Genomic DNA, 230686 nt, shown 5'->3' on the forward strand with positions numbered 1-230686 from the left:
CATCACCTTCGGCGTGATGGGCGTCATCAACATGGCGCATGGCGAGATGGTCATGATCGGCGCCTACACGACCTTCGTCGTGCAGGAACTGATCCGCAACAACATGCCCTGGCTGTTCGACTGGTCGCTCGCCATCTCGCTGCCGCTCGCCTTCCTCGTCGCCGGCCTGGTCGGCGTGCTGATCGAGCGCATGGTGATCCGCTATCTCTACGGGCGCCCGCTCGAGACGCTGCTCGCCACCTGGGGCGTGTCGCTGATCCTGCAGCAGGCGGTGCGCACCTGGTTCGGTCCGAACAACCGCGAGGTCGGCAATCCGTCCTGGATGTCGGGCGCCTTCGAGCTCGGCAACCTGACCATCACCTACAACCGCATGTGGATCGTCGTCTTCGCGCTGGTCGTCTTCGCGACGCTGATGCTGGTGCTGAAGCGCACGCCCTTCGGCCTGCAGACCCGCGCCGTGACGCAGAACCGGCCGATGGCGTCCTCGATGGGCATCCGCACGCCCTGGGTCGACGCGCTCACCTTCGGCCTCGGCTCGGGCATTGCCGGCATCGCCGGCGTGGCGCTCAGCCAGATCGACAATGTCAGTCCCAATCTCGGCCAGGGCTACATCATCGACTCATTCATGGTCGTCGTGTTCGGCGGCGTCGGCAATCTCTGGGGCACGCTGGTCGGCGCCTTCACGCTCGGCATCGCCAACAAGTTCCTCGAGCCCTATGCCGGCGCGGTTCTCGGCAAGATCCTGGTCCTCGTCTTCATCATCCTGTTCATCCAGAAGCGCCCGCGCGGCCTGTTCGCGCTGAAGGGCCGGGCGGTGGAGGCATGATTGCCCGGATGATCGCCGCGGCTGCGGCAGCCGCCAAACCCTCATCCGGCTCCGCGAGCCGACCTCTCCCTCGGGGAGAAGGCAAGAAAGGGCTCCCGACATGGTGACAAACTTCCTCCTGCGCGCACTCGACCGCCGCACCGCGATCGTGCTGATCGCCATCCTCGGCGTTGGCATCCTCTTGCCGGTGCTCAACCTGGCGACGGATCCGTCGAGCCCGTTCCACGTGCCGACCTATGTGCTGACGCTGCTCGGCAAGTACCTGACCTATGCGCTGCTGGCACTCGCGGTCGATCTCGTCTGGGGCTTCTGCGGCATCCTCTCGCTCGGCCACGCCGCCTTCTTCGCGCTCGGCGGCTATGCCATGGGCATGTACCTGATGCGCCAGATCGGCGATCGCGGCACCTATGGCAATCCGCTGCTGCCGGATTTCATGGTGTTCCTGAACTGGAAGGAGCTGCCCTGGTTCTGGACCGGCTTCGACCATTTCTGGTTCGCCGCGATCCTGGTGCTCCTGGTGCCGGGCATCCTCGCCTTCGTCTTCGGCTGGTTCGCGTTCAGGAGCCGCGTCACCGGCGTCTATCTCTCGATCATCACCCAGGCGATGACCTATGCGCTGCTGCTCGCCTTCTTCCGCAACGACATGGGCTTCGGGGGTAACAACGGGTTAACGGACTTCAAGGAGATACTGGGCTTCGACATCCAGGCGGATACGACGCGCGGCGCGCTGTTCTTCGCCTCGGCGCTGGCGCTCGCCGCCGGGTTCTGGATCTGCCGCGCCGTGATCGCCTCGAAGTTCGGCAAGGTGCTGGTCGCCGTCCGCGACGCCGAGAGCCGGACCCGCTTCATCGGCTACCGGGTCGAGGGCTACAAGCTCCTCGTCTGGACGCTCTCGGCCATGATGGCCGGCGTCGCCGGCGCGCTCTACGTGCCGCAGATCGGCATCATCAATCCCGGCGAGTTCGCACCCGCCAATTCGATCGAGGCTGTGATCTGGGTGGCGGTCGGCGGCCGCGGCACGCTGATCGGCCCGATCGTCGGCGCGCTGCTCGTCAGTTTCGGCAAGACCTGGTTCACCAGCGGCATGCTCGCCGAATACTGGCTGTTCGTGCTCGGCGGCCTGTTCGTGCTCGTCACCCTGTTCCTGCCCAAGGGCGTCGTCGGCACGTTCCTGGCGCGCGACCGGAAGAAGCCGGCCGAGAAGCCGATCGAGGACGTCGTGGCGCCCGGCGCCGTCGGCCAGGCAGCGGAGTAAGGCGAATGACCAGCACGATCGAACCCGTCGCCCATGCCAAGGCCAAGGATTCGCTGCTCTATCTCGACGGCGTCAGCGTTTCCTTCGACGGCTTCAAGGCGCTGCGGGGCCTGTCGCTGGTGATCGAGCCTGGCGAGATGCGGGCGATCATCGGCCCGAACGGCGCCGGCAAGACGACGATGATGGACGTCATCACCGGCAAGACCAAGCCGGATTCGGGCGACGTCTATTTCGCCGGCGACACCGACCTGACCCGGCTCGACGAGGCGGCGATCGCCTCGCTCGGCATCGGTCGCAAGTTCCAGAAGCCGACCGTGTTCGAGAGCCACACGGTGTGGGACAATATCGACCTGGCGCTGGCCGGCGACCGCAAGCCCTTCGCCACCCTGTTCCACCGCACCTCGCAGGCCGAGATCGCGCGGGTGGAGGAAATCCTCGATACGATCCGCCTGACCGACAAGCGCGACTGGCTCGCCGCCAATCTCTCGCATGGCCAGAAGCAGTGGCTGGAGATTGGCATGCTCCTGGCGCAGGAGCCGAAGCTGCTGCTCGTCGACGAGCCGGCGGCGGGCATGACCGATGCCGAGACGGCCGAGACGGCGATCCTGCTCCAGGAGATCGCCAGGACAAAGTCGGTCGTCGTCGTCGAGCACGACATGACCTTCGTGCGCGACCTCGGGGTCAAGGTGACCGTGCTGCATGAGGGCTCCGTCCTTTCGGAGGGCTCCCTCGACGCGGCCTCCGCCGACCCCAAGGTCATCGAAGTCTATTTGGGGCGGTAGCGATGGCGCGGAAGTCCACCGGCCAACGCCCCGCTGATCTGCAGCCGGAACCGTTGCAGCGGGCTTCGCAGGATGAGCCGAAAAAATCACGGCGCGCCGCCGCCTGGAGCCTCGCTCTGGCGAGATGGGCGGAAGCGTCGGAAGAGCCGGAAGCCGGGAAGGGCTGATCATGCTGGAAGTCAGGAACGTCGATCTTCACTATGGCGCCGCGCAGGCGTTGCGCCATGTCTCGCTGACCGCCGAAATCGGCCAGGTGACCTGCCTGATGGGGCGGAACGGCGTCGGCAAGACGAGCCTGTTGCGGGCGGTCGTCGGGCAAAAGCCGATCTCGGGCGGCGAGATCCTGTGGGAGGGCAAGCCGCTCGGCCGCATGGCACCGCACGAGCGGGCCAAGGCTGGCATCGCCTATGTGCCGCAGGGGCGCGAGGTGTTCCCGTTGCTCTCGGTGAAGGAAAACCTCGAGACAGGCTATGCGCCGCTGCCGCGGCGTGAACGCCACGTTCCCGACTATGTCTTCGATCTGTTTCCGGTGCTGAAGGACATGCTGCGCCGGCGCGGCGGCGACCTGTCAGGCGGTCAGCAGCAGCAATTGGCGATCGGGCGCGCGCTGGTGACGCGGCCGCGCCTTCTCGTCCTCGATGAGCCGACGGAGGGCATCCAGCCGTCGATCATCAAGGACATAGGCCGCGCGATCGAATGGTTGCGCGCACAGGGGACCATGGCGATCCTCCTGGTCGAGCAATATTTCGATTTCGCGCATGAACTGGCCGATCGTTTCGCTGTGATGGATCGCGGCGAGATCGTCGTTTCGGGCACGCAATCCGAAATGGGCTCGGAACAAGTCCGCGCCCACCTCACCGTATGAAGCAACGCTCCATCGCCTCAAGATCGCGGGCCCGCGTGGTCCGCGGATCGGCCTTGCGCTCCAGCTTGCGATAGAGCGCGCGGATATCGTCTGAATGCACGCCGTCACTCGCCATGAGCATCGCGATGATGGGCTCGTGCAGCAGTTCGTTGAGTGACGCCTCCCGTGGGAAGCAGGCGGTGGAAACGTCCATGACGGTTTCTCCTGATCTCGCTTCTAGCCTCATACTAAACAGGTTTTTGCGTGGGTTTTATGACGCCGGTCACAAGCGGGGTTCACATTCGCTTGAGGCCGGCGGGCCGTCGCGCCTGTGAACCCTACGTGTTGGTTTGCCGAGGAAATTCAACGGCAGTCGGCAGACAAAACGCCGGGCGTGATGATCGTGCCCGCGACGGCGAAGCCTGCGCTGCCGGACTGGTCCAGCGTTGTGCCGTCCATGGTGATGTCGCTCGACGACATGATGACCATCAGGTCCATCGTCCGCTCGGCCATGGAGTCGTCGATCGTCAGGTTGCGGATCGACGCATCCTGGATGCCGACGAACTGGACCGCCTCGCGCCGCGTATTGCTGACCGAGACGTTCTCGGGGGTCAGGCCGGTCGTCGGATTGGGGGCGTATTTCTGCCAGTCGTCGTCGATATGAACTGGGCGTTGGCGAAGATGCCGTAGGTGACGTTCGAGATCTCGTGGATCGTCATGTCGGTGGCCGAAAACAGCGAGATCGCCGTACTGTGCCGGGATTTGAAGCAAAACCGCCCGGCTATCGTTGCCGGGCGGTACAGATTCGAATCAAGTTTTTGAAAACAAATATTTTTTCGAGTTGGACTGACGTGAGACTACGCAGCAGCAGCCGCCTGTGCGACGGCGAAGGCGGCCACCAGCTTGGCGGCGCGCTCGCCGATTTCGGCGGCCGTCATGCCGGGCTTGTAGATGTTCGAGCCGATGCCGAATCCGGCGCAACCGACCTTGATGAAGTCGGCGAAGTTGCCCTCGTTGGCGCCGCCGACGGCGAGCACCGGGACATGCTTCGGCAGAACCGCCTTCATCGCCTTGATGCCGGCGGTGCCGATCAGTTCGGCCGGGAAGAACTTGAGCGCGTCGGCGCCCGCGGCGAGCGCCGCGAAGGCCTCCGTCGGCGTGAATACGCCGGGATAGGAGACCATGCCGAGCGCCTTCGTTTTGCGGATGACGGCAGGGTCGGCGTTCGGGGACACAATGAGTTCGCCGCCGATGTCCTTGACCGCCTGGACCTGTTCCTCGGTCAGCACGGTACCGGCGCCGACCTTGGCGCGGCCGGCGGCGCGCTTCACCATCCGCTCGATCGAGACGAGCGGATCGGGCGAATTGAGCGGTACTTCGATCAGCGTGATGCCGGCCGCGACCAGCGCGTCGAAGGCCGCATCGGCCTCCTCCGGCTTGATGCCGCGCAGGATGGCGATGATGGGAACGTGGTTGCCGAAGAGGGGATGGGTCATGACAATCGTTTCTTGGCGGGATTTCAGATGAGGCCGTTGGCGCGGGCGATGCGGACGAGGCCGCGGCGGACCAGCGCGCCGCCGTCGCGGGTCTCGGCGGCGTGGCCGGCGACGCCGAAGGCGGCGTGATAGGAGCGCGCCAGCGTGCGCGAGCCGATGATGCGGATCGGCCGGTCGGAATCGAGCAGGCCGACCTGGCGGGCCGCCGCGATCTCGCCGCCGATGACCAGGCCGGAGAGGTAGGCGAGGTTGTCATCGCCCGAGACGCCGTCCAGCAACTGCCGGACCCGGACCGAGAAGATCGCGGCGAGGAAGGGCAGGCCCTCCAGCACGCTGCGGCGAACCGCGAGCGCGAAGTCGGCCGAGCCGGCGATATCGTCGGAATCCTCGGCCACCGAGTGCCGCAGCAGCGACTTGCGTGCCAGGAGCTCGAACACCTCGCCGGTCAGGAAGGTCTGGAACGTCGTGATCGTGCCGTTCTCGATCGCGGCCCATTTGGAATGCGTGCCGGGGAGGATGGCGATGCCGTTGAAGTCGGGCTCCTCCTCCATCAGGCCGACCAACTGGGTCTCCTCGCCGCGAATGACGTCGCCGTCGCGCGCTTCCGAGCGCAGCACCAGGCCGGGCACGATCGCCATCGGCCGATGGTCGGCGGTCTGGAACTTGAGCAGCCCGTCGGCGAGGCGGTCCGGAGAGGTCGGAACGCTGACATAGGCCGCCTCGTGCCAGCCCTGCCGGCTGCCGACCATGCCGGCCATGATCGCCGGCACCTTCGGCCAGGCGGCGACGAGCGTGTTGAACGCCTCTTCGTGGCCGACGCCGCCGAGCGCGCCGATGCCGTCCGCGCTGTCCGCCTCGGCGAGGATGGCGCCGTCCATGTCGAGCAGCATGGCGCGGCAGCGCGTGGTACCCCAGTCGACGGCGATCAGGGCGGCGTTGGCGAAGGCGGCGGGCATTCTTCTCGATCCGTTGGTTCTAGCGACGGTGGATATGGAATGGTTGTTCGATGATCGGGCGGCGCTGTCAAGGCGCGCGGCGGCGCGACAAAACGGTCCTGCACCGGGCGGACGACACGGGGAGAGGGCGATGGGGCGCGGGCTCAGTTCCGCGGCGCGGGGCCCGTCGAGGCGCGGATGACGAGATCGACCGGCCAGAGCTCGTGGATGCTCGCCGGGGCGCGGTCGCCGGCGACGAGTTCCATCAGCAGTTCCGCCACGCGCGTTCCCGCCGCCCGGATCGACGAGCGCGTCGTCGATAGCGTGGGCACCATGGCGTCGGGGTTGAGGAAGGGGATGACGTCGTCATGCGCGATCATCGATATGTCGCGGCCGAGCTCGAGCCCGGCGGCGCGGATGGCGCGCAGCGCGCCGAGCGACATCATCATCGAGGAGACGAGGAGGGCGGTCGGGCGCGGCCGCTCGGCCAGGAAGCGGGCGGTGATCCGATAGCCCGTCTCGTCGGACATGACGCCCTCGGCGACCAGGCGCTCGTCGACTTCGACGCCATGCGCGGCCAGCGCGGCGCGGAAGCCGCGATCGCGGTCGAGCGCGAAATTGTGGCGCGTTTCGCCATTGATCAGGCCGATGCGCCGGTGGCCGAGATCGAGCAGGTGCTTGGCGGCATGGCGGAAGGCGCCTTCATTGTCGATGTCGAGCCAGGCGTAGTCGAGCGGGCTGCCGGTCCGTCCGTGCACGACGAAGGGCAGACCGAGTTCCGTCAGCAGGGCGACGCGCGGATCGTCGACGGCCGGGCTCGACAGGATGACCGCGTCGACGCGCGAGCTGACCGCCATGCGGCGATAGGTGGCCATCTCGTCGCCCGAACGCGACGGCGACAGCACGATGTCGATCTCGTCCTTCATCAGCCGCTCGCCGAGGCCCGCCTGGAACTCGACATAGTGCGGATCGAGCAGCATGTTGCGGTCGGTCGGCAGGACGATGCCGATGGCGCCGGCGCGGCCGGTGGCCAGGCGCCTGGCGCTGGCATTGGGGCGGTAGTCGTAGCGGCGCGCGGCATCGAGCACGCGCTGACGCGTCTCGGCGTTCACTTCCGGGTATCCGTTCAGCGCCCGGCTTACCGTCGTTTGCGACAGACCGAGATGCGACGCCAGTTCCTTCAGCCTCATGAAACGCAGGTCCTCCCGCGGCGTATTCAAAGCGCTTTCAACCGGTCGCGCAAGCATCTCGCCGGTCGGCGCGGCGCCGGCGGCGATTCTGTTGCGATGCGGTAGGGTCTGCTTTCGCGGAATCCTCGCGCAGGGTCAAGCAAGTACCCTGATTTATCATATGATTTTCGATATCCGGTTTGTTGCGGCGCACAGCGGCGCCCGTAGTCGCGGGGTTGACAGGCGGGCGGCTTGCCGGTTTGATTGGGGCTCAAAGCGCTTTGAGGAGGTGCGGCGATTTGAAGATCGCGCCGGCGCTTGGTGAAAGCGGAGGGACCAGGGTTCGGCGTGCTGCGTCGGGCCGCGGGCCTTCCGTCGTGGACAGTGTCTCAGGGAGGTTCCAGCAATGAATCTGCGTTCCGCGCTCTTGGCCTTCGGGGCCGGGCTCGTCTTCATGGGCGGCGCCGCGAATGCCGCCAATCTTTCGATCGTCTCGGGCGATACGGGCAACGGCCTCGCCGTGCTCCGCGAGCAGCTCGACGCCTTCGAGAAGGCGACCGGCAACAAGGTCACCATCGTGCCGATGCCGTCCTCGACGAGCGACCAGTTCGGCCAGTACAAGCTCTGGCTCGCCGCCGGCAACTCGGACATCGACGTCTACCAGACCGACGTCATCTGGGCGCCGCAGCTCTCCGACCAGCTGCTCGACCTGACCGAGGCGACGAAGGACGTGATCGGCCAGCATTTCCCGTCGATCGTCGAATCGCAGACCGTGAACGGCAAGCTCGTCGCGATGCCGCTCTTCACCGACGCGCCGGCGCTCTACTACCGCAAGGACCTGCTCGAGAAGTACGGCAAGCAGCCGCCGAAGACCTGGGACGAGCTCGCGGCGACCGCGAAGGAGGTCCAGGACAAGGAGCGTGAGGCCGGCAACAAGGACATCTGGGGCTATGTCTGGCAGGGCAACTCCTATGAGGGCCTGACCTGCAACGCGCTGGAGTGGGTCAAGTCGAACGGCGGCGGCCAGATCATCGAGGCCGACGGCTCGATCTCGATCAACAACCCGAAGGCGGCCGAGGCGATCGAACGCGCCAAGGGCTGGGTCAACACCATCTCGCCGCCGGGCGTGCTCGCCTATCAGGAAGAAGAGGCGCGCGGCGTCTGGCAGACCGGCAACGCCGTGTTCATGCGCAACTGGCCGTATGCCTACGGCCTCGGCAACGGTGCCGACTCGGCCGTGAAGGACAAGTTCGACGTTGTGCCGCTGCCGGCCGGCTCGGGCGAGGGCGCCACCTCGGCGGCGACGCTCGGCGGCTGGAACCTTGCCGTCTCGAAGTACTCGAAGAGCCCGGACGAGGCGGTCGCGCTGGTGAAGTTCCTCGCTTCGCCCGAGATGCAGAAGTTCAAGGCGCTCAAGGCCTCCAACCTGCCGACGGTGCAGGCTCTCTATGACGATGCCGACATCGCCAAGGAGCAGTCGATCATCCCGCGCTGGAAGGAAGTCTTCCAGGCCGCCGTGCCGCGTCCGTCGGCTCCGGCCAAGGTCAAGTACAACGAGGTCTCGTCCAACTTCTGGACCGCGACGCACGACACGCTGAGCGGCAACGGTTCGGCTGCCGACAACCTCGAAATGCTCGAGGCCAAGCTGGACAAGCTCAAGGGCGCCAACTGGTAAGCTATGAACGGGCCGGCCGGGTCATCGTTGACCCGGCCGGCCCTTTCGCCTCGGCGTGACGGCTCCCTTCGGAGCCGCCGCGCCGTTCTTGAGTTCCGGCCAGGTGCCGGGCCCAGCAGCGAGAGACGAGAACATGGCGGTCGCAGAGACTATTGCCGCGCCGGTCGAGGGGATGCGATCGGATCTGATGCGCCAGCGGATCCGCTCGGCCTGGATCTTCCTGGCCCCGATGCTGGCCGTGCTCGCGCTCGTCGCAGGCTGGCCGCTGGTCCGAAGCATCTATTTCTCCTTCACCGACGCATCGCTGTCGAACATCGAGGCGGCGCAGTGGATCGGCTTCGAGAACTATCTGTCGGTCACCACGCTGAAGAGCGGCCGGGTGATCTATGACGGGCTTCTCGCCGACCCGATCTGGTGGCGCGCCGTCTGGAACACCGTCCGCTTCACCATCATCTCGGTGACGCTCGAGACGATCTTCGGCACCATCGTCGCGCTGGTGCTGAACGCGGAATTCCGCGGCCGAGGTATCGTCCGCGCCGCCATCCTGATCCCCTGGGCGATCCCGACCGTCGTCTCCGCCAAGATGTGGAGCTGGATGCTGAACGACCAGTTCGGCATCATCAATGACATCCTGATGAATCTCGGCATCATCTCGAGTAAGATCGCCTGGACCGCCAATCCCGATACGGCGATGGCCGCGGTTCTGCTCGTCGACGTCTGGAAGACGACGCCCTTCATGGCGCTTCTGATCCTTGCTGGCCTGCAGATGGTGCCCGGCGATATTTACGAGGCCGCCAAGATCGATGGCGTGCATCCGGTCAAGGTGTTCTTCAAGGTGACGCTGCCGCTGATCAAGCCGGCCCTGATGGTCGCCGTGATCTTCCGCATGCTCGATGCGCTCCGGATCTTCGACCTGATCTACGTCCTGACGCCGAACAATTCCCAGACCAAGACGATGTCGGTCTATGCCCGCGAGAACCTGTTCGATTTCGACAAGTTCGCCTATGGCTCGGCCGCCGCGACCTTCCTGTTCCTGATCCTGGCGGTGATCACGGTGGTCTACATCGTCGTCGGACGGGTCAATTTCGACGGAGGCCGATAATGCTCTGGAACCTCACCAAGCAGACGGCCTTCTACGCGCTGGTCCTGCTCATCGTCTTCATCTCGGTCTTTCCGTTCTACTACGCGATCCTGACCTCGTTTAAGTCGGGCACGGATCTGTTCCGGATCGACTACTGGCCGCGGTCCTTCGCGCTCGACAACTACATCGCGGTGCTGACCACAGGCAGCTTCGTCCGCAACCTCGGCAACTCGCTGCTGGTGTCGACGGTGGTGGTGGCGATCTCGCTGGTGCTGGCGGTGACCGCCTCCTTCGCGCTGGCGCGCGTCCGCTTCCGCGGCCGCTCGCTGCTGCTCTTCACCATCCTGTCGGTGTCGATGTTCCCGCAGATCGCGGTGCTCGCCGGCCTGTTCGAGATCGTCCGCTTCTTCGGCATCTTCAACACGCCCTTCGCACTGATCTTCGCCTACATGATCTTCACGCTGCCCTTCACGGTCTGGGTGCTGACGACCTTCATGCGCGATCTTCCGATCGAGATCGAGGAAGCGGCGATCGTCGACGGCGCCTCGCCCTGGGTGATCATCACCAAGGTGTTCATGCCGCTGATGTGGCCGGCGCTGGTGACGACGGGCCTGCTCGCCTTCATCGCCGCCTGGAACGAATTCCTGTTCGCGCTGACCTTCACCTCGTCCAACGCCACGCGCACGGTGCCGGTGGCGATCGCGCTGCTCTCGGGCAGCAGCCAGTACGAGATCCCGTGGGGCAACATCATGGCCGCGTCGGTGATCGTCACCGTGCCGCTCGTGGTGCTGGTGCTGATTTTCCAGCGCAAGATCATTTCCGGCCTGACGGCCGGCGGCGTAAAGGGCTGATCGATGAACGACGTGGTTTCCGGCGGCGCAATCCTCTCGCGCGCCGCCGACGCGGACTGGTGGCGCGGCGCCGTCATCTACCAGATCTATCCGCGCTCCTTCCAGGACACGGATGGCGACGGTGTCGGTGATCTGAAGGGCATCACGGCCCGGTTGGATCACATCGCCGCGCTCGGCGTCGACGCGATCTGGATCTCGCCCTTCTTCCAGTCGCCGATGAAGGATTTCGGCTACGACGTCTCCGACTACTGCGCCGTCGATCCGCTGTTCGGCACGCTGGAGGACTTCGACAGGCTGATCGCCGAGGCGCATGCGAGAAACATCAAGGTCACGATCGACCAGGTGCTGTCGCACACCTCCGACCAGCACGCCTGGTTCAAGGAAAGCCGCTCGTCGAAGACCAATCCGAAGGCGGACTGGTTCGTCTGGGCCGACGCGAAGCCGGACGGCACGCCGCCGAACAACTGGCTGTCGATCTTCGGCGGCTCGGCCTGGGAGTGGGACACGACCCGCTGCCAGTACTACCTGCACAATTTCCTGACCTCGCAGCCGGACATCAACTTCCATTGCAAGGCGGCGCAGGACGCGCTGCTCGATAGCGTCGAGTTCTGGCTGAAGCGCGGCGTCGACGGCTTCCGCCTCGACACGGTGAACTTCTACGTCCATTCGCAGGGCCTCGAGGACAATCCGCCGTCGAAGCCGGAGGACCGCAACTCGCCCGAGGCGCCGGCGGTCAATCCGTACAACTGGCAGGATCACATCCACGACAAGAGCCAGCCGGAGAACCTCGAATTCCTGAAGCGCCTGCGCGCGCTGCTCGACCGCTATCCGGGCCAAACGACGGTCGGTGAGATCGGCGACGGCCCGCGCTCGCTGAAGACGATGGCGGCCTATACTGCCGGCGGCGACAAGCTGCACATGTGCTACACCTTCGACTTCCTGAGCCCGATCTTCACGAAGGAGCACTTCGTCAACCGGATCAAGGCGTTCGAGGCGATCGTCGGCGACGGCTGGCCGTGCTGGGCCTTCTCCAACCACGACATCGTCCGCCATGTCTCGCGCTGGACGACGGACGGCGACTATGACGGCGTCGCGAAGCTCGCCGCCGGCATCCTGCTGTCGTTGCGCGGCTCGGTCTGCCTCTACCAGGGCGAGGAGCTTGGCCTGACCGAGGCCAATATCGCCTTTGAGGACCTGCAGGATCCCTACGGCATTCGCTTCTGGCCCGAATACAAGGGCCGTGACGGCTGCCGCACCCCGATGGTGTGGGAATCGAACGGCGCCCATGCCGGCTTCTCGGCGGCCAAGCCGTGGCTGCCGGTGCCGCAGGAGCATGTCGCCCGCGCCGTCAACCGCGAGACGTCGGATCGCGCGTCGGTGCTCGCCCACTATCGCCGCATGATCGCCTTCCGCAAGGCGCACCCGGCGCTGCGCGCCGGCTCGATCGCCTTCGTGGATTCGCCGGCCGGCGTGCTCGCCTTCATCCGCGAGGCCGATGGCGAAAGGATCCTCTGCGTCTTCAATCTCGCCGCCAGCGGCGCCAGCTTCGCGGTTCCCGCCGGCATGAAGGTGGCGGCGCTGGAGGGGCACGGCTTCACGGCGACGCTCGACACGGCGGGCCGCGCGGTCAGCCTCGGCGGACGCGACGCATTCTTCGGCAAGATCGCCTGACAAGACAAAGGCACGGGAAGGAAACAGACATGGCCGGCTTGCTGCTACGCGACATCAAGAAAGCCTATGGCACCGTCAAGGTCCTGCACGGCATCGATCTCGACATCAAGTCGGGCGAGTTCATCGTCTTCGTCGGACCGTCCGGCTGTGGCAAGTCCACGCTGCTGCGCCTGATCGCCGGCCTCGAGGACATCACGTCCGGCACGCTGCAGATCGACGGCAAGGTGGTGAACCAGCTGGCGCCATCGAAGCGCGGCATCGCCATGGTGTTCCAGAGCTACGCGCTCTATCCGCACATGACCGTCTACGACAACATGGCCTTCGGCATGAAGCTCGGCGGCGGCGGCAAGGCGGAGGTCGACCAGCGCGTGCGCGAGGCGGCCGAGATCCTGCAGATCACGCCCTATCTCGACCGCCTGCCGAAGCAGCTTTCCGGCGGCCAGCGCCAGCGCGTCGCCATCGGCCGCGCCATCGTGCGCGACCCCAAGGTGTTCCTGTTCGACGAGCCGCTTTCCAACCTCGACGCGGCGCTGCGCGTGCAGACGCGCATCGAGATCAACAAGCTGCATGAGCGCATGGAAGGCGTGACGATGATCTACGTCACGCACGACCAGGTCGAGGCGATGACGCTGGCCGATCGCATTGTCGTGCTGAACGCCGGCCGGGTCGAGCAGGTCGGCGCGCCGATGGAGCTCTACCACAACCCCGACAACCTCTTCGTCGCCAAGTTCCTCGGCTCGCCGTCGATGAACACCATCCCCTGCGTCGTCGAGGCGGGCGGAGCGGAGGCGCGCGTACGGCCGAACGGCTGCGAGCCGATCCGCGTCAAGGCGGCGATTCCCGAGAGCGCTGCGGGGGCCAAGGCGACCTTCGGCGTGCGGCCGGAGGATCTCGAGATCACGACCGGCGACGACGCGCTCTTCCGTGGCACGGTGGATATCGTCGAGCATCTTGGCGAAGTGACGCTGGTCTATGTCGACATCGGCACCGACGAACCGATCGTTGCCAAGCTCGACAGCGACATTCCCTTCGCCAAGGGCGAGCCGATCGCGCTGACTTCGGCGCAGAAGCACCTGCAGGTGTTCGACGAGAAGGGTGTCGCCTACCGGCGCATCTGAGGTCGGAGAGGGCAAATCGCCATCTGTCCCGCCGCCGCGATCGCACGGCGGAGGCAGAGAATGCGGCCATCGCATCCCCGAACCTTGCGCGCGGAATTCAGCGCGCGAACGGCGCCAGCGCGCTCTGGCAGCGGCTCGACAGCGACGCCGCGTTTTCCTTCAGGCAGGCGACGACGTTGCCGCCGCCGATCGGCACGCCGCGACAATGGGTGCGCACGTCGCGGGCGCAGGACTGGCGCACGAGTGCCAGTTCCTGGCGCGGGGTGAGGGCTGCGGCCGGCGCCGGAGCGGCGGGCGCGGCCTTGGTGGCCGGGGCGGCCGTGCTCTTCGTGCCATTCGCGGCCGGTTTGCCGTCCGTCGGGGCAGGCGCCGGAGCGTCAGACGGCGCCGCCGCAGCGCCTCCCACGGCCTGCACGGCACTGCGGCAGGCGTCGGAAAGCTTGGCGGCGTTCTGTTGCAGGCAGGCGAGCGAGGCCTGGCCGCCGGGAGGCACGCTGGCGCAATAGCTGCGGTAGTCGTCCGGGCAGGCGGAGCGGATCGCCGATTGCTGGGCCTTGGTCGGGGCCTGGGCGAGCGCGCCGTTCGGCAGGCCAAAGGCGACGAGGGCGGCAAGCGCGGCGGCGCCGTGAAGCGCCGCGTTGCGGAGGCGGGGCAGGCGGATGGTCGACATGCGATCTCTCCCGTCAGGAACGTGAAGAGCGCCGCGCCGGGCGGCGATCCGGCGCCACTCTACGCGAAACATGACGTTGCGTAATCTGCCTGTCGTGGCGGAGGTGTATCCGCCCATTTCGCTCCGATCGGCAGGACCGCAGGGCCTGTGCCGCTAGCCCCTGTCGACCTCGCCGGCGGGCTCGAGCAATTCCAGTCGGTTGCCGAATGGGTCGCTGGCGTAGAAGCGGTCATAGCCGGCGAGCGGCTGGTCCTCGTTGGGGGCATAGCCGTTGGCAAGCAGTCGTTCGCGCAACGCCCCGAGATCGGCGACCCGGAAGGCGGGGTGGGCTTTTCGGGCGGGACGAAACTCTGCCTCGACGCCGAGATGGAGCTGGCGCCGGCCGGCCTGGAACCAGACGCCGCCGCGCCTGGCGAGATTGGCCGGCTTGGCCAGCTCGGGCAGGTCCAGGACCGTGCCATAGAAGTGGCGGGCGTCGTCTTCGCGGCCCTCGGGCATGGCAAGCTGGACGTGATCGATGTCGACGATGCGCATGAGCCCTCGCTTGTGTGGGCGTCGCGGCGCTGTTCGCGCCGCAACGCAGGAACCGGTCGCGGTCCGGAAGCCTTAGCGATCGAGCCGGAACACGTTCTCCGCCACGCCGGGCACGTCGCTCTGGACCGCGAACAGGCCACCGGCCAGCCGCTCGAGCGGGCCGTCGCCGCCCTGTGCCGTGGTGATGAAGAGCGTCTTCAGGTCCGGGCCGCCGAAGGTGCAGTTGGTGATGTTCGAGACCGGCATGTCGAGGATGCCGGCGACCTTGCCCTCGGGCGAGACGCGGACGACGCAGCCGCCATGGTAGCGGCAGTTCCAGACATGGCCTTCGCTGTCGATCTGCGAGCCGTCCGGCGAGCCGCGGTCGAAGCCGGAGAACCAGGGACGGTCGTTCGACACGGCGCCGGTCGCGGGATCGTAGTCGAACTGCCAGATCTCGTTCTTCATCGTGTCGCCGGTGTAGAAGCGCTTGCGCGCGACGTCCCAGCACATGGTGTTGGTGATGCCGATCGCCGACTTGATCGTGGTCACGCCGCCCTTGCCGTCGACCCGATACAGAGTGCCGGCCTGGTTGTCGGTGATGTCGACGCCGGAGCCGTCCGGGGCCACGTTGTTGAACATCGTGCCGAGGACGAGGTTGCCGAACGGATCGGGCCGGCCGTCATTGGAGCGGACGCGCGGCCAGTTCGGCTCCGGCGCCGCGAAATCGGTGCGGGTGTCGCTTTCCGGCTGCCACAGGATGACCTTGGAGCCGAGTGCCGCGATCAGCGTGCCAGCGCGATCGGTCAGGCCCAGCGTCGTCACCGGCTCGTCGAAGATCCAGTGATGCGTCGCGCCGGTGCGCGGATCATAGCGATGGACCAGATAGCGGTTGATGTCGGTCCAGTAGACGGCCTGCTCGGCGGCATTCCAGAGAACGCCTTCGCCACAGCGATCGCCGGCCGGTACAACGCAAACTGGATCGGTCATGTGCATGTTTTCCTCTCGCTCCCTTCGGGGCTCGTCCCGATGGCTGATTTCGCTTAGCGTGCGTCCTTCGCGTTCACACGCGAATCTTGTCGTGCGGATTTAATTTTGATGCTCTAATTTTTTCCCTCAACTTATGACGCGGACTGGATTAGGACACAACGCAGACCAGTGGAGGTCCGGCTGACACCGGAAAGAGGGATTTCATGACCAGTCGTATCATCGCCGTCGACCCCTTTGATCTCGTCGTCTTCGGCGCCACGGGCGATCTCGCCTACCGCAAGCTCATGCCGGCGCTCTACCATCGCCATCGCGATGGTCAGATCCCCCCGGTCGCGCGCATCATCGGCGCCTCGCGCCGCCCCATGAGCGATGAGGCCTACCAGAAGCTGACCGAAGCGGCGCTGGAGAAGTTCGTACCGGCCGACGAGCGCGAACCCGAGATGGTCGCCTCCTTCCTGCAGCGCATTTCCTATGTTGCGATCGACGCCACCGCCGAGAAGGCTGGCTGGCCCGAGCTCGCCAAGGCGCTGAAGGATGGCAAGGACCGCATCCGCGCCTTCTATCTCGCCGTGGCGCCCGATCTGTTCGGCATCATCTGCGAAGGCCTCGGCGCGCATGACCTGATTACGCCGAACACCCGCGTGATCATCGAGAAGCCGATCGGCAAGAGCCTCGCCTCCGCCAACGCGCTGAACGATTCGATCGGCAAGGTGTTCAAGGAAAGCCAGATCTACCGCATCGATCATTACCTCGGTAAGGAGACGGTGCAGAACCTGATGGCGCTGCGCTTCGCCAACGCGCTGTTCGAGCCGATCTGGAACGCCAACCACATCGACAACGTGCAGATCACGGTCGCCGAAAGCCTCGGCGTCGAAGGCCGTGCCGGCTATTACGACACCGCCGGCGCGCTGCGCGACATGGTGCAGAACCACATCCTGCAGCTGCTCTGCCTGGTCGCGATGGAGCCGCCGGGCCGCTTCGACGCCGACGCGCTGCGCGACGAGAAGCTGAAGGTGCTGCGCGCGCTGAAGCCGATCGTCGACGGCGAGGTCGACAACGTCACCGTCCGCGGCCAGTACAAGGCCGGCGCCTCGGCCGGCGGCCCGGTGCCGGGCTATCTGGAGGAGCTCGGCCGCGACGACTCCACCACCGAGACCTTCGTCGCGATCAAGGCGGAGATCGAGAACTGGCGCTGGGCAGGCGTTCCCTTCTACATCCGCACCGGCAAGCGCCTTCCGACGCGCCTGTCCGAGATCGTCGTCAACTTCAAGGCGATCCCGCACTCGATCTTCGGCGACAGCGTCGGCCAGCTCGCCTCGAACCAGCTGATCATGCGGCTGCAGCCGGACGAGGGCGTGCGGCTTTGGCTGATGATCAAGGACCCGGGCCCGGGCGGCATGCGGCTGCGCCACGTGCCGCTCGATATGAGCTTCGCCCAGACCTTCAAGGTGCGCAGCCCCGAGGCGTATGAGCGGCTGATCATGGACGTGATCCGCGGCAACGCCACTCTGTTCATGCGCCGCGACGAGGTCGAGGCGGCGTGGCAGTGGATCGATCCGATCCTCGACGGCTGGGCCGCTTCGCGCGAGGCGCCCAAGACCTACACGGCCGGCACCTGGGGCCCGTCTTCCTCGATCGCCCTGATCGAGCGCGACGGTCGCACCTGGCACGAAGAGGGCGCCTGAGCGCCTCCGGCCCTGAACCCGCGGCCATGACGGCCGCCTGAGCGTCGCCCGGACCGGACCCGGCCGCGGGCGATGCTCCAAGACGGAGAGTGGCCGCGTCGAACCGATCGACGCCGACGCCGTTCTTACGAGATGACCACAGAACGGGGCACCCTCTCCCGTTCACGGGAGGGCGTGGGAGAGGGGTTTGGAGCGAGCAGGTGCCATCCTGCTTCTCGCGCAGGTTTTGGTTGCCCAGGAGACACCACGTCATGTCCATCCACCCCAAGATCCTCGAAGTCACCGACCGGATCCGGGCTCGCAGCGAAAAGACGCGCGGCCTGTACCTCGACCGACTCGCCGCCGCCCGTCATGCCGGCCCCCGCCGCGCCGCGCTCGCCTGCGGCAACCAGGCCCACGGCTTCGCCGCCTGCGGTCCTTCCGACAAGGCGGCGCTCAAGGGCGATGTCGTGCCCAATCTCGGCATCATCACCGCCTATAACGACATGCTTTCGGCGCATCAGCCCTACGAGACTTATCCGGAGGTCATCCGCCAGGCGGCGCGGGCGGTCGGCGGCGTGGCGCAGGTCGCCGGCGGCGTGCCGGCGATGTGCGACGGCGTCACCCAGGGCCAGACGGGCATGGAGCTGTCGCTGTTCTCGCGCGACGCGATCGCCATGTCGGCCGCCATCGGCCTGTCGCACAACACCTTCGACGCGGCGGTGTTCCTCGGCATCTGCGACAAGATCGTCCCGGGGCTCTTGATCGCGGCGCTGACCTTCGGCCATCTGCCGGCCGTCTTCATCCCCGCCGGCCCCATGACCTCGGGTCTGCCGAACGACGAGAAGGCGCGCGTGCGCCAGCTCTTCGCCGAGGGCAAGGCGAGCCGCGCCGACCTGCTGGAGGCCGAGAGCGCCTCCTATCACGGCCCCGGCACCTGCACCTTCTACGGCACCGCCAACACCAACCAGATGCTGATGGAGATCATGGGCCTGCACCTGCCCGGATCCTCCTTCGTCAATCCGAACACGCCGCTGCGCGAGGCTCTGACCCGCGCCGCCGCCAAGCGGGCGCTCGCCATCACGGCGCTCGGCAACGAATTCACCCCGATCGGCGAGATCATCGACGAGAAGGCGGTGGTGAACGGCGTCGTCGGCCTTAACGCCACCGGCGGCTCGACCAACCACACGCTGCACCTGATCGCCATGGCGAAGGCGGCCGGCATCCAGCTGACCTGGGACGACTTCTCGGATATTTCCGACGTCGTGCCGCTCCTGACCCGCGTCTACCCGAACGGCCTCGCCGACGTGAATCATTTCCATGCTGCCGGCGGCATGGGGTTCCTCATCCGCGAATTGCTGCAGGCCGGCCTGCTGCACGAGGACGTCTCTACCGTCTGGGGCACGGGGCTTTCCGGCTACACGGTCGAGCCGAAGCTCGGCGAGGACGGCGCCATTCACTGGCGCGAGGCGGCCCGGGCGAGCCTTGACGAGAAGGTCCTGGCGCCGGTCGAAAAGGCCTTCCAGCCGACTGGCGGCCTCAAGCTGCTCTCCGGCAATCTCGGTCGCGCCGTGATCAAGGTCTCGGCGGTGAAGGCGGAGCGCCACATCATCGAGGCGCCGGCCAAGGTCTTCCATACCCAGGACGCGCTCATCGCGGCCTTCAAGGCGGGCGAGCTGACCGAGGATTTCATCGCCGTCATCCGCTTCCAGGGGCCGCGCGCCAATGGCATGCCGGAGCTGCACAAGCTGACGCCGACGCTGGCCGTGCTGCAGGACCGAGGCCTCAAGGTGGCGCTCGTCACCGACGGTCGCATGTCGGGCGCGTCTGGCAAGGTGCCGGCGGCGATCCACGTCACGCCGGAAGCGGCGGCAGGCGGACCGATCGGCAAGGTGCGCGACGGCGACCGGGTCCGGCTCGACGCAGTCAGCGGCACGCTGGAGGTGCTGGTCGACGCCGCCACCTTCGCGGCGCGGCCGCAGGTCGAGGAAGACCTCTCCGGCAACGAGTTCGGCCTGGGGCGCGAGCTCTTCGCCATGTTCCGCGCCAGCGCCGCCCCGGCCGAACTCGGCGCCGGGGTGTTCTAACGCGTCTTGCAATAACTCTATAAATACGACAGTCTAAGTCGTGATTATGCCGTATTCCTTGACCCCGCCGCGCGGTGGGGTTCAAGGAACACGCCCCGTCGTCTGTCGATGGCGGCGGAAAAATGCATGGTCGATGCTGCGTAATACGCTGCGGTACTGCCGGCGGTGCCCGGCAGGGAATGCTTTTTCAAGCCGCTCCGTGAGTTTGGAACGCGCATCGTCGTCTTGACCCCGCCAAGTCTCTAGAAAGTCTGCAATCGTTCCAGACTTCGCGCGGTCCTCCTTTCGGATCGCGCCCGAGGAGAGACGGATGGCCACGGCCGCACGCAATGTCACGCGCAAGCTGGGTACCTTTCCCGCCTTCCACCGGGTCGGGGGTCGGCGGGTCCTGATCGTCGGCGGCGGCGGTGAGGCCGCGGCCAAGATCCGCCTGCTCGCCGAGACGAGCGCCGAACTCGTCGTCTTCGCGCCGGAGCTGGAGGGCGAAGCTCGGCGCGATCTCGAGGCCGCGGGCGCCACCCTTAACGCGCGCTTCCCGGAGGCCGCCGATCTGGCCGATGCCGCGCTCGTCTTCGCCGCGACCGGCGATCTCGATCAGGACCGCGCCGTGCGCGATCTCGCTAAGGCGGCCGGCATTCCGGTCAATGTCGTCGACCGGCCCGATCTCTGCGATTTCTTCACCCCGGCGCTCGTCAACCGCGCGCCGCTGTCGATCGCGATCTCCACGGAAGGCGCTGCGCCCGTGCTGGCGCGCCATGTCCGGGCGCGGATCGAGGCGATGTTCTCGCCGCGTCTCGGCGATCTCGCCGACCTCGCGGAACGACTGCGGGCGCGCGTCGCGGAAAAGATCGGCTCCGGCGACGCGCGCCGGCGCTTCTGGGCGCATTTCTTCACCGGCCCGACCGCCGCCAAGGTGCTGGCCGGCCAGGTCGAGGACGGCGAGGGCGAGGGCGAGGCCGCTGCCGCAATCGACCGTGCCGCCGCGCAGTCCGGAACGATCGGCCATGTCAGCCTCGTCGGCGCCGGCCCGGGCGCCGAGGACCTGCTGACGCTGCGCGCGCTGCGGCTGCTGCAGGAGGCCGACGTCATCGTCTATGACAAGTTGGTACCGGAGGCGATCGTCGCCATGGGCCGGCGCGACGCACTGCGCATCTATGTCGGCAAGGCCAAGGGTGCGCATGCCGCCAGCCAGGACGAAATCAACGCCATCCTGGTGCGCGAGGCGCAGGACGGCCGCCGCGTCGTGCGGTTGAAATCAGGCGATCCGCTGATCTTCGGCCGCGCCGGCGAGGAGATGGCGGCGCTTCGCGCGGCCGGCATCCCGTTCGACATCGTGCCTGGCATCACCGCCGCCGTCGCCGCCGCTGCCGAGAACGAGATCCCGCTGACCTTGCGCGACGTCGCCTCGACGCTCGTCGTCGCGACCGGCCACGACATGCGCGGCGACACGCTGCCCGACTGGGCCGGGCTCGCGCTCTCGGGTGCCACCGTCGCCGTCTATATGGGCCGCAGCGTTGCCACCAAGGTCGCTGCCAGGCTGATCGAAAATGGCCTTAGCGCCTCGACGCCGGTCGCCGTCATCGAGAACGCCTCGCGCGCCGATCGTCGTGCCTATGCCGGCCGGCTCGACGAACTGGCGGAAATCGCCGACCGGCCGGAGCTCGACGGTCCCGTCGTCATCATCGTCGGCCACGTCGTTGCCGAGAGCGCGCTCGGCGTCACGCCGCTGCCGCTCGTGGCTCTGGCCGCCTGACATCCCGAAGCTGGATCCAAGCATGACCGACAAGCTCATCACTGCCAATCATCTCGCCGACGGGCTCGTCGTGTTCCTGACCGCCGCCGGTGGCTGGTCGTACCGGCTGGCCGACGCCCGCGTCATCCCGGACGCCGAGCTCGATGTGGCGCTGGCGCACGCCAAGGCGCAGCACGAGGCGCAGATCGTCGTCGATCCCTACGAGATCGAGGCGACCGTCGATGCGGATGGCGTGCCGGTTCCCGTTCGCCTGCGCGAAAAAATCCGCGCCGCCGGCGGCCCCACCGTCGCCTATGGCGAGGCCGAGCTCGCCGGGCGCGCCGTCCTTCTGAATCAGGCAGGTTGAGTGATGTATCGCTACGACGAGTTCGACCATGAGTTCGTGACCGCCCGCGTCGCGCAGTTCCGCGACCAGGTCGGCCGCCGCGTGTCCGGCGAACTGACGGAAGACCAGTTCAAGCCGCTCCGCCTGATGAATGGCGTCTACCTGCAGCTGCACGCCTACATGCTGCGCGTCGCCGTGCCCTATGGCACGATGAACAGTCGGCAGCTCCGGATGCTGGCGCACATCGCGCGCAAGTATGATCGTGGCTACGGCCATTTCACCACGCGGCAGAACATCCAGTTCAACTGGCCGAAGCTCTCCGAGATCCCGGACGCGCTGGCCGATCTCGCCTCGGTCGAGATGCATGCGATCCAGACCTCGGGCAACTGCATCCGCAATGTCACGGCCGACCATTTCGCCGGCGCCGCCGCTGACGAGGTCGCCGATCCGCGCCCCTATGCCGAGATCCTGCGGCAATGGTCGTCGCTGCATCCGGAATTCGTCTTCCTGCCGCGTAAGTTCAAGGTCGCCGTCACCGGGGCCGAGCGCGACCGTGCCGCGATCCAGGTGCACGACATCGGCCTGCATCTGAAAAAGGACGAGAACGGCCGGCTCGGCTTCGCCGTCTATATCGGCGGCGGCCAGGGCCGCACACCGATGATCGCCAAGAAGATCCGCGACTTCCTGCCGGAGGAGGACCTGCTCTCCTATTCGGAGGCGATCCTGCGCGTCTACAACCTGAACGGCCGGCGCGACAACAAGTACAAGGCGCGCATCAAGATCCTCGTGCACGAGACCGGCGCCGACGAGATCTCGCGCCAGGTCGAGGAAGAGTGGGAGCGCATCCGCCACGGCGCGCTGAAGCTGCCGCAGGGCGAGGTCGAGCGAATTCGCGAGTATTTCGCCGCGCCCGCCACCTTGAAGGCGCTGCCGCCCAGCGCCGCACTGGCGGTCGAACGCGCCCGCGATCCGGAATTCGATGCCTGGGTCGAGCGCAACACCCATCCCCACCACGTCGCCGGCCATGTCTCGGTGACGATCTCGCTCAAGGCCATCGGCAGCACGCCGGGCGACGCCACGGCCGAGCAGATGGACGCGGTCGCCGACATCGCCGAACGCCTCGCCTTCGACGAGATCCGCGTCAGCCACGAGCAGAATCTCATTCTCCCGCACGTCGCCGAGGACGATCTCCGCGCGATCTATGACGGGCTCGCGGCGATCGGCCTCGCGACCGCCAATGCCGGCCTCGTAACCGACATCATCGCCTGCCCGGGCCTCGATTACTGCGCGCTCGCCAATGCCCGCTCGATCCCGGTGGCGCAGCGCATCTCGCAGCGCTTCGGCGCCATCGAGCGCCAGCGCGACATTGGCGATCTCAAGATCAAGATCTCGGGCTGCATCAATGCCTGCGGCCACCACCATGTCGGCCATATCGGCATCTTGGGCGTCGAGAAGAAGGGCGAGGAGTTCTACCAGATCTCGCTTGGCGGCTCGGGCGACGAGGATGCGGCGATCGGCGAGATCATCGGCCGCGGCTTCTCGACGGAGGAGATCGTCGATGCCGTCGAGACGCTGGTGGACACCTATATCGCGAAGCGCGAGAGCCGCGACGAGACCTTCTTGGCCGCCTATCGCCGCCTCGGGCAGGGGCCGTTCAAGGAAGCGCTCTATGGCACGCCTTGACCCGGTCGCCTTCGGTTTCGAGCAGGAGCACGGATCGGCCTTCGATCATGAAAGCGCGGGGCTGCAGGCGGCCGCCGCCCTCAATGCGCGTTTCGCCGGGCTGTCCGCGCGCGACCTGATCGAGCGGGCGCTGGTCGAGGTCTTCCCGGGCCGCATCGCGCTGGTCTCGTCCTTCGGGGCGGAATCGGCGGTGCTGCTGCATCTCGCCGCCTCTGTCGATCGCGGCATTCCGGTCGTGTTCATGGACACGCTGCGGCTTTTTCCCGAGACGCTTGCCTATCGCGACATGCTGGTGGAACGACTCGGCCTGACCAATGTCCGCACCATCATGCCGGATCCGGAGGCGCTTCAGGCGGCCGATCCGCACAAGGCACTCTGGATGATGAATGCCGACGCCTGCTGCCGCATCCGCAAGACCGAGCCGCTGGCGCGCGCCATGGCGGGCTTCGACGCCTGGTTCACAGGGCGCAAGCGCTTCCAGGCGGCGACGCGCGCCGCGATCCAGGCCTTCGAGCAGGATGGCGACCGCATCAAGGTCAATCCGCTCGCGGCCTGGACGATCGACGATCTGAAAGCCTATGTGGCCGAACACGACCTGCCGCCACATCCGCTCGTCGCCAAGGGCTATCCCTCGATCGGCTGCCTGCCCTGCACGTCGAAGGTGAAGCCTGGCGAGGATGCGCGGGCCGGCCGCTGGCGGGGTCTGGACAAGACCGAATGCGGCATCCATCTAGGTCTCGAGAACGACGGAAGCGGCATCTGACATGAGCCTCTGGAAGAATGGATCCTTCGTCGACGACGCGTTTCGGCGAGTCGCGGATGACGAGCAGTTCGCCGACGGCGAGGCGGTGATCGTCAGCCTCGCGCGGTTCCGCGCCGAGCGCGACGCGCTGCTGGTGCGGGCCGAGCCGCTTGGCGTCGTGATCGAGCCCGGCGCTGACTGGTCCGACATTGTCGCCGACCTGCCGCGTCTCGCGGTGGTGGCGGCCGACCTGCCGAAATTTGCCGATGGCCGTGCGTTCTCGATCGGCCGGCTGCTGCGCGACCGGGACGGCTTCACCGGGGAACTGCGCGCCGTCGGGGCCTTCTTCCTCGACCAGATTCCCTTCCTGAAGCGTGTCGGCTTCAATGCGTTTTCGACAGACGACCCGCTTGTGCTAAAGGGACTTCGCGAGGGCCGCTGGCCCGAAGTGACCGAGTATCTGCAACCCGTCGCCGAACGGGGCGAGGTTCCGGCCGGAACGCGGCCATGGGCGCGCCGGCCCGCGGCCGGGACGGGATAGACCAAGGATAGTGCCATGAAGATTTTCGTCACCGACCATGCCGGCCAGGAACACGAGCTGGAAGCGCTCGAGGGCTGGCGCGTGATGGAAGTCATCCGCGACTGGAACGTCGGCATCAAGGCCGAGTGCGGCGGTGCCTGCGCCTGCGCCACCTGCCACGTCTATGTCGATCCCGACTGGGTCGACCGGCTGATCCCGATGTCGGACGAGGAAGAGGAGCGCCTCGACGACGCGATGGCTGTCAAGTCGAACTCGCGGCTCTCCTGCCAGCTGCTGATGTCGGAAGAACTCGACGGGCTGCGCGTCCGCCTCGCCCCCGGCAGCGAGCCGGAAGATCTGGCGGCATAGGGGACTTCGCGAGGGGCACTTGTTGTAAACCCACGGCCATCATCCTGAGGTGCCCGGCGCAGCCGGGCCTCGAAGGAGGATCCAGGGGGTCTCCTTCGCAAGGTCCGTCTGGTCTCAAAGGGTGACGAGTTTCGCTGGACCCTCCTTCGAGGCTTCGCTGCGTAAAGAACCTCAGGATGATGGCCGAGGGGCGCTGGGGGGCGTCGTTTCACTAGCGCTGAATCCGGGAACCGGCTTCCGTTACCTTGCCTTTTCGGTCGGTCTCCTTTACCTAACCCCCTGTCGAAAAACGTCGGCCGGTTTGGTTATCCCGGCCCCCGCGAAAGCGGTTGTGTCGCTCCAAGCGATCCCACGGCGCCTTGAAACCGGAAATCCGGGTGGCGCTGTGGCACGAGGTTTTTCGTGCGTGCTCCGCCTGTCCCTCATGGAGCACCCCACTTGAAGCCCAAGACCATCGTCATCGCGCAGTTCTTCATCTCGGGCATGATGGCCTTCCTCATGTCCGGCTATGCGACGGCCCTGCATTTCGGCGTCGGCGCGGCGTGGCCGGGCGAGTGGGGCCGCGCCTTCCTACTGGCTTGGCCGGTGGCCTTCGTGCTGTCGCTCGGCGTCGGACGTCTCGGCTTCCTGATCGCGACCCGCATCACGGGCGAGGGCCGGCGGGCCTGATCTAGTCCAGTGTCCGGCGGTAGCGGAACAGCGCGATCGCGCCGGCCGCCAGCCAGAAGGCGGCGAGCGGCCACATCTCGCCGGTGAGATCCGCGGGGCCGCTGCCCTTCAGCATGATGCCACGCACCGAGCGGATGTAGTGGGTGATCGGCAGCGCGCTGCCGATCAGCTGCGCCCATTCCGGCATGCCGCGGAACGGGAACATGAAGCCCGACAGCAGGATCGACGGCAGGAACCAGAAGAAGGTCATCTGCATCGCCTGCATCTGGTTGCGGGCGATCGTCGAGAACGTGTAGCCGAGCGTCACGTTGCAGCCGATGAACAGGAACGTCACGGCGAGCAGCACCACGAACGAGCCCATCATCGGCACATGGAAGAGGATCTGCGCGCAGACGAGGATGACCGAGACCTGGACGAGACCGAAGCCGATATAGGGCACGATCTTGCCGATCATGATCTCGAACGGCGTCGCCGGCGTCGCCATCAGGTTCTCCATCGTGCCGCGCTCGATCTCGCGCGTCAGCGCCAGCGCCGTCATCAGGATGGTGGTCATGGTCAGGATGGTGCCGAGCAGGCCGGGCACGATGTTGTAGGCGGTGATCCCCTCGGGATTGTAGCGGCGCTGGATGACGAGATCGACGGCCGAGGGGACGCTAGCCTCGGCCGCGAGCGGCCCGGTCAGTTCCCGTTTCAGCGCGCTCGAGAGAATCTGGGGCAGGGCGCCGAGCGCGTTCGAGGTGGCGGCCGGATCGGTGGCGTCGGCCTCCACCAGGAGCTGCGGCCGCGACCCGCGCACCAGGTCGCGCTCGAAGCCGGGCGGCAGGGTGATGACGTAGCTGGCCGAGCCGTCGATCAGCGCCTCGTTCGCCTCGGCCTCGGTGGCGAGCCCGGGCGCCACGCTGAAATAGCCGGATGCCTCCATCGCCGCCACGATGGCGCGCGAGGCCGGGCCGCCATCGCCGGCGACGATCAGCGTCGGCAGCCGCTTCGGATCGAGGTTGATGGCATAGCCGAACAGCACCAGCTGGATGATCGGGATGCCGATGATCATCGCGAAGGTCAGCCGGTCGCGGCGCATCTGGATGAATTCCTTCACCATCAGCGCCAGCACGCGCGAGAGGGAGAAGCCGCCGCTCATGGCGATCTCTCCGTCGCCGTGGGCCGCCCGTTCGCCGGCAAGTCGCCCGCCTGCGCCGTCTGCATCAGCCGGATGAACACGTCCTCGAGGTTGGTCTGGCCGGCGGAGGCGACGGCGTCTGAACCGGTCTCGGCCAGCGCCGCGTCGACGGCCGCCCGGAGCGCGGCGGGATCGGGGCCGACGACGTGCAGGTCGTTGCCGAACGGCGCCACTTGCTCGACGCCCGGCCTGTCGCGCACGATCTTGGCGATCGTGCCGACATCGCGGCCGCTGACGATGATGGTGGAAAGGCCGGAGCTTTCGATCACCTCCTCGACGGTGCCGCCCGCGACGATCTTGCCATAGGCGATATAGATGATGCGGTGGCAGCGCTCGGCCTCGTCCATGTAGTGGGTCGAGACCAGCACAGTCAGGCCGTCTTCCGCGAGCGTGTGGATCTCGTCCCAGAATTCGCGCCGCGCCTGCGGGTCGACGCCGGCGGTCGGTTCGTCGAGCAAAAGCAGCCTTGGCTGGTGCATGACCGAGGCGGCGAGCGCCAGGCGCTGTTTCCAGCCGCCCGACAGCGAGCCGGCGAGCTGGTCGCGCCGCCCGTAGAGGCCGAGCCGCTCCAGCGTCCGCTTCACCACGGCCGCTCGGTCGGGCAGGGCGTAGATCCGCGCCACGAAATCGAGGTTCTCGCGGATCGTCAGGTCCTCATAGTAGGAGAAGCGCTGCGTCATGTATCCGACCAGCCGCTTGATCCGGTTGGCGTCCTTGCGGATGTCGAGGCCGAGGCAGGTGCCGCTGCCGGCGTCCGGGCGCAGCAGGCCGCAGATCATGCGGATCGTCGTGGTCTTGCCGGAGCCGTTCGGGCCGAGGAAGCCGACGATTTCGCCGCGGCGCACGTCGAGCGACACATCGTCGACGACGGTCTTGTCGCCAAAGCGCTTGGTCAGGCCGTGAATGTCGATGACGACGTCTTCGGACCTGTCGGGCGCCATGGCGCTACTCCGCGATCAGCCGGATGTCGACGGGCTGGCCAGGGTCGAGCTCGCGCGCCGGACCCTCCGGTCGGGCCTCGACACGATAGACCAGCTTGGCCCGGCTCTCCTTCGAGTAGATCACGGGCGGCGTGTATTCGGCGTCGGTGGCGATGCTGGCGATCGTCGCCACGAGGCCGTCGGCGCAGCCGTCGCAACCGATCGAAACACGTTGGCCTGGATGGACCGAGGCGCGCTCCGGTTCGGGCACGAAGAAGAGGATCTTGCGGGCATCTGCGGGCAGCAGCGAGACGACGGCCTGGCCGGCGGGAACGAGTTCGCCCACCTGGTAGAAGATCTCCTCGATCCGGCCCGCCTTCACCGCGTTCTGGACCCGGCGGGCTAGATCCGTCTCGGCTTCCGCCACGGCGGCATCGAGCGCGGTCACCTTCTGCTCGGCCGCCGCGATCTGGTCGGGCCGGGCCGGCAGATTGGCGACGGCGCGGTTCTCCTGCGCGGCGCGGACGCGGGCGGCGGCGGAATCGAGATCCGCCTTCGCCTGGTCGAGCGCCGCGACGGCGACGACGGAGCGTTGCGACAGGTCGCGGTTGCGGTCGTAGTTCTTCTGCGCCACCGTCAGCGACGCCTCCGCGTCGGCGAGCTGCGCGTCGAGCACGCGGATCTCCTCGGGACGCTTGCCGGTCCGGAGGTCGGCAAGGCTCGCCTTCGCCTCGGCGAGAGTCGCGCGCGCCTGGTCGAGGGCGGCGCGCTGGTCGCGGTCGTCGAGGGTGAAGAGCTGGGCGCCGGCGTCGACCGTCTGGCCGCGCGCCACCGGCAGCGCCGTCAGGCGGCCGCTCGCCTCCGCGCCGACCAGCACATAGTCGGCGTCGACATAGCCATTGAGGACGGCGCCGCGCAGGTCGCCGCCGCAGGCTGCCAGCAGCAGCGCGGCGATGACCGGAAATGCGCCGCCGGCCCGCATGTCAGTCGTCCCGCGTGAGCTTTTCGCCGACCAGCATGTCGATGTTCTCGGTGACGATGCGGCGGATCTCGGCATGGTCATGGCTTGTCAGCGCGTCGCGGCCGAGCCGCCGCAGCAGCATCGGCTCCGCGACCCGGAAGATCACGAACTGCCCGGAAATCGCGAAGGCGCGATGCGTCGCCTCGTCCGAGCGTGGATCGAGGCCGAGCAGGATGGCGATCAGGTGGGTCGTCGCCCGCTGGCCATGGCTCATGAAGTCATAGACCACGTCGAACGCCGACGAGGGCTCCATCTGCTCGCGCATGATGAAGCGTCCCCAGAGCTCGGATTCGGCCTCGCCCAGCATCGAATTGATGTTGGCGTCGATGATGTCCTGTAGCAGGCGGCGGGCGGTCGGCCGGTCGACGGTACCCTCCAGCGCCTGCGCCGCCCTGTCGATGCTGTCGCCGGTGCGCGCCGCCATCTGCCCGACGACATATTCGGCGACGGCGCGATGCAGCGCGTCCTTGCTGCCGAAATGGTAGACGATGGCGGCGAGATTGGCTTCCGCGCGCTTGGCGATGTCGCGCGTGGCGGCGCCCTCGTAGCCATAGCGGCCGAAGGCGTCGAGCGCGGCGAGCAGCAGCTTCTGCCTGGTTTCGGCGCCGCGGTCCTGGCGGGCGCGGCGATAGTGGCGCGATGCAGGCAGCGCCGGCAGATCGGCGGGCACGTCGACCGCGACGCTGTCGGGATCCGCGCGTTCAACGTTCAGGGCGTCCGCAACCATTCTGCCTTACTCCAATTCAATTCACCCCTCCCGCGAGTGAAACTATTCGATCCGGCGGTTGCGTCAATCGAATGACTGAATTTATGCAGAACTAAAAGTTTGCGTGGGCCTCTTGCAGTCCGGCCCTTGAATCCCAAGGGGAATTCGGCCCCTCCGGCTTCCGGGAGCATCGGATCCACCCGGATTCGATGCCCAAGGGAGCCTTATTGTGAGATATATCAATCATTTCATCGGGGGGCCGATAGTTATCCGGCAAAGCACCGATGCGGCGAGAGTCCTCTCGGGGCGGTCAGGGCGTGACGACGCCCTCGTTGATTAGCCAATCCACAGCATCGCGGACGCCTTCGAGCGAGTTGTAGCGCGGCTGATAGCCGAGATGGCGCTGCGCCTTCTCGATCGAGCAGCTCGGGCTGTGCGCGATGTGGTCATAGGTCTGCTCGACGATCGCGGCGCTGTGGCGCTGCTTCCATTCCTCCCAGGGCAGGTAGGCGAGCTTCGCCTCGCGGCCGAACCACGACGAGACCGCCTCGGCATAACCGCGCAGCGTGACGGCCTGCGGCGAGACGGTGTGATAGGCCTCGCCGACCGACACGCCCCAGTTGGCGATCGCCTTCATGAACATCTGCGCCACGTCGTCGGCATGGACGTGATGCACCGTCTCCAGCCCGAAATTCGGCAACAGCAGTTCCTCGCCGCGCGCGAGCGCCGAGAACACGGCGGGATCGAAATGACCGGCCGGGTTGAGCGGCGCCCAGCCGCGCCCGACGATGTGGCCGGGATGGACGATCGTCGCCGGGAAGCCGTTCCGCTGCGCCTCGGCCATCAGATAGGCCTCGATCGCCGCCTTCTGCACGCCGTAGTCGCCGAAGGGACGGCGTTTGGCGGTCTCGGGGGTCGGCACCGCGACGCTGGGGCCATGCACCCAGATCGTGCCCGTATGCAGGAAATGCCGGACCCGGCCGCGCAGCGCCTCGACGAGTTGTTGCGCGCTTGGCAGCGTGAAGCAGATCATGTCGATGACGATGTCGGGCTTCAGCGCGGCGATCCGCTGGCCGAAGGTGCCGGCCGCGTCCTCGGCTTCGCGGTCGGCGATCACCGTCTCGACCGCCGTCCAGGCCGCATGCGGCTGGTAGGGCGCGCGCTCGCCGCGCGTCACGTTCACAACCTCGAAGCCGGCCTCGACCAGCCGCGGCACCAGATAGGTGCCGACATGGCCGCTTCCGCCGATGATCACTACGCGCGTCATTTGAATCTCCCCCGCTTTGCGTGACGCGATGTTAGCGCATGTCATGGCGCTAGCCAGCCGCGATCACGCACCTTTCCTCGGACTTGTTGCCGGGGTTGGCGCCGGTGCTATGGTCGGCCGCCCAGCCCAGGAGAACCGCATGTCCGATTGGCCCGATCGCCGTATCCTCGAGCTTTTCGGGATCGAGAACCCGATCCTGCTCGCCCCGATGGCTGGCTTCGGCACGCCGGCGCTCGCGAGCGCGGTAGCGGAAGCCGGTGGCCTCGGGGCGCTCGCCTCGGCAACGATCACGCCCGAGCAGGCGCGTGCCGATATCGCCGCGTATCGCGCACTGACGGCGAAGCCGCTCAACCTGAACTTCTTCTGCCACAGGCCGCCGCAGCCGGATCCGGCCCGCGACGCCGCCTGGCGGGCGCGGCTTGCGCCATACTATCGCGACCTCGGCCTCGATCCCGACATGCCGCTCTCCGCATCGAGCCGCGAACCGTTCAACGACGCCTTTCTGGCCGTGGTCGAGGCGCTTCGGCCCGAGATCGTCAGCTTCCATTTCGGCCTGCCGGCCCGGCGTCTGCTCGATCGGGTCCGGGCAACCGGGGCGAAGGTGATCTCGTCGGCGACGACGGTGGCCGAGGCGCGCTTTCTGGAAGCGGAGGGTTGCGACGCGATCATCGCGCAGGGCGCCGAGGCGGGCGGCCATCGCGGCATGTTCCTGACGGAGGACGTCGCCAGCCAGGTCGGCACCTTCGCGCTGGTGCCGCAGGTGGTGGACGCGGTCGGCGTGCCGGTGATTGCGGCGGGAGGCATCGCGGATGCGCGCGGCGTCGTCGCCGCGCTGGCGCTCGGCGCTTCGGCCGTGCAGATCGGCACGGCCTTCCTCTTCGCGCCCGAGGCGAAGGTCGCGCCCCCGCATCGGCGCGCGCTCGATCGGACGGCGGCCGACGAGACGGCGATCACCAACGTTTTCACCGGCCGACCGGCGCGCGGCGTCGTCAATCGGCTGATGCGGGACGTCGGACCGCTTTCGGCGGACGCGCCCGCCTTTCCGCTCGCAGGCGGCGCCGTCGCGCCGCTGCGGGCGGCGACCGAGCCGCAGGGCTCCGGCGATTTCATGCCGCTCTGGTCCGGCCAGGCGGCGCGGCTGGCGAGGCCGATGCCGGCCGGAGACCTTGTCCGCATGCTCGCGGCCGAGGCGGTGGCAAGGCTGGGGTGAGAGGGCGGTCCCGCGCGGAACCGCCAAACCCTGATCGGTTGGCTGGCAGCCTGACCTCGCTACGGCCATCATCCTGAGGTGCTTCGCGAAGCGAAGCCTCGAAGGAGGATCCAGCGAAACTCCGAAAAGCTCAGACTCGGTGCCGTCGTCGCATCAAATCAGCCTCCCGGACCCTCCTTCGAGGCCCGGCTTCGCCGGGCACCTCAGGATGATGGTGGAGTTTGGCAGATCGGTCCGGGAAGTGGTCTCCCCGGAGCGCGACCTCGGATCTCGCCCGGCTTAGTGGTTGTTGACGCCGAGCGCCTGCTCCAGTTCCTCGTCGGTCATGCCGGTGATGATGCGCTCGACGTCCTCGACGCTCGTTTCCTTCGGGTTGATGTCGTCGGCGACGACGCGGCCACCGCGCATCACCACGATCCGGTCCACCACCTGGAAGACGTGGTGGATGTTGTGGGCGATGAAGATGCAGGAATGGCCGGACTTGCGGGCGTTGCGCACGAAGCGCAGCACGCCCTGGGTCTCCGCGACGCCGAGATTGTTGGTCGGCTCGTCGAGGATGATCAGGTCACTCTCGAAATACATGGCGCGCGCGATCGCCACCGCCTGGCGCTCGCCGCCGGAAAGCGACCCGACCGGCGTCGAGGGCGGGATGTTCTTGCTGATGCCGACGCGTTTCAACAGGTCGCGGGCGACCGCGTCCATGGCGGCGTGGTCGAGGCGGTTCAGGAATCGCGGTCCCTTCACCGGCTCACGGCCGAGGAACAGGTTGCGCGCGATCGAGAGCTGCGTGACCAGGGCCGAGTCCTGGTAGATCGTCTCGATGCCGTTGGCGATCGCGTCGGTGGTCGAGCGGATGCTCACCTTCTTGCCGCGCACATAGATGTCGCCGCTGGTCGAGGGCACGGCGCCGGAAAGCACCTTGATCAGCGTCGATTTGCCGGCGCCGTTGTCGCCGAGCAGGCCGACGATCTCGTTCTCGCGGACGGTGAAGTCGACGTCCTTCAGCGCCTGGATCTTGCCGTAGGCCTTGGAGACATGCTCCATGCGGATGAGGTCTGTCATCGATCAGGTCCCCGCCTGGTGCCGGCGCTCGAGGATGGAGTGCAGCGTCATCATGCCGAGGATGATCGCGCCGATGAAGATGTTGTAGGCGAGGCCGGGCACGCCGATCAGCACGATGCCGTTGCGCATGACGCGCAGGATGAACACGCCGAGCACGGTGCCGATGATTGTGCCGCGGCCGCCCATCAGCGCCGTTCCGCCGATCACCACCATGGCGATGACCTCGAGCTCGTAGCCGGCGCCGCTGTTCGGGTTGGCGGCGGAGGTGCGGATCGAGCTGATCACGCCAGCGAACGACGCCATCGTCGCCGACAGCATGAAGAGCAGCACCTTGGTCCGGTTGACGTTGACGCCGCGCGCCCGCGCCGCGCCAGGATTGCCGCCGGTCGCCTGGATCCAGTTGCCGGCCTTGGTTTGGGTCAGCACATAGCCGAGCAGCAGGGCGAAACCGATGAACCAGAACAGCGACATGTAGATGCGGAACGGGCCGACATAGAAATCGCCGACGAGCACATGGGCGAGCCAGTGCTGCCCCGCGCTCCAGGTCCGCTGCGGGAAGCCGTCGGAGATGAACAGCGCGACGCCGCGCACGACCAGCAGCATGCCGAGCGTGACGAGGAAGGACGAGATCTTGATCCGCGTCACGAACAGGCCGTTGGCAAGCCCGATCAGTGCCGCGACGGCGAGCGCGATCACGAAGGCGACCTCGAGCGAGGTGATGCCGGAGTTGAACAGCGTCCACATCAGCACCGGCGCGAAACCGAAGACCGAGCCGACCGAAAGGTCGAACTCGCCTGCCGTCATCAGGAGCGTCATGGCGAGAGCGATCAGGCCGAGCTCGACGGTGAAGGACAGCGTGTTGGAGATGTTGAGCGGCGACAGGAAGTCCGGGTTGATCGACCAGAAGACGGCGATCTCCGCGACCAGCAGGACGAGCGGGCCGAACTCCGGCTTCGAGACGAAGCGCTGGATGAGGGAACGGTTTTCCACGGGGCAGACCGAGATGTCATGAGGGCAGGCAGGTCGCCGCCGCGCGCAACGCGGTCATGCGGCCGTCGAGATGGGGCATCCGCGGCGGGGCCGCGGATGCCGTTCCAGGCGGGATTACTTGCCCGACAGGATGTTGTCGTAGACCTGCGCGGTGTCCTTCTCGTAGAGGGCGCCGGTGATGACGTTGAAACCCGGCGGAATGCCGCCCGCCGCCATGTTGGCGAGCGACAGGGCGACATAGCTGGTCGCCTGCGGGTCCTGCCACTGCGCGGCGTTGACGTAGCCGTTCAGCACTTCCTGGGTGGTGTCGAGCGAGTTGCCCCAGCCGACGACCGGGATTTCGCCCGGCTTGACGCCGACCTGGTCGAAGACGCGCTTGATCGAGCCGGTGACGAGGTCGCCGAGACCGATGATCGCGTTGACCTTGGAGCGGTTGGCGGTGAGGTAATCGACCATGCGGGTGATCACCTCGGCCTGGTCGAGCGTCGCTTCGGTGACCTCATAGTTGATGCCGAGCGGACCGAACACGCTCTTGATGCCTTCCTCTTCCTGCACGCCATAGGTGGCGCCCGGAATCTCGACCGGCATCCAGACGAAATCGCCCTTCTTCACCAGGCCCTTGTCGACGAGGTACTGCGCCCAGGCGCGGCCGAACACGACGTTGTCGCCGCCGACATAGGCGTCGAAGCTGGCCGACGGGTCAGGCGTGTTGAAGTTGATGATCGGAATCTTCGCCGCGTTCGCTTCCTTGGCCACCTCGACCAGGCTGCCCGGATCGGGGCTGGTCGTGACGATGCCGTCGGCCTTGGCGGCGATGGCGGCGCGCACCGCTTCCTGGTGCGAGGCGACGTTGCCCTGGTGGAACGAGGTGTTCACGGTGTTGCCCGTGTCCTTCGCCCATTGCTGCGCGCCGGCGAGGAAATAGGTCCAGACCGGGTCGGCCGAGGTGCCGTGCGAAATCCAGTAGAACGTCTTGGCCTGCGCAACCGCAGGCACTGCTAGCGCTAGCATCGCGCCGGCTACAAGTACCGCGAGTTTCCTGAACAATTGAATCCCTCCCATTGGATCAATGCGTTCCGCGACCACGGCTATGGCTGCCGTTCCGCCGCCTAGGAGCGGCGCGCATGCGTCCCGGCCGGAGGGTTGCCTCCTGGCCCCTGGCCGCTGCGGTCTGGTGCGAGAGTGGCACATCGATGCCGCGCGCTCAACAGGCGCTGCGACAGATAGTCGCCGATTGCTAGCGCTATCAGTCGAGCGGGACGCTGCGTCGCCCGGGTGCCGGCCGCTAGAGGCGGTCGCGCAGAGCGTACCAGCTCATGCCGGCGACGAGTGCTGGCCAGCGCAGCAGCTTGCCGCCGGGGAAGCGCGGGCAGGGAAGGGCGGCGAAGGCGTCGAGCTTCGCCGGGTCGCCGAGGATCGCCTCGGCCAGGATCTTTCCGCCGAACGGCGCGAGCGCGACGCCCTGGCCGGAATAGCCGGACGCGGCATAGACGCCGGAGCGCACCTTGCGCAGGAAGGGCAGGCGGTTGACGGTGACGGCGAGTGTGCCGCCCCAGGCATGGTCGATGCGCGCACCGCCGAGCGCCGGGTAGATCTTGGTCAGGTGGTGGCGGACGAAGGCGGCGATGTCGGCCGGGTCCGAGCGCGTATAGGTCTCGCCGCCACCGAACAGGATGCGGCCGTCCGGGGTCGGGCGCCAGTAGTAGACGACGAAGCGCGAATCCGAGACCGCCTCGCCGCCGGGGATCAGCCCGCCCGGCTGGCCGGCGCCGATCGGCGCCGTCGTCAGGATGTAGTTCTTGATCGGCATCGCCCGGGTCTCGGTCTCCTGGTCGATGCCGTCGAGCAGGCCGTTGCCGGCGAGGATGACGATCTCGGCCGTGATCCGGCCGCGCAGCGTCTCGATGACGGGCGCGCCGCCGCCCTCGACCAGCTTCTTCGCTGCCGTCTGCTCGTGGATGCGGGCGCCGGCTTTCGCCGCGGCCCTGGCCAGGCCTTGCGCGAATTTGAGGGGATGCAGGTGGCCGGCCGTGCGGTCGATCCGGCCGCCGTAATAGGCGTCGGTGCCGATCATCGGGGCCAGCTTCTCGGGTCCGATCCATTCGGCCGCGGCATAGCCGTAGTCGCGGTTCAGCTTCTCGACATAGTGCCGCTCTTCGTCGACGAGGCGTGCCTTGTGCACCGCCTCGACGAGGCCCGGCCGCCATTCGGCGTCGATGCCGTGCTTGTCGATCAGCTGGTGGACGAGCGCCTTCGCCTCCTCGGCGAGGTTCCAGAGGCGATGGGCTGCCGGCAGGCCGAGGCGCTTCTCCAGCCATTCCTGGTCGCGGCGCTGGCCGGTGTGGAGCTGGCCGCCATTGCGTCCCGACGCACCCCAGCCGACCTTTTCCGCCTCGATCAGCACGACGTCGAGGCCGGCCTCGGCGAGGTGCAGCGCCGCCGACAGCCCGGTATAGCCGCCGCCGATGATGGCGATGTCGGCGCGCGTGTCGCCGTCCAGCGGCGCGAAGGCGAGCGTCTGGTCGGCGGTCGCGGCGTACCAGGAGGGCGCGTGGGGTCGGTTCATGCGTGCATCGCCATAGGCTGGGCCGTCAGGCGGCCCCGGTTGCTGGATCTTGGATGGCGCGTCGGAGGATCCGGCGCGCCATATCATGTTCGGTCACGCTCCGTTGGCGCGAACCGGCAACCGATGCGCGGGAACGCGCTCAGACGTTCAGCAGCAGGAACTCGCGTTCCCAGGGGCTGATCACCTGCATGAAGGTCTCGTATTCGGCCCGCTTGATCGCGCCATAGGTCGCGACGAAGCGTTCGCCGAAGATCTCCGCCAGCTCTTCCTGCTCCTCGAACAGCGCCACCGCCTCGAGCAGGCCGCGTGGCAGGTCGATCTCGTCGGAGTTGGCCGAGCCGGTGACCGGGTCGCCGACCTTCAGCCCTTCCATCAGGCCGAGATAGCCGCAGGCAAGCGACGCGGCGATGGCGAGATAGGGGTTGGCGTCGGAGGAGGGCAGGCGGTTTTCCAGCCGTCGCCCTGCGGGGCCGGAATTCGGCACGCGCAGGCCCACGGTGCGGTTGTCGTAGCCCCATTGCGTGTTCACCGGCGCGGAGGACGAGCGCACCAGGCGGCGATAGGAATTCACATAGGGCGCCAGCATGCAGAGCACGGCCGGCAGGTATTTCTGCGAGCCGCCGATGAAGGCGAAGAACTTCGAGGTCGGGTTGCCGTCCTCGTCGGAGAAGATGTTCTGCCCGGTCGTCACGTCGATGACGGACTGGTGGATGTGCATGGCCGAGCCAGGCTCGCGCGACATAGGCTTCGCCATGAAGGTGGCGTACATGTCGTGCCGGAGCGCCGCCTCGCGGATCGTGCGCTTGAACAGGAAGACCTGGTCCGCGAGCGCCAGCGGGTCGCCGTGCAGCAGGTTGATCTCCATCTGCGCCGCGCCCTCCTCGTGGATGAGCGTGTCGATCTCCAGGCCCTGCTGCTCGGAGAAATCGTAGATGTCGTCGAACAGGTCGTCGAACTCGTTGATCGCGGCGATCGAATAGGACTGGCGCGCCGCCTCGGGTCGGCCAGAGCGCCCGGTCGGCGGCTCGAGCTGGTAGTCGGGATCGGTGTTCGGCTTGACGAGGTAGAATTCGAGCTCAGGCGCGACCACCGGCTGCCAGCCCTGATGGGCGTAGAGCTCGACGATCCGGCGCAGCACCTGGCGCGGCGCGGTCTCGACCGAGCGGCCGTCGCGGTGATAGGCGTCGTGGATCACCTGCGCCGTCGGGTCGGTTTCCCAGGGCACGACGCAGAGCGTCGACAGGTCCGGTTCGAACATGACGTCCTGGTCGGCGGCGTCGCTCTGGAAGCGGTCGTCGTCGTCGGGATAGTCGCCGGTGATCGTCTGGGTCAGGATCGAGCCCGGCATCGACATGGTCGGCCCGGCGAGGAATTTCTGCACGGGCATCATCTTGCCACGGGCGACGCCGGCCTGGTCGGGGACGACGCATTCGATGTCCTCGATGCCGCGCGCCTTGAGCCAGTCGCGCGCCTCGTCCAGCGTTTTGACGCCGCGGACGTTGCCGTCCACAACCTTGGCGCCCTTCTTCCGTTTACCCACGATCTCTCCTCGACTGTAACGCCTCTTTCCCCGGAGTGTCGCCAGCGCCGGAGCGAAGTCAACTTGCCCTCGTCGCGTGCGGCGTCAGGTCCTTGCGGACGGGCGCTATAATCGGTTGAGGTAGCAGGAAATCCCTTCTAACGTCTGAAACTTGGAATGGGTCAGGGGTCTTGTGCGCCCGGCTGGGCAGGGCCTCACAGAGGGGAACGTAATGGTCAAGAATGCCTTCCGCGGCGCGCTCGCCGCGGTGCTGATGGTCGGAGCCGCCAGCGGCGCAGTCGCCGCCGACAAGGAAGTCCGCATCTTCAACTGGTCCGACTATATCGATACGTCGATCATCGAGGACTTCACCAAGGAAACCGGCATCAAGGTCGTCTACGACGTCTACGACTCGATGGAGATCCTCGAGACGAAGATGCTGGCCGGCGGCTCGGGCTACGACATCGTCGTTCCGACCGATCGCAACCTGATGCGCATGATCGAAGTCGGCGTGTTCCAGAAGCTCGACAAGTCGAAGATCCCGAATCTCTCGCACATGTGGGACGAGATCACGACCCGGCTCGCCACCTACGATCCTGGCAACGAATATGCCGTGAACTACATGTGGGGCACCACCGGCACCGGCTACAACGTCGCGAAGATCAAGGAGATCATGCCGGACGCGCCGGTCGACTCCATGGACATGTTCTTCAAGCCGGAAGTCGTCTCCAAGTTCAAGGATTGCGGCGTCTACATGCTGGATTCGCCGGATGACGTGATCCCGGCCGCGCTCAGCTATCTCGGCCTGCCGCCGGATTCGAAGGATCCGGCCGAGATCGAGAAGGCGGGCGAGCTGCTGATGTCGATCCGCCCCTATATCCGCAAGTTCCATTCGTCGGAGTTCATCCAGGCGCTCGCCAATGGCGATATCTGCCTGGCCTTCGGCTATTCGGGCGACGTCATCCAGGCGCGCGACCGCGCCGCGGAAGCCGGCAACAATGTCGAGGTCGCCTATGCGATCCCGAAGGAAGGCGCGCTGCTCTGGATGGATTCGATGGCCATCCCGAAGGACGCGCCGAACCCGGAAGCCGCGCACGCCTTCATCAACTACATCCAGCGGCCCGAAGTCATCGCCAAGGCGACGAACTACGTTTCCTATGCCAACGGAAACAAGGATTCGAAGGCCTTCATCGACAAGGAGATCCTCGATGACAAGACGATCTACCCGGACGATGCGGTGATGAAGAAGCTCTACACGACGACGCCGAACGACCCCAAGGTCCAGCGTGTCGTCACCCGGCTCTGGACCAAGATCAAGAGCGGCACGTGATCCAGTAGACAAAAGGGGCCCGGTCTTGTACCGGGCCCTTTCACGATGGGTATCGAATCCGGGGGTAGAGGCCTCATGGCAGGTAAGTCGCTAACGGCGGGCAAGTCGCTGGGGCCCATCAGGCGCGCTTTCGCGCCCTGGAACGACCCCACGGCCAAGCCCTTCATCCAGTTTCAGAACGTCACCAAGACGTTCGGCGACTTCACGGCCGTGGACGATCTCTCGCTCAACATCTACGAGCGCGAGTTCTTCGCGCTGCTCGGTCCGTCCGGCTGCGGCAAGACCACGCTGATGCGGATGATCGCCGGCTTCGAGGAGCCGACCAGCGGCCAGGTCCGCCTCGACGGGCAGGACCTCGTCGGCGTGCCGCCCTACCGGCGGCCGACCAACATGATGTTCCAGTCCTACGCGCTGTTCCCCCACATGAATGTCTGGGACAACATCGCCTTCGGCCTGAAGCAGGACGGCATGCCGAAGCCCGAGATCGCGGCGCGCGTCGACGAGATGCTGGCGCTGGTGAAGCTCGAGAAATTCGCCAAGCGCAAGCCGCACCAGCTGTCGGGCGGCCAGCGGCAGCGCGTCGCGCTGGCCCGCTCGCTGGCCAAGAAGCCCAAGGTGCTGCTGCTCGACGAGCCGCTCGGCGCGCTCGACAAGAAGCTGCGCGAGGAAACCCAGTTCGAGCTGATCGACCTCCAGGTCAAGCTCGGCATGACCTTTGTCATCGTCACGCACGACCAGGAAGAGGCGATGACGGTCGCCGACCGCATCGCCGTCATGGACCACGGCAAGATCGTGCAGATCGCGACGCCTGCCGAGATCTACGAGCAGCCGAATTCGCGCTACGTCGCCGACTTCATCGGCGAGATCAACCTGATCGAGGGCACGATCAGCGCGATCGAGGGCGGCATCACGACGCTAGACTGCACCGGCACCGGCGCCAAGGTGCAGGTGACCCAGGACGGCGGCGCCAAGGTCGGCGATACGGCCTGGTTCGCGGTGCGGCCGGAGAAGGTCGCGATCTCGCTGACCCCGCCCGCCGATCCGAACGTCAACGCCGTCACCGGCGAGGTCTGGGACATCGCCTATCTTGGCGACGTCTCGATCTATCACGTCCGCCTCTCCACCGGCGCGACGGTCAAGGCGACGATCACCAATACCACACGCCTCGTCGAGCGGCCGATCACGTGGGACGACAAGGTCTGGCTGACCTGGTCGCGTGACGGCGGCGTCGTGCTGACGAGGTGACGCCATGGCGATGACGACGGATCCGGTGACGCCGGGGCACGCAGGCTGGCTCCGGTGGCTGGTCGTGGCGGTGCCCTATCTCTGGCTGATCCTGCTGTTCCTGGCACCGTTCCTGATCGTGCTGAAGATCTCGGTCTCGACCACCGCGATCGCCATGCCCCCCTATACGCCGGTGCTGGATTTCACCTCCGGTCTCGGTGCGTTGTGGGAGCAGTTCCAGGAGTTCAGCTTCGACAACTACGTTTTCCTGACGGAGGACGCGCTTTACTGGAAATCCTATCTGTCGAGCCTGCAGATCGCGCTGATCTCGACGTTCCTGATCCTCCTTGTCGGCTATCCGATCGCCTATGGCATGGCGCGCGCCAAGCGCGAATGGCGACCGACGCTCTTGATGCTGGTGATCCTGCCCTTCTGGACCTCGTTCCTGATCCGCGTCTATGCGTGGATGGGCATCCTGAAGCCGGAGGGGTTGCTGAACCAGCTGCTGCTCTGGCTCGGCGTCATCGACCAGCCGCTCAACATCATGCCGTCGACGCTCGCCGTCTATATCGGCATCGTCTACTCGTACCTGCCGTTCATGATCCTGCCGCTCTATGCGACACTGGAGAAGCTCGACGAGACGCTGCTCGAGGCGGCGGCCGATCTCGGCTGCCCGCCGATCCAGGCGTTCTGGAAGATCACCTTCCCGCTGTCGCTGCCCGGCGTCGTCGCCGGCTGCTTCCTCGTGTTCATCCCGGCGGTCGGCGAGTTCGTCATCCCGGACTTACTCGGCGGTTCCGATACGCTGATGATCGGCAAGACGCTCTGGGCCGAGTTCTTCTCGAACCGAGACTGGCCGGTTTCGTCCGCCGTCGCCGTCGTGCTCTTGGCGATCCTGGTGGTGCCGATCATGCTGTTCCAGAACGCGCAGAAGAAAGTGACGGAATAGGCTATGCGGCTGCTCCCGCTTCAGGCCGGTCGTCCGGCCGCCATTGGAGGTGGACGATGAGACGCGGTCCGTCCTGGTTCAACATCACCGCGATCACGCTCGGCTTCGCGTTCCTCTACCTGCCGATCGTGCTGCTCGTGATCTATTCGTTCAACGCCTCGAAGTTGGTGACGGTGTGGGGCGGGTTCTCGACGCACTGGTATGTCGCGCTGCTCAGCAACCAGGGCCTGCTCGACGCGGCCTGGGTGACGATCCGCGTGGCGCTGCTGTCGGCGACCTTCGCCACCATACTCGGGACGATGGCGGCGATCGCCCTCGTGCGCTACGGGCGCTTCCCGGGCGGCACACTGTTCTCCGGCATGGTATTCGCGCCGCTCGTCATGCCCGAGGTCATCACCGGCCTCGCCATGCTGCTGCTGTTCGTCGCCATCGGCTTCGCGCGCGGCTTCTGGACGCTGACGTTGGCCCACATCACCTTCTCCATGTGCTTCGTCGCCGTGGTGGTGCAGTCGCGCCTGGTCAGCTTCGACCGCAGCCTCGAGGAGGCGGCGCTCGATCTCGGCTGCCCGCCGCTCCGCACCTTCTTCACCATCACGCTGCCGCTGATCCTGCCGGCCGTGGTGGCGGGCTGGATGCTCGCCTTCACGCTGTCGTTGGACGACCTCGTGATCTCGAGCTTCACCACCGGTCCGGGCGCCACGACACTGCCGATGAAGATCTACAGCCAAGTGCGCCTCGGCGTGACGCCGGAGATCAACGCCATCTGCACGATCCTGATCGGCATCGTCACGACCGGCGTCATTATCGCCTCGATCGTCACCAAGCGGCGCGAGGTCGAGCGCCAGCGGGCCGAGCGCCTGGCCTTCCAGACGGGCTGAGCGCTTGGTCTAAAATACCCGGGTAATATTGACGATCTTGTTTTATCCGGGTAATTTGCGCATCTTGATTGAGGAGATGCGGCCATGGGCGTTGCGAAAACCATCTACTGCACGGCCTTCCAGGGCCTGACGCGGATTGCCTCCGGCGTGCTGCCGGAGGTGGCGCTGAAGAGCAAGGAGGCGCTCGAACGCGGCGGCGATCCCGTGCTGCTCTTCGACGACGAGACGAGCCGGCCGATCGAGGTCGATTTCCGCGGCACGGCGCAGGACGTGCTGGCGCGGCTGCAGCCGGCGCCGGCGGAGGAAGCCAGCAAGGAACCGGCGGAAGACGCGCCGCCGTCGCGCGGACCGGGGCGCCCGAAGCTCGGCGTGGTGTCGCGCGAGGTGACGCTGCTGCCGCGGCATTGGGAGTGGCTGAACGGCCAGCCCGGCGGCGCGTCGGTGACGCTGCGCCGGCTGGTGGACGAAGCGCGACGCGCCTCCGAGGGCGGGGAGCGGATCCGTCGCGCCCGGGAGACGACGCTTCGTTTCATGACCGCAATGGCCGGCGACCTGCCGCTCTACGAGGACGCCAGCCGCGCCCTGTTCGCCGGCGATGCGGAGGTCTTCCGGCAACGGATCGACGCCTGGCCGGTTGATGTCCGGGACCATGTCGAGAAGCTATCCCGTCCCGCCTTTGAAACGCCTCCGGCCGAATAGCCCATTCTGGCGGGCTTGCGGGACGGCGATCGCCCGAACGGGCGAGGGCTCAGCGCAGGGCGGGCAGAAGCGCGTCGGCGAGGTTGCGGAGTGCACCCTCGCCGGAAGGCGGGGCCTGCTCGCTGCGGCGCGAAAGGCCGCTGAAATCCGGCACCAGGGTCGGCTGTTCCCAGCTGCCGCCAATGAGGAAGGGCACGGTGACCGGGGTGCTCGTCGGGGCGCCGCCGCGTTCGATCGCCAGCGTGCCGCGGGCGCTGATCGTCGGCGCCTGCAGCAGCGCCTTGCCGGTCAGGTCGATCGAATAGCCGGTGCCCCTGACGGTGATCGGCGCGGCGGCGACCTGGTCCGATGAGACCTCGAAGGTGCCGTCCGCCTCGGTGAACTTCGTCGAGCCGCCGAGCAGATTGCCGCTGATCGTGCCATCGGCGGTGATCTGCTGCGACAGCGCGCCGATGTTGATGCCGTCGAAGGTGCCGTCGGTGATCTTCGCCTGGCCGCTGCCGGCAAGCGAGGCCATCAGGCTGTTCCAGCTGGTGCCATGCGCCGAGAGATTGACCGTGCCGCTGCCGGTGCCGTCGATCTGGCCGATGCCGAACAGGTCGGAGAGCGCGGCGCGCACCGGCAGGCCGTCGACGCGGCCCTGCAGCGAGGTCGAGGCCGCCTCGTCCTTGAGCGAGGCCGACAGGCTGGCCGAAAGCCGGCCGCCATAGAGCTGTGCCTCGCCGATCGAGAGCGTCAGCCGCTCGTCGCGGATCGTCGCCGAGGCGGCGGTGCGGCCGAGGCGGGCGCTGCCGAGCAGGACCTGCGAGGCGGAGACGCGGAGGTCCACGTCGCCCTCGTCCAGCGAGCCGATCGCGAAGGGCTGGTCCGGGGCCGCGCGCACCGCGGTGACCGCGCTCGCCAGCGCCTCGGCATAGGCGGAGAGGTCGAGGCTCTCGAAGGCGAGCGTGCCCTGGATCGACGGGCGGCCGGCGACGCGCTCGAGCGACAGCACGCCTTCGCCGTCATTGCCGTCGACGCTGATCTTGGCATCGGCGAAGGTCAGGATGCCGGCGGCGAGGCTCGCCTGAGATTCGATCGAGGCGCTGCCGAGCGTCGAACCCTCGCCCATCGGCATGTCGAAGAAGCCGGCGAGGCGGCGGATAGACGGGGTCGTCACCGAGAGCTGTCCCTCGCCCTCCGGGTTCGCCAGGTTGCGGATGGTGCCGTTGAACGAGGCTCGCAGCGGCGTCGAGGCGATGGCGAAGCGAAGCGCCGTGGGCTTGCCGCCGACCAGGTCGAGCGGCGTGCCGATCGAGCCGTTGAAGTCGAAATTCTCGTCCTGCCAGCGGGCGCTGCCCTTGATGCTGGCGGTCGCGCTCGGGTCGGGCCAGTTGACGTCGGCGTCGACATTGGCGAGCCGGAGTTCGGGCTGGCCGCCGACGGTATAATGCAGCGTGCCGGCATGGATGATCAGCCGGCCGAGTTCGGAATCGCCCCGGAGCGCGCGCGGCAGCGTCCAGTTGGCGGCGCCGCGCTCGTCGACGGTGAAGCGGAAGACCGGCTTTTCCAGCACCAGGGCGGACGGCCGCACATGGCCGACCAGCAGCGACATCAGGCTCAACTCGGCCTGCAGGCTCTCCATCTCGACCAGCGGCTGCGCGTCGCTGTTGGAGCCGATGCGGACCGTCTCGAAGGTGACTGTCGGGTAGGGCGTGAAGGCGACCGTCGGCGTGCCGTCGAAGGTCAGCGCGCGCCCGCTCCAGCCGGCGACCTCGCGCGTGATGGAGCGGCGGACCGCCTCGATGGTGACCAGCTTGGGCGCGATCAGCCCGAAGCCGACGCAGATGACGAGAATCGCCAGGATGGCTAGCAGGATTTTCTTCATTTGGCCCGGTGTCGACCGCCCCTCACGTTTCGGAAGGTGCTACGACCGAATGGTTTCCCGATAGGCAGAATTCCGTGATTTCGCAAGGCTTTTCTCGGTCATGGCAGCCATGTTTCGGGCGTGACTCGGGGATAGGCTGCGGATATCCATGGGCTGTCGGCGCAATCATGCCGCACTGCAACCTGTCCGGGAGCCTGACCACGTCATGACGTTCGAGACCGCCGCAATCGCCGTCCAGGAACCGCTGTGGCGGCCGTCCGAAGCCCGGATGGCGGCGCATCCGATGACGCGTTTCCGGGCCGCCGCGGCCGAGCGGGCCGGGCGGGCGCTGCCGGACCACGACGCGCTTCATGCCTGGTCGCTTGCCGATCGCGCCCGGTTCTGGGATCTGGTCTGGGACTTTGGTGGCGTCGTCGGCGATAAGGGCGAGCGCCGTCTCGTCGATGGGGATCGCATGCCGGGCGCGCGCTTCTTCCCTGACGCGACGCTGAACTTCGCCGAAAACCTCCTGAAGAAAACGGGCGCGGAAGACGCGCTGGTGTTCTGGGGCGAGGAGCGGGTGAAGCGGCGGCTGAGCTGGGACGATCTCCATGCGCTGGTATCGCGCCTGCAACAGGCGCTCGCCACCGCCGGCGTCGGGCCAGGCGACCGGGTCGCCGCGATGATGCCGAACATGCCGGAGACGATCGCCGCGATGCTGGCGACCGCCTCGATCGGCGCGGTGTGGTCGTCCTGCTCGCCGGATTTCGGCCCGCGCGGCGTGCTCGACCGCTTCGGCCAGATCGAGCCGACGGTCTTCATCGCCTGCGACGGCTATTACTATGCGGGCAAGACGATCGACATTGCCGCGAAGCTCCAAGAGATCGTGCCGGCGCTGCCCTCGCTGAAGGCCGCGGTGATCGTGCCCTATCTCGGCACGGCCTCCGCCGTCGCAGCGTCGCTTCCGAACGGCGTCGCGCTCGACGATTTCCTCGCCCCCTTCGCCGCCAAGCCGGTCGCCTTCACGCCGATGCCCTTCGGCGCGCCGCTCTATGTGATGTTCTCGTCGGGCACGACGGGCGTGCCGAAATGCATCGTCCATTCGGCCGGCGGCACGCTCCTCCAGCACATCAAGGAAATCCATCTCCATTGCGGCATCGGCGACGGCGACCGGCTGTTCTACTTCACCACCTGCGGCTGGATGATGTGGAACTGGCTCGCCTCCGGCCTCGCAACCAGCGCGACGCTGCTGCTCTATGACGGCTCGCCGTTCCATCCCGACGGCAACATCCTGTTCGACTATGCCGACGCTGAGCGGATGACGATGTTCGGCACCTCGGCCAAGTTCATCGACGCGATCCATAAGGCCGGACTGAAGCCGATCGAGACGCACGACCTCTCGACGCTCGCGATGATGACCTCGACCGGCTCGCCTCTGGCGCCGGAGAGCTTCTCCTTCGTTTATGACGGCATCAAGCGCGACATCCATCTCGCCTCGATCTCGGGCGGCACCGACATCGTCTCCTGCTTCGTGCTCGGCATTCCCGGCAAGCCGGTGTGGAAGGGCGAGATCCAGGGGCCGGGCCTCGGCCTCGCGGTCGACGTCTGGGACGAGGACGGCAGGCCGCTCGCGCAGGGCAAGGGCGAACTCGTCTGCCGGCTCGCCTTTCCCTCCATGCCGATCGGCTTCTGGAACGATCCGGACGGCAGCCGCTACCACGCCGCCTATTTCGACCGCTTCGACAATGTCTGGTGCCATGGCGACTTCGCCGAGTGGACGCCGCATGGCGGTCTGATCATCCATGGCCGCTCGGACGCGACGCTCAATCCGGGCGGTGTCCGCATCGGCACGGCCGAGATCTACAACCAGGTCGAGCAGGTGCCGGAAGTGCTGGAGGCGCTGGCGATCGGGCAGGAGTGGGACAATGACGTCCGCGTCGTGCTGTTCGTGCGGTTGCGCGACGGCGTGGCCCTCGACGCAGTGCTCGAGAAGGCGATCCGCGACCGCATCCGCACGGGCGCCTCGCCGCGCCATGTCCCGGCCCGGATCGTCGCCGTCGCCGATATCCCGCGCACCAAGTCCGGCAAGATCGTCGAGCTCGCGGTGCGCGAGGTCGTGCATGGCCGGCCGGTGAAGAACCAGGAAGCGCTGGCCAATCCGGAAGCGCTGACGCTCTATCGCGACCTGCCGGAACTGGCGGTGTGAGCGATATCTAGCCGACGATCGTCCGCTTCTCCGCCCGCGTCCCGGCGCGGGCGAGGAGGGCGACCGGCAGCATGCCGATGACGACGATGACGAGCGCGGCGATGGCGCCATCCTCATAGGTGCCGCGCGCCGCCTCGCCATAGACATAGGTGGCCAGCGTCTCGAAGTTGAACGGCCGCAGCAGGAGCGTCGCCGGCAGTTCCTTCATGCAGTCGACGAAGACGAGCAGGCCGGCGGCGGCGATGGCGGGCGAAAGCAGCGGCACGTGGATGCCGCCGAGGAGGCGGCCTGTGCCGGCGCCGAGCGCATGCGCCGCCATGTCGATCGAGGGCGAGATGCGGGTGAAGCCCGCCTCGATGCCGCCGATCGAGATCGCCAGGAAGCGCAGGCAATAGGCGAGGATCAGCGCCGCGCCTGAACTCATCAGGATCAGGCCGGGCGAGCGACCCCAGATGCCCTTGATCGCGTCGGCGATCCAGTTGTCGAGCCCGGCGATCGGCACCAGCAGGCCGACGGCCAGCACCGTGCCGGGAATGGCGTAGCCGATGCCGGAGAGGCGGATCAGGCCGTGCAGGCTCTTGCGGCGCGACATCCGCCCGGCGCTGGCAAGGAACAGTCCCACGCCGACCGTGATCAGCGCCGCGACGGCCGCGAAGAGCAGACTGTTGCCGGTCCAGACCCAGAGATCGGCCGGGATGCCGCCGAGCTGGATACGCCGCCAGGCGGAGACGACGAGATAGCTCGCCGGCACGACGAAGCCGAGCAGGATCGGCGCGGCGCATAGAAGCGTGGCGACGAGGCCGGAAAGGCCGCTCAGCGGCTGCGCCATGGCGGGCTTGTTGCCGCGTGGGCCGGAATAGTTCATGCCGCGCCGCCCGAGCCGTTCGATCAGGACGAGCGCGAAGACGATCGCGAGCATGACGAGCGCGATCTGCGCCGCACCCTCGATCGAGGAGCGCGTCACCCAGGTGGTGTAGATCGCGACGGTGAGCGTGCGTACGCCGAGGAATTCCGAGGCGCCGATATCGTTCAGCGCCTCCATCAGCGCCAGGCTGACGCCAACGGCGACAGCAGGGCGCGCCAGCGGCAGCGCCACCGTGCGGAAGGTGCGGAAGCGGTCGGCGCCGAGGGTGCGCGACGCCTCCAGCATCGACGCCGACTGCATGACGAAGAGCGCCCGCACCGGCAGGTAGACGTAGGGATAGAGGATCAGCCCGAGCAGGAAGATGGCACCGCCAAGCGAGCGGATGTCGGGAAAGGGCAGGCCGCGCGGATCGGTGATGCCGAGGAGGTTGCGCAGGCCGGTCTGCAGCGGCCCGATCGGGTGCACCACGTCGAGATAGGCATAGGCCATGACGTAGCTTGGCACGGAGAGCGGCAAGAGCAGCGCCCACTCGAGGATGCGCCGGCCGGGGAAGCGGTAGGCCGTCACCAGCCAGGCGGCGCCGATGCCGATGGCGGTGACGAGGATGCCGACGCCGAGGAGCAGCAGCGCCGTCGTGCGCGCCGCGGCCGGCAGCACGTTGGCGATCAGATGTGGCCACAGCGTGCCGGAGCCGCGGGCGGCGAAGAACACGAGGCCGAGGATCGGCGCCAGCGCCAGCAGGGCGACGAGTGCGCAGCCGACCAGCCAGAGGTGGTCGGAGCGGGTGGAGCGGGTGCCGGCCCGCGGCGCCGTCATCGCGGAATCGGTCATGCCCCGGAGGATCCGGGGCATGAGGGGACGGGCGGGACGCCGGTCGGTCGGTACATGCGGCCGATCAGTCGTCGAAGCCGACGACGTCGACCAGTTCGCTCGCCTGCTTGCGGTCGTTGGCGATCGCGGTCAGGGGCGTCGGGTCGACGGTCAGTGTGCCGAGCTCAGCGATGATCGGGTCGGCGGCGACACCGGCGCGGACCGGATATTCGAAGTTCGCCTTGGCGTAGATCTCCTGGGCTTCCTGCGAGGCGAGGAATTCCAGGAGCTTGACGGCGTTCTCCTTGTTCGGCGCGTTCTTGGCGACGGCAGCGCCCGAGACGTTCACATGCGTGCCCGCCTTGTCCTTGAAGGTCGGCAGGATGACGCGGATCGCGTTGCCCCATTCCTGCTGCTCCGGGCCGCCCTTGCCCGACCGCATCAGGCCCACATAGTAGGAATTGGCGATGCCGACGTCGCAGAGATTGGCGAGGATGTCGCGCGCCACGTCGCGGTCGCCGCCGCCGGCCTTGCGGGCGAGGTTGCCCTTGACGTCGGTCAGCCAGGTCTTGGTGGCGTCGGCGCCGTCCTTCTCGATCATCGCCGCGATCAGCGAGGTGTTGTAGGGGTGCTGGCCCGAGCGGATGCAGACCTTGCCCTTGAAGCGCGGGTCGGCGAGATCCTCATAGGTCAGCGTCTCGTCCTTGACCCGGTCCTTCGAGGCGTAGATCACGCGGGCGCGCATCGAGAGCGCGTACCACTGGCCGTCGGCGTCGCGCAGATTGGCGGGGATGGCGGCTTCGAGCGCCTCGGTCTTGACCGGCTGGGTCAGGCCGCGATCGACCAGTTCGATCAGGTTGCCGTAGTCGACGACCGAGAGCAGGTCGGCCGGCGAGTTGGCGCCCTCGGTGGCGACGCGCTCGGCGAGGCCTTCCTTGACGAAGATCACATTGGCCTTGATGCCAGTCTCTTTGGTGAAGCTGTCGAGCAGTGGCTGGATCAAACCGGGCTCGCGCGTCGTGTAGACATTGACTTCGCCATCGGCGAGCGCGGGCAGCGCGGACGTCAGCAGAACCGCGGCGGCAGCGGCGCTCTGGGCAAGGCGGGCGAGGCTAGGCATCGTCGTGATCTCCGTTCACCGAGGGGGCGGAACCCTGGTCGCCACGCTTCACGGCGACTAACGCCGGCTGCATCCCATCATCCGGAATAGACGTCAATAGAATTTCGCTTGAATATCAGCAACTTAGATCGATTCCAAAATGGAATGAATCTAAACTGCGGGCTTTCTACTTCTGGAAACGGCGGACCGGACGGTCCTATGCCTTGCCGGACGGCAAGTCATCTGAACAGGAAGGTGTAGATCGTCGATCTACCACCTTGCCGCCTAGGCTTCGACCCAGTCGCCACAGGTCGCCTGCACGAGGGCAAGCGCCGCCACCGCCGCCGTGTCGGCGCGCAGGATGCGCGGGCCGAGTGGGATCGCGGTGACGAAGGGCAGCTTATGCAGTGTCTCGCGCTCCTCGGGCGAGAAGCCGCCTTCGGGTCCGATCAGCACGGCGAGCGGGCCCTTCGGCAGGCCGCGCAGGATCGAGACGGGATCGGCGCCGGTCTCGTCCTCGTCGCAGAAGATGATGCGACGCTCGGGCTCGTCCTTCGGCCAGCGGGCGAGCAGGGCGGCGAGCTGTTCGGACGGCGCGATCTCCGGGATCGACAGCACGCCGCATTGCTCCGCCGCCTCGATCGCGTTGGCGGAGAGGCGGTCGTCGTTGAGGCGCGTCACCTGGGTGCGGCGGGTGATCACCGGCCGGATCAGCCCGGCCCCCATCTCGACCGCCTTCTGCACCATGTAGTCGAGCCGCGCCTGCTTGATCGGCGCGAACAGGTAGTGGAGCTGCGAGGGCGGCGTCTGTTCGCGCGCGCGCTCGTCCGCCGTGAGCACGGCGCCCTTGCGGCCGGCCTCGGCGAGCGTCGCCCGCCATTCGCCATCGCGGCCGTTGAAGATCAGCACCGGGTCGCCTTCGCGCATGCGCAGCACGTTGACGAGATAGTTGGTCTGGCCCTTGTCCATGACGATGCGCGCGCCCGCGTTGAGCGGCGCGTCGATGAACAGGCGTTGGGTGGTGAAATCATAGCGCGACATGCGCTTCGATAGCGCGGAGCCCGGCCGCGCCGCAAGGTGGGTGGCGAGGGCGGGGCGGAACGGCCGGGTTGACCGGAATCGGACGGGGGGGCATTCAGGGGCGACAGCCACCCGCCGCCGGTTTCCGGCGACATCAGCAAGGCCGCGACCGACTTGACCGATCCCGTCTCAAACGCCGGCGAATATTCCGTCACCGAGATCTCGATGGCGCTGAAGCGCACGGTCGAGGATGCGTTCGGCTTCGTGCGCGTGCGCGGCGAGATCTCGGGCTATCGTGGCCCGCACTCCTCGGGCCACGCCTATTTCGCGCTGAAGGACGATCGCGCCAAGATCGAGGCGGTGATCTGGAAAGGGAATTTCGGCAAGCTGCGCTTCCGGCCCGAGGAGGGCATGGAGGTCATCGCCACCGGCAAGCTGACCACCTTCCCGGGCTCGTCGAAATACCAGATCGTCATCGAGGCGCTGGAGCCGGCCGGCGTCGGCGCGCTGATGGCGCTTCTGGAAGAGCGCCGGCGCAAGCTCGCCGCCGAGGGGCTGTTCGACTCGGCCCGCAAGCGGCCAATCCCCTACCTGCCGCGCGTCATCGGCGTCGTCACCTCGCCGACTGGCGCCGTCATCCGCGACATCCTGCATCGCCTCGACGACCGCTTCCCCGTCCGCGTGCTGGTCTGGCCGGTGCGGGTGCAGGGCGAGACCTCGGCGGCGGAAGTCGCGGCTGCCATCGCCGGCTTCAATGCGCTTGCTCCCGATGGCGCGATTCCGCGCCCGGACGTTCTGATCGTGGCGCGCGGCGGCGGCAGTCTGGAAGACCTCTGGGGCTTCAACGAGGAGATCGTCGTGCGTGCGGCGGCCGCGTCGCAGATCCCGCTGATCTCCGCCGTCGGCCACGAGACGGATACGACGCTGATCGACTTCGCCGCGGATCTCCGCGCGCCGACGCCGACCGGCGCCGCCGAAATGGCGGTTCCGGTGCGTTCGGAGCTGGTCGGCACGGTGAACGACCTCGGCCGTCGGCTCGACGGTGCCATGCTGCGCCTCGTCGAGGGCCGCCGGCGGGAACTCCGCGCCGCGACCCGCGCCCTGCCACGTCTCGACGACCTGCTCGCCATCCCGCGCCGCGCCTTCGACGAACTCGCCGCCCGCATCGGCCGCGCGCTCGGCGCCAACACGCTCGCCCATCGCGGCCGGCTGGAGCGCACCGCCGGCCGTCTGCAGCCGGCCTCGCTCGACCGCCTGACGCTGCGCGCCCGCGACCGGCTCGCGGCGCTTGGCGAGCGCCAGGGCCGGGCGCTCGAGGTGCACGCCGAACGCAAGCGTGCGCTGTTTGCCCGCGTCGCCGGCCGCCTCCGCATCGAGACGGTCGCCGAACGCGTCCGGCGCGGGCAGGAGCGGCTGGCCGCCGTCTGGCGCGTGGCGGAGACGCTTTCCTACAAGAACGTGCTGGCGCGCGGCTTCGCACTGGTGACAGATGCCGAGGGTAGGACGGTGCGCATGGCGGCGAAGGTTACGAGCGGCCAGGCGTTAACCATCAGGTTCCAGGATGGCGAGATCGGCGCGATCGCCACGGGCGGCGGCGCCGAGCCGCGGCCGAAACGGGCCGCCAAGCCGAAGCCGCCGACGCAGGAAAGCCTGTTCTAGCCGCTCCTCGCCGAACTCGGAGGATGTCGCCTATTCCTTCAGCCGCTTGCCCTTGATCTCGGCGAGCGTGGCCGAGGGCGAGATTGCTTCCGGGTCGACCTTCAGATGCAGGATGGCCGGCTTGCCGCTCGCCTGGGCGCGTTCTAAGGCGGGCAGGAAATCCTCCGTCCGCTCGACCGTCTCGCCATGGCCGCCAAAGGCGCGGGCAAGCGCGGCGAAATCCGGATTGACCAGCTTCGTCGCCTCGATGCGGTCGGGATAGCTGCGCTCCTGATGCGCGCGGATCGTGCCGTACATGGCGTTGTCGACGACGATGACGAGGATCGCCGCGCCTTCCTGCGCCGCTGTGCCGAATTCCTGGCTCGTCATCTGGAAGCAGCCGTCGCCGGCAAAGGCGATGACGGTGCGCTCGGGAAAGCGCAACTTCGCGGCCACCGCCGCCGGCAGGCCGTAGCCCATCGAGCCGGAGGTCGGCGCAAGCTGGGTGCGAGGGCCGGAGAAGCGGTGATAGCGATGCACCCAGTTCGAATAATTGCCGGCGCCGTTGGTGAGGATCGCGTCCTTCGGCAGGACGTCGCGCAGCGCCCGCATCACCGCGCCCATCTCGACGCCGCCGACATTGCGCGGCTTCGGCTCCGACCAGTCGCGATAGGCGGCGTTGGCGGCGCGGGTCTCGGCGCTCCAGCGGATCGTCGCCGGCGGATGCACGGCCTCGATCTGCGCGGCGAAGCCGTTCGGCGTGGCGTTGATCGCGAGCGCCGGCCGGTAGACGCGGCCGAGTTCCTCCGAGCCGCCATGCACATGCACCAGAGTCTGTTTCGGCTCGGGGATATTGAGCAGCGTGTAGCCGGAGGAGGGCATCTCGCTCATCCGCCCGCCGACGAGGAGCAGCAGGTCCGCCTCCTTGACCCGTTTCGCCAGCGCCGGGTTGATCGCGATGCCGACCTCGCCGGCGAAGTTCGGGTGCTCGTGGTCGAACAGGCCCTGGCGCCGCAGCGAGACGCCGACCGGCAGGTCGAAGCGCTCGGCGAAGCGCTGCATCGAGCCGATCGCCTGGTCGCTCCAGCGCGAGCCGCCGAGCACGAGAAGCGGTCGCTCGGCCTTCCAGAGCAGCTTCTGCAATTGCGCCGTCTGGGTCAGGCCGGGATAGGTCTCGATCGCTTCGGCGGGGCCGGCCGCGGCGACGGCGGCCTTCTCGCGCAGCATGTCCTCGGGCAACGCCAGCACGACAGGGCCGGGGCGGCCCGACATGGCGACGTGGAAGGCGCGGGAGAGGAACTCGGGGATGCGGGCCGCCTCGTCGATCTCGGCAACCCATTTGACGACGTCGCCGAACATGCGCCGGTAGTCGATCTCCTGGAATGCCTCGCGCTCGCGCATCGAGCGGCCGACCTGGCCGATGAACAGGATCATCGGCGTCGAATCCTGCATCGCCACGTGTAGGCCAGAGGCGGCGTTGGTGGCGCCGGGGCCGCGCGTCACGAAACCGATGCCCGGCTTGCCCGTCATCTTGCCCCAGGCCTCCGCCATCATCGCCGCGCCGCCTTCATGGCGCGCGACGGTAACGGGGATGGCCGAATCATGCAGCGCGTCGAGCACCGCCAGGAAGCTCTCGCCCGGCACGCAGAACACGCGCTCGACGCCATTGGCCTCCAGTGCCTCGACAATGAGGCGGCCGCCGGTACGGGGCGAAACGACGTCGGACATGAGGCGATCCTTGCGTGTGCGGGTGTTCGGGGACGGCGCATTCGGCGGGTTGCGCCTCAGGAACGGGGATGGTGGCATCAACTTCTGTTCGGCGGAAGCCGCTGTCGCTAGACTGCCGGCACGGGGCCAAGTTTGGGAATGAAAAAGTGCGCAGCGGAAGCTTTCTCGGTAGGGCGGGCCTTGTCGGCCTGATGATGACGGCGGCGATGGCGGGGGCGCCGGGGCTGGCGGCCGCGCAGGAAGAGGCGGAGGAGGCGGCCAATCCCTATCCGACGACCGAATTCGCCGAAGGCGCCAAGGAGGCGACTGTCAGCGATTCGGGCATCACCGTGCGGGTTTTCCAGGAACGGCGCCCGGACATCGATCCCGACGATGACGTGCCGGTGTTCCAGATCACGGTGGACGGCAAGATGGTGCTGGAGCATGTCGGGTCCGCCTCCGGCATTTCGGTTCCCGGCATGAGCGCCTCGATCGCCGAGATCGATCCGACCAACGACAGCAAGGAAGTCTATCTGAGCAACTACACCGGCGGCGCGCATTGCTGCTCGGAGGTCGTGATTGCCGAGAAGACGCCGGCGGGCTGGGTGGCGGTGGAGGTCGGCGCCTTCGACGGCGACGGCGATTTCCTGCAGGACCTCACCGGCGACGGGGTGGCCGAGATCGTCACGGTCGACAACCGCTTCCTCTACACCTTCGATTGCTATGCCTGCAGCGCCGCGCCGCTGGTCATCCGCACCGTGCGCGACGGCAAGGTCGTCGACATCACGACGGAATCGCGTTTCGCCAAGGCGCACCGCGAATGGCTGAAGCAACTCGAGGAAGGCGCCGATCCCGACGAGCGCTGGAAGTCGCCCGGCTTCCTGGCCGGCTGGGTGGCGCAGAGCGTTCGCGCCGGCGAAGGACCGCAGGCCTTCGCGGCGGTCGTGAACAAGTGGGATCTGAAGACGGATGACGGCGAGGAGGTCTGCCTGACCGGCGGCGACGTCGACAGCTGCGCCAAGGGCCAGCTCAAGGTTTTGAAATTCCCCGACCGGTTGAAGCTGTTCCTCGACCAGAACGGCTATAAGTTCTGATTATTTCGTCGCCGCGAGGCGACGGAAAGGGCGCCGCTGCGCGTTAAACCTGTGCGGGTGGCAATTCGGGCGCGCAACAGCGCCCACAAGCGATGGGATGGAAACATGCTTTCTCGACGTTCCTTGTTGGCGGGTCTTCTGGCGGCTGCCGTCGCTGCCCCGCTGGCGACGATCGCCCCGGGCGAGGCCGAGGCCCAGTCCTGGGGTGGCCCGGGGCCTGGCCCGAACCGGCGGCCGCCGCCGCCGCGCCATGAGCGCCGGCCGCCGCCGCGCCGCGGCTATGTCTGGGTTCCCGGCCATTGGGAGTGGCGCCGTGGCCGCTACGTCTGGATGAGCGGCCGCTGGGTGCGCGCGCGTCCCGGCTGGCATCACCGCAATTCGCAGTGGGTCTGGCGCAACGGCCGCTGGGTTTATATTCCGGGCGGCTGGCACCGCTGATCGGCCTTCGAGGGCTCTGGAACGGCGCGGATTTCCGCGCCGTTTTCTTTTGCGTCCGCTTCAGCGATAGGTCGCGCGCAGGTGGTGGACGGTGAGGTCCGCCGCGGTCGGCAGGCGGTGGCCCGCCTCCGCCTTGAAAGCGACGCTGCGCGGTTCGCCCGGCAGCAGCAGGAAGCTCGCATCGTCGAAATGGCCGGGAATGCCCTCGGCTTCGGCGCGAACGTGGAAGGCCGGCGCGTCGGTGGAAAGCGTGAAGCGCCCGGCGCCGTCGTCGCGCACCGTGACCGTGGCGGGCCGCAGCTCGAACCGTTTCGGCACGTCGGGGAAGACGACGATCTGCCGCTCGGGCGCGGCGACGCCGTCGACGCTGGCGTCGATGACGTGGAAGCGGTCCTGCGCCGGGGCGGCCGTGATCGCCAGGACTTCGATCGCGCGGTCGGGCGGCACGCTCATGCGCGCGGCGTGCTCGTCGATCAGCGTGCCGTCGAGATCGAAGCTTCGCAGTCGCGTCTCGATCGTCACGGCGCGATGGCGGTCGTTGATCGCCCGCACGACGAGCTTGCCGTCGTCGAGACGGGCGGCGAGAGCCACCGGATCGAAGAAGCGCTTGGCGTGATAGTGCAGCGTCTTCCAGGCGAGCGAGTGGTCGATCGACGACCAGGAGACGGCGGGCCAGACGTCGTTCAGTTGCCAGTAGAGCGCGCCCATCGAGTGCGGCTTCAGGCTGCGCCAGTAGCGCACGGCCGTCTCGATCGCCAGTGCCTGCTGCAATTGCGACAGGTAGACGAAGCCCTCGAAATCGCCCGGTACGCGGAAATAGCGCGCCATGGTGTCGATGATGCGCGAATTGCCGGCGCCGTCGCGCTGGTGGAACTCCATCACCGGGGAGGTGGCGTTCCAGTTCTCCGGCTCGGCGAAGGCGCGGATGCCGGTCATGGACGGGAAGGACTGGAAGCCGAACTCGGAGCAGAAGCGCGGCTTCACCGTGTAGTAGTGCTCGAAATTCTTGTTCGAGTGCCAGACGTCCCAGAAGTGCAGGTCGCCGGAGCGGTCGTCGTGCCAGGCGTCGCCATAGTCCATGTCGCCGTTGCAGGGGCTCGACGGCCAGAAGCGCCGGTCGGGATCGGTGTCCTGCACCGCCTTGTCGATGACGCGGTTGAAGCGGTCGTAGTTGACGAGGTAGCGGTCGCGGTTGTTGCGCGAGATCTCGAACCAGTTGAGCGAGCCGATCACCTCGTTGTCGCCGCACCAGAGCGCGATCGACGGACGGCTGGAGAGGCGTTTGATCTGGTAGCGCAGCTCGGCGTCGATCTCGGCCAGGAAGTCCGGCGTCGAGGGATATTGCGAGCAGGAGAACATCATGTCCTGCCAGACCAGCAGGCCGAGCCGGTCGCAGGCGTCGTAGAAGGCGTCGAACTCGTAGAAGCCGCCGCCCCAGACGCGGATCATGTTCATGTTCGCCTCGACGGCGGCGGAGAGCAGCGCGTCGATGCGCTCATGCGTGATCGCGCCGGGCAGGGCGTCGGCGGGGATCCAGTTGGCGCCCTTGGCGAAGATGTCGATGTCGTTGACGCGGAAGAACATCGAGGCGCCGACCTCGTCCTTCTCCGTGACCACCTCCAGCGTGCGAAAACCGACGCGGCGGCGCGCGGTGTCACCGGGGATGGAGACGACGGCGTCGTAGAGCGGCTGCTTGCCGTGGCCGGCCGGCCACCAGAGATCGGGCTTGCCGATGTCGAGCGCGATCTCGACCTTGCCGCCATGTTCGGCCGAGACTTTCACCGTGGCGGTGATGCTCTTGCCGGCGAGGTCGACGGTCACCGGGACGGTGACGTCGGCCGGCGCGAAAAGCTCGATCGCGGCGATCGCGGTCACCGTGCCGTCGGCATGGTGGCGCTGGCGGATCTGCACCGCCTCGATGCGTGCCGCTTCGTAGAAGTGCAGGATCGGCGCGGCGTAGAGGCCGGCGACCATCAGGCAGGGCCCCCAGTCCCAGCCGCCATGGCATTGCGGCTTGCGGATCATGTTCAAGTCGGCGACGCGGTTGTTCGAGACGCTCCAGGGAATTGGAAAGGGCTGGCGCGCGGCGCGGGTCGCCGCCTCGGCGCCGGCGGGCGCGAAGCGGATGCGGATCTCGTTCTCTCCGGCGACGAGCGCCCCAGTCACGTCGATCCGGTGGCGGAGGAAGCAGGAACCGAGCGTCGCGATCGTTGTGCCGTTCAGCACGATCTCGGCGAAGGTATCGACGAATTCGAGCTCCAGCACGGCCCAGCGGCCGGCGAGGTCGGCGGCGGCGACGTGGAACCGACGGACGATTTCCCAGTCGGTCTCGCCGACCCACTGCATGTCGGCCTCGTTGGTGCCGACATAGGGGCTGCCGATCCGGCCGGCGGCGACGAGGGCCGAATGCACGTCGCCGGGAACCTTGAAGGGCACCGGCGCATCCAACGCCGTGTTCGAGAGCGTCCAGGAACCGGCGAGGGAATGTTTCGACATTGTCAGGACCTTTGGCTGCGTGTCGGCGGGAACGATGGCCCGTCGCGTTTCGGAGCGGAAGGCGAACCGTCGAAAAGCAGATTTACCCGTTTGTTTTCGACAGGCGAAGATAATTTCCAGCTTCCATTTGTCGGCCGGGATGCTCATATGCCAGGTACAAACGTGCGAATGCGCGGCAGTCAGATTGGAGGAGTGTCCGATGACCTCGAAACTTGATCAGCTCAAAGCCATGACCGTTGTCGTTGCCGACACCGGCGATCTCGAGGCCATCAAGACCTATCGCCCGGTCGATTGCACGACCAACCCGTCCCTCGTCCTCAAGGCGGCCGAACTGCCGGCCTATCAGGACGTCATCGAAGGCGCGATCGCCTGGGGCCGCAAGCAGGGCGGCACCAAGGACGCCGTCGCGGCGCATGTCGCCGACCGTCTCGCCGTCGCCTTCGGCGCCGAGATGTCGAAGCTGGTCCCGGGCCGCATCTCGACCGAGGTCGACGCCGACCTCTCCTTCGACACCGAGGCTTCGGTGAAGCGCGCCCGCGACATCATCGCGACCTATGAAAGCATGGGCGTGCCGCGCGAGAAGATCCTCGTCAAGCTCGCCTCGACCTGGGAGGGCATCCGCGCCGCGGCGATCCTCCAGAAGGAAGGCATCGACTGCAACCTGACGCTGCTGTTCTCGCTCGCCCAAGCGGTGGCCTGCGCCGACGCCGGCGTGTTCCTGATCTCGCCCTTCGTCGGCCGCATCCTCGACTGGCACGTCAAGGCGTCCGGCAAGACGTTCGAGCCGGAAGAGGATCCGGGCGTTCTCTCGGTCCGCCAGATCTACAGCTACTACAAGCAGCACGGCATCGAGACCGTCGTCATGGGCGCGTCGTTCCGCTCGACCGGCGAGATCGAGGCGCTGGCCGGCTGTGACCGCCTGACCATCGCTCCGGCGCTGCTCGAGAAGCTCGCCGCCGACAACGGCACGCTGGTGCGCCAGCTCGATCCGGCCAACACCGGCGAGAAGCTCGCCACCGTCGCTGCCGACGAGAAGAGCTTCCGCTGGGCGATGAACGAGGACCAGATGGCGACCGAGAAGCTCTCGGAAGGCATCCGCCTGTTCGCCAAGGACCTGCGCGCGCTGCGCACCCTGATCGCCAAGCGCCTCGAGGCCGGCGTCCCGGCCTGATCGGCACCCCGCTTTCGACTTCGAGCCGGCCGCCCGCCCCTTCGGGCGGCCGGTTTTTTTGTGCGTCGCGCATGGCCGAATCGTTGCCGCTCAAGGGGCCAGGGGCTTCAATATTTTTTGCGTGCAGTGTGTCGACAAATGATCCACAGTGCGTCGCGGGCTTGCGCAAAGGGTTTCCCAGACGTGCCGGGGAACGCGGTCCGCGCCGATCGCACGAGGAACGATCACCATGCCGGATAGCCTGACGACGACCGCGCCGCGCCGCCTGAACCCGGTGCCGCATACGCGCGTGACCTTCCATGCGGGCTTTTGGGCCGAGCGCACGCGGGTCAACCGCGAGGTCACCATCCCGACCCAGTTCCAGCGGCTGGAGGAGGAGGGCTTCATCGAGGTGCTCGACGTCGACCTGCCGCCGAAGCCGCTGGTCCGGCCGATCAACGAATACGGCCTGTCGATGCAGATGTTCTTCGATTCCGACTTCGGCAAATGGATCGAGGCGGCGAGCTACAGCCTCGCCACCCACCCTGATCCGGCGATCGAGGCGAAGATCGATTTCCTGGTCGAGAAGCTCGATCACGCCCAGCTCGCCGACGGCTATCTCAATTCCTGGTTCATCCGCCGCGATCCGGAGAAGCGCTGGACCAATCTGCGCGACTGGCACGAGATGTACTCGATGGGGCATCTCGTCGAGGGCGCCGTCGCCTATTTCCAGGCGACGGGAAAGCGCCGCTTCCTCGACGTGATGATCCGCTGCGTCGACCATATCGCCAGCCGCTTCGGTCGCGAGCCGGGCAAGCTCCGCGGCTATGACGCGCATGAGGAGATCGAGCTGGCGCTGGTGAAACTCTTCCGCGCGACGGGCGAGCCCCGTTTCCTCGATCTCGCCCGCTATTTCATCGACGAGCGCGGCACGCAGGATCCGCATTTCTTCGACGAGGAGGCGAGGATCCACCCGGGCGGCAAGCCGTTCAATTTCGGTACTTACGAATACAGTCAGTCGCACAGGCCGGTGCGCGAGCAGGACCAGGTCGTCGGCCATGCCGTGCGCGCCATGTATCTCTACAGTGCCATGGCCGACCTCGCCGCCGAGGATGGCGACACCGCGCTGAAGGCGGCGCTCGACAAGCTCTGGAAGCATCTGACCGGCCGCCAGCTCTATGTCACCGGCGGCATGGGCCCGGCGGTCGAGAACGAGGGCTTCACCCGAGCCTTCGACCTGCCGAACGAGACCGCCTATGCCGAGACCTGCGCCGCCGTCTCTCTGGTGTTCTGGGCGCATCGCATGGCGGCGATCGACCTCGACGCGCGCTATGCCGACCACATGGAACTCGCGCTCCACAATGGCGCGCTCTCCGGCGTCTCGCTGGCCGGCGATCGCTATTTCTACGAAAACCCGCTCGAGAGCCACGGCCAGCACCGGCGCTGGCTCTGGCACTATTGCCCCTGCTGCCCGACCAATCTCGCCCGCCTGGTCGCCTCGCTCGGCGGCTATATCGCGAGCCATGACGACGAGAATGTCGCGATCCACCTCTATGCCGCTTCGACGATCGACTTCGATGTCGCCGGCAGGGCGCTGCGCCTGACCCAGCAGACGGCCTATCCCTGGGATGGCGATATCCGCATCACGGTTGGTGCGCCCGAGCCGGTGCCAGCGACGCTCTGGCTCCGCATCCCCGGCTGGTGCCGTAAGGCGGCCGTGACCGTCAACGGCGAATCCGCCGATGTGGCCGGCGCGACCCGCAAGGGCTATTGCGGCATCAACCGGCGCTGGGAGGAGGGCGACGAGATCCGCCTCGCGCTCGACATGCCGGTCGAGCGGCTTCGCGCTCATCCCGATGTCGGCATGGACGCCGATCGTGTCGCGCTCCGGCGCGGGCCGGTGGTCTATTGCGTCGAGGAGACCGACAATCCCGCGCCGCCGCAGCATATGCGCCTGCTCGGGGAGGCGGCCGAGGTGCGCGATGCCCCCGACCTGCTCGGCGGCGTCGTGACGCTCGCCGTTCCCGCGACGATCGACCAGACGGCGGATTGGCGGGACACGCTCTACCGTCCCGAGCCGGCCGAGACCGTCCGGGGCACCTTGACCGCGATCCCCTATTTCGCCTGGGCCAATCGCGAGCCGGGCGCCATGCAGGTCTGGTTGCGCGCCGGGCGCTGAAGCGAGTAGTGCAGGGCCGTGCCGGTCGCGCGCTTGGCCCTGCGCAAGTCACCTCGGCCGTGCTACGCATCGGCCTGCCATCGGGAAGGCTGCGGGGGCAGTTCGGAGAAGCTGAATGCGTGTCGGAATCGTCGGGGCGGGGATCGTCGGAGTCGCGACCGCGCATGCGCTGCTGGACGAAGGGCACGAGGTCGATCTGATCGACCGCGAGGGCATCGCGGCCGGGACCTCGGCCGGCAATGCCGGCTGGATCGCCCATCTCGACATCATGCCGCTCGCTTCGCCCAAGGTCTGGCGCAACCTGCCACGCTGGGCCTTCGATCCGCTCGGGCCCCTCGCCATCCGGCCGAGCTACCTGCCGAGACTGGCGCCCTGGCTCGCCCGCTTCGTCGCGGCCAGCCAGCCTTCCCGCATCGAGGCATCCGTCCGGGCGATCACCAGCCTGAACGGCATGGCGCTCGCCGCCTGGGAGCGGCGGCTGGAAGCGCTTGGCCTCCGCCATCACCTGCGCGAGCGCGGCCTGCTGTCGGTTTGGGCGGATGAGCGCGCCTTTCGCGCGACACTCCCGATGATCGAGCGGCAGCGCGGGCTCGGCACCCCGGTCGAGACGCTCGACGCCGTGGCGCTCCGGGCGCTCGAGCCGGCGCTCGGGCCCCGCGCGGTCGCCGGCGCGCTCTATCCGACCGGCAAGCATGTCTCCGACCCGCTCGACCTGACCCGCGCCCTCGGCCTGGCGGCGCTCGATCGCGGCGCGCAATTGCGCGGCTTCGAGATCCTCGCGATCCAGGAGCGGGGAGGCGAGGTCGCGATCCGCACCTCGCTCGACACGCTGGCGCTCTATGACCGGATCGTCGTCGCCGCCGGCGCCTGGTCGAAGCCGCTGGCCGCCGCGCTCGGCGACGCCGTGCCGCTCGATACCGAGCGCGGCTACAACGTCACTTTGCCTTCGGGCCGCCTTGGGTTGACCCGGCCGATCATGTTCGAGGGCGAGGGCTTCGTCACGACGCCGCTCGACAGCGGTGACCGTGTCGGCGGCAGCGTCGAGTTCGCCGGCCTCGAGGCCGCGCCCAACTTCAAGCGGGTCGACGCGATCCTGGGTCGGCTGCGGCGTTTCCTGCCCGAGGCGGATCTATCCGGCGGCACGCGCTGGATGGGCTTCCGTCCCTCGATCCCGGATTCGTTGCCGGTCATCGGCCGCGCCAGCCGCAACCCGAACGTCGTCTACGCCTTCGGCCATGCCCATCACGGCCTGACCCAGGCGGCGGCGACGGCCGAGCTGGTCGCCGCGCTCGTCGCCGATCGCCGGCCGCCGATCGATCTCGCCCCCTATTCTCCCGAACGCTTTGGAAAGAGGCTCTGAGCATGGCGCGTCACACCTTCGTCTGCATCGACGGCCACACCTGCGGCAATCCGGTCCGCGTCGTCACCGGCGGCTCGATCCCGGTGCTGAAGGGCGCGACGATGTTCGACAAGCGCCAGCATTTCCTGGCCGAGTTCGACTGGATCCGGAAGTCGCTCTGCTTGGAGCCGCGTGGCCATGACATGATGTCGGGCTCGATCCTCTACCCGCCGTCGAGCGACGCCTATGACGTGGCGATCCTGTTCATCGAGACCTCGGGCTGCCTGCCGATGTGCGGCCACGGCACGATCGGCACGGTGACGACGATCATCGAGCACGGCCTGGTGACGCCGAAGACGCCCGGCCTCTTGCGGCTGGAGACGCCGGCCGGCCTCGTCGAGGCGCGCTATGTCCAGAACGGCCCCTATGTCGACAGCGTGACGCTGACCAACGTGCCGTCCTTCCTGCTCGGCCGCGACTACGAGGTCGAGGTCGACGGCATCGGCGCGCTCAAGGTCGATGTCGCCTATGGCGGCAATTTCTACGCGATCGTCGAGCCGCAGGAGAACTATGCGGATCTCTCGGATCTCGAGCCGTCCGACATCGTCCGCCTGTCGCCAAAACTGCGCGCCGCTTTCAACGCGCGCCATGCGATCGTCCACCCCACGAACCCGGCGCTGAACCGGCTGACCCATGTGCTGTGGACCGGAAAGCCCAAGAACGCCGGCTCCTCGGCCCGCAATGCCGTGTTCTACGGCGACAAGGCGATCGACCGCTCGCCCTGTGGCACCGGCACCTCGGCACGCGTCGCGCAGCTTCATGCGACCGGCCGGCTCCAGGAGGGCGAGGCCTTTGTGCATGAGAGCATTATCGGCTCGACCTTCACCGGCCGCGTCGCCGGCACCACGACGGTTGGCGGCCTGCCGGCGATCATCCCGACCATCGAGGGCTGGGCGCGCGTCACCGGCTACAACACCATCTTCGTCGACGACCGCGATCCGTTCTGGGCCGGCTTTCAGGTGGTCGACGGGGAGGGGTAGGACGCGACCCTGCAAAGAAGTGTGAGGTCGGCTGCATCGGGCTCGTAGCGAAGGCTGCAAGGCTCGGCTAGAACGGCTTACCCTCCGCCAATCCGGATTGCTGCCATGCGTGCTCTCGTCCTTGAAGAAAAGCTCAAGCTCTCGCTCCGCGACATTGACCTGCCGCTCGAAGTCGGCCCGCGCGATGTCCGCATCGCCATCCACACGGTCGGCGTCTGCGGCTCGGACGTGCACTATTACACCCATGGCGCGATCGGCCCATTCATCGTCAAGGCGCCGATGGTGCTCGGTCACGAGGCGTCCGGCACGGTGCTCGAGATCGGCTCCGAGGTTCGGAATCTCAAGGTAGGCGACCGCGTCTGCATGGAGCCCGGCATCCCGGATCTCAGCTCGAAGGCCTCGAAGCTCGGCATCTACAATGTCGATCCGAGCGTCACCTTCTGGGCGACGCCGCCGGTGCATGGCTGCCTGACGCCGGAAGTCGTCTTCCCCGCCGCCTTTACCTACAAGCTGCCCGACAATGTCTCCTTTGCCGAGGGCGCGATGGTCGAGCCCTTCGCCATCGGCATGCAGGCGGCGACCAAGGCGAAGATCGTCCCCGGCGATACGGCGCTGGTGATCGGTGCCGGCCCGATCGGCATCATGGTGGCGCTGGCGGCGCTCGCCGGCGGCTGCAGCCGCGTCTACATCTCCGATCTCGTCAACGAAAAGCTCGCCATCGCCGGCCGCTATGACGGTATCGTTCCGGTCAACATCCGCGAGACGGACCTGAAGGCGAAGATCGCCGAGGAGACGGAGAACTGGGGCGTCGACATCGTGTTCGAGGCATCCGGTTCCCCGCGCGCCTATGACGGCATCTTCAACTATGTCCGTCCCGGCGGCACCATCGTCTTTGTCGGCCTGCCGGTCGAGCCGATCGCCCTCGACATCGTCTCGGCCTCGGCCAAGGAAGTGAAGATGGAGACGGTGTTCCGCTACGCCAACGTGTTCGACCGCGCGCTGGCGCTGATCGCCTCCGGCAAGGTCGATCTCGCGCCGCTGATCACCGGCACCTACGATTTCGAGGATTCGATCGCCGCCTTCGAGCGCGCCGCCTCCGCCAACCCGAACGACGTCAAGCTGCAGATCACGCTCTGAACTTCACCTCTCCCATGGGAGAGGTCGGAGCGAAGCCCCGGTGAGGGGGTAGGGCATTCTTCGGCGAGGCCGTAAACCCTCACCCGCCGCACTCCGTGCGTCGACCTCTCCCTCAGGGAGAGGTGAGAGGCGGAAATAGCAAAAGGCCCCGGAGCGCTCCGGGGCCTTTTCCGTTCGGAGGGGACTGGATCACATCATCCAGTAGGGCGGCATGCCGTAATAGTCGTGCACGCGCTTCTCGTAGTCGCGGTCGCCCCAGGCCGGCTCGTCGCCCTCGTCATAGGTCGGGCCGCCTTCGAGCTGCTCCTTGGTGAGGCCGACGACATAGCCGCCCTGGGCGGTGTCATACTTCAGGGCATTCCACGGTAGCGGATGGTATTTCTCGCCGATGCCGAGGAACCCGCCGAAGGACATGATCGCATAGGCGACGCGACCGGTAATCTTGTCGATCATGACGTCATGAATATCGCCAAGACGTTCGCCGGCTGTATTGTAGATGGCGGTGCCATCGACCTTGTCGGCGCCGATCAGCGAGTTGGAAATGTGGACCTGCTGCATCGTTTTCCTCCATGCTTGCGATTGCATGGCGGGTAAACGTGATGCGTTGATCTTGGTTCCGATGCCGGGATCGGCTTTCCGATCACGCCGGCTTCTTCGCGACGAGGTAGATGTGCTCGCAGGCGAGCACCGTCTCGCCGGTCTGCTTGGTGACCGTGACGAGTTCCGAGACGATGCCGTGCGTGGCGCGCTTCGGATGGTCGCGCTTGTCGACGATCTTGGCCTCGACCGTGATGGTGTCGTTGATGAAGACGGGCTTCACGAACCGCACCTTGTCGTAGCCATAGGACATGGCGTGCGGGTTGATCGTCGTCGCCGTCATGCCGACCGCGACCGACAGGATCAGCGTGCCGTGGGCGACGCGCTGCTTGAAGTCCTGCGTCGCGCACCATTCGGCGTCCATGTGGTGCGGGAAGAAGTCGCCCGTCTGCCCGGCATGGATGACGATGTCGGCCTCCGTGATCGTCCGCCCCATCGTGTGACGGGAGAAGCCGATCTCGTAGTCCTCGAAATATTGCTCGACGATCATAGGTTTCCTCTTTCGCGGCCGGACGCCGCGCGCCACCGGGAAGGCTCCGTCGACCGGAGCGCCGGGCGGACAGCTCCGGCTGGATGGATGCCCGCCTTGGCGGGGATGACGGCGGGGGCAGGGGCCTCCGCCGGTCGGAGTTCCTCTCCCGCCACCATCGGGGCTGCGGGAGAGGGCAGGGCGTGGGCCTTAGTTGACCCAGCCGCCGTCGATGATGTGCATCTGGCCGGTCGTGTAGGTGGCCGTCGCCAGGTAGATGGCGAGGTCGGCGATCTCTTCCGGCTGGCCGATGCGGCCGATCGGCTGGCGGGCGATGAACGCCTTGCGGGCGGCCTCGTAGTCGCCCTGGTCGCGCAGGCGCTGCTGCAGCGAGGGGCTCTCGACGGTGCCGGGACAGATGCCGTTGCAGCGAATGCCCTTGGTGACGTAGTCGGCGGCGATCGACTTGGTCAGGCCGACGGTGGCCGCCTTGGTCACGGCATAGGCGAAGCGGTTCGGCACGCCCTTGATCGAGCCAGCGACGGAGCAGATGTTGACGATCGAGCCATCCTTCTGCGCCAGCATGCCCGGCAGCGCGGCCGAGATCGTGCGCCACATCGACTTGACGTTCAAATCGTAGGCGAAGTCGAGATCGGCTTCGGTGGCCTCTTCCAGCGTGCCGGCATGGACGATGCCGGCGCAGTTGAACAGCACGTCGATGGTGCCGATCTCGGCGATCAGCGCCTTGACGTCGTCATTCGACAGGACGTTGAGCTTGCGCGTGGTGATGTTCTTGACGCCGTCGAGCTCGGCGAGCTTCGCCTCGTTGACGTCGGTCGCCCAGACGATCGCGCCCTCGGCCGCCGCCTGCTCGGCGATCGCCCGTCCGATACCCTGCGCCGCCGCCGTGACCAGCGCGACCTTGCCTGCGAGCTTACCGCTCATTGTCGTCAGTCCCTTCAGTTCGTCGTCAGAACGATCAATTCTTGGTCAGGAACGTCGAGCCCTCGACCGTCTGCCGGCCGATGGCGTCGAAATCCCACGAGATGCCGAGGCCCGCCTCGGGACTCGGAACGGCATAGCCGTCCGCGATCGTCATACCCTTTGTCGTCAGGCTGTCCAATTGCGGGATGTATTCGACCCAGCGCGCATTCGGCACGGCGGCGCAGAGCGCCACGTGCAGTTCCATCAGGAAATGCGGGCAGACGACGACGTTGAAGGTCTCGGCCAGGTGCGCGACCTTGAGCCAGGGCGTGATGCCGCCGATGCGGGCGACGTCGACCTGGACGATCGAGCAGGCGCGGCGCTGCAGGTAGTCGCGGAAATGCAGGCTCGAATAGAGGCTTTCGCCGACAGCGATCGGGATCGAGGTCGATTCACAGAGCCGAATGTGGCCGTCGACGTCGTCGGCGGTCAGCGGCTCCTCGAGCCAGCCGATATCGGCCGCCTCGTAGTGGCGCGCGCGGCGGATCGCCTCGTCGACCGAGAAGGCCTGGTTGGCGTCGGTGAAGAGCTCGAAGCCGGGGCCGACGGCCTCGCGCACCGCGGTCAGGCGGGCGACGTCCTCGTGGATCGGCCGGCCGACCTTCATCTTGGCGCCGCCGAAGCCGTTTTCCTTGGCGCGCAGCGTGTCCTCGATGATCGATTCGACTGGCAAATGCAGCCAGCCGCCCTCGGTGGTGTAGAGGCGGATCTTCTCCTGCGCGCCGCCGGCGAGGATATGCACCGGCAGGTTGGCCTTGCGCGCCTTCAGGTCCCAGAGCGCCGTGTCGATGGCGGCGAGCGCCAGCGAGGTGATGGCGCCGACCGAGGTGGCGTGCGTCATGAACAGGAGGTCGCGCCAGATCTGCTCGATCATGCCGGCCTCGCGGCCGATCAGGGCCGGCGCCAGCGTCTTCTCGATCAGCGACATGATCGCCGGCCCGCCGGTGCCGATCGTGTAGCTGTAGCCGGTGCCGACGACGCCGTCGGAATCGGTGATGCGGATGATCGGCGTTTCCTGGCTGACGAAGGACTGGATCGCGTCGACCCGCTTCACCTTCGGCTTCAGGTCGACCATCAGGCCTTCGACACGAACGATCTTTGCCATTGTTTCCCCCGGGGGCTCTCGTTTTAGACCAGCACGCTCTTGCCCGATGCCTTGTCGAAGACATGCAGGCGCGAGAGGTCGAGATTGAAGGTCAGCTGCTCGCCCGGCTGGACGGGGCGCGGGTTGAGCATCTTGCCCTGAACTTCCTTGCCGCCGAGCTCGGTGTAAAGCAAGGTCTCGGTGCCGAGCGGCTCCGGCAGCGTCACGGTGCGCTCGATCGCGGCGACCTCGCTGTCGCCGGTGAGGCCGTAGCCGACCGGCGAGAACGCCTCGGCGCGGAAGCCGACGGTGATCGCCTGGCCATCCGAAACCTTGTCCGCCGCCGCTGCCGGCAGTGCCAGCGTCACGCCGTCGGCGAGCTTGGCGACCTTGCGCCCGCCCTCGGTCGCTGTGGTGGCGTCGAGCAGGTTCATCGGCGGCGAGCCGATGAAGGTGGCGACGAAGGTGTTCTTCGGCTGCTCGAACACTTCCGCCGGCGTGCCGACCTGCTCGATATGGCCATCCTTCATGATGACGATGCGGTCGGCCAGCGTCATCGCCTCGACCTGGTCGTGCGTGACGTAGACGATCGTCGTCTTCACCTTCTGGTGCAGCTTCTTGATCTCGACGCGCATCTGGCCGCGCAGCTTGGCGTCGAGGTTGGAGAGCGGCTCGTCGAACAGGAAGACATCAGGGTGGCGCACGATGGCGCGGCCCATGGCGACGCGCTGGCGCTGGCCGCCGGAGAGCTCGCCAGGCGTGCGGGCGAGCAGCGGCGTCAGGCCGAGGATCTCGGCCGCTTCCGCCACGCGCTTCTCGATCGTCGCCTCGTCCTGCTTGGCGATCTTCAAGGAGAACCCGAGGTTCTCCTTGACCGTCATGTGCGGGTAGAGCGCGTAGTTCTGGAACACCATCGAGATGTTGCGCGAACGCGGCGGCAGGTCGTTGACGACGCGGTCGCCGATCGAGATCGTGCCGCCGGAGATGTCCTCCAGGCCGGCGATCATGCGCAGCGTGGTCGACTTGCCGCAGCCGGACGGGCCGACCAGCACGACGAACTCATTGTGGGCGATCGTCAGGTCAATGCCGTGCACGACGCCGACATTGCCGTATTTCTTGACGAGCTTCTGAAGCTTGACCTCGGCCATATCAAATTATCCCTTGACGCCGCCGAAGGTGAGACCGGCGATCAGATGTTTCTGCACGATGAAGGTCAGCAGGAGCGCCGGCACGATGATGATCACGGCCATGGCGCACATGCCGGTCCAGTCGACCGTGAACTGTGCGGTGAAATCCATCAGCCCGACGGGCAGCGTCTTCGACGCGGTGGTCCGCGTGAGCTGAGAGGCGAGGGCGAACTCGTTCCACGAGGTGAGGAAGGCGAAGATGCCGGCCGACGCGATGCCCGACTTGGCGAGCGGGAACTCGATCTTCCAGAACGCCTGCCAGCGGGTGCAGCCGTCGACCTGGGCCGCTTCCGAGAGCGAGAGCGGGATCTGCCGGAAGAAGCCGTCGATCAGCCAGATCGTGAACGGGATGTTGAGCGCCAGATAGACCAGGATGACGCCGAAATCGGTGTCGATCAGGCCGACGCGGCTCCAGATCATGAAGACCGGCAGCGACAGCGAGATGCCCGGCACCGTGCGCGACAGCATCAGCCAGAGGAAGGCGACGTTCTTGCCCTTGAAGCGGTAGCGGGCGAAGGCGTAGCCGCCCATCATGCCGATCAGCAGCGCCAGGATCGTGCTCGTCACCGAGATGATCAGCGAGTTGACGAAATAGCGGACGACGGGGATGCCCTGCTGGTTCTCGGACATGCCGAGGATCGCGCGGAAATTGTCGAGCGTCCACCGCTCGGGGATCCAGACCGGGGGACGCGCCATCACCTCGACATTGTCGCGGAAGGCCGTCATCACGATCCAGAGGCCGGGCAGGCAGATGATCGTCATGACGACGAAGATGCCGAACCGGATCAGCCAGCGTTGCCAGGAACGTTCCATATCAGGCCACCCCGCCCATGGTCCGGCGCGCGGCCGCGAGTTTGCGGAAGAAATAGACGGTGAAATAGACCGACAGCAGGATCGAGGCGTAGGACATGGCGTTGGCCATGCCCATGCGGGCGTCCTGGTAGCCGGTGCGCGCGATCAGCGTCCAGAGCAGCTCCGTGCGTCCCGCCGGGCCGCCATTGGTCATGATCTTGACCATGTCGTAGGCGCGGGCGACGTCGAGCGAGCGGATCGCCATGGCGATGTAGACGAAGGGCATCAGGTAGGGCAGCGTGATGTGGCGGAACACCTGCCACGGATTGCAGCCGTCGACCTTCGCCGCCTCGATCGGATCGCGCGGCATCGCCATCAGGCCGGCCAGCAGCAGGATCGCGAAGATCGGCGTCGACATCCACACCTCGGCCATCAGGATGGCGAGGTTGGCGGTGACCGGATTGACCAGCCAGGGGATGGTGACGTCGGACCAGCCGAGCGACTGGATGGCGTTGTTCACCAGGCCGACATTGTCGTTGAAGATGTACTTGAACTGGAAGCCGACCAGGATCGGCGAGAACATCATCGGGAACATCATGATCGTCCGGATGATGCGCTGGCCGGCGGTCAGCTTGTCGATCAAGAGCGCGATGCCGAGACCGAGAACCAGTTCCAGGTTGAGCGCGATCGTCAGGAAGACCAGCGTGCGGCCGAAGGCCCACCAGAAGTCAACGTCGGTGAGCAGGCGCTGATAGTTGCGCCAGCCGACCCACTGCCAGAGCGAGGCGGGCTGCACCAGGCGATAGCCGGTGAAGCTCGTGTAGAGCGAGAACAGGAGCGGCAGCGCCACCACCAGCGCGATGATGACGAAGGCCGGCATCAAGAGCAGGATCGGAGGCGAGAGCCGGCTTCGGAAGAAACGCATGAAGATGTTCCGTGAGCCGTTGTTTGGCTTGGACCCGGGGGAGGGCCGTCGGGTCCGGTCGTCTGGGCTTCGCGCCTCTTGCGGGCGAAGCGTGCGGCGGCGCGTGTCGGGGGAAACGTGCCAACGCGAAACCCTCGCCCGCGAACGGGCGAGGGGATGGCTTGGGCGCAGGCGCCTACTGCAGGACGCCGGCGTCTTCCATGATCTGGGTCGCCTTGGCGGCGGCCGTGTCGAGGGCTTCCTTGGCGGTCTTCTGGCCGACGATCGCCGACTGGAGTTCCGGCCAGATCACGTTCGACACTTCGATCCACTGCGCGACGAGCGGCGGCGTGCGGGCCTCGTCGAGCGACTTCTCCCAGACCGTGAACATCTCGGCCATGTAGGGGGTGTCGCTCTTCTTGAACTCCTCGACGACGTCGGTGAAGGCCTGGGTGCGGGCGGGCAGGTTGCCGGCGCGGGCCTCCATCATGGCGGAGTCGTAGTCGGTCAGGAAGGTGACGAGGCTGACGGCGGCTTCCTTGTTGTCACAGGCTTCGGTGACGGAGAAGGAGTGCGAGCCGGACCAGCCGCCGCGCTTGCCGGAGGTGCCGACCGGCGCCACCGCGAAGCCGACCTTGCCGGCGACCTTGGACTTGGCCGGGTCGTTGTAGAAGGCGGCGAAGCCGGGCCAGTCGAGGTCGACGGCGAGCGTGCCGGCGGCGAAGGCCTGGCCGATGTCGTCCCAGGTGTAGTTCACCGTGCCGGCCGGAACGGCCTTGGCGTTGTAGATGTCGATGAACCACTGCAGCGCGTCGATGCCGGCCTGCGAGTTGAAGATCGGCTTCCAGTTCTCGTCGAACATGTCGCCGCCATTGGCGCGCACGATCTCCATGAACCGGCCGGTCATGCCCTCGTCCTTGCCGGCGAAGGCGGTGCCATAGAGGTTCGGCGGGCTGGCGAAGAAGATGATCTGCTGCTTCAGCTCGTCATAGGTCGCCGGCGGGGCCAGCTCGGTGCCGAACTTCTCCTTGTACTTCGCCTTGTTGTCGGCGTTCTCGTACAGGTCCTTCAGGTAGTAGAGGTTCGACACGTCGGTGACGCGCGGCAGCTGCACCAGGCGGCCGTCGACCATCGACGAGGCCAGCGTGCCCTGCACGAACTGGTCGAGCGTCGCCTGCGGGACGTGGTCCTTCAGGTCGATGTAGAGGTCGCCATACTGCGGCGCGAAGCTGGTGTGGTTGGAGCCGACGCACCAGGTGATCGTGCCGGAAGCGATGTCCTGCTTGATCTCGCGGTCGAGCTCGAAATGGTTCTTCGACGAGACGATCTCGACCTTGGCGCCGGTCGCCTTCTCCCATTCGGGCAGGCGGGTATAGAGCTTCTCGTACTGGGTGCCGCCGATCAGCTTGACCTTCAGCGTGACGCCGGGGAACTGGCCCCAGTCGGTCTGCTGGTCGGCCGCATGGGCGACGCCGGCGAGCGCGCCGAGGGCGGCGCACGAAAACAGGGCGGCGCGAATGCCGCGGAAAATGGTCATGGTCGATTCCTCACCCCGGCGCCACGCCGACCCAAACCGGTTTGGCGCCTGACATTGTCCACCATTGAATGGAATATTCGTATATAAGCGAAATTGACTGACGAGTGTCAATGTCTAACTTGTCACGGTCCGGAGGGGTGGCCGGGGGGAGAATTGCCGCATGACCGAAGACGCGAACGACCGTTACAGGGCGCCCGCCCTGGACAAGGGGCTCGACATTCTCGAGCTGCTCGCCGCCACCGACGAGAGCATGACCCAGGCGGAAATCGCCAAGGCGCTCAACCGCTCGCCGAACGAAATCTACCGTATGCTCGACCGCCTGGTGCGGCGCAGCTATGTCGCCCGCGTGCATGGCGACCGCTACGAACTGACGCTGCGCCTGTTCGCGCTGGCGCATCAGCACGCCCCCGTCCGCCGGCTCGTCAGCCAGGCCCTGCCGGTGATGCGGCAGTTCTCGCGCGAGTCCGAGCAGGCCTGCCACCTCGCCGTTTACGACCGCGGCCGGATCGTCGTCGTCGCCCAGATGGATGCGCCAAGCTATTGGAGTTATTCAATTCGTGTCGGCGCGCGTGTCAGTCTCTACAACACCGGCTCGGGTCACGTGCTGCTCGCCTTCGCGACGCCGGAGGAGCGCGCGATGATGGAGGCCGAGCGCGAGGAGCAGGCCGAGGACAAGGTGCGGCCGAGCAATCTCGACGAGCGGCTGGTGCAGATTCGCCGCCGCGGCTACGAGTCGACGCCGAGCGCCCAGTCGCAGTCGGTCTACAATCTTTCCGTGCCGGTGCTCGGCGCCAACGATACCGCGCTCGCGGCGCTGACCTGTCCCTTCCTGCCGCGCATCGACCGTCCGAACGTGCCCGACCTGCAGGAGGCGCTGGCGATCCTGATCGGGGCCAGCCGCGAGCTGTCGCATGTCGTCGGGCGCGGGATCGACGAGGAATGACCTCATTCGCGGGTGGGGAGTCGGGCTGTCCTCGCGCGCCGGAATCTCGTTTTGTTGTGAATTCTATCCTTATATATGAATGGTTGAAGACGGCACGGCCGGAGGAGAGATGTCATGCGGATGATCGATACCCATTTGCACCTGGTCTACCAGGAGCGCTTTTCCTACCCCTGGCTTGAGAGCGCGCCGGCGCTCAACCGCAACTTCACCCTCGACGACTACCTGCCGCAGGCGAAGGCCGCCGGCATCACCGACATGCTGCACATGGAGGTCGACGTCGCCGAGAAGGACATCGAGGCGGAGACCGCCTTCGTCACCGGCCTTGGCCAGGGCGTGATCGGCGCCATCGCCGCCTGCCGGCCGGAGAGCGAGGGCTTCGCGGCCCAGCTCGAGCGCCAGGCTGCCAACCCGAAGGTCCGGGGGCTCCGCCGCATCCTGCACCAGTCGCCGGACGAGCTCGGCCAGCGGCCGATCTTCGCCGAGAACATCAAGCGTCTCGCCGCGCACCAGCTGACCTATGATTTCTGCGTGCTGCCGCACCAGCTGCCGATCGCCGCCGCGATCGCCAAGGCGGCGCCCGACGTGCAGTTCGTCGTCGACCATTGCGGTGTGCCGAACGTCAAGGACAAGGCGTTCGAGCCGTGGCGCGCCAACATGTCGGCGATCGCCGAGCTGCCCAACGTCGCCGCCAAGATCTCCGGCGTCATTGCCTATGGCGACCCGGTCAACTGGACGGTGGCGGATCTCCGCCCCTTCGTCGAGCACACGATCGGCGCCTTTGGCTGGGACCGCGTCGTCTGGGGCTCGGACTGGCCGGTCTGCACGCTGACGGCCGATCTCGGCCGCTGGGTCGCCGCGACGCACGAGCTGATCCAGGGCGCCAGCGACGACGAGAAGGCGAAGCTCTGGCACCGCAACGCCGAGCGCATCTACCGGCTGGATTGATTTCAAACGCTCGGTCGTCATCCCGGGCGAAGCGAAGCTGAGACCCGGGATCCATGCAGCGGCCTGCCGCTGGAGGCTGAATGGATCCCTGCTTCCGCAGGGATGACGGCAGCGGCACTCACAAGAATGAAGCAAAGGGAGAAGACTAGATGAAGCGCATGGGATCCGTGATCGGCCTGAAGGCGGAGGCCATTCCCGAATACAAGCGCCTGCACGCGGATGTTTGGCCGGGCGTGCTGGCGAAGATCGCCGACTGCAACATCAAGAACTACTCGATCTTCCTGAAGGAGCCGGAAAACCTGCTCTTCGCCTATTTCGAGTATCACGGCACCGACTTTGCCGCCGACAGCGCCAAGATGGCCGAGGATCCGGTCACGCAGGATTGGTGGAAGATCTGCGGGCCGATGCAGGAGCCGCTCGAGACCCGCAAGGAAGGCGAGTGGTGGGCAGGCATGGAAGAGGTCTTCTACACCCCCTGAGACCTGCGGATCGGCGACGCGGCGGCCTGCTTCCCGCCGCGTCGGCCTGGCCGGATTGTCCGGTCGCGAACACCACGACGAGGTTTTCATGACGTCCTTCGATCCCGCCACGCTCACGCAGGCCTGGCCGCTTCCGACCGCGCCGCGCCCGATCGTCATCATCGGCGCCGGCGGCATCGTCAACGACGCGCATCTGCCGGCCTATGCGCTGGCCGGCTTTCCGGTCGCCGGCATCTTCGATCGTGACGTCGGCCGCGCCAAGGCGCTCGCCGAGCAGTGGAGCGTGCCGTTCTTCCGCACGCTCGACGAGGCGGTGGCGGTGCGCGACGCCGTCTTCGATCTCGCCACGCCGCCGGTGGCGCATCTGGAGATCCTGCGCCGCCTGCCCAAGGGCGCGACCGTCCTGATCCAGAAGCCGATGGGGCGCGACCTCGACGAGGCGACGGCGATCCTGCAGCTGGCGCGCGAGCGCCAGCTGACGGCGGCGGTGAATTTCCAGCTCCGCTTCTCGCCGATGATGCTGGCGGTGCGCGACGCGTTGCAGAAGGGGCTTCTCGGGCGGCTGGTCGATGTCGAGGTACATCTCAATCTTGTCACGCCCTGGCATCTGTTCCCGTTCCTGAAAGGCATGGAGCGGGTCGAAATTGCGGTGCATTCGATCCACTATCTCGACCTGATCCGCTCCGTGCTCGGCAATCCGACCGGCGTGCATGCCCGCACGCTTGGTCATGCGAGCCACGACCTGGCGCAGACCCGCACCACGGCGCTGCTCGACTTCGCGCCGGATGTCCGCTGCACGCTGTCGATCAACCACGACCATGATTTTGGCCGCCGCTTCCAGGACGCCACCTTCCGCTTCGAGGGCGACAAGGGCGCGGCTTCCGTCAAGCTCGGCCTGCTCTTGAACTATCCGGAGGGCGAACCGGACGAGCTCTGGATCACGGACAGCCGGGGGCCGCAGGCCGAGTGGCAGCAAGTGCCGCTCGCCGGCGGCTGGTTCCCGCATGCCTTCGCCGGCGTGATGTCCAACCTGCAGCGCTACGCCGCCGGCGAGGATGAAAGCCTCGTCACCTCGGTCGAGGATGCCTGGCACACCATGGCGCTGGTCGAGGCGGCGTTCCGCTCGGCAGCGGCGCCGGCAACGCCGGTTCCTGGGCTGCCGGAATAGGCGGGCCCGATCAAATCAATCAATTCATCCGCGAGCGCTTGATTTGCGGGTAAGTGAATGATTGATATATGAATTCTGTTTTCGAGGGAGGATGAGGCCATGGCAGCCCAGACCTTTGCGCCGACCGTCGGCGTGGAATCGACCCATCCGCGGGACATGCCGAAGGAGCACGCCGACCTGCCGGTCTGGAATGCGGAGAACTGGCTCTATGAGGATTGGCCGGTCGGCCAGAAGATCCGCTCGCTCCGCCGCACCATCGGCGAGGGGGAGTCCCACCTGTTCAACACGCTGGTCACCGACATCCATCCCTATGTCCAGGACCAGATGTTCGCCGAGAGCGAGGGCGTGTTCGGTCGTCGGCTCGTCGCCGGCGCGTTCGTCTTCTCGGCCGGGCTCGGCCTGGTCGCGACGAACTGCGTCAACGCCTTTTCCTACGGCTACGACAAGCTGCGCTTCATCAAGCCAGTCTTCATCGGCGACACGATCTACACCGTCCGCACCAACATCGATAAGCGTCCGAAATACGAGAAGATGGGCCTGATCCGCGCCTCCTACGAAGTCTACAAGGGCGAGGGCGAGCTGGTGCTGTATTGCGAGCACCTGCAGACCGTCGCCTACCGCGATCCCGCCGCCTTCGCCGATCAGGTCGAGAAGAAATAGGCCAAGAATGTCCCAGTCCGATCTGCCGCTCGACGGCCTGCTCGTCGTCGATCTGAGCCAGTTCCTGTCCGGCCCGTATTGCGCGCTCCGGCTGCGTGATCTCGGCGCCCGTGTCATCAAGATCGAGCGCCCGGACGGCGGCGATCTCTGCCGCCGCCTCTATCTGACCGATACCGAGATCGGCGGCGACTCGACGCTCTTCCATGCGATCAACCGCAACAAGGAGAGCTACGCCGTCGACATGAAAAACCCGGTCGAGCTGGAGAGCCTGAAGAAGCTGCTCGCCAGGGCCGATGTCGTCATGCAGAACTTCCGCCCCGGCGTGATCGACCGCCTCGGCCTCGGCTACGAGACGGTCAAGGCGATCAACCCGGACGTCGTGTACGGCTCGATCACCGGCTATGGCGACGAAGGTCCGTGGGTGACGCGGCCGGGCCAGGACCTGCTGGCGCAGGCGCGTTCCGGCGTCACCTGGCTGAACGGCGACGAGGGCCAGGGTCCGGTGCCGTTCGGCCTCGCCATCGCCGACATGCTGGCGGGCGCAGCGCTCTGCCAGGGCATCCTGGCGGCGCTGGTCAAGCGCGGCATCTCGGGCAGGGGCTCGCATGTCGAGACCAGCCTGATCGAGGCGCTGATCGACTTCCAGTTCGAGGTGCTGACGACGCATCTGAACGATGGCGGCCGCAAGCCGACGCGCGCCAGCTTCCGCAGCGCGCATGCCTATCTCTCGGCCCCCTATGGCATCTATCCGACCAAGGATGGCTTCCTCGCGGTCGCCATGATGCCGGTCTCGAAGCTCGGCGACCTGCTGGGCATGCCGGAGCTTGAGCCCTATCGCGACCAGCCGAAGAGCTGGTTCTCCGAGCGTGACACGATCAAGCAGCTGATCGCCGCGAAGCTCGCCACCGAGACGACCGACCACTGGCTGTCGATCCTCGAGCCAGCCGACGTCTGGTGCGCCAAGGTGCTTGAATGGCCGGAGCTCCTGAAGAGCGAGGGCTTCACCGCGCTCGACATGCTGCAGACGGTGGAGCGGGCCGACAACGTGCGTGTCGTCACCACGCGGTCGCCGATCCGCGTCGACGGCAAGCGCCCGACAAGCGCGGTCGCCGCGCCGCGCATCGGCGAGCACACCGACGCGATCCGGGCCGAATTCGGCCTCTGACGCTTCCGGCTTCGGCGTCGCCACGGCGCCGAAGCCTCGCGGATTTCGCAGCCATGCCGGTCCGCCGGCCGAATGTTCATTGTCAGCCATGATCCGGTCGCGTGAGGCGGGCGATCATGACCGAGGGGGAAGAGATTTTGACCAAGCCGATCACGCTCAAGGGCATGACCTGGAGCCACCCGCGCGGCTACGATCCGGTCGTCGCCTGCGCCGAGCTCTACCTGAAGGAGACGGGCGTCCAGGTCGAATGGGACAAGCGCTCGCTGCAGGATTTCGAGAGCTTCCCGGTCGAGGAACTGGCGCGCGCCTATGACCTGATCGTCATCGACCATCCGCATGTCGGCCAGATCACCAAGGAAGGCTGCCTGGCGCCGCTCGACGTCGCCGGCCGCGAGGCGGAGCGCGAGGCGCTTGCCGCCGGTTCCGTCGGTGCCTCCTACAAGAGCTACACCTGGCAGGGCCACCAGTGGGCCTTCCCGATCGACGCGGCGACGCCGGTGCTCGCCTATCGCCCGGACCTGGTCGCGGCGCCGCCGAAGACCTGGGACGAGGTGCTCGCGCTCGGGCCCGGCAAGGCTCTGGTGCCGTTTCGCGCGCCGCACTCGCTGATGAGCTTCTATTCGCTCGCCGCCAATCTCGGCCATCCCTGCACGGTGACCGGCCCCGGCGACCTGATCGATCCCGCCGTCGGCGTCCGCGTCTACGACTTCCTGGCCAAGCTCGCCGCGAACGGCATGGCCGATTTCGACAGCGACCCGATCCAGGTGTTCGAGAAGCTGGCGGCGGAAGGCTCCGACATCGCCGTCGCGCCGCTGCTCTACGGCTATGTCAGCTATGCGACGGACGGTTTCCGGCCGAACCGGCTCGCCTTCGCCGACATGCCGGTCCTCGGCACGGCTGGCCCGGTCGGCTCGGCGCTCGGCGGCACCGGCATCGCCGTCTCGGCCTATTCGAAGAACCGCGACGCGGCGATCGATCTCGCCTACTGGCTCGCCAGCGCCGATGTGCAGCGCGACCCCTATGCGTCGAATGGCGGCCAGCCCGGCCACGCCGTGGCCTGGGAAGACCCGGCCGTCAACGCACCGACGCACGGCTTCTACGAGAACACCCGCGCGACGCTGGAAGGCGCCTGGGTCCGCCCGCGCCACAATGGCTACATGGCGTTCCAGGACGCCGCCTCGAAGCGCATCAACGCGGCGCTGCAGGCCGGCGAGCCGGGCGACGCCGTGGTCGCCGAGCTGAACCGCATGTTCCGCGACAGCTTCGCCAACGCCTGAGGCGACGTCGCCTGATGATAGAGAACGGCCGGGCAATGCTCCGGCTGTTTTCGTTCGGGGTGCCCCGGTTGTCGGCCCTCGCTCTGCCGTCCTCCTCGCGAAGGCGGGGATCCATACAGCCGCGCCGCTGGCCGTTCGAAGCTCCCGATGTCTCGACTGTATGGATCCCGGCTCGGGGGGGGGGCGGGATGACGGCGAGGGTCGGGCGGCGTGGTGCGTCCCCATCGATGCCGAAGGGGCGAGGTCGAACGGAATGTCTGGCGGGCAGCGACGATCGTCAGCCCAAAAAAACAGGCTGTCGTCGTAACGAAACGCGCGATGCGATAAGGTATCCTCGCGATGAGGCGCCGCGTTGGGGCATTCCGGCCGTTCCGGAACGCCCATCCCGATCCGGCATCGTTGTTGCATGGATCAGGAGCCGGCCCGGACGACGCCGCGGGTCGGGGACGGAATAAAGCGCGCTGCCAGACGAGGCCATACCGATGCACGATACCGTCAAGACGAATCCAGCCGGGACAGTCGCGGCCGGAGAGAGCTCGCGCCCGTTCGGCGCGCCGCCGTCTCCCGCCGATGTCGAGGCGGCCCGCGATGCGATCAACGCCAAGCTGACCTACGCCGTCGGCAAGAATGCCGTCACGGCCAGCGACCGCGACTGGTTCGTCGCCACCGCGCTCGCCGTGCGCGACCGCATGGTCGATCCCTGGATCGCCTCGTCCAAGGCGACCTATGCCGAGGGCCGCAAGCGCGTCTATTACCTGTCGCTCGAGTTCCTGATCGGTCGGCTCTTGTTCGACGCGATGAACAATCTCGGCCTGACCGAGACCTTCCGCGCCGCGCTCGGCGATCTCGGCGTCGATCTCGACCGGCTGAAGACGGTCGAGCCGGACGCGGCGCTCGGCAATGGCGGCCTCGGGCGGCTCGCCGCCTGCTTCATGGATTCCATGGCTTCGCTGTCGATCCCCGCCTATGGCTATGGCATCCGCTACGATCACGGCCTGTTCCGCCAGGTGGTGAAGGGCGGCTGGCAGCAGGAATATCCCGAGACCTGGCTCTCCTTCGGCAATCCGTGGCAGTTCGAGCGGCCCGAGGTGCTCTACGACATCCAGTTCGGCGGCACGGTCGAGGCGACGATGACGCCCTCCGGCGTCGCGCGCTATGTCTGGCACCCATCCGAGACAATCGAGGCGGTGCCCTATGACACGCCGATGGCCGGCTGGCGCGGCCGCCATGTCAACACGCTCCGCCTGTGGTCTGCCCGCGCGGTCGATCCGCTCCGCCTCGACGCCTTCAACTCGGGCGACCATATCGGCGCCTTCGTCGAGCAGGTGCGGGCCGAGACGATTTCCAAGATCCTCTACCCGAGCGACGAGAGCGCGGCCGGGCAGGAGCTGCGTCTGCGGCAGGAGTATTTCTTCGTCTCCGCCTCGCTGCAGGATCTCGTGTATCGCCATATCCGCACCTATGGCGAGATCCGCTCGCTGCCCGACAAGGTGGCGATCCAGCTGAACGACACGCATCCGGCCTTCAGCGTCGCCGAGCTGATGCACATCCTCGTCGACCTGCGCGACATTCCCTGGGACGAGGCCTGGGACATCACCACGCGCACGCTCGGCTACACCAACCACACGCTGTTGCCCGAGGCGCTGGAGACTTGGCCGGTGTCGCTCCTGGAACGGCTGCTGCCGCGCCACATGCAGATCATCTACCTGATCAACGCCTACCACCTGGAGAAGGCCAAGAAGGTCGAGGGCGCGGATGGCCGCTTCCTGGCCTCGGTGTCGCTGATCGATGAGAACAATGGCCGGCGCGTGCGCATGGGCCATCTCGCCTTCATCGGCTCGCATTCGATCAACGGCGTCTCGGCGCTGCATTCCGAGCTGATCCAGAAGACGATCTTCCACGATCTCGATCAGGTCTATCCGGGCCGCATCAACAACAAGACTAACGGCATCACCTTCCGCCGCTGGTTGTATGAGGCCAATCCGGGGCTGACGCGCATCCTGGTCGACACCTGCGGTGCCGGTATCCTCGATAGCGCCGAGGCGCTGGCCAGGCTGGAGCCCCAGGTCGGCGACGCGGCGCTGCACGACGCCGTCGCGACCGTGCGGCGCGACAACAAGGTGGAGCTCGCGCGGCTGATCCGCGACCGGCTCGACATCCGCGTCAACCCGAACGCGCTGTTCGACGTGCAGATCAAGCGCATCCACGAATACAAGCGCCAGCTGCTCAACATCCTCGAGACGATCGCGCTCTACCAGGCGATGCGCGCCCAACCGCACAAGGAATGGGTGCCGCGCGTGAAGATCTTCGCCGGCAAGGCGGCGGCGAGCTACCATCAGGCCAAGCTGATCATCAAGCTCGCCAACGACGTCGCGCAGGTGGTGAACAACGATCCGACCGTGCGCGACCTGCTCAAGGTGGTGTTCCTGCCGAACTACAATGTCAGCCTGGCCGAGATGATCATTCCAGCCGCCGATCTCTCCGAGCAGATCTCGACCGCCGGCATGGAGGCGTCCGGCACCGGCAACATGAAGCTGGCGCTGAACGGCGCGCTCACCATCGGCACGCTCGACGGCGCCAATGTCGAGATCAAGGAGCGCGTCGGCGACGACAACATCTTCATCTTCGGCCTAACGGCCGACGAGGTCGCGCTGCGTCGCGGCGCCGGCATCGACGCGCAGGACACGATCGCGAGATCGCGCATGCTGTCCGACGTGCTGGAGGCGATCGAGAGCGGCCTGTTCTCGCCGGGCGAGCCCGGGCGCTTCGCCGCGCTGACCACGGCGCTGCGCCATCACGACTACTTCCTGGTGACGGCGGACTTCGATTCCTACTATGCCGCGCAGCGAGACGTTGACGCCCTGTGGCTCGACAGAGCAGCATGGTGGAAAGCGAGCCTGACGAACACGGCACGGGTCGGCTGGTTTTCCTCGGACCGCACCATTGCGGAATATGCCGGGGGGATCTGGAACGTGCCCGTCAGGCCGGCCGGATAGGCGACGCGGAAGGGGGCGCGATGACGGGTTGGCGGGCGAGCGTGTCGGATGTCGAAGCTCTTGTTGCCGCGCGCCATGGCGATCCTTTCGCGCTTCTCGGGCCGCACGAGACGGATGACGGTCTCGTCATCCGTGCCTTCGTCCCGCATGCCGAGACCCTCGCGGTCGAGGATCGGGAGGGGCGCCGGGTGGCGCCGCTGGAACGGCGTCCGGGCACGGATTTCTTCGAGGGCCTGATCCCGGGACGCGACCGGCGCTTTCGCTACCGGCTACGGGCCGAGAACCCCGGCGGCGGCTGGACCTTCCACGATCCCTATTCCTTCGTCGGCGTGCTCGGCGCCACCGACGACTATCTGCTCGTCGAGGGCACGCACCGGCAGCTCTATGAACGGCTCGGCGCCCACCTCCGCAATCACGAGGGCGTCGACGGCGTGCATTTCGCCGTCTGGGCGCCGGATGCCTCGCGCGTATCGGTGGTCGGCGATTTCAACGGCTGGGATGGTCGTTGCCACCAGATGCGCAAGCGCGTCGACAGCGGCCTCTGGGAAATCTTCGCGCCCGACCTCGGCGCCGGCGCGATCTATAAATACGAGATCGTCTCGGCCAATGGCGTGGTCCAGCCGCTGAAGGCCGATCCAGTCGGCTTCGCCGGCGAGCTGCGCCCCTCGACCGCCTCGGTCGTCGCCCGCACCGACAATTTCGCCTGGTCCGACGATGAATTCCTTCGCCAGCGCGAAACGGGCGAGGCGCGGCGCCGGCCGATGGCGATCTACGAGGTGCATCTCGGCTCGTGGCAGCGCAAGGAAGGCAACGCCTTCCTCACCTATGACGAACTGGCCGACCGGCTGATCCCCTATGCCGTCGAGATGGGCTTCACCCATCTCGAACTGCTGCCGGTCAGCGAGCACCCGCTCGACGACAGCTGGGGCTACCAGCCGATCGGCCTGTTCGCGCCGACGCGCCGGCATGGTGACCCCTCGGGCTTCGCCCGCTTCGTCGACCGCGCCCACCAGGCCGGCCTCGGCGTCATCCTCGACTGGGTGCCGGCGCATTTCCCGACCGACCGGCACGGCCTCGCCCATTTCGACGGCCAGCCGCTCTACGAGCACGCCGACCCGCGCCGCGGCTTCCATCCGGACTGGAACACGGCGATCTATGATTTCGGCCGCGCCGAGGTGGCGAACTTCCTCGCCGCGAGCGCGCTCTACTGGCTCGACCGCTTCCATGTCGACGGCCTGCGCGTCGATGCCGTCGCCTCGATGCTCTATCTCGACTATTCGCGCAAGGCGGGCGAGTGGCTGCCCAATCCGGACGGCTCGAACGACAACAAGGACGCCGTCGCCTTCCTGCGCCGGGTCAACCAGCTCTGCTACGGCGTTCATCCCGGCACGGTGACGATCGCCGAGGAATCGACCGCCTGGCCCGGCGTGTCGAAGCCGGCGCACGAGAACGGCCTCGGCTTCGGCTTCAAGTGGAACATGGGCTGGATGCACGACACGCTCGACTATATGTCGCTCGAGCCGGTGCATCGCAGCTACCACCACGACAAGCTGACCTTCGGTCTGCTCTACGCCTTCTCCGAGAACTTCGTGCTGCCGCTCAGCCATGACGAGGTCGTGCACGGCAAGCGCTCGATCCTCGGCCGCATGCCCGGCGACCCATGGCAGCAATTCGCCAACCTCCGCGCCTATTACGGCTTCATGTGGGGCCATCCCGGCAAGAAGCTCTTGTTCATGGGGCAGGAGTTCGGCCAGCGCAACGAGTGGAACTTCAACCAGGGCCTCGACTGGCACCTGATGGTCGAGCCGGCGCATTCGGGCCTCCGGGATTTCGTCCGCGACCTGAACCACGCCTATCGCGACCGCCCGGCGCTGCATGCGCGCGACTGCGAGGGCGACGGGTTCCGCTGGGTGGTGCCGGATGACAAGGCGCAGTCGGTCTTCGCCTTCCTGCGCCTCGGCGCGCCGGGCGACCGGCCGGTGCTGGTCGTCTCGAACTTCACCCCCGTTGTCCGCGACGGCTACCGCGTCGGCGTGCCGGAGACGGGGCGCTGGCGCGAGATCCTGAACTCGGACGCGGCCGCCTATGGCGGTTCCGGAGTCGGCAATTTCGGCGCGGTCGAGGCGGATGCGGAGCCGGCGCACGGCTTCCCCGCCTCGGTCCGTCTCGTTCTTCCTCCGCTCTCGACGGTCTTCTTCGAGTGGGATCCATGAGGCGACCGGCGGGACGGGGTGAGATGAGAAAAACACTGCAGGGCAACGAGCATTTCGGGAGGGACTGAGGATGGATCGGCCGCAGACCAATGCGCCGCTGGCGCGTAGTGCCATGGCCTTCGTGCTGGCGGGTGGACGCGGCAGCCGCCTGATGGAACTGACGGACCGGCGCGCCAAGCCGGCGGTCTATTTCGGCGGCAAGTCGCGCATCATCGATTTCGCGCTGTCGAATGCCGTCAATTCCGGCATCCGCAAGATCGGCGTCGCCACCCAGTACAAGGCGCACAGCCTGATCCGCCACCTGAACCGGGGCTGGAACTTCTTCCGCTCCGAGCGCAACGAGATCTTCGACGTCTTCCCGGCCAGCCAGCGCGTCTCGGAGGACCAGTGGTACCGGGGCACGGCCGACGCGGTCTATCAGAACCTCGACATCCTGAAGGACTACGACGCCAAGTATTTCGTCATCCTGGCCGGCGACCACATCTACAAGATGGACTACGAGAAGATGCTGCAGCAGCACGTCGACTCGGGCGCCGACGTGACGATCGGCTGCCTCGAGGTGCCGCGCATGGAGGCGACGGGCTTCGGCGTCATGCATGTCGACGAGACCGACCGCATCAGCGCCTTCGTCGAGAAGCCGAAGGACCCGCCGGCGATGCCAGGCAAGCCGGACAAGGCGCTGGCCTCGATGGGCATCTATGTCTTCGACACCAAGTTCCTGATCGACGAACTGGAGCGCGACGCCAACGACCCGAATTCGAGCCGCGACTTCGGCAAGGACATCATCCCGAACATCGTCAAGAACGGAAAGGCGGTCGCGCATCATTTCGAGACTTCCTGCGTCCGCTCAAGCCAGGAATCGGTCAGCTACTGGCGCGATGTCGGTACGGTCGACGCCTATTGGGAGGCGAATATCGACCTGACCAGCGTCGTGCCCGACCTCGACCTGTTCGACCGCAACTGGCCGATCTGGACCTATAGCGAGGTGACGCCGCCGGCGAAGTTCGTGCACAACGAGGACAATCGGCGCGGCTATGCGCTGTCCTCGCTGGTGTCCGGCGGCTGCATCGTCTCCGGCGCGTCGCTGGAGCGGGCGCTGCTCTTCACCGGCGTGCGCTGCAACTCCTATTCGCATGTCGAGAACGGCGTCATCCTGCCTTATGTCGAGGTCGGACGCGGCGCCCGGTTGAGCAATGTCGTCGTCGATGCCCGCGTGCAGATCCCGGAAGGGCTGATCGTCGGCGAGGACCCGGAGCTGGACGCCCAGAGGTTCCAGCGCTCGGCGAACGGCATCTGCCTGATCACCCAGCCCATGATCGACGCGTTGAACACGTGATCATGCGTTCTTCAAGACCCTTACCCCAGCCCTCTCCGGAACGTGGGAGAGGGCTGGGTGAGAGCCTGGCTTTCCTTCCAAAGGCCCATTGATGACCTTGAAAATCCTCGCCGTCGTCTCCGAGATCTATCCGCTGGTGAAGACGGGCGGGCTGGCCGACGTCGCCGGCGCGCTGCCGGGCGCGCTGGCGCCCGAGGAGGTGGCCGTGACGACGCTGGTGCCGGGCTATCCGGCGGTGATGACGGCGCTGAAGAAGGGGGAGGTCGTCCAGACCTTCGCGAACCTGTTCGGCCATCCGGCGCGGCTGCTCAAGGGCCAGGCCAAGGGGCTGGACCTGCTCGTGCTCGACGCGCCGCATCTCTACGACAGGACGGGCAATCCCTATGTCGATGCCGACGGCAAGGACTGGATCGACAATCCGCTGCGTTTCGCGGCGCTCGCCCGCGTCGCGGCGGATCTCGGCCAGGGTCTCGTGCCGGCGCTGAAGCCCGACGTGATCCACGCGCATGACTGGCAGGCCGGCTTGGTGCCGGCCTATCTCCGCTACTCCGACAGGCCCGGCGTGCCGACGGTGATGACCGTGCACAACCTCGCCTTCCAGGGCCAGTTCGGGCGCGACCTGCTACCGGCGCTCGGCCTGCCGGCGCGCGCTTACGCCATCGACGGCGTCGAGTATTACGGCACGATCGGTTTCCTGAAGGCCGGCCTGCAGCTTGCCGACCGGGTGACGACCGTTTCGCCGACCTATGCGGCCGAGATCCGCACGCCCGAGGGCGGCATGGGGCTCGACGGCCTGCTGCGCAGTCGCGGCAGCGCCGTCTCGGGCATCCTGAACGGTATCGACACCGGCGTCTGGAACCCGGCCGCCGACCCGATGATCGCCGCCCCCTATGATCTCGCCCATCTCTCGGCGCGCGCCGCCAACAAGAAGGCGCTGCAGCAGCGGCTCGGCCTCGATCCCGATCCGAACGCGCTCGTCTTCGGCGTTGTCAGCCGGCTCTCCTGGCAGAAGGGGCTCGACCTGCTGCTCGATCGGCTGCCGGCGCTGGTCGCCGGGGGCGGCCAGCTCGCCATGCTCGGCTCGGGCGAGCCGGCGCTGGCCGGCGGCTTCGCCCATGCCACCGTTGCGCATGGCGGCCGCGTCGGCGTGGTTAATGGCTATGATGAGGCGCTCGCCCATCTGATCCAGGCCGGGGCGGATGTCATCCTGGTGCCGTCGCGCTTCGAGCCCTGCGGCCTGACCCAGCTTTGCGCCCTGCGCTACGGCGCGCTGCCGCTCGTCGCCCGTGTCGGCGGGCTCGCCGACACGGTGATCGACGCCAACGAGGTGGCGATCGCTTCGGGCGCCGGCACCGGCATCCAGTTCAACCCGGTGACAGGCGACGCCTTCGAAAACGCGCTCACGCGCGCCTTCGAGCTCTGGCGCGACCGAGCGGCCTGGAAGAAGCTGCAGAAAAACGCGATGCGGACCGACGTCTCCTGGACCCGTCCTGCCGCCGCCTATGCCCGGCTCTATCGCGAACTCGCGGCCGGGCACGGCTGATGTCGACGGACGCGGTTCGCGATGGCGCGCCGGAGCCGCTCGGCGTCACGCCGACCGCGACCGGCGTCAACGTCGCCGTCCATTCCGCCGATGCCGAGGCCGTCTTCTTCTGCCTGTTCAACGCGGCCGGGGAGGTCGAGCTTCGGCGCATCCGCCTGCCGGCGCGCACCGGCGACGTCCATCACGGCCATATCGACGGGATCCGGCCGGGCGACCGCTACGGCCTGCGCGCCGAGGGGGCGTGGCGGCCGGAAGAAGGACAGCGCTTCAACCCGGCGAAGCTCCTGGTCGATCCCTATGCGCTGGCGCTCGACCGGCCGTTCGTCCTGCATGACGCACTGTTCGACGCCCGTCGGCTGGGTGCTGCGAGCGACGAGCGCGACAGCGCGCCCCATGTGCCGAAGGCGATCGTCACCCTGCCCTTCGACCGGCCGGCGCCCCGCCTCGATCCGCCGGTCGACTGGGACCGGCAGGTGATCTACGAGCTGCATGTGCGCGGTTTCTCGAAGCTCAATCCGGCCGTGCCGGAGGCGATGCGCGGCACCTTCGCCGGCCTCGGCCATCCCGCCTCGATCGCGCATCTGACAAGGCTCGGCGTGACGACGATCGAGCTGCTGCCGGTCGCCGCCTGGCTCGACGAGCGCCATCTGCCGTCGCTCGGGCTTTCGAATTACTGGGGCTACAACCCGATCGCCTGGATGGCGCCGGATCCGCGCCTGGCGCCGGGCGGCTTCGCCGAGGTGGCCGCCGCCGTCGCGGCGCTGCACGGAGCCGGCATCGCCGTCATCCTCGACGTCGTCTTCAACCATTCCGGCGAGAGCGATCACCTCGGCCCCACCGTCTCGATGCGCGGGCTCGACAATGCCGGCTACTACCGGCTCCAGCCGGACGATGCGGCGCTCTATGTCAATGACGCCGGCACCGGCAACATCCTCGCCTGTGACCGTCCGCCGGTGGTTCGCCTCGTCCTGGACGCGATGCGGGCCTGGGTCGAGCGCACGGGCATCGACGGCTTCCGTTTTGACCTCGCAACCACGCTCGGGCGCCGGGCGGACGGCTTCGACCCCACCGCGCCGCTGCTCGCCGCGATCGCGCAGGACCCGATGCTGCGCGACCGGATCCTGATCGCCGAACCCTGGGACATCGGCCCGGGCGGCTACCAACTCGGGGCGTTCCCGGCCGTCTGGGGCGAGTGGAATGACCGCTATCGCGACACGGTGCGGCGATTCTTCCGCGGCGATGCCGGCAGGATCGGCGATCTCGCCACCCGGCTCGCCGGCTCGGCCGACATCTTCGCGCCGCGCCATCGCGGCGTCGATCGCAGCATCAACTTCGTCACCGCGCATGACGGCTTCACGCTCGCCGATCTCGTCGCGCATGAGCACAAGCACAACGGCGCCAACGGCGAGCACAATCGCGACGGCACCGACGACAACAAGTCCTGGAACAACGGCGTCGAGGGGAGCGCCACCGATCCGGCCATCCTCGCCCGCCGCAGCGCCGATGTCCGGGCGCTCCTGATGACGCTGGTCTTCTCGCGCGGCACGCCGATGCTCGCGATGGGCGACGAGCTCGGCCGCAGCCAGAACGGCAACAACAACGCCTATGCGCAGGACAATCTGGCGACCTGGCTCGACTGGGCGTCGGCCGACGACGACCTGATCGCCTTCACCGCGCGTCTGTTGGCCCTGCGCGCCGCCCATCCCGCCCTGCGCGATCCGCGCCCGTTGATCGGGCGACCGCTCGGCGACGCGAGCGTTCCCGATGTCGTCTGGATCGGTCCCGGCGGCGTCGCGCTCGCGGATCGGGACTGGAACGATCCGGCGCTGCGGACGCTCGGCATGGTTCTGTCCGAGCCGGAAACGGGCGCGCGGCTCTGCCTGCTCCTCCATGGCGGTGGCGAGGATGTCGAAGTCACGCTGCCGCCCGCGCGATCCGGCCATGCCTGGGGGAAGGCGGCGGAAAGCCTCGAATTCGGGCCGCTCGCCACTGCGTTCCCGATGCCGTCGCGATCCGCGATCCTGCTGGTCGAGGCCGGGGTGGGTGACAGGTTTCTTAACTGGCAGGGACCTAGTTTCCGGCCCTAGCTCGATGCAGCCCTCGGCAGCTGGCTGACCGGGGCGATTCTTTAGCCTGATCTGTGGGGTCAGGCTGTGTTGAAGGTGTGGAATGCCCAGTGATATCGGCATCGTTGATGGCCGCCTGACTGTCTCACGCCCGATGTCTCATTCAACGGGCCGCATGGCAGATCGATCGAGAGAGGCAGAAGGTGGCAGGCGGGGCCGTTCGGCATGACTTATGCCGTCACGATAGATCGGTCGTGGGATGACGCTGCGCCGCGTTGGCGTGGGCTCCTCGCCGCGCCACTCGCGTCGCCGTTTCAGGGCGCCCGCTGGCTGTCGCGCTGGTATGAGAGCTTTTTCGGTCGTGCTGATATCGAGCCGATCATCGTTCATGTCGCGGATCGCAATGGCACCGACGTCATGGGGCTGCCGTTGATCCTGCGCCACGGCTGGTTGCGGACCATCGAGACCGCAGATCTCGGCATCACGGATTACAATGCGCCCTTGCTCGGCCCGGCCGCGCCTCTCGACGAAGCTGGCGCACGCGAGCTCTGGCAGGCGGTCCGCGCGGCGCTGCCGCCGGCGGACCTGATCGAATTCTCCAAGATGATGACGACGATCGACGGGCGTCCCAATCCGCTGGTACTGGCACTCGGAGGCGAGGCCTCCAGACTGTTCGGCAATTTCGTTCGCATTGAATCTGACTGGGACACGTGGCTCAGCAGTCTGGGCCGGCACAATCGGAAGGAACTGGCCCGCAAGTGGAGGGTCTTCACTCGGGACGAACGTGCACGCTTCGTCGTTGCCGAGGACCGGCAGCAGGCCGAGCGCTTCTATGATCTCATGTCGGCGCAGCAGCGCGAACGCATCCAGTCGCTCGGATTGCCCTATCTGCTCGATGCGCCGGACTATGATCGGTTCTATCGAGAGCTGGTATTTGACGGCCTGGAAGACGGCTCGATCGTGCTCTCGGCGCTGAAGGCGGGCGATGAGTTCGTTGCAGGCCTGCTCGGCGTGGCACATGACGATCATTTTGCCATCTTGCGCATCAGCGCAGCGAGTGATGGCCGTTGGGCCAATTGCTCGCCGGGACGGTTGGTCATTGGCCGAACCATGCAAGCCCTGCACGGCAGGGGGATTCGGACGTTCGATTTCACCATCGGCGACTACGCGCACAAGCGCACCTTCGGCGTTCAGCGCATCCCCCTGGTGGACATCATGGACGGCCGATCATGGCGCGCCTGGCCGAGGTTGGGATGGGGCCGTCTCAGAGCGTTCGTCAGGCGCCGACCGATGCTGGAGCGGCTGGCTCGAAAAGTGATGCGACGGCCTGCTTGAATCCCATTGCCAGCGAGCGGGCAGAGCAGCGGTGCTCGCCTATCAGCTTCTTCACCGGGAGAACTGAAGTGCGCTGCCGCCCTTCAAATGGGGGGAGTTCTAGGCGGAGCTTTGCACGCGCCGCCCCAGCCGGCGCTCAAGGATGCCGCGTGCTTGGCCTTGGTAGGCGATTGATATGGCTGCAGCGTAGACGATGACGCCGATCAGGATCGCAAGCACAAGTCCGGTCATGCCGGTCGGCATCGGCAGTAGCGCGAGCGAAAGGGCCATGGCTCCCGTCGCTAGAAACACCTTCGTGATATCGAGCATCGGTACAATGAAGCCCATATGGCGAACCGCGATGAACAAGCTTACACCGCCCGCCAGCGTCGAGCCGAGCGCCGTGCCGATGATTGCACCGACGGCGCCATGATAGAGCAGTCCGGCTGTCGTCAGGACGATGGTCGTGACGATCTCGATGATGTCGACCAGCGTGGCATAGCCGACGCGCTTTTCCAGGATGAAGATCTGGTCGCTGGTATGCACATGCAGAAAACGGATTGCGCCGGCGAGTGCCGAGAGACCGAGGATCGCCTTCGTCGTCTCGCGATAGGGCTCGGCGATCAGGAGGTCAGTCGCCGGCGTGCTGATCATGGCCAGGCCGACGACGATGGGCGCCATGACTCCGACGAGCAAGGCCGCATTGGTCGCGAGTTGTCGCATCGCCTCATCGCGCTTGCCCTCGTTCAGGAGGCGGGCGGCGATCGGGAAGGCCGCCGCGGTGACCAGCATGCTGCCGACCGAGGCGCAGCGCCGGCCTAGCCCCCAGCCTACCGCCATCAGGCCGAAGGCCGCGGCTCCCGAGACGTGGCTGACCACGTAGCGGAAATTGTTCTCGGCGATCCAGCCGAGGCAGTAGAGAAAGAGGATCGGCCCGCCATAGGAAGCGGCGCTTCGGAGCATGGACCGGTCGACGCGGCGAGGCAGGATGGCGATGCCGATCATCGGGGCGGCGACGAGGTTGGCGATCATCTGCGCGATGCCGTAGGCGAGCAGCAGCGCATCGCCCGTCGCCTGCCACCCGCTCACTAGGGCGAGCCCGAGGCCGAAGCCGAGGATCGGGCCGAGGATCTGCAGCATGGTGTAGGCGAGGATGTTCGACTGCGCCCGCGCCCGCTCGGAATAATGCGTGTTGATGCCGCGCGTCGCGAAGAAGAAGGCGATGATCGCGACCGTCTGCCAGGTGAGGTGGGTGACGTCGATGATCGCGATGGTGGCGAAGGCGGCGATCAGGCTGATCGGCAGCGAGACGGCGATGACGGCCGCCTCGGTATGCAGGAAGTTGCCCCGTTCCGCCTGGCCGCGCTCGAACGGCATGAAGCGCAGCGCATAGACCGAGAACCAGGAGAGCGCGATCAGATAGGCGAATTCCTGGGTGGCGGTGACGAGCATGTAGGAGCCCATCTCGGCCGGCGGCAGGAAATAGGTCCACACCACCATCGACAGCAGCTGGAACGCCGGCGTCAGCAATTGCGCCGGCAGGTAGCGGATGGTCTGGCGGATCAGCATGCTGCCGGTTTGTCCGTCTCGGCGGGAATGAAGCGGCGGTCGAGCAGGATCATGATCATCGCCATGATCAGCGCGAAGTCGATCGTCTTGTTGGCAATGCCGGTCGATGTCGAGGTAATGACGAAATAGTAGGCAAGTGGCAGCAGGGCAGCAAGGCCGACCGTACGGACGATTTCCGTGCAGAAGGCGGCGAGGCCGAGGAAGAACAGCACCGTCGTGACGACGCCGTAATAGGCGAAGAAGGCGACGACGAAGCTCTCGATGCCGATGGCGAGGTCGAGCCGACGCTGGTTGGAAGCGATATGCTCGAGGTCGGGCGCGAAGAACACGTCGCGCAGGTTCATGCCGTCGAAGATCGAGAACATGGCGACACGGGTGGCCGCGCTGCCGTAGTCGTTCTCGAAGCGGCTGAGGAAGCTGTCGAACGCGCCGGCCTGGACCAGCAGCGAGCCGGCAATGGCGATTCCGGTCAGGAAGAGGATGCCGAGCAGCGCGCCGCGCAGCCGGAACGGCCTGCCGGCGAGGATGCGCGCGATCTCGAGGCCTCCCCGCACGGCCAGCAGGCCGAGCAGCGCGACGGTGGCGGCCCGGCCGCCGAAGGCCACCATGGCGCCGAGGCTGTAGATCAGCAGCGCGGCGCGGAGCGGCATGTCGAAGCGCCGCCCGCCTGGCCCGGTCAGGATCAGCAAATAGGTTCCGGTCGCCAGCGCGTTGACGAGCGGATGGCCGAGCAAGGCCGTGGCGCGCCAGTCATAGGTAACGATCTCGCCATGCTCATAGGTGGGGGTCAGGCGGAACGGGGTGAGGTATTCGAGATAGCCGATCGTGGAGTTCAGCAGGAAGAACAGGTGCATGCCGATCAGCAGGCGCTCGGTGGCGGGCGCCCGCAGCGACGAGATCGAGACGAACAGGGCGAGCGGCAGCACGAAGGTGTCGACGATTGCTGAGATCGGCAGCTTCTGGACGACGGCCGTCTGGAACGTCAGCAGAAGGATCGCCAGCGCGAAGATCAGCGTGCCGGGACGCTGGGCCGCGAGCGCCGCCAGCAACCGGCCCGGGCCGATCGCGATCGCCCAGAGGCCGAGCGCCGCCAGCGCCAGATAGGTGGCGGGATGGAACTTGCTCAATGGCGAGCCGCCGGGCGAGCCATAACGAATGCCAGACGCCTCAAGGACGCCTGACGACACGAAGAACAGGACCAGCAGGCACAGCACGGTGAGCGCGCTGGCGAGGCCGATCGGCCAGGGGATCCGGATGGGGCGGCGGACCGGTGTCGTTGCGACGAGGCTCATGGCGTGGCCTGTTCGGCGAGCGCGCTGGCGCCGCGGCGGGCCGCGCCGCGATCGAGGCTGATGCCGAGGAAGAGCAGCGCGCTCCAGCGCCAGCGGACCAGCAGCTGGTGCAGCAGGATGGGAAGGAAGATGCCGGCCAGCAGGGCGGCGCTGAAATAGAACCCGACCGGGGCGCCGGGCGCGAGGAGGTCGAAGGCTTTCCGCAAGCCGGCCGTGAAGAAGACGTGGAACAGATAGATCGTGTAGGAGAATCCGCCGATGAAGCTCAGCGGCGTCCATTCCAGCTGGCTGAGAAACAGGGCCAGGCAGGTCGAGGCGCCGAACAGCAGCCCGAGCGCCGACTGGCGTTCGAAATCGAGCTGGTTGAACCCCTCATAGTTCGCCAGGTCAAGCCCGAACAGCACGGCGACGAACAGCCCGAACAGCAGGAGAAGCGGGATCCGGCGTTTCGGAACGGCGCGGATCCGGCGGTCGGCCGACCACACCCGCAGCAACAGCCCGATCAGGAAGAAGGGCAGCAGGTAGATGGCCGAATTGATGGCGAAGAGGTTGGGCTCGAACTGCGGTGCGGCGAGGAAGACGAGGCAGGAGAGCGGCAGCAGCACCGTCAGCAGCAGCCGGGCTCGCGGGCCGGCGAGATAGCAGCCGACGAGCAGGCCGACCATCATCAGGATCGTCGCCTGCAGGTACCAGAAATGCTCGTAGGGCAGGATGTAGATCTGCCAGATCGGCCCGGAGAACTGGCCGTAGACGAAGCCGAAGCAGAGATAGAACAGGGTCGAGACGACGACGAGCGGGATGCCGAGCCGGCGCAGCTTCTTGACGATGGCGTCGCCGAGCGCGGCGCGGTCGGCAATGAAGGCCTGGAAGACGTAGCCCGACAGGAACGAGAACAGCGGCATCCGGACATGCACGAACAGCTCGGTGAACAGCCGCCAATTGTCGTGCGCGCTGATGTGCATGCCATGCGCCGGGCCGTCGCCGATCACGTGGAAGGCGACGAGCAGGAAGCACGCCAGCCCTCGCAGGGTATCGATATGCCCGTCTCTCGCAACTGCCATGCATGGAACTCGCTGGTCCGCGCGCGACCCTGCGCGCCCGAGGATGCTATAGAGCGGTTCCGCGCAGTGTCCCGGACATTCCGCCAACAGTGTTAACCGAATCGGAATCGTCGACCGTAGCCGTTCGATTCCTCGTTCTTCTCCAGGTGTTTGTCGGTATACTTTGTATTGTCGGGGAATATATTGAGAAGAATTCGTATTTCGGTCGCCGATATCCGGAGGCTGGAGCGATGATTATCGTTTAGAAATCCTTAAGCGGACGCCATCCATAGTTGCGTTGCCGGGTGGGCGAACCGGCGAACCCTGCAGCATGCGCATCAGGCTCTCGCCCGTGGACTACGATGGCGGCCAAGGCCAATTTTTCGATCACGCGTCCCCCGGAACCGGTCGTCGAGGGTGGGACGGCGTTCGATCCGTTTTCGGACCAGATCGATCTGTCCGGGCTGTTCGCGCTGCTGTTCCGGCAATGGCTGCTGATCCTGGTCACGCTGGCGCTGTTCCTCGGCGCGGCCTTCGCCTATGTCACGACCGCCGCCAAGGTCTATCAGGCGACGACGCGCGTCCTGCTCGACCCGCGCGACAAGCAATTGGTCGGGCCCGAGGTGGTGCGGCCGACGCAGGGCGTCGACCTGTCCTGGATCGAGACACAGGTGGATCTCGTCACCGCCTCGGCGACGCTCCGCAAGGTGGTCGACAGCGAGAACCTGATCAACAGTCCCGAATTCGGCGGCGGCGGCGACGCGCCGGACCTCGACAAGGTGCTGACGACCTTCGCCAAGCATGTCCGGGCCGAACGTGCCGCCGAGACCTATGTCATCGACGTGATCGTCTCGTCGCGCTCGCCCGAGGAGGCGGCGCGGCTGTCGAACGCGGTCGCCGAGGCCTTCATCACCAGCCTGACGGAAGCGAAGCAGAACGCGGCGCGCCAGGCCAATCTCCTGATCGCCCGGCAGGTCAGCGACCTGCAGGCGAAGTCGCGCGAGGCCGATGAACGCGTCGAGGCCTACCGCAAGCAGCACGGCTTCGTGCAGGTCGACGGCCGCTCCGTCGACGAACAGACTCTGACGCAATTGAACGAGGCGAATGTCGCGGCGCGGCTGAAGGCCGACGAGGCCTCGGCCCGGCTGGCGCGGCTCGATTCGATCGCGCGCAGCAGCGACGGCGACCTTGCCTCAGCGCTTTCGACGATCGATTCGTCCGTCCTCGCCCGTCTGAAGCTCGACTACGCCGCGGCGCTGCGCCAGCAGACCGAGCTCGGCGAGACGCTGGGCGGACGGCATCCGCGCATGCAGACGGCCGCGGCCGATGTCGCCCGCTCGCGCAGCCTGATCAAGACCGAGCTCCACGCGCTAGCCGCCAAGGCGCGGGTCGAGGCCGACCTCGCCAAGTCGCAGGTCGCCAGCACGGCGGCGGCGCTGGCGGCGGCGACCAACAAGGTCAACGAGACCAGCGAGGCCAGCGTCACGCTGCGCGATCTCGAGGGCGAGGCGTCGATCCGGCGCGACGCCTATCGCGCCTTCGTGGCGCGGGCGCAGGAAACCGGCCTGCAGGAGAACCTGCAGGTTTCAGACGCGCGCATCATCGGCCCGGCCCCCATACCGCTCTATCCATCCTGGCCGAAGAAGAAGATCATCCTCGGCCTGGCTGGCATTGGCGGCCTTGGCGTCGGCATGGCGCTCGCGCTCTATCGCGGCCGCGCCCGGCTGCTGCGGCCGGCGCGCGAGGCGACGTTGGCCCTGTCCGCGCCGCCCGCTCCGACGCCGTCGATCCAGTCCCCCGAGCCCGACACCGAGGCGCGTGTCGCGGCGAGGGATCGCGGCAATGATGAGCTGGCCGAAATCGCGGTCCCGGGATCGCTGACGGCCGGGGCGTCGCTCGGCGAGGCGGCGGCCGGCGCGCTGCTCGACGGCGTCGCCCAGGACGGCGCGATCGGCTTCCGCGCGCTGGCGGAACAGCTGACCCGGCCGGCCGACACGACGGGCCCGGCCGTCCATATCCTGTTTGGCACCGTCGCCAGCGGCGCGATCGCCTCGGTCGCCTACGGCCTCGCCCGCGCGGTGGCGGAACCGGCCGTCGAGACGCTGCTGATCGACGCCAATACCGGCGCGGTTACCGCCGCCTCGGCCCTGATCGGCCAGGACGCGCATGGCATTCTCGACGTGGCGCTCAGCAATGCCGATCCGGCCGCGATCGGAACCCGGCTCGACGGCGCCTCGATCGTCCTGCTGCCGGCCGCGAGTGCGGCCCGCAGCGCCGAGATCGAGCATCATGGCGACCGGCTGGTCGAGACGGTTCGCGATGTCGCCGACGGCTTCGAGCGCGTGGTCGTCGATCTCGGCCCCTCCTGTCCACCGCCCCTGTTCAATGCCCTTCTGTCGATCGCCGACGATGCGGTGATGGTGGTCGACGCGGAGGAGGCGGGCACGCCGGTGATCGCGTCTGCCTATGCCGATCTGCGCGCGCTGGTGCCGGAGCTGCGCGGCATGGTAGTCGTGCGGACATCGTCCCCCGCCATCGAGCCGTCCGAGCCTGCCGCGACGGTTTCCTGAAAGCCTCAGCATGTCCGGTTCTCCCGTGCTCTACGTCGACGAGAGCCATCTCGGTCGTTTCGTGACCGGGCTGGAACGAATCACGCTCGAGCTGTTCTCGGCCGAGGCGCTGGCGCCGCTCCCGGTCGTGCCGGTTCACGCCAAGGGCGTGCGCGGCATGATCGCCGCCCAGACCATGCGCCTGCCGCGGCGGCTCGGCTCCAACCGGCGGTCGCTGGCGCTCTGTCCCGGCTTTCCGCCGTCGATCCCGATGACGCTTTTCGGCGACCGGGTCATCCCCTACATCCACGACACCTTCCTGCTCACGCGCCCGCAGGACCTCAACTGGCGTGCCCGCATTTACATGGTGCCGGCCTTCGCCTTCGCGCTGAAGCGGCTGCGCTGGCTGCTGGTCAATTCCGAGACGACGCGGTCGGAGCTCTCCGCCTTCGCCCGCCCCGATGCCGAGATCTCGCTCTACCGCCCGCGCGTGCGCGACGTCTTCGGCATCGCCGAGCAGGCGGCGCGGCCGCGCGGCTGGGCGCCGGGTGAGACGCTGCGGCTGATCGCCATCGGCACGATCGAGCCGCGCAAGAACCTGCGCGCCGCCGCCCGCATCGTCGCGGCGCTGCGGGAGCAGGGCATTCCGGCGCAGCTCGATCTCGTCGGCCGGCTCGGCTGGGGCGACGAGGTCGAGGCGCTGCGGCAGATGCCGGGCGTAACGCTGCACGGCTACCAGCCGCCGGAACGCGTGCGCGCCCTCATCGGCGAGGCGCATGCGCTGATCACCACCTCGCATGACGAAGGGCTGGGGCTGACCCCGCTCGAGGCCCAGCATGGCGGCCTCGCCGTCATCGCCTCCGACATCAAGGTTTTCCGCGAGGCGCTTGGGCAATCCGGCTGGATGGTCGACCCCGCCGATCCCGCCGCGAGCGCCGCCCGGATCGCCGCGAAGTTGGCCGGTCCCGACGGGCTCGCCGCCGCCTCGGCGCTCGCCAGGGCCAATCTGGCGCGCTGGAACGGCGCGGCGGAACGGGATCACGCCGCGCTGATTGAACGGCTTTCGGCGCGGCTCGCGGCGCAGGGCTAGCCCCTGCGGCGCGTCTCGAACGCCGCGAGCATCGCGTCGCGGGCCGGCTTCGGTTCGAAAGCGGCGTCGAAGGGCAGGGGGCGCGGTAGCCGGGTCGCGTCCGCATCGAGTCGCAGCATCTCGTGCACGTACCAGCTGGCGGAATCGGCCAGCTGCCAGGTGATCACCGTGGTCACCGCCGGCACGGTCAGCACCGCGGTCAGGAAATCGCGATAGCGGGCCGCCACCGCCGCGTCGCGCGCCGCGATGTCGTCGGGAAAGGCGGTGTCGTCGATATCGAGTTCGGTGATCCAGATCTCGACCTTCCGCTCGGCGAGCTGGTGCAGGAAGTCGGCGAAGCCGGCATCGTAAAAGGGCTGGCCGGGGTTCAAATGCCCCTGCAGGCCGACCGCGTCGAGACGCACGCCCGCGTCCTGCAGCGTGTCGACCAGCCGGAGCAGGCCGCTGCGTATCCTGGCGCCGTCCTCCGTCCACGCCTCCGCCAAGGCCTCGTTCAGCACCAGTCGCCCCGCCGGATCGGCCGCCTGCGCGCGCTGGAAGGCGCGGACGACGTAGTCGGGCCCGAAGGCCCGCAGCCAGGGGCCGTCGCGATAGTCACCGGCAAGGCCATGCCCCGGCCAGAACGGCTCGTTGACGACGTTCCAGGAGGGCAGGCGCCCGGCGAAATGGCCGACTGTCTCGTCGACATGGCGGTCGAGCGCCTTGCGCAGCTCGCTGGTGGAGAGCTTCATCAGCCAGTCCGGCCGGCTCTCGTTCCAGGCCAGCGCGTGGCCGTGCACGGGCGTGTGGCTCGGCGCGGCGAAGGCGAGGATCGCCTCGGCGTCGCCGGTGAGGAACTGGTCCGCCGAGGGTCGGAGATTGCCGAAAATCAGCGCCCAGTCGACGGTGAGGATGCCGGCCTCGCGCAGATAGAGCGCCGCTTGCGCCGGGGTGACGAGCGTGTCGGCCGCGATCGAGGTGCCGAAGGTGACGCCGGCGCGGGCGGCGGCCGATCCGAGGCTGTCGCGCGGTCGGGCCGTCGCGCCGAGCGGCGGCATCGCGCCGAACATGACGCCGGCCTGCAGAATTGCGCGACGGGTTGGCTTCAAGGGGGGGGGCCGATCCTCGGGTTCCAGTCTTTTTAACCTCTCAGTTCTATCGATATCGGGCAAGGCGCGGGTGCGGGCCCGGCGATGCCGGTCGCGGGCATGGGAATCGGGAATCGGGGATGGACGGGATGGCGGAACGAGGCAGCGAACGGACGGGCGCTGAGATCACGCAGGCGCAGGGGCCGGCGGATCTTGTCCGCATCAACGAGGGGCGGATCAACATCGCCACGCAGGCGGAGCTGATCCGGCGCGTCGTCGCCGATGCCAGGCTGCATCGCAGCGGTTCCGTCTTCACCCTGAACCTCGACCATCTCGTCAAGCTGCGCGAGGATGCGCGCTTCCGTACCGCCTATGACGCGGCCACCTATGTCAGCGCCGACGGCGCGCCGGTGGTGAAGATCGCGCGCCGCCAGGGGCACGCGGTCGACCGGGTGACCGGCGCCGATCTCGTCCTGCCGCTCTGCAAGGCGGCGGCCGCCGCCGGCGTCTCCATCCATCTCTTCGGCACCTCCGACGTCATCCGCGACGCCGCGGCGCGCCAACTCCTGGCCGATGTTCCCGGTCTCGTCATCGCCGGCTCGGAATCTCCGCCGCGCGGCTTCGATCCGGAGGGCGAGGCCGCTCGCGGCGCGGCCGAGCGCATCGCCGCCTCGGGCGCCGGCATCTGCTTCGTCGCGCTCGGCGCGCCCAAGCAGGAGCTCTTCGCCCACGCCGCCGTCGAGCGGTCGACGGGCGTGATGTTCATCTGCATCGGCGCCGCGCTCGATTTCATCTCGGGCCACAGCAAGCGCGCGCCGGCGATCTTCCAGCATACCGGCACCGAATGGGTCTGGCGCTTCCTGCAGGAGCCGAGCCGCCTCGGCATGCGCTATGCGCGCTCGATGGCCTATTACCTCGGCTACCTGATAAAAGGGCCGGACAAGTCCCGCGACAGGCGGGGCTGAGGGTTCCATCGCATGACGCACCGGCTGACCATGTTGCATCCGATCGATCCGCGCGGCTCCAAGGTCGGCGGCATCGAAACGCATGTGCGGCTGATGTTCGAGCGCCATCCGCCGGATTTCTCCGTGCTGCTGGTCGGGGTCGACGAGCGCGGCGACCTCGAGCTCGGCAAGGTGGTCAAGCTGCCGGTCGGCGACCACACGATCGACTTCCTGCCCGTCGTGCATATCCCGGATCGCGAGATCCACGGCGCCGCGAAAAAACTCTGGCAGTCGGTGACGCTGCGCTTCGCGCTCGGCGCGCTGCGCTATCTGCCGACGATCCGCAAACTCGGCGCCGCGCCGCAGGCGACGACGGAGCTGCAGCGCTTCGAATTCGCGCCGATCGGGCGGATGCTCGGGCGGCCCGTCGTGCAACTCGTGCATGGCGAGGGCAGCCGCAAGGACCAGATGGATTCGCTGATCAAGCGCTTCTGGTACATCAACGCCGTCAACGAGCGCATCGCACTCCGCCTCGCCAGCCGCATCGTCTGCGTCAACCAGAACATCATCGAGCGCTTCAAGAAGGTGATGCCGCAATTCGTGGCGAAGTCGGAGCTTTTGACCGTCTCGGTCGACATGGACCGCTTCGCGTTGGCGCCATTCTCGCAGGACGACGTCTTCCGCATCGTCTTCGCCGGCCGCCTCGATACCTTCAAGGACCCGCCCCTGATGTTCGAGACCATGCGCCGCCTGCATCAGGCGCGCGAGGGGCGGTTCGAATTCCACTATATCGGCACCAGCGATCCCCATCGCTTCGCCGAGTTCGCCGCGATCGAGCCGTTCACGGTGCGGCACGGCTTCCAGAATTCGGAGGGCGTGGCGGCGATCATGCGGCAGTGCCATGCCGGCGTGCTGACCTCGTTCTTCGAGGGCATGCCCTGCTATCTCCTGGAACTGCTGTCGACCGGCCGGCCGGTCGGCGCGATCCGCCTGCCGCAGTTCGACCCGCTGATCGTCCAGGGGGAGAGCGGCTTCCTGGTCGAGCGCCCCGCCGATCCCGTGGCCTCGGCGGAGCAGATGACGGCCGGCTTCCTCAGGCTCTTCGACGACATCCGCTCCGGTCGCCTCGACCCGGCGGTGATCCGCGCCAAGGCGGTTCCCTATTCGACCAAGGTGCAGATGCCGAAGCTGTTCGAGCGCCACCGCGAACTCGCGCGCGCCTAGGCCTTTTTCCGTTCAGCCCTTCCGCAGGATTCCGTCGAGCAGCGCCGCCCAGGCGGCGAAGCCCGTTTCGCTCGAAAAATGCTGCGCGCGTTCGATGCGCGGCGCCGGGTCGCCTGGATGGTCGAGGGCTTCGTCGATTGCGCCCGCCATCGCAGCCACGTCGCCGACGGGGACCAGCGTGCCGTAGCGGCCGCCGTCGAGGATCTCGCGCGGGCCGGCGCAACGCGTCGAGACGACCGGGAGGCCGGCTGCCAGCGCTTCCACCGCGACCATGCCGAAGGCCTCGGTGCGCGAGGGGATCGCGCAGAGCCGGGCGCGGGCATAGAGCGGCGCCGGATCGGTGAAGCCGGCGAAACGGACGCGGCCGGCCACGCCTTCGGCTCCGGCCAGGGCCTCGAGCGCGGCGCGCTCGGACCCCTCGCCGGCGATGGTGAGCGTCGCGTCGCGATGGGTGACCCGGGCGAAGGCGCGGATCAGGTCATCAAAGCCCTTCTCGCGCGACAGGCGGCCGACGGCGACGATCTCCGGCGGTCGCGCGGCCAGCGTGGCGGTGTCGATCACGGCCGGCAGGATCGGCACGGGATTGTAGATCCGGACCGTCTTGTCGGCCTCGGCGCCCCAGCGGTCGATCATCACCGCGCGGAGCGTGTCAGAGACGCAGACGATCCGGCTGCAGGACTTGGTCAGGATCGGCATGCCGTAATAGGCGGCGGCGCTCAGTTTTCCGGTCCGGTATTCCTCGAAGCCATGGAAGGAGACGACGAGCGGCACGGAGGAGCGGGCCCAGAGGCGCGCCAGCGCCAGCTTGGTGGCGTTGCCGGAGAGCGCGGAGAGCGCCACGTCGGGCCGGAAGCGGCGGAGGAGGGCGGCAAGCGCCGCGATCTGGGCGCGGTTGCCGGGCGGTAGGATCTCGACGTTGACGGCGGGGTCGATCGGCCCGGCCTGGTCGCCGGCGCCATCGACCGCCAGGATGACCTCGTCGCCCGTGGAGGCGAAATGCGAGGCGAGCATCGCCCAGACCCGCTCGGCGCCGCCACCGCCCGCCAGCGAGCGCGTGTAAAAGAGAAACTTACGCTTTGCCATTAGCCTCGAATCCACCCACCCGGAGCCGTTCGCCTCCGAGCCCTAATGCCTGATGCGCTCCGCGCCAAGGGAGATGAGACGATGCGGATCGATATCCGGCTCGACCCGACGAATTTGCGCGGCTGGCACCGGGAGATCGTCGCCCGACTCGCCGCGCGTCCGGATTTCAGGGTGCGGGTGGAAAAGGGGTGGATCACCGCGCCGCTGCCGCAGGGCGCGGCTACGCTCTTCCTGCTGGAGCGCACGCTTTACGGCGCCGCGCATGGCGCGCTGGAATCTGGCATCGCCTGGTCCGATCTCGGCGTGCCGGAGGCCGATGGCGTCGCGCCGGATCTGCTGGTCGATCTCTGCGGCGACGGGATCGGGCTCATGCCCGTGCTGCATCTTCGCTGCGATGGCGGGCCGGCGGAGGCGGGGGCGCTCGCCGCCGTGCTCGACGAACGGGCGCCAATGTTCGAGACGGTGCTGGTGGTCGAGGCCGGGGAGCGGATTTTGTCGGCGTGGCGACCGGCGGTCGAGAGCCCGCGCAGCGCCACGGCCGCGCTCGGCATGCTGCTCGGCCGCGCCGCGCATATGGTCGTGCACGAGGTCGAGCGTCTGACTGACGGCATCCCGGCCGGCAGCCTGCCGCCCTCGCCGGCGCCCGCCGCGCCGCATCGCTCGGCGGCCGGGTTCTTCACGGCCATGCTCGCCGCCCGCGTGAAGGGCCGGATCGAGCGCCAGCTCGGCCGTGCGCCAAACTGGTATGTCGCCTGGCGCGAACGGCCGGATCCCTCCGACGTTCTGCCGGTGATCGGTCCGAGCGGTTTCCGACGCCTACCCGACGATGGCCAGCGCTTCTATGCCGATCCGTTCCTCTGGGAACGGGACGGGCGGCGCTTCCTCTTCGTCGAGGAGTTCCCCTACGCGACCGGCAAGGGCGTCATTTCGCTCGCGGAGATCGACCAGGCCGGCAAGGTCGAGACGCCGCGCATCGTGCTGGAGACGGATTGCCATCTCTCCTATCCGTTCCTGTTCGAGCATGACGGCGCGGTCTGGATGATCCCGGAGACCTCGTCCCGCCGGACCGTCGAGCTCTACAGGGCCGATCCGTTCCCGGATCACTGGACGCTGCATTCGGTACTGCTCGACGATGTCGACCTCGGCGACGCGACCTTGCAGAAGATCGGCGACCGTTGGTGGATGTTCGCCGCTTCGCGCGAGCGCTGGACGTCGAGCTGGGATGCGCTGTCGCTCTATCACGCGCCGTCGCCCTTTGGTCCGTGGCAGGCGCATCCCGGCAATCCGGTGATGGTGGATCTCACCGCCGCGCGGCCGGCGGGCAGGATCCTCGACATCGACGGCCGGCTGGTGCGGCCGGTGCAGAACTGCGACGGCCTCTATGGCGCGGCGCTCGGTTTCGCCGAGATCCGGTCGCTGACGCCGAGCGACTATGCGCAGACGATCTCCGCGACGGCTCTGCCCTGGGGCGACAATCTCGGCCTGCATACCTTCAATCGCAGCGCCTCGCTGGAAGTGATCGACCTCTACGGCCCGCGCGGCTGAAACGCCGAGCCGCGCCCCGCGCGGGGCCTTTCTGATTGCGATGAAATTCCAGGGAAATACGGGGTATCCTGGCACGGGGACTCTCGATGACAGCGGGATGACTAAGCCGGCAAAGTCGAAAAAGCGTTACTGCACGGCTTCGTGCCATCGATTTCGCGGGTGGAAAAGACCGTCACAAAAGCTTTGCTTCGAAACTGCATGATCCGCCCAACCGGGAGATCATGACATGTTGGTACTGGACGGCGTCGCACGACATTTCAACCAGAAGGCTGCGGTCAGCGACGTCAGCTTGACGATCGGATCGGGCAGCTTCGTCGGCGTGATCGGCCGCTCCGGCGCCGGCAAGTCGACTCTGCTCCGGATGATCAACCGCCTGGTCGATCCGACCGCCGGCGCGATCCGCTTCGGCGATGTCGACGTCACCAAGTTGAAGGGTCAGCAGCTGCGCGACTGGCGCGCCCGCTGCGCCATGATCTTCCAGCAGTTCAACCTGGTCGGCCGCCTCGACGTCCTGACCAACGTGCTGATGGGCCGCCTCAACACCGTCTCGACGCCGCGCTCGCTGCTGCAGCTCTGGAAGGACGAGGACCGCGCCGTGGCGCTTTCCGCGCTCGAGCAGTTCGACATCGCCCAGCTCGCCGGCCAGCGCGCCGACAGCTTGTCCGGCGGCCAGCAGCAGCGCGTGGCGATCGCCCGCGCCCTGGTCCAGGAGCCGGAGATCATCCTCGCCGACGAGCCGATCGCCTCGCTCGATCCGCGCAACACCAAGGTCGTGATGGACGCGCTTCTGCGTATCAACCGTCACTACGGCATCACGGTGATGTGCAACCTGCACTCGCTCGATCTCGCCCGCACCTATTGCGACCGGCTGATCGGCATGTCGGCCGGCCGCGTCGTGTTCGACGGCGTCCCGGCCGAACTGACCGAGGACGTGGCCCGCGACCTCTACGGCCTCGAGGCCGAGGAGCTTCTCGATTTCGAGCCGGCGACGCTGCCGGCCGCCGTGCCGGGCGGCATCGCCGCCGCGGCCTGAAACCTGCCCGAAACATTTGAAAACGGTGCCGCGACGGCGCCGTCATTTGCTGGAGACGACCGATGTTGAACCGCCGCACCCTGATCGGCGCCGCTGTCGCAGGCCTCGCGCTTGCCGGCGTCGTTTCGCCCGCCATGGCCGACTGGAAGGCCGATTTCCCCGAGCTGACGATCGCCGTCATCCCGGCCGAGAACGCCTCGACCACCGCCGACCGCTACCAGCCGCTGGCTGACTATCTCGGCAAGCAGCTCGGCGTCCCGGTCAAGCTGGCCGTCGCCACCGACTACGCCGCCGTCATCGAGGCGCAGCGCGCCGGCAACGCCCAGATCGCCATGTATGGCCCGGCTTCCTACGCCCGCGCCGTGCTGACCGGCGTCGAGATCGACCCGGTCGTCGTGCCGCGCCATTCGAACGGCGCCACCGGATATTACTCGGTGATCTACACGCTCGCCGACGGCCCCTACAAGACGATCGACGACCTGAAGGGCAAGACGCTCGCGCTCGTCGATTCCAACTCGACCTCCGGCAACAACGCGCCGCGCTTCTTCCTGAACCGCGACGGCAAGGACGTCGACACGTTCTTCGGCAAGGCGATCTTCGCCGGCAGCCATGACAACGCCGTCCTGGCGCTGGCCCAGGGCACCGTCGACGCCGCCGCCAATTCCTGGAACTCGGAAGACGATTCCAACCTGACCCGCATGATCTCCAAGGGCATTCTCAAGAATGCCGACGGCAAGCCGATGACGAAGGAAGACTTCCGCATCGTCTTCAAGACCGACTTCCTGCCCGAGGGCCCGTATTCGGTGCTGTCGTCGCTGCCGGCCGACCTGAAGGGTCAGATCAAGCAGGCCTTCCTCGACATGCCGAAGAGCGACGCCAAGGGCTTCGCGGCGCTTTCGGACGGCAAGGACACCGAGTTCGTCGCCGTCGAGCCGGCCGCCCTGCAGCCGGTCATCGACATGGTCAAGTTCAACGACGAGCAGCGCAAGAAGGGCTCCTGAGCCTCTTCGCGCCTATTCCTGGGGCGGCCGGTCATCCGGCCGCCTTTTTCGTAACCGGCCGCATGTCGCGGTGTCCGCCCCGGGGCGGATGAAGAACGAGCGGAGACGGCCCCTTGGCAACCGCCATTGCAAAGCTTCCGGACCAGCAGGCGGCGGCGCTCCGCCGAGCCTATGCCCAGTCCGTATCGGCCAAGCGCATGAAGCTGCTGGCCGCGCTCGCCGTCCTGGCGATCCTGATCGTCATCAGCGCGCAGATGGCCGATGTCCGGCTCGGAAAGCTCGTCGCCAATATCGGCAATTTCGGCTCCTTCATCAGCCGCACCCTGCCGACGATCACCTTCGACAACTTCTTCGGCGATATCCGCGCCTGGTACTGGAATTTCGGCGGCTGGTTCCGCCTGCTGGTCGAGACCATCCTGATCGCCTATCTCGGCACGCTGCTTGGCGGCGTGATCGCGTTCTGCCTCTGCTTTTTCGCCGCCGCCAATCTGGTCCGCCACAAGACGACCCGTTTCGTCGCGCGCCGCGTCCTCGAATTCTGCCGCACGGTGCCGGACATCGTCTTCGCGCTGATCTTCGTCATCGCCTTCGGCCTCGGCCCGATGGCGGGCGTGCTGGCGCTGACGATCCACACCGCTGGCGCGCTCGGCAAGTTGTTCGCCGAGGTGGTCGAGAACATCGACATGAAGCCGGTCGAGGGGCTGGCGGCGACCGGCGCCTCCTGGCTGCAGACTGTCCGCTTCGCCGTGCTGCCGCAGGTCTCGGCCGGCTTCGCCTCCTACGGGCTGCTCCGCTTCGAGATCAATGTGCGCGGCGCCGGCGTGATGGGCTTCGTCGGGGCCGGCGGCATCGGCCAGGAGTTCTTGATCGCCATCCGCAATTTCTACTACACCGACGTCAGCGCCATCCTGCTGATGATCATCGTCACCGTGATCCTGATCGATCTCGGCACGGAGCAGATCCGCCACCGGCTGATCGGCATGGAGCGCATGCGATGACTTCCGTTTCCACCTCCCTCGACGCTGGCCGCCACGCGATCCGCGACGCCGCGATCGCCGATCTCGGCGGCCTCCGCGCCCGCCACCCCGCCGCCTTCGCGACGTCGGTCGGCAAGCGGGTTCTGACGATCGGCATTCTCGTCGCCGCCGTGCTGCTGGCGCTTGGCGCCATGGTCTGGCTCGATTTCTCGCTGGTGCGGATCTGGAACGGCCTGCATCGGCTCGGCCAGTTCGCCGTGCTGATGATCCCGCCGATGCCGGAGGGCCGCTTCGAAGCCTTCTCCATCGCGCTCGGCGAGACGCTGGCGATCGCCTTCCTTGGCACGCTGACGGCGGCGATCCTCGCCTTCCCGGTCGCCTTCCTGGCGGCCAAGAACGTCATCCCGAACATCTTCGTGCATTTCGGCATGCGCCGGACCTTCGACGTCTTCCGCTCGGTCGACACGCTGATCTGGGCGCTGATGTGGATCAACGTCGTCGGGCTCGGGCCGTTCGCCGGCGTGCTGGCCATCGCCTGCGCCGATTTCGGCGCCTTCGGCAAATTGTTCTCCGAGGCGATCGAGGCGACGGACAACAAGGCGGTCGAGGGCATCGCCGCTTCGGGCGGCGGCAAGGCGCATCAGGTCCGCTTCGGCCTGGTGCCGCAGGTCTTCCCGGTGATCGCCAGCCAGGTGCTCTATTTCTTCGAATCCAACACCCGCTCGGCCACCATCATCGGCATTGTCGGCGCCGGTGGCGTCGGTTCCTACCTGACCGAGCTGATCCGCGTGCTCGAGCTGAAGCAGGTCGCCTTCCTGATCCTGATGATCCTCGTCACGGTCGCGATCATCGATTTCGTCTCGTCGAAGCTGCGCATGGCGGTGATCGGCAAGTCGAAGATGGTGTGAGGTTTGTCTCGCTGAGACGTCGTGCGTGCTTCGAGACGCCGCTCTTCGAGCTGCTCCTCAGCAGGCTATCCTTCACCTCTCCCTCAGGGAGAGGTGAAAGCACGGCGGATCATCTCACCCGGGCAGGGAGCCTCAGCTCTCCATCACCAGCTCGACGCGGTCGACCGGGAAGGCGGCGCGGGTGAACTGGATTGGCGCGCCGTCGGCGTCGACGTTCAGGCTCTCGACCGTCAGTAGCAGGCGCCCCGGCGCGAGATCGAGCTTCAGCGCCTCCTCCGGCCCGGCGGCGCGGGCCGAGACCCGCGTCTCGTGCCGGCGATAGTCGGCGACGCCGCAGGCCTGGAGTGCCGCGGTCACCGTGCCGAGCGAGCGATAGGCCTCGATCAGGCCGGCGAAGCGGGGCAGGGGGAAATGGGCGGTGCCGAGCGAGATCGGCGTCCCGTCCGCCATGCGCACCGTGTCGAGCCGCACGACCGGCGCACCCTCGGCGATGCCGAGCTGGGCCGCGACCTGGCGGTCGGCGGTGGTCTCGAAGGCATCGAGCAGCTTGCCGCCCGCCTCGCGCCCGGCGCGGGAGACGTTCTCCGAAAAGCGCGTGCGCGTGCCGATGGGATAGGCGATCGGCCGGTCCTCGACGAAGGTGCCGCGTCCCTGCGTCGCACGCACCAGGCCGCGTGACGCCAGTTCCGCCAGGCTGCGGCGCACCGTGTGGCGGTTGACGCCGAATCGGGTGGCGAGCTGGCTCTCGGTCGGCAATTGCATGCCGGGGCCGAGCCGGCCGGCGCGGATATCGGCCTCGATCTCGTCGGCGATCTGCCGCCAGGCGGCGATGCCGCGCCCGCGGGCGATCTCCGTCACGTGGCTGTCGTCCGTGGGGCGCATTGTGTCTGTCATCAAATCGTCACTGGACCTGTTCATTGAGTTGTCTATACCATTAGACAAATCCGATGAGAAGCCTTTGATGGATCTGGTCATGCGACAACAAGCACTGGGCGCGCCGCCGGCCCAAAATCCCGAGATCGCCGCCCGGCAGGCGGTGATGGCGACCTGCACCGGCGCCACGACGACCGAGCTGGAGCAGGCGCTCGGTAGCCTCGGCCCGATTCCGGCCGCCAGCGATCTGCGCGGCACGGAGCCGGGCCTCGTCATGCTGCGCGGCCGCATGGGCGGCGACGGCAACGCCTTCAACCTCGGCGAGGCGACGGTGACCCGCGCCGCCGTGCGGCTGGAGGACGGCCGCACCGGCTTCGCCTACCAGCTCGGCCGCGACGCCGCGAAGGCACGTACCGCCGCCATCCTGGACGCGCTCTGGCAGGGCCCCGAGCGCGACGCCGTCGAGGCCGCGCTCGCCCCGGTACGCCAGCGGCTGGCCGACGAGGCCGCCGCCAAGGCGCGCCGCGTTGCCGCCACCCGCGTCAATTTCTTCACCATGGTTCGCGGAGAGGATTGATGTCCGCCCCCGTCATTACCGCCGGCTTCGCCGATCCCGTCATCGCGGCCCAGGCGCATTTCCATGCGCTCATGGACGCGCTCGCGCGTCCGGGCTCGATCCATGATTTCCCCGCCGCGCTCGACGCGCCGGCGCCGTTGACGCCGGAGCTCGCGGCAACAGCGCTGACGCTGGTCGATCACGAGGTCACGCTCTGGCTCGACGCGCCGCTCGCGGCGTCGAAGGCGGTCGTCGATTATCTGCGCTTTCACACCGGCGCCCGCATCGTCGCCGATCCGGCCGAAGCAGCCTTCGCGCTCGTCTCTGACGTCGCCGCCATGCCGGCGCTCGCCGAATTCGGGCAGGGCTCGGACGAATATCCCGACCGGTCGACGACCATCGTCGTCGCCGTCGAGGCGCTCGCCGCCGACGGTTCGCTCCAACTCGCCGGACCCGGCATCCGCGACCGTGCCCGTATCGGCATCGCGTCCTGGCCGGCCGGCCTCACCGCAGAGATCGCCGCGAATGGCGCGCAGTTCCCGCGCGGCGTCGATCTCGTCTTCACAGCAAGCGGCCAGGTCGCCGCGCTGCCGCGCACGACGCGCGTTTCGGAGGTCTGAGCATGTATGTCGCCGTCAAGGGTGGCGAGGAAGCGATCGACAACGCGCATGGGTTGCTCGCGCATGAGCGGCGCGGTCCCGTCTCGATCCCCGATCTCTCGCCCGACCAGATCGAAAACCAGCTGGCGCTCGCCGTCGACCGCGTCATGGCCGAGGGTTCGCTCTATGACCCGGCGCTCGCGGCGCTCGCCATCAAGCAGGCGCGCGGCGACCTGATCGAGGCGATCTTCCTCGTCCGTGCCTTCCGCACGACGCTGCCGCGTTTCGGTAATGCCGAGCCGGTGGAGACGGGCGCCATGGCGATCGAGCGCCGCATCTCCGCCACCTTCAAGGACCTGCCCGGCGGGCAGGTGCTGGGTCCGACCTTCGACTACACCCATCGCCTGATCGACTTCCTGCTCGCCGCCGGTGTCACACCGCCGGCGCCGGCCGAGGTCACGACCGAACAGGAAGCGTCCCCTCGGGTGACGGATCTGCTCGACGGCGAGGGGCTGATCGAGCAGGAGCTGCGCGACGACGGCGCCGAGGTCGGCGATCTGACCCGCGCGCCGCTCGATTTCCCTGCCGACCGCGATCTCCGCCTGCAGGCGCTCGCCCGTGGCGACGAGGGCTTCCTGCTGGCGCTCGGCTATTCGACCCAGCGCGGCTATGGCCGCACCCATCCCTTCGTCGGCGAGATCCGCTTCGGCGAGGTGATGGCCGAGTTCGTGCCGGAGGAGCTCGGCTTCGCCGTGCCGCTCGGGACCGTGTCGCTGACCGAGTGCCAGATGGTCAACCAGTTCCATGGTTCGGCCGAGCTGCCGCCGCAGTTCACGCGGGGCTACGGCCTCGTCTTCGGCCAGAGCGAGCGCAAGGCGATGTCGATGTCGCTGGTCGACCGGGCGCTCCGCACCCGCGAGTTCGGCGAGGACGTCGTCGCTCCGGCGCAGGACGAGGAATTCGTGCTGTCGCATTGCGACAACGTCCAGGCGACCGGCTTCGTCGAGCATCTGAAGCTGCCGCACTACGTCGATTTCCAGGCCGAGCTCGGGCTCGTCCGCCAGATGCGCGCCGAATACATGGCGCGCCAGCAAGAGCTGAAGGAGGCGGCGGAATGAGCGCCGTGGCAGCGCCGCAGGCGAGCGGCTACAACTTCGCCTATCTCGACGAGCAGACCAAGCGGATGATCCGCCGCGCGATCCTGAAGGGGATCGCCATCCCCGGCTACCAGGTGCCGTTTGCAAGTCGCGAAATGCCGATGCCCTATGGCTGGGGCACCGGCGGCGTGCAGGTGACGGCGGCGATCATCGGCCCGGACGACGTGCTGAAGGTGATCGACCAAGGCTCGGACGACACCACCAACGCCGTCTCGATCCGGAAATTCTTCGCCAAGACGGCCGGCGTCGCGACGACGACGGAGACGAAGGCGGCGACGATCATCCAGACGCGCCACCGGATCCCCGAGCGGACGCTGACCGAAAAGCAGACGATCGTCTACCAGGTGCCGATCCCGGAGCCGCTCCGCTTCCTCGAGCCGCGCGAGACCGAAACGCGGAAACTGCATGCGCTCGCCGACTACGGGCTGATGCATGTGAAGCTCTACGAGGACATTGCCCGGCACGGCCACATCGCCACCACCTACGACTATCCGGTCGAGGTCGCGGATCGCTATGTGATGAACCCGTCGCCGACGCCGAAGTTCGACAATCCGAAGATGCACATGTCGGAGGCGCTGCAATTGTTCGGCGCCGGCCGCGAGAAGCGCATCTATGCCGTGCCGCCCTTCACCAAGGTACGGAGCCTCGATTTCGAGGATCATCCTTTCGAGGTGCAGAAGTTCGACAAGCCCTGCGCGCTCTGCGCCGCGACCAATGTCTATCTCGACGAGGTCGTGCTCGATGATCGCGGCGGGCGGATGTTCGTCTGCTCGGACTCCGATCATTGCGAGGAGCGTCGTGCCGAGGGTCATCGCGGCGAGCTTTCGGGGGAGGCCGCCTGATGGACGCGCTCTCGATCCGCAAGGCGACCGAGGCGGACCTGCCAGATCTTCTCCGCCTCTACGGGCAGCCGGACTTCAACAATGGCCGCGTCACCACGCTCGACGCGGCCAGGGCGACGCTCGCCCGCATGGCGACCTATCCGGATTTCGCCGCCTATTGCGCCGAGTTCGATGGCGCGATCGTCGGCTCCTTCTCGCTGATGATCATCGACAACCTCGCCCATTGGGGCATGGCGTCGGCGCTGGTCGAGAACGTCGTCGTGGCGAGCGGCCACCAGGGCGAGGGCATTGGCCGCGCCATGATCCGGGCGGCCTTCCGGTTGGCGGAAGAGAAGGGCGCCTACAAGGTGGCGCTCTCCTCCAATGTCCGCTCGACCCGGGCGCACGAATTCTACGAGAGCCTCGGCTTCGAGAAATACGGCTTCAGCTTCCGGCTGGAGCCCGTTCCGGGCCGGAAGCCCTCCCCCCTTGTGGGGGAGGGTTGGGTGGGGGGAGCGCCTCCACCTGCCGAGGCCCCGACGGGTACATCCCGCCCGGCATCGGCGCCGGTACCCCCCTCTCCAACTCTCCCCCACAAGGGGGGAGAGGGCTCGCCCGAGTCCCCCATCGACGGACGCGCATCATGACGGCCAATCTGAACGACAAACCGCTTCTTTCCGCCCGCAACCTTGGCAAGCATTACGGCCAGCGGCTCGGTTGTCGCGATGTCAGCTTCGACCTCTATGAGGGCGAGGTGCTCGCCGTGGTCGGCGAATCCGGCTCCGGCAAGTCGACCCTGCTCAGCCTGCTCGCGACCGAGCTCGCGCCGACCGCCGGCCGCGTCGACTACCGCATGCGCGACGGCGAGACGCGCAACCTGTTCGACCTTTCCGAGGCCGAGCGTCGCTTCCTGCTCCGCACCGACTGGGGCTTTGTCCGCCAGGACGCCCGCGACGGACTGCGCATGGGCGTCTCCGCCGGTGGCAATGTCGGCGAGCGGCTGATGGCGGTCGGTGGCCGCCACTATGGCCGCATCCGCGACACGGCGAGCGACTGGCTCAACCGCGTCGAGATCGGGCCGGAGCGGATCGACGACCTGCCGAAGAGCTTCTCCGGCGGCATGCGCCAGCGCCTGCAGATCGCCCGCAACCTCGTCACCCATCCGCGCCTCGTCTTCATGGACGAGCCGACGTCGAGCCTCGACGTCTCGGTGCAGGCGCGCCTGCTCGACCTGATCCGCGGCCTCGTCACGGAACTCGGCCTCGCCGTCATCATCGTCACCCACGACCTCGCCGTCGCCCGGCTGCTGTCGCACCGGATCATGGTGATGCGGCAGGGACGGGTGATCGAGACAGGCCTCACCGACCAGGTGCTGGACGATCCGCGCGAGGCCTACACGCAGCTTCTCGTTTCCTCGGTGCTCGCAGCATGACCCACAATCTCGTCACCCTCGAAGGCGTCTCCAAGGCCTTCACCCTGCACCTGCGCGACGGACTGAAGATCAGCGTCGTCGACAACGTCTCCTTTTCGGTCGCGCCCGGCGAATGCGTCGTGCTCGGTGGCCCGTCCGGCGCGGGCAAATCCTCCATCCTCAAGATGGTCTATGGCAACTACCGCTGTGACCACGGCCGCATCCTGGTGCGCGACGGCGACGAGTTCGTCGACGTCGCCACCGCCGAGCCGCGCCGCATCCTGGCGCTGCGCGGTTCGGTGATGGGCTATGTCAGCCAGTTCCTGCGCGTGATCCCGCGCGTCTCCGCGCTCGACATCGTCGCGGGTGCCGCGACGGACAGCGGCGTCGGCCGGGCCGAGGCGTGGGCGCGGGCCGAACGGCTGCTGACGCTCCTCAATGTGCCGGAGCGGCTCTGGAGCCTGCCGCCGGCGACCTTCTCCGGCGGCGAGCAGCAGCGCGTCAACATCGCCCGCGGCCTCGCCGCTGATCGCCCGGTGCTGCTCCTCGACGAGCCGACCGCCTCGCTCGACGCCGCCAACCGCGCCGTCGTCGTCCGGCTGATCGAGGAAAAGAAGCGGGCCGGTGCCGCCATCATCGGCATCTTCCACGACGAGGACGTCCGCGACCTCGTCGCCGACCGCATCGTCGACGTCACGGAATTCGCTGCCTCGAAGGCGGCCTGAGAGCAATCGAGATCGAAATGACCGAACCGACCGAATTCCTGATCGAGAACGCCAGCCTCGTCCTGCCCGACCGGGTGATCGAGTCCGGCTGGGTCGCCGTCGCCGATGGCAAGATCGCCGAGATCGGCGAAGGCGCGGCGCCCGAGCGCGGCATCGATTTCCATGGCGACACGCTGGTGCCGGGCCTGGTCGAGCTGCATACCGACCACCTCGAGGCGCATTTCGCGCCGCGCCCGCATGTGCGCTGGCACGCGCTCTCCTCCGTGATGGCCTATGACGCGCAGATCGCGGCGGCCGGCATCACCACGGTGTTCGATTCGCTGCGCGCCGGCTCCGACGCCGATTCCGCCTCGATCGGCACCGACCTGGCGCTGCTCGCCGCGGCGATCGAGGAGGCGCGCGCGACCGGCCATCTCCGTGTCGAGCACAAGACGCATCTGCGTTGCGAGATCGCCTGCGACGACGTGCTGGAGCATGTCGAGGCCTATGCCGCGAAGTATCCGGTCCACATGATGTCGCTGATGGACCACACGCCGGGCCAGCGCCAGTTCAAGGATCTCGAGACCTGGCGCCGCTACTACATGCGCAAGAAGCCGATGACCGACGCGGAGGCGAACAGCTTCATCGCCAACCGGCTCGAGTTGCACGCCAACAATGCCGGCCCGAACCGGCTTCGCCTCGTCGAGATCGCGGCCGAGACGGGCGCGGTGCTCGCGAGCCATGACGACGCCACGGCGGCGCATGCCGCCGAAGCCGTCGGCAATGGCGTCGGCCTCGCCGAGTTCCCGACCACCATGGAAGCGGCGCTGGCGCTCAACGAAGCCGGCATCCGCGTCATGATGGGCGGCCCGAATGTCGTGCGTGGCGGCTCGCATTCCGGAAATGTCGCAGCCGAAGAGCTCGCACGCGCCGGCGTTCTGGATATTCTGTCGTCGGATTACGTGCCTGCGAGTCTCCTGATGTCCGCCTTCGAACTGCCCCGCCGGATTCCCGGCATCGACCTCGCCGCCGCCATTCGCACGGTGACGCTGACGCCTGCGCAGGCGACGGGACTCGCCGATCGCGGCGCGATCGAGACGGGCCTCAGGGCCGATCTCGTCCGCGTCCATGTCAGCGGCGCGGCGAGCGAAAGCCCGACGCCGATCGTGCGCCAGGTCTGGCGCGAGGGCAGGCGGGTTTCGTGAGGACGGCATGAACACGGGAGTCCTGGTCGCGATCGTCGGCCCGAGCGGGGTCGGCAAGGACACGCTGATCGGCCATGCCAAGGCGCAACTGGCGGAGGAGGACGGCTTCGTCTTCGTCCGCCGGCTCGTCACGCGCGGCGAGAACGCCTTCGAAGATCACGACACACTGGACGAGGCGGCCTTTACCGAGGGCGTCGCGAGCGGCCGCTTCCCTGTGTCCTGGCGCGCGCATGGCCTCGGCTATGCGCTTCCCGCCGCGACGGTCGAGGCGATCGCGGCCGGCGCCGTCGTCATCTGCAATTTTTCGCGCGGCGCCCTAGTGGCGGCGCGGGAGCGTTTTCCGGCGGTGCGGGTCGTGGCGATCTCCGCGCCGGACGCGATCCTCGCGGCCCGGCTGATCGCGCGCGGCCGCGAGACGGAAGCGGGCGTCGCCGCCCGCCTGGCGCGCGAGGCGATCTGCGCCCGCGAGATCGATCCCGATCTCACCATCGTCAACGACCGCCCGATCGAGCAGTCGGGCGGCGAGCTGGTGGCCTTTCTCCGGAGCCTGCGGGGCTGAGGGGCGGGCCCCCTACCGTCATCCCACTCGGCCATCATCCTGAGTGTCTGGCCCGTAATTGGACAAGGCCCGCCACGCCGCCTTCCCTTCACCTCTCCCTGAGGGAGAGGTCGGAGCGAAGCTCCGGGTGAGGGGGTAGGAAACCACCCGGAGAGGCCGCAAACCCTCACCCGCCGGCCTTCGGCCGTCGACCTCTCCCTCAGGGAGAGGTGAAAGTAGAGTGTCCCCTGCATTTCGGGCCAGACACTGAGGTGCCCGGCGAAGCCGGGCCTCGAAGAGGATCCAGGGAATGCCCCGGATGGTTGCGGTAGGGATTGGCCAAGGTGCTCCGCTGGATCCTCCTTCGAGGCTTCGCTCACGCGAAGCACCTCAGGATGATGGTGGAGTGGTCGATGGGCCTGGAGGGCCCAGAGGCTTGGACAGCAGCCGACCGCCATTGGAAGCATCAATCCTCGCCCGGTTCCGAGTTGGAATGACGGGGCTGGAAGGCAGATCGTTCCCTAGAACCGCCGCGCCATGGTGAGGCTGCCGGCCGGCAGTTCCTCCGAGATCACCGGGGCGAAGCCGAGCTTCTCGTAGAAGGCGATCGCCCTGGCGTTCTCCGGGTGCACGTCGAGATGCATGCCCGGCGAGCCCGCCGCGGCGAGCGCGTCCATCAGATGCCGGAAGCCGCGCTTGCCCCAGCCCTGGCCGCGCGCCTCGGCCAGGAAGTCGATATGGCCGTGCGAGGGAAAGGCGTGCAGCGCCTGCGGAAAGGGATAGGCCGGCCGGTGGATCCGGCTGCGCACCCAGTCGCTGCCCGTCCAGCGGCTCTCGTCCGCGCCCGGATCGGGGATCCGCCGCCGCAGCGATGACAGCCAGTCGCGCTCCATCCTCGCGTAGAAGTCGGGCGTGTCGAGCACGCCCATGACGTAGCCGGCGACGCCGTTCGGGCCGTCGAGCACGAAGGCGAAGCGCGGCTCGAGCACCAGATAGGGGCCGATGAACATGTGGCCGAGTGCGTCGGGGTCGTCCTCGCGCGCCGTGGCGTCCTTTCCGGCGTCTCCCGTGCGCAGGCAGACGCGGTAGACGGCCGGCATGTCGGCGAGGTCGGCCTGGCGCAGCCGGAATTCGCCCTCGGTCGGAAGGGGCATGGGTCATCCTTGACGTGGAAGGCGCCCGCCCCGGAAGCGGGCGCGGGCGCCGAAGGGAGGTTCAGGCGAGGGTGCGGCCGCCATTCACCGCGAAGGTCTGGCCGGTGATGAAGTCGGCCGCCGGCGAGGCGAGGAAGGCGACGGTGCCGGCGACGTCCTCCGGCGTGCCCTGGTGGCCGAGCGGCACCAGGCGGCGATAATCCTCCAGCTCGTCCGCCGACGTGTCGGCATGGCGTTCGACCGGGATGAACCCCGGTTCCACGAGGTTGACGGTGATGCCCTCGGGGCCGAGTTCGCGCGCCCAGGAGCGCGTCAGGCCGACCATGGCGGCCTTGGCGGCGACATAGTGGCCGAAGTTCGGGTTGCCCATGTTGACCACTTCCGAGCCGATATTGATGACCCGGCCGGCATGGCGGCTGCGCCAGTCGGGCAGCACGGCCTGCAGGATCAGCAGCGGCGCCTTCACGAAGAAGCGCAGTTGGTCGAGATGGTCGTCCCAGCTCTGCTCCTCGATCGGGATCAGCGGCTGCGGGCCGGTGGCGTTGTTGACGATCACGTCGACGGGGCCGAGCTGGCGGCTGATCTCGCTGATGCCGTGGCGGACGCTGGCCTTGTCGGTGACGTCGAACTTGAAGGCGGCGGCCTGGCCGCCCGCGCTGGTGATGGCGTCGACGACGCTGCCGGCGCCGCGATCGTCATGCGCGAAATTGACGGCGACGGACCAGCCAGCGGCGCCCAGCCCCTTGGCGATCGCCGCGCCCAGTCCACGCGAAGCACCGGTGACGAGTGCAATTCCCACGGTCATCCTCCCGAAATGACGCCCGTCTGGTGCGGGCTGTCATGATCGAAGCACAGCGGGCCGGCCTTGTCTTCCGACTTCTGCGGTCAGGCCGTGCTCGAAAGCGGACGGGCGTCCTCGACGACCACCTGGAAGGTCCGGCCGGAGACGCTGTTCCGGCCGGCGGCCTTGGCCTTGTAGAGCTCGGCGTCGGCGGCCTTCACCCAGGCCTCCGGCGTGGCGCCCGGCACGCAGGCCGCGGTGGCGACGCCGATCGAGACCGAGACGGTGGCCGCCACGTCGGAGCCGGAATGGGGGATGTTCAGCGCCTCGACGCGCTCGCGGATGCCGTGCGCGATGTCCATGGCGCGGTCGTGTTCCGTCTCCGGCAGCACGCAGGCGAACTCCTCGCCGCCATAGCGGATGGTCAGGTCGCTGGCGTGATGCACGGCCCGGTTCAGCGCCGCGGCGACCATCGTCAGGCAGCGGTCGCCGGCGGTGTGGCCGTAGAGATCGTTGAAGCGCTTGAAGAAGTCGATGTCGAGGATGATCACCGAGAGCGTGCCGCTGGTGAGCGCGAGGCGGGCCGTCTCGATGTTGAGCGCCTGTTCGAGGCGGCGGCGGTTGCCGAGGCCGGTCAGCGCGTCGGTGACCGCCAGCTTGGCGAGGTCGTCGCGCATCCGCTTCATCTCGAGATGGTTGCGCACGCGGGCGCGGACCACGACGGGCGAGATCGGCTTGGCGATGTAGTCGATGGCGCCGAGCTCGAGGCCCTTGACCTCGGCCTCCTGGTCGCCGAGCGCCGTGGTGAAGATCACCGGCACGTCGGCGAGCAGCGGGTCGCCCTTGAGGCTGGTGCAGACCTCGTAGCCGTCCGTGCCCGGCATCAGCACGTCGAGCAGGATCAGGTCGGGCAGGGCGGCGCGGGCGGTGGCGATGGCCTCGTCGCCCGAGGTGGCGAAGTAGATGTCGTGATCCTCCTCGAGCACGGCGCTGAGGATCTCGATGTTGCTGACTTCGTCATCGACGATCAGGATCGATGGCCGCTTGTTCAATTCGCAGGTTCCTTGGTGACGTCGAGGTGACGCGCGACGGCGTCGAGGCCGGCGAGGGCATTGGCGAAGTCGAGCCGCGCGATCGGGTCGCGGATCGCCTCCAGGTGCTCCGCCTCGGCGGTGGCGCCGAGCGTCGCCTCCAGCGCCTCGAACGTCTTGCGCGCCCGCATGCTGCGCGTGCCGAGCTGCTGCCGCAGCTCGGCGAGGAGGCCGAGCGCCGCGCTGCGCGCGGCCGGGTCGAGCCGTGCCGCCGGTGTCGCGACGGCGGCCGGTTCGGGCGGCGCCAGCGAGCGGGCCGCCGCCAGCGCGGGGGCCAGCGCCTGGTCGAGACGCTCGACGAGTTCGTCGATGTTCATCAGCTCGCGATGCGCCAACGCATCCTCCAGCTGTCGGGACGCTTCGGCGACCTTACGCAATTCGAGCGATCCGGCCACCCCCTTCAGCGTGTGGGCGAGGCGCCGGGCCTCGTCGGTCGCGCCGGAATCGATGTCGCTGCGCAGCGTGGCGATGGCGCCGCGATACTTGACGCCGAAATTGACGATCAGCTTGCGCAGCAGCGCCGCCTTGCCGTTGACGCGGGTGAGCGCGACGGGGATGTCGAAGGGCGGCAGCGCCTCGGGCAGCTCGCCGGGCGGCACCTCGGCCGTCTCGACCACGGGCGCGGCGACCGGCTTGGACGCGGCCGGCCGCAGCCAGCGCTCCAGCGTCCGCATCAGCCCGGCCGGGTCGACCGGCTTGGCGACATGGTCGTTCATGCCGGCCTGCAGGCAGTTCTGGCGCTCCTGCTCATAGGCGTGCGCCGTCATCGCGATGATCGGCAGCCGCTCCGAGGAGATGCGCTCGCGGATCCGCCGCGTCGCGGTCATGCCGTCCATTTCCGGCATCTGCACGTCCATCAGCACCGCGTCGTAGTGACGGCCGGAGTCGAGCACGAGTTCGCAGGCGATCCGGCCATTGGCGGCGAGCTCGACGACCAGGCCGCCATCGGTCAGGATCTCGTAGGCGACCTCGCTGTTGATCTCGTTGTCCTCGACCAGCAGCACGCGGGCGCCGCGCAGCTCCGGCGCGACCATCGGCGCCGCTGACGGCGTTGGGGCCGAGGCGACCGCGTCGTCACGCCGCTCGCCGATGAACTGCGTGATCTGCTGAAGGAGCAGGTTCGCGTCGATCGGCTTGACGAGGAAGGCGGAAATGCCGGCGGCGCGCGCGCCCGACATCGCCTCCTCGCGCGCATAGGCGCTGACCATCATGATCGTCGGCAGGCGGGTGAGCTTGTCGCTCGCCTGCATCGCCTCGACCGCCTCGATGCCGTCCATGCCGGGCATCTTCCAGTCGATCAGCATGAGGTCATAATTGGTGCCGGCGTCGTTCGCCGCCTCGAGGAAGGCGATCGCCTCGGTGCCGGAGGCGACGAGGTCGGCCTGCACCGACCAGCTCTCGAACAGGTTGTGCAGGATCTCGCGCGAGGCCGGATTGTCGTCGACGATCAGCACGCGCAGGCCGCGCAGAGCCTCGATATGGACGGCGCTGGCCAGCTTGGCGGAATCGCCGACCTGCATCCGCGCGGTGAAGGTGAAGGTGCTGCCGGCGCCGGGCGTGCTGTCGACGCGGATCGAGCCGCCCATCAGCTCGACCAGCTGCTTGCTGATGGCGAGGCCGAGCCCGGTGCCGCCGAAGCGGCGGGTCATCGAGTTGTCGGCCTGGCTGAAGGAGCGGAACAGGTTCTTCTGCTGCTCCGGCGTCATGCCGATGCCGGTGTCGCGGATGGAGAATTCGAGCGTCAGGTCGGGGTCGTTGCGGTCGATCGCGCGGACCGAGACGATGACGCCGCCGCGCTCGGTGAACTTGACCGCGTTCGAGACGAGGTTGAGCACGATCTGGTTCAGCCGCATCGCATCGCCGAGCAGCGTCGTCGGCACGTTCTCGTCGACGGTGATGCGGACGTCGACGCCCTTCTCGGCGGCCCGCACGGCGGAGATCGCGGTCGCGTTCTCGACCGTCTCGCGGATCTCGAAATGCCCGTTCTCGAGCGTCAGCATGCCGGCCTCGACCTTCGAGAAGTCGAGGATGTCGTTGATCAGGCCGAGCAGGGCGGTGCTGGCCGCCTTGATCTTGTTGACGTAGTCGGCCTGCTTCGGCGTCAGGTCGGTCTTCAGCGCCAGGTGGCTGAAGCCGAGGATCGCGTTCATCGGCGTGCGGATCTCGTGGCTCATATTGGCCAGGAACAGGCTCTTGGCGACGCTGGCGGCGTTGGCCTCGCGGGTCTTCACCTCGAGCGTGCCGTTGTAGCGGACGATCTCGTCGCTCATCGCCTTGATGCGGCGGAAGCTGGCGTCGAGCGTGAAGGAGAGCCAGACCAGGACGACCGTCTGGAACGCGACGATCGAGGCGTGCAGATAGACGCGGGGCAGATCGGCGCCGCCGGGGAAAACGGCGAACGGGAAGATGAAATTGAGCATCAGGTGATGCGCCGCGATGGTGATCGCCGCGACGACGATCGGCCGCCAGTCGCACCAGCCGATGACCAGCGCCAGCGTGGCGAAGAAGTACATGTGCATGTCCATCTGCCACGGGTGCCCCGTGAACAGATAGACCAGAAGGGCCGGCTCGCCCACCATCGCCACGGCCGAGACGTAGCGGGTGGCCGGCGCGGTGCCCCGCGTCAGCCAGGACAGCTGCAGCGCGGCGGCGAGCGCCAGCGCGATCAGCGTGGGCGTCAGGACGTCGCGTCCGATCCACGCCGCAACCAGGGCGATGAACGGCACATGGATCCAGGTCAGAACGACGAGGAACCTGCCGAAATGCTGTCGCAGCTTATCGAGCTCGGACATGAAACGATCCTTGAATAGCGGATGTGGCGACGAGGCTCAGGCTGGCAGGCAACTGCGCAGCTTGACGGCATCGAGCACCAGCCAGGCCCCCGCCTGGTAAAGAGTTGAGACGAAACCGGGATCGTCCGAGCGGGCGATGATGATGTTCGGAAGGCCGGCGGTGGCGACGAGGCTGCCGCCCGACCGCGCCACGATTCCGGCCACTTCGGCTGCGCCAGCCCAGGGCGGCGCGACCACGGCGACCTCTTTCGACTGGGCGTCGGCGGCCATCGACGCGACGAAGATCGCCACGACGCTGAAGACGAGCAAAAGCCCGGCTGGGACAAAGTCCCGCCAGCTTCCGTGCTCCGTCGGTGAATGGATGGCGCTGCCCGAAATTCCGTGCCCCCTGCGACTGTCTTGCCGCCCGAATCGCATCAAAGCCGGTTCATGGGGCGTTATCAAGCGTCGTGGGGTCGCGTCCGTAGCGGCAGGGCGATCCGCCGTTCCGGAGTGCCGCGGATCGGAGGCGAGCGCGGCGGGAGGGAGCCGGTCTGGGCGGGCCGGCTTGCCTCAGTCGAGGTGGAAGACTTCCTCCATCGCCGACCACCATTCGCCCGGCCCGGCCGAGGCGAGCGGCTGCTGGCACGGGTCGGTCTGGCCGAGCCAGGCCCGGATCGCGGGCTCGCCGTCGAGGCGCCTGGCGTCCGCCGTCCAGTCGGCGCCGTGATACTCCCAGTAGCCGAAGAGCAGATTCTCCGGCTCGCGCAGGTAGATCGAGTAGTTCCTGACGCCGCAGGCCGAGAGCAGCGCATTGACCTCGGCCGAGCCGGTGGCGTGCAGCCGCCTGTATTCGGCGATCGCCTCCGGCTTGACGCCGATCACCATGCCCATGCGCTGCATTTTCGTTACCCCTTCACCGCGCCGACGGCGATGCCGTTGACGATCTGGCGCTGGAAGATGACGTAGATGATGACGATCGGGGCGGCGGCGAGGCAGATGCCGGCGGCGAGCAGCGGCACGTTGGTGGTGTATTCGCCGCGCAGCGCCGCGATGCCGACCATCAGGGTGCGCTGGTCCTGCAGCACGAGCAGCGAGATCAGCACGTCGTTCCAGCAATAGAGCGTGTTGAGGATGCCGAGCGTCACCAGGGCCGGCTTTCCCATCGGCAGCATGATGTGCCACCAGACCCGCAGCAGATTGGCACCGTCGATCTGCGCCGCCTCGAACAGCTCGCGCGGCAGGCGGGCATAGAAGGCGGTCATCAGATAGACGCTGAACGGCAGGAAGAACGCCGTATAGGCGATGATCAGGCCGGGCCGGCTGTCGATCAGGTTCAAGCCGATCATGGTGCGGTAGAACGGCACCAGCACGACCTGCACCGGGATCATCAGCGACACCAGGATGGTGATGAAGATGATCTTGCGGCCGCGGAAGCGGAGGATGGCGAGGGCGAAGCCGGCCATCGAGGCGACGACGAGCAGCACCAGCACGGCGCCGACCGTGACGACGACCGAATTGGTGAAATATTCCGACAGGCGCGACTCGTTCCAGGCCTGGGAGAAATTGACGAAGGTCGGGTCGGTCGTCAGGCCGAAGCGGTCGAGCACATAGCCTTTTCGCGTTTTCAGCGCCGCGTTGATGGCGAAGAAGACCGGATAGACGGCCGACAGCGCCAGCAGCGCCATCGGGACCGAGATCACCCAGAGGATGCGCTTCTCGCGGGTTTTGACTTCTGCCATGGCGCCCTCAGATGTCGGCGTTGCGGGACATGATGCGGATCTGGATGGCGGCGAGGCCTGCCATCATCAGGAACAGCACCATGGAGATCGCGCTGGCATAGCCGGGGCGGTTCATCTTGCCCTGCTCGAGCCAGATCAGGAATTCCGGCAGGATGGTCGAGGTGCCGGGGCCGCCGGCGGTCAGCACGTAGATCAGGCCGAACATCGAGGTCAGCATGCCGATCGTCGTCACAACGGCGGCGAATTCGATGATCGGTCGGATCGACGGGATGACGATGTACCACCAGGTCTGGGTCAGCTTGGCGCCGTCGAGCTTGGCCGCTTCCAGCATGTCGGAGGGGACGGTCGAGAGCCCGGCGAGGAAGATCAGCAGGCTCATGCCGAAGGTCGACCAGAGTTGAACGGCGATCAGGCTGGCGAGCGCGGTCGACGAATTGCCGAGCCAGTCGACGGCCGAGAAGCCGAGCGCCTTCAGGAACAGGTTGAACGAGCCGTCATAGCGCAGCAGCACGTTGAAGATGGCGCCGACGATGACCGAGGAGAGCACGGCCGGGAAGAAATAGACGGCGCGGTAGAGCTTGCCGCCTGGCACGCCCTGGTGGATCAGGATGGCGAGCACCAGTGGCAGGCCGATCCAGATCGGCAGCGTCGCCAGCAGGATCAGCATGTTGATCAGGCTGTCGAGGAAGACCGGGTCGTGCGCGATGCCGATGTAGTTGTCGAGGCCGACGAAGCGCGGCGCCGACATGCCGTCATAGTCGGTGAACGAGTAGCCGAGGCCCCAGATCAGCGGCACGATGCGGAAGACGACGACCAGCGCCAGCGCCGGCAGCACGAACAGATAGGCGAAGCGCTCGACGCTGCGGCTGCCGGGATCGGCATGCGCGGCGGCAGTCGCCTTGCGGCGCTTCGTGGCCGTTGCGGGCAGGGTCTCGGTCATGCGGGGCCTCTGGCTCAGAATGGAGGAGTTCCGCTTCATCAAGAGGAGCGGCGGGCATCCGGATTGGGAAATGAGCGCCGCCGCAGGCGACGCTCGATGCTGAGGTGGGGGAGGGCATGCCTTACCTCGCCCTGAGGGAGAGGTCGGACCGCAGGTCCGGGTGAGGGTTTACGGCCTCTCCGGATGGTTCCCTAAACCCTCACCCGCCGGCCTCCGGCCGCTTACCTCTCCCTCAGGGAGAGGTAAGCGGCGCCGGGCAGGAAGCTTGCGCCTTACTTCTTCTTGGCCTGGGCCTGGACCTCGTCGAGGCGGGCGACGGCCTTGTCGACGGTGGTCTCGCCGGTGAACAGCATCTGGCTCTGGCGATGCCATTCCTCGGTCTCGGCCGTCGAGGTGTTGTTGTGCAGCAGCCCCGCGCCGTTCGAGAGCGAGCCGAGCACGACCTTGGCCGAGGGGCTTTCCACCTTCGACGTGTCGACGGCGGTGTCGGACGGCACCGCGCCGGCCGCCTCGAAGAAGATCTGCATCGCCGGCGTGTCGGCGAAGCTCTTGGCGAGCGCGATGGCGAGGTCCTGGTGCGGCGAGAACTTGGTGACGCCGTAGCCGATGCCGCCGGCGAGCGGCATCTTGAGCGTCTGGTTCACGCTCGCCGTCACCGGCGGCATGACGTAGACGCCGACATTCTGCGGCTCGAGGAATTCGTCGAACTCCTTCCAGTGCGCGACGTCGGAGAGCAGGCCGATCGTGTTGGCGTTCTCGGAGCGCTCGAAGCTCTGGTACTCGTCCATGAACTTGGCGGTCGAGTTGGCGCCCTCGGCGTACCAGCCGTCCTTCTGGGTATCGACCCAGGCCTGGACGATCGCCTTGATCTCCGGGCTCGACCACTTCAGGTCGCCGGCGGTCCAGGCGGCCTGCTGCTCCGGCGTCAGCGCGTTGGCGGCGGCGGACGAATAGAAGAAGTCGGCGCCGTAGCCTTCCTTGTTGCCGAGCGCGAAGCAGGTGATTTCGGTCGCCTTCAGCTTCTCGCAGACTTCCTTGAGCTCGGCCCAGGTCTTCGGCGTCTTCTCGGGGTCGAGGCCGGCCTTCTTGTAGAGTTCCTTGTTGTAGTAGACGGCGAGGCCCTGGATCGAGATCGGCACGGCATAGGGGCTGCCGTCGGGGCCGGCGAACTCGTCCCAGCCGGCGACGCGGGCCTTGATGTCGGCGACCTTGTCGGAAAGGTTGGTCAGCGCCGCGATGCGCTCCTTGGCCTGCGAGCCGCCATGCACCAGCACGACATCCGGGCCCTTGCTGGCGGCGATCGCCGTGCCGAGCAGCGTGTAGTACTGGTCATGCGGCTGCATGACGAACTTGACCGTCGTGCCGGGATGGGCGGCCTCGAAATCGGCCTTCACCTTGTCGTAATAGGCGGTCGTGGTCGGGTCGCCCGACTTCCAGTCCCAGACCGTCAGCGTGACGTCCTCGGCCGCGGCGATCGACATGGCGCCGAGCGTCGCGGTGATGGCGCCGGCCAGAATCGTGCCGGAACGCAGAACCCTGTTCATCGTCTTCATGGTTGGTTTCCTCCCTCGCAGATCATGTCCAGCCGCCGCGGCCTGGGGCGCGCGGCGGGTCTTCCGGGGCCGGCGACCGCTCAGTGCGGCAGCCGCGTGTTCACCGGCGCCGGCGGCAGGTCCTCGTTCGCCAGCACCTCGGGCACGGCCCAGTCGCGGCGCGCCGTCTCCGACAGAACCAGGCCGTGGCCGGGGCGGTCATGCGCGTAGATCCAGCCGTCGCGGATCTCGAACGGCTTCTCGATCAGGTGGTCGAAGTTCTGGAACGAGTATTCCAGCCATTCGACCTCGGGGAGGGCGATCGCCATGTTGACGCCGATCTCCAGGAACGAGTTGCCGAGGCTGACCGGAATGCCGTGCTCGGCCGCCAGCCAGCCGATGCGCATCACCTGCGACACCCAGCCATGCACGTTGATCATGTCGGTGCCGCGCGCCTCGATCAGCTGGCGCTTGCCATGCGCGTCGAAATACTCGCCGGAATTGACCAGGGTGAACGGGCAGCCCTGGCGGATCATCTTCAGGCCTTCGAAATCGTAGCGCAGGCAGGGATCCTCGATCCACAGGATGTCGAAGCCGGCATCCTTGATCTTGTTCATGTTGCGCACGGTCTGCTGCGGCGACCAGCCCTCGTTGGCGTCGATCATGATCGCCTCGGGCTTGCCGACCGTCTTCACCAGAAGCTCGAGGCGGTGCAGGTCGCGCTCGATGTCGGGATGGCCGACCTTGATCTTGAAGGCCTTGTAGCCGATCGACGCGGCGTGCTCGAACAGCGCGCAGAAATCATCGTCGGAAAGGTGGTAGTCGAGGCCGCTGGCATAGGCCTTGACGCGCGTCTTGGTGCCGCCGAGCAGCTTCCAGAGCGGCATGTCGAGCTGCTTGGCGGCGAGATCCCACAGCGCCTGGTCGAGGCCCTCGCCGAAGGGCAGCGAGTTGCCGCGGATGTTGCCGCCGCGCGGGCGGGTCAGCTTGTGGGCGAGCGCCGCCGGCGACTGCCCCTCGAGACCCGGCCAGATCTCGGCGCGGAACAGGCGCTCGATCTCGGCCTGCGACGGCAGCGAATTGAACAGCGACGGCACGAAGCCGAGACCGACCATGCCGTTGTCGGCGATCAGCTCAAGCGTCGCCATATGGGCATGCGCGATGCGGACCTGGCTGTCGCCGATGACCCGGTCGCGGGCGAACTGGAATCGGACAATTCGGAAATCCACGATGCGCATGCTATGCTCGCCTAATCGATCAAAAGTGAGAGTTGATATGTCACGTAGACGATCTGATAGATCAGATCCGATTTTACCGCAAGACGCGGCGGCGGGCGACGCGGCAGAGCGCGAGGCGGAGGGCGCGCCCGTCTCGCTCAGCGAGGTCGCCTATGAGCGCATTCTCGACCGGCTGTTCGGGCGCGAGCTGCCGGCCGGCGCCTTCCTGTCGCAGAACGATCTGGTCAAGCTGATCGGCGTGCCGGTGGCGCCGCTACGCGACGCGCTGCGCGTGCTGCAGACGGAGGGGCTGCTGACCATCCACCCGCGCTCCGGCATCCGTTTCCTGAAGGCGGATTTCGAACTGGCGCGCAACACCTATCAATTGCGTGGCATTCTCGAGCGGCCGGCGGTGCGGGCCTTCGCCGAATTCGCTTCGGACGAGCAGCTCGACGCCCTGATCGCCCGTCACGAACGCGGCATGGCGGCGCTCGAGAAGGAAGGCTTCACGCCCGAGATCGCCTCGGAAATCGTGGCGATCGACGCGGCGCTGCATTTCGAGATCATCGGCGCGCTCGGCAATCCGCTGATTGTCTCGACGCATCGCCGCGTCCACAATTACCTGCAGCTGATCCGGCTCGACCGCACGCTGACGGCGCCGATCGTCATGCGCACGCTGCGCGAGCACATGGCGCTGCTCGAGGCCTGCAAGGCGCGCGACGCCGACGCGGCCGAAGCGGCGCTGCAGACGCATTTCTCCAACGCGCTGCAGCGCACGCTCGGGATCTTCTGAGCTCTTCTCGGAGCAGGAGAGAGGCGGTGCGGGCTTCGAGACGCCCGCTTTGCGGGCTCCTCAGCATGTTGGCTTTGGGAGGTTGGGCAGGGTGTCATTGCAGGCAGCCCAGCCAAGCTCCAGGGGGCACGCCCCCCTTTCGTCCCTGAGCATTCGTCCGACCTCAACATCCTGAGGAGGGCCGAAGGCCCGTCTCGAAGGACGCACGGCCTTTCTGCCGCACGACCCTCCGAGGCGCCTTACTCAGCTCGCCTTGGTCACCCAGGCGAGCACGTTCTTCCAGAGCCGCGCGTAGCCGGGCCATTCGACGAAGCTGTTCGGCAGCCAGTGCGGGCCGATGTCGGAGGTCCAGGCGACGCTGCGGCCTTCGCCATAGCTTCCGGTGACGAGCAGCGGGTGGCCGCCCTCGGAATCCGGCAGTCGCGCCAGCAGCTCGACGTCCGGCCGGTCCTTGAGCCGGACCTCGTTGGCGCCGAGCAGCAGCGGCCATTCGCCGTCGAGGCCGGCGAGGATCGGATGCGCGCGGTCGCCGGTGATCTCGGCGCGGAACCCTTCCGGCACCTCGATGCGGTCGTCATGCGGCAGGCAGTCGACCGGCAGCGCTTCCTCGACGGCGGTGCGGGCCCAGCGGCCGCGTCCGTCGATGCCCTGGAAGGTCAGGTAGCCGCCGATCATGACGAGGCCGCCGCCCTTCCTGGTCCATTCGCGCAGCAGCTTGACGCGGTTCGGCATCGGCTTGCCATGCAGCCAGACGTCGGGATGCAGCAGGATCGAGTTGGAGCCAATGTCGGAGAGGATGATGGCGTCGTAGGCGTCGAGCCCCTCCAGCGTTAGCGGCAGTTCGGTCGGCGCCTGGTGCGCCTGCATGTAGGTCAGCTCGAACTCGCTGCCGGCGAGCGCCTTCACCAGCGGCTCGGCGCCGAGATGGAAGGTGACGCTGCCGAACTGGTCGAAGCCCTTGTAGTGCGTGGCGCTCGACATCCAGCTCTCGCCGACGAGCAGAACCTTCTTCCTGGTCATTCCTGTATCTTGCCTCTTCCCTTGGTGTCGCCGTCCTCATGCGCGGGGCGGCTTGACGGATTCACGGACGATCAGTTCGACCGGCAGGATCTCGGTCGCCGGTTCGGCATCATGGCCCTTGATCAATCCGAATACGAGCTCGACCGCACGCTTTCCCATTGCCGCCACGGGTTGGCGGATGGCGGTGAGCGGCGGGTCGAACAGTTCGAGCGGGCCGACATCGTCGAAGGCGACGACGGAGATGTCGGCGCCGACTTTGACGCCGCGCTGCTTGAAGACGGAAAGCATGCCGAGCACGATCTCGTCGCTGGCGGCGAAGACCGCGGTCGGTCTCGGATCGAGACCCAGCACATGCTCGGCCGCGAAACGGCCATGCGCCGAGGAATAGTCGCCCGGAAGCTCCGCCAGCAGCTGGACGTCGACGCCGGACGACGCGATGGCGCGGTGGAAGCCGGCGCTGCGGCTCTTGCTGCTGGAGAGACCCGCCGGGCCGCCGACATAGGCGAGGCGGCGGTGGCCGACGTCGAGGAGATGCCGGGTTGCCAGATAGCCGCCCTGTTCGCTGTCGGCCATGATCGTCGGGGCGGTCGCGCCGTCGATTTCGTCGTCGACCAGGACGACGGTCGTGGCGTTCTGCAGCGCCTCGGCGAGTACCGGGTCGTCGCCATTGTTGGTGACGAACAGCAGGCCGTCGACATGCCGGCGCGACAGGCGGCCGAGATAGTCCAGCTCGCGGTCGGTGCGGCTCAGCGTCGGGCAGAGCACGAGGCCGAGCCCGAACTCGGCTGCCGCCTGCTCGACCGCTGCGGCGAGGTGGGCGAAATAGGGATTGGCGATGTCGGGCACGACGAGCCCGATCGTCTCGGACCGGCCGAGGCTCAGGCTGCGGGCGTGCGGATTGGGCTGGTAGCGGAGCGCGGCGATCGCCTGGTCGATTCGGTCGGTCGTGGTCTTCGGCAGCTTGATCGAGTGATTGAGATAGCGCGAGACGGTCGCGATCGACAGGCCGCAGGCATCCGCCACGTCCTTCAGCGTCGCGTTCTTCCGCGTGACAGGATCCTGCTTCTCGGTCATGACAGCCATCCCCACAGGCGGCGCCACGGCGGGAGGGCCCGTCGCGGCGTCCGTCTCGCAGGATGAATTATTTCGGACCCTCAAGGCAACTGGGCGGACGGACGGGCCCGCGCCGGCGCGATGGACGATGCCGGGGGCGCGGCGCTTGCGTCGGGGGCACGGCCTTGCGCTAAACTGGCGGGGCTATCGGGGCACTACAGGAGCACAGCGTGAACTCACTCGACCGGTTCCAGCCGGATACCGCGATCGCCCTTCGTTGCGACGCCCTGATCGGGGCGATCGAACCGGCGGTCGCCGTCGAGGTGACGGCGATTCTCGCCAGTCGCCGCAACCCGCGCGACGGTCTCGTCATCCCGGCCGCGGCGGCCGCCGGACTGGTCGAGCGCCATGGCCTCGCCGATGTCCGCGAGCTGATGCTGCTGCTGGTTCCCTATGCCCGCAAGGTCGCGCGGCCGCCGATCTCGGATTTCTTCATCGGCGCCGTGGCGCTGGAGCGCGAGACCGGCGACCTCGTCCTCGGCGGCAATGTCGAGTTTCCCGGCGCCAATCTCGGCGAGGCGATCCATGGCGAGCAATTCCTGTCGGCGCGCGCCTTTTCGCGCGGCACCTCGATCGCGACCATCGCGCTCGAGGCGGCGCCGCCCTGCGGCCATTGCCGCCAGTTCCTGGCCGAGTTCCAGAGCGGGCTCGATCTCGACATCCTCACCCTCAAGGGGCACCGCGTCGTGCTGCGCGACCTGCTGCCCTGGGCGTTCTCGCCGGCCGATCTCGGCGAGGCGGGCGTGACGCCGCTGGCGCCGGGCACGATCCGGCAGGAACTGGCCGTCATGTCGTGGGATACGGGCGTGCCGCACGCCATCCAGGATCCGCTCGTCGCCGCCGGCAGGCGGGCCTATGTGCCCTATAGCCGCGCGCCGTCGGCCGTGGCGCTGGCCGCCGCCGATGGCGGCATCGTCACCGGCGCGGCGCTGGAAAACGCCGCCTTCAATCCGAGCCTCGGCCCGTTGCAGGTGGCGCTGGTCAACTGGATCGCCGCCGGCCGCGCCTATGACGAGATCGAGCTGGCCGTGCTCGGCGGCGTCGAGAGCGGCGCCGTCGACTATAGCCGCGACCTGCCGAACCTGCTGGCGACGGTGGCGCCAAAGGCGGGGTTCCAGCGGGTATCCTGGCAACTCGCCTGACCGCGTCCTCCCGAAAGAAAAAAAAGCCCCCGCCGCGTCGCGGCGAGGGCCCGTGGAAGCGCTATGCGGGCTGCCTCAGGCGGCCACGCCCTCGCCGAAGGCGGGGATGGTCGAGGCGATCTTGTCGCCGGTGAAGTTGGCGACCCAGCCATCCGGCGAGATGAACAGGCGGATGCAGGTGAAGCTCGGCTCCGGGCCCATGTCGAACCAGTGCAGCGTGCCGGCCGGCACCGAGAGCAGGTCGTCGCGGGTGCAGACGACGCGATAGACCTTGTCGCCGAGATGCAGGTAGAACGCGCCCGAGCCCTCGACGAAGAAGCGGACCTCGTCCTCGTCATGCGTGTGCTCGTCGAGGAACTTGGTGCGGATCGCCTGCTTGTTCGGGTTGTCCGGCGTGATCTTCATCACGTCGATGGTCTGGTAGCCCTCGGCGGCGGAGAGCCGGTCGACCTCGGCCTTGTAGGCGGCCAGGATGTCCTCGTGGCTGGCGTCCGGGGCGAGATCGGCGCCGGCCTTCCAGCGCTCGAACAGCACGCCGACCTTGTTCAGCTCGGCGGCGATCTCGGCCGGGTCCGAGGTGACGACGACGGGGTTGGCCGGATCCTTGTCCGGGTAGATGGTCAGCGTGGTCACGGCGTGAACCTCCTGTAGGAAAGCTCGAATTCGAACAGCGTTTCGAGCGCTTCGAGATGACGGGCGGCATCGCCTTCGGTGGCGCCCCATGCATAGACGCCGTGTCCGGCCAAGAGATAGCCGGGCGCGGGGATCGCCCCCGAGGCGGTCGTCGGCTGCGCCAGGCGCGCCTCGACCCGCTTCGAGAGGGCGGGAATGTCCTGATCATTGGCGAAGACGGGGACTTCGACAATGGCCTCGTGCGTGCGCACGCCGGCGAGCGCCTTCTGCAGCTCCCAGCCGGTCAGCGTCAGCGTGCCCGCGGCGAGCGCGAGGCGCGACAGCACGGTCGCGGCCGGGCTGTGGGCGTGGAAGATGGCGCCGAGCTCGGGCCGCTCGCGATAGAGCGCGGTGTGCAGCTCCGCCTCGGCCGAGGAGCCGGGCAGCAGCGGTTCGCCGAGCGGCTGGATCAGGATGTCGGACGCGGCGAGGTTGCCCTTGTCGACGCCCGAGCGGGTGATGGCGATGGTATCGGCGTCGATGCGGACGGAGAAATTGCCGGACGTCGCCGGCACCCAGTGCCGCTCCGCCGCGGCCCGGCCGGCGGCGATCACGCCGGCGACCGCCTTGGCCGTCGCTTCGTCGGCCGCGTCGGCGCCGCTCTTCAGGGAAATCGTCTGCGCCAACCGCGCCTCCATCCAACTTGGCGGCCCGGGGAGCTTGTCCCGGCCGCCGTCACATCAGCTAAACCGCGCGCACGCGTAGGGGGTAGATCAAATTTCCCAATCCGGTCGAAAGAAAGAGAAAATCCTTCGTTCCGCCGCCGTCGATGCCCGCGCTATCAGAATTATATTGCAGCTTCGCCGTCGAATTGCAGCGCGATTTCGGGTCGCGGCCTCTTCGGGACGGCTTTGGGGAGAGACAAGCATGAAGCGTTTCGCACTCGGTCTGGCCGGCGCGGGACTGATCGCCGGCAGCCTCATCGGCGCGCCCGCCTATGGCGAGGGCATCGCCGGAGCGCCCGCGCCCTTCGACAAGGGCGGCGTCAAGGTGGCGCTGGTCACCTTCATCTCGGCCGGCGACTTCTTCCAGTCCTACCAGGCCGGCGCCGAGAAGCAGGCGAAGGCCCTCGGCATCGACCTGCAGATCTTCCCCGGTCGCCAGGACGCCGCCCAGCAGCGCGAGCAGGTCGAACAGGCGATCAATCTCGGCGTCCAGGGCATCATCATCGACCATGGCCAGCCGGAAGCGCTGAAGGACGTCGCGCAGAAGGCGCTCGACGCCGGCATCAAGGTCGTCGCCTTCGACGTCGACCTCGCCAATCCCGCCATCCCGCAGGTCGAGCAGTCGGACCACGAGCTGGCCAAGACCGCGCTCGCGCAGGCGATCGCCGACAATGGCGAGGCGTTCAACGCCGGCTATGTCTATGTCGCCGGCTTCGCGCCGCTCGATCGCCGCAACGAGGTCTGGGACGAGACGAAGAAGGCCCATCCGGGCATCGTCGAGAAGGCCCGCTGGGGCGCGGTGAACGACACCACCGCCGCGTCGACCGCCGACCAGACCAAGGCCGCCTTCCAGGCCAATCCCGACATCACCGTCGTCTTCGCGCCCTATGACGAGTTCGCCCGCGGCGTGAAGCTCGCCACCGACGAACTCGGCATCTCCGACAAGGTGAAGATCTACTCGGCCGACGTGTCGACCGCCGACATCACCGAGATCGCCGCCGAGGGCAGCCCGTGGGTCGCCACCGTCGCCACCAATCCCGCCGTCGTCGGCGAGGTCTCCGTGCGCGCCGTCGCCAAGTTGATCGCCGGCGAGGATCCGGGCCACAATATCGTTGTGAAGCCGGTCCTGATCACGCAAAAGGATCTGCGCGACAACGGGATCAAGACGGTCGAGGATCTCAACGTGAAGCTGCCGGCCTTCGGCAAGAGCGACGCGGCGACCGCCAGCTGGATCCCCGCGACGCAGTAGTCGAGGGACGGACGACGTATGAGCATCCCGCCTCTGCGCAGCCAGATCCGGAAAGCGGCCCCTAGGGCCGCTTTCGTCGTGATGGCGGCCGCGGAGGTCGGCGATCGGCGCGCCGGTCATCCCGCCACGAGTTGAAGAGAGTTCCATGTCCCTCGCTGTTCCCGCCGGCTATCACGCCCTCGACAATCATTCGGTCCGCGACTTCTTGAACGGCCTGCCGGACATGCGCGCCAAGCTCGGCGGCAAGCCGGAGGCCTGGACGGTCGAGGAGGTCGGCGACGGCAATCTGAACCTCGTCTTCCTCGTCGACGGACCGGACGGCTCGGTCTGCGTGAAGCAGTCGCTTCCCTATGTGCGCGCCGCCGGCGAGAGCTGGCCGCTGCCGCTCGACCGCGCCTATTTCGAGCAGTCCTACTACCGGGCGGTCGGCCCGCATGTCGAAGGACTGGCGCCGCGCTTCTACCACTACGACCCGCTGCTCTACGCCTTCGTCATGGAGAAGCTGTCGCCGCATATCATCCTGCGCCGTGGCCTGATCGAGGGCCGACGCTATCCGAACGTCGCGAAACATGTCGGCGAGTTCGCCGCGCGCTCGACCTTCGCCACCTCCGATCTCGGCGCGACGATCGAGGAGAAGGCGGAGTGGACGGCGAGTTTCGCCAGGAACACCTCGCTGATCCGCATCACCGCCGAGGTCGTGTTCTCCGATCCGCTGAGCGAATCCCCGCGTAACCGCTGGACCAGCCCGGAGCTCGACGGGCTGGCGCGCGATTTTCGCGCCGATGCCGCGCTCAAGGGCGCCGTCGCCGATTTCGGCTGGCGCTTCCTGACCAGCGGCCAGGCGCTGATCCACGGCGATCTGCACACCGGCTCGGTGATGGTGACGGAGACGGACACGCGGGTCATGGATCCGGAATTCTCCTTCGTCGGGCCGATCGGCTTCGACGTCGGCGCCTTCCTGGCGAATCTGGTGATGAACTATCTGGCGCAGCCCGGCCATGCGACGGCGGCCGATGACCGCCGCGATCAGGCCGACTGGGTGCTCGACCAGGTGCCGGTGTTCTGGAACACCTTCAAGACGCGCTTCCTGTCCCTCTGGGAGACGAGCGCGCGCGGCGACGCTTATCCCGGCACGATGTTCGCCAATCCCGCCGACGCGGCGGCGCTTGTCGCCCGGCGCGAGGCCTTCCTCGACGGGATCTTCGCCGACGCGGTCGGCTATGCCGGCGTGAAGACCATCCGCCGCATCCTCGGCTTCGCCCACAATGCCGATTTCGAGAGGATCGCCGATCCCGCGCGCCGGGCACCGCTGGAGACGAAGGCGGCGCGGCTCGCCCGCACCTTCCTGCTCGAGCCGCGCAGTTTCCGCACGCCGGAAGACATCGTCGCGGCGGCTCGGGCGATCTGACGGCGTCAGGCCGATCCGGATAGTCCGGCAGCCGTGGCCTTGGTGGCGAGGGCGCGGACCTGCCGCCGGACGAAGGGGCGCCGTTCCGCCCGCCGCAGCAGTGGGCGCCAGTATTTCGGCCTGAGCGTCAGCAGGCCGAGGGCCGTCTTGCGCAGCGAGCGTGCGCTCCAGGCCCGCTCGGGCGCCGAAATTCCGGCGCCGGCTGCCCTGCCATAGGCGTCGAAGATCGCGCCCAGCAGCAGCCCGGCCCGGATCCATGGCTTGTCGGGGCCGGCAAAATGCAGGATCCGGGGATCCATCCCTTCCTTGGGCAAGGGCTTCGCCGCGAAGAAGTTGAAGCACCGGTCGAGATGGCGGATGCGGCCCTTCGCGACGATGTTGATCGCCGTCTGGTCGGCGTGCTCGAGCTCGGGATGACGCATCAGCTGGTCGACGCAGCGCGGGCCGATCCGCTCCTCTCGCCAGCGCTCCAGGTTCATCAGCAGCACGCCGGCATTGATGTACTGGCCCGCCGGCACGCCGAACTTTCCGAGCGATACCGGCCGCATTTCGGAATCGACCACGCCCGCCACCAACTCGTCGCCGAGTTCCATCCGCCAGAGCGGTTCGAGATCGGCGATCACGAGCGCGTCGCTGTCGATGTAGATCGCCCTGTCGTGCTCGGGCAGCAGGTCCGGGAGGAACAGCCGGGCATAGGTCGCCGGCGTCAGGTGTCCCGGGTTCGGCAGCCGCGCGAGCGCGTCCGCGTCGGCGCGCAGGATGCGGCAATCGATGCCGTGTCGCGCGCAGAGCGACGTCACCCTATCTGTTCCGTCGGTCCCAAGCCCCGCGTCGATGACGTGGAGGCGCGCCGTCCGGTTGTTGAGCCAGGCCGAATAGAGCAGCACCAGCAGGCCCGGCACGAAATGGTGGTCGCTCGCCGTGACGATGATCAATTGCGGAACGCCCCATGCAGCGACCGGTCCATGCCCCCGTCATTCAATACGCTTCAAGATTGCGCGCAACAAGCTCGCAACCCGCGCGGTCTTCCCGGCCGGGCGAGGCCCGCGCGGCCAGGGAGCGCTACCGCTTCTTCTTGCCCAACCCGAAGGTCAGCGCCAGCGCGCCGACGAGGACGACGCCCTTGACGAAATCCTGCGTGTAATAGGGCGCGTTCAGCATGGTGAGGCCGTTCAGCAGCACGCCGACGAAGATGGCGCCGAGCACCGTGCCGAGCACATGCGGGCGGCGTTTGTCGAGCACGGCGAAACCGATCAGCGCGGCGGCGACGGAATCGAGCAGCAGCGAATTGCCGGCCGAGACGTCGCCGCGGCCGACGCGCGAAGCGACGATCAGTCCGCCGAGCGAGGCGAGCGTGCCGGAGAGGACATAGGCCCAGAGGCGATACGCCTTGGTCGGCGCGCCGGCGAGATGCGCCGCCGTCTCATTGCCGCCGATCGCGTAGAACACGCGGCCCCAGCGCGTGCGTTCCATCAGGAACCAGGCCAGGAGGGCGACGACGGCCATGACGATGACGGGGTAGGGCACCGTGTCGAACAGCCGCCCGCGACCGAGAATGAGAAAGGCCGGGTCATAGGCGCCGGCCGCCGTGGTGCCGTTCGGCAGCATCATGCCGGCGGTGATCGAGCGGCCGCCGGTCGGGATCAGCTGCAATCCGGCGAGCAGGAACATGGTCGAGAGCGTCGCCAGAAGGTCCGGCACGCCGACGCGCACGATCAGCAGGCCGTTTACAAGGCCGATCATCGCGCCCATCAGCAGCACCAGCGCTAAGGTCTCGGCGGCGTTCATCTGCAGCACGACCATGGCGTAGCTCGCCGCCATCACCGAGGAGGCGGCGACGCTGCCGACCGAGAGGTCGAAGCCGCCGGCCGACATGGTGATCGAGACGCCGACGCCGAGGATGGCGACGACCGAGACCGCCTGCAGGATCGAGAACAGGTTGGCCGAGTTGATGAAGGCGGGCTGGGCCGACCAGAAGCCGACCAGCATCAGCGCCAGCAGGACGAAGAGCGCATATTTGCGCGCGGTTTCGGCGAAGGTCGAGGCCGGCTTCGACGGGGAGGCTGCGTGGTCGGTCATGATGCTGGTCCTGTGCCGTCGGCCCGGGTCTCGGCGCTTTCGACGCTGCCGATGACGGCGGCGAGGCCGCCCTCCTGGCTGCCGTCGGCCTCGTAGAGTGAATGGTCGCGCATGACGAGGATGCGGTCGGCAACCTCGAGCGCTTCTTCGGTGTCGCTGGTGGCGATCAGCGTCGCCGAGCCGGACTGGCTGTTGCGGATCGCGGCGATCAGATCGGCGCGGGCGCCGACATCGACGCCCTGGAACGGTTCGTCGAGCAGCAGCAGCCGGCAGGGCGCCGCCTGCCAGCGCGCCAAGACGACCTTCTGCTGGTTGCCGCCGGAAAGCTGGTCGAGCGTGTCGTCGGGCCCGCGTGCCTTGATGCCGAGCCGGCTGATCGCCTCCGAGGCAACCAGCCGCTCGCGTGTCTCGCGCAGCAGGCCGAGCGGGAACCAGCGCGGCAGATGCGGCAGCGCGATGGTGCCGGCGATCGAGGCGCCGGGGATCTCGGGTGGCAGCAGCGACGACGCCCAGCGATCCTCCGCCACCATGAACACGCCGTTCTCGATCGAGCGCGCCGGCCCGTTCGAGAGCCAGGGCTCGCCGTCGAGCGTGAACGAGCCCTCGACGAGCTGTTCCAGCCCGAACAGGGCCCGTAACAGTCGGCTCTTGCCCGAGCCGAGCGTGCCGGTGATGGCGACGACCTCGCCGGAGCGGAGATCGAGGTCGAAGGGCCGCGCGCCGGGGATCAGCCGCGCGCCGCGCACTGCGGCGAGGACGGGCGCAGTCGAGACCGTGCCGGCATGCGCGCCGGCGTCGAGCGTGCGGCCGATCATGGCGGCGATTGCGGCGGAGAAATCGATCGGCTTGGCGAAGGAGGCGACGACCTTGCCGCCGCGCAGCACGACGGCGCGGTCGGCGATCGCGGCGAGATCGCCGGTCCGGTGCGAGATGTAGAGGATGGCGATGCCGCTTTCCTTCAGCCGGCGCAGCACGGCAAAAAGCCGCTCGGCTTCCGTTGCCGAGAGGCTCGAGGTCGGCTCGTCGAGGATCAGCACCGACGCCTTCGCCGCGACGGCGCGGGCGATCGCGATCAGTTGGCGTTCGGCCGGCCGGAGATCGATGAAGTCGCGGTCGAGCGGCAAATCGAGGTCGATCAGCGCCGCGATTTCTCTCGCGCGCTTGCGGGTGGAGCGCGGCGAGACGAAGAAGCTGCCGGTGCCGCAGAGCTCGTTCAGGGTCAGGTTCTCGGCGACCGTCAGCCCCGCCGCGCCGGCCTGGTCGGTCGCCTGGTGCACGGTGGCGACGCCGGCCGCTTGGGCTTCGCTGGGCGACGAGAACGAGACGGCCTTGCCGTTCAGCAGGATGGTGCCGCTGTCGGCGGTGATCGAGCCGGAAAGGATCTTGACCAGCGTCGACTTGCCGGCGCCGTTCGCCCCCATCAGCGCCACGATCTCGCCAGCCCCAACCTCGAGATCGGCGCCGGCGAGCGCCCGCGTCGGACCGAAGGATTTTTCAATTCCCGTGACGGAGACGGCGATGGGGGCGGGGGAGGTGGACACGGTGTTATCGGGTTCCGGGCTGTTTCCTTACCTCTCCCTGAGGGAGAGGTCGGCCCGCAGGGCCGGGTGAGGGTTTACGGTGTTTCCGGAGAGGGCGTAAACCCTCACCCGCCGGCTTCGCCGTCGACCTCTCCCTCAGGGAGAGGTGAAAGACAGTACGGTATCTCGGTCAAACTCCCTCCCCGCAAGGGGGAGGGGGAGGAAGGTGCCGCGCCTAGGCTCGGCTCACCCCTCATACTCCATGATGGCGAGGCCGGCATTGTAATCGGTCGAGTAGATGATGCCGTTGGCGTCGACGAAGAGGTCTGCCGACTGGATCACGCGCGGGCGATTGCCGCGCTTGTCGACCATGCGCTCGGGCGCCGCCGGCACCAGCGCGCCGGTCTCCTTCGGCTCGAACGGGTTCGAGATGTCGAACACGCGCACGCCGGCGTTCTGGTAGGTGGCGAAGATGAGCGTGTCGGAGACGAAGCTGCCCGGCCGGTTCTCGTGCAGATTATGCGGGCCGAAATGGCCGCCCTTGGCGGTGTAGTCGGTCTCGGAAGGCGTCGGCAGCGTGGATATCGAAATCGGGTTCGCGTGATCGCGGATGTCGAAGATCCAGGTGTGCTTGCGGCCGTCTTCCTCGTGGTCGAGCACGGCCTCGTCGGCGACGACGAGGAGGTCGCGCTTCGGCAGCGGCAGGGCGGAATGCGTGCCGCCGCCGAAGGGCGGTGACCAGTTCTTGTGCGTGATCAGCTTCGGCGCCGACTTGTCGGCGATGTCGAGGATGGTGAGGCCGCCGTCGCGCCAGCAGGCATAGGCGGTGTCGCCCTCGACCAGCCCGTGATGCAGCGCGTAGCGCCGGCCTTCGCCCCATGTCGGCTGCTCGCCGCCGGCGAGATGCATGCCGGAGATCCACCAGCGGCCGGCCTCGACCGGCCTGGTCGGATCCTGGAGGTCGACGATCAGGAAGATGTAGTCGCTGTAGCCGTCGAGCAGCGCCGAGACATAGGCGTAGCGGCCGCCGACATACCAGATGCGGTGGATGCCGACGCCCTCGACCGGGAAAAAGCCGATCTGGCGCGGCGCCGTCGGGTTCGCGATGTCGTAGATCGCCATGCCGGCCGACCAGTTTCGCGACGTCTTCGCGCTGGAGGCCGTGCCGACCGTCTCGCCGACCGACTTGGTGTAGTAGACCTTCTCGTCGACGGCGAAGGCGGCGTCGGCGAAGAGATCGCGCGCATGGATGACGAGCAGCAGATCGTCATGCGTCTGCAGGTGGATCGTCCAGGTGTTCGGCGGCGCCGGCACGAAGACGGTCTCGCCGGGGTTCTTCGGATCGCGCACGTCGATGATGGAAAAACCCTGCGACCAGGGATGCGCGACATAGGCGTAACCGCGATGCACCATCACCTGCAGCGCGTCCGGCCGCCCGCCCTGGTCGGAATGGCCGATCAGGCGGATGTTCTTGGCATAGTCGGGCTTCGGCAGCGTCATGGCGTCGATGGCTTTTCTGCTTGTCGGTCATGCCGTTGCCGGGCGAGAGGCCCGGCAATTCGATATTCGTGGCTCGCCGTCGGGAGAACTCCGCACGGCACCGTCGTCAACATGCTGAGGAGGCCCGTAGGGCCGTCTCGAAGCACGCAGTGTCGTCCGACGGCTGCCCCGGGGCCTTGCGTCCTTCGAGACGGCTTGCTGTCGCAAGCCTCCTCAGGATGATGGGGCCGGGGGACTGCATTGTGGGTGTCGAGCAACCCTCTCCCACTGGCGCGGGAGAGGGAGTGAGGCCCCTTACTTCGCGGTCGGGATCCAGTCGGCCTTGGCGGCGTCGCTGTCCTTGAAGGCCGGGAACTTGTCCTGCAGTTCCTCGATCGTCTTGATGTTGTTGTCGACGAGGTCCTTCTTGGTGACGAGCGTCGGCTGGATCAGCACCGAGCGGCCGGGATCCTGGCCGGCGATCAGCTGCGCCAGCGCGCGGACCGAGACCTCGCCGACGACGGCCGGGTTGGTGGCGGCGGTGGCGACCCAGGGGCTGTTCGGCTCGAGCATGGCCTGGATGTCCGAGGTCGAGATGTCGACGCCGTAGATCTTGACCTTGTCGGCGACGCCGGCCTCGTCGATCGCGAGCTTCACGCCGCGGGCGAACTCGTCCCAGGGGGTGAAGACGACGGAGAGCGTCGGGTTGGCGGCGAGCACGGCCTTGGTCTGGTCGGCGACGGAGGCCGGGACGCTGTCGTTGACGACGCCCCAGGTCGCGACTTCCTTGATGCCCGGAAATTTCTGGCCGAATTCCTTCCAGACGGCATAGCGGCGGTCGAGCGGCGCGAAGCCGGCGACGTAGACGGCGCCGCCGTCGAAGGTCTCGCCCTGTTCCTTGACCGCCTGCTCCAGCACGAGGCGCGCCATGTCGGCGTCGGACTGCTCGATCTGCGGGATCTTGGCGTTGTCCAGGTTGACGTCATAGGCGACGACCGGGATGCCGGCGTCGAGGGCCGCCTGGGCGACGTCCTTCAGCGCTTCCGGCTGACCGTTGTTGATGACGATGCCCTTGACGCCGAGATTGACCGCCTGCTGGATCAGCTCGCGCTGGGCGTTGATGTCGTTGCGCGCCTGCGAGATGTTCGCGTCGATGCCGAGCGCCTCGGCCTGGCGCTTCACGCCGGCCTCGAAGACCTGCAGCCAGTCGCCCGCGCCGAGGAAGGAGATGACGGCGATCTTGACGCCGCCCTTGTCGAACGGCGCCGGCGCGCCGGCGATGCCCTCGGCGTAAGCGCCCGAAGCGAGCGCGGTAAGGCCGGCGGCGAGCGCCAGCGAAAGAAGCTTCTTGCCCATCATGATAGCCCCGTAGTCCCCGATGTCGTCCCGCCGCGCCCCGATCCGATGGTCCGGAGCCGGCCGCAGCAATTCGCAGCCAAGCTAGCGCCCCGCAATCCGGCATAAAGAAAACGGGTTCCAATTCAAGCGGGATCCGAGGTCGTTTGTTGCGGCTTGTCATGAATTCGTCATGGAGCGCGACGGCGGGCCGCGATCGCGCCGGGTTCGGGCGCAGGGTTCGCCGCGTGTCCCGTCGCCTGCCGTCCCTGGCGGTCGCGACGCGCTTTTGCAGCCGCGGGCGCGCCGCGTGACTTTGCCGGCGATCGCGACGAATATTCCGGGATCGATTTGGCACGTCTCGCAGGATTCGCATGACCAGGCTCACCCGCTTCTCCGTCGCGCCGCTCGCGACCATGACCCGCCGCCTCGCCGACGTCGCCTCCGGCCGCGCCGCGCCCGATCTCGTGATCAAGGGGGCGCGCGTCCTCTCGACCTATTCGGAGCGCATCCTGCCCGAGCGCGAGATCTGGATTGCGGGCGGCCGCATCGCGGCGGTAAAGCCCTCCGGCACGCACAGGGGCGGCGCCAGGGCGATCTACGACGCCAAAGGCGGGATTATCGCGCCGGGCCTCGTCGATCCGCACATCCACATCGAATCCTCGATGGTGACCGCCTGCGCCTATGCCGAGGCCGCGCTGCTGAACGGCACGACGACGATCTTCTGCGACAGCCACGAGATCGGCAACGTCATGGACGTCGCCGGCGTCGAGGCGATGCTGGAGGATGCGCGCGTCGCGCCGCTCTCGATCTTCCTCACCGTGCCGTCCACCGTGCCGGCCACCTCGCCGGAGCTCGAGACGGCCGGCGGCGACCTGACGCCGGACAAGATCGCGGCTTTGTTCGACAATTGGCCGGAGGCGGTGGCGCTCGGCGAGAAGATGGATTTCGTCCCCGTCGCCATGGGCGACGAGCGCAGCCACGCGATCCTCGCGGCGGCGCTGTCGCGTGGGCGGCCGGTCTCTGGCCATGTCTATGGTCGCGAGTTCGTCGCGGCCTATGCGGCGTCCGGCGTCACCGACACGCATGAGGCGATCGACCGCGACATCGCCGACGACATGCTGGAAGCCGGCATCTGGCTGTTCCTGCGTGGCGGCCCGCCGACGACGCCGTGGCATTCGCTTCCGCAAGCGATCAAGACGATCACCGAGCTCGGTTCGTCGCACAAGCGCGTCGCGGTCTGCACGGACGATCGCGATGCCGACGACCTCCTGCATTTCGGCCTCGACTGGGTGGTGCGCGAGGCGGTCAAGGCCGGCATGTCGCCGGAGCAGGCCTGGTCGATGGGCTCGCTGCATGGCGCCACCCGCTTCGGCCAGGAGAACGAGATCGGCGGCCTCGGCGGCGGCCGTCGCGCCGACCTCGTGCTGATGGGCGATGACCTCGACCCGCAATCGACGTGGTATGGCGGCGAGCTGGTCGTCGACGGGGCCAGGATCACGCCGCTCCTCGATGCCGCGCTCTCCGATCGCTACCAGTATCCGAAGGCGGCCTATCAGACGGTCAAGCTGCCCAAGGGCCTGAAGCTGACGCCGGAGCTTCCCTCCGGCCCCGGCACGCTGCACGCGATCCGCACCGAGCTTCCCGGCATCACGCTCGGCCACGAGCGGATCGAGATCGAGGCGGCGAACGACTGGCAGACCCTGTTCGAGCGCCATGGCCTCTGCTTCGTCACCGTCGTCGAGCGGCACGGCAAGTCTTCGGGCAACGTCGCGCATGGCGTGCTGTCGAACTTCACGCTGAAATACGGCGCGGTCGCCTCGTCGGTCGGCCATGACAGCCACAACATCATTGTCGCCGGCACTAACGAGCCGGACATGCAGCTGGCGCTGGAGACGGTCGCCGCGACCCAGGGCGGCGTCTGCGTTGTCGCCGACGGCAAGGTGCTGGCGAAGATCGACCTGCCGATCGCCGGCCTCCTCTCCGACAAGCGCGTCACCGAGGTGGCCGAGGAGACGAAGGCCTTGAAGGTCGAGTGGGAGAAGGCCGGCTGCTCGATTCCCTATATGGGCTTCAACCTGATCCCGCTCTCGGTCATCCCGGAAATCCGCATCACCGACAAGGGCTTGGTGCTGGTGCCGGAAATGGCGATCCAGACCCTGTTCGAGCCGGCCTGAGCCGCGAAACGACAAACGCCCCGGCCATGGCCGGGGCGTTCGTTAAGCGCTTGGACCGTCCGCAGGCGGCACGGCTAGCTCGCTACCCCTTCGGGCAGGGATCCGACGTCGGACAGATTGCGGCGATACGGCCGAGCGGCTCGCGCTTCGCCAGCGCCGGTTTTTCATAGATGCGCTTCATGCAGGTCCCTCCGTCTCGCGGTTACGGCGGCTAGCTCTCGCAGGATTCCGAAATTGGGCAGAGGGCCGCGATGCGGCCGAGCGGTTCGCGCTTCGCCAGTGTCGGCTTCTCATAGTCACGCTTCATGCAATTTCCCCGTCTCACAGAAGCCCCCGCGCCAAAATTGTCCCGATTTTCGGGATATGACGCAAGGGAGTGCCGGCTGGATGGCGTGCCGCAACGTCATTTGTCCGCCGGCGCTGCAATTCCGCAACAAGGGCCGTGTCGTTCCGTACGAGGTGGCCGCAGGAATACGGACAAAAGAAAACCGCCTCCCGCATGTGCAGGAGGCGGCTTCGGGATCACTGGACCACGCGGGCGCTGCCCGGCGCGAACGTCGCAGGCGGCCAGCGCTTACTTGCCGCCTGGCTGGCTGGTCGGCACCGCGGCGATGCGGTCGAGCTTCTCGCGCTTGGCGAGGGCGGGTGTCTCGTAGGTCTTCTTGGTCATTTCAGTACGCTGGTCGGTCGCCTTCGCGCAGCTTCCTGCGTCGAAGGCGACAATCTCGCGATCGCGTCTTAGCCAAAGTTCGACGTGGGCACCGCGGCGATGCGATCGAGCTTCTCGCGCTTGGCGAGCACAGGTGTCTCATAGGTCTTCTTGGTCATAAATGTCCCCCAACCCACGGAGCCGCCGCTTCAGTGCGGCCGGATGTGGTTCTCATTGCGATAGGATTTAGTGTTTGGCGAAGGTTGCTAGGCAAGCCGCCAAGCTAGCCCGGAGGCGGGCAGTTCGATCCCGCACAATCCGCGGCGATGCGGTCGAGCTTCTCGCGCTTGGCGAGGACGGGCGCCTCGTAGGTCTTCTTGGTCATGATATCCCCCAACGGATTGACGTAGCGTTCCCTCGTTCCCAGCTTCGCGGACGGGATGCAACTGCTTCCTGATTATTTGGAAGCAGTTCTGAAAAACCGTTGCGGGGATGCCGCACCCTCGCGGAACCGGCCGGGCCGCCGATTCCGCAGAGGGAGGGCGTCAGAGCACGGCGGCGAGTCGCTCCCGCGCCGCCCGGTCCTGGGCCTGGAGGGCCAGGAACAGCTCGTATTTGACGTCGTGGATCGCCGCCGTCCTGCCGCCGGCCGGCTTCTGCTCGGCGCTCAGGCGCGACATCCGGTCGATCGCCGCTCCGGCGTCCGGATAGGCGCCGGCGGCGAGCGCGCCGAGAATGGCGGCGCCGAGCAGCACGGGCTCGCCGGTTTCGGGGATCGCGATGGTCAGTCCCGTGGCGTCGGCCATGATCTGGCGGACCAGCGGGCTCTGCCCGGCGCCGCCCGAAACGACGATGGTGTCGAGCTCGGCGCCCTGTTCGGCCAGCGCCGCGACGATCTGGCGGGCGCCGTAGCCGAGGCCGCAGAGCCCGGCGAGATAGAGCCGGGCCAGGCTGTCGATGTCCTCGTCCATGTCGAGCCCGGCGATCACCGCGCGCGCGTCCGGATCGGCGTTGGGCGAGCGGTTGCCGAGGAATTCGGGCACGACCTGGATGGAAGCGGCGAGGCGGGCGAGCGCCTCCGGCGTGGCGGCGAGCGCGCCGACGCGCGCTTCCAGATAGGCGAGCAGCGACTTGCCCTCGGCCTTGGCTTTCGCCGTCGCCTCGGCATGGGCCGGGTGCAGCCTGACCAGATGGTCGATGGCGGCGCCGGCCGCCGACTGGCCGCCCTCGTTCAGCCAGAGGCCGGGCAGCATGGCAGAGAAATAGGGGCCCCAGACGCCGGGCACGAAGCGCGGCTCCACCGTCGTCGTCATGGCGCAGGCCGAGGTGCCGAAGATATAGGCCATCTGCCGCTTGGCGTCGGTCGTCCGGTTCGCCGTGTCGCGGGCGCCGATCGAGCCGACGCCGCCGGCATGCGCATCGATCAGCGCCGCGCCGACCGGGATGCCCGGCTTCAGGCCGAGTTCGTCGGCCGCCGCCTGCGTCAGCCCGCGGCCCAGCGGTGTGCCGGGATCGACGACATTGGTGCCGATGCGGGCGAAGCCCTCGTCGGCGAGGGCGCCGAGGCCGATCTGGCGGAAATAGCCCTCGTCCCAGCGCTTTTCATGCGCGAGATAGGTCCATTTGCAGGTGACGGTGCAGACCGAGCGGTCGAGGCTGCCGGTGGCGCGGTAGGTGAGCCAGTCGGAAAGATCGAAGAAGTGCTTCGCCGCGGCGAAGCTTTCGGGCAGGTTTTCCGAAAGCCAGAGCAGCTTCGGCGTTTCCATCTCGGGCGAGATGACGCCGCCGACATAGGCAAGCACCGGGTGTTTCGTCGCGTTGATCCGCCGCGTCTGCTCGGTGGCGCGATGGTCCATCCAGACGATGATGTTGCGGTTCGCGTCGCCGGAGCGGCTGACCGTGACGGGCTTGTCGTCGGCGTCGATCAGCACCAGCGAGCAGGTGGCGTCGAAGCCGATGCCGGCGACATCCGCCGGTGCGACCCTGGCGGTCGCCATCGCTTCCCGGACGGAGGCGGCAATCGCCTGCCAGATGTTCTCCGACGATTGTTCCACGACGTCGCCCGGCTCGTGCCAGAGCGTGATCTCGCGCTTGGCGGCCGCCTTCAGCACGCCGTCCGCGTCGAAGATGCCGGCGCGGGCGCTGCCCGTGCCGACATCGATGCCGATGTAGAAGCTCATATGGACTGTCCCGCTCCCGTCTCAGCCGGCGGCATCGGCGCCGTAGCCCGGCCGCAGCAGCACCTTGATCGAGTCGAGTCCATAGGCCTTGTCGATGGCCGTGGTCCAGTCCTTGAGGCCGTAGTGATGCGTGACGATGCCCTTCGAGGTGACGAGGCCGCGCTGCAGCAGGTCGATGGCGATCGGGTAGCAATAGGGGCCGAGATGGGCGCCGCGGATGTCGAGTTCCTTGCGGTCGCCGATGATCGACCAGTCGGCCGTCGTCTCGGCGCCGAAGACGGAGAACTCGACGAAGCGGCCGAGCTTGCGCACCATTTCCAGGCCCTGCGTCACGCCGGCCGGCACGCCGGTCGTCTCGATATAGACGTCGCAGCCATAGCCGTCGGTGAGGCCGCGCACGACCTCGATCGGGTCCTCCTCGCGCGGGTTGATCACCACGTCGGCGCCGAAGGATTTGGCCAGCGCCAGCCGTTCCGGAACGAGGTCGACGACGACCAGCTTCTTCGGCGTCTTCAGATGCGCGACCTGGGTCATGAACAGGCCGAGCGGGCCGGCGCCGGCGATCACCACCACGTCGTCGAGCTGGATGTCGCCGCGGTTGACGGTGTGGATCGCGCAGGAGAGCGGCTCGATGATCGCCGCGTCCTCGAGCGAGATTTCCTCCGGGATCTTGTGCAGGCGCGCCGTCTCGGGAATGCGCATGTATTCGGCCATGCCGCCATCGGCGACCTGACGCTGGAAGCCGAAGATGTTGTGCACCTCGCACATCCAGTACTGGCCGGAACGGCAGTAGCGGCACTTGTCGCAGGGCACGATCTGCTCGGCGATGACGCGGTCGCCGACCTCGACGCCGAAATGCTCCGCCGCCTCCTCGCCGATCTCCTCGACGCGGCCGAAGAATTCATGCCCCGGGATCACCGGCGGCTTCACATAGGGGTTCTGGCCACCCCAGAACATGGCGGCGCCCGACCAGCACTTGCAGTCGCTGGCGCAGATGCCGCAGGCGTCGATCTTCAGCACCAGCTCGCGCCGGCGCGGTTCCGGCTTGCCGACCGCCTCGACGCGATAGTCCTTCGGGCCGTGGCAGACGATCGCCGTCATGGAGCGAGATTGGTACATGGTGGCCTCCCAGGGCATTCCGGGGCGCTGGCGGCGCCGTATCGGTGGATCTGGCCGGCGAGGATAGGATCTGCCCGGCCGCCGCGCCAATGCTGAAACGCACCCGGACTGATACGGTTTTGACAGACGGGTGATAGAGCGAGGGCACCAGCGGGGAAGGACGCTGCCTCGAATTGGCGGAGCGCCCTCACACTTCCGGGATGTTTTCCTTGAAGATCGCCTGAAGCCGGGTCGCCGGGCCGGTCGGGTTCTCCTCGCCGCGCGCCGCGCGGGCGAGCCTATCGACCGCCTCGCGCGCCTCGACGCGCGGGTTCTGGTCGATCGCCGCGTCCATCACGCCGGAGATCAGGAAGCGGCGCGTGTGCTCGGTCAGCTCGTGGCCGATGAAGACGACGGATTTCTCCCGGCCCGCTTCCAGCAGCGCCCGCGAGATGCCGCGGTTTCCGGCGCCGATATTGTAGATGCCGGCGAGGTCGGGGTGGCGGGCGAGCAGGGCCACTGCCTCCTGGTAGGCGCGCTCGGTGTCGTCGCGGATCTCGCGCAATTCGACGATCGAGAGGCCGGGATAGTCCTCGCGCAGCATGTGGCGGAAGCCCATCTCGCGCTCCTCGTGGCCGCGATAGGAGAGCGAGCCGGCGAAGAGCGCCACCTTGCCGGTCTCCGCCTTCAGGAAGCGGCCGAGCAGGTAGCCGGCGAGGCGGCCGGCGGCGCGGTTGTCGATGCCGACATAGCCGACGCGCGGCACGTGGCTGATGTCCGAGACCAGCGTCATCACCGGCACGTCGGCGGCGGCAAGCGCGCGGATCGCCTCGCGCACCACCGGGTGGTCGAGGCCGATCAGCGCTACGCCCTGGCTCTCTCCACGCAAGGCCTCGAGCTTCTCCGCGAGCAGAACCGGCTCGAAGCCCTCGATCGAGTGGATGCGCAGATTGACGTCCGGCCGCGCCGCGGCGGTGTCCGCGAATCGGGCGGCGAGGTTGTTGATGAAGGTGTTGGTGCCGCCGGGCAGCACGATGTCGAGGTCGACGACATCGAGTGGCGGGTACGTCGCCTGCGCCGTCTCGGGCATATAGCCGAGGCTGGCGGCGGCGGCGAGCACCTGGACGCGGGTCCGCTCGCGGACGCCCTCGCGATTGTTGAGCACGCGGTCGACCGTCGCGGTCGAGACCCCTGCCTCCCTGGCGATATCAACAAGTGTCGTCCGCATTCCATGGGTCCGAGTCGTTCGGGGTCGAAGTGGCCGCACGCTATGCCGATCGGGCCGCCGGCCGGAAGGGGCGATGCGTCGCGGTGCACAGTGATGATGTAAAATGATGGATTTGAAGTCAAGTTCATCAGTTGACATCCAAACAAATCAATAACAATCATCTGGCCGTGGCGCCCGGCGAGGCGTCGAGCGCGTGTCGTCGCGGCTGCGGTTCTTCCGGGAGGAGGGGGCCGGTTGTCGCTGGCGACGGTCTGCCGGCTTCCGTTTGGCTAACGGGAGGTTAACGGCCGGCGCGCGCGAACAAGAACGAGGGAGGAACCATGGCCGACTCGAAGGGCTTCGCGCCCGATCCGGAAATCCGGGTCAACGATCTCAGGATCGGCGCCATCGGCGCCGGCATGATCATGGCCGAGTGCCATCTCGCCGCCTATCACGAGGCCGGGTTCCCGGTGGTGGCGATCGCCTCGCGCACCAAGGCGAACGCCGCCAAGGTTGCCGAGCGCTGGTCGATCCCGACCGTTCACGACACGCCCGAGGCGCTGATCGAGGATGCGAATGTCGAGATCCTCGACATCGCCTTCCCGCCGGACCAGCAGCCGGCGCTGATCCGCCACGCGCTGAAGCAGAAGCATATCAAGGGCATCCTGGCGCAGAAGCCGTTGGCGCTGACGCTCGACGAGGCGATCGCGCTGCGCGACGGGGCGAAGGCGGCCGGCAAGATCCTCTCCGTCAACCAGAACATGCGCTACGACCAGTCGATGCGCGTGCTGAAGCAGATCCTCGACCGCGGTGAGCTCGGCACGCCGGTCATCGCGACGATCGACATGCACGCGATCCCGCACTGGCAGGGCTTCCTCGAGGAATATGACCGGCTGACGCTCGCCAATATGAGCGTGCACCACCTCGACGTACTTCGCTTCCTGTTCGGCGAGGTCGACGAGATCTACACCGCCGCCCGCCCGGATCCGCGCACCCAGTTCGCGCACACAGACGGCATCACCGCCTCGACGATCAAGTTCCAGTCCGGCGTCTTCGCGGTGTCGCTGGAGGATGTCTGGTCCGGCCCGCGCGAGGAGGGCTTCGATTCGGACATCTACATCAAGTGGCGGGTCGAGGGCACGGAAGGCGTCGCCCAGGGCACGATCGGCTGGCCGACCGGCGCCGCCTCGACGCTCACCTACGCCTCGAAGCGCACGACCGGCGGCAAGTGGGTGACGCCGGAATGGGACACGATGTGGTTCCCGCACGCCTTCAAGGGCGTGATGGAGCAGCTGCAATACGCGGTGAAGACCGGCGCCGAGCCGGCCCTCACGGTCGCCGACAACGTCAGGACCGTGGCGCTGATCGAGGCCGGCTACCGCTCCATGGCCGAGGGCCGCGCCGTCAAGCTTTCCGAAATCGCCATCTGAAGTTCAGGGAGGAACTCATCATGATGCAGACCGGCATTTTCACCGGCTATTTCCCCTACGGGCTCGAGGAAACGGCGCAGAAGATCCGCGCGCTCGGCTTCAACACCGTGCAGCTTGACCTGCATTTCAAGGATATCGACCTCTCGGCCGGCCAGATCACCAAGGCCAAGGCGAAGCAGGTCAAGGATACGTTCCGCGACCACAATCTGCCAATCTGCTGCATCTCCGGCTACACCAACATCATCCATCCGGACAGGGAAGAGCGCGCCCGCCGCGTCGGCTACCTGAAGGAAATCATCCGCAACGCGCGCGATCTCGGCAGCCCCTATGTCATCTCCGAGACCGGCACCTACAACACCGAGTCCGACTGGGTCCACGATCCGAAGAACAAGACCGAGGAAGGCTTCGAGGAATGCCGCAAGGTGATCGCGGAGCTGTCGCAGGAAGCCTATGACCACGGCGCCGTCTTCCTGCTCGAGACCTATGTCAACAACGTCGTCGGCTCGGTCGAGGAGACGGTGAAGATGTTCGCGCAGGTCGACCATCCCGGCCTCGGCCTGCTGATGGACCCGACCAACTATTTCGAGACGCACAACATCGACCGGATGGACCAGATCCTGAACCAGGTCTTCGACACGCTTTCCGACAAGATCCGGATTGCGCATGCCAAGGATGTGAAGCGTTCGGGCGACGACAAGAGCGAGAAGCACGCCGACATCGGCGACAGCGACGCGCTCGAGAGCCACACCTTCCGCGGCGTCGGCGAGATCGAGCTGCCGGCGCCGGGCCTCGGTTCGCTCAACTACGACCTCTATCTGCAGCGCCTCTCGGAAAAGCATCCGAACATCCCGGTGATCATCGAGCATCTCTCCGAGGACGACGTGCCGCGCGCGAAGAAATTCCTCGACGGCAAGCTGCGCGCCAACGGCCTCTGAAGCCGGCGGAAAATCGCCTCTCCCCGCGCGGGGGAGGCTGGGCGCGGAGTCATCCGCGCCCCCAACCAGACAAGACAAGCAGGACACGACCATGGTGGAACTCTTCGGGCGGAGCTTTTCGCGGCGCGAGCTGGCGGAACATTCCGGAATGCTGTCGCAATTCGCCGGCGTCCGGCTGACGACGTTGGGCGACGGCGTCGAGCGCGGCATCCGCATGCTCGAGTTCCGCACCGGCACCGGCCTGCGCTTCACCGTGCTGGTCGACCGCGCGATGGATATCGCCGATCTCGACTATCAGGGCACCTCGATCGGCTGGCATTCGCCGGCCGGCTTCAAGAACGCCTTCCTGCACGAATATGAGGGCGAGGGCGGGCTGGCCTGGCTGCGATCGTTCTCGGGCCTGCTCGTCACCTGCGGCCTCGATCACGTGCTCTTCATGCACGAGGCCGCCGCCGACAGCTACGTCTACGGCCCGCGCGGCACGGTCAAGCATTCGCTGCATGGCCGCGTCGGCACCATCCCGGCGCGCCTGACCGGCTATGGCGAGACCTGGGACGGCGACGAGTGCACGCTCTGGGCGGAAGGCATCGTCCAGCAATCGGCCGTGTTCGGCGAGGATCTGCACCTGATCCGCCGCATCGAGGCCAAGGTCGGCTCGAACGAGATCAAGCTGATCGACCGCGTCGTCAATCACGGCTTCTACAAGACGCCGCACATGTACTGCTACCACATCAATCCGGCCGCGCCGCTGCTGGAAGAGGGCGCCCGCTATGTCGCACCGATCGAGGAAGTGGTCTGGGCGGCGCATGCCGGCGCCGACTACCGCAAGCAGGGCGTCGGCTACCGCACCATGCCGGCGCCGCAGCGGAACTTCCACGAGCAGGTCTGGCAGCACCAGATGAAGGCCGACGCGAAAGGTCTCGTGCCGGTGGCGCTGGTCAATGACCGCCTCGGTCTCGCCTTCGAGGTCGAGACGCGGCAGGACCAGTTCCCCTGCCAGTTCGAATGGCAGAACCTGCAGGCCGGCCAGTACGCGATCGGCCTGGAGCCCTCGACCAACCATGTGCTCGGGCACAAATATGCCGAGGAGCACAACGAGCTGATCTGGCTCGAGCATGGCGACGAGCGCCGCTACGACACGACCTTCCGCATTCATGCCGGCAAGGACGCGACGGCGGCGCTGGAGAAGCGCATCGCCGGTCTCGCGGCGCAGCCGACCGAGGAATACCCGACGCCGACCGGCAATCACCGGCCCATCACCGGCCGCTGACCCCGGCGCCCGCTTCGCCATCCCGGGCGATGTCCGGGGTGGCCCTCTTCCTGAGTTGGACCTAGCCCATGAGCATTGAGAACAAGACCATCCTCTACACGGGCGCGGCCGGCGGGCTCGGCCTGCCGGCGACGCTCGCGTTCCTGGAGGCCGGCGCGACGGTCGTCGCGATCGACAACGACCCGGCCAAGGGCGAGGCGCTGAAGCAGGCGGCTGCCAAGGCCGGCCTCGACAAGCTGGTGTTCAGGGCACTCGACCTCTCGGATCTCGCCGGCCTGCGCACGGCGCTCGAGGCGCTGTCGGCCGAGGTCGGCGGCTTCGACGTCGTCATCAACAACGCCGCGATCTACCCGTCGAAGCCGTTCGAGGACTACACGATCGAGGAGCACCAGGCGGTCCAGCGCGTCAATGTCGACGCCGGCATCGTCTGCGTCCAGGTGGCCTTGTCGTCGATGCGCGAAAAGGGCTTTGGCCGCATCATCAACATCGCCAGTGTCACGCTGTCCGGCGGCTGGGCCAACCTCTCGCCCTACATCCAGTCGAAGGGCGCGCTGGTCGGCCTGACCCGCGCCTGGGCGCGCGAGTTCGGCCAATACGGCATCACCGTCAACGCGATCTCTCCCGGCGCCTTCCCGACCGACGCGGAAAAGATCCATCCCGATCCCGAGGGCTACAACCGCTTCGTGCTCGACCGCCAGGCCGTCAAGCGCCGCGGCGAGGCCGCCGATATCGCCAACGCGCTGATCTTCTTTGCCTCCGACGCCTCCGGCTTCGTTACCGGCCAGACGCTCAACGTCGATGGCGGCTGGTGGATGACGTGACGCCTCGCTGCACCCTGCCTTGGCCGCATCGGCCGTCTGTTCTTTCGAATGGTCTCGCGACCATCCGGTCAAACAAGGAATCTGAATGATGGGCATTCTCTCCGGCTACCGCGTGCTGGATTGCTCGATCGCCATGGCCGGGCCGTTCGCCGCCCAGCGCCTCGGCGATCTCGGCGCCGATGTCGTCAAGGTCGAGCCGCTGAACGGCGAGTGGCAGCGCCATGTCGCCGCCGGCGGCGCCCGCGGCAACAAGGTCAACGTCTCGTTCCTGTCGCTGAACCGCAACAAGCGCTCGCTCGCCATCGACCTGAAGAATCCCGACGGCAAGGCGATGCTGCTCGAGCTGGTCAAGACGGCCGACGTCTTCCTGCAGAACTACCGCCCCGGCGTCGCGAAGCGGCTCGGCGTCGACTATGAGAGCCTGTCGAAGATCAATCCGAAGCTGATCTACGTCTCGATCTCCGGCTATGGCGAGGACGGCCCCTATCTGCACCGTCCCGGCCAGGATCTGGTGCTGCAGGGCATGTCGGGCGCAATGCTGTCGGCCGGCCGCGAAGGCGAGCCGCCGAATGCCGCCGGCCAGTATCTGGTCGACGCGATCACCGCCTATACGGCATTCGAGGGCGCGCTGGCCGCGCTGCTGCACCGCGAACGCACGGGCGAGGGCCAGCTGGTCCAGGTCAACATGCTCGATGCGATCACGACGATCCAGATGCAGGAGCTCTCGGTCTTCACCGTCGCCGGCAAGCCGCAGACCCGCTCGGCCGAGCCGCATGCGCATGTCTATATCCGCGCGCCCTACGGCGCCTTCGCGACGACCGACGGCTACATCATCGTCTCGTTCCCGAAGCTCGCGACGCTCGGTCAGGTGATCGACGAGCCAAGCTTCCTCACCATGGACGACGAGATCGACACCTGGGAGAAGCGCGACGAGATCTTCGCCAAGACGCGCGAGAAGCTCAAAACGAAGTCTTCCGCCGAATGGCTGGAACTGTTGCGGGCAGCCGATATCTGGTGCGGCCCGGTCTATGGCTATGCCGACCTCGTCGAGGACGAGCAGATCAAGCACAACGGCACCTTCGTCGAATACGACCATCCGACCGAAGGCCATGTGAAGACGCCGGGCTTCGCGATTCGGTTCTCGAAGACGCCTTCGAAGGTGGAGCGCGGCGCGCCGCTCGCCGGCGAGCATACCCGCGCTGTGCTGCGCGAGGCGGGCCTCGACGAAGTCGCGATCGACGAACTGGTCGCCAAGGGCGCGGTCATGGACGGCGCGGTGAGCGAGGCGGCGGAATGACCGACAACATCCTCTTCACCGTCGACGGCCACGTCGCCACCATCACGCTGAACCGGCCGCAGAAGCTGAACGCGGTCACGCCGGAAATGTCAAAGGCGATTGTCGCGGCCGTGCAGGAGTGCAACGACAGCGACACGATCCGCGTCGTCATCGTCACCGGTGCGGGCGAGCGCGCCTTCTGCGCCGGCTCCGACATTCGCGAGCTCGATACCTACGAGACGCCCTGGCAGTTCCGCAATCGCGCCGACTATTGCGACGCGATCCGCAAGCTGCTGAAGCCGACCATCGCGGCCGTCAACGGCTATGCCTTTGGCGGCGGGCTGGAGACGTCGATGAGCTGCGACATCCGCATCGCGTCGGAGAATGCGCAGTTCGCGGCGCCGGAAATCAAGCTCGGCTGGATCGGCGGCGGCGGCATGGCGACCTTCCTGGCGCACTCCGTCGGTCCGTCCAACGCCGCGCTGATGATCATGACCGGCGATCCGGTCCCGGCCGAGAAGGCGCTCGCCTGGGGACTGGTCTCCGAGGTGGTGCCGCAGGCCGAACTCCTCGGCCGCGCCCGCGCTATCGCCGAGGTGATCGCCAGCCGCGCGCCGATCGCCGCCGAGACCGCCAAGCTCAACCTGCACGCGGCTTTCACCATGCCGCAGGAGCAGGCGATCGACTACGAGCGCGACCTGCAGACGATCTGTTTCGCCACCGAGGACGCCGCCGAAGGCCGGGCCGCGTTCAAGGAAAAGCGCCAGCCCAACTTCAAGAGACGCTGATCCATGAATGCTGAATCCGTCGTCCGCTTCGTGCGGACGCGCCGCGAGGCGACCGTTCTCGCGATGCTCGTCCTCGTCTTCATCGGCCTGACCTTCGCCAGCGAGTTCTTCCTGACGGGGCGCAACCTGTCGAACGTCGCCCGCCAGATCTCGGTCGTCGGCATCGTCGCGCTCGGCCAGGCGCTGGTGATCATCGCCGGCGGCATCGACCTCTCCGTCGGCTCCGTCATCGGCCTGTCGGCCGTCACCGCGGCCATCGTCTCGGCGACGACCGGCATGCCGTCGCTCGGCATCGCAGGCGCCATCGGCATCGGCATGGCGATCGGTTTCGCCAACGGCGTGCTGATCACCAAGCTCCGGATCAACCCGTTCATCACGACGCTCGGCACCTTGTCGATCGCGCGCGGTGCGGCGTTGCTGATCACCAACGGCAATCCGCAGCGCTTCGACAATTGGGCGGCCTTCCTCGGCTATGGCAAGATCGGCGACATCCCCGTGCAGTTCATCCTGCTGGTGGTGTTGACGATTCTCGTCTGGCTGTTTGCCACCCGCACGCGCTGGGGCCGCAACGTCTACGCGGTCGGCGACAATGCCCGCGCCGCGCGCCTCGCCGGCATCGACGTGGCGAAGACCCGTATCCTCGTCTTCACCGTCTCCGGCAGCCTCGCCGGCCTCGGTGGCCTGCTGCTCGGCGGCATGCTGACCAATGCCAACCCCAATCTCGGCCTCGGCTACGAGCTCGACGTCATCGCCGCGGTCATCCTCGGCGGCGTCGCGCTCTCCGGTGGCCGGGGCTCGATCGGCGGCGTGGTCATCGGCGCGGCGCTGATCGGCCTGCTCCGCAACGCGTTCGTCCTGCTCAACGTCTCCGGCTACTGGCAGACCATCACCATCGGCCTCGTCGTCATCCTGGCCGTCGGCGCGGACAGCCTGAACCGGCGCAGCGAAGAAGATTGAGACGGCGACAAAGCCGTCTCCGTACTGAAAATCAACTGGAGGAAACCATGACTACATTCGATCGCCGCCGCTTCCTGATGCTCTCCGCCGCCGGCCTCGCTCTGCCGCTGATGCCGGGCCTCGCGCTCGCGGAAGAGGCGGCCCTCTCCGAAGGCGCCAAGGCCGTCGGCGGCACCATCGCCGCCCAAGGCCCGGCCCCGAAGCCGCTCCGCCTCGCCGTGATCTCGTTCCAGGGCTCTTCCTTCTGGGAAGCCGCCGACAAGGGTATCGCCGCCGCCACCGAGTATCTGAAGCCGCTCAACACCACCGTCGACTACATCCAGCTCGGCACGGGCCTGACCGCCGAGGTGATGGTTGCCGGCATTGATGGCGCGCTGACCAAGCAGTATGACGGCATCGCCGCCGTGCCGATCTTCGATGGCACCGTCGCCAAGGTGAACGAGGTGGTCGCCGAGGGCGTGCCGTTCGTCTCGTTCATCGCCGACTCGGCCGAGAAGTCGAACCGCAACGTCTCGATGGGCATGCTGGCCTATGACGCCGGCGCCAAGGCGGGCGAGTTCATGGCCAAGCAGCTCGGCGGTAAGGGCAAGATCGCCGTCATCACCGGCTATCTCGGCGCCGCCCAGCACGACGCCCGCATGAACGGCGCGCTCGACCTCTTGAAGAAGAACTACCCCGACATCACCATCGTCGGCCCGTTCGAGTGCAAGGACGACGACGCCACCGCCTATTCGCAGGCGACCGACGTCATGACCTCCAATCCCGACCTGCAGATCGTCTACGTCACGGCCGGTGGTTCCGAGGCGGCGGCCAAGGCGGTGCGTGACGCAAAGGCGACGGGCAAGGTCGGCGTCGTCGGCTATGACGACCTGCCGGAGAAGCAGCAGTACAAGGACGGCGGCGAGATCCTGGCGCTGATCGACCAGGCGCCCGGCCGCCAGGCCTTCGACAGCCTCGTCATGCTGCACAACATGCTCGGTTTCGGCGCGACCTATCCGGCCGAGATCGCCATCGATGCGCCGGTCGTGCTCGGCAAGGGCGCCAAGACCTAAGCCGCTTCCCCGCCTGAAGACCGCCCTCCGCCTATCCCCTCCGGGGTGGGCGGAGGGCGGCATGTTCCCGATCCGAGAGCTCCATGACCGACTGCCTTCTCTCCGCCCGCGGCATCGCGAAATCCTTCGACCAGAACCGCGTCCTGCACGGGGTCGATTTCGACATTTCCGCCGGCCAGGTCGTCGCGCTCCTGGGCGAGAACGGCGCCGGCAAGTCGACCTTCGTCAACATCCTGTCGGGCGCGCTGCCGCGCGACGGCGGCACCATCCGTTGGGGTGGCGAGGAAACCGTCTTCCGGGATACCCGGTCGGCGCTCGACGCCGGCATCATCCATATCCACCAGGAGCTGTCGCTGATCTCCTCGCTGTCGGTGATGGAGAACCTGTTCATCGGCGACTACATGACCGGCCGGTCCGGCCTGATCGACCGCAAGGCGCTCGCGGCCAGGGCGCGCGAGCTGCTCGCTCGCGTCGGCGCCGGCCATATCGATCCGCGCGTCGAGGCCGGTTCGCTCTCGACCGCCGAGCAGCAGATCGTCGAGATCGCCAAGGCGCTCGCCCGCAACGCCCGCCTGCTGATCCTCGACGAGCCGACCGCCTCGCTGACGCCGCACGAGGCCGAGGCGCTCTTCGCCATTGTCCGCGATCTCCGCGCGCATGGCGTCGCCATCATCTTCATCAGCCACCGCTTCGACGAGGTGTTCGCGATCTCGGACCGCGTCGTCGTGCTGCGCGACGGCCGCGTCGTCGGCGACCGCCCGGTGGCCGAGACGACGCGCGCCGGCATTATCGCCGACATGACCGGCCGCGCCTTCACCTTCGACGCGCTGGAGACGCCCGTCATCGCCGAGGACGCGCCGGTCCGGCTGAAGGCGGATGCGATCGCCGACAAGGGCCGTGTCGGCCCGGTCTCCTTCGCGCTGCGCAAGGGCGAGATCCTCGGCATCTTCGGCCTCGTCGGCGCCGGTCGAACCGAGCTGCTGGAGCTCCTGTGCGGCCTCCGGCCGCTCGCCGGCGGCACGATCACGCGGCCGGACGGCGTCGTGCCGCGCAGTTCGACGGAAGCCTGGCGGAGCGGCCTGGCGCTGCTCCCCGAGGGTCGCAAGACCAACGGCATCCTGCCGAGCCTGTCGCTCGCCGAGAACGTCGCCGTGGCCAAGCGCCAGAAGAGCGGCGGCGTGCTCGATCTCGGCGCGGAGAAATCGCTCTTCGCCCGCTTCCACGAGGCGCTCGGCATTGTCTGTTCCGGTCCCGGGCAGCCGATCCGCCGCCTGTCGGGCGGCAACCAGCAGAAGGTCATCTTCGCCCGCTGCCTCGCCTCCGAGCCGGACATCCTGTTCCTCGATGAGCCGACGCATGGCGTCGACGTCCGCACCAAGGCCGACATCTACAAGCAGATCCAGGATCTCGCGAAGAAGGGCATGAGCGTCGTCTTCGTGTCGTCCGAGCTGCCGGAGGTGCTGGCGCTCGCCTCGACCGTCATGGTGCTGTCGCGCGGTCGCCAGACGCTGCTCGCCGCCAACCGGGGGCTCACCGAAAACGACGTGCTGACGGCTGCCTTCGCCCAGGCCTGACGGGCGATTTCCGTCGCGGCGCGCGCGCTTATCACCGAACCGATATTGGATCGGACGCAGTGTTCGGCTAATCTGCGTCTCATCTGCTGAACCCGTCTTCGGGTTCGGCACGCGTTGGCATTGGAGTGATGGAGAAATCGGCGTGGACGACGTGGTCACCGCGAGACTCGCCGAGCTCTATGACGCGTCGGGTGTTCTGGTGGCGGTTTATGACGGCTTCGACCGCCTGCGCTACGCCAATCCTGCCTTCCGGCAGGCCTATTTCCTCGAGCCGGAGGAAACGCCGAGCTGGGCGGAGATCATGCGGCGCAATTTCGGCCTCGGGCGAGGCACGGTCCTGCGTACCGCCGATTTCGAGGCTTGGCTGAAATCGACCCTTTCACGTCGCGGCAAGACGGGGTTCCGCGCCTTCGAGACCGACCTTCATGACGGTCGCTGGCTCTGGATGACGGAGACCGTGCAGGCGAGCGGCTGGATGCTCTGCATCGCCAGCGACATCAGCCATATCCGCGCCGACGAGCGCGCGGTCCGCCAGGATCGCGACCTGGCGATCAAGGCCTCCTTCACGGACGATCTGACCGGCATCGCCAATCGTCGCTTCCTGACCGCTCGTATCGAGCAGATCCTCGCCGACCATCGGGCCGGCGCAGACCATGCCGGCTGCCTCGCGGTCATCGATCTCGACAATTTCAAGCTGGTCAATGATCGCTTCGGCCACCAGACCGGCGATCTCATCCTGCAGGATTTCGCCCAGCAGATTCAGGGGCGGCTGCGCCGCGCCGACTGCTTCGGCCGGATGGGCGGCGAGGAGTTCGCGCTGACCTTGCCGGACACGACGCTCGATCACGCCCGTCTGATCCTGGAGCGGATGCTTTCGGTCGTGCGCCTGTCGCGACCGCTCGTCGGCTGTCCCGATTTCTCCTACAGCTTCTCGGCCGGCGTCACGATCAGCCGGGCGGATGACAGCGTCAGCGAGTTCTACCGGCGCGCCGACGAGGCGCTCTACCGCGCCAAGGTCTCCGGCCGCAACCAGGTGCAGTCCTTCGTCGATGGTCAGGACCTGACGGCCGAGGCGCAATAGAGCCTCAGGCGGCAGCGGCGCTGTCGCGCTGCCAGTCCCATTCGCTCGAAAATGCACCGGATGCCGGCTTTTCCTGCCGCGGGCAGTCGCGACGTGGTGCTCAATCACACCGCCGGCTGTCGCTGCCGCAGCAGGTGATACGACGATGTTGGCCGCACCGTCCGCGCGGTGGCGACGGCATTACGTGGGCACTTTCCAAGCGCTGCAAAAGAAGTAACATCTGCCCTGAAGGCGTCGTACTCTTCAGCTGCGGAGGCAGGCTTTGGATTAGGACGGTTCGAATCCTTGCGGTGGGAGGAGAGGCAAAGTGCCCGCCGCCATGTTCGGCCGCCCACAGGCCGGCATCAGCAGCGTCACCCCGACTTCGACACTTGGGGGAGGGATATCGATGGACGAAAAACTTCATCCGGTTGCGATCGAGCACCTGCCGTTTTTCATCACAGCGCCGGGACAGACCGACGTTCTTTTCAACATCATGCTGGTCTTCATGCTGGCGGCCGTGCTGGTCGTCGGCAATCTGTACTTCCAGCTACATGCCTTCCCGGAGCGGATGGCGCATCGGACCAATGTGGTCCAGATGGAAATCGTCGCCGTCCTGGCGCTGATCTCGCTCTTCACCCACAACCACCTGTTCTGGATCGCCGGCCTGCTGCTGGCCCTGGTCCGCTTTCCGGATTTCTCCACGCCGATGGTGTCAATTGCCGACTCGCTGGAAAAGCTGGCCGGGCAGCGAGACGGAGCCGCGAGGCCGGTGCTGACGACCGGCGCGAGTGTCGATCCCGACGCGCTGGCCCCGCCGCCAGCGCCCGCTCCTGCGGCAGCCGGAGTGGCCGGTCCCGACCCCGGCGAACACCCGCCAACCTCGGCCCCCAAGGCCCCGGAAGAGGGGCACTGAGCCATGCTTGAACTGCTTCTCTGCTCGATGCTCACCATCGTTCCGGATTATCTCTTCCGCCGCTATGTCCAGGGCAAGCGGATCGGGCGCGAGATCACGCTCTATTCGGTCTGGTACGAGCTGCGCTGGGGCATCACCGCCTGCCTCGTGCTGACGGTTTCGCTGATTACGCTGATCTTCTACTTCCATCCCTCGACCAAAAACGTCACGGCCGTCTTCCGCACCATCTCGATCCTGCCGGAAAAGGGCGGACGCGTGGACAAGGTGTTCGTCGGCATCAACGAGCAAGTCGTGGCCGGCCAGCCGCTGTTCCAGCTCGACAGCTCCGAACAGCAAGCGGCGCTGGAGGCGGCCAAGCGGCGAATCGCCGAAATCGACGCCGAAGCGGTTGTCTCGCAGACCGAGCTCGTGTCCGCCGAGGGCACGATCAAGGCGGCCGAGGGCTCCTACCTGCAGGCGCTCAACGAACTGGAGACCAAGCAGGAACTGATGCGTCGCAACGCCAACGTCGTTGCCCCGCGCGAGATCGAACGCCTGCAGGTCGCCGCAGACGGGCGCAAGGGCGCGCTCGACGCCGCGATCGCCGCCAAGCAGACGTTGCAGACCACGATCTCGACCCTGCTGCCCGCCCAAAGGGCCAGCACCGAGGCAGCGCTCGCCCAGGCGCAGGTCGACCTTGACAAGACAATGGTGCGTGCCGGCGTGGACGGATTGCTGCAGCAGTTCACGTTGCGGCCAGGCGATGTCGTCAACCCCATGCTGCGGCCGGCAGGCATCCTCGTGCCGGCGGAAGCCGGGCGTGGCGCCCTCATCGCCGGTTTTGGCCAGATCGAGACGCAGGTGCTGAAGGTTGGCATGATCGCCGAGGCCACCTGCATTGGCAAACCCTTCACCATCCTACCGATGGTGGTAACGCAGGTGCAGGACGTCATCGCCACCGGCCAGTTCCGGTCGACGGATCTGCTGCTCGATGTGCAGAAGCTCGGCCAGCCCGGCTCGATCACCGTGTATCTCGAACCGCTCTTCGTCGGCGAGCTGGACGGCGTCCCCCCCGGCGGCAGCTGCATCGCCAATGCCTACACCAACAACCACGATGCCCTGGCCGACAAGAACATCAGTACGCTCAACTGGGTGTTCCTACACGTCGTCGACACGGTCGGCATGGTGCACGCCATGATCCTGCGCATGCAGGCGATCCTGCTGCCGGTACAAACGCTGGTCTTCGGCGGACACTGACCGCCGTCGAAACGACAAACGGCTTTTGGGGCGGCAAGTCATGGTCGGAGATCGCCACGACCTCACGCGGGTGACGCTGGCAGTGCTGTTTATCGGCAGCATCCTCGTTACCAGCATCTGGCGATTCTGCTTTCCTGCCGGCCATCGTCTGCGCAGCGACGCTCGTCATCGCTACCTGGCCGCTGATGCTGTGGGACCAGCGCCGCACCGGCGGCCGCCACAGCATCGGGGCGGTAATCAAGACACTGATCCTGGTCCCGATCCTGCTCTTGCCTTTCTGGCTGGCCGTCAGCGCTGTCGCCTCGAACACGGACGAGATCGGCGACATGATCCGCACCGTGCCGTCGCTGCGCCTGCCGGCGCCGCCGGCCTAGCTCGTCGACCTGTCGCGGGTCGGCGTGTGCGCCACCGAGATCTGGGCCAAGCTGTCGCCGGACCGGCTGGAGGCGTTGGCGGCTAAGCTCGCGCCCTATAGCGGCGCCATCACGCAGTGGGTGGCGTCGATGGCCGCCAGCCTCGGCTCGACGTTCCTGCATTCCTGCCGACGACACTGATCGCGGCCGTCATGTATACGGGTGGAGGGAAGGCCGCCGCGCAGATCATTCGCTTCGGCCGCCGCCTCGGCGGCGATCGCGGCGAATGGCGGTGCGGCTGGCCACGGAGGCGATCCGAAGCGTCGCGCTCGGCGTCATCGCTTTTGGCATGATTGGTATCTTCTTCCGGCCTACGGTGCTTGGTGTGGTCTACGCTCCTGAATGCGTGGATGGTGGAGGCTGAATGAGAGCCGGCCAATGCACCCTCCGGATCCGTTGTTCTGGGCGGTCCAACATACGTCCTTGATGGGGACTTCTTGCGGACAGATCGCTCTTGAGCTGAATGATTCAGGCAGAGGCCCGCATGACGAGCTTGCCTTCGAGGCGCACCTGCTCGGGCTTCCGGGCGTCGTCGCCATCCTCGCGCTCGACGCGATCGAGCAGGATGGTGACGGACGCCTCGGCCAGGCGTTCGAAATCCTGCGCCACCGTGGTCAGCGGTGGGCAGCCATAGCGGCTGTGTGGCTGGTCGTCATGGCCGGCGATGCGGATGTCCGATCCAGGCTCCCGGCCGATCCTGAGGCCATGCTGATAGGCGGCCGCCATCACGCCGACCGCGCAGCGGTCGTTGGCGCAGAGGATCGTGCGGGTCGGGAACCCGGGCCCTTCGAGAATCCGCCGCGCCCCTTCGAAGGCGATGTCCTCGAAGCGCCAGTCGTTGTGCGGCGTGACGTTGACCACCTCCGGCACGAGGCCGAGGCGTTCCATCGTCATCACATAGGCGCGCTTGCGCTCGGACGCATTGTGGTTGACGGCCGGCATGTCGAAATAGGTCGGCGGCTCGCCGCTGCGGCAGAGATATTCGGTGATCAGCGGCACGCTCTGGAAATTGTCCGTGCCGACGAAGGGTGTCTCCTCGTCGAGGCTCGAATCGAGAAACACCATGGGGATGCGCGCCCCGAGGCTGCGCATCAGCGCCTTGTCGGAATGCACGCCGAGCGGCGCGACGATCGCGCCGGCGATCTTCAGCGACAGCAGCGTCTCGACCGAACGCGCCTCGAGCTGCGCGTCGCCGCGCGACGACAGCACGATCGTCAGATAGCCGCTCTCGACGCAACGGTTCTCGATGCGCCGCACCAGTTCCGAGAAGAAGGTGTCGGCCGTGTCCGGCACGATGACGCCGATGATCTTCGGGCGCTTCTTGTTGAGGTTCACCGCGAACAGGTTGGGCCGGTACTCGTATTGCGCCAGCGCTTTCTCGATCTGGGCGCGCGTCGACTTGCGGACGCTGTCGGGGTCGTTGAAATATTTGGAGACGGTCGGCCGCGAGATGCCGCTCAGCGCCGAGAACTCCGCCATGTTCTTGATCGTGCGGTCCGTCATTCTGCTCTTTCAGGTCCTTTGCGGCCCGGGGGAGGCGCCGCACGGTTCGTCGCAGAGTCGTCCTGTCGCGGTCGGATCGTGTTCTTGCGGATGCGCGCGCCCGGGGGCAAGCCCCGATTTCATCAAGGCTAGCACGCTTCTTTACGCGTGAAAAATTATAAGTTGACGCGATGCGAGGCGGTGCTAGCCTTGCCGGTGGGAGAGCCAGACGTCCGGAGGAGTGCGCGCGCCGACGCGCAGCGGATCGTCAGGCAAGACGTTCATGACGGCGCCACATGGAACCCGGGGACACTTCCGGGCTGTCGGGGTCGAGGGCCGGGGAGGGTCTGCATGAGTCGTGATCTCAAGGGCAAGGTGGCGCTGGTGACCGGCGCCAGCTCCGGCATTGGTCGCGCCCTGGCGCGCATGCTGGCGGCGGAAGGCGCGAAGCTGGCGCTGGTCGGCCGTTCGGCCGAGCGCCTCGAGGCCGTGCGCGCTGAATTTCCGGATACCGAGGCGCTGGTCATCGCGGCCGATTTGACGAAGCCGGCCGAGGTCGAGCGGAGTGTCGCCGAAACGCTGGCGCGGTTTGGCCAGGTCGACATCCTGCTCGCCAATGCAGGCCTCTATCTGCCCGGCGATCTGGTCGAGACCGATCCTGACGATTTCGACACGGTGATCCGCGTCAACGTCAACGCCGTGTTCCGCGCCGTGCGGGCGGTCCTGCCCGGTATGATCGAACGCGGCAGCGGGGAGATCATCGTCACGAGCTCCATCGCTGGCCATCAGGCGCTGCATTGGGAGCCGGTCTACAGCGCCACCAAGCACGCCGTTCAGGCCTTCGTGCATGGCGTGCGCCGGCAGGCGGCGCCGCATGGCATCCGGGTCGGCGCGATCGCGCCCGGCGTCGTGCTGAACGAACTCTGGGGCTATTCCGATCCGGCCGCGATCGCCGCGAAGGCCGCGGCGCGGGAGGGACTGCTGTCGGAGGATGTCGCCGATGCGGTGCTGTTCATGCTGACCCGTCCGGCCAATGTCACCATCCGCGATCTCGTGATCCTGCCGCAGAACCAGGACATCTGATCGGTTTGTTCAGTCCATGCCGTAGAGGTGCGATAGCAAACTTGACTTGCGTAAAATATCGCATTGACCTGGGTGGGGTGCCCATCTAGGCTTCGGTCAATAAGAATGAAGGGGAGGGCTTGGCCCGGCAGGGTCGTTAGCCAGATGATCTGAATAGAGGGAGTCGTTGCCGGTAATGTCGGCAATGATCGATGGTCTATTTCCGGATCAATAGTCGACTTGCTGACGATATTGCTTGTCCGGTACTCGGCCTCATCACGATGTGAATTCCGGCGCGGATGACGCGCCGGCACCGGATCACGGTCACGGCGGCTGCTCGAGTCCGCCGGGATCGAGAGCATCCGTCAGGGCGGCCCCGGAGAAGGGCTGCGACGGGTGAACGTCGTTGCCAGGCAACACTTCCAAAGCAGAACGAGGGAACGCCATGAAGAACATCGTCAAGGTACTGGCGGCATTGGCCGTCGGAGCGACCGTCATGACCGGCGCCGTGGCGCAGGCTCAGGACAAGAAGCCCACCATCGCGCTGATCCCCGGGATCACGACGGACGGCTTCTACATCACCATGCGCAAGGGCGCCGAGGCGGCCGCCCAGGCCGTCGGCGCCGAGCTCGTCTTCCAGGGCGCGCCCGAGTTCAACTCGGTCCTGCAGGTGCCGGTTCTGGACGCCATCATCGCCCGCAAGCCGGACGCGATCCTGATCGCCCCGACCGACAAGGTGCAGCTGGTCGAGCCGCTGAAGAAGGCTCACGCAGCCGGTATCCCGGTCATCACCGTCGACACCTTCATCGGCACCGGCAACTACCAGACCGGCGCCGGCGACGCAGACTTCCCGCTCTCCTACATCGCTTCCGACAACGTTCTCGGCGGCCGCATCGCGGCGCGCGCGCTGGCCAAGTCGATCGGCGAGAAGGGCAAGGTCTATGTCTCGAACGTCAAGCCGGGCGTCTCGACAACCGACCAGCGTGAGGAAGGCTTCAAGGCCGAGATGGCCAACTACCCGAACATCGAGGTTCTCGAGACCCAGTTCAACGACAACGACTCGAACAAGGCCGCTTCCCAGCTGCAGGCCGTCTTCGCCCGCAACCCGGATCTCGCCGGCCTCTTCGGCGCCAACCTGTTCTCGGCCATCGGTGCCGCCAATGGCGTGCAGCAGGCCGGCCAGAGCGGCAAGGTCAAGGTCGTCGCCTTCGACGCACCGCCCACGATCGTCGATAACATCAAGACCGGCCTGATCGATATCGCGATTGCCCAGCATCCGGCCGAAATCGGCTATTTCGGCCTCATCTCGGCCTTTGCCCATCTGAACGGCCAGTCGATCCCGGTGGCGATCGGCACCGGCTTCACCGTCATGGACAAGGACAACATCGACAAGCCCGAGATCGCGCAGTTCATCTACAAGGATTGAGCCGCCGGCGCCGTCGGGCCAGCGGTCCGGCGGCGTCTCCCTTCAGTTCGATACCTGCTACGGAGTGGCGCATGTCCGCCCATACGTCTACGGAATCGCGCGCGGACCCCACCCAGTCCCGGTCACGTCAGCTGATCGTTCGCATTGCGGCCCTGCGCGCCTGGCTGTTCCTCGCCCTGCTCTTGATCTTCTTCGAGACCTGGTCGCGCATAAGCTACGGTCAGACCTTCCTGTTCTCGGCCTACAACGCCCAGTCGATCGCGATCTTCGCCGTCGCGCCGCTGCTGCTGGCACTCGGATCGACCTTCGTCATCATATCCGGTGGCATCGACCTCTCGGTCGGCTTCATCATGGGCCTTGCCGCGGTCATCGCGGCGCACGCCACCAATCTCGCCGGCCATTCGCTGCCGCCCTTCGCGGCGATGCTGGTCGGCATCCTGGCCGGCCTCGTGGTCGCGCTCGGGCCGGGTTACGTCAACGGCTTCCTGATCTCGAAGCTGAAGGTTCCGCCCTTCATCGGCACGCTCGGCATGTTCGGCGTGGCGCGCGGCGTCGCCTTCCTGCTCGCCGGCGGTACCACCGTCCCGGTCGCCAATGCCTGGTTCGCCTCGCTCGGCAATGGCCGCCTGTTCGGCGTGCCTGTTGTCGTGATCATCACCGTGCTCTTCGTCCTGCTGATGCACTACCTGCTGTCGCAGACGCGGTTTGGCCAGCACACCTACGCCATCGGCGCCAACGAACAGGCGGCGATCCGCTCCGGCATCAACGTGCCGCGCCATATCCGCCGGCTCTATCTGCTCTCGGCCTTCTGCGCCGGCCTCGGCGGCGTCCTCTACGCCGCGCGCTTCACGGCAGGCGCGGCGCAGGCGGGCGAGCCGCTGCTGCTCGATTCGATCGCCGCGGTGGTGATCGGCGGCGCCAGCCTGTTCGGCGGTTCCGGCACCATCCTGGGCACGGTCGCCGGCGCGCTGGTCATCGCCGTCATCCAGTACGGGCTCGTCTTCATCAATGTCGAGCCGTTCTGGCAGTTCGTCGCCGTCGGCGTCGTCATCATCATCTCGGTGCTGGTCGACCAGACGCAGCGCAAGCTCGGTGGGGATCGCTAGTGATGTCCGTGCAAGCTCAGACGCAATCCCAGCCGCACGCCGCCGAGCCGATCCTCGACGTCCGCTCCGTCTCCAAGCGCTTCGGCGGCGTCGAGGCCCTGAAGGGCGTGTCGATGTCGCTCTATCCGGGCGAGGTCGTGGCGCTTGCCGGCGACAACGGCGCCGGCAAGTCGACCCTGATCAAGACGATCTCGGGCGTGCATGGCCCGGACGGCGGCGAGATCCGCTTCGCCGGCGAGACCGTGCATTTCGCAACGCCGGAGGCGGCGCGGGCGCATGGCATCGAGACGATCTACCAGGACCTCGCGCTTGCCGATAATCTGTCGATCGGCGCCAACATCTTCCTCGGCCGCGAGCCGATGAAGCGCGTCCTCGGCTTCATCCCCGTGCTCGACCGCCCGGCGATGGCGAAGGCGGCGAAGGAGACGATGGCGCGGCTCGATTTCCACGTGAACCGGCTCGACGCGCCGGTCGGCCGCTTCTCCGGCGGCCAGCGCCAGGCCGTCGCGATCGGCCGGGCGATCTACTGGAACGCCCGCGTCCTGATCATGGACGAGCCGACGGCGGCGCTCGGCGTGCCCGAGCAGCGCAAGGTCGTCTCGCTGATCCAGAACCTGAAGGCGCAGGGGCGTGCGATCATCTTCATCTCGCACAACCTCCAGGACATCTTCGCCGTCGCCGACCGCATCGTCGTGCTACGGCGCGGCGCGCTGGCCGGCGAACGCAAGATCGCCGAGACCAACCATGACGAGATCGTCAAGCTCATGGTCGGTGGTTGATGCAGCTTCTGGAGGGTGCCTAGGCGCCCTCCAGCACCGCCTGCGCGGTGCGCACGTCGGTGACGAGCGCATTGACGAGGCCGGCGCGGATGGCGCCCCGGATGGCGGGGACCTTGCGCGTCGAAACGGCGACGCCGATGACGAGCGGCGTCGCGCGCAGCTGTTCCGGCGTGACGGCGATCAGCCGGCTTTCCCCTTCCCAGGGAACCAGCGCGCCCTCGACGTCGAAATAGTGCCGCACAACGTCGCCGGCGGCATGCGCCAGCGCCTGCTCGTGCGGCGTCGCCGACGAGGCGCCTTCGGCGGTGTGGGTGAGGCCGATGCCGACGAGGGCCGCGTCGAGCCGTTCCCAGAGCGCGACGTTCTCGTGGATGATCGGATCGCTCAGGAAGGCGTCGCGGGATTCCGGCGAGGGCAGGTAGGGCGCGTGGATGAAGCGCGGCGTGCCCCTGAGCTGCTCGGCGGCGAGGCGGACGAATTCGTTGATCTGGAAATGCGGCGCCGATTGCTGCATGCCGCCGGTCGCCGGGACCGTGATGACGCCCTCGATTTCCGGCAGGCCGGCCTCGATCACGGCGCGCACGGCCCGACCCCAGCCGATCGCCAGCACGCTGTCGCGCCGAAGCCCGGCCTCGCGCAGCATCTGGCCGACCGGGCCGGCGAGCGCGGCGAGGAGATTGGCCTCGGGCGCCTCGACCACGGCCGCATGCTTCAGGCCGAGCTTTTGCACCAGGCGCTGGTTCAGTTCCTCCGGCGTCTCGATGTCGGGGATCTCGATCCGGACGATGCCTTCCTCGCGCGCCCGGCGCAGCAGGCGCGAGATCGTCGGCGCCGAGACGTTCAGCCGGCGCGCGATCTCGACCTGCGAGAGGTCCGCCTCGTAGTGCAGCTTGGCGACCGTGTGCAGCATCGCGCGGCTCGCCGAGGCGTCCGGCGATGACGAAGGGACCGGCTTGGAGGACAGCTTGAAATTCCTTTCTGAAAGATGTTACATGCATATACGCATCAGCCTGAGGGAGCCACCGGAAACGCGCAGCTCCGCCGTACTCTCTCCGTGAATAATCCATTCCGGGAAGGGCGGTCCATGCGCGATGAGGGCGGCGCGATACGGATCCGGCGATCGGATCTGCTATGATCGCCCCCGGTAGCTCGATGATTTCGCCAAGGCCGGCTCGTCCGGCGACAGATCGGACCATTGCAGCATGACCAGAATGTCGACTTCGGAATTCCGGGGCTACCAGCAGATCTGCGGCCGTGACGGCGCCATGATGGTGATCGCCTGCGACCAGCGCGGCGGCATGCGCACCATTCTCGCCAGTGATCCGGAGGAGCAGGCGAAGATCGGCAACGACATCCTCGGCGATACCAAGGCCGACATCACCCGCTATCTCGCCAACGAGGCCTCCTGCGTCCTGCTCGATCCGGTCTGCGCAGTGCCGCATGTCATCGAGAACGGCGCCCTGGCGCGCGACACCGCGCTTCTGATCGGCCTCGACGCCTCGGGCTGGGATACCTCGCCCGAAGGCTACCGCCTCTCCAAGCTCGTGCCCGGCATCAACGCCCGCCGCGTGCGCGAGCTCGGCGGCACCGGTGGCAAGATCATGGTCTATCTGCGCGCCGACCACGCCGGCGCCAATACGGCGAACATCGAGATCCTGCGCCAGGTGATCGCGGATTTCACCCGCGAGGACCTGCTGCTCGTCGTCGAGTTCCTGACCTACCAGCTCGAGGGCGAGAGCAAGGAAGACTACAAGGCGAAGACGCCGTGGCTGATCGAGGAGGGCACGCGCATCTCGCTCGAGCTCGGCGCCAAGGTCTTGAAGCTGCCTTATCCCGGCACGGCCGAATCCTGCGCGAAGATCTCCGCCATGGCCGGCGAGGTGCCGTGGGCGGTGCTCTCCGCCGGCGTCGATCACGAGACCTTCCTCGGTCAGGTCGAGATCGCGATGCAGAACGGCGCCTCGGGCGTCATCGCCGGCCGCGCTCTGTGGAAGGATTGCATCCATCTCGACCGCGACGTGCAGCGCGAGCGGCTGACGACGATCGCCGTGCCGCGGCTGCGCCAGATCCAGGCCGTGCTGCAGCGCTATGCGGCCGGCGCGCAGAAGGCGGCCTGACCTCAACCGCGCGGGAGCCGTGCACCATGCTCGATACGTCTTCGGCCATCGGCATCGATATCGGCGGTACCAATCTCCGGGCGGCGCGGGTTTCCGGCGCCGGCGCGATCCTCGAACGCGTCTCCGAGCGCATCGACCGCGAGGCGGACGCGGCCGTGCGGCGGATCGTCGAGCTGGTGCGCCAGCTCGACCGGCCGGAGGTGACCGCGATCGGCATCGGCGTGCCCGGCCGGGTCGACGCGCGCCGCCGCGCCGTGCTCTCCGGCGGCTATCTGAACCTCGCCGGCACGGCGCTCGCCGAGCGGGTCGAGGGCGCGGTCGGCAAGCCGGTCGCCATCGACAATGATTGCAACATGGCGCTGGTCGCCGAAATCGCCGTTGGCGCCGCGCGCGGCCGCGAGAACGTCGTGATGTTCACGATCGGCACCGGCATTGGCGGCGCCATCGTCCAGGAAGGTCAGATCGTGCGCGGCCGCGGCACGGCCGGCCAGCTCGGCCACATCACCGTCGACGTCAACGGCGCCCCCTGCGTCTGCGGCCGGCGCGGCTGCGTCGAGACGACGAGCTCCGGCACCGCCTTCGCTCGCCACGTGCTGGAGGCCGGGCTGCCGTCGGGGACCACCCTCGACGAGGTGATCCGCCGCGCAGCCAAGGGCGATGAAGCCGCCGGCCGGGTGCTCGACGCCTGGATCCGGCCTTTGCGCGCCGCGATCGACAGCGCCGCCGCCGCCTTCGATCCCGATCTCGTGCTGCTCGGCGGCGGGCTCGGCAAGGCGGCGCATCGTGCGCTGCGCAAAGCGCCGGCGCTGGCGCCGTGGTATCAATGTCCGGTGATGGCGGCCGAGCTCGGCGACGATGCCGGCATGATCGGCGCCGCCGTCAGCGCGTTGATCGAGCATCGTTCGCCGATCCTGCCGCCGGTGCCGCTCGCGCTGGCGACGGAGCCCTCAGCCCTCGAAAGGCCCGCCTGATTTCATGAAGCGCGCAGTCCTCGTCAATGGCGTGCCGGCGACCGGCAAGAGCACGGTTGCGCGCGCGATCTCGGCGCGCATGGGCTGGATCACCCTGACGCTCGATTCCGTCAAGGAGCCGTTCTTCGACCAGCTCGGCCTCGGCGACCGCGAGTTCAACCGTGCCCTCGGCCGGGCGAGCTACCACGCGATCTGGTCGATCCTCCGCGACGCGCCGGACGAGACGACCGTCATCATCGACGCCTGGTTCGGCTTCCAGCCGCGCGAGGTGCTGGAGGCGCATATCGCGCGCGCCGGCGTCGGCGCGACGGCGGAGATCTGGTGCCATGCGCCGCCGGAACTCCTGGCGCAGCGCTATGGCGACCGGCTCGGCGAGCGTCATCCGGGCCATCCCGGCGCTGCCTTCATCCCGGAACTGATCGAGCTCGCCAAGCGCGGCGCACCGGTCGACTGCGGCCCGCGCTTCGACGTCGACACGACCGCGCCGCTCGACCTCGACGCGCTGATCGGCTGGCTCCGCCCGGCGCTACGGCTGGGCTGAGCCCTCAGGACACTTCTGCCCCGAATGACCGTCGCTTCCCGAGGAGGCGGCCGACGAAGAGCTGCGTGTAGATCCCAGGGCCGCTCGAATAGATGCGCCAGCCGCCATCCGCCGCGATCGAGGCATCGCGCACGCGGTTCCATTCGGCGCTCGCCTGGTAGCGATCGTGGAAGGCCGCGTCGCTGGAGCTGAAATAGGTGTTGCGCTGGCGCAGCGACGCCTGCGGCAGCAGATCGGTGACGGCGATCGGGTTGACGAAGGCGAGCGCCGCGCGGGCGCCGTCGACGTCGCCGCTGATGGCCAGCGCCTCGCAATAACGGATATGCGCGTGCACATACATGAGCCCGATCTCGCGGCCGAAGTAGGCGGCGGATTCGGCCCGGCGGAACAGGGTCTCGACGCCGCCGCGATAGGCGACGGGCCGATCCATCAGCCTCGCCCCGTCCGGGAAGAGTAGGTGCTGCTCGATCCGTTCGAGATGCCGGCGCGTCTGCTCGGGCGTGAACAGGCCGCCGATGATGGCCTGCGTCATCGGGATCAGCGAATAGGCGAGTCCCGTACGCTGGTCGCTTGGATGCAGCAGTAGCTCGACCCCGTCATGGTCCGGCGCGAACACGCCGTAGCCGGCGAGGATATCGTCGCGGATCAGGTGGCGGTTGACCTCGTCGCGCATCGCGTCGGCGAGGCCGTCCAGCCCATCGGCCTCGGCCGGCGCACCGGTCCGGCGCAGGATCGCCGCATAGCGGCGGACCTGCTCGTAGAGCAGCGCCACGGTCCAGCTCGACACCATCCAGTCGTTCAGATGCGGATCGGCTGGCTGGAGGGAATCGTTCCAGTCACCATGGCCGTAGCGGATCAAATGCGTGCCCGGTACGAAGCGGTCGCGCACGGTCTGCAGCAGCAGGTCGATATGGGCGCGGATTGGCCCGGTTTCCGCCGTCGGTTCCAGATTGTCGTACCGCCGCCAGGGTAGGGCTTCGTCGAGGATGCCGAGATCGCCCGTCGCCTCGACATAGTCGCAGAGCGCCTTCAGCGGCCAGACGACGATGTCGCCATGCGCGTCGCCGGCGCGGATGTTGGAATAGGGCGGCAGCATGAACCATTGCGGCCAGTCGCCCCGCGTCCGGTACTGCTCGGCGAAAACGGCGGTGACGATGGCACGCGCCGTCGTGTCATGGCGCAGCGCCAGCATGAATTCGAGCGGCCCCTGGCAGACGTCGCGCGTGCCCCAGGCGGCGCCGGTATATTGCTCGAGCCCGTGCGGGACGGTGAGGTGGACGATCGCGTCATGCGCCAGCCAGGGCAGGATCGCCTGCTCGGCCGTCAACTCGTCGCCTGCGCCGGGAACGCGCAGATCTCCGGTCACATGGCGCCAGTATCGGCTCGCCGGCTCCAGCATCGCCTTCTCGTCGACGCCGGCCGCGTAGAGATCGGCAAGCCGATCGGCCTCGGCCGCGTCGGTCATCGAGCCGGTGACGGCGAAGGCGAACGTCTGGGTTGGGGCCGTGCGGAACGCGGCATAGCCGCCCGTCCGCGTCGCGCCCTCCTCGAAGAGCAGCTCGTCGCCGCCGATCGCCTCGATCGCGTCGGGCGTGCTGGTCGTGAGGTGATAGACGGCGTCGGGATGCTTCTGGCCCCAGAGCCAGTCCGGGCCGGGGCGGAAGGCGATCCGTTTCGCCGTCGCGTCGACCGTGATCCGGCCGCTCTGCTCGTACTCCCGTTCGCCGAGCACGATCTGGCCGAAGACGAGGAAGCGAGCCGGCGGCCCGTCGATTTCGACGCGCCACTGCATGGCGGCGTCGGTGCCGGAGGCGGCGGCCGAGACGGTGACGATGCGGTCGGCGAGCCGGTAGATCCAGCGGCAGTCGCTCAAGCCCATGTCGAAGGCCGACGGCACGGTGAGCAGCCGCCAGCCATCGCCGGTGTCGATCAGCATGCGCAGGCCGCTCGCCCGCGTGATGTTGTAGGGATCACGCGAGACGGAAAAGAGCTTGTGGAACGAGGTGTTGCCGATGGTGAGCTGCGCCGCGAACACGCCATGCATCCAGCAGGTCGCGGCAAGCGTCGCCTCGTCCGGCATCAGGCTCTGGCCGCTCCGGAGGATCGCGCCGTGCCGGCGGGCGACCAGCAGCTCCTTCTCGGCGAGCACGACATGGCGATTGAGCGTCCCGTCGGGGACGAAGAAGGAGAGGAGCGAGGTCTCGTCCGTCTCCGCCAGCGCGCGCCGGGGATAGAGGCGGTCGAGCAGCGTCGCGTCGAGGGGGAGGATGGCAAGCGGCGGCGCGTCCTGCAGCAGGCTGCGCGCGGTCGGCTCTCCCGCCTCCATGCTGGCTTTCGGAGCTGGGGCGGTGATGTCTTCGATCACGGCGAGATCGTCGCCGCCCGAGGCTTCGCGATGATCGGCGGCGAAATGGCCGAAGAAGGTCCAGCTTGCCATGTTGCCCGGCGTGAGCGTGATCGGCTTTGATTGCAGGGTCGGGCAGGCGAGCTCTTGCTGCTGGACGCGGCTCGGCAGCGCGATGCCGAAGCCGAAATCCAGGGCCGCGGCGTCGCGATAGCTGGGACCGAAGAGCTGGATCGCATCGGTCGCGAAGGCGGCAACGCCATCGACACAGCCCTGAGCGAGCCAGGGAAAGCGCCCGCCCTGGGCGAGGTTTTGCCGGCTCATGATCACCGGTCCGAAGCGCGGATGCTGGGCGATGTGGTGGTCGAGATATTGCGAGGCATAGGCCTCGCTGCCCATCAGGAAACCGCGTCCGCCGAGTCCGAGGTCCTGCGCCAGGATGATGTCGCAGGGGACGGGTTCGGTGCCGTCCTCGAGAGCGAGTTCGATCTGCCAGAACCAGCGCGGCGCGTCGGCGCTGAGTTGCAGCGTGACGGTATGGGCGATGCCGTTTGTCGCGCCCGACCAGCGAAAGGCGGAGGCGCTGGCCGCGAAGGACACGTTGGCGCCCGGCCCGACGATCTCGGCGACGAACGGCCTTGCGCCGCCGACGCGCAGCCAGATCCGGCCGATGCCGCCGTCGACGGGCGAGCCGAGGACCTGGTTGATCAGAATCGCCCCGCCGCCCGCGTCATGGCTGATGGCGAAGAGGGCCCCGTTCGGCAGGACGGAGACGGAGAGGCCGGCCGCGTTGGTGATCGACCGCAACCCGAGCCCGGCATCGCGGGGCGTCACGAACTCGCGGCTCCTGGAATCCGACATTGTCGCCTCGCTCATGCATCGCCGGCGGTCCGGCAGGGCATCTTAGCGCCAGACGGAAGACTTTGCCGAGTGTGGCCCCCTGGAGGCGGCATTCGGGGGTGAGCACGGAAAAGTTGTATTGGCGTGCAGTTTATTAGTTTACCTGATTGAAATACCACCATATGTTGTCCGGACAATTTGGGGGAGGGGCCGGTTTCGTCTGTAGCGGCAAGGGGTTGGTTCGAATTTTGAATCATTTCTTTTGCCCTGACGAAAAGGCCTGGGTCCGCCCTCGGGCGGCATTGGGGCTGACATCATGACACTGTATTCCGTGGCCGGCGCGCGGGCGAATGGCGCGCGCCGAGTTGGCCGTGTGCTGCGTTCCGGCGCATCGCATCTTGCACTCGGCACCGGCCTGGCGCTGATCCTCGGCCAGCCGGCCATGGCGGCGAGCTACACGGCGGGCAGCGAGCAGGAGTTGCGGGACGCTGTCGAAGCTGCGAACGCCGCCGGCGATGCGACATCGACAATCACGCTGACAGGCAGCTTCACCGTTTCGACCGCGTCGCTGCCGACCGTCACGAAGAATCTGACGATCGACACGGGCAGCTACTTGCTGACTGCCAATGGGGACAGGAAACTCGCAACGGCCGCCGGTGCCTCCCTGACGATCGTCGGCAAGACCGCCGGGACTGCCGCCTACGGCACCGGGGCTGGCCGGTTGCTGGTCGACGCCGCGGGCACCGTGGTGATGAGCGGCGTTACCGGGAATTACTACGGCGGCATATCGGTCGAGGCAGGCACGCTCTTGATCAATGGTGGCAGCCAGATCGAGATGGGCAACACCGTGTTGGACGGATCCGTCCGTCTGACTAGTGATTCTTCCTCCCACCTCATCATTAGCGGCGCGGGCACGGAAGTCCTTGCGCGTGACGGAACCGGTTCCCTTTCGGGGGATGGCGCCGAAGCCACCATGACCGTCGAGCGTGGCGCGCACTATGTTCAGGGTACTGGGGGCTTCCTCATCGCTTCAGGCAGTAACAACCGCAGGGGGACGCTGAACGTCGATGGTGACGGCTCGCTGGTGACGATGGCCGGACTAAGCGTGACCCATGGCCTAGGCACCATCAACATTACCAATGGCGGCGCCCTCGAGACGACAAGGGCGGCCCTGGGCGGCTTGCTTCAACTTGCCCAGACCGGCACCGGCGTGGTCACGGTTTCGGGCGAGGGCTCGCGTTGGACCAACAGCCAAGACTTCCTGCACTATCGAGGCACGATCGACGTGCTCGACGGCGGCGAGATCAGCACGGCATCCATGCGGGTTGCTCATATCGCGAACACGGTTGCGTCGGTGCGCATCGCCGGCACGGGATCCGCGATCCGGACCACCGGCTCGGGTGACATCGATTTTGGCGCAATCGGGACCGGAACGCTGACTCTGGCCGACGGTGGACTGCTGAGCGTCCGTGACGGTGCCGGCGTGCTGAAGCTGACCGGCACCAATGCCGCCGGCAAGGCGACACTGAACATCGGCGGCGGCGTGGGCCAGGCGGCCACCCGGGCCGGTACTCTCGAGGCGGCCGGAATCACCCTCGGGACCGGTTCAAACGTCATCAACTTCAACCACACCGAGACGGGCTATGTCTTCGACATCCCGATTAACGGGTCCGGCGCGGTCAACCAGTTGGCCGGGCACACCATCTTCAACGCCGACCAGACCGATTTCGCCGGCCTGACGAGCGTCTATGGCGGCACGCTTTCCGTCAATGGCGAGCTCGGCGGCACGATGGAGGTGCGCGGTGGCCGACTGCAGGGTATCGGCACGGTCGGCGATACCGCCAACTATGCCGGCGGCGTCATCGCGCCGGGCAATTCGATCGGCATGCTGACCATCGACGGCGACTACACCGGCCATGGCGGCGTGCTCGAGATCGAGGCGGTCCTGGGCGCCGACAATTCGTCGACGGACCTGCTCTACATCACCGGCGACAGCCTGATCGGCACCGGCGCGACGCAGGTGCGGGTTGTCAATGTGGGCGGCGCGGGCGCCGAGACCACCGGTGACGGCATCAAGATCGTCGAGGTCGATGGCGTTTCGGCGGCCGATGCCTTCGTGCTCTCGGGCCCGGCGATCGGCGGCGCCTACCGCTATGATCTGTTCCAGAACGGCCTCTCTGACCTGACGAACACTGACGGCGACTGGTATCTGCGCGCCGACGGTCTGGCGCCGACGCCGCCGACCTATGAGAGCTATCCGGCCGTGATGCTCGGCCTGATCTCGCTGCCGACCTTGCAGCAGCGCGTCGGCGATCGTCGCCCCGACCGGACCAACGAGGCGGCGGACACCGCGCTCTGGACCCGCATCGAGGGCGCGCATGCCCGCGTCAAGGCCGACAGCTCGACCACCCAGGCGTCGTATGACAGCGACCTGTTCCAGCTGCAGGTCGGGCTCGACGGCGAGGTGATGGAGAGCGCCTCCGGCGCGCTCGTCGCCGGGCTGACGGCGCAGTACAGCCGCGTCCGCGCCGACGTGTCGTCGACGCTCGGCAACGGCTCCAACACCACCGAGGGCTACGGCATCGGCGCCACGCTGACATGGTATGGCGCGAACGGCGTCTATGTCGACGGCCAGGCGCAGCTCGCCTGGTTCGATACCGACCTCTCGGCCGATGGCGTCGGCAAGCTCGTCGATGGCCATGACGGCACGGGCTATGCGCTCTCGATCGAGGCTGGCCGCGAGTTCGCCGTGAAAGAGGGCTGGACGGTGACGCCGCAGGCGCAGCTTGCCTATACCTCGGCCGATTTCGACGATTTCGTCGATCCCTATGGCGCCGCCGTGTCGCTTTCGAAGGGCGAGAGCCTGGAGGGCCGGGTCGGCGTCGCGCTGGGTCGCGATGCCAGCTGGCAGGATGATTCCGGCCGCGCCGTCCGCACGCATGTCTACGGCATCACCAGCCTGACCTACGAGTTCCTCGACGGCGCGACCGTCGCTGTCTCGGGCCTCGACCTGGTGGCGGAGCCGCAGAAGTTCGGCGCCGAGTTCGGCGTCGGCGGCACCTACAACTGGGGCGCCGAGAAATATGCGCTGCATGGCGAGGCGCTCGCCTCGACCAGCTTCGACGGCTCCTACGGCTACAAGGGCACGGTCGGCCTCACTGTCGGCTTTTGAACCGAAACCGTCCCTACGAATGCGAAAATGGCCGGGGCAGTGCCCGGCCATTCTCTTTTTTCCGGATGGGGCATCAGCCCTTGAACGGCACCAGCGGCAGGCCCTTGGCGCCGACGTCGAGCGCGAACAGGCCGCCGGGGTTGCGCTGGCCGGCGAGCTGTTCCGGCGTACGGTTGTAGATCGCCGTCGTGACATAGAGCACATCGAGATCCCGGCCGCCGAACTCGCAGCAGGTCGGCAAGTCGGTCGGCATTTCGATCGTGCGCATCAGCTTACCCGCCGGATCATAGCGCAGCACCTTGCCCTTGAACGGGATCGTCGCCCAGTAGCAGCCCTCGGCATCGACGGTGGAGCCGTCGACCACGCCGCCCATTTCTGACAGGTCGAAGAAGGGGCGCTGATTCTCGACTTCGCCGGTGGCGGGATCGAAATCCCAGGCCCAGACCACCGGGCCGTGGCTGTCGGTATAGTAGAGCGTCCGGCTGTCCGGGCTCCAGGCAAGGCCGTTCGAGCAGCCGAAGCCGCCAGCGACCTTGTGCACGGAGAGATCCGTGTCCATCCGGTAGAGCGAGGCGTTCTTGACCACCGGCTTGCCCGGCGCCTCGAACATCGAGCCCGACCAGAAGCGGCCCTGGCGGTCGGTCTTGCCGTCATTGAAGCGGTTGTCGGGGAGGTCGGCCTCCGGGTCGACGATCCGTTCGAATCGACCGCTCGCCGGATCGAAGAAATGGAAGCCGCTTGCCATGGTGAGCACCAGCCCGCCCTTCTCGCGGAGCGCGATGCAGCCGAGATATTCCGGCGCGTAATAGGTGTCGGTCTGGCGTGTCGCGGGATCGAAGGCGTGGATCGCCTTGGCGTAGATGTCGATCCACCAGAGGCGCTGTCCCTGGGGGTCCCAGTAGGTGCTCTCGCCGAGCTGGGCCTTGGCGTCGACGACGCATTCGATGTCGGTCATGGGTATTCCTCTAGGCGGATGGGCTTTGCCGGCGGCGGAAGCGCGGCAGGAAGGCGGAGAGGCCGGAGACGGCGTCGCTGGCGAGCGAGACGGTGACGAGGATGACGACGCCGTAGACGATCAGCAGCGCGCCGCTCGAAAGGTTCAGCGCCGGCAGCAGTCCGGTCAGGATCGTCAGCACGAGGGCGCCGGCGATGGTGCCGATATAGTGGCCGCTGCCGCCGAGGATCGACGCGCCGCCGATCGCCACCGCGGCGATCGAGGTGAAGAGATAGGGATCGCCCATGCCGAGATAGGCCTGCGCCGTGTAGCCGGTGAGCAACATGCCGGCGAGGGCGGCCGTGAAGCCGGAAAGCGTGTAGGCGAGCACCGTCGTCAGGAAGGTCGGCACGCCGGAGAACTCGGCGACGGTGGCGCTGGTGCCGACCGCGTAGAGATAGCGGCCGAAGGCGGATTTCGACAGCAGCACGGTCGCGACGACCGCGAGCGCGATCCAGATCAGCACGACGACCGGGAAGCCCAGGATCCGCCCGACGGCGAGGAACTGGATCATCGGCGGCGCCGTCGCGGTCGGCGCGCCGCCCGTATAGACGAGGATGCCGCCCTGCAGGATGACGTTGACGGCGAGCGTCATAATGATCGGCGGCACGCCGAACAGCGCGACGCCGAGCCCGTTCACCATGCCGACCAGCGCGCCGGCGGCGAGCAGCAGCGGCACGATCCAGAGGAGCGGCGCGTCCTGGCTGCCGGCCAAGAGCGTCATCAGCACGGCGGCCGAGTTCAGCACCCAGGGCACCGAGAGGTCGATGCCGCCGCCGATGATGACGAAGGTCTGGCCGAGCGCGACGATGCCGATGAAGGCGGCGAGCACGGCCGTGCTGCGGAGATGGGTCGGCGACAGGAAGCCCGGCGCGACGACGCTGGTCAGCAGCAGCAGCACGATCATGCCGAGATAGGCGAGCAGGATGGCCCGGTGCCGGCGCAGGTTCATGTGAGGCTCCGTCGGGCGGATTTCTCGGCGATCGAGCTGGCGAGCACGGCGACCAGCAGGATGATGCCGGAGACGATCGGCTGCCAGTAGCTCGAGATCTCGAGCACGAAGACGAGATTGCCGATGATGGTGAGGATGTAGGCGCCGATGATCGTGCCGACGAGGCCGCCGCGGCCGCCGAACAGGCTGATGCCGCCGATCACTGCCGCCGCCACCGAGGGCAGGATGTAGTCCTTGCCGATGGTGGGCGAGCCGGCGCCGGTCTGGGTCGTCAGGTAGAGCGCCGCCAATGCCGCGAACAGGCCGGAGAGCGCATAGGTGGCGACATTGATGCGAAGCGGCGAGACGCCGGAGAGCAGGGCTGAGCGCTCGTTCGAGCCGGTGGCGCGGATCGAGATGCCGAGCCTTGTCCGCTTGAACCAGAACCAGAAGGCGAGGAGCAGGATCAGCAGCCAGACCGAGCTCGAGAGCCCCAGCCAGTTGGCGAAGCCGAACCGCATCCAGCCGGCCGGCAGGCTGCCGCCATCGGTCGGCAGGATGATCATCGCCGCGCCGGACAGGATCGACCAGGTGGCGAGCGTCACCAGGAAGGGCTGCAGCCGCAGCACGGTGATGAGCACGCCGTTGAGCGCGCCGACCAGGCCGCCGATGGCGACGATGCCGATTGCCCAGGCCGTGGCCTGCGCCGGATCGGTGCCGAAGCGGGTGGCGGCGAGCACGGTGCCGAGGCTGATCATGCCGCCGATCGAGAGGTCGATGCCGCCGCGCAGGAGCACGATGGTCTGGCCGGTCGCGGCGAGGATCAGCGTCATCGCCGCGGCGGTGTCGAGGTTGAGCTCGTCGATCGTGAACACGCCCTCGCGCAGTGTGCCGTAGAGCGCGAGCAGCGCGACAAGCATCACGCAGGGAATGATCAGCGACGCCCGGTCGATGAGGGCGGCGCGCAGGCCGGCCGTGGCGGCAGGGCGCGGCTGTGCGTCTGGCGCGGGATGGGAGGAGGCCGGCTTCGGCCGATCGATCGTCGTCATCGTCATGCCGCCCTCTCGATCATGGCGGCGCGCAGGATCTGCCGTTCCGAATTGTCCTCGCCCTCCAGCACCGCCCCGAGCCGGCCGTTACGCAGCACCGCGACACGGTCGGCGACATGCACCAGTTCGGCGAGGTCGCTCGAATAGAACAGGATGGCGTAGCCCTTGGCCGCCAGGTCGCGCATCAACTGGAAGATCTCGCCCTTGGTGCCGACGTCGATGCCGCGCGTCGGATCGTAGAGCAACAGGATGCGCGCTTCGGTCAGCAGCATCTTGCCGAAGATGACCTTCTGCTGGTTGCCGCCGGAGAGCGTGCCGGCGAGCTGCTCGGGCGTTCCCGCCTTGATCTTCAGCGCCGCGATCATCTCGTCGACGAGCTTCGCCTCGCGCTTCGGATCGGTGAGGCCGAAGCGGGTGAAGCGCGAGATCACCGAGAGCGTCAGGTTCTCGCGCACGCTGCGCGACAAGAGCAGGCCGTGATTGCGCCGGTCCTCGGGAACGAGGGCGAGGCCATCCCGGCCGGTCAGTGCCTGGCGCGGACCGCGGATCGTCTTGGCCTTGCCCCAGATCTCGACCGTGCCGCGCGCGCCGCCGATGCCGAACAGCGCCTGGAACAGCTCGCGCTGGCCGTGGCCCTGCATGCCGGCGACGCCGAGGACCTCGCCCTCGCGGAGGTCGAGGTCGATGTCGGCGAGGCGGTGGCCGGCGCCGAAGCCGCGCAACCGGACGGCGACCCGGTCGGTCGCCGTCGGCTTCCGTTCCGGATAGAGGCGGTCCATGCGGCGGCCGAGCATGTCGGCGATGATCGTCTCGTCGTCGACTTCCTTGGTGTCATAGGCGGCGACCGTCGCGCCGTTGCGGAAGACGGTGATGCGATCGGCGATCTGGCGCACCTCGCCGAGCCGGTGCGAGATATAGATGACCAGCGTGCCGGCCCTGGCCAGGCCCTGCGACAGCCCGAGCAGCCACTCCGTCTCGCGGGGCCCGAGCGCCGAGGTCGCCTCGTCGAGGATCAGCACCTTGGGATCGGCGGAAAGCGCCTTGGCGATCTCGACCAGCTGGCGATCGGCGAGCGTCAGCCGGCGCAGCTCCTGGTCTGGGCGGATCGCCGGGAACTGGTGCCGGGCGAACAGCGCCTCGGTCGCCTCGCGCAGCGCGCGGGCCCTGACGGTGCGGGCAAACGACAATGGCTCGCGGCGGAACCAGATGTTCTGCTCGACCGTCAGGTCGGGGATCAGCGACAATTCCTGGAACACCGGCGAGATGCCGGCGTCGCGCGCGTCCTGCGGATGGCGCGGCCGATAGGGCTGGCCGCCGAGTGTGACCGTGCCGCCGTTCGGCCGCACGGCTCCGGCGAGGATCTGGATGAAAGTGCTCTTGCCGGCGCCGTTCTCGCCGAGCAGCGCATGCACTTCGCCGGCGCGTGCCGAGAAATCCGCGCGGCTCAGCGCGACGATACCGCCATAGTTCTTGGTGACGGCGGTGGCGGTCAGAAGTTCGGTCATGCTCGGCCGAGCCCTCGACGGGAATGGAAGGCGAGACGCCGTCTGTCGGGCGGGCGTCCATGAGGGCCTCGCCCCCATGCGGGGCGAGGCGATGGCGACAGGGTGCCTGCCGGCTTCGTCAGGTGCCGGCGGCTTCCTGCGGCGTGATCTCGACCCAGTCCGGCGTGATCGGCAGCGACAGGCCCGGCGCGAGATCCGGGAAGGCGTTCTTGCCGATCTCGATCTTCTCCATCTTCACGTCCGGATAGAGCTTCGAGGGCTGCGGATCGGTGGCGAGGAAGGGGCCGTAGACGAAGACGTGCTTGTCCTTGACTTCCTTGCCGTCGAGGATGTCGACCGCGAGCTTCAGCGCCTCGGCCGAGAGATAGGCCGGGTTGGTCTCAAGGATGCACTCAGCCCCTTCGGTCTGCGCGCAGACCAGCGAGGCGGTGTTGTAGCCGCCGCCGGCGACCGGCACGAGCGGGCGGCCGGCATCCTGAAGTGCCTTGATCGCGCCGGAGCCGTAGCCCTGGGTCAGGATCGCGTCGACCTGCGGATGGGCGGCGAGCAGCGAGGCGACGCCCTCCTGCTCGGGGCCGAGCGCGTAATTGCCGTTGAAGTAGCCGACGATCTCGATGCCGGGATAGTTCTTCAGCACCTTCTCGAAGCCGGATTGCAGCTGCTCGGAGATCGGCGCGCCGGCGAGGCCGCGATCAACGAACACCTTGCCCTTGCCGCCGATCTTCTCGGCGATCCATTCCGCCTGCACGGCTGGAATGCGGTTCCAGTCAGATTCGAGCTTGTAGGCGCAGTCGGCGGTGGCCACCTGGTCGAAGGTGATGACGAGAATGCCGGCGGCGCAGGCCTTCTCGATCGTCGGGTTCAGCGCCGTCGGCGAGCCGACGTCGATCAGGATGGCGTCCGGCTTGGCGCGGATGATGTTGTTGAGCGAGTTGATCTGCGCCTGCGTCGTCGTCTCGACATTCTCGACCTTCAGGTCGACGCGGCCGGCGAGCGGCGGCTTCTTCACGGTGGTTTCGGCGATGCGCAGCATCTGCTGGCGCCAGTCATTGCCGACGAAATTGTTGGAGAGATAGATCTTGTAGGGCTTCTTTTCCTCGGCCTTGGCCCCGGGAACGAGGCTAGACGTCAGAACGATCGCCGACAGGGCGGCGAGTGCGGCGGCTGTGCGCTTCACGGTGTTTCCTCCCTCAAGGAACGCTGTCCAGCATGGGTGCGGATGCTTCTTCCGAAAGGCGGCATCCGTTTTGATAACGCTACCATCATCCGGCGACCCCGAAAGGGCCGACGATCCGCCGCATCTCCTCAATGCGGCGAATAAAGATATGCTATTATAATCTCTGTAAGTTGTCCAGCCGGTGGCGGCTCAGCCGAGATCGTTCGGCGCGTCGTAAGAAAGGCTGAACAGATCGGCGCGGTTCTTGTTGATCGTCAGCTCGACCGCTTCGCCGGTGGTCGAGAAATACAGCATCTCGATGACGAGGATCGGGCCGCCGACGGCGTAGTCGAGCGCCTTCGCCAGCGCCTCGTCGGCGATGTCGGCGCGCACCGTGATGCGGGCGTTGGAGAGCTGGATGCCGAGATGGCGCTGCAGCGCGCGGAACACCACCACGTCGTCGAAATCGGCCCGCTTCAGCCGGCTGCCGATCGCCGGCGGAAAGTAGAAGGTGGTCTGCCCGGTGGGGCCGTCCTTCTGGTGCAGCGTCGCGCGCAGGCAGTGGCAGGTCTCGTCCGCCTTCAGGCCGAACGCGGCGGCGGCCGTGGCCGAGCGTTCCTTGCGGTAGGAATGGATCTCGAGCGCGCGGCCCTTGGTCGATTCCGCGATCTGCGCGAAGCTCCGGAAGGCGAAGCTCGGCATGGCCGGGGCCGGCGGCGCCGTCACGATCGCCGGCTTGGCGGCGCGCTTCTTGATCAGGCCGTCATTCTCGAGGTCGCGCAGCGCCTGGCGCACGGTGATCAGGCTGACGCCGAAGCGCTCGGCGAGATCGGCCTCGCGCGGCAGCGATGTCCCCGGCACGAGCGTGCCATTGGCGATCGGCTCCTTCAGGATGCCGAGCAACTGTCGGTAGAGCGGGCCGTCCTCGCGCGAGAGAATGCGCGGCTGGAAGCTTTCGAGTGAGGCCGTGGCGCCGGCGGAATCGGTCGACGTCTCGCCGAACTGCTCCATCTTGCTTGATTCCACCCTGCTCATTCCTCAGAATCGCTTTTGTTCGCCAGTCAAATTAGCGAGTTTCAGCGCCTAGTTCCAACCGCTCGCAATTGCCGTCCTGTCGGTTAGATTATAGTATCATAATAGATAAAAGAAGTCCGATCGGTTCGGACCGGCATTGGGGAAGGGCAGGGCATATGCGCAGCGATCTCACGGGCAAGGTCGCCTTCGTCACGGGGGCGGCCGGCGGCATCGGGCGCGGCATCGTCGCCCGCCTGGCAGCGAACGGCGCCTCGGTGATCGTCGCCGACATCAACGAGGCCGGCGCGCGCGAGGTGGCGGACAGCCTGCCGGATGCGCTCGCCGCGACCGTCGACATCCGCGATCCCGGCTCGATCGACGCCGCCGTCGCCGCGACGATGGCGGCCTATGGCCGGCTCGACATCCTCGTCAACAATGCCGGCGTCAACACCCACGCGCACCGGGTCAATGTCGACCAGTTTCCGGACGACGAATGGGGCCGGATCGTCGGCATCGACCTCGACGGGCTGTTCCGCATGAGCCGGGGCGCGCTGGCGCCGATGCTGGCCGGCGGCCGCGGCGGGCGGGTGATCAACATCGCTTCGGTGGTCGGCCTCGCGGCGATGCGGCTGCAGAGCCCGTTCGTCGCCGCCAAGGCGGGCATCATCCACCTGACCCGCTCGATGGCGCTGGAGCTCGGGCCGCAGGGCGTGCTCACCAACGCGATCGCGCCGGGCTCGATCATGACCGAGGGCACCAAGGCGCTGTTCTATGGCGCCGAGGGTCAGTTCCAGGCCAAGACCAAGGCGTTCATGGAGCACATTCCGCTCGGCCGGCCCGGCACGCCGGAGGAGATCGCGGAGGCCGTGCTGTTCCTCGCGGCGCCGGAATCCGCCTACATCAACGGCCAGATCCTCGCCGTCGATGGGGGCTGGACGGCCGGCTACATGATGTGACGGCCTGAAACGCGAGAGGGGTTAACACGATTTCGCGTGTTAGCCCCTCTGTTAGCGTCCCGGCACCATTCCGTTAGCGCGGACGCGGCCTCAGACGAGAAGCCGCAGCGGCGCCTCGATCAGGTCGCGGAATCCGGCGAGGATCTCTGTCGCGTCGCCCTCCGGAATGACCTCCGCATCGTGCACCAGCAGCACCTCCGCCGTCGCCGCGTCGTCGCTGGCGACGACGAGGAAGCGGAGATCGGCATCGGCCGGCAGCGAGCCGGCGACCGGCCGGATGCCCTTCGTCGTCAGCCGCGACAGCACCAAAGCCTTGCCGCTTGCGCCGGCGTTCGCGTCGCCGGCCAGCAGGCGGGCGATCTCGGTCGGCGCGAGCGCCACGGCGCGCGGGATGGTCACGCCGCCGCCCTCCGGCTTGATCCAGCGAACGGCATCGGCCTTCGTCCCGGCGGCGCGGGCCGCCGCCTTGACCAGGAAGGCGTCGATTGGAAGCTCGGCGCCGGACGCGGCGACGAACTCGGCAAGCGGGCCGAGTTCGACGGTCGCGGAAAAGGCCGAGATCGACCTTGCTGGCGCCGCGGCAACGACCGGAGCCGCTGCGGGGGCGGGGGCCGCCACCTCGACAGCTGGGGCCGGGCCGGGAGCCACCGCCACGGCCGCCGTCAGCGGAACGTCGCCGGCGACGATGCGGCCGTTGGGGCCGGAGCCGGCGACGAGCGACAGCGGGATGCCGCGCTCGCGGGCGAGCCGTCGCGCATAGGGCGAGGCGAGGGTTCTCAACGGGGCGTTCATCGGATCCCCCTCAGCGCCGGACGCTGCCGATGCGGCCGCCCATCGGCACGACCGCGCCCTTTTGCTGCTCGATCGGCCCGAGAATGCCGTCGACCGGCGCCTCGATCTCGACCACCGCCTTGTCGGTTTCGATCTCGGCGACGATCTCGCCGGCCTTGACCGTGTCGCCTTCCGCCTTCAGCCAGCCGACGATCGTGCCTTCCGAGACGGTCAGGTCGCCGAACGGCATGGTGATCGGCTCGCCGTCACCGGCCGGCGCAGCCGCCGGGGCAGGGGCAGCCGCAGCCGCTGGGGCGGGCGCCGGAACGGGTGCCGCAACAGGGGCCGCCGCGACCGGTGCCGCCGCGAGCTGGCCGCCGCCGACATGGCGCCAGTGCTTCGGCACCGGCGGCTTGCCGGCCAGCACGCCCTTGGCGCCGGCGACGATCTTGTCGGTGTCGACCAGCATGGCGCGCTCGAGCGCCGGGGCGAGCGGGTGCGGCTGCGCGTCGGTGTTCAACCGGCCGACCGGCGCGTCGAGATCGTCGAAGGCGAGCTCGTTCATCGCCTGCGCCACCTCGGCGCCGACGCCGAACGCGCCCCAGCCCTCGTCGACCACCAGCAGCCGGTGCGTCTTCGAAACCGATTTCGCCACCGTGCCGACATCGAGCGGCATGATGGTGCGGAGGTCGATCACCTCGGCTGAAATGCCCTCGGCGGCGAGCTTCTCCGCCGCCTCCAGCGCACGGTGCACCAGTTGCCCGGCCGCGACGATGGTGATGTCGGCGCCCTCGCGGGCGATCCTGGCGAGGCCGAACGGCACCAGATGCTCGCCGGTCGGCACCGCGCCCTTGGTGGCGAACAGCGCCTTCGGCTCCAGCATGATCACCGGGTCGCCGGCCCGGAGCGCCGTCTTCATCAACCCCTTGGCGTCGGCCGGCGTCGAGGGCATGCAGACGATCAGGCCCGGGATGTTGGCCCAGCTCGGATGATAGGTGCCGCTGTGATGGGGGCCTGCCGAGCGCACCGCGCCGGAGCCGACGCGCACCACCATCGGCGCGTTCATCTGGCCGTTCGACATGTAGCGCAGCTTCGCCGCCTGCAAGACGATCTGGCCCGCCGCCTCGAACACGAAATCGGCGAACATAAGATCCGCGATGGTTCGGGATCCCGTCGCCGAGGCGCCGATCGCGGCGCCGGTAAAGCCCTGCTCGGAGATCGGCGTGTCGACCATCCGCTTCGGGCCGAACTCGGTCCAGAGGTTCTTGGTGTGGGCGAAGGTGCCGCCGCGCTCGCCCGTGCCCTCGCCGAGATAGAGGATGTTTCGGTCGCGGCGCATCTCCTCGGCGATGCCGTCGCGCACCGCATCGAGCCAGCTCTGCGTCTGGCTTGCCGTCGGCGCTGCCTGCACCAGCGCATCGGCCGGGTTGATCGGCTCGGCATAGACATGCAGCGCCGTCGTCGCGGCGTCCGGCTCCGGCGAATTGCGGGCGAATTCGAGCGACTTCTGCACGACGGCGTCGATCTTCGCGTCGATCGCGTCGAGCTCCGCCGCCGAGGCCGTGGCGAAATCATCGACGATGCGGGCGCGCAGCATCCGGATCGGATCGCGCTTCGCCCATTCGTCGACCTCCGCCTGGGTGCGGTAGGTGCCGGTGACCGGGTCGCCCTCGTGATGGCCGACGGTGCGGTAGGTCTTTGCCTCGATCAGCGTCGGGCCCTCGCCGGAGCGGGCGCGCGCCGTCGCCTCGGCCATCACCTGCCACACGGCGATGACGTCGTTGCCGTCGACGGCGACGCCGGGAATGCCGTAGGCCGCCGCGCGGGTGGCGATCTCCGGGTTCAGCGTCGCCGAGGCGAGCGGCGTCGCGGTCGCGTAGAGGTTGTTCTCGCAGACGAAGATCGCCGGCGCCTTCTGGATGCCGGCGAAGTTGAGCGATTCATGGAAGCCGCCATGGTTGGTGGCGCCGTCGCCGAAGAAGGCGACGCCGATGTCGTCGCGGCCCTGGGTGCGGGCCGACATGCCGGCGCCGACCGCGTGGCTGATGCCGGCGGCGACGATGCCGTTGGTGCCGAACAGGCCGACCGAGCGGTCATAGAGATGCATGGTGCCGCCGCGGCCGCCGCAGCAGCCGTCGCGCTTGCCGAACAGCTCCGCCATCAGGATGTCGGGGTCCATGCCCTTGGCGAGCGCGTGGCCATGGCCGCGATGGGTCGAGGTGATCCAGTCGGCCGGCCTGAGATGCGCGCAGACGCCGACGGCGGTCGCTTCCTCGCCGATATAGAGATGCAGGAATCCGGGCGTCTCGCCCTTGCGGCAGGCGGTCTGCGCCACGCTCTCGAATTTCCGCAGCAGCACCATCTGCTCGTAGAGATCGAGCAGCGCCTTGGCGGTCAGCCCCTCCGGCAGCGCCTTGCCCGGCGCGCTGCGGAAGACCGGGGCGTCGACCTTCGGCGCGCGGATCGTCGGTGTCATCACTTGAGCGCTCATCATTCCTCCCTTTCCCCGCTGTTGACGGGGCGATGCGGCCGCGCGTCCGGACATGGACACCGCATCTAAAATTATAATAGCATGATGTTATGTTATCGGGCGGCGAGTTGCCAAGACCCAATCGGACTCGCCAAGGCCCAATCGACGGTGCGTGCACAGCGTTTGCGGCGGGTTCCGCCGAGCCGCGCATCGACAGCCGGAGATGGATGCCGCAAACAGGACGCCTGCCGCTGGCGGCGGAAACAGGGAAGAGGGCCGGGGCAGCGCCGCGAGGCGCCCGGCGGGGGAGGAGAAGATCATGGAGATCGAGATCGCGGGCCGCGCGGCGCGCATTCTTGGCGCGCGCAACGCTGTTGCGGAAAGCGTGGCGGCGGCGCTCGCCGAAAACGGCGCTGTTGTCGCCTGGGGCGAGGCGTCCGGCGGCGCCGGCACGCCCGACATCCTCGTGCTCTCGCATGCGCTGGCGCCCGACGCGGAAGATCAGCCCGAGGCGCTTGCGGCGCGCGCCGAGGCGATCGCGGCCGCCATGGTCGCGCGCGGCTCGGGCCGCATCGTTCATCTCGTCTCGGCCGCCGGCCTCGTGCCGATGCGCCGCCATCCGGCCTGGTCGGCGGCGCATGCCGGCGCCATCGCCGCGATGCGCGGCCTCGCCATGGCGAGCGGCCCGGCCGTCCAGGTCAACGCCGTCGCCGTCGGCCGCATCGAGGCCGACGACGCCACGACCGGCGACGCCGCCATGCTCTCCCACGTCCCGCTCGGCCGCGCCGGCAGTGTCGACGACGTCGCCAACGCCGTGCTCTTTCTCGTCGACCCGCTGAACAGCTACACCACCGGCCAGTCCCTCGCCGTCGACGGCGGCTGGACCACCGGCTACGGCCGGAATTTTTGATTCTTCTTTGCCCTCGCCGGAAGGGTTCCGCTTTTTCTTTTGCCTCGCCGGAAGGGTTCCGCCGTCAGCTCACCCTCGCCGTCATTCCTGCGAAAGCAGGGATCCACGGCTTCTCCTCTCCCATGGGAGAGGTCGGCCCGAAGCGCCGGATGAGGGGACAGGGGCCGTCCGGACGGAGCACCGCCCTCCGCCGTCATCCCGGCGAAGGCCGGGATCCAGACACACCGGCGGATGACCAGAGGGCGGCCAGATTTCGTTGGCCGGTGTTCATGGGCCCCGGCCTCCGCCGGGGCGACGGCGTCCCACTGTGGGCTGTCCTCTGCAAAGGTCTTCGAAGGGAGTGGCGATGGACTGTTTCCGGCATTGCCTCCGCCGTCATCCCAATCTCGCCGTCATCGGAGGGCAGGTCTCCGGGCGACGAGGCGGGGCGCCGCTTCACCTCTCCCGCCGGGAGAGGTGAAGAATTCCCGGCATTGCCTCCGCCGTCACCCCACCCTCGCCGTCATCCCGGGCTTGACCCGGGATCCATTCAGCCGGGATGTGCGCTGCGCGAACCTCCCGGAGCCTCGGGATGCATGGATCCCCGCCTTCGCGGGGATGACGGGGAGGGGGCGGATCGGAGCGGGCCGGGAAAGAAAGTCACGGTCAAGCCGACCTGCCCGTCACCGTCCCCCAACATCCTGAGGAGGGCCGCAGGCCCGTCTCGAAGGACGCACGGCGTGGGGGCAAGGACGTCCGAAACCTCGCCGTCATCCCTGACCCATCCCGACCGCCCCCGGAAAGCGGGGACGACGCAAGCCGGCCCCTTTCGCGCGGGCGCCCGGCGGCTAACATCGAAGCCACGAACAGAACCCAAGGAAACGCCCGATGATCGAACTCGCCGCCGGAGACCTCTCCCTCGTCCTCGCGCCGGAAATCGGCGGCTCGATCGCCGCCTTCCGGAAGAACGGCGTCGATGTCATGCGGGCGCTGACGCCGGAGCGCGCCGCGAAGGGCGACGTTCTCGGCGTCGCCTCCTTCCCGATGCTGCCCTATGCCAACCGCATCGATGGCAACCAGTTCACCTTCGACGGCGTCACCTACCGCTTCGCCGCCAACAACGGCGCCGAGCGCTTCAACGTGCATGGCACGGGCTGGCATTCGGCCTGGGCCGCGAAGCAGATCTCCGACACCTCCGTTGAAATGACGCTGGAGCGCCGCGTCGCCGGCGAGCCCTACCAGTACCGCGCCACGCAGCGTTTCGAGCTTTCGCCCGAGGGGCTGGTGCTTTCGACGACGCTCGAAAATCTCGGCCCGGTCCGCATGCCGTTCGGCTTCGGCCACCATCCCTGGTTCGACCGCGACGCCGATGTCGTGATGACCTTTGCCGCCAAGCACTTCTGGCTCGAGGCGCCGGACGGCGTCGCCGGCTCGCGCATCGCCACCTCGCCCGAGCTCGATTTCTCCCGCGGCGCCGGCCTGCCAAACCACTGGCGCAACAATGATTATTCCGGCTGGGACGGAAGCGCCACGCTGCGTTTTCCCTCGCGCGGCGTGACGCTCGTCATCGAGGCCGATCCGATCTTCGAAAACCTGATGCTCTACGCCGACCCGAAGCAGAGCTTCTTCTGCCTTGAACCCCAGACCAACGTCCCCTGCGCCCCCAACAAGCTGGAAGCCGGCGAGGAAGGACTCGGCCTGGTGGTGCTCAAGCCGGGCGAGGCGATGGCGGGGGTGGTGCGGTTTGGGGTGAGGTGAGGGGCCTTGCCCCGCGCAAGCCTCAGGATGACGGAGGTTGGGGCGGCGGGCTGGTCGGTCGGGTCTTGGGCGTGCCAAGGTTTCGACGCCGCAGGGGGAGAGCTCGGCCGTTCACCTCTCCCGGCGGGAGAGGTCGGCGCGGAGCGCCGGGTGAGGGGTTAGGGAATCCTCCGGATACGGCGCACGTCCGCAAGGTGGTCTGTCGGTGGGGTAGTAGACCCTCACCTGCCGGCCTGCGGCCGTCGACCCTCCCTCAGGGAGAGCTGAAGGGGCGGGCCTCTGACGGGCGGCTTGCGCCGAAGGACGGCGCCGGTACCCCCACCCCGACCCTCCCCGCAAGGGGGAGGGGGCGCACTGCGGCTGTCCCCGCAGGGTTGTGCGGAATCCCCTACAGCAACAGCGCCGTCAGGCCGCCATCGGCGGTGAACGCGCTACCGGTGACGAAGGACGCGTCGTCGGAGAGCAGGAAGGCGATGGCGCGGGCAAGCTCCTTGGGGTCGGCGACGCGCGGCACCCTGCGCTCGTCGAAATAGAGCCCGGCCGCCTCGACCCTTTCGCGCGCGTCGGGCGCGTCGCCGAGCGTCATCCGCGTCGCCACCGAGCCGACGACAACCGCGTTGACGCGGATGCGGTCGCAAGCATAGTCGAGCGCCATCTGCTTCGAGAGGCCGACCACGGCCGCCTTGGTGGCGGCATAGGCGGGGACGCCGGGGACGGTCGCGATCGCGTGCACCGAGGCCAGATTGACGACCGAGCCGCCGCCCGAAGCGCGGAGCCACGGCAGCGCCGCGCGGCAGACGCGAAAGATGGCGGTCAGATTGACCGAGACGCAGAGATCCCACTCGGCATCCGTGACGTCTTCCAGGCGCTTGCCGGTCGGATAGATGCCGGCGCAGTTGACGACGGCGTCGAGCCGCCCGGACTGTTTCTGCGCACCCGCGACCGCCGCGCGGATCGCGGCGTCGTCGGTCAGGTCTACTTCCGAGAAGAAGAGCGGCAGGCCGCGTTTCGCGTAGTCGGTGGCGAGCGCCTGGCCTTCGGCCGCGTCGAGGCCGATGCCGTGCACGCTGGCTCCCTCGGCGACGAGATGTTCGGCGGTGGCGCGGCCGATGCCGGTCGCGGCGCCCGTGACCAGGATTGATTTGCCGGCGAAGCGTTTCGTCATTTCGCGTGTCCCGCCTTCGCCAGCGCGTCGCGCTGCATTTCGGCCTGCGCCGCGGTGATGGTGCGCAGCACCTTGTCCTCGCTGCCCTCGGCGCGCTGGAATTCGCCGACCAGGCGGCCATCGGCGACGACGAGGCAGCGGTCGGCGATGCCGATCACTTCCTCCAGCTCCGAGGCGACGACGACGAGCGCCACGCCCTTGTCGGCGAGGTCGACGATCAGCCGGTAGATCTCGGCGCGGGTCGCCGCGTCGACGCCCTTGGTCGGCTCGTCGAGCAGCAGCACGCGCGGCGCGCTCATCAGCACGCGGGCGAAGAGCAGCTTCTGCTGGTTGCCGCCGGAGAGGTGGGCGACGGAGGATTGCGGCGAGCGGGCCTTGACGTTCAACGCCCGCATGGCGGCGAGCACGGCGCTCTTCTCGCGGCCGTCGCGCACCATGCCGTGGCTCGACAGCTTCGTCAGGTTGCCGATGGTGATGTTGGCGCCGACCGGGAGGTTGAACAGCAGCCCGTCGCGCTTGCGGTCCTCGGTCAGGAGCGCGATGCCAGCCGCGCGGGCGTCGGCGGCGGTCGCGATCGCGACGTCGCGGCCGTCGATGGCGATGGCGCCGGAATAGGGGATGCGGCCGTAGATCGCGTGCAGGATCTCGGTACGGCCGGAGCCGAGCAGGCCGGCAAGGCCGAGGATCTCGCCGGGGCGCACGTCGAAGGAGACGTCGCTGACACCGCGATTGACGCCGAAGCGGCCGGCGATCGAGAGGTTTTTCACCGAAAGCAGCGGCTTCGTCGCCGCTGGCGGCGCCTCGTGATGCGGATAGAGGCGCTGCAGCTTCTGGCCCGACATGGCGTAGATGAACTGCTCCTCGTCGAAGGCGTCGCGCTCGATGGCGGCGGCGACGCGGCCGTCGCGCAGCACCGTGGCGCGGTCGCAGATGGCGAGCACCTCGGGCAGGCGGTGGGTGATGAAGATCATCGTCTTGCCCTGCGCCTTGAGGCGGCGGAGCACGGAGAACAGCCGCTCGACCTCGACGCCGGAGAGCGAGGCGGTCGGCTCGTCCAGCATCAGGACGCGGGGCTTGAAGGAGAGGGCGCGCGCGATCATCACGAGGTGGCGCTGCGCGGACGTGAGGCTCGCGACCAGCATGCGCGGGTCGATCTGAAGGCCGAGCTCGTCGAACAGCGCGCGCGCCTCCTGCTCCATGCGGCGGCGGTTGATGATCGGGCCGCGGCCGAGGCCGGTATGGCCGGCGAAGACGTTTTCCGCGACGGTGAGCTGTTCCAGCACCTCGATTTCCTGCGGCACGTAGCCGACGCCGCAGGCGCGGGCTTCCGAGGTCGAGGCAAAGGTGACCGGCTTGCCGTCGACGAGGATCTCGCCCGAATAGGAGCCGGCCTTGTGCACGCCGTTCAGGATCTTGACGAGGGTCGATTTCCCGGCGCCGTTCTGGCCGAGCAGGGCGTGGATCTCGCCGGGATGGACAGCGAAATCGACGCCGCGCAGCGCCTGCACGCCGGAGAAGCTCTTGACGATGGCGCGGGTCTGGATGACGGGCGGGGCGGTGTCTGGGTCGGTCATGTCTCGGTCCCCGAAGTCCTTGTCTCACCTCTACCAGAGGAGATCCTTGCAGTGCGTTGAAGGTCGCATCCGGCCACGGTGCATGGGTCGGAGCGCGTCGCCCCGGCGGAGGCCGGGGCCCATGAACACCGGCCATGCAAGCCATGGCGCAGCCTTTCGGCCGCGGGCCGGTGTGTCTGGATCCCGGCCTCCGCCGGGATGACGGCGGAGCGTCGCGGGCATCGTGCCGAAATTCCCCACGAAGAGGTGGGTGACCTCAGCCCTTGCTTCGGCGAGGAAGCAAGTCCGTCACCCTCTCCCGCCGGGCGGGAGAGGGCAGGTTGGCGGCCCTTACTGGCCGGCGCGGTCGAGCATCGCGTAATAGGGGTCGAGGTCGCCGGCGGTGATGACGCCCGCCGGCAGCGGGTTCAGGTAGGGAACCTCCTTGCCCTCGGCGAGGTCGTTGGCGAGCTCGGCCGTCTTGGCGCTTTCCTCGTAGAGCGGCTGGGCGACGACGCCATAGACCGCGCCCGACTTCACCAGGTCGAGGTTCTGGCGGATGTAGTCCATGCCGATGATGACGAGCGGGCGGTCGGCCTTGCGCGACGCGCCGGACCAGGTCTGGGCGCCGTTGCCCGTGGTCGAGAAGGCGGCGACGACGTCCGGGTTGCCCTGCAGCAGCGCCACGGCCTTGGCCTCGGCGGAGGACGGCTCGAAGCCTTCCATCTGGGTGTCGAGGATCTTCACCTCGGGGAAGCGCTCGGCCATCGTCTTGCGGAATGAATCCGCCATGACGTTCTCGGTGTCGTTGGACGAGCCCTGGGTGAGCGCGATCACGCCCTTGCCGCCCAGCTTCTCGCCCATCGAGATGGCGGCCGACTGGCCGGCCGACGGGATGTCCTCGCCGACGGCGGCCTTGAGGCCGGCGACCGAGCCCTCCGGCGGCAGCACGTGCCAGGTGACGACCGGGAAGCCTTCCTTGCCGAGCTTGCCGATGAACGGGAAGATCTCGGGGCCGGGGCCATAGACGGCGATGGCGTCGAACTTGGTGCGGGCCATGGCGGCCTCGGCAAGCGGGATCGACGCCGAGACGTCATAGTTGGTCGAGCTCGGATTGCCGACCACTTCGCAGGTATTGCCGAGTTCCTTGCACTTCTCCAGGAAGCCGGCCTGCATCAGGCGGTGCACCGGATGGTCGCGCATGGGCTGGACCCAGAGCACGTTCTTGCCGGCCGCGAGGCTGGCCTCGGGCAGGGCGGCGAGGCCGGCCGTCACGGCGACGGTGGCCAGCAGCGCGGATTTCAGCAGGCTGGAAAATCGTTCGGTCATTGGTAGTCCTCCCTCTGGTTGACCGCCTTGTGGCGGTCTTTTCGACTGGTTCCCTTGGTGGTCGCGTTCTCTTCACGCGAACCGGTGTCGACTTCGCTTGAAGGCGCTTGGCGTCATGCCGTCCGGCCGGGGCCGGACGGGTGTTCAGGATGGCTTGCTGGCGGGCTCGGTGGTGGCGGCGGGCTGGGCGCCGCCGGATCCGGCGATGAAGAAGCGGCGGCGCAGGATGTCGAGGCCGACGGCCATCACCATGATCACGCCGACGGCGATCTGCTGCCAGTTGGCGTTGACGCCGACGACGACGAGGCCGCTGGTGACGACCTGCAAGAGCAGCACGCCGATCAGGCCGCCGGCCATGGTGCCGGCGCCGCCGAACAGGCTGACGCCGCCGACGACGACGCCGGCGATGACGTTCAGTTCCCAGCCGCTGCCGATCGACGTGGTGCCGGAGGCAAGGTCGGCCATGACGAACATGCCGGCGATGGCGGCGAGCGCGCCAACCGTCATGAAGGCGCCGATCTTGTACCAGTTGGTGTCGATGCCAACGAGGCGGGCGACTTCGGGATTGCCGCCGGTCGCGTACATGTTGCGGCCGAGCACCGTGCGGCGAAGCACGAAATCGGCCCCGAGCGCGGCGATCACGAAGAAGACAAAGCTCCAGCCGAGCCCGAAGATGATGCTGGCATAGCCGATGTCGCTGATCACCGGCGGCAGCGGATAGACCGGGTAGCCATTGGTGACGACCTGGATCAGGCCCTGGCCGATGAACAGCATGCCGAGCGTCTGGATGAAGGCCGGGATCTTGAACTTGACCACGACGAGGCCGTTGATCAGTCCGATGCCGGCGCCGACCAGCACGCCACCGAGAAGCGCCAGCGGCACGGGCAGGGCGAGGGCGGTCATCAATTTCGCGCTGCAGACCGCCGATAGCCCCGCGACGGCACCGACCGACAGGTCGAACTCGCCGCAGACGAGCAGGATGGTCTGGCCGATGGCGATGATGCCGATGAAGGAGACGACGCGCAGGATGGCGCGGATGTTGCGCTCCGACAGGAACGCCGGCTCCATCATGTAGAAAAAGGCGACGAGCACGATCAGCGCGAGCAGAACGCCCACCTCGCCGACCGCGACAAGCCGCGTCAACCGATCGCGCAGCGCGCGGCCGGATCCTTCGAGGCCGGAGTCTCGTTCGGCGGTACGTTCCATGTTTTCCTCCCTGTCCACCGGGGGCATCCTCCTCGATGCGGTCTCCGGCAGGACCGCCTCAGAACGTTGAGGCGGCCAGCTCACATAACATCATGCTATTATAAACTTATCAACTCTCGCCGCGCGGCATCCACGGAAAACTGGAGGCGAGGGGATCGGTCGATGGGCGGAAGAGAGCATCCTGGTTGCACGGGCTGCACAAGCCGCATCCGCCATCGTTCGCCGCAGGCGTCGATCCCCCCTCCGCCGTCGTCCCGGTTCCCGAGCCGGGCAAAGCCGTATTCGATCCGCGCACGTCCTTCACCTCTCCCATGGGGAGAGGTCGGAGCAAAGCTCCGGGTGAGGGGGTAGGGAACCATCTGGAGAGGCCGCAAACCCTCACCCGCCGCACTGCGTCCGTCGACCTCCTTCTCGGGGAGAGGGGGAAAAGAGGGCGTCGACGGCATTCTGCGCCGGCCGCCTGGGAGCTTTACGCACCACGCTGAGAACGCACCGCCGTCATCCCGGCGGAGGCCGGGATCCAGATCCGCCGAGCTGTGGCCGGAGGGCGCGCCACGCTCTTTTGGCCCGTGTCTATGGGCCCCGGCCTTCGCCGGGGCGACGCCCGGCTGCCCTTGGCCGGAGACCAGCATTAATTCTGGATCGATAGACTGCTCTGCCGTCCTCTGGCCGTGCTCGAAGCATGTCGCGACATGGATCCGGTTCATCGGCACGGGATGTATCTCTAGAATAGCCGAAGGGGCCGATTCCATCCGGCACATTGAGCGAGCGTTGCGATGGTGAATTCCGATCCGCGTGATCCCGGCAAGCCACGGCTGAGCATGAAGGAAATCGCGCGTCGCGCCGGCGTCGCGCCGATGACCGTGTCGCGGGCGCTCGCCGATCCGGACAAGGTTTCGCCGGCGACGCGGGCTCGCGTGATGGAGGTGGTCGAGCGCGAGGGCTTCATCCGCAACCAGCTCGCCTCCTCGATGTCGTCCAATCGCAACCGCCGGCGCATCATCGGCACGATGGTGCCGCCGCTGATCAATTCCGGCATCGCCGAGCAGGTGCAGGGCATGTCGGATGCCTGCCACGAGGCGGGCTACCAGCTGCTGCTGATCCAGGGCGACTTCGATCCCGAGGGCGAGGAGCAGGCGATCCGCGCGCTGCTCGGCTGGCAGCCGGCCGGGCTGATCCTGCAGGCCTTCGTCAATTCCGACGCCGCGCGGACGCTGCTCGGTTCCGGCGAGGTGGCGGTCGTCGAGATCAGCGAGATCCGCGGCCGCGAACCGATCGACATGGCGGTCGGCGTCTCGAACTTCGACACCGCCTATGCCATGACCTGCCACCTGGTCGACAGGGGCTATCGCCGCATCGGCTTCGCCTCGACCCCGGTGCACGGCAATGACCGCCTGCAGCAGCGCCGCATCGGCTATCGCCAGGCGCTGGTCGATCGCGGCCATGCCTATCCCGGAAGCCTGGAGATCGAGGTGCCGATCACCGCCGAGGGCGGCGCCACGGCGCTGGCGGCGCTGGTGGAACGGGATCCCGAACTCGACGTGCTGTTCTGCTCGTCCGACACGCTGGCGATCGGCGCGGTGCAGGAGTGCCACCGGCGCGGCTGGAAGATCCCGGAGCGCATGGCGATCGCCGGCTATGGCGACATGGACCTGGCCGCCGAGCTCTATCCGAGGCTCACGACGCTGCGCGTGCCGCGCCTCGCCATGGGGCGGCTGGCGGTCGAGCAGTTGTTGAAGCGGTTGAAGGGCGAGGCGGAGCTGCCGCGCATCGTGCCGGTCGGCTTCGAGATCGTCGAGCGCGAGAGCGCCTGACGCGGGCTCAGGCGAGCGCCGCACGGCCCCGTCCCTCCACCTCGAGGCGACGCTCCAGGCGCTTCGCGAGCAGCGACAGCGGCCAGCACAGCGCGAAATAGATCAGCGCGACGGTGCCGAACACCAGCATCGGCTCGAAGGTCACCGTGTTGATCATGGTGGCGGTGCGGGCGAGCTCGGTGAGCCCGATCAGCGAGGCGACCGAGGTGGTTTTCACGATCTGCACCATGAAGCCGACCGTCGGCGGCAGCATCAGCTTCAGCGCCTGCGGGAAGATGACGAGGCGTAGCGTCGGCACGAAGCGCAGGCTGAGCGCCTTCGCTGCCTCCCATTGGCCGCTGGGGATCGCCTCGATCGAGCCGCGAACGATGTCGCCGAAGAAGGCGGCCGAGTTGAGCGAGAAGGTGATCGCCGCCGCCGTCCAGGGATCCGGGCTCAAGCCGATGAAGGCGGTGCCGTAATAGGCCATGAAGAGCTGGATCAGGATCGGCGTGCTCTGGAAGAAGCGGATATAGCCGGCCGCGATCATCCTGAGCGGCTTCGAGGCGCTGATCCGCAGGCTCCCGACGAGGATGCCGAGGATGCCGCCGCCGGCGAAGGCGATCAGCGACAAGAGGATCGTCCAGCGCGCCGAGAGGAGCAGGAAGCTGAATTCGCCGAAGCCGAACTCGCGCAGGTTCATCGGAGGCTCCTCATGTCTTCCAGCGGAAGAAGAAGCGGGAAAAGCCCTGGAACAGCAGGATGAAACCCTGCACCAGCACGAAATAGATGATCGCGACGACGATATAGACCTCGAAGGAGCGGAAGGTCTGCATCACCATGTTGTTGGCGATCGCCGTCAGTTCCTCCGCCGCGATCGCCGAGATGATGCTGGTGCCGAGCAATTGCAGGATGAACTGGCCGCAGAGCGCCGGATAGATGGCGCGGAGCGCCTGCAAGAGCACGATGTGGCGGATGATCTTGTAGGGCTTGAGGCCGAGCGACTTCGCCGCCTCGATCTGGCCGGACGGGATCGACTGGATGCCTGCCCGCATGATCTCGGTCGCATAGGCGCCGAGATGGATCGAGAGCGCCAGGATGGCGGCGGCGCTGCTCGAGAGCTTCAGCCCCAGGAAGGGTAGGGTGAAGAAGACGAAATAGAGCTGGATCAGCAGCGGCGTGTTGCGGATCAGCTCGACATAGGCGGCGACGATCCGCGACAGCCAGCGCGGGCCGAACGAGCGCGCCACCGCGCCGAGGATGCCGATGGCGAGGCCCAGTATCATCGACACGCTGGCGAACCAGATGGTCAGCCAGGCGCCGTGGATCAGCTCCTCCGAGCGGATCAGGATCGGGCCGAACTGGAAGACGTAGCTCTGCATGAGGCCGTCCGATCGGTTCTGGGCTGGTGGCGCAGGCGGTGCCCGGTCCGCCGGGCGGTCCTGCGTCTCGCTCTTCACCTCCCCCTGAGGGGGAGGTCGACGGCGAAGCCGGCGGGTGAGGGTTTAGGGAACCATCCGGAGAGGCCGTAAACCCTCACCCGGCCCTGCGGGCCGACCTCTCCCGCAGGGAGAGGTGAAAGTCGCCTCAGAACACCGGCAGCGGCGGCAACGGGGTGTTGCGGTATTTCTGCGACAGCCGCTCCAGCGTGCCGTCCTGCTTCAGCGTGAAGATGAAGGTGTTCAGCCACTGCAGGATGTCGGGATTGCCGCGCCGGACGCCGACGCCGAAATAGAACGTCTTCAGGATGTACTTCATCTCGAAGTCCTCTCCCTTGTCGCTCTTCTTCAGATAGATGTCGCCATAATCGCCGCCGCCCATCGCGTCGATCTGGCCGGAGACCATGGCCTGCAGTAGCGAGGCATAGTCGTCGAAGCGCAGGATCTCGATTCCGGGATTGGCCTTGGCCGCCTCGGTCAAAAGGCCGTCCTCGCCGGTGCCGCGCGTCAGCCCGACCTTCTTGCCGACGAGATCGGCGTGGCTCTTGATGTTGGAGGATTTCGGCGCGATCACCACCGCCGACTGGCCGGCATAGGGAATGGAAAAGTTGACCTGCAGCGCGCGCGGCGCGGTGATCGAGAAGATCGACACCACGAGGTCGGCGCGGTTGGTCAGGAGCGCCGGGATGCGGCCGGGCGAGGTGACGGTGACGAACTCGACCGGCACGCCGAGCGCCGCGCCGATCAGCTTGGCGAACTCGATGTCGAAGCCGGCCGGCTGGAACTCCTCGTCGATCATGCCGTAGGGCGGCGTCGTGGTGTCGATGGCGATCACCACCTTGCCGCGCGAGATGATGTCGTCGACGGTCTCGGCGGCGGCCTGTCGCGGCGCGGCGGTTAGAAGCAGAGCGGACATCGCCAGCGCGGCGCAGCCGGCAACGATGGTCCTCAAGCGAGTCTTGAACATGCCTTCCCTCCCTGATGCGCGTCGCCGCGCGGCCATTTCCTCTCGTGTAGCGTCTGGGTGGCCCGTCTTCCGGTCGTTCGGACCGCGCGCGCCTTGGCCCCTAGTGTGAACATACTATTATAATCATATCAAGATGTGGTTGCGCCCTGAGGGTCACTTCTCGGTCCGCTGCCCCAGCCGCTTCTCCCAGCCCTCGGCGTGGATGTTGAGGAACGCCCTGGGGTCATAGGGATGGGCGCACGCCACCTCGTCGTTGAGCTCGATGCCGAGGCCCGGCGCGTCGGGCAGCGACAGATGGCCGTTCGCCGGATCGATCACCGGGTGCCAGCTGACGAGGTCGCGCGTCCACGGCTCGTTGAAGGCGTCGAAATGCTCCTGGATCAGGAAATTCTCGACGCAGGCGGCGAGCTGCAGGCAGACGGCGGTGGCGACCGGGCCGCCGCTCTGGTGCGGGGCGATGTAGCTGCCATGCGCCTGCGCCAGATGGGCGACGGCCATCGAATTGCCGATGCCGCCGAGCGACATCGGCTCGGGCTGGAAGATGTTGACGCCGCCGCCCTCGGCCAGGGTGAAGAACTGGCCGACGGTATCGTACATCTCGCCGGTCGCGACGCGGATCGGGCTCGCATGGCCGACCGCGTGCACCGTCTCCTGCCGGTCGCGCGTCGTCGGTTCCTCCCACCAGTAGAGGTCGAGATGCGCCAGCCGGTTGGCGGCGCGGATCGCCTCGGCCTCGGTGAAGCGGGCATGCACGTCGATCAGCAGATGCGTGTGCTTCGGCAGCCCTTCGCGCAGCGCTGTGAGGATCTGCTCCGCCAGATCCAGCTCGGGCTCGGATATAAAACCCTGCGCGGTGCCGAACGGGTCGAGCTTCATCGCCTTGAAGCCTTTTCCGATGACGGCCTTCGCCGCGTCGAGGAAGGCCTCCGGCGTGCGTTCGGCGCGATACCAGCCATTGGCGTAGCCGAGCATGCTGTCGCGCACCCGGCCGCCGAGCAGCTGGTGCACCGGAACGCCGAGCGATTTTCCCAGAATGTCCCAGCAGGCGACCTCGATCGCCGCGATCGCCGTGCGGTGGATGTGGCCGCCGTCGAGCGAGACGCTGTCGAGCATTTTTCTCGCCAAGGCCGTGACGCGGCGCGGATCGGCGCCGATGACGAAATGCTCCAGCTCGCGGATCGCCGCCTCGGTCGTGCGGATGAAGCCGTTCAGCGTGCCTTCGCCGAGGCCCGTGATGCCGGCATCGGTATGGACGCGGACGAACAGCCAGTTCTTCCAGCCGGCGCCGACGGCGAAGGTCTCGATCTCGGTGATCTTCATGCTCTCTCCCCCGTCGCGGCGGCGACCAGATCGTCCATCATCAGCCCGTATCGCCTTTGCAGCGTCGGCACGGAGCCGCATTCGATATAGCGGTCGGGCAGGCCGATCCGCTGAAGCCGCTTCGTCATGCCGGCGTCGAACAGCGTTTCCGCCACCAGCGAGGCGAGGCCGCCGCGCACGACATGGTTCTCGGCCGTGACCAGATGCTCGACCTCTCCCGCGAAGCGGATCACCGCCTCGGCGTCGAACGGCTTCAGCGTCGGCGCATGCAGCACGCCGGCGGAAATCCCGCGCTTTTCCAGCGCCTCCGCCGCGTCGAGCGCGCGTTCGGTCATGAAGCCGGTCGAGACGAAGCCGACATCGCCGCCTTCGCGCAAAAGCCGTGCCTTACCGATCGCGAAGTCGAAGCCGTCCGGCTCGAACACGACCGGCACCTTGCCACGCAGCAGCCTCATGTAGACCGGCCCCGGATGCACGGCCGCCGCCTTCGTCGCGGCGGCGATCTCGGTAGCGTCGCAGGGGTCGATGACGACGAGATCGGGGATCAGGCGCATCAGCCCGGTATCCTCGATCGCCTGATGCGTGCCGCCATAGCCGGTGGTCAGCCCCGGCAGGCCGGCGACGATCTTCACCGGCAGGTTCGAATGGGCGCAGGCGATGGCGATGAAATCGAAGGCGCGGCGCGAGGCGAAGACGCCATAGGTGGTGGCGAACGGCACGAGGCCGGTGCGCGCCAGCCCCGCCGCGACGGCGACGAGGTTCTGCTCCGCCATGCCGACATTGAAGAAGCGTTCCGGATGGGCGTCGCGGAACGGCAGTATGTCGGTGTATTTGCCGAGATCGGCCGTCAGGCCGACGATGTCGGTGCGCGTCCGCGCGATCTCGACGAGGGCGTTGCCGAAGGGGGCGTCGACGGTGGCGCGGCCGCCCGTCGCCTCGTCGCGTCCCATGGCCTGCGTATAGGCGCGCTCAGCCATGATCCGCCTCCGTCCGGTCGAGTTCGTCGATCAGCGCGTCCCATTCGTCCGGCTCGACGCGGACGAAATGCGCCTTTTCGCGCGCCAGCAAGGTGGGCACGCCCTGGCCCGGCCGGGTGCGCAGCACGATCGCGTGCGGCTTGCCGTCCGTGGCGCGCGCCTTCTCCAGCGCCGCCACCACCGCCGCGAGATCGTTGCCGTCGATCTCCTGCGTCGCGAAGCCGAAGGCGCGCCATTTGTCGGCGACGGGCTCCATGTCGAGCACCACCGGACCGTCGGCCTGGATGCCGTTGCAGTCGATCAGCGCGACGAGGTTGTCGAGAGAGAAATGGCCGGCCGCCATCGCCGCCTCCCAGGTCGATCCCTCCTGCATCTCGCCGTCGGAGAGCTCGCAGAAGATGCGCGCCGGCGATTTCGCCAGGCGCAAGCCGAGCGCCATGCCGATCGCCTGGCCGAGGCCATGGCCGAGCGATCCGCCGATCATCTCGACGCCCGGCGTAGTGTCGAGCGTCGACATTTCGAGCCGGCTGTCGTCGGCGCCATAGGTGACGAGTTCGTCGAGCGGGATGACGCCGGCTTCCGCCAGCGCCGCCCAGAGCGCGATCGAATAATGCCCGGTCGAAAGCAGGAAGCGGTCGCGGTCGGCGGCCTTCACGTCGGCCGGATCCCAGCGCATCTCGTGGAAATAGAGCGCGGCGAGCACGTCGCTGATGCCGAGCCCCTGGCCGACATAGCCCTGGCCCGGCCCGCGCGCCATCGCGAGAACATGCCGGCGCATCGATTTCGCCCGCGCTCTCAGCGCTGCGAGATCCGCCGTGGCGGGGGGATGATTGGCGAGCGCCATGGCTAGTCCCTGTCCAGGCCGCCGGAGGCGTTGAGGCGCTCGGCGGTGATGTAGGAGGGCGCGTCGAGGGCGAGCCAGATCACGGCGGCGGCGACCTCGGCGATCTCGGCGCGGCGGCCGATCGGCACGCGTTTCGTCCGTTCGTCGAGGAAGGCCTGGACGTCGGCGCGGCCCTCGATGCGGGCGAGGTCCGCCTCGGTCGAGCGCTGCATCTCGGTGTCCATCATGCCGGGAGCGACGCTGTTGACGCGCACGCCGAACGGCGCCAGCGCGATCGCCGCCGCGCGGGTGATGGAATCGACGCCGGCCTTCGAGGCGGCATAGGCGGCGTAGTTGGGGAGCGCCATGCGCGAGGCCGGCGAGGTCAGGTTGACGATCCGGCCCTGGCCCTGCCGCTTCATGATCGCGCCGGCGGCGATCGTCATCATCGCCACCGCCGTGACGTTGACGGCGAGCGTCTTCTGCCAGGTCGCGGCCGACATTTCGAGGAAGGGCTCGATGCGGCCAAAGCCGGCATTGTTGATCAGGATGTCGAGCCCGCCCCAGTCGCGCTCGATCCGGCCGAGGATGTCGGATGGCGCATCCGGCGCCGTCAGGTCGGCCGCGATCACCAGCGGTGGCGCGGGCGTGTCGCCCAGCAGCGCGCGCGTCTCGTCCAGCCCCTTGCCGTCGATGTCGATCAGCGCGACGGCGACGCCGCGGCGCGACAGTTCGATGCTGAGTTCGCGGCCGAGCCCGGCCGCGGCGCCGGTGACGGCGGCGCGTTTCCCCTCGAAGCCCAATTGGTTTTCCTCCCCAATTTGATAGTTATGGTACCGTTACCATTCGGGTTGTCAATCGGGATTGGCAGGGGAGGTGAGTGCCGGTGGTGCGGAACGAGGCGGAGGCGGCGGCGATGCCATGTCCCTAGGCTCCGGTTGTATGGATCCCGGCCTTCGCCGGGATAATGGCGGAGGTTCGAGAGCGGCAGCCCGTATCACGTCGGAACTCGATTCAAGCCGCAATCCCACCACGCGGCCATCATCCTGAGGTGCCCGGCGCAGCCGGGCCCCGAAGGAGGGTCCAGGGAACGCAGTGGCGAGGGCGGACTCTTGGGACGGGGCGGCGAACCGGGGTTTCTTCAGAGGCGTCGGATGCATGGATCCCTGCTTTCGCAGGGATGACGGAGCCTCTCCTTGTGCCGTGTTACCCGCCCAGAGCTGGCCCGTATGACACACGCAGTCGTCATCCCTGCGAAAGCAGGGATCCATGGTGCGGCTGGCAGACGGCCCGCTGGATCCTCCTTCGAGGCTTCGCTCTGCGAAGCACCTCAGGATGACGGCGGAGCAGTGGGCGACGCCGCCTCCCAGGACCTCTGCTGAATGGATCCCGGCCTTCGCCGGGATGACGGTGGAGGCTAGCCCCGCCGCCAGGCGCCTCGGCATCCCGGGTCAAGCCGGGGATGACGGCGAAGGTGGCATCGAGGCGGGGCCTCGCCCCTTCTATTCCGCCGCCGCCTTCGCCTTGGCAACGTAGGTCTGCCAGTCGCGGAACTGGGCCTCGGCGGCGACGCGGAAATAGTGGAGGTCGCTGCCGGAGGCGACGAAGGCGAAACCGTCGTCGAAGCATTGCTGCCAGGTCCTGCCGCGGCGCGGCACGGTGGCGAGCGGCTTGCCGGTCGGCGCGACCGCAGCACAGCATTCGGCGATCAGCGCCTCGACCTCCGGGGCGCCGGTCTGGCCCGGCAGGCCGATGCTGCCGGAAAGGTCGGTCGGGCCGATGAACACCACGTCGACGCCGTCGACCTCGGCGATGGCGCGGGCGTTCTCGACGCCCTTTTTCGTCTCGATCTGCACGACGATAAGAAGCTCGTCATGCACGCGCTCCATGTAGTCCCTCGCGATGCCGTAGCCGGCGGCGCGGGTGATGTCCCAGGCATTGCCGCGTCTGCCGAGCGGCGGGAAGCGGCAGGCGTTTACGATCTTCTTCGCTTCCTCCGCCGTCTCGACCATCGGCACCAGCAGCGCCTCGGCACCGGCGTCGGCGATGCGACGCAGCGTGATCGGGTCGGAGGAGGGCACGCGGATCATCGCGGTCGAATTCGTGCAGGCGGCGGCGCGCATCACCTCGACCGCCGTCAGCACGTCGCCGGTGCCGTGCTCGAGATCGAAGATGAAGAAGTCGAAGCCGGCCAGCGCCGTGATCTCGGCGAAGGTCGGGTCGGGGCTCTGCAGCCACATGCCGAAGGATTTCTGTCCGGCCCTGAGATTGGCCTTCAGACGGTTTCTGCGGATCATCTTGGTCTCGGCTATTCCGGAGGGTCGGAGGGGGTGAAGCGGGCGAGTTTGGCCAGGAAGCCCGGCCGTTCGAGAACGGCGGGATTGACGATGGTAGCGGGAATCCGGCCCTCCGCCACGCCGATCATGCCGTCTGCGATCAGCGTCATGGTGAGCCGGGCGGCGTCGCGGGTCGAGGGCAGCCAGTGCGGCGTCAGGATCACGTTCGGAAGCGAGACGAGCGGGTCGTCCTTCGGCAGCGGCTCGTGCTCGTAGACGTCGAGCCCGGCGCCGGCGATCCAGTGGTCGCGAAGCGCCGTGACGAGCCCCGCCTGGTCGACGATCTCGCCGCGCGCGACGTTGATGAAATAGGCGGTCGGCTTCATGCGCCGGAAATGCGCCGCCGTGATCAGCCCGCGCGTCGTCGCGTCGAGGCGGTTGTGCAGCGAGACGAAATCGGAGGCGGCGAAGAGCTCGTCGAGGCTCGCGACCAGCGTGACGCCGAGATGCGCCGCCTCGATCTCGGACGCGCGCGGCGAGAAGGCGAGGATGTTCATGCCCCAGGGCGCGGCGAGGCGGGTGAGTTCGCGGCCCGACGCGCCGAGGCCGACGATGCCGAGCGTCTTGCCCGGCAGGTCGAGGCCCATGGTGACGGGCTGGAGGTCCCAGCGCCCGTCGCGCACCATGCGCTCCTGCTCCGGCAGGCGCTTCGCCAGCGCTAGCATCAGCAGGAAGGCGGAGGAGGCGGTGGCGTGGGTCAGCGTGTCCGGCGCATTGTAGACGGCGACGTCGTTTTCCGTGCAGGCGTCGAGGTCGATCTTGTCGATGCCGGCGCCGGCGCGGCCGATCACGACGAGCCGCTCGGCGCCTTCGGCGAAGGCGGAGGCCTTCACCCAGGGACGGAAGACGACGATGCCCTCGGCACTGGCAACGTGCTGTGGTGTGATCTCGAGCGAATAGAGCCGCTCCTGATAGGCTTTGTCGTCGGGCGTCGGCGCCAGGTCGCGCAGGAAATCGACGGTGATCGCGGGATGGCCGTCATAGCGGTCGAGCGCGATGTCGGCGATGGCGAGGCGGCCGTCCGGGCCGAGATAGTCGCCGGTATAGGCGACGGTGAAGGGGGCGTCGGTCACCACCGCTTCAGGCTTTCTTCGGTGGTGGTTTCGACCCGCGCGCCGGGCCGGGTGAGGAGGTCCTCGCGCAGCTTGGTGCCGAGGCCGGGCCGGTCGGGAAGGTGCAGGTGGCCGTCGCGCACCTCGATCCGGTCGGTGACGACGTCGTCGTACCAGCCGTCGATATAGCCGCGCACCGTCTCCATGATCATGCCGTTCGGGATGTGGTGCATCAGATGCGTCGCCGCCCAGAGCGCCACCGGGCCGATGGTGTCGTGGCAGGTGACGGGCAGCATGTAGGTGTCGGCCATCGCCGCGATCTTGCGGCCTTCGGTCAGGCCGCCGCCCCAGGAGAGGTCGGGCATGATGATGTCGGCGGCGCCGCGCTCGATCCAGGGCCGGAAGCCGAAGCGCGTGAAGACGCGTTCGCTCTGGCAGATCGGGATGGTCGTCGTCTGCTTCAGCCGGACATAGCTCTCGACATTGTCGGGCGGCATGATCTCTTCCAGCCACAGGATGTCATAAGGTTCTAGGGCGCGGGCGATCTTCGTCGAGGTGGGAAGATCCCAGCGCGCATGGCCCTCGATGGCGATCGCCATGCGGTCGCCGACCGCGGCGCGGATGTCGGCGACGATCTTCAGTCCGGCGGCGAGGTCGTCGTTCGAGAGCGCATGGCCGAGCGGGCCGGCCGCCGTCTGCGCGCCCCAGATCACCATCGGCTTCCTGGTGTCGACCGGGCCGGAAAGCGTCGGGCCGAACTGGTCGAACGGCCAGATCTTCATCGCGGTGACGCCCTGGGCGAGCAGGCTCTGCGCCAGTTCGCCCGCCTTGCCGGTCAGCCAGGCGTTGAGGTCGTCATATTTTCCGTAGCCGACGCAGGTGTTGTAGATCTGGATGCGGTCGCGGCTGCGGCCGCCGAGCATGTTGTAGATCGGCTCGCCGGCGTTCTGGCCGGCCAGATCCCAGAGCGCGACGTCGATGGCCGAAGTCGCCCGCATCTCGGCGCCGTTCGAGCCGCAGAAATTCGCCAGCGCGGCCATGTTGGCCCAGTGGTTCTCGATGTCGCGGGCGTCGCGGCCGATCAGGAGCGGCGCGTAGATGTCGTGGATGATCGCGGCGACGGCGCGCGGCAGGTAGTAGGTCTCGCCGAGCCCGACGAGGCCCTTGTCGGTGTGGATCTGGACCCAGAGATTGTTGGGCAGCGCCTGCCGCGCCTTGGGGTTCCGCTTCGCCCACTCGGCCTGCGGCAGCGCCTCGAACCAGACCGTCTCGATCTTCGTGATCTTCATGGCAGTCCCCTAGAGCTATTGCCGATGCGAAACGTTCCGGTTTGGCGTCACGCCAGCAAGCGGTGTGTCATGCTTTGACGATATCCGGCCTCGCCGTCATCCCGGGCGCAGCGAAGCGGAGACCCGGGGTCCATCCAGCCGAGGCGAAAACGATAACGCATCTCGGCTGCATGGATCCCCGCTTTCGCGGGGATGACGGCGGAGTCTGGCTGCCGCGACCCAGCATCCGATCAGCCCTTGACCGCGCCGGCGGTGAGGCCGCGCAGCAGATGGCGCTGGATCGCCATGTAGAAGAGCACGGGCAGCACCGAGAAAGTAACGCCCGCCGCCATCAGCACGAAGAGCGGCGTGTCGAGCTGGGTCATCAGCGTCGCGAGGCCGAGCGAGGCGGTGTAGAGGTCGTTCCGGGTGATCAGCGTCGAGGCGAACAGATATTCGTTCCAGCTGGCGAAGAAGGCGATGACGCTGACGGCGACGAGGCCGGGCTTCGTCAGCGGCAGCACGACCAGCCAGAGCACCTTCCAGCGGTCGCAGCCATCGATCAGCGCTGCCTCGACGATCTCCTTCGGCACGGCGTCGAACGACGCCTTCAGCACCCAGGCGCACAGCGGCACGACGAAGGCGGTGTGGAGCAGCGCCAGCGCCCAGAGATTGTCGGTCCAGCCGAGACCCCGATAGAGCGCCAGCACCGGCGCGACGACGACCGCTGCCGGCATCATCTGCGTGAAGAGCAGCAGCAGGCCGAAGGCCGATCGGCCGGGCCAGTAGAGCCGCGACAGCGCGTAGGCGGCCGGAATGACGAGGATCAGCGTGCCGATCACGGTCAGCGACGCGACCAGCGTCGAGAGCAGCAGCCAGCGCGCGATCGGCTTCTCGACGAAGAGCTGGACATAGGATTGCAGGTCGATCGAGCCGGGCAGCAGCGGCGGCGGGAAGGAGAGCGATTCCGCCGACGGGCGGATCGACGAGACGATCATCCAGTAGACCGGGAAGAAGATGATCGCCGAGATGACGACGATCGCGGCGCCGCGCAGCGCGTCCTCGAGCGAGGGTAGGCGCCGGCGCGTGGCGGTGGGGCGCAGGGTGCTCATGACTGCGCCTCCACGCGACGCTGCAGCACGACGAAGCAGAGCGTCGCGATCGCCGAGATGCCGAAGCCGACCACGGCGATCGCGCCGGCATAGCTGAAATTGTAGAAGCGGAAGGCCTGCATGTAGATCGCCGGCGCCAGTGTCGTCGTGGCGTCGACGGGGCCGCCACCGGTGATCAGCCAGATCAGCGTGAATTGCTGGGTCGAGTAGATGAAGGCGAGCACGGCGAGCAGCGCCAGCGTCGGGCGGATGCCGGGCAAAGTGATGTAGCGGAACTGGGCGAAGCGGCCGGCGCGGTCGATCTTCGCCGCCTCGTAGAGCTCGTCCGGGACGTTCTGAAGCGCCGAGAGCAGCACCAGCGAATAGAACGGGAATCCCTTCCAGACGGTCGCGCCGATCACGACCAGCATGGCGAGCACCGGATCGAGCAGCCATTGCGGGTTCTCGGTGACGCCGGGGACGAGGCGCAGGAAGGCGTTGAACACGCCGAAGCTCGGGTCGAGCATCAGCACGAAGGTGATGGCGACCGGCACCTCCGGGATCGCCCAGGGCACGGTCAAAAGGCTTCTCACCACGCCGCGCCCGCGAAAACTCCAGTTCATCAGCAGCGCCAGCGACAGGCCGATGGCGAGGATGGCGACGACGACGGAGAGGGTGAAGACCAGCGTGTGCTGGATCATCCGCCAGAAATCAGGATCCACCAGCATATAGCGGTAATTGTCGAGCCCGAGCCCGGCCGGCGTGTCGAGGCTGAACAGCGCGCCGCGCAGGATCGGATAGATCACCAGCGCGCCCTCGAGCGCCAGCATGGGCAGGATCAGGAGATAGGGGAAGGCGCGGCTGCCGACCACGCCGTTGCGCCGGGCGCGCTTTGGACGGCTTGCGCGATCCGTCGTCTGGGTGAGCGCCGAAGCCATTGCCAATCCAAATTCCTCGGTCATGGGCGGCCCGATGAGCGGGCTCGGTATCTTGTTGGGTCGCGTTTTCTTGACGCGGGCCGGTGTCCGCTTCGCTCGAAAGCGCTCCGGAAATCCGCCGGCCCCACCACCATCCCGGGCGAACCCGGGATCGGGCCGGCCTGGAAGGTGGCCGGCCGGATCCCCGCTTGCGCGGAGATGGCGGGGGAGGAGGAGCCTGCGAACTGCGATGGCGTCGTCCCTCAGGCGGAAGGGGCGACGGAGTGGGCGCTCTTTACCTCTCCCGGCGGGAGACCTTGCATCGAACGCTGTCGATCCGTCCGTGGCGCCTCGGCCGGTGCTCGTCGCCCCGGCGGAGGCCGGGGCCCATGAACACGGGCCCGGGAAACCGTGGTCCAGCCTTCCCCGGCCGGTGTTTCTGGATCCCGGCCTTCGCCGGGATGACGGCGGAGGGAGGGTCGGCGTCGTGCAAGGACTCCCATAAGGGAGAGGAGACGATCCTGGTCTAGAGCCGTGTCGCCAGCGCCTCGAGCTGGCGCTGGGCGCCGTCCATCGCCGTCTTCACGGATCCGCCGGGGCGCAGCGCGCTCTGGAAGTTCTGCATGATGATGCGGCCGAACTGGTCGTCGGCGAAGGCGAAGTCGCCCATCACGTCGATCGGCGACACCTGCTTCGCCTCGTTGAAGCCGGTCACCCATGGCTTGTCGGCCAGGAAGGCGGCGAACTTCTCCGACTTCGCGGCGAGGTCGTAGGGCGGCATGACGTAGAGGTTGGTGATCATCAGATCGGCCATCACGTCCGGCGACATGACGAACTTGATGAACTCCTTGGCGCCGTCCGAATTCTTACCCTTGAGCGCGATCAGCGGGTGGATGCGGTCGAGCGAGCGGCGGCTCGCCCAGGGCGGCGCGGCCGAGAGCAGGTCCGGGTAGATGTCCGGGTTGGTGGCGCGCAGCACCACGACGGTCGGGTTGACGCCGAAGGCCTGGGCGACGCGCCCGTCGGCGGCGAGCTTCATGATCGCGCTCTGCGCCGTGCCCTGCGGCACGCCGGCCTCGTAGAGGCTCTTCCAGAGCTCGAGGCCCTTGACCACTTCGGGCGAATTGGCCAGCGGCGTCTTGCCCTCGGCCCATTTGCCGTCGAAGGGCAGGCAGAAATTCTGCAGCTGGAACCACCATTCGCCGGAATCGGCGATGACGTTGGTGAGCGCGATGCCGAACTGGTCGGGTCGGCTGGTCAGCTTGGCAGTGGTCTCGATCCACTCTTCCGGCGTCGTTGCCGGCTTGACGCCGGCCTTCTCCAGCAGCGCCTTGTTGTAGATCAGCGCGAAATTCACGTCGATCGCCGAGAGGCCGTAGAGCTGGCCGTCCTTGCGCAGGAACTCATGGCCGCCGGAGGGCGTGATGCCGAGCGCCTTGACGACGTCGTCGAGCGGCTCGGCGAGCTGGAACTTGCGGATCACCTGGGCGGAGAGATCCGGCATCGCCATCAGGATGTCGGCGTCGATGCCGCCGGCCTGCGCCTGGATGACGACGTTGGAGACATACTGGCTGGCCGGCCAGCCGGTCCATTCGACCAGGTACTTGTCCTGCGACTGGTTGAATTTGTCGAGGACGGCGTTCCAGCCCTCCTTCTCGCCGGGCTGGAACTGTTCCCAGCTCATCAGCTTCAGCGGGATGCGGTCGGCGGCGCGCGCCGACCGGCTCGAAAACGATGTCGCCGCCAGCGTGCCGCCCATGGCGGCGGCGCCGGCCAGCAGCTGGCGCCGCGTCGGGCGGAGGCCCGTCAATGCTGAAGACGGCTTGTCCGGATTCGTCATGCTCGTTCTCCTCCCTCGGGTGCGGCGGGACGCGCGCACGCCCAGAGGCGGATTGTTTCCGCCACATTGTTAATTGTTAACAATGAAACGATAGCATGAGGGGGCAGGCTGTCAAGGCGGACGTCAAGTTGGACTTGGTGGCGGTCCCTAGCGGGCGGCGGCTGCCTCGGTGTCGAGCAGGTGTTCCTTCAGGCGGCCATAGGCGGCCTCGATATGCTCTTCGATACAGGCGAGGGCGGTGGCGGAATCCCGGTTGCGCACCATTGCGAGCAGCCGGGCATGTGCCAGGTACCACGAGGTCAGATAGTCCTCGGGCAAGCCGTCGCGGAGCAGCAGGAAGACGAAGATCTGCGAGCGCAGCGCCTCCCAGGCGCGGTAGAGCCGGGCATGGTGGGCGGCGCGGAACAGCGCGTCATGGAAGTCGATGTCGAGCTCGGCGACCCGGCGCCGCGTCATCGTCGCGCGCGGAATCGATTGGAAAAGCAGGAGAATTGCCTCCAGAGGCGCAAGATCGGCCTCGGTCGCGTTGAGGCAGGCCTGCTCGACGGCGAGCTTCTCCAGCGCCTTGCGCAGGCTGTAGATCTCGCTCGCATCCTGCAGCGAGATCTGCGCCACGGTGGCGCCGCGATGCGTCTCGTGCACCACCAGCCCTTCCTGCTGCAGGCGGAAGATCGCCTGCCGGATCGGGCCGCGGCTGACGTTCAGGCTCTCGGCCAGCTCGTCCTCGATCAGCCGTTCGCCGCGCTTGAAACGGCCGCTCAAAATCGCCTCGCGCAGCGCGTCGGCAACGTCGTCGGTCAGTACGCGGCGCTCCCGGCGCTGCAAGGGGGGCGTGATTGGGCTCTTGCTCATCGCTACAGTCTACTGTTAACAATCCTGCCAACGCCAGCGTGAATCTGGCGAGGAACGGCAGGAAACACTATGCGCATTCTGAAAGCCAATTGGTATCCGCCCGAGAATCCGGAGCTGCTCGAGCTGTTCGGATCGAAGGCGGAATTCGACATCGACCCGATCCCCGCCGATCCGGCCTACCGTCTGGCGCGGGCCCGCAGCGCCGCCGCCGACGCGGTGATCAACTGCTCGGCCACCCACCTGCTGCCGGCCGATCTCGACGATTTCGAGAAGGTGAAGATCGTCGTGCGCGAGGGCGTCGGCTACGACAATCTCGACCTCGAGGGCTGGGGCGCGCGCGGCGTGCCGGTCTGCAACGTGCCGGACTACGGCACCACCGAGGTGGCCGACCATGCGCTGGCGCTGATGCTGGCGCTGACGCGCGGCACCGACACCTATGACCGGCTGCTCAACACCGATCCTGTCAACGGCTGGAGTTTTTCGCGCGCGCCGCTGGTGCGACGCCTGCGCGGCGCCACCTTCGGCGTCGTCGGCCTCGGCCGCATCGGCCTCGCCGCCGCCCGCCGCGCCGCCGCCTTCGACATGCGCGTCGTCTTCTACGATCCGCATCTCTCGAACGGCGTCGAGCTTTCCACCGGCTATGAGCGGGTGCACAGCCTCAACGAGCTGATGGCGATCAGCGACATACTCAGCCTGCATGCGCCGCGCAGCGCCGAGACCACCGGCATGATCAACGCGTCGGCGCTCGCCGCCGCCAAGCCGGGCCTGATCCTGGTCAATACGGCGCGCGGGCCGATCGTCGATCTCGACGCGCTCTACGACGCGATGAAGGATGGTCGCGTCGCCGGCGCCGGCCTCGACGTGCTGCCGCAGGAGCCGGCCGACCGCAGCCAGAAGCTGATCGCCGCCTGGGCGGCGAACGAGCCCTGGATCGAGGGGCGGCTGGTGCTGTCGCCGCACGCCGCCTTCTACAGCCCGGCCGCGATGAAGGACATGCAGCGCAAGGCCGTCGAGTGCATCCTCACCTATCTGAACGAGGGCCGCCTCACCAACTGTGTCAACCGCGAGTTCCTGGTCGCGCCGGCCAAGGTGCGCAAGGCGTCCTGACACCGACCTCCGCGTCATCCCGGGCTCGGGAGGTTCACTCGTTGGCGCCTCGGCGGCATGGATCCTCGCCTTCGCGAGGATGACGGAGAGCGCGGGGCACGCGCCGGTGAAGGCAACCTGGCGGCGCGGCGGACGGAACAGAAACAAAAATGGGGCGGCGATCGCGCGATCGCCGCCCCTTCTTGATTCAGGAGACGCTGGGCGTCAGCCGTTGTCGGCGGTCGCGGCCGGGACCTTGACGCCGAGCTTGGCGGCGAAGCCCTCGAGCGCGCCCCAGGTGACGTTGTCGACCGGGATGCCTTCGACGGCGCGCTGCTTCGCCTCGGCCTTCTCGATGTCGGACGGGGCATAGACCTTCTGGCCGGGCTTGGCCGGCTGGGCGCGCAGGTCGGCGAGGAAGGCCGAGATGCGCGCGTCGAAGGCGGACAGCGCCTGGAACACAGCCGGCGACAGCACGATGAAGAAATGGCCGATCTGGATCGGCTTGGCGAAGTCCGGGCCGTTGAAGGCGGCCAGCGTGTTGCCGTGGCCCATGCCGGTGAAGGCCGAGCAGAGCAGGTCGACCATGCCGGCGAGGCCCGAGCCCTTGTAGCCGAAATCGGCGCCGCCGACCGGGGCGACCCAGACGGCCGCGTTGGCGTCGGTGGTGAACACGCCCTTGTCGTCGACGGCGACCTCTTCCGGCAGCGGCTGGCCGGTGGCGCGGCGCAGGCCGACGCGGTTGAACGGGATCGAGCTGGTCGCCATGTCGAGCACCATCGGATCCTCGCCCTCGACCGGCACGGCGAAGGAGAGCGGGTTGGTGCCGAAGAAGGCCGAGGCGCCGCCATGCGGGATCACCATGGCGTCGGCGTGCGTCATGCCGATGGCGACGAAGCCCTTGGTGGCGGCGTAGCGCGTGTAGACGCCGGTGGCGCCGTGATGGGTCGAGCGGCCGACGGTCGCGACGGCGACGCCGGTCTTCTCGGCGAGCTTGGCCGCCTCGTCGATGGCGCGGTAGCTGGCGTAGTGGCCGAGGCCGTCATCGGCGTCGACATGCACGGCCGAGGCGGCCTTCTCGGTGACGGTGAGCGACGGCGTCTTGTTGATGCGGCCGCCGTCGAGGCCCTGCATGTAGAACGGGATCAGGCGGACGCCATGCGTGTCATAGGCGCGGGACGAGGCGTCGACCACGGCGCGGGCGCAGGCTTCGGCGCTCTCGCGGTTCACGCCGGCTGCGATGAACAGCTCGGCGACGAACGGTTCGACGTCACGGGCCGCGGCGCGAACGCCCGCGATCTTTTCCAGGGCCATGTTTTCTTCCTCGAGCAAGCGTTGAACCGGCCGCCGTCGGGCCGACGCCGTGGTTCGCCAGATGACAATCTTCGGCAGGTGCGGGCACCGTGGCGGGCCTGCGCAGCCGCATACCCTCGTCTAAGGGGAATCCGCGTCGCATTCAAACGATGATTGGCAGGGAAGATGGGGCGGACGCTGGGGAAGGCGTCAGAAAATCACACGGTGGTCTGGTTGTATGACATTTCGCCCACAGATGGCGCCGCGCGCCCGGGCGAAACGAGGTTCCTCCGGCCGGAGGCGTCCGGCCGGAGGGGTGTTCGTTGCGATCAGCGCAGCTTGTTCACGACGTCCATGAAGCGCTTGACGCGGTCGGCGTCGACGGCGTTCCAGGTGTAGCCGTCGACCTTGAAATGCGTGCCGATGACGACGCCGGAGGCGTAGTTGAATATGTCGGTGACGTTGTCGATGTTGACGCCGGTATTGGCGAAGATCGGTACCGTCTTCACGGTCTCGGCGACCTTGCGCAGGTTCGACGCGTCGGCCGGCTCGCCGGTGATCGGGCCGGAGACCAGGATGGCGTCGGCGAGCGAGGAGAACACGGCGCTCTTGGCGCGCAGCTCGATCGGACGCTGGTCGAGCGAATGCGCGAACTCGGCGTTGATGTTGAAGAGCAGCTTCATGTCATCGCGGCCGAGATTGTGGCGGAGCCGCGAGGCCTGGGCGCAGTTCGGCTCCCACACGCCCATGTCGGAGGCGAACACGCCAGTGAAGATCTCGCGCACGAAGGAGGCGCCGGTCACCGCGCCGATCGACACCGAGGCGATCGGATCCCAGAGGAAGTTGACGCCGAACGGCACCTTCAGCTCGGGCTTGATCGCCTGCACGATGGCCGACATGGCGGCGATCGCTTCCGGGGCGCCCTTGAACACGTAGGGGCGGTCGTTCTCGTTGCCGAACATGATGGCGTCGACGCCGCCGGCCTGCAGCTTCTCGACATCGGCCATCGCGTCGTCGATCAGCTTGTTGAGGCCACCCTTGGCGTCATACAGCGGCGAACCCGGAAGGGCGCCGATATGAGACATCGAGATGACGACCTTCTTCTTGTCGCCGAAGAAATCGAAAACCATAGTCCGCTCCATTCAATTGGGATGACAGGATAGGGTGAGGCGAGCCTCGTTAAGGGGCGATCTGGACATCGACGCGTGCCGCCTCGAGCGCCGCCGCGATCGGTGGCGGCGGTGCGGCGTCGGTGATCAGGACGTCGATGTCGGTGAGCGTCGCGACATGCACGAGCGACATGCGCTGGAACTTCGAGGCGTCGCAGAGCGCCACCTTGATGCCCGAGCGGCCGAGATAGACCTTCTTCAACTCGACGTCCTCGATCGAATAGTCGAACAGCCCGTCCTCGGTGACGCCGGACAGGCCGACGAAGCAGATGTCGAACCAGAGCTTCTCGAACTGTGCCACGGCCTCGGCGCCGCCGACGGAAAGCTCGTCGCCGCGGACCCGGCCACCGGCGAGATAGACCTCGGCCTGGCCGGCCGAAAGCAGGGTGGCGGCGCGCACGCTGTTGGTGAAGATCTTGGCATGCGGGCGCTCGCGCAGGTGCTGCGCCATCAGATAGGTCGAGGTGCCGACATCGAGGGCGATGGCGCGATGGGCCAGCGCCAGCGCGGCGGCGCGGGCGGCGATCCGCTCCTTGCCCGAGCGCTGGCGGCGCAGGCGGGACTCGAAGTCCGGCTCCTCGCTGTCCATGGTGACGGTGGGCGTCGCGGCGGCGCTGATGGCGCCGCCATGGGTGCGTACCAGCCGGCCGGCGCGCTCGAGCTCGAGCAGGTCGCGCCGCACGGTCATGTCGGAAACCTGCAGCGCCGCCGCGATCTCCGCGACATGCACGGCGCCGTTCAGGCGCAGTGTCTCCAGGATGGCGGCCTGGCGCATTTCCGGCAGGCGAGGCCGCGCCGGGACGTCGGCGACGGAGGTCCGGTGCGCGGCAGGCTGTTTCGGCAATTCTCTCTCCTCGAGGACCGTCAAAAGGCTGCGACACCGACCATAGCAGCGCCCCAAACAAATTCAAACACGTCGCGTTGATAATTGTGCGATCATGTTGATGTCGTCGGGTGGGTGTGGAAAAGTCACATGCGGCAATTTCGTTCCTGTTCGTGCTGAATCGGCAATTTATCACTATTTTTCAAATGCTTCTGTCTTGTGCGGGCGTGGTTGCATCGGGTGCAACGCTAAAATTTGAACACGATCGACCAAAATTGCTCCTTGAGGCGTTTGAATTTGTTCGCCTACAATCGCCGCTACGAGGGAGGTCGGCCCGGTGCCGGCCGAACGCGGAAGGCGCGGCGGAGGGCCGGGCGCTTTCGCCGCACGAGGAACAACATGGCTTCGATTGAGCTTGATCGCGTTTCCAAGATCTACGCGAACGGCGCCTATGGCGTGCGCGATGTCGATCTCAAGATCGAAGACGGCGAGTTCGTGATCTTCCTTGGGCCGTCCGGCTGCGGCAAGTCGACCACGCTGCGCATGATCGCGGGCCTCGAGAGCATCTCGGCCGGCGAGCTCCGCATCGGCGGGCGTAGCGTCAACGGCGTCGCGCCGCGCGATCGCAACATCGCCGTTGTCTTCCAGAGCTACGCGCTCTACCCGCACATGTCGGTCTGGCACAACATGGCCTTCGGCCTGAAGATGCGCGGCGTCTCCTCCTCCGAGATCGAGACCAAGGTGGCGGGCGCCGCCGACCTGCTCGGCCTCGGCCATCTGCTGCAGCGCAAGCCCGGCGCGCTTTCCGGCGGCCAGCGCCAGCGCGTCGCGCTCGGCCGCGCCATCGTGCGTGAGCCGGAAGCCTTCCTGCTCGACGAGCCGCTCTCCAACCTGGATGCCCAGCTGCGCGCCGAGATGCGGCTCGAGCTGGTCAAGCTGCACCGTCGCCTCGGCCGCACCATCGTCCATGTCACGCACGACCAGGTCGAGGCGATGACCATGGGCGACCGCATCTGCATCATGAAGGACGGCAGGCTGATCCAGCATGGCCGACCGCTCGACGTCTACGCCAACCCGGCCGACACCTTCGTGGCGCGCTTCCTGGCGACGCCGCCGATGAACCTGGTCGGCGCGCAGCTCGAGCACGAGGGCGAGGACCTGGTCGTCCGGGTCGACGCGGAGACGCGCCTCACCGTGCCGCGCAAGCACTATCTGCCCTATGTCCATAAGGCGGGCGGGCCGATCACGGCCGGCATCCGCGCCGAGGACATCTACGAGACGCAGGCGCACCCCGAGTGGCAGCGCATTTCCGTCAAGGTCGTGGCCGTCGAGGCGCTGGGCGCCGAGAACGTGCTGATCGGCATGGTCGGCCGCGACAAGCCCGTCGAGATCCAGGCGCGCCTCGGACGGCATTTCTTCGCGCCCGTCGACTCGACCGTCGATCTCTATGTCGACGTCGAGCCCATGCATCTTTTCGATGCCGAAACCGGCAAGGTGGTCGCGCGGCCGCCTCTGCCGGTCGGCCGCTAATCAGGGCGAGGAACCCATGCGCAAGTTCGGCCTGCATTTCGGTTTGATCCTGGCATGCGTGGTCGTGCTCCTGCCGCCGCTTTGGGCGCTGCGCACCAGCTTCGTGCCGGAATCGATGTCCTACAGCACGGAGATCCTGCCGGCGTTCACGCTCGACAACTATGCCGGCCTGTTCGAGAAGAACCGCTTCGGCACCTTCTACGTCAACAGCCTGATCGTGGCGCTCGGCTCCGTCGTCCTGGCTCTGCCCTTCGCGGCCTGCACCGGCTACGCCTTCGCCCGCTTCCGCACCGGCGGCCGCTTCGCCCGCTTCGTCGTGCTCGCCACCCAGATGCTGCCGCCCGTGGCGCTGGTGCTGCCCGCCTTCGCGCTTTTGCGCGGCGCCGGCCTGACCAACTCGCTGCCCGGCCTGATCCTCGTCTATTCGGCGCTGAACCTGCCGTTCCTGACCTGGATCCTGATGGGCTTCTTCGAGGGCGTGCCGGTCGACATGGAATGGGCGGCGCAGACCGACGGCGCCACCGCCTGGGGCGCGTTCTGGCGCATCGTCGTGCCGGTGTCGCTGCCCGGCATCGCGGCGGCCGGCGTGCTCGGCTTCATCCTGTCGTGGAACGAATTCCTGTTCGCGCTGGTCCTGAGCGGGCCGCAGACGGCGACGATCCCCGTCTCGCTGGCGGCGCTACAGACCTCGAACGGGGTGCAGATCGCCAAGGTTTCGGCGGGCGTGGTGCTGGCCATCCTGCCGCTCGTCATCGCATCGCGTTTCATCCAGCGCTTCATCATCCAGGGGTTGACGTTCGGCGGTGTCAAATAGGCCCGGAGGGACCCGGGCACTGCCGGCAGAGAGAGGGAGAACATCAATGACGCTGAAGAAAGTTCTGTATGCGGCCGCCGGCATCGGCGCGCTGATGGCGGCTTCGCCCGCCAACGCCGACGAGATCGTGCTGCGGGCGCTCATGGAGGACGTGCCCGAGACGCAGATCATCGAGGCGATGCTGCCCGATTTCGAGAAGGAGACCGGCATCAAGGTCGAGTTCGAGAAGATCGGCTATGGCGACATGCACGACAAGCTGGTGTCGCAGCTCGTCTCGCCGCAGAGCTACTACAACCTGCTCGAGGTCGACTTCCTCTGGGCCGGTGAATTCCCGGCCGCCGGTTGGCTCGCCGACCTGAAGCCGTTCGTCGAGAAGTCGAACTACGACCTGTCGCCGTTCATCCCGTCGACCCTCGACCTGCTCGGCCGCACGGAGGACAGCCTCCAGATCCTGCCGATGTACAACTACTCGATGGGCCTGCTCTACCGGAAGGACCTGCTCGAGGATCCGAAGCTCAAGGAAGCCTTCAAGGCCGCGACCGGCAAGGAACTCGCCGTTCCGACGACGCTCGCCGACTATGTCGAGATCTCGAAGTTCATGAAGGCGAATGCCGACGTCGCCGGCGCGGCGATGCAGGGCCAGCGCGGCGATCCGAACAGCATGGAGTTCTCGAACTACCTGTTCTCGGCCGGCGGTTCCTATCTCGGCGACGGCAAGAAGGTCACGCTCAACAGCCCCGAGGGCAAGGTGGCGATCGACCTCTATGTCGACAACATCAAGAACGGTGCCCAGCAGGGCGCGCTCTCGGCGACGCTTGACGACACGCTGCGCCTGATGTGCAGCGGCAAGGCGTTCAGCATGGTCACCTACTGGTGGATGCTGCCGCAGGTCGACAATGCCGAGAAGTGCCCCGAGGTCGCCGGCAAGGTCGCGCTGTCGGTCATGCCCGGCGGTCATGGCGAGAGCGGCGGCTGGGGCTGGGGCATTCCGAAGAATGTGACCCCGGAAGAGCAGGAAGCCGCCTGGAAGTTCATCCAGTGGGTGCAGAGCAGGGACGTCTCCGTCGCCCGCGCCCTGCAGGGCCATGCGCCGGTCCGCGCCGACGTCTACACGGACGCCAAGGTGCTGGAGAAGTACCCCTACTACAAGACCGCCCAGGACGTCGTGGCGACCGGCAAGTCGTTCCCGATCTTCGCCTATTCGGCGCAGTACGAGGACGTGCTCGGCACCAGCCTGTCGCAGGCCGGTGGCGGCGAGGTGACGACCGACGCGGCGCTCGAGGCGGCCCACAAGGGCCTCGAGGAACTGCTGGCCAAGTAAGCCGGCCCTGAAGACACGACGGAGCGCGGCGGCCCGCCGCGCTCCGGACACCCGCGTGGCACGGCCGCGCATGACGCAAGAGCGGACGGTAGAGTGATGACGGGCTGGAAGAGATTTGCAGAGCGCGAGATCCGCATCGGCTGGGGCTTCGCCGCGCCGGGCATGCTGCTGCTCGCCATCGTCATGGGCTTTCCGCTGCTCTATGCCTGCCTGCTTTCGGTCTCGTCCTACACGCTGATGAAGCCGGCCATCCTGCCGATCGTCGGCGTCGACAACTTCGCCACCATGATGGCGAACGAGCGCTTCTGGAACGCCACCTGGCTGACCGTGAAGTATTCGGTCGTCACCGTCGCCGTGCAGTTCGTCGTCGGCCTCGGCATCGCGCTGATGCTGAACCGGGTCGTCAGGACCAAGCCGATCTACTTCGCCATCCTCACCATTCCGATGGCGATGTCGCCGGTCAGCGTGGCGCTGATCTGGCGCATGCTGCTGCAGCCCAATCTCGGCATCATCAACCATTTGATGGAGACGATCGGCCTGCCGCGCTTCGACTGGCTCGGCTCGCCCAACCTGGCGCTCTGGACCATGGCCTTCATCGATGTCTGGCAGCAGATGTCCTTCGTCATCCTGATCCTGGCGGCCGGTCTCGCCTCGCTGCCGCGCGAGCCCTACGAGGCGGCCGAGGTCGACGGCGCCCGTCCGCTGCAGCAGTTCTGGTTCCTGACGCTGCCGATGCTGCGCCCGGTCGCGGCGATCACCGTCATCATCCAGCTGATCAACGAATTCCGCACCTACGACCTGCCCTATGTGCTGACCAAGGGCGGCCCCGGCACGGCGACCGAGGTGCTGAGCTTCTTCGCCTACCGCCAGGCCTTCCTCGGCCTCTCGATCAACGAGGGCGCGGCCGCCGCCTTCGTGCTGCTCGTCATCGTGCTGGCGATGACCGTGGTGTTCTTCGCGATGCTGGAAAAGCGCGCCAAGGGGTAGGGCGGGCGAGGGGGACCCGCGGTCCCGCGTCGTGCGGTCCTCGTCATCCCCGCGAAGGCGGGGATCCATGCCGCGCAAGGCGTGACCGTCCAGGCGCCCTGGAACCCGGCTGGATGGATCCCGGGTCAGGCCCGGCGAATGTGGCGCTCGTCTCTACCTCTTCCTGAGGGGATCCTCGCGCAACGCCATTCTCAACATGCTGAGGAGGCCCGAAGGGCCGTCTCGAAGCACGCAGAATGGTCCTGCAGCTCTCGAAGGTCGTGCGTCCTTCGAGACGGCTTGCTGCCGCAAGCCTCCTCAGGATGTTGAAGGCCGGTAATGGCTCCTCAGCCCTTCAGCCCCAGCCCGTCATGGCCGCTGCCGCAGAGGACGACCACCGTCCTCTCGCCGGGCGCGATCCTGACGTGGCCGTTGAGGACGGCGGCGGCGGCCGTCGCGGCGCCGAGCTCGACCGCGAGGCCGGTGTTCTTCCACATCCATTCCGCCGCGCCGACCGGCTCGTCCTCCGGCACCAGCACGATCTCGTCGACGCAGCGCTCGATGATCTCGAAATTGATCGGCTCGGTCGACCGCGCCGCGAGGATCGGAACGTTGGTGACGACATTCTCGAGCATGACCGGATGGCCGGCCTTGCGGGCCTCGTAGAGCGTCGGGCAGCCGACCGTCTCGACGCCGACGACGCGCACGCCCGGCTTCCGCTGCTTGATCGCCTCGGCGATGCCGGCGATCAGGCCGCCGCCGCCGATCGACACGACGACGGTGTCGACGTCGGGCATGTCCTCGAGGATCTCGAGCCCGATCGTGCCCTGGCCGGCGATCGTCGCCTCGTCGGCGAAGGGATGCAGCAGCGCGCCGCCGCGTTCCTCGGCAAGCTTGCGCCCGGCTTCCCAGGAGAGGTCCCAGAACTGGCCGACGACGTGCAGCTCCGCGCCATAGGAGGCGATGCGCTTGCGGGCGAGCTCGGTGGAGGTCGTCATCACGCAGATGCTGGCCGGCACGCCGAGCTGCTCGGCCGCATAGGCGATCGCCGCGCCGAAGTTGCCGCCCGACGCGGTGACGACGCCGCGCTTCCGCACGTCGTCCGGCAGAGACAGCACGCCGTTGAACGCGCCGCGCGCCTTGAACGAGCCGGAGACCTGCAGGCATTCCGGCTTGAACCAGAGATCGGCCCCCTCTGCTCGGCGAGGCGAGGGCGCGGCCGGCACCAGCGGCGTGCGGCGGACATGGCCGCGAATGCGGCGGGCGGCGTCGGTATAGGCGGTCGGTTGCATGGCATCACCGTGAGACGAACGATGGACGGGGCGGTCAGCCCTTGACGGCGCCGGCAAGCATCGACTTGCCGATATAGGGATAGGCGAACAGGCCGAGGATCAGCGGCGGCAGGATGCCGAGCGTGATGGCGGCCGAGGTCGGGCCCCATTCGATGCCGCGCGAGGTGACGAAGAAGGTGGCGCCGACGGTCACCGGCACGGCGCTCTTCGTCGTCAGGATCAGGCCGAACAGGAACTCGTTCCAGCTGTAGATGAACGAGAGCAGGAACACCGCCAGCATCACCGGCCGGCTCAGCGGCAGCACGACGTGCCAGAGCGTCTTCCACATCGAGGCGCCGTCGATCCGTGCCGCGTCGTCGAGCTCGCGCGGCACGTCCTGCACGAAGCCGACGAACAGCACCAGCGCGACCGGGATGTTGATGATGCAGGAGATCAGCGCGAGGCCGAGCCGGGTGTCGAGCAGGCCGACCTGCTTGTACATGAAGTAGAACGGGATCGCGAAGATGATCAGCGGCAGGGCACGCAGGTTGGTGATGACCGGCAGCAGCCAGCCGGTGCCGATCTTGTGCCGCGCCATCGCATAGGCGGCCGGCAGCGTCAGCAGGATGGCGAAGAGCGTGCCGGTCGTCGCGATGATGACGCTGTTCAGGATGTAGTGGCCGTAGTCGATGTTCGGCGAGGCGAGCACGGCGCGGTAGTGCTCGAGCGTCGGCTCGAAGATCCATTTCGGCGGATAGGCGTTGATGTCGGCGTTGGTCTTGAACGAGGTCAGGATGGTCGAGAGCACCGGGAAATTGACCAGGATGGCGACGGCGACGAAGACGATCCAGCGGCCGGCGTGAACGACGCCGTCGAGGCGGGAGCGGCGGGTGACGATCATCTCAGCTCCTCCGCACGACGAGGCGCATCGCCGAGGCGATCAGCGCGAGCGACATCAGCAGCAGCAGGATCGAGACGGCGACCGCCTCGCCAAGCGTGTGCTGCACGAAGAACAGCTTGTAGATGTAGATGCTGATCGAGGTGGTGAGGTTGCCGGGACCGCCGCCGGTCAGCACGTAGATGTGGTCGAACACGCGGAAACTGTCGATGAAGCGCACGAACAGGACGATCACCAGCGCCGGTATCATCAGCGGCAGCAGGATGTGGAAGCTCGAGCGGAAGCCGGTGGCGCCGTCGACGGCCGCGGCTTCCTCCAACTCGTAGGAAATGGTCTGGCGCGCTGTGAGCAGGATCAGGAACGCGAACGGCGTCCACTGCAGTACCTCGATGGCGACGATGGTCTTGTAGATGTTGCCGCGGCCGAGGAAGTTGACGCCGTAGCCCATCATCTCGAGATAGACCGGGATCGGACCGGTGAACTCGTTCAGGATCAGCCGGTACATGACGCCCATCAGCGCCGGCGACACCATCATCGGCAGCATCAGGATGGCGGTCATCCAGGGCCGCTTCACCAGCAGCGGATGCAGGATGAAGACGAGGACGAGGGCGGCGGCGACCTCGATCACCGTGCAGAGGACGGCGAATTTCAGCGAGAAGCCGAGCGCCTGCCACATCTTCGGATTGGAGAGCGCGGCGACGTAGTTGTCGAGCCCGACGAAGCTGCCGACCAGGTTCTGGAACGACACGTCGCTGAACGAGTACCAGAGGTTGATCAGCGTCGGGAAGCCGAGCAGCGCGGCCATGAACAGGCAGAGGGGCACGAGCAGGACCCGCGCCGAGGCGCGCTGCTGTTGTTCGAAACTGGTCGCGTCGGACATTCTCGCTCCGGGGCCGGGACTGCCGCGGGCGGAGCCGCGACAGTCCGTTCAGTGGGCAGATGGCTTAGGGCGCGAATGCCTTCTTCATGTCGGCGGTGACGTTGGCGATCGCCTCGTCCTCCTCGATCTCGCCGGTCCAGTAGCCGGTGAAGTTCTCGGCCTGGTTGGTGTAGATGCCGAGCGCCTTGGCGCTGGTGCCGCCGTTCATGACGAAGCCGTATTTGGCGGCGTGCTCGCCCATCAGCGCCATTTCCGGCCGGTCGGCGGCGATCACCGCCAGCGGACCCTCGGCGAGCGGCGGCGAGCCGCCTTCCTTGGCGTAGAGCGTCAGCGCGTCGGAGCTGCCGAGCCAGGAGAGGAACTTCTTCGCCTCGTCCTGCTTGTCGGAGTTCTTGTTGATGCCGAGGCCGAGGCTGTGGAAGTGGGTCTTCGGGCCTTCCGAGCCGGCCGGCTCGTGGCTGAGGCCGAGCTTGCCGGCAACGGCCGGGTATTTGGTGGCGTCGTTGAACTCCGGCACGGCGGCGTTCCACTGCAGCATGAAGGCGACCTGGCCGGCGCCGAAGACGCTGTTGGCTTCGCCATATTCATAGGTCGAGCTGTCGCCCGGCGTCGCCTCGTTGTCGGTGATGATCTTGTAGATCTCGAGGCCGCGCTTGTAGGCCGGCGAGTCGATGGTGATGTTGCCGTCCTTGTCGCGCCAGTCGCCGCCGTTCGAGGCGACCGTGCCCTGCCACAGCATGATGTTGTAGAGCAGGTTCTTCATCTGCAGCACGGTGCCGTAGCGGGTCGGGCTGTCGGGATTGATCGACTTGGTGAAGAACAGCGCCGAGGCGATGAAATCGTCCCAGTTCCACTGGTCGGCCGGCTTCGGCGACAGCTTCTTGCCGAGGATCTTCTCGGAGATCTCCTCGTATTTCGCCTTCCAGGCCGGATCGGAATTCAGCTGGTCGATCAGGTCGTTGCGGTAATAGAGGAAGTGCAGGCTGAGATCGGTCGGGATGCCGTAGGTCTTGCCCTCATACTTCTGCGTCTCGATCGAGTTCTTGGAGACGACCTTGTAGACGTCCTCGGTGATGATGTCGTCGATCGGCGTCATGAACGGCGCGTAGAGGCCGACGTCATAGGTCGCCGTCAGCATCACGTCGAACTCCTTCGAGCCCGCAGCGACGTCGGCCAGCATCTTCTCCTTGAAGCCCTGCTGGCTGAAATAGATGACCGAGGCCTTCGAGTTGTTCTTGGCGCCTTCCGTCGTATTGTAGAGGTCGAGCACCTTGCGGAAGGCGGATTCCGACGGCTCGCCGGGCCAGGCCAGGATGGTGATGTCGGCAAGGGCGGCCGTGCCGGACAGGAGCGTGGCGAGCAGCGCGGCCGTGGCCGTCTTGAAATTGGATCTCAGCATGTCGTTCCCCGTTGCTGAACCCTGGATGCGGTGTGCCGGCGGGACGGGGCGGCGCGGTCCTTGAAGTCCGCCGCGCCTTGAAACTCCGATCGCTCGCCAACGGTGATGAATTTATTCCATAGTTACAGAATTGAATTCACTACAACGGAAGCCTAACATGGTGACCTCGCGGGTCAAGGCCCGTCGTTTGTTCCGATCGTCACCGCAGGGCGCGCCGCGATGATCCTCATTCGTCCGGGCCGGCCCGTGCGCCGGCCCGATCCAGGCCCGCGCGGTTCAGGCGAAGCGCGCCAGGTTGAGCAGGCAGTCGCCCGACTGGCTGTGCGTGTGCAGCCGGCGCGACAGCACGATGCCGGCCTCCCTGAAATGCAGAACCGCGGGCGCCTCCAGTGGCCGTTCCAGGTCATGCAGCCAGCCGGCGACGTCGCCGGCCGCCACCGTGTCGCCGATCTCGACGGCAGGCTCGAACCAGCCCTCGCGCTCGGCATAGACGAAGAGCGACTGGCCGCCGGTCGCCAGCACCACCGTTTCCGGGCCGCGATCGGTATCGGTGTAGAGGATCGGTCGGCTGGTGAGGCCGAGGGCGAGCAGCAGGTTGTCGACGGCGCGCTGCGTCACCGCCATCGTCGCCTTGGTGGCGGTCGCGCCGCCGCCGAACTCGCCCGACAGCGCGATGCAGCCGGCGCGCAGCGCCGCCGCCATCGAGGTCGGCGAATCCGGGCCGTTGTCGGCGATCATGCCATAGGGCAGGCGCATCGCCTTCATCAGCTCCAGCCCCCGCGCGTAACGCTCGGCATCGCCCAGCCGCTCGATCAGGCTGCAGATCAGGTGGTCCATGCTGGTGCCGCCCGAATGCAGGTCGAGCACCACCTCGTGGCGCGGGAAGATCTCGTGCTCGATGTAATGCGCCATGCGCTGGGTCGGGCCGCCATAGGGATTGCCGGGAAAGGCGCGGTTCATGTTGCCGCCGTCGAAGGGCGAGCAGCGCTTCGCCGCCATCACGGCCGGGGTGTTGGCCGCCGGCAGGATGGTCAGCGCGCCCTGGATGTCGGCGGCCTCGATCAGGCGGATCGCCTTCAGGAGCGTCAGCTCGCCCTCATATTCGTCGCCATGGTTGCCGGCCATCAGCACCAGGCTCGGGCCGTCGCCGTTCCTGATCCGGCAGACCGGCATCTTGATCTGGTAGTAGGGCGAGCGGTCGATCGAATAGGGGAAGCTGAAGAAGCCGACCTGCTTGCCGTCCTTGTCCCAGTCGATGTCGGAAAAGGCGCCCGTATGCATGTTTGGTGTCCTTCGTGATGCGGTTTCGCCGTCGGCCGGGCCGGCGGCTCGATGTCTAGAAATGCGGTGATCGGCACGGCCCCGAGGGGTGGCGTCGTGGAAACGGGGAGACGGTGAGGCGATGCGTATCGAGGCGGGGCTCTATCTGGTGATGAGCGGCGGCGGCGGGTTCGACCTGACCGACAACTATGACTGCAACGTCTTCCTGGTCGAGGCCGAGGAGGGCTGGCTGATGTTCGACGCCGGCGCCGGCCGCTTCCCGGAGCAGGTCTTCGCCGTGCTCGCCGAGGACGGCATTGATCCGGCGCGGATCCGCCACCTGTTCCTGACGCATGGCCATGCCGACCATTCCGGCGGCGCGGCGGTTTTGCGCGAGCGGCTCGGCCTCACCATCCATGCCGGCGCGGCGACGGCGGCGATGGTGGCTGCCGGTGACGAGGAGGGGATCAGCCTCGGCAAGGCGAAGCGCGGCGGCGTCTATCCGCTGGACTACGCCTATCGCGCCTGCCCGGTCGACCGCGTCTGGTCTCCCGGCGAGACGCGACGCTTCGGCGACGTGACGGTCGAGATGATCCCGACGCCGGGCCACAGCCGCGACCACGTCTCCTATCTCGTCACCACGCCGCGCCGGCGCATGCTCGTCGCCGGCGACGCGCTGTTCCATGGCGGCAAGGTGGCAATCCAGGACATCGCCGATTGCGACATCGCCGCGATCTGCGAGACGGTGCGGGTGCTCGCCGCGCGTGACTTCGACACGCTGCTGCCCGGCCATCTCGCCTTCACGCTGAAGGATGCCCGCCGCCACGCGGATCTGGCGCTCGCCTGCGTCGATCGCCTGCAATGCCCGCCCTCCATCATCTGAACCATGCAGGACGGGGAGGGGGCGCATCAGCGTCGGCCTTCCCGCATGCCGCCGAAGATCATGGCGGAGAGGCCGCCGTCGATGGTGATCGTCGAGCCGGTGATGAAGCTCGAACCGTCCTCGGCCAGGAAGATCGCGGCGGTCGCCACTTCCTCCGGCAGGCCGGGCCTGGCCAGCGTCACCTCGTCGAGGACCTGCTCGGCGAGGCGCGGTTCGCTGTAGCCGGTATTGTTGCCGGTCACGTCGACAGGGCCTGGCGCGATCATGTTGACGAGGATGCCGTGGCGGGCGAGGTCGACGGCCATGGCGCGGGTCAGCATGGCGACGCCGCCCTTGGCGGCGACATAGGCGGCCGCTTCCGGCTCGGCCATGAAGGAATTGACGGAACCGATGGTGATGATGCGCGCGGTGCGGCCGTTCTTGCCGGCGCCGGCCGCCACCATGGCGCGGGCGCCGGCCCGGCAGGTGAGGAAGGTTCCGGTCAGGTTGACGTCGACATAGCGGTCCCAGTCGGCATCCGAGAGATCGAGGAAACTGCCGGTGCCGCCCTTGAGCGCGCCGCCGGCGACGAGGATGTCGAGGCCGCCGAGGCGGGCGACCGCGTCGGCCATCGCCGCGTCGATCGCGGCGCGGTCGGCGAGGTCGCAGGCGATCGGGATGGCGCCGGGCTCCGCGTAGCGGGTCGCGGCGAGCCGTGGCGCGAGGTCCATCGCCACCACGCTGGCGCCCTCGCGCAGATAGGCCTCGACGGTGGCGCGGCCGATGCCGCCGGCGGCGCCCGTGACGATCGCCGCCTTGCCCGCCAGCCGCCCGGGCCCTCTCGAAACGCCTGCCGTCGTCATGCTCGTCACCCGTCCCCCGGGCAGCGTTTCCTTGCCGAAGGCACGCTGCGCTTGACCTGATGAAGCAGAATGCTAACGTTCCATTCTAGTGATCGCAATTCCACAGATATGGAATTATCGACCGGGCGTCTCG

At 67.4% G+C, this 230686-nt stretch carries 200 protein-coding genes (1 of these 200 only partly in view); 102 read left to right on the forward strand and 98 right to left on the reverse strand.

Translation table 11 applies throughout. The features are described 5' to 3' along the window. From urtB to urtE, 4 genes are all read left to right on the forward strand, one after another. A protein-coding gene (gene urtB, locus G539_RS0106790; protein ID WP_035830700.1) for an urea ABC transporter permease subunit UrtB crosses the window boundary here: on the forward strand, positions 1–826 show its 3' portion. The gene continues 788 nt to the left of window position 1, outside the view; only the last 826 of its 1614 coding nucleotides appear in the window; the start codon falls outside the window, past its left edge; it ends in the stop codon at positions 824–826. A gap of 100 nt (positions 827–926) precedes the next feature. Next, positions 927–2081: an urea ABC transporter permease subunit UrtC gene (gene urtC, locus G539_RS0106795; protein ID WP_029074520.1), complete on the forward strand. Its 1155-nt coding sequence runs from the start codon at positions 927–929 to the stop codon at positions 2079–2081. A 5-nt stretch (positions 2082–2086) separates the two neighbouring features. Continuing rightward, entirely contained in the window at positions 2087–2863 is a 777-nt protein-coding gene (gene urtD / locus G539_RS0106800; protein ID WP_051231160.1) for an urea ABC transporter ATP-binding protein UrtD, read from the forward strand. A gap of 169 nt (positions 2864–3032) precedes the next feature. Further along, entirely contained in the window at positions 3033–3728 is a 696-nt protein-coding gene (gene urtE / locus G539_RS0106805; protein WP_029074522.1) for an urea ABC transporter ATP-binding subunit UrtE, read from the forward strand. Here urtE and G539_RS0106810 read toward each other — a convergent pair. The 5 genes from G539_RS0106810 to G539_RS0106830 all read right to left on the reverse strand — a co-directional run bounded on the left by G539_RS0106810 (position 3718) and on the right by G539_RS0106830 (position 7328). Beyond that, the gene (locus G539_RS0106810) at positions 3718–3921 is read right to left on the reverse strand and encodes a hypothetical protein (RefSeq protein WP_029074523.1); all 204 of its coding nucleotides are present in this window, start codon (positions 3919–3921) and stop codon (positions 3718–3720) included. The genes urtE and G539_RS0106810 overlap by 11 nt on opposite strands. A 149-nt stretch (positions 3922–4070) precedes the next feature. Beyond that, positions 4071–4478 carry a hypothetical protein gene (locus G539_RS0106815; protein ID WP_029074524.1) on the reverse strand — a complete coding sequence of 136 codons (408 nt, stop codon included), beginning with the start codon at positions 4476–4478 and terminating at the stop codon, positions 4071–4073. An 86-nt stretch (positions 4479–4564) separates the two neighbouring features. Then, a complete protein-coding gene (locus tag G539_RS0106820; protein ID WP_029074525.1) occupies positions 4565–5203 on the reverse strand; it encodes a 2-dehydro-3-deoxy-6-phosphogalactonate aldolase in 639 nt (212 codons plus the stop codon). Positions 5204–5226: 23 nt separating this feature from the next. Then, entirely contained in the window at positions 5227–6159 is a 933-nt protein-coding gene (locus G539_RS0106825) for a 2-dehydro-3-deoxygalactonokinase (protein ID WP_029074526.1), read from the reverse strand. A 143-nt stretch (positions 6160–6302) separates the two neighbouring features. After that, positions 6303–7328: a substrate-binding domain-containing protein gene (locus tag G539_RS0106830; RefSeq protein WP_029074527.1), complete on the reverse strand. Its 1026-nt coding sequence runs from the start codon at positions 7326–7328 to the stop codon at positions 6303–6305. A gap of 385 nt (positions 7329–7713) precedes the next feature. Between G539_RS0106830 and G539_RS0106835 the strand changes: the two genes are divergently transcribed. From G539_RS0106835 to G539_RS0106855, 5 genes are all read left to right on the forward strand, one after another. After that, complete coding sequence (locus G539_RS0106835) at positions 7714–8982, forward strand: ABC transporter substrate-binding protein (RefSeq protein ID WP_029074528.1); 1269 nt, start codon at positions 7714–7716, stop codon at positions 8980–8982. Between the two features lie 172 nt (positions 8983–9154). Continuing rightward, positions 9155–10084 (forward strand): carbohydrate ABC transporter permease, encoded by a 930-nt coding sequence (locus tag G539_RS0106840; RefSeq protein ID WP_084639858.1) that lies wholly within the window; start codon positions 9155–9157, stop codon positions 10082–10084. After that, entirely contained in the window at positions 10084–10914 is an 831-nt protein-coding gene (locus tag G539_RS0106845) for a carbohydrate ABC transporter permease (RefSeq protein WP_029074530.1), read from the forward strand. The genes G539_RS0106840 and G539_RS0106845 overlap by 1 nt, the downstream gene beginning before the upstream one ends. 3 nt (positions 10915–10917) lie before the next feature. Continuing rightward, entirely contained in the window at positions 10918–12585 is a 1668-nt protein-coding gene (bglA, locus tag G539_RS0106850; RefSeq protein WP_051231162.1) for a beta-galactosidase BglA, read from the forward strand. A gap of 29 nt (positions 12586–12614) precedes the next feature. Next, positions 12615–13703, forward strand: a complete 1089-nt coding sequence (locus tag G539_RS0106855) for an ABC transporter ATP-binding protein (protein ID WP_029074532.1) — start codon at positions 12615–12617, stop codon at positions 13701–13703. 97 nt (positions 13704–13800) lie between these two features. Here the strand turns inward: G539_RS0106855 and G539_RS23985 are convergent, their stop codons facing one another. The 3 genes from G539_RS23985 to G539_RS0106870 form a co-directional block, all read right to left on the reverse strand. Then, positions 13801–14373 carry a cysteine rich repeat-containing protein gene (locus G539_RS23985; RefSeq protein ID WP_051231163.1) on the reverse strand — a complete coding sequence of 191 codons (573 nt, stop codon included), beginning with the start codon at positions 14371–14373 and terminating at the stop codon, positions 13801–13803. Positions 14374–14526: 153 nt separating this feature from the next. Beyond that, positions 14527–14907: a VOC family protein gene (locus tag G539_RS0106865; protein WP_029074533.1), complete on the reverse strand. Its 381-nt coding sequence runs from the start codon at positions 14905–14907 to the stop codon at positions 14527–14529. 72 nt (positions 14908–14979) lie between these two features. Next, positions 14980–15876 carry an SMP-30/gluconolactonase/LRE family protein gene (locus G539_RS0106870; protein WP_029074534.1) on the reverse strand — a complete coding sequence of 299 codons (897 nt, stop codon included), beginning with the start codon at positions 15874–15876 and terminating at the stop codon, positions 14980–14982. Positions 15877–16079: 203 nt separating this feature from the next. Between G539_RS0106870 and zwf the strand changes: the two genes are divergently transcribed. From zwf to G539_RS0106915, 9 genes are all read left to right on the forward strand, one after another. Then, positions 16080–17561, forward strand: coding sequence for a glucose-6-phosphate dehydrogenase (gene zwf / locus G539_RS0106875; RefSeq protein WP_029074535.1), 1482 nt, complete (start codon positions 16080–16082; stop codon positions 17559–17561). Between the two features lie 251 nt (positions 17562–17812). Beyond that, on the forward strand, positions 17813–19627 hold the full coding sequence (gene edd / locus G539_RS0106880) for a phosphogluconate dehydratase (protein ID WP_029074536.1): 1815 nt from the start codon (positions 17813–17815) through the stop codon (positions 19625–19627). A 310-nt stretch (positions 19628–19937) separates the two neighbouring features. Further along, the gene (gene cysG / locus G539_RS0106885; RefSeq protein ID WP_029074537.1) at positions 19938–21380 is read left to right on the forward strand and encodes a siroheme synthase CysG; all 1443 of its coding nucleotides are present in this window, start codon (positions 19938–19940) and stop codon (positions 21378–21380) included. Positions 21381–21402: 22 nt separating this feature from the next. Further along, on the forward strand, positions 21403–21726 hold the full coding sequence (locus G539_RS23990; protein ID WP_051231164.1) for a DUF2849 domain-containing protein: 324 nt from the start codon (positions 21403–21405) through the stop codon (positions 21724–21726). A 3-nt stretch (positions 21727–21729) separates the two neighbouring features. Then, entirely contained in the window at positions 21730–23388 is a 1659-nt protein-coding gene (locus G539_RS0106895; protein WP_029074538.1) for a nitrite/sulfite reductase, read from the forward strand. Next, positions 23375–24151, forward strand: coding sequence for a phosphoadenylyl-sulfate reductase (locus G539_RS0106900; RefSeq protein WP_029074539.1), 777 nt, complete (start codon positions 23375–23377; stop codon positions 24149–24151). The genes G539_RS0106895 and G539_RS0106900 overlap by 14 nt, the downstream gene beginning before the upstream one ends. Position 24152: 1 nt before the next feature. Continuing rightward, entirely contained in the window at positions 24153–24671 is a 519-nt protein-coding gene (locus tag G539_RS0106905; protein WP_029074540.1) for a DUF934 domain-containing protein, read from the forward strand. Between the two features lie 15 nt (positions 24672–24686). Beyond that, positions 24687–25019, forward strand: coding sequence for a 2Fe-2S iron-sulfur cluster-binding protein (locus G539_RS0106910; RefSeq protein WP_029074541.1), 333 nt, complete (start codon positions 24687–24689; stop codon positions 25017–25019). Between the two features lie 438 nt (positions 25020–25457). Beyond that, entirely contained in the window at positions 25458–25688 is a 231-nt protein-coding gene (locus G539_RS0106915; RefSeq protein ID WP_029074542.1) for a DUF2798 domain-containing protein, read from the forward strand. Position 25689: 1 nt separating this feature from the next. Here the strand turns inward: G539_RS0106915 and G539_RS0106920 are convergent, their stop codons facing one another. The 5 genes from G539_RS0106920 to G539_RS0106940 form a co-directional block, all read right to left on the reverse strand. Continuing rightward, positions 25690–26826 carry an ABC transporter permease gene (locus G539_RS0106920; RefSeq protein WP_029074543.1) on the reverse strand — a complete coding sequence of 379 codons (1137 nt, stop codon included), beginning with the start codon at positions 26824–26826 and terminating at the stop codon, positions 25690–25692. Next, the gene (locus G539_RS0106925; RefSeq protein WP_029074544.1) at positions 26823–27806 is read right to left on the reverse strand and encodes an ABC transporter ATP-binding protein; all 984 of its coding nucleotides are present in this window, start codon (positions 27804–27806) and stop codon (positions 26823–26825) included. The genes G539_RS0106920 and G539_RS0106925 overlap by 4 nt, the downstream gene beginning before the upstream one ends. A 4-nt stretch (positions 27807–27810) precedes the next feature. Next, positions 27811–28767: an HlyD family secretion protein gene (locus tag G539_RS0106930; RefSeq protein WP_029074545.1), complete on the reverse strand. Its 957-nt coding sequence runs from the start codon at positions 28765–28767 to the stop codon at positions 27811–27813. A 1-nt stretch (position 28768) separates the two neighbouring features. Beyond that, entirely contained in the window at positions 28769–29533 is a 765-nt protein-coding gene (locus tag G539_RS23995) for a CerR family C-terminal domain-containing protein (RefSeq protein WP_051231165.1), read from the reverse strand. A gap of 289 nt (positions 29534–29822) precedes the next feature. Then, positions 29823–30779 carry an NAD-dependent epimerase/dehydratase family protein gene (locus G539_RS0106940; RefSeq protein ID WP_029074546.1) on the reverse strand — a complete coding sequence of 319 codons (957 nt, stop codon included), beginning with the start codon at positions 30777–30779 and terminating at the stop codon, positions 29823–29825. A 139-nt stretch (positions 30780–30918) separates the two neighbouring features. On the opposite strand from G539_RS0106940, the gene G539_RS0106945 reads away from it, so the two are divergent. After that, a complete protein-coding gene (locus tag G539_RS0106945) occupies positions 30919–31989 on the forward strand; it encodes an NAD(P)H-dependent flavin oxidoreductase (protein WP_029074547.1) in 1071 nt (356 codons plus the stop codon). A 279-nt stretch (positions 31990–32268) separates the two neighbouring features. Here G539_RS0106945 and G539_RS0106950 read toward each other — a convergent pair whose 3' ends face one another. The 5 genes from G539_RS0106950 to G539_RS0106970 form a co-directional block, all read right to left on the reverse strand. Continuing rightward, the gene (locus G539_RS0106950; RefSeq protein ID WP_029074548.1) at positions 32269–33051 is read right to left on the reverse strand and encodes an ATP-binding cassette domain-containing protein; all 783 of its coding nucleotides are present in this window, start codon (positions 33049–33051) and stop codon (positions 32269–32271) included. A gap of 3 nt (positions 33052–33054) precedes the next feature. After that, positions 33055–34041, reverse strand: coding sequence for an ABC transporter permease (locus tag G539_RS0106955; protein ID WP_029074549.1), 987 nt, complete (start codon positions 34039–34041; stop codon positions 33055–33057). A 114-nt stretch (positions 34042–34155) separates the two neighbouring features. After that, the gene (locus G539_RS0106960) at positions 34156–35052 is read right to left on the reverse strand and encodes a substrate-binding domain-containing protein (RefSeq protein ID WP_425402342.1); all 897 of its coding nucleotides are present in this window, start codon (positions 35050–35052) and stop codon (positions 34156–34158) included. A gap of 274 nt (positions 35053–35326) precedes the next feature. Next, a complete protein-coding gene (locus G539_RS0106965; protein WP_029074551.1) occupies positions 35327–36607 on the reverse strand; it encodes an NAD(P)/FAD-dependent oxidoreductase in 1281 nt (426 codons plus the stop codon). Between the two features lie 139 nt (positions 36608–36746). Further along, the gene (locus G539_RS0106970; RefSeq protein ID WP_029074552.1) at positions 36747–38147 is read right to left on the reverse strand and encodes a glutamine synthetase family protein; all 1401 of its coding nucleotides are present in this window, start codon (positions 38145–38147) and stop codon (positions 36747–36749) included. 253 nt (positions 38148–38400) lie between these two features. Here G539_RS0106970 and G539_RS0106975 point away from each other — a divergent pair, with 253 nt between their 5' ends. From G539_RS0106975 to G539_RS0106995, 5 genes are all read left to right on the forward strand, one after another. Continuing rightward, positions 38401–39456 carry a polyamine ABC transporter substrate-binding protein gene (locus G539_RS0106975; protein WP_281173890.1) on the forward strand — a complete coding sequence of 352 codons (1056 nt, stop codon included), beginning with the start codon at positions 38401–38403 and terminating at the stop codon, positions 39454–39456. A gap of 75 nt (positions 39457–39531) precedes the next feature. Beyond that, positions 39532–40701: an ABC transporter ATP-binding protein gene (locus G539_RS0106980; RefSeq protein ID WP_029074554.1), complete on the forward strand. Its 1170-nt coding sequence runs from the start codon at positions 39532–39534 to the stop codon at positions 40699–40701. Positions 40702–40705: 4 nt separating this feature from the next. Continuing rightward, positions 40706–41629: an ABC transporter permease subunit gene (locus tag G539_RS0106985; protein ID WP_029074555.1), complete on the forward strand. Its 924-nt coding sequence runs from the start codon at positions 40706–40708 to the stop codon at positions 41627–41629. A gap of 56 nt (positions 41630–41685) precedes the next feature. Continuing rightward, positions 41686–42507, forward strand: a complete 822-nt coding sequence (locus G539_RS0106990) for an ABC transporter permease (RefSeq protein ID WP_029074556.1) — start codon at positions 41686–41688, stop codon at positions 42505–42507. A gap of 84 nt (positions 42508–42591) precedes the next feature. Continuing rightward, on the forward strand, positions 42592–43206 hold the full coding sequence (locus G539_RS0106995) for a DUF2239 family protein (RefSeq protein ID WP_029074557.1): 615 nt from the start codon (positions 42592–42594) through the stop codon (positions 43204–43206). 49 nt (positions 43207–43255) lie between these two features. Here the strand turns inward: G539_RS0106995 and G539_RS0107000 are convergent, their stop codons facing one another. Then, the gene (locus G539_RS0107000) at positions 43256–45073 is read right to left on the reverse strand and encodes an AsmA family protein (protein WP_029074558.1); all 1818 of its coding nucleotides are present in this window, start codon (positions 45071–45073) and stop codon (positions 43256–43258) included. Positions 45074–45278: 205 nt separating this feature from the next. Here G539_RS0107000 and G539_RS0107005 point away from each other — a divergent pair, with 205 nt between their 5' ends. After that, positions 45279–47258 carry an acetoacetate--CoA ligase gene (locus tag G539_RS0107005; RefSeq protein WP_425402343.1) on the forward strand — a complete coding sequence of 660 codons (1980 nt, stop codon included), beginning with the start codon at positions 45279–45281 and terminating at the stop codon, positions 47256–47258. Between the two features lie 7 nt (positions 47259–47265). Here G539_RS0107005 and G539_RS0107010 read toward each other — a convergent pair whose 3' ends face one another. From G539_RS0107010 to G539_RS0107020, 3 genes are all read right to left on the reverse strand, one after another. Then, complete coding sequence (locus G539_RS0107010) at positions 47266–48954, reverse strand: ABC transporter permease (protein ID WP_029074560.1); 1689 nt, start codon at positions 48952–48954, stop codon at positions 47266–47268. 64 nt (positions 48955–49018) lie between these two features. Then, on the reverse strand, positions 49019–50053 hold the full coding sequence (locus G539_RS0107015; RefSeq protein WP_029074561.1) for a Fe(3+) ABC transporter substrate-binding protein: 1035 nt from the start codon (positions 50051–50053) through the stop codon (positions 49019–49021). Between the two features lie 264 nt (positions 50054–50317). After that, complete coding sequence (locus tag G539_RS0107020; protein ID WP_029074562.1) at positions 50318–51073, reverse strand: 16S rRNA (uracil(1498)-N(3))-methyltransferase; 756 nt, start codon at positions 51071–51073, stop codon at positions 50318–50320. A 153-nt stretch (positions 51074–51226) separates the two neighbouring features. On the opposite strand from G539_RS0107020, the gene xseA reads away from it, so the two are divergent. Further along, entirely contained in the window at positions 51227–52711 is a 1485-nt protein-coding gene (gene xseA, locus G539_RS0107025) for an exodeoxyribonuclease VII large subunit (protein WP_029074563.1), read from the forward strand. Positions 52712–52741: 30 nt separating this feature from the next. Here the strand turns inward: xseA and G539_RS0107030 are convergent, their stop codons facing one another. Beyond that, positions 52742–54418 (reverse strand): thiamine pyrophosphate-binding protein, encoded by a 1677-nt coding sequence (locus G539_RS0107030; RefSeq protein WP_029074564.1) that lies wholly within the window; start codon positions 54416–54418, stop codon positions 52742–52744. 146 nt (positions 54419–54564) lie between these two features. On the opposite strand from G539_RS0107030, the gene G539_RS0107035 reads away from it, so the two are divergent. Both G539_RS0107035 and G539_RS0107040 read left to right on the forward strand, forming a co-directional pair. Then, complete coding sequence (locus G539_RS0107035) at positions 54565–55491, forward strand: hypothetical protein (RefSeq protein WP_156911894.1); 927 nt, start codon at positions 54565–54567, stop codon at positions 55489–55491. Positions 55492–55596: 105 nt separating this feature from the next. Next, the gene (locus G539_RS0107040; protein WP_029074566.1) at positions 55597–55929 is read left to right on the forward strand and encodes a YXWGXW repeat-containing protein; all 333 of its coding nucleotides are present in this window, start codon (positions 55597–55599) and stop codon (positions 55927–55929) included. Between the two features lie 60 nt (positions 55930–55989). On the opposite strand, the gene G539_RS0107045 is transcribed toward G539_RS0107040, so the two are convergent. After that, positions 55990–58425 carry a beta-mannosidase gene (locus tag G539_RS0107045; protein WP_035830526.1) on the reverse strand — a complete coding sequence of 812 codons (2436 nt, stop codon included), beginning with the start codon at positions 58423–58425 and terminating at the stop codon, positions 55990–55992. Between the two features lie 199 nt (positions 58426–58624). On the opposite strand from G539_RS0107045, the gene tal reads away from it, so the two are divergent. From tal to G539_RS0107070, 5 genes are all read left to right on the forward strand, one after another. Further along, positions 58625–59596, forward strand: a complete 972-nt coding sequence (gene tal, locus G539_RS0107050; RefSeq protein ID WP_029074568.1) for a transaldolase — start codon at positions 58625–58627, stop codon at positions 59594–59596. 229 nt (positions 59597–59825) lie between these two features. Further along, complete coding sequence (locus G539_RS0107055) at positions 59826–61754, forward strand: glycoside hydrolase family 127 protein (RefSeq protein WP_084639861.1); 1929 nt, start codon at positions 59826–59828, stop codon at positions 61752–61754. 115 nt (positions 61755–61869) lie between these two features. Next, on the forward strand, positions 61870–63114 hold the full coding sequence (locus tag G539_RS0107060; protein ID WP_029074570.1) for an NAD(P)/FAD-dependent oxidoreductase: 1245 nt from the start codon (positions 61870–61872) through the stop codon (positions 63112–63114). A gap of 2 nt (positions 63115–63116) precedes the next feature. Further along, positions 63117–64133, forward strand: coding sequence for a 4-hydroxyproline epimerase (locus G539_RS0107065; RefSeq protein ID WP_029074571.1), 1017 nt, complete (start codon positions 63117–63119; stop codon positions 64131–64133). Between the two features lie 105 nt (positions 64134–64238). Then, positions 64239–65270 carry an NAD(P)-dependent alcohol dehydrogenase gene (locus G539_RS0107070; RefSeq protein WP_029074572.1) on the forward strand — a complete coding sequence of 344 codons (1032 nt, stop codon included), beginning with the start codon at positions 64239–64241 and terminating at the stop codon, positions 65268–65270. Positions 65271–65459: 189 nt separating this feature from the next. Here the strand turns inward: G539_RS0107070 and G539_RS0107075 are convergent, their stop codons facing one another. The 8 genes from G539_RS0107075 to G539_RS0107110 form a co-directional block, all read right to left on the reverse strand. Then, complete coding sequence (locus G539_RS0107075) at positions 65460–65828, reverse strand: PRC-barrel domain-containing protein (RefSeq protein WP_029074573.1); 369 nt, start codon at positions 65826–65828, stop codon at positions 65460–65462. An 82-nt stretch (positions 65829–65910) separates the two neighbouring features. After that, the gene (locus G539_RS0107080) at positions 65911–66357 is read right to left on the reverse strand and encodes a MaoC family dehydratase (RefSeq protein WP_029074574.1); all 447 of its coding nucleotides are present in this window, start codon (positions 66355–66357) and stop codon (positions 65911–65913) included. 189 nt (positions 66358–66546) lie between these two features. Continuing rightward, complete coding sequence (locus G539_RS0107085) at positions 66547–67281, reverse strand: SDR family oxidoreductase (RefSeq protein ID WP_029074575.1); 735 nt, start codon at positions 67279–67281, stop codon at positions 66547–66549. A 34-nt stretch (positions 67282–67315) separates the two neighbouring features. Next, entirely contained in the window at positions 67316–68425 is a 1110-nt protein-coding gene (locus tag G539_RS0107090; RefSeq protein WP_029074576.1) for a mandelate racemase/muconate lactonizing enzyme family protein, read from the reverse strand. Between the two features lie 23 nt (positions 68426–68448). Next, entirely contained in the window at positions 68449–69552 is a 1104-nt protein-coding gene (locus G539_RS0107095) for an ABC transporter ATP-binding protein (RefSeq protein WP_029074577.1), read from the reverse strand. Between the two features lie 6 nt (positions 69553–69558). Continuing rightward, the gene (locus G539_RS0107100; RefSeq protein WP_029074578.1) at positions 69559–70404 is read right to left on the reverse strand and encodes a carbohydrate ABC transporter permease; all 846 of its coding nucleotides are present in this window, start codon (positions 70402–70404) and stop codon (positions 69559–69561) included. A 1-nt stretch (position 70405) separates the two neighbouring features. Further along, entirely contained in the window at positions 70406–71308 is a 903-nt protein-coding gene (locus tag G539_RS0107105) for a carbohydrate ABC transporter permease (protein ID WP_029074579.1), read from the reverse strand. 175 nt (positions 71309–71483) lie between these two features. Continuing rightward, positions 71484–72824: an extracellular solute-binding protein gene (locus G539_RS0107110; RefSeq protein ID WP_035830529.1), complete on the reverse strand. Its 1341-nt coding sequence runs from the start codon at positions 72822–72824 to the stop codon at positions 71484–71486. 160 nt (positions 72825–72984) lie between these two features. Between G539_RS0107110 and G539_RS0107115 the strand changes: the two genes are divergently transcribed. From G539_RS0107115 to G539_RS24005, 13 genes are all read left to right on the forward strand, one after another. Further along, complete coding sequence (locus tag G539_RS0107115) at positions 72985–73767, forward strand: IclR family transcriptional regulator (RefSeq protein ID WP_029074581.1); 783 nt, start codon at positions 72985–72987, stop codon at positions 73765–73767. Positions 73768–73881: 114 nt separating this feature from the next. After that, complete coding sequence (locus tag G539_RS0107120; protein WP_029074582.1) at positions 73882–74712, forward strand: amidohydrolase family protein; 831 nt, start codon at positions 73882–73884, stop codon at positions 74710–74712. 149 nt (positions 74713–74861) lie between these two features. Further along, positions 74862–75191: an L-rhamnose mutarotase gene (locus G539_RS0107125; RefSeq protein WP_029074583.1), complete on the forward strand. Its 330-nt coding sequence runs from the start codon at positions 74862–74864 to the stop codon at positions 75189–75191. 88 nt (positions 75192–75279) lie between these two features. Further along, a complete protein-coding gene (locus tag G539_RS0107130) occupies positions 75280–76359 on the forward strand; it encodes a Gfo/Idh/MocA family protein (protein WP_029074584.1) in 1080 nt (359 codons plus the stop codon). A 99-nt stretch (positions 76360–76458) separates the two neighbouring features. Next, positions 76459–77019 (forward strand): MaoC family dehydratase, encoded by a 561-nt coding sequence (locus tag G539_RS0107135; protein ID WP_029074585.1) that lies wholly within the window; start codon positions 76459–76461, stop codon positions 77017–77019. 7 nt (positions 77020–77026) lie between these two features. Next, positions 77027–78184 (forward strand): CaiB/BaiF CoA transferase family protein, encoded by a 1158-nt coding sequence (locus G539_RS0107140; RefSeq protein WP_029074586.1) that lies wholly within the window; start codon positions 77027–77029, stop codon positions 78182–78184. A gap of 116 nt (positions 78185–78300) precedes the next feature. Continuing rightward, positions 78301–79461: an extracellular solute-binding protein gene (locus G539_RS0107145; RefSeq protein WP_051231166.1), complete on the forward strand. Its 1161-nt coding sequence runs from the start codon at positions 78301–78303 to the stop codon at positions 79459–79461. A gap of 482 nt (positions 79462–79943) precedes the next feature. Beyond that, the gene (locus tag G539_RS0107150) at positions 79944–82457 is read left to right on the forward strand and encodes a glycogen/starch/alpha-glucan phosphorylase (RefSeq protein ID WP_051231167.1); all 2514 of its coding nucleotides are present in this window, start codon (positions 79944–79946) and stop codon (positions 82455–82457) included. A gap of 20 nt (positions 82458–82477) precedes the next feature. After that, positions 82478–84670, forward strand: coding sequence for a 1,4-alpha-glucan branching protein GlgB (gene glgB / locus G539_RS0107155; protein ID WP_029074589.1), 2193 nt, complete (start codon positions 82478–82480; stop codon positions 84668–84670). 70 nt (positions 84671–84740) lie between these two features. Continuing rightward, positions 84741–86006 (forward strand): glucose-1-phosphate adenylyltransferase, encoded by a 1266-nt coding sequence (gene glgC / locus G539_RS0107160; RefSeq protein WP_029074590.1) that lies wholly within the window; start codon positions 84741–84743, stop codon positions 86004–86006. Positions 86007–86094: 88 nt separating this feature from the next. After that, a complete protein-coding gene (glgA, locus tag G539_RS0107165; RefSeq protein ID WP_029074591.1) occupies positions 86095–87549 on the forward strand; it encodes a glycogen synthase GlgA in 1455 nt (484 codons plus the stop codon). After that, a complete protein-coding gene (glgX, locus tag G539_RS24000; RefSeq protein ID WP_051231168.1) occupies positions 87549–89636 on the forward strand; it encodes a glycogen debranching protein GlgX in 2088 nt (695 codons plus the stop codon). Before glgA ends, glgX begins: the two co-directional genes overlap by 1 nt. Positions 89637–89840: 204 nt before the next feature. Continuing rightward, positions 89841–90950, forward strand: coding sequence for a GNAT family N-acetyltransferase (locus tag G539_RS24005; protein WP_051231169.1), 1110 nt, complete (start codon positions 89841–89843; stop codon positions 90948–90950). A 99-nt stretch (positions 90951–91049) separates the two neighbouring features. Here the strand turns inward: G539_RS24005 and G539_RS0107180 are convergent, their stop codons facing one another. The 3 genes from G539_RS0107180 to G539_RS0107190 are packed head-to-tail and all read right to left on the reverse strand — an operon-like array spanning position 91050 to position 94851. Continuing rightward, complete coding sequence (locus G539_RS0107180) at positions 91050–92498, reverse strand: lipopolysaccharide biosynthesis protein (RefSeq protein WP_029074592.1); 1449 nt, start codon at positions 92496–92498, stop codon at positions 91050–91052. After that, a complete protein-coding gene (locus G539_RS0107185) occupies positions 92492–93790 on the reverse strand; it encodes a VpsF family polysaccharide biosynthesis protein (RefSeq protein ID WP_029074593.1) in 1299 nt (432 codons plus the stop codon). The genes G539_RS0107180 and G539_RS0107185 overlap by 7 nt, the downstream gene beginning before the upstream one ends. Next, on the reverse strand, positions 93787–94851 hold the full coding sequence (locus tag G539_RS0107190) for an acyltransferase family protein (protein ID WP_084639862.1): 1065 nt from the start codon (positions 94849–94851) through the stop codon (positions 93787–93789). The genes G539_RS0107185 and G539_RS0107190 overlap by 4 nt, the downstream gene beginning before the upstream one ends. A gap of 341 nt (positions 94852–95192) precedes the next feature. Here G539_RS0107190 and G539_RS0107195 point away from each other — a divergent pair, with 341 nt between their 5' ends. Together G539_RS0107195 and G539_RS24010 are read left to right on the forward strand one after the other, a co-directional pair. Continuing rightward, positions 95193–97400, forward strand: coding sequence for a GumC family protein (locus G539_RS0107195; protein ID WP_029074595.1), 2208 nt, complete (start codon positions 95193–95195; stop codon positions 97398–97400). Between the two features lie 10 nt (positions 97401–97410). Next, positions 97411–98469: a glycosyltransferase gene (locus G539_RS24010; protein ID WP_051231170.1), complete on the forward strand. Its 1059-nt coding sequence runs from the start codon at positions 97411–97413 to the stop codon at positions 98467–98469. Here the strand turns inward: G539_RS24010 and G539_RS24015 are convergent. Then, positions 98466–99557, reverse strand: coding sequence for an endo-1,4-beta-xylanase (locus G539_RS24015; protein ID WP_035830531.1), 1092 nt, complete (start codon positions 99555–99557; stop codon positions 98466–98468). The genes G539_RS24010 and G539_RS24015 overlap by 4 nt on opposite strands. Before the next feature lie 128 nt (positions 99558–99685). On the opposite strand from G539_RS24015, the gene G539_RS24020 reads away from it, so the two are divergent. Further along, on the forward strand, positions 99686–100501 hold the full coding sequence (locus G539_RS24020) for a WecB/TagA/CpsF family glycosyltransferase (protein ID WP_084639898.1): 816 nt from the start codon (positions 99686–99688) through the stop codon (positions 100499–100501). Between the two features lie 12 nt (positions 100502–100513). After that, positions 100514–101704: a glycosyltransferase gene (locus G539_RS0107215; protein WP_029074596.1), complete on the forward strand. Its 1191-nt coding sequence runs from the start codon at positions 100514–100516 to the stop codon at positions 101702–101704. 12 nt (positions 101705–101716) lie between these two features. Here the strand turns inward: G539_RS0107215 and G539_RS24025 are convergent, their stop codons facing one another. Beyond that, positions 101717–102787, reverse strand: a complete 1071-nt coding sequence (locus G539_RS24025; RefSeq protein WP_051231172.1) for a glycosyltransferase — start codon at positions 102785–102787, stop codon at positions 101717–101719. 81 nt (positions 102788–102868) lie between these two features. Between G539_RS24025 and G539_RS24030 the strand changes: the two genes are divergently transcribed. The 5 genes from G539_RS24030 (at position 102869) to phnE (G539_RS0107245) (ending at position 108251) form a co-directional block, all read left to right on the forward strand. After that, the gene (locus tag G539_RS24030) at positions 102869–104332 is read left to right on the forward strand and encodes a glucosamine inositolphosphorylceramide transferase family protein (RefSeq protein ID WP_156911896.1); all 1464 of its coding nucleotides are present in this window, start codon (positions 102869–102871) and stop codon (positions 104330–104332) included. Between the two features lie 226 nt (positions 104333–104558). Continuing rightward, a complete protein-coding gene (gene phnC, locus G539_RS0107230) occupies positions 104559–105365 on the forward strand; it encodes a phosphonate ABC transporter ATP-binding protein (protein ID WP_029074597.1) in 807 nt (268 codons plus the stop codon). Positions 105366–105427: 62 nt separating this feature from the next. Continuing rightward, on the forward strand, positions 105428–106366 hold the full coding sequence (gene phnD, locus G539_RS0107235) for a phosphonate ABC transporter substrate-binding protein (RefSeq protein ID WP_029074598.1): 939 nt from the start codon (positions 105428–105430) through the stop codon (positions 106364–106366). Positions 106367–106479: 113 nt separating this feature from the next. After that, a complete protein-coding gene (phnE, locus tag G539_RS0107240) occupies positions 106480–107364 on the forward strand; it encodes a phosphonate ABC transporter, permease protein PhnE (RefSeq protein WP_029074599.1) in 885 nt (294 codons plus the stop codon). Next, positions 107361–108251 carry a phosphonate ABC transporter, permease protein PhnE gene (phnE, locus tag G539_RS0107245; protein ID WP_051231174.1) on the forward strand — a complete coding sequence of 297 codons (891 nt, stop codon included), beginning with the start codon at positions 107361–107363 and terminating at the stop codon, positions 108249–108251. The genes phnE (G539_RS0107240) and phnE (G539_RS0107245) overlap by 4 nt, the downstream gene beginning before the upstream one ends. Before the next feature lie 132 nt (positions 108252–108383). Here phnE (G539_RS0107245) and phnF read toward each other — a convergent pair whose 3' ends face one another. Beyond that, the gene (phnF, locus tag G539_RS0107250; RefSeq protein WP_029074601.1) at positions 108384–109133 is read right to left on the reverse strand and encodes a phosphonate metabolism transcriptional regulator PhnF; all 750 of its coding nucleotides are present in this window, start codon (positions 109131–109133) and stop codon (positions 108384–108386) included. A gap of 157 nt (positions 109134–109290) precedes the next feature. Here phnF and phnG point away from each other — a divergent pair, with 157 nt between their 5' ends. From phnG to phnN, 9 genes are read left to right on the forward strand one after another with little or no spacing between them, the layout of a single operon-like run. Next, positions 109291–109701, forward strand: coding sequence for a phosphonate C-P lyase system protein PhnG (gene phnG, locus G539_RS0107255; RefSeq protein WP_029074602.1), 411 nt, complete (start codon positions 109291–109293; stop codon positions 109699–109701). Further along, positions 109701–110300: a phosphonate C-P lyase system protein PhnH gene (gene phnH, locus G539_RS0107260; protein WP_029074603.1), complete on the forward strand. Its 600-nt coding sequence runs from the start codon at positions 109701–109703 to the stop codon at positions 110298–110300. Before phnG ends, phnH begins: the two co-directional genes overlap by 1 nt. A gap of 2 nt (positions 110301–110302) precedes the next feature. Continuing rightward, a complete protein-coding gene (locus G539_RS0107265; RefSeq protein WP_029074604.1) occupies positions 110303–111397 on the forward strand; it encodes a carbon-phosphorus lyase complex subunit in 1095 nt (364 codons plus the stop codon). Continuing rightward, positions 111394–112278, forward strand: a complete 885-nt coding sequence (locus G539_RS0107270) for an alpha-D-ribose 1-methylphosphonate 5-phosphate C-P-lyase PhnJ (protein ID WP_029074605.1) — start codon at positions 111394–111396, stop codon at positions 112276–112278. The genes G539_RS0107265 and G539_RS0107270 overlap by 4 nt, the downstream gene beginning before the upstream one ends. Next, positions 112278–112904 (forward strand): GNAT family N-acetyltransferase, encoded by a 627-nt coding sequence (locus tag G539_RS24035; protein ID WP_084639864.1) that lies wholly within the window; start codon positions 112278–112280, stop codon positions 112902–112904. The genes G539_RS0107270 and G539_RS24035 overlap by 1 nt, the downstream gene beginning before the upstream one ends. A gap of 8 nt (positions 112905–112912) precedes the next feature. Continuing rightward, positions 112913–113689 carry a phosphonate C-P lyase system protein PhnK gene (gene phnK / locus G539_RS0107280; protein ID WP_029074606.1) on the forward strand — a complete coding sequence of 259 codons (777 nt, stop codon included), beginning with the start codon at positions 112913–112915 and terminating at the stop codon, positions 113687–113689. After that, entirely contained in the window at positions 113686–114393 is a 708-nt protein-coding gene (gene phnL / locus G539_RS0107285; protein ID WP_029074607.1) for a phosphonate C-P lyase system protein PhnL, read from the forward strand. Before phnK ends, phnL begins: the two co-directional genes overlap by 4 nt. Positions 114394–114410: 17 nt before the next feature. Next, on the forward strand, positions 114411–115577 hold the full coding sequence (locus G539_RS0107290) for an alpha-D-ribose 1-methylphosphonate 5-triphosphate diphosphatase (RefSeq protein ID WP_029074608.1): 1167 nt from the start codon (positions 114411–114413) through the stop codon (positions 115575–115577). 7 nt (positions 115578–115584) lie between these two features. After that, the gene (gene phnN, locus G539_RS0107295) at positions 115585–116136 is read left to right on the forward strand and encodes a phosphonate metabolism protein/1,5-bisphosphokinase (PRPP-forming) PhnN (RefSeq protein ID WP_029074609.1); all 552 of its coding nucleotides are present in this window, start codon (positions 115585–115587) and stop codon (positions 116134–116136) included. A gap of 500 nt (positions 116137–116636) precedes the next feature. Here the strand turns inward: phnN and G539_RS0107305 are convergent, their stop codons facing one another. From G539_RS0107305 to G539_RS0107355, 10 genes are all read right to left on the reverse strand, one after another. Continuing rightward, entirely contained in the window at positions 116637–117269 is a 633-nt protein-coding gene (locus G539_RS0107305; RefSeq protein WP_029074610.1) for a GNAT family N-acetyltransferase, read from the reverse strand. Positions 117270–117330: 61 nt separating this feature from the next. Further along, the gene (locus tag G539_RS0107310) at positions 117331–118074 is read right to left on the reverse strand and encodes an SDR family oxidoreductase (RefSeq protein ID WP_035830534.1); all 744 of its coding nucleotides are present in this window, start codon (positions 118072–118074) and stop codon (positions 117331–117333) included. Positions 118075–118154: 80 nt separating this feature from the next. Beyond that, positions 118155–119102 (reverse strand): diguanylate cyclase, encoded by a 948-nt coding sequence (locus G539_RS0107315; protein ID WP_029074612.1) that lies wholly within the window; start codon positions 119100–119102, stop codon positions 118155–118157. Beyond that, a complete protein-coding gene (locus G539_RS0107320) occupies positions 119099–121933 on the reverse strand; it encodes a response regulator (RefSeq protein WP_029074613.1) in 2835 nt (944 codons plus the stop codon). Before G539_RS0107320 ends, G539_RS0107315 begins: the two co-directional genes overlap by 4 nt. 36 nt (positions 121934–121969) lie before the next feature. Further along, a complete protein-coding gene (locus G539_RS24040; RefSeq protein ID WP_156911897.1) occupies positions 121970–122224 on the reverse strand; it encodes a hypothetical protein in 255 nt (84 codons plus the stop codon). A 261-nt stretch (positions 122225–122485) separates the two neighbouring features. After that, a complete protein-coding gene (locus tag G539_RS0107330; RefSeq protein WP_029074614.1) occupies positions 122486–122815 on the reverse strand; it encodes an L-rhamnose mutarotase in 330 nt (109 codons plus the stop codon). A 5-nt stretch (positions 122816–122820) separates the two neighbouring features. After that, complete coding sequence (locus G539_RS0107335) at positions 122821–123654, reverse strand: carbohydrate ABC transporter permease (RefSeq protein WP_051231176.1); 834 nt, start codon at positions 123652–123654, stop codon at positions 122821–122823. Positions 123655–123661: 7 nt separating this feature from the next. Beyond that, positions 123662–124594, reverse strand: coding sequence for a carbohydrate ABC transporter permease (locus tag G539_RS0107340; protein WP_029074616.1), 933 nt, complete (start codon positions 124592–124594; stop codon positions 123662–123664). A 272-nt stretch (positions 124595–124866) separates the two neighbouring features. Next, positions 124867–126147 carry an ABC transporter substrate-binding protein gene (locus tag G539_RS0107350; protein WP_029074617.1) on the reverse strand — a complete coding sequence of 427 codons (1281 nt, stop codon included), beginning with the start codon at positions 126145–126147 and terminating at the stop codon, positions 124867–124869. A gap of 80 nt (positions 126148–126227) precedes the next feature. Continuing rightward, positions 126228–127364 (reverse strand): mandelate racemase/muconate lactonizing enzyme family protein, encoded by a 1137-nt coding sequence (locus G539_RS0107355; protein ID WP_029074618.1) that lies wholly within the window; start codon positions 127362–127364, stop codon positions 126228–126230. Between the two features lie 37 nt (positions 127365–127401). Between G539_RS0107355 and G539_RS0107360 the strand changes: the two genes are divergently transcribed. Continuing rightward, positions 127402–128136, forward strand: coding sequence for a GntR family transcriptional regulator (locus tag G539_RS0107360; RefSeq protein ID WP_084639865.1), 735 nt, complete (start codon positions 127402–127404; stop codon positions 128134–128136). A gap of 243 nt (positions 128137–128379) precedes the next feature. Here G539_RS0107360 and G539_RS0107365 read toward each other — a convergent pair whose 3' ends face one another. Next, on the reverse strand, positions 128380–129156 hold the full coding sequence (locus tag G539_RS0107365) for a glutamine amidotransferase (protein WP_029074620.1): 777 nt from the start codon (positions 129154–129156) through the stop codon (positions 128380–128382). Positions 129157–129192: 36 nt separating this feature from the next. Then, positions 129193–130230: a LacI family DNA-binding transcriptional regulator gene (locus tag G539_RS0107370; RefSeq protein ID WP_051231177.1), complete on the reverse strand. Its 1038-nt coding sequence runs from the start codon at positions 130228–130230 to the stop codon at positions 129193–129195. Between the two features lie 209 nt (positions 130231–130439). Here G539_RS0107370 and cdd point away from each other — a divergent pair, with 209 nt between their 5' ends. Next, positions 130440–131411: a cytidine deaminase gene (cdd, locus tag G539_RS24045; RefSeq protein ID WP_051231178.1), complete on the forward strand. Its 972-nt coding sequence runs from the start codon at positions 130440–130442 to the stop codon at positions 131409–131411. A gap of 75 nt (positions 131412–131486) precedes the next feature. Here the strand turns inward: cdd and G539_RS0107380 are convergent, their stop codons facing one another. Continuing rightward, positions 131487–132044: a 1,2-dihydroxy-3-keto-5-methylthiopentene dioxygenase gene (locus G539_RS0107380; protein WP_029074622.1), complete on the reverse strand. Its 558-nt coding sequence runs from the start codon at positions 132042–132044 to the stop codon at positions 131487–131489. Further along, the gene (gene mtnB, locus G539_RS0107385) at positions 132041–132709 is read right to left on the reverse strand and encodes a methylthioribulose 1-phosphate dehydratase (protein ID WP_210162794.1); all 669 of its coding nucleotides are present in this window, start codon (positions 132707–132709) and stop codon (positions 132041–132043) included. The genes G539_RS0107380 and mtnB overlap by 4 nt, the downstream gene beginning before the upstream one ends. A gap of 241 nt (positions 132710–132950) precedes the next feature. Between mtnB and G539_RS0107390 the strand changes: the two genes are divergently transcribed. Together G539_RS0107390 and mtnK are read left to right on the forward strand one after the other, a co-directional pair. Then, positions 132951–133997: a substrate-binding domain-containing protein gene (locus G539_RS0107390; RefSeq protein ID WP_029074624.1), complete on the forward strand. Its 1047-nt coding sequence runs from the start codon at positions 132951–132953 to the stop codon at positions 133995–133997. Positions 133998–134142: 145 nt separating this feature from the next. Further along, positions 134143–135405, forward strand: coding sequence for an S-methyl-5-thioribose kinase (mtnK, locus tag G539_RS0107395; RefSeq protein ID WP_029074625.1), 1263 nt, complete (start codon positions 134143–134145; stop codon positions 135403–135405). A 5-nt stretch (positions 135406–135410) separates the two neighbouring features. Here mtnK and G539_RS26120 read toward each other — a convergent pair whose 3' ends face one another. The 5 genes from G539_RS26120 to G539_RS0107420 form a co-directional block, all read right to left on the reverse strand. Then, positions 135411–136340, reverse strand: a complete 930-nt coding sequence (locus tag G539_RS26120) for a glycosyltransferase family 8 protein (RefSeq protein WP_051231179.1) — start codon at positions 136338–136340, stop codon at positions 135411–135413. Between the two features lie 127 nt (positions 136341–136467). Continuing rightward, the gene (locus G539_RS0107405; protein WP_029074626.1) at positions 136468–137484 is read right to left on the reverse strand and encodes an ABC transporter permease; all 1017 of its coding nucleotides are present in this window, start codon (positions 137482–137484) and stop codon (positions 136468–136470) included. Further along, positions 137481–139025 (reverse strand): sugar ABC transporter ATP-binding protein, encoded by a 1545-nt coding sequence (locus G539_RS0107410; protein WP_029074627.1) that lies wholly within the window; start codon positions 139023–139025, stop codon positions 137481–137483. The genes G539_RS0107405 and G539_RS0107410 overlap by 4 nt, the downstream gene beginning before the upstream one ends. Before the next feature lie 225 nt (positions 139026–139250). Then, entirely contained in the window at positions 139251–140504 is a 1254-nt protein-coding gene (locus G539_RS0107415) for an LVIVD repeat-containing protein (RefSeq protein WP_035830535.1), read from the reverse strand. Positions 140505–140798: 294 nt separating this feature from the next. Next, positions 140799–141839 (reverse strand): substrate-binding domain-containing protein, encoded by a 1041-nt coding sequence (locus tag G539_RS0107420; protein ID WP_029074629.1) that lies wholly within the window; start codon positions 141837–141839, stop codon positions 140799–140801. Positions 141840–142192: 353 nt separating this feature from the next. Here G539_RS0107420 and G539_RS0107425 point away from each other — a divergent pair, with 353 nt between their 5' ends. Then, positions 142193–143995 (forward strand): adenine deaminase, encoded by a 1803-nt coding sequence (locus G539_RS0107425; RefSeq protein ID WP_029074630.1) that lies wholly within the window; start codon positions 142193–142195, stop codon positions 143993–143995. Between the two features lie 1194 nt (positions 143996–145189). Here G539_RS0107425 and G539_RS0107450 read toward each other — a convergent pair. The 3 genes from G539_RS0107450 to G539_RS0107460 form a co-directional block, all read right to left on the reverse strand. Beyond that, positions 145190–146824: an FGGY-family carbohydrate kinase gene (locus G539_RS0107450; RefSeq protein WP_029074631.1), complete on the reverse strand. Its 1635-nt coding sequence runs from the start codon at positions 146822–146824 to the stop codon at positions 145190–145192. A gap of 21 nt (positions 146825–146845) precedes the next feature. Further along, complete coding sequence (locus G539_RS0107455) at positions 146846–147943, reverse strand: alcohol dehydrogenase catalytic domain-containing protein (RefSeq protein WP_029074632.1); 1098 nt, start codon at positions 147941–147943, stop codon at positions 146846–146848. 187 nt (positions 147944–148130) lie between these two features. Further along, positions 148131–149150 carry a LacI family DNA-binding transcriptional regulator gene (locus G539_RS0107460; RefSeq protein WP_029074633.1) on the reverse strand — a complete coding sequence of 340 codons (1020 nt, stop codon included), beginning with the start codon at positions 149148–149150 and terminating at the stop codon, positions 148131–148133. Between the two features lie 320 nt (positions 149151–149470). On the opposite strand from G539_RS0107460, the gene G539_RS0107465 reads away from it, so the two are divergent. The 15 genes from G539_RS0107465 (at position 149471) to G539_RS27010 (ending at position 163221) form a co-directional block, all read left to right on the forward strand. Beyond that, a complete protein-coding gene (locus G539_RS0107465) occupies positions 149471–150559 on the forward strand; it encodes a Gfo/Idh/MocA family protein (protein ID WP_029074634.1) in 1089 nt (362 codons plus the stop codon). A gap of 20 nt (positions 150560–150579) precedes the next feature. Continuing rightward, a complete protein-coding gene (locus G539_RS0107470) occupies positions 150580–151494 on the forward strand; it encodes a sugar phosphate isomerase/epimerase family protein (protein WP_029074635.1) in 915 nt (304 codons plus the stop codon). 91 nt (positions 151495–151585) lie between these two features. Beyond that, positions 151586–152764, forward strand: a complete 1179-nt coding sequence (locus tag G539_RS0107475; RefSeq protein ID WP_029074636.1) for an aldose 1-epimerase family protein — start codon at positions 151586–151588, stop codon at positions 152762–152764. A gap of 68 nt (positions 152765–152832) precedes the next feature. After that, complete coding sequence (locus G539_RS0107480; protein ID WP_029074637.1) at positions 152833–153585, forward strand: SDR family NAD(P)-dependent oxidoreductase; 753 nt, start codon at positions 152833–152835, stop codon at positions 153583–153585. Positions 153586–153673: 88 nt separating this feature from the next. Continuing rightward, a complete protein-coding gene (locus G539_RS0107485) occupies positions 153674–154882 on the forward strand; it encodes a CaiB/BaiF CoA transferase family protein (protein ID WP_029074638.1) in 1209 nt (402 codons plus the stop codon). After that, positions 154879–155649, forward strand: coding sequence for an enoyl-CoA hydratase/isomerase family protein (locus G539_RS0107490; protein ID WP_029074639.1), 771 nt, complete (start codon positions 154879–154881; stop codon positions 155647–155649). The genes G539_RS0107485 and G539_RS0107490 overlap by 4 nt, the downstream gene beginning before the upstream one ends. A 3-nt stretch (positions 155650–155652) precedes the next feature. Continuing rightward, entirely contained in the window at positions 155653–156606 is a 954-nt protein-coding gene (locus tag G539_RS0107495) for an ABC transporter permease (RefSeq protein ID WP_029074640.1), read from the forward strand. Between the two features lie 47 nt (positions 156607–156653). Beyond that, a complete protein-coding gene (locus G539_RS0107500) occupies positions 156654–157658 on the forward strand; it encodes a sugar ABC transporter substrate-binding protein (protein ID WP_035830538.1) in 1005 nt (334 codons plus the stop codon). 83 nt (positions 157659–157741) lie between these two features. Then, entirely contained in the window at positions 157742–159232 is a 1491-nt protein-coding gene (locus G539_RS0107505; RefSeq protein ID WP_035830539.1) for a sugar ABC transporter ATP-binding protein, read from the forward strand. Positions 159233–159374: 142 nt separating this feature from the next. After that, positions 159375–160313, forward strand: a complete 939-nt coding sequence (locus tag G539_RS0107510) for a sensor domain-containing diguanylate cyclase (protein WP_029074643.1) — start codon at positions 159375–159377, stop codon at positions 160311–160313. Between the two features lie 388 nt (positions 160314–160701). Continuing rightward, complete coding sequence (locus tag G539_RS0107515; RefSeq protein ID WP_029074644.1) at positions 160702–161208, forward strand: hypothetical protein; 507 nt, start codon at positions 160702–160704, stop codon at positions 161206–161208. A 3-nt stretch (positions 161209–161211) separates the two neighbouring features. Further along, positions 161212–162444, forward strand: a complete 1233-nt coding sequence (locus G539_RS0107520) for an HlyD family secretion protein (RefSeq protein ID WP_029074645.1) — start codon at positions 161212–161214, stop codon at positions 162442–162444. Positions 162445–162629: 185 nt separating this feature from the next. After that, positions 162630–162818: a hypothetical protein gene (locus tag G539_RS0107525; protein ID WP_029074646.1), complete on the forward strand. Its 189-nt coding sequence runs from the start codon at positions 162630–162632 to the stop codon at positions 162816–162818. A gap of 24 nt (positions 162819–162842) precedes the next feature. Next, complete coding sequence (locus G539_RS27005; RefSeq protein WP_156911898.1) at positions 162843–162998, forward strand: hypothetical protein; 156 nt, start codon at positions 162843–162845, stop codon at positions 162996–162998. Positions 162999–163083: 85 nt separating this feature from the next. Continuing rightward, complete coding sequence (locus G539_RS27010; RefSeq protein WP_156911899.1) at positions 163084–163221, forward strand: hypothetical protein; 138 nt, start codon at positions 163084–163086, stop codon at positions 163219–163221. A 104-nt stretch (positions 163222–163325) separates the two neighbouring features. On the opposite strand, the gene G539_RS0107540 is transcribed toward G539_RS27010, so the two are convergent. Further along, positions 163326–164360 carry a LacI family DNA-binding transcriptional regulator gene (locus G539_RS0107540; protein WP_029074647.1) on the reverse strand — a complete coding sequence of 345 codons (1035 nt, stop codon included), beginning with the start codon at positions 164358–164360 and terminating at the stop codon, positions 163326–163328. Between the two features lie 330 nt (positions 164361–164690). On the opposite strand from G539_RS0107540, the gene G539_RS0107545 reads away from it, so the two are divergent. The 4 genes from G539_RS0107545 to G539_RS0107560 all read left to right on the forward strand — a co-directional run bounded on the left by G539_RS0107545 (position 164691) and on the right by G539_RS0107560 (position 168712). Further along, positions 164691–165422 carry an SDR family oxidoreductase gene (locus G539_RS0107545; protein ID WP_029074648.1) on the forward strand — a complete coding sequence of 244 codons (732 nt, stop codon included), beginning with the start codon at positions 164691–164693 and terminating at the stop codon, positions 165420–165422. Between the two features lie 424 nt (positions 165423–165846). After that, on the forward strand, positions 165847–166827 hold the full coding sequence (locus G539_RS0107550) for an ABC transporter substrate-binding protein (protein WP_029074649.1): 981 nt from the start codon (positions 165847–165849) through the stop codon (positions 166825–166827). 71 nt (positions 166828–166898) lie between these two features. Then, positions 166899–167933 (forward strand): ABC transporter permease subunit, encoded by a 1035-nt coding sequence (locus G539_RS0107555; protein WP_029074650.1) that lies wholly within the window; start codon positions 166899–166901, stop codon positions 167931–167933. A gap of 2 nt (positions 167934–167935) precedes the next feature. Next, complete coding sequence (locus G539_RS0107560) at positions 167936–168712, forward strand: ATP-binding cassette domain-containing protein (RefSeq protein WP_029074651.1); 777 nt, start codon at positions 167936–167938, stop codon at positions 168710–168712. A gap of 19 nt (positions 168713–168731) precedes the next feature. Here the strand turns inward: G539_RS0107560 and G539_RS0107565 are convergent, their stop codons facing one another. Continuing rightward, positions 168732–169622: a sugar-binding transcriptional regulator gene (locus G539_RS0107565; RefSeq protein WP_029074652.1), complete on the reverse strand. Its 891-nt coding sequence runs from the start codon at positions 169620–169622 to the stop codon at positions 168732–168734. Between the two features lie 292 nt (positions 169623–169914). Between G539_RS0107565 and G539_RS0107570 the strand changes: the two genes are divergently transcribed. The 3 genes from G539_RS0107570 to G539_RS27540 are packed head-to-tail and all read left to right on the forward strand — an operon-like array spanning position 169915 to position 172341. Continuing rightward, a complete protein-coding gene (locus tag G539_RS0107570) occupies positions 169915–170829 on the forward strand; it encodes a tagatose-bisphosphate aldolase (protein WP_029074653.1) in 915 nt (304 codons plus the stop codon). Between the two features lie 26 nt (positions 170830–170855). Beyond that, complete coding sequence (locus tag G539_RS27535; protein WP_245576824.1) at positions 170856–171800, forward strand: ROK family protein; 945 nt, start codon at positions 170856–170858, stop codon at positions 171798–171800. Between the two features lie 4 nt (positions 171801–171804). Then, positions 171805–172341: a P-loop nucleotide/nucleoside kinase family protein gene (locus tag G539_RS27540; protein ID WP_245576825.1), complete on the forward strand. Its 537-nt coding sequence runs from the start codon at positions 171805–171807 to the stop codon at positions 172339–172341. A 4-nt stretch (positions 172342–172345) separates the two neighbouring features. Here G539_RS27540 and G539_RS0107580 read toward each other — a convergent pair whose 3' ends face one another. Further along, the gene (locus tag G539_RS0107580; protein ID WP_029074654.1) at positions 172346–175546 is read right to left on the reverse strand and encodes a GH36-type glycosyl hydrolase domain-containing protein; all 3201 of its coding nucleotides are present in this window, start codon (positions 175544–175546) and stop codon (positions 172346–172348) included. 295 nt (positions 175547–175841) lie between these two features. On the opposite strand from G539_RS0107580, the gene G539_RS24060 reads away from it, so the two are divergent. Continuing rightward, positions 175842–178697, forward strand: coding sequence for an autotransporter family protein (locus G539_RS24060; protein WP_035830540.1), 2856 nt, complete (start codon positions 175842–175844; stop codon positions 178695–178697). Positions 178698–178770: 73 nt separating this feature from the next. Here G539_RS24060 and G539_RS0107590 read toward each other — a convergent pair whose 3' ends face one another. From G539_RS0107590 to G539_RS0107615, 6 genes are all read right to left on the reverse strand, one after another. After that, a complete protein-coding gene (locus G539_RS0107590) occupies positions 178771–179652 on the reverse strand; it encodes an SMP-30/gluconolactonase/LRE family protein (protein WP_029074655.1) in 882 nt (293 codons plus the stop codon). Positions 179653–179662: 10 nt separating this feature from the next. After that, positions 179663–180643 (reverse strand): ABC transporter permease, encoded by a 981-nt coding sequence (locus G539_RS0107595; protein ID WP_029074656.1) that lies wholly within the window; start codon positions 180641–180643, stop codon positions 179663–179665. Further along, entirely contained in the window at positions 180640–181677 is a 1038-nt protein-coding gene (locus G539_RS24065) for an ABC transporter permease (RefSeq protein ID WP_245576826.1), read from the reverse strand. The genes G539_RS0107595 and G539_RS24065 overlap by 4 nt, the downstream gene beginning before the upstream one ends. After that, on the reverse strand, positions 181674–183176 hold the full coding sequence (locus tag G539_RS0107605) for a sugar ABC transporter ATP-binding protein (protein WP_029074657.1): 1503 nt from the start codon (positions 183174–183176) through the stop codon (positions 181674–181676). Before G539_RS0107605 ends, G539_RS24065 begins: the two co-directional genes overlap by 4 nt. A 118-nt stretch (positions 183177–183294) precedes the next feature. Continuing rightward, the gene (locus G539_RS0107610; protein ID WP_029074658.1) at positions 183295–184353 is read right to left on the reverse strand and encodes a sugar ABC transporter substrate-binding protein; all 1059 of its coding nucleotides are present in this window, start codon (positions 184351–184353) and stop codon (positions 183295–183297) included. Between the two features lie 189 nt (positions 184354–184542). After that, positions 184543–185358 carry a GntR family transcriptional regulator gene (locus G539_RS0107615; RefSeq protein ID WP_029074659.1) on the reverse strand — a complete coding sequence of 272 codons (816 nt, stop codon included), beginning with the start codon at positions 185356–185358 and terminating at the stop codon, positions 184543–184545. 164 nt (positions 185359–185522) lie between these two features. Here G539_RS0107615 and G539_RS0107620 point away from each other — a divergent pair, with 164 nt between their 5' ends. Further along, positions 185523–186302 (forward strand): SDR family NAD(P)-dependent oxidoreductase, encoded by a 780-nt coding sequence (locus tag G539_RS0107620; protein WP_029074660.1) that lies wholly within the window; start codon positions 185523–185525, stop codon positions 186300–186302. A 90-nt stretch (positions 186303–186392) separates the two neighbouring features. Here G539_RS0107620 and G539_RS26125 read toward each other — a convergent pair whose 3' ends face one another. Together G539_RS26125 and G539_RS24075 are read right to left on the reverse strand one after the other, a co-directional pair. After that, positions 186393–187094 carry an E3 binding domain-containing protein gene (locus tag G539_RS26125; protein ID WP_029074661.1) on the reverse strand — a complete coding sequence of 234 codons (702 nt, stop codon included), beginning with the start codon at positions 187092–187094 and terminating at the stop codon, positions 186393–186395. 10 nt (positions 187095–187104) lie between these two features. Continuing rightward, complete coding sequence (locus G539_RS24075; protein WP_245576827.1) at positions 187105–189564, reverse strand: pyruvate dehydrogenase complex E1 component subunit beta; 2460 nt, start codon at positions 189562–189564, stop codon at positions 187105–187107. Positions 189565–189862: 298 nt separating this feature from the next. Here G539_RS24075 and G539_RS0107635 point away from each other — a divergent pair, with 298 nt between their 5' ends. Together G539_RS0107635 and G539_RS0107640 are read left to right on the forward strand one after the other, a co-directional pair. After that, on the forward strand, positions 189863–190453 hold the full coding sequence (locus G539_RS0107635) for an SDR family oxidoreductase (RefSeq protein WP_029074663.1): 591 nt from the start codon (positions 189863–189865) through the stop codon (positions 190451–190453). Positions 190454–191320: 867 nt separating this feature from the next. Beyond that, positions 191321–192190: an aldose 1-epimerase gene (locus tag G539_RS0107640; protein WP_029074664.1), complete on the forward strand. Its 870-nt coding sequence runs from the start codon at positions 191321–191323 to the stop codon at positions 192188–192190. A gap of 388 nt (positions 192191–192578) precedes the next feature. Here G539_RS0107640 and G539_RS0107645 read toward each other — a convergent pair whose 3' ends face one another. The 4 genes from G539_RS0107645 to G539_RS0107660 form a co-directional block, all read right to left on the reverse strand. Continuing rightward, positions 192579–193355, reverse strand: coding sequence for an SDR family NAD(P)-dependent oxidoreductase (locus G539_RS0107645; protein WP_029074665.1), 777 nt, complete (start codon positions 193353–193355; stop codon positions 192579–192581). Then, positions 193352–194929 carry a sugar ABC transporter ATP-binding protein gene (locus G539_RS0107650; protein ID WP_029074666.1) on the reverse strand — a complete coding sequence of 526 codons (1578 nt, stop codon included), beginning with the start codon at positions 194927–194929 and terminating at the stop codon, positions 193352–193354. Before G539_RS0107650 ends, G539_RS0107645 begins: the two co-directional genes overlap by 4 nt. A gap of 330 nt (positions 194930–195259) precedes the next feature. Beyond that, positions 195260–196237 (reverse strand): sugar ABC transporter substrate-binding protein, encoded by a 978-nt coding sequence (locus G539_RS0107655; RefSeq protein WP_029074667.1) that lies wholly within the window; start codon positions 196235–196237, stop codon positions 195260–195262. A gap of 144 nt (positions 196238–196381) precedes the next feature. Further along, on the reverse strand, positions 196382–197443 hold the full coding sequence (locus G539_RS0107660) for an ABC transporter permease (protein WP_029074668.1): 1062 nt from the start codon (positions 197441–197443) through the stop codon (positions 196382–196384). Positions 197444–198219: 776 nt separating this feature from the next. On the opposite strand from G539_RS0107660, the gene G539_RS0107665 reads away from it, so the two are divergent. Further along, entirely contained in the window at positions 198220–199257 is a 1038-nt protein-coding gene (locus G539_RS0107665; protein WP_029074669.1) for a LacI family DNA-binding transcriptional regulator, read from the forward strand. A 7-nt stretch (positions 199258–199264) separates the two neighbouring features. Here the strand turns inward: G539_RS0107665 and G539_RS0107670 are convergent, their stop codons facing one another. From G539_RS0107670 to G539_RS24090, 14 genes are all read right to left on the reverse strand, one after another. Continuing rightward, complete coding sequence (locus G539_RS0107670; protein WP_029074670.1) at positions 199265–199939, reverse strand: amino acid ABC transporter permease; 675 nt, start codon at positions 199937–199939, stop codon at positions 199265–199267. Between the two features lie 10 nt (positions 199940–199949). Then, a complete protein-coding gene (locus tag G539_RS0107675; RefSeq protein WP_029074671.1) occupies positions 199950–200618 on the reverse strand; it encodes an amino acid ABC transporter permease in 669 nt (222 codons plus the stop codon). A gap of 205 nt (positions 200619–200823) precedes the next feature. Then, complete coding sequence (locus tag G539_RS0107680) at positions 200824–201642, reverse strand: transporter substrate-binding domain-containing protein (protein WP_035830542.1); 819 nt, start codon at positions 201640–201642, stop codon at positions 200824–200826. Between the two features lie 153 nt (positions 201643–201795). Continuing rightward, positions 201796–202962, reverse strand: coding sequence for a mandelate racemase/muconate lactonizing enzyme family protein (locus tag G539_RS0107685; protein ID WP_029074673.1), 1167 nt, complete (start codon positions 202960–202962; stop codon positions 201796–201798). Further along, positions 202959–203939 carry a transketolase family protein gene (locus tag G539_RS0107690; RefSeq protein WP_029074674.1) on the reverse strand — a complete coding sequence of 327 codons (981 nt, stop codon included), beginning with the start codon at positions 203937–203939 and terminating at the stop codon, positions 202959–202961. The genes G539_RS0107685 and G539_RS0107690 overlap by 4 nt, the downstream gene beginning before the upstream one ends. Further along, positions 203932–204783, reverse strand: coding sequence for a transketolase (locus G539_RS0107695; RefSeq protein ID WP_029074675.1), 852 nt, complete (start codon positions 204781–204783; stop codon positions 203932–203934). The genes G539_RS0107690 and G539_RS0107695 overlap by 8 nt, the downstream gene beginning before the upstream one ends. 2 nt (positions 204784–204785) lie before the next feature. Further along, positions 204786–205565, reverse strand: coding sequence for an SDR family NAD(P)-dependent oxidoreductase (locus G539_RS0107700; RefSeq protein ID WP_029074676.1), 780 nt, complete (start codon positions 205563–205565; stop codon positions 204786–204788). A 699-nt stretch (positions 205566–206264) separates the two neighbouring features. Next, entirely contained in the window at positions 206265–207059 is a 795-nt protein-coding gene (locus tag G539_RS0107710) for an HpcH/HpaI aldolase family protein (protein ID WP_029074678.1), read from the reverse strand. 11 nt (positions 207060–207070) lie between these two features. Beyond that, positions 207071–208171: an NAD(P)-dependent oxidoreductase gene (locus G539_RS24080; protein ID WP_169516619.1), complete on the reverse strand. Its 1101-nt coding sequence runs from the start codon at positions 208169–208171 to the stop codon at positions 207071–207073. Further along, positions 208168–209439 (reverse strand): mandelate racemase/muconate lactonizing enzyme family protein, encoded by a 1272-nt coding sequence (locus tag G539_RS24085; protein WP_051231182.1) that lies wholly within the window; start codon positions 209437–209439, stop codon positions 208168–208170. Before G539_RS24085 ends, G539_RS24080 begins: the two co-directional genes overlap by 4 nt. Before the next feature lie 230 nt (positions 209440–209669). Further along, complete coding sequence (locus tag G539_RS0107725; RefSeq protein ID WP_051231183.1) at positions 209670–210530, reverse strand: carbohydrate ABC transporter permease; 861 nt, start codon at positions 210528–210530, stop codon at positions 209670–209672. Further along, positions 210527–211447: a carbohydrate ABC transporter permease gene (locus tag G539_RS0107730; RefSeq protein ID WP_051231184.1), complete on the reverse strand. Its 921-nt coding sequence runs from the start codon at positions 211445–211447 to the stop codon at positions 210527–210529. Before G539_RS0107730 ends, G539_RS0107725 begins: the two co-directional genes overlap by 4 nt. A 505-nt stretch (positions 211448–211952) precedes the next feature. Continuing rightward, positions 211953–213266 carry an ABC transporter substrate-binding protein gene (locus G539_RS0107735; protein ID WP_084639870.1) on the reverse strand — a complete coding sequence of 438 codons (1314 nt, stop codon included), beginning with the start codon at positions 213264–213266 and terminating at the stop codon, positions 211953–211955. Positions 213267–213413: 147 nt separating this feature from the next. Next, positions 213414–214118 carry a GntR family transcriptional regulator gene (locus G539_RS24090; RefSeq protein WP_084639871.1) on the reverse strand — a complete coding sequence of 235 codons (705 nt, stop codon included), beginning with the start codon at positions 214116–214118 and terminating at the stop codon, positions 213414–213416. Positions 214119–214187: 69 nt separating this feature from the next. Here G539_RS24090 and G539_RS0107745 point away from each other — a divergent pair, with 69 nt between their 5' ends. Then, positions 214188–215225, forward strand: coding sequence for a C-terminal binding protein (locus G539_RS0107745; protein WP_029074682.1), 1038 nt, complete (start codon positions 214188–214190; stop codon positions 215223–215225). A 204-nt stretch (positions 215226–215429) separates the two neighbouring features. On the opposite strand, the gene G539_RS0107750 is transcribed toward G539_RS0107745, so the two are convergent. From G539_RS0107750 to G539_RS0107760, 3 genes are all read right to left on the reverse strand, one after another. After that, positions 215430–216518 carry an Ldh family oxidoreductase gene (locus tag G539_RS0107750; protein WP_029074683.1) on the reverse strand — a complete coding sequence of 363 codons (1089 nt, stop codon included), beginning with the start codon at positions 216516–216518 and terminating at the stop codon, positions 215430–215432. A 308-nt stretch (positions 216519–216826) separates the two neighbouring features. Further along, the gene (locus G539_RS0107755; protein WP_029074684.1) at positions 216827–217627 is read right to left on the reverse strand and encodes a BtpA/SgcQ family protein; all 801 of its coding nucleotides are present in this window, start codon (positions 217625–217627) and stop codon (positions 216827–216829) included. A gap of 49 nt (positions 217628–217676) precedes the next feature. Beyond that, entirely contained in the window at positions 217677–218441 is a 765-nt protein-coding gene (locus G539_RS0107760; protein WP_051231187.1) for a DeoR/GlpR family DNA-binding transcription regulator, read from the reverse strand. Positions 218442–218888: 447 nt separating this feature from the next. Here G539_RS0107760 and G539_RS0107765 point away from each other — a divergent pair, with 447 nt between their 5' ends. From G539_RS0107765 to G539_RS0107780, 4 genes are all read left to right on the forward strand, one after another. Next, positions 218889–220019, forward strand: coding sequence for an ABC transporter ATP-binding protein (locus G539_RS0107765; protein ID WP_029074686.1), 1131 nt, complete (start codon positions 218889–218891; stop codon positions 220017–220019). Positions 220020–220035: 16 nt separating this feature from the next. After that, positions 220036–220833 carry a carbohydrate ABC transporter permease gene (locus tag G539_RS0107770; RefSeq protein ID WP_029074687.1) on the forward strand — a complete coding sequence of 266 codons (798 nt, stop codon included), beginning with the start codon at positions 220036–220038 and terminating at the stop codon, positions 220831–220833. A 46-nt stretch (positions 220834–220879) separates the two neighbouring features. Then, positions 220880–222154 (forward strand): ABC transporter substrate-binding protein, encoded by a 1275-nt coding sequence (locus G539_RS0107775; RefSeq protein WP_029074688.1) that lies wholly within the window; start codon positions 220880–220882, stop codon positions 222152–222154. Positions 222155–222250: 96 nt separating this feature from the next. Continuing rightward, a complete protein-coding gene (locus G539_RS0107780; protein ID WP_035830543.1) occupies positions 222251–223141 on the forward strand; it encodes a carbohydrate ABC transporter permease in 891 nt (296 codons plus the stop codon). Between the two features lie 326 nt (positions 223142–223467). Here the strand turns inward: G539_RS0107780 and G539_RS0107785 are convergent, their stop codons facing one another. The 5 genes from G539_RS0107785 to G539_RS0107805 form a co-directional block, all read right to left on the reverse strand. After that, a complete protein-coding gene (locus G539_RS0107785; RefSeq protein ID WP_029074690.1) occupies positions 223468–224412 on the reverse strand; it encodes a threonine ammonia-lyase in 945 nt (314 codons plus the stop codon). Positions 224413–224446: 34 nt separating this feature from the next. Continuing rightward, positions 224447–225292: a carbohydrate ABC transporter permease gene (locus G539_RS0107790; protein ID WP_051231188.1), complete on the reverse strand. Its 846-nt coding sequence runs from the start codon at positions 225290–225292 to the stop codon at positions 224447–224449. A 1-nt stretch (position 225293) separates the two neighbouring features. Then, positions 225294–226169 carry a carbohydrate ABC transporter permease gene (locus tag G539_RS0107795; protein ID WP_029074692.1) on the reverse strand — a complete coding sequence of 292 codons (876 nt, stop codon included), beginning with the start codon at positions 226167–226169 and terminating at the stop codon, positions 225294–225296. Between the two features lie 64 nt (positions 226170–226233). Next, positions 226234–227568, reverse strand: coding sequence for an extracellular solute-binding protein (locus tag G539_RS0107800; RefSeq protein ID WP_029074693.1), 1335 nt, complete (start codon positions 227566–227568; stop codon positions 226234–226236). A 276-nt stretch (positions 227569–227844) separates the two neighbouring features. Then, positions 227845–228849 (reverse strand): succinylglutamate desuccinylase/aspartoacylase family protein, encoded by a 1005-nt coding sequence (locus G539_RS0107805; protein ID WP_029074694.1) that lies wholly within the window; start codon positions 228847–228849, stop codon positions 227845–227847. Between the two features lie 121 nt (positions 228850–228970). Here G539_RS0107805 and G539_RS0107810 point away from each other — a divergent pair, with 121 nt between their 5' ends. Then, positions 228971–229711 carry an MBL fold metallo-hydrolase gene (locus G539_RS0107810; RefSeq protein WP_029074695.1) on the forward strand — a complete coding sequence of 247 codons (741 nt, stop codon included), beginning with the start codon at positions 228971–228973 and terminating at the stop codon, positions 229709–229711. 26 nt (positions 229712–229737) lie between these two features. Here G539_RS0107810 and G539_RS0107815 read toward each other — a convergent pair whose 3' ends face one another. Then, positions 229738–230553 (reverse strand): SDR family NAD(P)-dependent oxidoreductase, encoded by an 816-nt coding sequence (locus G539_RS0107815; protein WP_035830765.1) that lies wholly within the window; start codon positions 230551–230553, stop codon positions 229738–229740. Positions 230554–230686: the final 133 nt, after the last annotated feature.

It is taken from the genome of Kaistia adipata DSM 17808, assembly GCF_000423225.1.
GTDB classification, from domain to species: domain Bacteria; phylum Pseudomonadota; class Alphaproteobacteria; order Rhizobiales; family Kaistiaceae; genus Kaistia; species Kaistia adipata.

Coding starts and splice junctions, on each gene's coding strand:
- G539_RS0107520 (WP_029074645.1), top strand. CDS start 161,212: ATGCTTGAACTGCTTCTCTGCTCGATGCTCACCATCGTTCCGGATTAT.
- G539_RS0107815 (WP_035830765.1), bottom strand. CDS start 230,553: ATGACGACGGCAGGCGTTTCGAGAGGGCCCGGGCGGCTGGCGGGCAAG.
- G539_RS0107495 (WP_029074640.1), top strand. CDS start 155,653: ATGAATGCTGAATCCGTCGTCCGCTTCGTGCGGACGCGCCGCGAGGCG.
- G539_RS0107640 (WP_029074664.1), top strand. CDS start 191,321: ATGATCGAACTCGCCGCCGGAGACCTCTCCCTCGTCCTCGCGCCGGAA.
- G539_RS0107305 (WP_029074610.1), bottom strand. CDS start 117,269: ATGCCCCTTCCGACCGAGGGCGAATTCCGGCTGCGCCAGGCCGACCTC.
- G539_RS0107770 (WP_029074687.1), top strand. CDS start 220,036: ATGCGCAAGTTCGGCCTGCATTTCGGTTTGATCCTGGCATGCGTGGTC.
- G539_RS0107150 (WP_051231167.1), top strand. CDS start 79,944: ATGCACGATACCGTCAAGACGAATCCAGCCGGGACAGTCGCGGCCGGA.
- G539_RS0106820 (WP_029074525.1), bottom strand. CDS start 5,203: ATGACCCATCCCCTCTTCGGCAACCACGTTCCCATCATCGCCATCCTG.
- G539_RS0107665 (WP_029074669.1), top strand. CDS start 198,220: ATGGTGAATTCCGATCCGCGTGATCCCGGCAAGCCACGGCTGAGCATG.
- G539_RS0107685 (WP_029074673.1), bottom strand. CDS start 202,962: ATGAAGATCACCGAGATCGAGACCTTCGCCGTCGGCGCCGGCTGGAAG.
- G539_RS0107525 (WP_029074646.1), top strand. CDS start 162,630: ATGCTGTGGGACCAGCGCCGCACCGGCGGCCGCCACAGCATCGGGGCG.
- G539_RS0107760 (WP_051231187.1), bottom strand. CDS start 218,441: ATGCGCCAGGCCGCCATCCTGGAGACACTGCGCCTGAACGGCGCCGTG.
- G539_RS0107310 (WP_035830534.1), bottom strand. CDS start 118,074: ATGACCGTGGGAATTGCACTCGTCACCGGTGCTTCGCGTGGACTGGGC.
- G539_RS0107065 (WP_029074571.1), top strand. CDS start 63,117: ATGGCGCGTCACACCTTCGTCTGCATCGACGGCCACACCTGCGGCAAT.
- G539_RS0106835 (WP_029074528.1), top strand. CDS start 7,714: ATGAATCTGCGTTCCGCGCTCTTGGCCTTCGGGGCCGGGCTCGTCTTC.
- G539_RS24010 (WP_051231170.1), top strand. CDS start 97,411: ATGTCCGGTTCTCCCGTGCTCTACGTCGACGAGAGCCATCTCGGTCGT.
- G539_RS0107620 (WP_029074660.1), top strand. CDS start 185,523: ATGCGCAGCGATCTCACGGGCAAGGTCGCCTTCGTCACGGGGGCGGCC.
- G539_RS0107490 (WP_029074639.1), top strand. CDS start 154,879: ATGACCGACAACATCCTCTTCACCGTCGACGGCCACGTCGCCACCATC.
- G539_RS0107075 (WP_029074573.1), bottom strand. CDS start 65,828: ATGCAGCAGGTCCACATTTCCAACTCGCTGATCGGCGCCGACAAGGTC.
- G539_RS0107595 (WP_029074656.1), bottom strand. CDS start 180,643: ATGAACCTGCGCCGGCACCGGGCCATCCTGCTCGCCTATCTCGGCATG.
- G539_RS0107460 (WP_029074633.1), bottom strand. CDS start 149,150: ATGCGGACGACACTTGTTGATATCGCCAGGGAGGCAGGGGTCTCGACC.
- G539_RS0107360 (WP_084639865.1), top strand. CDS start 127,402: ATGTCACGTAGACGATCTGATAGATCAGATCCGATTTTACCGCAAGAC.
- G539_RS27540 (WP_245576825.1), top strand. CDS start 171,805: ATGAAGCGCGCAGTCCTCGTCAATGGCGTGCCGGCGACCGGCAAGAGC.
- G539_RS24030 (WP_156911896.1), top strand. CDS start 102,869: ATGCGGATCGATATCCGGCTCGACCCGACGAATTTGCGCGGCTGGCAC.
- G539_RS24035 (WP_084639864.1), top strand. CDS start 112,278: ATGGACGCGCTCTCGATCCGCAAGGCGACCGAGGCGGACCTGCCAGAT.
- G539_RS0107215 (WP_029074596.1), top strand. CDS start 100,514: ATGACGCACCGGCTGACCATGTTGCATCCGATCGATCCGCGCGGCTCC.
- mtnK (WP_029074625.1), top strand. CDS start 134,143: ATGTCCCTCGCTGTTCCCGCCGGCTATCACGCCCTCGACAATCATTCG.
- G539_RS24020 (WP_084639898.1), top strand. CDS start 99,686: ATGGCGGAACGAGGCAGCGAACGGACGGGCGCTGAGATCACGCAGGCG.
- G539_RS0106990 (WP_029074556.1), top strand. CDS start 41,686: ATGAGACGCGGTCCGTCCTGGTTCAACATCACCGCGATCACGCTCGGC.
- phnE (WP_051231174.1), top strand. CDS start 107,361: ATGACTTCCGTTTCCACCTCCCTCGACGCTGGCCGCCACGCGATCCGC.
- G539_RS0107695 (WP_029074675.1), bottom strand. CDS start 204,783: ATGGCGCTCGCCAATCATCCCCCCGCCACGGCGGATCTCGCAGCGCTG.
- phnN (WP_029074609.1), top strand. CDS start 115,585: ATGAACACGGGAGTCCTGGTCGCGATCGTCGGCCCGAGCGGGGTCGGC.
- G539_RS0107015 (WP_029074561.1), bottom strand. CDS start 50,053: ATGCCTAGCCTCGCCCGCCTTGCCCAGAGCGCCGCTGCCGCCGCGGTT.
- G539_RS0107475 (WP_029074636.1), top strand. CDS start 151,586: ATGGTGGAACTCTTCGGGCGGAGCTTTTCGCGGCGCGAGCTGGCGGAA.
- G539_RS0107485 (WP_029074638.1), top strand. CDS start 153,674: ATGGGCATTCTCTCCGGCTACCGCGTGCTGGATTGCTCGATCGCCATG.
- G539_RS0107060 (WP_029074570.1), top strand. CDS start 61,870: ATGCGTGTCGGAATCGTCGGGGCGGGGATCGTCGGAGTCGCGACCGCG.
- G539_RS0107180 (WP_029074592.1), bottom strand. CDS start 92,498: ATGCTGATCCGCCAGACCATCCGCTACCTGCCGGCGCAATTGCTGACG.
- G539_RS0107020 (WP_029074562.1), bottom strand. CDS start 51,073: ATGTCGCGCTATGATTTCACCACCCAACGCCTGTTCATCGACGCGCCG.
- G539_RS0107655 (WP_029074667.1), bottom strand. CDS start 196,237: ATGACCGAACGATTTTCCAGCCTGCTGAAATCCGCGCTGCTGGCCACC.
- phnH (WP_029074603.1), top strand. CDS start 109,701: ATGTCCGCCCCCGTCATTACCGCCGGCTTCGCCGATCCCGTCATCGCG.
- G539_RS0107195 (WP_029074595.1), top strand. CDS start 95,193: ATGGCGGCCAAGGCCAATTTTTCGATCACGCGTCCCCCGGAACCGGTC.
- G539_RS0107635 (WP_029074663.1), top strand. CDS start 189,863: ATGGAGATCGAGATCGCGGGCCGCGCGGCGCGCATTCTTGGCGCGCGC.
- G539_RS24005 (WP_051231169.1), top strand. CDS start 89,841: ATGACTTATGCCGTCACGATAGATCGGTCGTGGGATGACGCTGCGCCG.
- G539_RS0107125 (WP_029074583.1), top strand. CDS start 74,862: ATGAAGCGCATGGGATCCGTGATCGGCCTGAAGGCGGAGGCCATTCCC.
- bglA (WP_051231162.1), top strand. CDS start 10,918: ATGAACGACGTGGTTTCCGGCGGCGCAATCCTCTCGCGCGCCGCCGAC.
- phnL (WP_029074607.1), top strand. CDS start 113,686: ATGACCCACAATCTCGTCACCCTCGAAGGCGTCTCCAAGGCCTTCACC.
- G539_RS0107810 (WP_029074695.1), top strand. CDS start 228,971: ATGCGTATCGAGGCGGGGCTCTATCTGGTGATGAGCGGCGGCGGCGGG.
- G539_RS0107420 (WP_029074629.1), bottom strand. CDS start 141,839: ATGGGCAAGAAGCTTCTTTCGCTGGCGCTCGCCGCCGGCCTTACCGCG.
- G539_RS0107560 (WP_029074651.1), top strand. CDS start 167,936: ATGTCCGTGCAAGCTCAGACGCAATCCCAGCCGCACGCCGCCGAGCCG.
- G539_RS0107795 (WP_029074692.1), bottom strand. CDS start 226,169: ATGTCCGACGCGACCAGTTTCGAACAACAGCAGCGCGCCTCGGCGCGG.
- G539_RS0107350 (WP_029074617.1), bottom strand. CDS start 126,147: ATGAAGACGATGAACAGGGTTCTGCGTTCCGGCACGATTCTGGCCGGC.
- G539_RS0106985 (WP_029074555.1), top strand. CDS start 40,706: ATGGCGATGACGACGGATCCGGTGACGCCGGGGCACGCAGGCTGGCTC.
- G539_RS0107650 (WP_029074666.1), bottom strand. CDS start 194,929: ATGACCGACCCAGACACCGCCCCGCCCGTCATCCAGACCCGCGCCATC.
- G539_RS23985 (WP_051231163.1), bottom strand. CDS start 14,373: ATGTCGACCATCCGCCTGCCCCGCCTCCGCAACGCGGCGCTTCACGGC.
- G539_RS24090 (WP_084639871.1), bottom strand. CDS start 214,118: ATGAGCAAGAGCCCAATCACGCCCCCCTTGCAGCGCCGGGAGCGCCGC.
- G539_RS0107680 (WP_035830542.1), bottom strand. CDS start 201,642: ATGTTCAAGACTCGCTTGAGGACCATCGTTGCCGGCTGCGCCGCGCTG.
- G539_RS0107745 (WP_029074682.1), top strand. CDS start 214,188: ATGCGCATTCTGAAAGCCAATTGGTATCCGCCCGAGAATCCGGAGCTG.
- G539_RS0107480 (WP_029074637.1), top strand. CDS start 152,833: ATGAGCATTGAGAACAAGACCATCCTCTACACGGGCGCGGCCGGCGGG.
- G539_RS0106905 (WP_029074540.1), top strand. CDS start 24,153: ATGAGCCTCTGGAAGAATGGATCCTTCGTCGACGACGCGTTTCGGCGA.
- urtC (WP_029074520.1), top strand. CDS start 927: ATGGTGACAAACTTCCTCCTGCGCGCACTCGACCGCCGCACCGCGATC.
- G539_RS0107185 (WP_029074593.1), bottom strand. CDS start 93,790: ATGAGCCTCGTCGCAACGACACCGGTCCGCCGCCCCATCCGGATCCCC.
- G539_RS0106855 (WP_029074532.1), top strand. CDS start 12,615: ATGGCCGGCTTGCTGCTACGCGACATCAAGAAAGCCTATGGCACCGTC.
- G539_RS0107040 (WP_029074566.1), top strand. CDS start 55,597: ATGCTTTCTCGACGTTCCTTGTTGGCGGGTCTTCTGGCGGCTGCCGTC.
- G539_RS23995 (WP_051231165.1), bottom strand. CDS start 29,533: ATGGTTGCGGACGCCCTGAACGTTGAACGCGCGGATCCCGACAGCGTC.
- G539_RS0107605 (WP_029074657.1), bottom strand. CDS start 183,176: ATGACCGAACTTCTGACCGCCACCGCCGTCACCAAGAACTATGGCGGT.
- G539_RS0106945 (WP_029074547.1), top strand. CDS start 30,919: ATGTCCGATTGGCCCGATCGCCGTATCCTCGAGCTTTTCGGGATCGAG.
- G539_RS0107670 (WP_029074670.1), bottom strand. CDS start 199,939: ATGAACCTGCGCGAGTTCGGCTTCGGCGAATTCAGCTTCCTGCTCCTC.
- G539_RS0107470 (WP_029074635.1), top strand. CDS start 150,580: ATGATGCAGACCGGCATTTTCACCGGCTATTTCCCCTACGGGCTCGAG.
- G539_RS0107390 (WP_029074624.1), top strand. CDS start 132,951: ATGAAGCGTTTCGCACTCGGTCTGGCCGGCGCGGGACTGATCGCCGGC.
- G539_RS24075 (WP_245576827.1), bottom strand. CDS start 189,564: ATGAGCGCTCAAGTGATGACACCGACGATCCGCGCGCCGAAGGTCGAC.
- G539_RS0106870 (WP_029074534.1), bottom strand. CDS start 15,876: ATGACCGATCCAGTTTGCGTTGTACCGGCCGGCGATCGCTGTGGCGAA.
- G539_RS0106865 (WP_029074533.1), bottom strand. CDS start 14,907: ATGCGCATCGTCGACATCGATCACGTCCAGCTTGCCATGCCCGAGGGC.
- G539_RS0107365 (WP_029074620.1), bottom strand. CDS start 129,156: ATGACCAGGAAGAAGGTTCTGCTCGTCGGCGAGAGCTGGATGTCGAGC.
- G539_RS24085 (WP_051231182.1), bottom strand. CDS start 209,439: ATGAAGATCACGAAGATCGAGACGGTCTGGTTCGAGGCGCTGCCGCAG.
- G539_RS24025 (WP_051231172.1), bottom strand. CDS start 102,787: ATGGCAAAGCGTAAGTTTCTCTTTTACACGCGCTCGCTGGCGGGCGGT.
- G539_RS0107780 (WP_035830543.1), top strand. CDS start 222,251: ATGACGGGCTGGAAGAGATTTGCAGAGCGCGAGATCCGCATCGGCTGG.
- G539_RS0106840 (WP_084639858.1), top strand. CDS start 9,155: ATGCGATCGGATCTGATGCGCCAGCGGATCCGCTCGGCCTGGATCTTC.
- glgX (WP_051231168.1), top strand. CDS start 87,549: ATGTCGACGGACGCGGTTCGCGATGGCGCGCCGGAGCCGCTCGGCGTC.
- G539_RS0107500 (WP_035830538.1), top strand. CDS start 156,654: ATGACTACATTCGATCGCCGCCGCTTCCTGATGCTCTCCGCCGCCGGC.
- G539_RS0107415 (WP_035830535.1), bottom strand. CDS start 140,504: ATGACGCTGCCGAAGCCCGACTATGCCAAGAACATCCGCCTGATCGGC.
- phnD (WP_029074598.1), top strand. CDS start 105,428: ATGTTGAACCGCCGCACCCTGATCGGCGCCGCTGTCGCAGGCCTCGCG.
- G539_RS0106895 (WP_029074538.1), top strand. CDS start 21,730: ATGTATCGCTACGACGAGTTCGACCATGAGTTCGTGACCGCCCGCGTC.
- G539_RS0107370 (WP_051231177.1), bottom strand. CDS start 130,230: ATGACCGAGAAGCAGGATCCTGTCACGCGGAAGAACGCGACGCTGAAG.
- tal (WP_029074568.1), top strand. CDS start 58,625: ATGACCTCGAAACTTGATCAGCTCAAAGCCATGACCGTTGTCGTTGCC.
- G539_RS0107565 (WP_029074652.1), bottom strand. CDS start 169,622: ATGCTGCACACGGTCGCCAAGCTGCACTACGAGGCGGACCTCTCGCAG.
- G539_RS27010 (WP_156911899.1), top strand. CDS start 163,084: ATGGCGGTGCGGCTGGCCACGGAGGCGATCCGAAGCGTCGCGCTCGGC.
- G539_RS0107030 (WP_029074564.1), bottom strand. CDS start 54,418: ATGTCCGACGTCGTTTCGCCCCGTACCGGCGGCCGCCTCATTGTCGAG.
- G539_RS0106975 (WP_281173890.1), top strand. CDS start 38,401: ATGGTCGGAGCCGCCAGCGGCGCAGTCGCCGCCGACAAGGAAGTCCGC.
- G539_RS0107290 (WP_029074608.1), top strand. CDS start 114,411: ATGACCGAACCGACCGAATTCCTGATCGAGAACGCCAGCCTCGTCCTG.
- G539_RS0107320 (WP_029074613.1), bottom strand. CDS start 121,933: ATGTCCGAGCTCGATAAGCTGCGACAGCATTTCGGCAGGTTCCTCGTC.
- G539_RS0107000 (WP_029074558.1), bottom strand. CDS start 45,073: ATGAAGAAAATCCTGCTAGCCATCCTGGCGATTCTCGTCATCTGCGTC.
- G539_RS0107055 (WP_084639861.1), top strand. CDS start 59,826: ATGCCGGATAGCCTGACGACGACCGCGCCGCGCCGCCTGAACCCGGTG.
- G539_RS0107115 (WP_029074581.1), top strand. CDS start 72,985: ATGACCGAAGACGCGAACGACCGTTACAGGGCGCCCGCCCTGGACAAG.
- phnF (WP_029074601.1), bottom strand. CDS start 109,133: ATGCGCCCCACGGACGACAGCCACGTGACGGAGATCGCCCGCGGGCGC.
- G539_RS0107130 (WP_029074584.1), top strand. CDS start 75,280: ATGACGTCCTTCGATCCCGCCACGCTCACGCAGGCCTGGCCGCTTCCG.
- G539_RS0106910 (WP_029074541.1), top strand. CDS start 24,687: ATGAAGATTTTCGTCACCGACCATGCCGGCCAGGAACACGAGCTGGAA.
- G539_RS0106845 (WP_029074530.1), top strand. CDS start 10,084: ATGCTCTGGAACCTCACCAAGCAGACGGCCTTCTACGCGCTGGTCCTG.
- G539_RS0107675 (WP_029074671.1), bottom strand. CDS start 200,618: ATGCAGAGCTACGTCTTCCAGTTCGGCCCGATCCTGATCCGCTCGGAG.
- G539_RS0107750 (WP_029074683.1), bottom strand. CDS start 216,518: ATGGCCCTGGAAAAGATCGCGGGCGTTCGCGCCGCGGCCCGTGACGTC.
- G539_RS0107090 (WP_029074576.1), bottom strand. CDS start 68,425: ATGGCAAAGATCGTTCGTGTCGAAGGCCTGATGGTCGACCTGAAGCCG.
- zwf (WP_029074535.1), top strand. CDS start 16,080: ATGACCAGTCGTATCATCGCCGTCGACCCCTTTGATCTCGTCGTCTTC.
- G539_RS0107790 (WP_051231188.1), bottom strand. CDS start 225,292: ATGATCGTCACCCGCCGCTCCCGCCTCGACGGCGTCGTTCACGCCGGC.
- G539_RS0107725 (WP_051231183.1), bottom strand. CDS start 210,530: ATGAGCACCCTGCGCCCCACCGCCACGCGCCGGCGCCTACCCTCGCTC.
- G539_RS0107405 (WP_029074626.1), bottom strand. CDS start 137,484: ATGACCGACCACGCAGCCTCCCCGTCGAAGCCGGCCTCGACCTTCGCC.
- cysG (WP_029074537.1), top strand. CDS start 19,938: ATGGCCACGGCCGCACGCAATGTCACGCGCAAGCTGGGTACCTTTCCC.
- G539_RS0106900 (WP_029074539.1), top strand. CDS start 23,375: ATGGCACGCCTTGACCCGGTCGCCTTCGGTTTCGAGCAGGAGCACGGA.
- G539_RS0107765 (WP_029074686.1), top strand. CDS start 218,889: ATGGCTTCGATTGAGCTTGATCGCGTTTCCAAGATCTACGCGAACGGC.
- G539_RS0107010 (WP_029074560.1), bottom strand. CDS start 48,954: ATGACCGATTCCGCGATGACGGCGCCGCGGGCCGGCACCCGCTCCACC.
- G539_RS0107570 (WP_029074653.1), top strand. CDS start 169,915: ATGACCAGAATGTCGACTTCGGAATTCCGGGGCTACCAGCAGATCTGC.
- edd (WP_029074536.1), top strand. CDS start 17,813: ATGTCCATCCACCCCAAGATCCTCGAAGTCACCGACCGGATCCGGGCT.
- G539_RS0106920 (WP_029074543.1), bottom strand. CDS start 26,826: ATGAGCGGCGGCTTCTCCCTCTCGCGCGTGCTGGCGCTGATGGTGAAG.
- G539_RS0107135 (WP_029074585.1), top strand. CDS start 76,459: ATGGCAGCCCAGACCTTTGCGCCGACCGTCGGCGTGGAATCGACCCAT.
- G539_RS0106825 (WP_029074526.1), bottom strand. CDS start 6,159: ATGCCCGCCGCCTTCGCCAACGCCGCCCTGATCGCCGTCGACTGGGGT.
- glgC (WP_029074590.1), top strand. CDS start 84,741: ATGGATCGGCCGCAGACCAATGCGCCGCTGGCGCGTAGTGCCATGGCC.
- glgB (WP_029074589.1), top strand. CDS start 82,478: ATGACGGGTTGGCGGGCGAGCGTGTCGGATGTCGAAGCTCTTGTTGCC.
- G539_RS0107145 (WP_051231166.1), top strand. CDS start 78,301: ATGACCGAGGGGGAAGAGATTTTGACCAAGCCGATCACGCTCAAGGGC.
- G539_RS0107455 (WP_029074632.1), bottom strand. CDS start 147,943: ATGTACCAATCTCGCTCCATGACGGCGATCGTCTGCCACGGCCCGAAG.
- G539_RS0107100 (WP_029074578.1), bottom strand. CDS start 70,404: ATGGAACGTTCCTGGCAACGCTGGCTGATCCGGTTCGGCATCTTCGTC.
- G539_RS0107110 (WP_035830529.1), bottom strand. CDS start 72,824: ATGACCATTTTCCGCGGCATTCGCGCCGCCCTGTTTTCGTGCGCCGCC.
- G539_RS0107505 (WP_035830539.1), top strand. CDS start 157,742: ATGACCGACTGCCTTCTCTCCGCCCGCGGCATCGCGAAATCCTTCGAC.
- G539_RS0107105 (WP_029074579.1), bottom strand. CDS start 71,308: ATGCGTTTCTTCCGAAGCCGGCTCTCGCCTCCGATCCTGCTCTTGATG.
- G539_RS0106965 (WP_029074551.1), bottom strand. CDS start 36,607: ATGAACCGACCCCACGCGCCCTCCTGGTACGCCGCGACCGCCGACCAG.
- G539_RS24065 (WP_245576826.1), bottom strand. CDS start 181,677: ATGACGATGACGACGATCGATCGGCCGAAGCCGGCCTCCTCCCATCCC.
- G539_RS0107580 (WP_029074654.1), bottom strand. CDS start 175,546: ATGTCGGATTCCAGGAGCCGCGAGTTCGTGACGCCCCGCGATGCCGGG.
- urtD (WP_051231160.1), top strand. CDS start 2,087: ATGACCAGCACGATCGAACCCGTCGCCCATGCCAAGGCCAAGGATTCG.
- G539_RS26125 (WP_029074661.1), bottom strand. CDS start 187,094: ATGAACGCCCCGTTGAGAACCCTCGCCTCGCCCTATGCGCGACGGCTC.
- G539_RS0107005 (WP_425402343.1), top strand. CDS start 45,279: ATGACGTTCGAGACCGCCGCAATCGCCGTCCAGGAACCGCTGTGGCGG.
- G539_RS0107120 (WP_029074582.1), top strand. CDS start 73,882: ATGCGGATGATCGATACCCATTTGCACCTGGTCTACCAGGAGCGCTTT.
- G539_RS0107755 (WP_029074684.1), bottom strand. CDS start 217,627: ATGGTTTTCGATTTCTTCGGCGACAAGAAGAAGGTCGTCATCTCGATG.
- G539_RS0106925 (WP_029074544.1), bottom strand. CDS start 27,806: ATGGCGCCCGACAGGTCCGAAGACGTCGTCATCGACATTCACGGCCTG.
- G539_RS24060 (WP_035830540.1), top strand. CDS start 175,842: ATGACACTGTATTCCGTGGCCGGCGCGCGGGCGAATGGCGCGCGCCGA.
- G539_RS0106980 (WP_029074554.1), top strand. CDS start 39,532: ATGGCAGGTAAGTCGCTAACGGCGGGCAAGTCGCTGGGGCCCATCAGG.
- G539_RS0106940 (WP_029074546.1), bottom strand. CDS start 30,779: ATGACGCGCGTAGTGATCATCGGCGGAAGCGGCCATGTCGGCACCTAT.
- G539_RS0107545 (WP_029074648.1), top strand. CDS start 164,691: ATGAGTCGTGATCTCAAGGGCAAGGTGGCGCTGGTGACCGGCGCCAGC.
- G539_RS0107660 (WP_029074668.1), bottom strand. CDS start 197,443: ATGGAACGTACCGCCGAACGAGACTCCGGCCTCGAAGGATCCGGCCGC.
- G539_RS0107645 (WP_029074665.1), bottom strand. CDS start 193,355: ATGACGAAACGCTTCGCCGGCAAATCAATCCTGGTCACGGGCGCCGCG.
- G539_RS0107785 (WP_029074690.1), bottom strand. CDS start 224,412: ATGCAACCGACCGCCTATACCGACGCCGCCCGCCGCATTCGCGGCCAT.
- G539_RS0106930 (WP_029074545.1), bottom strand. CDS start 28,767: ATGCGGGCCGGCGGCGCATTTCCGGTCATCGCCGCGCTGCTGCTGGCA.
- G539_RS0107550 (WP_029074649.1), top strand. CDS start 165,847: ATGAAGAACATCGTCAAGGTACTGGCGGCATTGGCCGTCGGAGCGACC.
- G539_RS0106995 (WP_029074557.1), top strand. CDS start 42,592: ATGGGCGTTGCGAAAACCATCTACTGCACGGCCTTCCAGGGCCTGACG.
- G539_RS0107270 (WP_029074605.1), top strand. CDS start 111,394: ATGAGCGCCGTGGCAGCGCCGCAGGCGAGCGGCTACAACTTCGCCTAT.
- G539_RS23990 (WP_051231164.1), top strand. CDS start 21,403: ATGACCGACAAGCTCATCACTGCCAATCATCTCGCCGACGGGCTCGTC.
- G539_RS0107690 (WP_029074674.1), bottom strand. CDS start 203,939: ATGGCTGAGCGCGCCTATACGCAGGCCATGGGACGCGACGAGGCGACG.
- G539_RS0107450 (WP_029074631.1), bottom strand. CDS start 146,824: ATGAGCTTCTACATCGGCATCGATGTCGGCACGGGCAGCGCCCGCGCC.
- G539_RS0107045 (WP_035830526.1), bottom strand. CDS start 58,425: ATGTCGAAACATTCCCTCGCCGGTTCCTGGACGCTCTCGAACACGGCG.
- G539_RS0107265 (WP_029074604.1), top strand. CDS start 110,303: ATGTATGTCGCCGTCAAGGGTGGCGAGGAAGCGATCGACAACGCGCAT.
- G539_RS0107140 (WP_029074586.1), top strand. CDS start 77,027: ATGTCCCAGTCCGATCTGCCGCTCGACGGCCTGCTCGTCGTCGATCTG.
- G539_RS0107340 (WP_029074616.1), bottom strand. CDS start 124,594: ATGACCGAGACCCTGCCCGCAACGGCCACGAAGCGCCGCAAGGCGACT.
- G539_RS0106830 (WP_029074527.1), bottom strand. CDS start 7,328: ATGAGGCTGAAGGAACTGGCGTCGCATCTCGGTCTGTCGCAAACGACG.
- G539_RS0107730 (WP_051231184.1), bottom strand. CDS start 211,447: ATGGCTTCGGCGCTCACCCAGACGACGGATCGCGCAAGCCGTCCAAAG.
- G539_RS0107095 (WP_029074577.1), bottom strand. CDS start 69,552: ATGGCCGAGGTCAAGCTTCAGAAGCTCGTCAAGAAATACGGCAATGTC.
- G539_RS0107335 (WP_051231176.1), bottom strand. CDS start 123,654: ATGGCAGAAGTCAAAACCCGCGAGAAGCGCATCCTCTGGGTGATCTCG.
- G539_RS0107085 (WP_029074575.1), bottom strand. CDS start 67,281: ATGAGCGGTAAGCTCGCAGGCAAGGTCGCGCTGGTCACGGCGGCGGCG.
- G539_RS0107590 (WP_029074655.1), bottom strand. CDS start 179,652: ATGACCGACATCGAATGCGTCGTCGACGCCAAGGCCCAGCTCGGCGAG.
- G539_RS0107540 (WP_029074647.1), bottom strand. CDS start 164,360: ATGACGGACCGCACGATCAAGAACATGGCGGAGTTCTCGGCGCTGAGC.
- G539_RS27535 (WP_245576824.1), top strand. CDS start 170,856: ATGCTCGATACGTCTTCGGCCATCGGCATCGATATCGGCGGTACCAAT.
- G539_RS0107425 (WP_029074630.1), top strand. CDS start 142,193: ATGACCAGGCTCACCCGCTTCTCCGTCGCGCCGCTCGCGACCATGACC.
- G539_RS0107775 (WP_029074688.1), top strand. CDS start 220,880: ATGACGCTGAAGAAAGTTCTGTATGCGGCCGCCGGCATCGGCGCGCTG.
- G539_RS0107555 (WP_029074650.1), top strand. CDS start 166,899: ATGTCCGCCCATACGTCTACGGAATCGCGCGCGGACCCCACCCAGTCC.
- G539_RS0107465 (WP_029074634.1), top strand. CDS start 149,471: ATGGCCGACTCGAAGGGCTTCGCGCCCGATCCGGAAATCCGGGTCAAC.
- G539_RS0107710 (WP_029074678.1), bottom strand. CDS start 207,059: ATGATCCGCAGAAACCGTCTGAAGGCCAATCTCAGGGCCGGACAGAAA.
- G539_RS0107735 (WP_084639870.1), bottom strand. CDS start 213,266: ATGACGAATCCGGACAAGCCGTCTTCAGCATTGACGGGCCTCCGCCCG.
- G539_RS0107800 (WP_029074693.1), bottom strand. CDS start 227,568: ATGCTGAGATCCAATTTCAAGACGGCCACGGCCGCGCTGCTCGCCACG.
- G539_RS0107355 (WP_029074618.1), bottom strand. CDS start 127,364: ATGCGCATCGTGGATTTCCGAATTGTCCGATTCCAGTTCGCCCGCGAC.
- G539_RS0107070 (WP_029074572.1), top strand. CDS start 64,239: ATGCGTGCTCTCGTCCTTGAAGAAAAGCTCAAGCTCTCGCTCCGCGAC.
- G539_RS0106950 (WP_029074548.1), bottom strand. CDS start 33,051: ATGACAGACCTCATCCGCATGGAGCATGTCTCCAAGGCCTACGGCAAG.
- G539_RS0107330 (WP_029074614.1), bottom strand. CDS start 122,815: ATGCAGCGCATGGGCATGGTGATCGGCGTCAAGCCGGAGGCGATCGCC.
- G539_RS0107515 (WP_029074644.1), top strand. CDS start 160,702: ATGGACGAAAAACTTCATCCGGTTGCGATCGAGCACCTGCCGTTTTTC.
- phnG (WP_029074602.1), top strand. CDS start 109,291: ATGGCGACCTGCACCGGCGCCACGACGACCGAGCTGGAGCAGGCGCTC.
- G539_RS0106960 (WP_425402342.1), bottom strand. CDS start 35,052: ATGCTAGCGCTAGCAGTGCCTGCGGTTGCGCAGGCCAAGACGTTCTAC.
- G539_RS0107080 (WP_029074574.1), bottom strand. CDS start 66,357: ATGATCGTCGAGCAATATTTCGAGGACTACGAGATCGGCTTCTCCCGT.
- phnC (WP_029074597.1), top strand. CDS start 104,559: ATGTTGGTACTGGACGGCGTCGCACGACATTTCAACCAGAAGGCTGCG.
- G539_RS0107805 (WP_029074694.1), bottom strand. CDS start 228,849: ATGCATACGGGCGCCTTTTCCGACATCGACTGGGACAAGGACGGCAAG.
- urtE (WP_029074522.1), top strand. CDS start 3,033: ATGCTGGAAGTCAGGAACGTCGATCTTCACTATGGCGCCGCGCAGGCG.
- G539_RS0107190 (WP_084639862.1), bottom strand. CDS start 94,851: ATGGCAGTTGCGAGAGACGGGCATATCGATACCCTGCGAGGGCTGGCG.
- G539_RS0106810 (WP_029074523.1), bottom strand. CDS start 3,921: ATGGACGTTTCCACCGCCTGCTTCCCACGGGAGGCGTCACTCAACGAA.